At 57.8% G+C, this 229885-nt stretch carries 213 protein-coding genes, 1 tRNA gene and 2 pseudogenes (2 of these 216 cut by a window edge); 141 read left to right on the top strand and 75 right to left on the bottom strand.

Annotated elements, in window-relative coordinates; genetic code table 11:
* The 19 genes from ACR2R1_RS20300 to ACR2R1_RS20210 form a co-directional block, all read left to right on the top strand.
* Positions 1-1489: the 3' portion of a porin gene (locus ACR2R1_RS20300; RefSeq protein ID WP_434111688.1), read on the top strand. The gene continues 59 nt to the left of window position 1, outside the view; 1489 of the gene's 1548 nt are visible here — the last part of the coding sequence; its start codon lies beyond the left edge, outside the window; its stop codon occupies positions 1487-1489.
* Between the two features lie 37 nt (positions 1490-1526).
* Positions 1527-2570 carry a sulfate ABC transporter substrate-binding protein gene (locus ACR2R1_RS20295; RefSeq protein WP_434111685.1) on the top strand — a complete coding sequence of 348 codons (1044 nt, stop codon included), beginning with the start codon at positions 1527-1529 and terminating at the stop codon, positions 2568-2570.
* 185 nt (positions 2571-2755) lie between these two features.
* Positions 2756-3613 carry an EAL domain-containing protein gene (locus ACR2R1_RS20290; protein ID WP_434111682.1) on the top strand — a complete coding sequence of 286 codons (858 nt, stop codon included), beginning with the start codon at positions 2756-2758 and terminating at the stop codon, positions 3611-3613.
* Between the two features lie 135 nt (positions 3614-3748).
* The gene (cysT, locus tag ACR2R1_RS20285) at positions 3749-4567 is read left to right on the top strand and encodes a sulfate ABC transporter permease subunit CysT (RefSeq protein WP_434114284.1); all 819 of its coding nucleotides are present in this window, start codon (positions 3749-3751) and stop codon (positions 4565-4567) included.
* Between the two features lie 19 nt (positions 4568-4586).
* A complete protein-coding gene (gene cysW / locus ACR2R1_RS20280) occupies positions 4587-5465 on the top strand; it encodes a sulfate ABC transporter permease subunit CysW (RefSeq protein WP_434111680.1) in 879 nt (292 codons plus the stop codon).
* A 90-nt stretch (positions 5466-5555) separates the two neighbouring features.
* Positions 5556-6650, top strand: a complete 1095-nt coding sequence (locus ACR2R1_RS20275) for a sulfate/molybdate ABC transporter ATP-binding protein (protein WP_434111679.1) — start codon at positions 5556-5558, stop codon at positions 6648-6650.
* Positions 6651-6665: 15 nt separating this feature from the next.
* Positions 6666-7256 carry an RBBP9/YdeN family alpha/beta hydrolase gene (locus ACR2R1_RS20270; RefSeq protein ID WP_434111677.1) on the top strand — a complete coding sequence of 197 codons (591 nt, stop codon included), beginning with the start codon at positions 6666-6668 and terminating at the stop codon, positions 7254-7256.
* Positions 7257-7546: 290 nt separating this feature from the next.
* Positions 7547-8908, top strand: coding sequence for a chromate efflux transporter (chrA, locus tag ACR2R1_RS20265; RefSeq protein ID WP_434111675.1), 1362 nt, complete (start codon positions 7547-7549; stop codon positions 8906-8908).
* A gap of 405 nt (positions 8909-9313) precedes the next feature.
* On the top strand, positions 9314-10099 hold the full coding sequence (locus tag ACR2R1_RS20260; protein ID WP_077727856.1) for a ParA family protein: 786 nt from the start codon (positions 9314-9316) through the stop codon (positions 10097-10099).
* A gap of 17 nt (positions 10100-10116) precedes the next feature.
* The gene (locus ACR2R1_RS20255) at positions 10117-10521 is read left to right on the top strand and encodes a DUF1992 domain-containing protein (protein WP_077727855.1); all 405 of its coding nucleotides are present in this window, start codon (positions 10117-10119) and stop codon (positions 10519-10521) included.
* 19 nt (positions 10522-10540) lie between these two features.
* Positions 10541-11350 (top strand): RMD1 family protein, encoded by an 810-nt coding sequence (locus tag ACR2R1_RS20250; protein ID WP_240502348.1) that lies wholly within the window; start codon positions 10541-10543, stop codon positions 11348-11350.
* A gap of 167 nt (positions 11351-11517) precedes the next feature.
* Complete coding sequence (locus ACR2R1_RS20245) at positions 11518-12210, top strand: sigma-70 family RNA polymerase sigma factor (RefSeq protein WP_434111673.1); 693 nt, start codon at positions 11518-11520, stop codon at positions 12208-12210.
* A 10-nt stretch (positions 12211-12220) separates the two neighbouring features.
* Positions 12221-12652, top strand: coding sequence for a hypothetical protein (locus tag ACR2R1_RS20240; RefSeq protein ID WP_434111671.1), 432 nt, complete (start codon positions 12221-12223; stop codon positions 12650-12652).
* A complete protein-coding gene (locus ACR2R1_RS20235) occupies positions 12649-13089 on the top strand; it encodes a periplasmic heavy metal sensor (protein ID WP_077727853.1) in 441 nt (146 codons plus the stop codon). Before ACR2R1_RS20240 ends, ACR2R1_RS20235 begins: the two co-directional genes overlap by 4 nt.
* A gap of 6 nt (positions 13090-13095) precedes the next feature.
* Positions 13096-14616: a TolC family protein gene (locus tag ACR2R1_RS20230; protein WP_086134955.1), complete on the top strand. Its 1521-nt coding sequence runs from the start codon at positions 13096-13098 to the stop codon at positions 14614-14616.
* Positions 14617-14652: 36 nt separating this feature from the next.
* On the top strand, positions 14653-15786 hold the full coding sequence (locus ACR2R1_RS20225; RefSeq protein WP_434111669.1) for an efflux RND transporter periplasmic adaptor subunit: 1134 nt from the start codon (positions 14653-14655) through the stop codon (positions 15784-15786).
* Positions 15787-15790: 4 nt separating this feature from the next.
* Positions 15791-16510, top strand: coding sequence for an ABC transporter ATP-binding protein (locus ACR2R1_RS20220; protein ID WP_156879626.1), 720 nt, complete (start codon positions 15791-15793; stop codon positions 16508-16510).
* Entirely contained in the window at positions 16507-17730 is a 1224-nt protein-coding gene (locus tag ACR2R1_RS20215) for an ABC transporter permease (RefSeq protein ID WP_205781123.1), read from the top strand. The genes ACR2R1_RS20220 and ACR2R1_RS20215 overlap by 4 nt, the downstream gene beginning before the upstream one ends.
* A 78-nt stretch (positions 17731-17808) precedes the next feature.
* Positions 17809-18018, top strand: coding sequence for a type II toxin-antitoxin system HicB family antitoxin (locus ACR2R1_RS20210; protein WP_133716742.1), 210 nt, complete (start codon positions 17809-17811; stop codon positions 18016-18018).
* 92 nt (positions 18019-18110) lie between these two features.
* Here ACR2R1_RS20210 and ACR2R1_RS20205 read toward each other — a convergent pair whose 3' ends face one another.
* Together ACR2R1_RS20205 and ACR2R1_RS20200 are read right to left on the bottom strand one after the other, a co-directional pair.
* Positions 18111-18500: a type II toxin-antitoxin system VapC family toxin gene (locus ACR2R1_RS20205; RefSeq protein WP_434111666.1), complete on the bottom strand. Its 390-nt coding sequence runs from the start codon at positions 18498-18500 to the stop codon at positions 18111-18113.
* Entirely contained in the window at positions 18487-18750 is a 264-nt protein-coding gene (locus ACR2R1_RS20200; protein WP_086134957.1) for an AbrB/MazE/SpoVT family DNA-binding domain-containing protein, read from the bottom strand. Before ACR2R1_RS20200 ends, ACR2R1_RS20205 begins: the two co-directional genes overlap by 14 nt.
* A gap of 430 nt (positions 18751-19180) precedes the next feature.
* Between ACR2R1_RS20200 and ACR2R1_RS20195 the strand changes: the two genes are divergently transcribed.
* From ACR2R1_RS20195 to ACR2R1_RS20180, 4 genes are all read left to right on the top strand, one after another.
* Positions 19181-20800, top strand: a complete 1620-nt coding sequence (locus tag ACR2R1_RS20195) for a B12-binding domain-containing radical SAM protein (protein ID WP_156879627.1) — start codon at positions 19181-19183, stop codon at positions 20798-20800.
* 134 nt (positions 20801-20934) lie between these two features.
* Positions 20935-21294: an exosortase system-associated protein, TIGR04073 family gene (locus ACR2R1_RS20190; RefSeq protein WP_434111664.1), complete on the top strand. Its 360-nt coding sequence runs from the start codon at positions 20935-20937 to the stop codon at positions 21292-21294.
* A 243-nt stretch (positions 21295-21537) separates the two neighbouring features.
* Positions 21538-22707 carry an acyl-CoA dehydrogenase family protein gene (locus tag ACR2R1_RS20185; protein ID WP_347258690.1) on the top strand — a complete coding sequence of 390 codons (1170 nt, stop codon included), beginning with the start codon at positions 21538-21540 and terminating at the stop codon, positions 22705-22707.
* A gap of 97 nt (positions 22708-22804) precedes the next feature.
* Positions 22805-23653: a class I SAM-dependent methyltransferase gene (locus tag ACR2R1_RS20180; RefSeq protein ID WP_434111662.1), complete on the top strand. Its 849-nt coding sequence runs from the start codon at positions 22805-22807 to the stop codon at positions 23651-23653.
* Between the two features lie 191 nt (positions 23654-23844).
* On the opposite strand, the gene ACR2R1_RS20175 is transcribed toward ACR2R1_RS20180, so the two are convergent.
* Positions 23845-24117, bottom strand: coding sequence for a hypothetical protein (locus ACR2R1_RS20175; RefSeq protein WP_434111660.1), 273 nt, complete (start codon positions 24115-24117; stop codon positions 23845-23847).
* Between the two features lie 806 nt (positions 24118-24923).
* Here ACR2R1_RS20175 and ACR2R1_RS20170 point away from each other — a divergent pair.
* The 7 genes from ACR2R1_RS20170 (at position 24924) to ACR2R1_RS20140 (ending at position 33847) form a co-directional block, all read left to right on the top strand.
* Positions 24924-27137, top strand: coding sequence for a GMC family oxidoreductase (locus ACR2R1_RS20170; protein WP_208110058.1), 2214 nt, complete (start codon positions 24924-24926; stop codon positions 27135-27137).
* Between the two features lie 27 nt (positions 27138-27164).
* Complete coding sequence (locus ACR2R1_RS20165; RefSeq protein WP_077732755.1) at positions 27165-28193, top strand: esterase/lipase family protein; 1029 nt, start codon at positions 27165-27167, stop codon at positions 28191-28193.
* 23 nt (positions 28194-28216) lie between these two features.
* Positions 28217-29110, top strand: coding sequence for an acetoacetate decarboxylase family protein (locus ACR2R1_RS20160; protein ID WP_156879630.1), 894 nt, complete (start codon positions 28217-28219; stop codon positions 29108-29110).
* Positions 29111-29121: 11 nt separating this feature from the next.
* Entirely contained in the window at positions 29122-30615 is a 1494-nt protein-coding gene (locus ACR2R1_RS20155) for a patatin-like phospholipase family protein (RefSeq protein ID WP_156879631.1), read from the top strand.
* Positions 30616-30703: 88 nt separating this feature from the next.
* Positions 30704-32275 carry a hypothetical protein gene (locus ACR2R1_RS20150; protein ID WP_434111658.1) on the top strand — a complete coding sequence of 524 codons (1572 nt, stop codon included), beginning with the start codon at positions 30704-30706 and terminating at the stop codon, positions 32273-32275.
* 393 nt (positions 32276-32668) lie between these two features.
* A complete protein-coding gene (locus ACR2R1_RS20145; RefSeq protein ID WP_434111656.1) occupies positions 32669-33145 on the top strand; it encodes a hypothetical protein in 477 nt (158 codons plus the stop codon).
* 72 nt (positions 33146-33217) lie between these two features.
* Complete coding sequence (locus ACR2R1_RS20140; RefSeq protein WP_434111654.1) at positions 33218-33847, top strand: hypothetical protein; 630 nt, start codon at positions 33218-33220, stop codon at positions 33845-33847.
* A 111-nt stretch (positions 33848-33958) separates the two neighbouring features.
* Here the strand turns inward: ACR2R1_RS20140 and ACR2R1_RS20135 are convergent, their stop codons facing one another.
* The gene (locus ACR2R1_RS20135) at positions 33959-34495 is read right to left on the bottom strand and encodes an REP-associated tyrosine transposase (protein WP_434111652.1); all 537 of its coding nucleotides are present in this window, start codon (positions 34493-34495) and stop codon (positions 33959-33961) included.
* A gap of 341 nt (positions 34496-34836) precedes the next feature.
* Between ACR2R1_RS20135 and ACR2R1_RS20130 the strand changes: the two genes are divergently transcribed.
* The 8 genes from ACR2R1_RS20130 (at position 34837) to ACR2R1_RS20095 (ending at position 48460) form a co-directional block, all read left to right on the top strand.
* Positions 34837-37194, top strand: a complete 2358-nt coding sequence (locus ACR2R1_RS20130; RefSeq protein ID WP_434111650.1) for a protein kinase domain-containing protein — start codon at positions 34837-34839, stop codon at positions 37192-37194.
* Between the two features lie 295 nt (positions 37195-37489).
* On the top strand, positions 37490-40339 hold the full coding sequence (gene rapA / locus ACR2R1_RS20125; protein ID WP_434111648.1) for an RNA polymerase-associated protein RapA: 2850 nt from the start codon (positions 37490-37492) through the stop codon (positions 40337-40339).
* A 195-nt stretch (positions 40340-40534) separates the two neighbouring features.
* Complete coding sequence (locus ACR2R1_RS20120; protein WP_077730405.1) at positions 40535-41212, top strand: TIGR00730 family Rossman fold protein; 678 nt, start codon at positions 40535-40537, stop codon at positions 41210-41212.
* Between the two features lie 361 nt (positions 41213-41573).
* Entirely contained in the window at positions 41574-42491 is a 918-nt protein-coding gene (locus ACR2R1_RS20115) for an NAD(P)-dependent methylenetetrahydromethanopterin dehydrogenase (RefSeq protein WP_434111646.1), read from the top strand.
* Between the two features lie 193 nt (positions 42492-42684).
* Positions 42685-43140 carry a globin gene (locus ACR2R1_RS20110; protein ID WP_077730403.1) on the top strand — a complete coding sequence of 152 codons (456 nt, stop codon included), beginning with the start codon at positions 42685-42687 and terminating at the stop codon, positions 43138-43140.
* Between the two features lie 48 nt (positions 43141-43188).
* Positions 43189-44094: an NAD(P)-dependent methylenetetrahydromethanopterin dehydrogenase gene (locus ACR2R1_RS20105; RefSeq protein WP_077730402.1), complete on the top strand. Its 906-nt coding sequence runs from the start codon at positions 43189-43191 to the stop codon at positions 44092-44094.
* A 641-nt stretch (positions 44095-44735) separates the two neighbouring features.
* The gene (locus tag ACR2R1_RS20100) at positions 44736-45998 is read left to right on the top strand and encodes an alpha-amylase family glycosyl hydrolase (RefSeq protein ID WP_156879636.1); all 1263 of its coding nucleotides are present in this window, start codon (positions 44736-44738) and stop codon (positions 45996-45998) included.
* 989 nt (positions 45999-46987) lie between these two features.
* Positions 46988-48460, top strand: coding sequence for a glycogen synthase (locus tag ACR2R1_RS20095; RefSeq protein ID WP_240502513.1), 1473 nt, complete (start codon positions 46988-46990; stop codon positions 48458-48460).
* Between the two features lie 176 nt (positions 48461-48636).
* Here ACR2R1_RS20095 and argA read toward each other — a convergent pair whose 3' ends face one another.
* The 8 genes from argA to ACR2R1_RS20055 form a co-directional block, all read right to left on the bottom strand.
* On the bottom strand, positions 48637-49977 hold the full coding sequence (gene argA, locus ACR2R1_RS20090) for an amino-acid N-acetyltransferase (RefSeq protein WP_434111643.1): 1341 nt from the start codon (positions 49975-49977) through the stop codon (positions 48637-48639).
* Between the two features lie 7 nt (positions 49978-49984).
* Entirely contained in the window at positions 49985-51151 is a 1167-nt protein-coding gene (gene argE, locus ACR2R1_RS20085) for an acetylornithine deacetylase (protein ID WP_086134977.1), read from the bottom strand.
* A 4-nt stretch (positions 51152-51155) separates the two neighbouring features.
* A complete protein-coding gene (gene ilvD, locus ACR2R1_RS20080) occupies positions 51156-52853 on the bottom strand; it encodes a dihydroxy-acid dehydratase (protein WP_086134978.1) in 1698 nt (565 codons plus the stop codon).
* A 193-nt stretch (positions 52854-53046) separates the two neighbouring features.
* Positions 53047-53739, bottom strand: a complete 693-nt coding sequence (locus ACR2R1_RS20075) for a TIGR04211 family SH3 domain-containing protein (RefSeq protein ID WP_133716720.1) — start codon at positions 53737-53739, stop codon at positions 53047-53049.
* Positions 53740-53929: 190 nt separating this feature from the next.
* A complete protein-coding gene (gene prsT, locus ACR2R1_RS20070; protein WP_077730395.1) occupies positions 53930-56686 on the bottom strand; it encodes an XrtA/PEP-CTERM system TPR-repeat protein PrsT in 2757 nt (918 codons plus the stop codon).
* A gap of 9 nt (positions 56687-56695) precedes the next feature.
* Positions 56696-58048 (bottom strand): PEP-CTERM-box response regulator transcription factor, encoded by a 1353-nt coding sequence (prsR, locus tag ACR2R1_RS20065; protein WP_205780766.1) that lies wholly within the window; start codon positions 58046-58048, stop codon positions 56696-56698.
* Positions 58045-60150, bottom strand: a complete 2106-nt coding sequence (gene prsK, locus ACR2R1_RS20060) for an XrtA/PEP-CTERM system histidine kinase PrsK (protein WP_077730394.1) — start codon at positions 60148-60150, stop codon at positions 58045-58047. The genes prsR and prsK overlap by 4 nt, the downstream gene beginning before the upstream one ends.
* 79 nt (positions 60151-60229) lie before the next feature.
* Positions 60230-61624 carry a TIGR03013 family XrtA/PEP-CTERM system glycosyltransferase gene (locus ACR2R1_RS20055; protein WP_077730393.1) on the bottom strand — a complete coding sequence of 465 codons (1395 nt, stop codon included), beginning with the start codon at positions 61622-61624 and terminating at the stop codon, positions 60230-60232.
* A gap of 821 nt (positions 61625-62445) precedes the next feature.
* Between ACR2R1_RS20055 and tviB the strand changes: the two genes are divergently transcribed.
* From tviB to ACR2R1_RS19990, 13 genes are all read left to right on the top strand, one after another.
* A complete protein-coding gene (gene tviB / locus ACR2R1_RS20050) occupies positions 62446-63726 on the top strand; it encodes a Vi polysaccharide biosynthesis UDP-N-acetylglucosamine C-6 dehydrogenase TviB (protein WP_276205393.1) in 1281 nt (426 codons plus the stop codon).
* Positions 63727-63744: 18 nt separating this feature from the next.
* The gene (locus tag ACR2R1_RS20045) at positions 63745-64755 is read left to right on the top strand and encodes an NAD-dependent epimerase (RefSeq protein WP_077730391.1); all 1011 of its coding nucleotides are present in this window, start codon (positions 63745-63747) and stop codon (positions 64753-64755) included.
* A gap of 141 nt (positions 64756-64896) precedes the next feature.
* Positions 64897-65436 (top strand): molybdopterin-guanine dinucleotide biosynthesis protein B, encoded by a 540-nt coding sequence (gene mobB / locus ACR2R1_RS20040; RefSeq protein WP_086134981.1) that lies wholly within the window; start codon positions 64897-64899, stop codon positions 65434-65436.
* A complete protein-coding gene (gene moeA, locus ACR2R1_RS20035; protein ID WP_434111640.1) occupies positions 65423-66682 on the top strand; it encodes a molybdopterin molybdotransferase MoeA in 1260 nt (419 codons plus the stop codon). The genes mobB and moeA overlap by 14 nt, the downstream gene beginning before the upstream one ends.
* Before the next feature lie 58 nt (positions 66683-66740).
* Complete coding sequence (gene galE / locus ACR2R1_RS20030; protein ID WP_347257269.1) at positions 66741-67739, top strand: UDP-glucose 4-epimerase GalE; 999 nt, start codon at positions 66741-66743, stop codon at positions 67737-67739.
* Positions 67740-67752: 13 nt separating this feature from the next.
* Entirely contained in the window at positions 67753-68832 is a 1080-nt protein-coding gene (rlmM, locus tag ACR2R1_RS20025) for a 23S rRNA (cytidine(2498)-2'-O)-methyltransferase RlmM (protein WP_240507086.1), read from the top strand.
* Between the two features lie 130 nt (positions 68833-68962).
* A complete protein-coding gene (gene phoU, locus ACR2R1_RS20020) occupies positions 68963-69691 on the top strand; it encodes a phosphate signaling complex protein PhoU (RefSeq protein ID WP_077730387.1) in 729 nt (242 codons plus the stop codon).
* A gap of 166 nt (positions 69692-69857) precedes the next feature.
* Positions 69858-72158 carry an outer membrane protein assembly factor BamA gene (gene bamA, locus ACR2R1_RS20015; RefSeq protein ID WP_077730386.1) on the top strand — a complete coding sequence of 767 codons (2301 nt, stop codon included), beginning with the start codon at positions 69858-69860 and terminating at the stop codon, positions 72156-72158.
* Between the two features lie 170 nt (positions 72159-72328).
* Positions 72329-72838: an OmpH family outer membrane protein gene (locus tag ACR2R1_RS20010; protein WP_077730385.1), complete on the top strand. Its 510-nt coding sequence runs from the start codon at positions 72329-72331 to the stop codon at positions 72836-72838.
* Between the two features lie 48 nt (positions 72839-72886).
* Positions 72887-73327: a 3-hydroxyacyl-ACP dehydratase FabZ gene (gene fabZ / locus ACR2R1_RS20005; RefSeq protein ID WP_077730384.1), complete on the top strand. Its 441-nt coding sequence runs from the start codon at positions 72887-72889 to the stop codon at positions 73325-73327.
* Positions 73324-74094, top strand: coding sequence for an acyl-ACP--UDP-N-acetylglucosamine O-acyltransferase (lpxA, locus tag ACR2R1_RS20000; RefSeq protein ID WP_086134984.1), 771 nt, complete (start codon positions 73324-73326; stop codon positions 74092-74094). Before fabZ ends, lpxA begins: the two co-directional genes overlap by 4 nt.
* 35 nt (positions 74095-74129) lie before the next feature.
* Positions 74130-74705 carry a ribonuclease HII gene (rnhB, locus tag ACR2R1_RS19995; protein WP_086134985.1) on the top strand — a complete coding sequence of 192 codons (576 nt, stop codon included), beginning with the start codon at positions 74130-74132 and terminating at the stop codon, positions 74703-74705.
* A 28-nt stretch (positions 74706-74733) separates the two neighbouring features.
* Entirely contained in the window at positions 74734-75375 is a 642-nt protein-coding gene (locus ACR2R1_RS19990; protein WP_086134986.1) for an MOSC domain-containing protein, read from the top strand.
* Positions 75376-75391: 16 nt separating this feature from the next.
* Here ACR2R1_RS19990 and ACR2R1_RS19985 read toward each other — a convergent pair whose 3' ends face one another.
* From ACR2R1_RS19985 to ACR2R1_RS19970, 4 genes are all read right to left on the bottom strand, one after another.
* Positions 75392-76687 carry a cation:proton antiporter gene (locus ACR2R1_RS19985; protein WP_434111637.1) on the bottom strand — a complete coding sequence of 432 codons (1296 nt, stop codon included), beginning with the start codon at positions 76685-76687 and terminating at the stop codon, positions 75392-75394.
* 29 nt (positions 76688-76716) lie between these two features.
* Positions 76717-77499: a glycosyltransferase family 2 protein gene (locus tag ACR2R1_RS19980; protein WP_347257267.1), complete on the bottom strand. Its 783-nt coding sequence runs from the start codon at positions 77497-77499 to the stop codon at positions 76717-76719.
* The gene (gene fabG, locus ACR2R1_RS19975; protein ID WP_077730379.1) at positions 77496-78215 is read right to left on the bottom strand and encodes a 3-oxoacyl-ACP reductase FabG; all 720 of its coding nucleotides are present in this window, start codon (positions 78213-78215) and stop codon (positions 77496-77498) included. Before fabG ends, ACR2R1_RS19980 begins: the two co-directional genes overlap by 4 nt.
* Positions 78216-78375: 160 nt before the next feature.
* Complete coding sequence (locus ACR2R1_RS19970; protein ID WP_434114309.1) at positions 78376-78687, bottom strand: hypothetical protein; 312 nt, start codon at positions 78685-78687, stop codon at positions 78376-78378.
* On the opposite strand from ACR2R1_RS19970, the gene ACR2R1_RS19965 reads away from it, so the two are divergent.
* Together ACR2R1_RS19965 and ACR2R1_RS19960 are read left to right on the top strand one after the other, a co-directional pair.
* Positions 78604-79263, top strand: a complete 660-nt coding sequence (locus ACR2R1_RS19965; RefSeq protein WP_434114282.1) for a 4'-phosphopantetheinyl transferase family protein — start codon at positions 78604-78606, stop codon at positions 79261-79263. The two genes, ACR2R1_RS19970 and ACR2R1_RS19965, sit on opposite strands and share 84 nt — an antisense overlap.
* Before the next feature lie 117 nt (positions 79264-79380).
* Positions 79381-79827: a methyltransferase family protein gene (locus ACR2R1_RS19960; protein ID WP_077730377.1), complete on the top strand. Its 447-nt coding sequence runs from the start codon at positions 79381-79383 to the stop codon at positions 79825-79827.
* 148 nt (positions 79828-79975) lie between these two features.
* Here ACR2R1_RS19960 and hpnH read toward each other — a convergent pair whose 3' ends face one another.
* Positions 79976-81082, bottom strand: a complete 1107-nt coding sequence (gene hpnH, locus ACR2R1_RS19955) for an adenosyl-hopene transferase HpnH (protein WP_077730376.1) — start codon at positions 81080-81082, stop codon at positions 79976-79978.
* 427 nt (positions 81083-81509) lie between these two features.
* Here hpnH and ACR2R1_RS19950 point away from each other — a divergent pair, with 427 nt between their 5' ends.
* From ACR2R1_RS19950 to ACR2R1_RS19920, 7 genes are read left to right on the top strand one after another with little or no spacing between them, the layout of a single operon-like run.
* The gene (locus ACR2R1_RS19950) at positions 81510-82559 is read left to right on the top strand and encodes a phytoene/squalene synthase family protein (protein WP_077730413.1); all 1050 of its coding nucleotides are present in this window, start codon (positions 81510-81512) and stop codon (positions 82557-82559) included.
* A 32-nt stretch (positions 82560-82591) separates the two neighbouring features.
* Positions 82592-84559: a squalene--hopene cyclase gene (gene shc / locus ACR2R1_RS19945; RefSeq protein ID WP_434111634.1), complete on the top strand. Its 1968-nt coding sequence runs from the start codon at positions 82592-82594 to the stop codon at positions 84557-84559.
* Positions 84556-85281 carry a hypothetical protein gene (locus ACR2R1_RS19940; protein WP_086134989.1) on the top strand — a complete coding sequence of 242 codons (726 nt, stop codon included), beginning with the start codon at positions 84556-84558 and terminating at the stop codon, positions 85279-85281. The genes shc and ACR2R1_RS19940 overlap by 4 nt, the downstream gene beginning before the upstream one ends.
* A 20-nt stretch (positions 85282-85301) precedes the next feature.
* On the top strand, positions 85302-87929 hold the full coding sequence (locus tag ACR2R1_RS19935) for an MMPL family transporter (protein ID WP_077730373.1): 2628 nt from the start codon (positions 85302-85304) through the stop codon (positions 87927-87929).
* 52 nt (positions 87930-87981) lie between these two features.
* Positions 87982-89370: an aspartate aminotransferase family protein gene (locus ACR2R1_RS19930; protein ID WP_077730372.1), complete on the top strand. Its 1389-nt coding sequence runs from the start codon at positions 87982-87984 to the stop codon at positions 89368-89370.
* A gap of 33 nt (positions 89371-89403) precedes the next feature.
* Positions 89404-89793 carry a copper resistance CopC family protein gene (locus tag ACR2R1_RS19925; RefSeq protein ID WP_240502511.1) on the top strand — a complete coding sequence of 130 codons (390 nt, stop codon included), beginning with the start codon at positions 89404-89406 and terminating at the stop codon, positions 89791-89793.
* 5 nt (positions 89794-89798) lie between these two features.
* Positions 89799-91454 carry a copper resistance D family protein gene (locus ACR2R1_RS19920; RefSeq protein WP_434111631.1) on the top strand — a complete coding sequence of 552 codons (1656 nt, stop codon included), beginning with the start codon at positions 89799-89801 and terminating at the stop codon, positions 91452-91454.
* Between the two features lie 166 nt (positions 91455-91620).
* On the opposite strand, the gene ACR2R1_RS19915 is transcribed toward ACR2R1_RS19920, so the two are convergent.
* From ACR2R1_RS19915 to ACR2R1_RS19795, 25 genes are all read right to left on the bottom strand, one after another.
* Positions 91621-92238 carry an HpnM family protein gene (locus tag ACR2R1_RS19915; protein ID WP_077730369.1) on the bottom strand — a complete coding sequence of 206 codons (618 nt, stop codon included), beginning with the start codon at positions 92236-92238 and terminating at the stop codon, positions 91621-91623.
* Between the two features lie 180 nt (positions 92239-92418).
* Positions 92419-92811, bottom strand: coding sequence for a DUF2802 domain-containing protein (locus tag ACR2R1_RS19910; protein WP_434111629.1), 393 nt, complete (start codon positions 92809-92811; stop codon positions 92419-92421).
* Positions 92811-92972, bottom strand: coding sequence for a hypothetical protein (locus ACR2R1_RS19905; protein ID WP_156879648.1), 162 nt, complete (start codon positions 92970-92972; stop codon positions 92811-92813). The genes ACR2R1_RS19910 and ACR2R1_RS19905 overlap by 1 nt, the downstream gene beginning before the upstream one ends.
* Before the next feature lie 52 nt (positions 92973-93024).
* The gene (locus ACR2R1_RS19900) at positions 93025-93501 is read right to left on the bottom strand and encodes a chemotaxis protein CheW (protein WP_347257264.1); all 477 of its coding nucleotides are present in this window, start codon (positions 93499-93501) and stop codon (positions 93025-93027) included.
* A gap of 21 nt (positions 93502-93522) precedes the next feature.
* Positions 93523-94158: a chemotaxis protein CheW gene (locus ACR2R1_RS19895; RefSeq protein WP_434111627.1), complete on the bottom strand. Its 636-nt coding sequence runs from the start codon at positions 94156-94158 to the stop codon at positions 93523-93525.
* Positions 94155-94958: a ParA family protein gene (locus ACR2R1_RS19890; protein WP_077730365.1), complete on the bottom strand. Its 804-nt coding sequence runs from the start codon at positions 94956-94958 to the stop codon at positions 94155-94157. The genes ACR2R1_RS19895 and ACR2R1_RS19890 overlap by 4 nt, the downstream gene beginning before the upstream one ends.
* Positions 94955-95848: a flagellar motor protein MotD gene (motD, locus tag ACR2R1_RS19885; RefSeq protein WP_077730364.1), complete on the bottom strand. Its 894-nt coding sequence runs from the start codon at positions 95846-95848 to the stop codon at positions 94955-94957. Before motD ends, ACR2R1_RS19890 begins: the two co-directional genes overlap by 4 nt.
* A 7-nt stretch (positions 95849-95855) precedes the next feature.
* A complete protein-coding gene (locus ACR2R1_RS19880) occupies positions 95856-96599 on the bottom strand; it encodes a flagellar motor protein (protein ID WP_077730363.1) in 744 nt (247 codons plus the stop codon).
* Between the two features lie 2 nt (positions 96600-96601).
* Positions 96602-97651, bottom strand: coding sequence for a protein-glutamate methylesterase/protein-glutamine glutaminase (locus tag ACR2R1_RS19875; RefSeq protein WP_086134996.1), 1050 nt, complete (start codon positions 97649-97651; stop codon positions 96602-96604).
* A 24-nt stretch (positions 97652-97675) separates the two neighbouring features.
* The gene (locus tag ACR2R1_RS19870) at positions 97676-99892 is read right to left on the bottom strand and encodes a chemotaxis protein CheA (protein ID WP_434111625.1); all 2217 of its coding nucleotides are present in this window, start codon (positions 99890-99892) and stop codon (positions 97676-97678) included.
* Positions 99893-99904: 12 nt separating this feature from the next.
* Positions 99905-100642: a protein phosphatase CheZ gene (locus ACR2R1_RS19865; protein WP_434111623.1), complete on the bottom strand. Its 738-nt coding sequence runs from the start codon at positions 100640-100642 to the stop codon at positions 99905-99907.
* A gap of 21 nt (positions 100643-100663) precedes the next feature.
* Complete coding sequence (gene cheY / locus ACR2R1_RS19860; RefSeq protein WP_077730359.1) at positions 100664-101050, bottom strand: chemotaxis response regulator CheY; 387 nt, start codon at positions 101048-101050, stop codon at positions 100664-100666.
* A gap of 53 nt (positions 101051-101103) precedes the next feature.
* Positions 101104-101883 carry an RNA polymerase sigma factor FliA gene (locus tag ACR2R1_RS19855; RefSeq protein ID WP_077730358.1) on the bottom strand — a complete coding sequence of 260 codons (780 nt, stop codon included), beginning with the start codon at positions 101881-101883 and terminating at the stop codon, positions 101104-101106.
* A complete protein-coding gene (locus tag ACR2R1_RS19850; RefSeq protein WP_077730357.1) occupies positions 101880-102710 on the bottom strand; it encodes a MinD/ParA family protein in 831 nt (276 codons plus the stop codon). Before ACR2R1_RS19850 ends, ACR2R1_RS19855 begins: the two co-directional genes overlap by 4 nt.
* Before the next feature lie 28 nt (positions 102711-102738).
* A complete protein-coding gene (gene flhF, locus ACR2R1_RS19845) occupies positions 102739-104238 on the bottom strand; it encodes a flagellar biosynthesis protein FlhF (protein ID WP_434111621.1) in 1500 nt (499 codons plus the stop codon).
* An 82-nt stretch (positions 104239-104320) separates the two neighbouring features.
* Positions 104321-106414 carry a flagellar biosynthesis protein FlhA gene (gene flhA / locus ACR2R1_RS19840; protein WP_434111619.1) on the bottom strand — a complete coding sequence of 698 codons (2094 nt, stop codon included), beginning with the start codon at positions 106412-106414 and terminating at the stop codon, positions 104321-104323.
* Positions 106415-106519: 105 nt separating this feature from the next.
* Positions 106520-107662, bottom strand: a complete 1143-nt coding sequence (flhB, locus tag ACR2R1_RS19835; protein WP_434111617.1) for a flagellar biosynthesis protein FlhB — start codon at positions 107660-107662, stop codon at positions 106520-106522.
* 235 nt (positions 107663-107897) lie between these two features.
* Complete coding sequence (gene fliR, locus ACR2R1_RS19830; protein WP_434111615.1) at positions 107898-108668, bottom strand: flagellar biosynthetic protein FliR; 771 nt, start codon at positions 108666-108668, stop codon at positions 107898-107900.
* A gap of 5 nt (positions 108669-108673) precedes the next feature.
* Positions 108674-108943 (bottom strand): flagellar biosynthesis protein FliQ, encoded by a 270-nt coding sequence (gene fliQ / locus ACR2R1_RS19825; protein WP_077730352.1) that lies wholly within the window; start codon positions 108941-108943, stop codon positions 108674-108676.
* Between the two features lie 653 nt (positions 108944-109596).
* Positions 109597-110325, bottom strand: coding sequence for a flagellar type III secretion system pore protein FliP (fliP, locus tag ACR2R1_RS19820; protein ID WP_434114279.1), 729 nt, complete (start codon positions 110323-110325; stop codon positions 109597-109599).
* 35 nt (positions 110326-110360) lie between these two features.
* Complete coding sequence (fliO, locus tag ACR2R1_RS19815; protein WP_077730351.1) at positions 110361-110780, bottom strand: flagellar biosynthetic protein FliO; 420 nt, start codon at positions 110778-110780, stop codon at positions 110361-110363.
* A complete protein-coding gene (gene fliN, locus ACR2R1_RS19810; RefSeq protein WP_086135748.1) occupies positions 110777-111253 on the bottom strand; it encodes a flagellar motor switch protein FliN in 477 nt (158 codons plus the stop codon). The genes fliO and fliN overlap by 4 nt, the downstream gene beginning before the upstream one ends.
* Positions 111250-112284 carry a flagellar motor switch protein FliM gene (gene fliM, locus ACR2R1_RS19805; protein WP_077730349.1) on the bottom strand — a complete coding sequence of 345 codons (1035 nt, stop codon included), beginning with the start codon at positions 112282-112284 and terminating at the stop codon, positions 111250-111252. Before fliM ends, fliN begins: the two co-directional genes overlap by 4 nt.
* Before the next feature lie 2 nt (positions 112285-112286).
* On the bottom strand, positions 112287-112805 hold the full coding sequence (locus ACR2R1_RS19800; protein ID WP_077730348.1) for a flagellar basal body-associated FliL family protein: 519 nt from the start codon (positions 112803-112805) through the stop codon (positions 112287-112289).
* Between the two features lie 351 nt (positions 112806-113156).
* On the bottom strand, positions 113157-113795 hold the full coding sequence (locus ACR2R1_RS19795) for a hypothetical protein (RefSeq protein ID WP_139841202.1): 639 nt from the start codon (positions 113793-113795) through the stop codon (positions 113157-113159).
* 299 nt (positions 113796-114094) lie between these two features.
* Here ACR2R1_RS19795 and ACR2R1_RS19790 point away from each other — a divergent pair, with 299 nt between their 5' ends.
* Positions 114095-115309, top strand: coding sequence for an NAD(P)/FAD-dependent oxidoreductase (locus ACR2R1_RS19790; protein ID WP_156879655.1), 1215 nt, complete (start codon positions 114095-114097; stop codon positions 115307-115309).
* 271 nt (positions 115310-115580) lie between these two features.
* Positions 115581-118838: an exodeoxyribonuclease V subunit gamma gene (recC, locus tag ACR2R1_RS19785; protein ID WP_434111612.1), complete on the top strand. Its 3258-nt coding sequence runs from the start codon at positions 115581-115583 to the stop codon at positions 118836-118838.
* Positions 118839-118954: 116 nt separating this feature from the next.
* Here the strand turns inward: recC and ACR2R1_RS19780 are convergent, their stop codons facing one another.
* On the bottom strand, positions 118955-119905 hold the full coding sequence (locus ACR2R1_RS19780) for an IS1595 family transposase (protein ID WP_156882071.1): 951 nt from the start codon (positions 119903-119905) through the stop codon (positions 118955-118957).
* 114 nt (positions 119906-120019) lie between these two features.
* Between ACR2R1_RS19780 and ACR2R1_RS19775 the strand changes: the two genes are divergently transcribed.
* Positions 120020-120550, top strand: a complete 531-nt coding sequence (locus ACR2R1_RS19775) for a hypothetical protein (RefSeq protein ID WP_434111610.1) — start codon at positions 120020-120022, stop codon at positions 120548-120550.
* 161 nt (positions 120551-120711) lie between these two features.
* Here the strand turns inward: ACR2R1_RS19775 and ACR2R1_RS19770 are convergent.
* Positions 120712-121550, bottom strand: a protein-coding gene (locus ACR2R1_RS19770; protein WP_139841180.1) for an IS5 family transposase whose coding sequence is annotated in 2 segments (ribosomal slippage) — positions 120712-121184 and positions 121184-121550 — 840 coding nt in all. Because the reading frame shifts where the segments join, the coding sequence is not laid out codon by codon here.
* A 338-nt stretch (positions 121551-121888) separates the two neighbouring features.
* Here ACR2R1_RS19770 and ACR2R1_RS19765 point away from each other — a divergent pair.
* The 8 genes from ACR2R1_RS19765 to ACR2R1_RS19730 all read left to right on the top strand — a co-directional run bounded on the left by ACR2R1_RS19765 (position 121889) and on the right by ACR2R1_RS19730 (position 133370).
* Entirely contained in the window at positions 121889-122884 is a 996-nt protein-coding gene (locus tag ACR2R1_RS19765) for an OmpA family protein (protein WP_347258892.1), read from the top strand.
* A gap of 377 nt (positions 122885-123261) precedes the next feature.
* Complete coding sequence (locus tag ACR2R1_RS19760; RefSeq protein WP_086135644.1) at positions 123262-124575, top strand: IS1380 family transposase; 1314 nt, start codon at positions 123262-123264, stop codon at positions 124573-124575.
* 268 nt (positions 124576-124843) lie between these two features.
* Positions 124844-128509 (top strand): exodeoxyribonuclease V subunit beta, encoded by a 3666-nt coding sequence (gene recB, locus ACR2R1_RS19755; RefSeq protein ID WP_434111607.1) that lies wholly within the window; start codon positions 124844-124846, stop codon positions 128507-128509.
* A gap of 114 nt (positions 128510-128623) precedes the next feature.
* Positions 128624-130495 carry an exodeoxyribonuclease V subunit alpha gene (recD, locus tag ACR2R1_RS19750; RefSeq protein WP_156879658.1) on the top strand — a complete coding sequence of 624 codons (1872 nt, stop codon included), beginning with the start codon at positions 128624-128626 and terminating at the stop codon, positions 130493-130495.
* A 140-nt stretch (positions 130496-130635) separates the two neighbouring features.
* Positions 130636-131250 carry a methylthioribulose 1-phosphate dehydratase gene (locus ACR2R1_RS19745; protein ID WP_434111605.1) on the top strand — a complete coding sequence of 205 codons (615 nt, stop codon included), beginning with the start codon at positions 130636-130638 and terminating at the stop codon, positions 131248-131250.
* Positions 131247-131807, top strand: a complete 561-nt coding sequence (locus ACR2R1_RS19740) for a 1,2-dihydroxy-3-keto-5-methylthiopentene dioxygenase (protein WP_434111603.1) — start codon at positions 131247-131249, stop codon at positions 131805-131807. Before ACR2R1_RS19745 ends, ACR2R1_RS19740 begins: the two co-directional genes overlap by 4 nt.
* A complete protein-coding gene (gene mtnC, locus ACR2R1_RS19735) occupies positions 131804-132484 on the top strand; it encodes an acireductone synthase (protein ID WP_434111601.1) in 681 nt (226 codons plus the stop codon). Before ACR2R1_RS19740 ends, mtnC begins: the two co-directional genes overlap by 4 nt.
* Before the next feature lie 382 nt (positions 132485-132866).
* On the top strand, positions 132867-133370 hold the full coding sequence (locus ACR2R1_RS19730; protein WP_240502509.1) for a YcbK family protein: 504 nt from the start codon (positions 132867-132869) through the stop codon (positions 133368-133370).
* Between the two features lie 70 nt (positions 133371-133440).
* On the opposite strand, the gene ACR2R1_RS19725 is transcribed toward ACR2R1_RS19730, so the two are convergent.
* Complete coding sequence (locus ACR2R1_RS19725; RefSeq protein ID WP_086134256.1) at positions 133441-135144, bottom strand: L,D-transpeptidase family protein; 1704 nt, start codon at positions 135142-135144, stop codon at positions 133441-133443.
* A gap of 222 nt (positions 135145-135366) precedes the next feature.
* On the opposite strand from ACR2R1_RS19725, the gene ACR2R1_RS19720 reads away from it, so the two are divergent.
* The 9 genes from ACR2R1_RS19720 (at position 135367) to lysS (ending at position 144305) form a co-directional block, all read left to right on the top strand.
* The gene (locus ACR2R1_RS19720) at positions 135367-135828 is read left to right on the top strand and encodes an SUF system Fe-S cluster assembly regulator (RefSeq protein ID WP_077730336.1); all 462 of its coding nucleotides are present in this window, start codon (positions 135367-135369) and stop codon (positions 135826-135828) included.
* A gap of 18 nt (positions 135829-135846) precedes the next feature.
* On the top strand, positions 135847-137292 hold the full coding sequence (gene sufB, locus ACR2R1_RS19715; protein ID WP_086134254.1) for a Fe-S cluster assembly protein SufB: 1446 nt from the start codon (positions 135847-135849) through the stop codon (positions 137290-137292).
* 47 nt (positions 137293-137339) lie between these two features.
* Positions 137340-138098, top strand: a complete 759-nt coding sequence (gene sufC / locus ACR2R1_RS19710; RefSeq protein WP_434111598.1) for a Fe-S cluster assembly ATPase SufC — start codon at positions 137340-137342, stop codon at positions 138096-138098.
* 1 nt (position 138099) lies between these two features.
* Positions 138100-139419: a Fe-S cluster assembly protein SufD gene (gene sufD / locus ACR2R1_RS19705; protein WP_077730333.1), complete on the top strand. Its 1320-nt coding sequence runs from the start codon at positions 138100-138102 to the stop codon at positions 139417-139419.
* Entirely contained in the window at positions 139416-140729 is a 1314-nt protein-coding gene (locus ACR2R1_RS19700; RefSeq protein ID WP_434111596.1) for an aminotransferase class V-fold PLP-dependent enzyme, read from the top strand. Before sufD ends, ACR2R1_RS19700 begins: the two co-directional genes overlap by 4 nt.
* Positions 140729-141184, top strand: coding sequence for a Fe-S cluster assembly sulfur transfer protein SufU (gene sufU, locus ACR2R1_RS19695; RefSeq protein WP_434111594.1), 456 nt, complete (start codon positions 140729-140731; stop codon positions 141182-141184). Before ACR2R1_RS19700 ends, sufU begins: the two co-directional genes overlap by 1 nt.
* A 15-nt stretch (positions 141185-141199) precedes the next feature.
* Positions 141200-141520: a non-heme iron oxygenase ferredoxin subunit gene (locus tag ACR2R1_RS19690; RefSeq protein WP_077730331.1), complete on the top strand. Its 321-nt coding sequence runs from the start codon at positions 141200-141202 to the stop codon at positions 141518-141520.
* Between the two features lie 94 nt (positions 141521-141614).
* A protein-coding gene (gene prfB / locus ACR2R1_RS19685; RefSeq protein ID WP_133719003.1) for a peptide chain release factor 2 occupies positions 141615-142713 on the top strand; the annotation gives its coding sequence in 2 pieces (ribosomal slippage) (positions 141615-141689 and positions 141691-142713; 1098 coding nt in all).
* A 101-nt stretch (positions 142714-142814) separates the two neighbouring features.
* Complete coding sequence (lysS, locus tag ACR2R1_RS19680) at positions 142815-144305, top strand: lysine--tRNA ligase (RefSeq protein WP_077730329.1); 1491 nt, start codon at positions 142815-142817, stop codon at positions 144303-144305.
* A 74-nt stretch (positions 144306-144379) separates the two neighbouring features.
* Here the strand turns inward: lysS and ACR2R1_RS19675 are convergent, their stop codons facing one another.
* From ACR2R1_RS19675 to ACR2R1_RS19660, 4 genes are all read right to left on the bottom strand, one after another.
* Entirely contained in the window at positions 144380-145252 is an 873-nt protein-coding gene (locus ACR2R1_RS19675; protein WP_077730328.1) for a substrate-binding domain-containing protein, read from the bottom strand.
* Between the two features lie 138 nt (positions 145253-145390).
* Entirely contained in the window at positions 145391-147256 is a 1866-nt protein-coding gene (locus ACR2R1_RS19670; protein WP_077730327.1) for a methanol/ethanol family PQQ-dependent dehydrogenase, read from the bottom strand.
* Between the two features lie 295 nt (positions 147257-147551).
* Positions 147552-150329, bottom strand: a complete 2778-nt coding sequence (fdhF, locus tag ACR2R1_RS19665) for a formate dehydrogenase subunit alpha (protein WP_086134250.1) — start codon at positions 150327-150329, stop codon at positions 147552-147554.
* A 27-nt stretch (positions 150330-150356) separates the two neighbouring features.
* Positions 150357-152054, bottom strand: a complete 1698-nt coding sequence (locus ACR2R1_RS19660) for an NAD(P)H-dependent oxidoreductase subunit E (protein ID WP_077730409.1) — start codon at positions 152052-152054, stop codon at positions 150357-150359.
* A gap of 202 nt (positions 152055-152256) precedes the next feature.
* On the opposite strand from ACR2R1_RS19660, the gene ACR2R1_RS19655 reads away from it, so the two are divergent.
* The 3 genes from ACR2R1_RS19655 to ACR2R1_RS19645 are packed head-to-tail and all read left to right on the top strand — an operon-like array spanning position 152257 to position 154941.
* Entirely contained in the window at positions 152257-153162 is a 906-nt protein-coding gene (locus ACR2R1_RS19655) for a LysR family transcriptional regulator (RefSeq protein WP_077730325.1), read from the top strand.
* Positions 153162-154091 (top strand): quinoprotein relay system zinc metallohydrolase 2, encoded by a 930-nt coding sequence (locus tag ACR2R1_RS19650; protein ID WP_434111590.1) that lies wholly within the window; start codon positions 153162-153164, stop codon positions 154089-154091. Before ACR2R1_RS19655 ends, ACR2R1_RS19650 begins: the two co-directional genes overlap by 1 nt.
* Before the next feature lie 31 nt (positions 154092-154122).
* Positions 154123-154941, top strand: a complete 819-nt coding sequence (locus ACR2R1_RS19645; protein WP_077730323.1) for a quinoprotein dehydrogenase-associated SoxYZ-like carrier — start codon at positions 154123-154125, stop codon at positions 154939-154941.
* Between the two features lie 63 nt (positions 154942-155004).
* Here the strand turns inward: ACR2R1_RS19645 and glgX are convergent, their stop codons facing one another.
* A complete protein-coding gene (gene glgX, locus ACR2R1_RS19640) occupies positions 155005-157140 on the bottom strand; it encodes a glycogen debranching protein GlgX (protein WP_077730408.1) in 2136 nt (711 codons plus the stop codon).
* A 317-nt stretch (positions 157141-157457) separates the two neighbouring features.
* On the opposite strand from glgX, the gene ACR2R1_RS19635 reads away from it, so the two are divergent.
* The 7 genes from ACR2R1_RS19635 to tadA all read left to right on the top strand — a co-directional run bounded on the left by ACR2R1_RS19635 (position 157458) and on the right by tadA (position 166284).
* Positions 157458-157688, top strand: coding sequence for a hypothetical protein (locus tag ACR2R1_RS19635; protein ID WP_139841078.1), 231 nt, complete (start codon positions 157458-157460; stop codon positions 157686-157688).
* A 294-nt stretch (positions 157689-157982) separates the two neighbouring features.
* A complete protein-coding gene (gene amoC / locus ACR2R1_RS19630) occupies positions 157983-158762 on the top strand; it encodes a bacterial ammonia monooxygenase, subunit AmoC (RefSeq protein WP_077730321.1) in 780 nt (259 codons plus the stop codon).
* Between the two features lie 709 nt (positions 158763-159471).
* A complete protein-coding gene (locus ACR2R1_RS19625; RefSeq protein ID WP_434111588.1) occupies positions 159472-161619 on the top strand; it encodes a YgiQ family radical SAM protein in 2148 nt (715 codons plus the stop codon).
* A gap of 31 nt (positions 161620-161650) precedes the next feature.
* Positions 161651-162652, top strand: a complete 1002-nt coding sequence (locus tag ACR2R1_RS19620) for a hypothetical protein (RefSeq protein ID WP_434111586.1) — start codon at positions 161651-161653, stop codon at positions 162650-162652.
* 107 nt (positions 162653-162759) lie between these two features.
* The gene (guaB, locus tag ACR2R1_RS19615; protein WP_086134245.1) at positions 162760-164223 is read left to right on the top strand and encodes an IMP dehydrogenase; all 1464 of its coding nucleotides are present in this window, start codon (positions 162760-162762) and stop codon (positions 164221-164223) included.
* 20 nt (positions 164224-164243) lie between these two features.
* A complete protein-coding gene (gene guaA, locus ACR2R1_RS19610; RefSeq protein ID WP_434114276.1) occupies positions 164244-165821 on the top strand; it encodes a glutamine-hydrolyzing GMP synthase in 1578 nt (525 codons plus the stop codon).
* Positions 165822-165831: 10 nt separating this feature from the next.
* A complete protein-coding gene (tadA, locus tag ACR2R1_RS19605; RefSeq protein ID WP_077730316.1) occupies positions 165832-166284 on the top strand; it encodes a tRNA adenosine(34) deaminase TadA in 453 nt (150 codons plus the stop codon).
* Here tadA and mltF read toward each other — a convergent pair.
* Complete coding sequence (mltF, locus tag ACR2R1_RS19600; protein WP_434114273.1) at positions 166281-167729, bottom strand: membrane-bound lytic murein transglycosylase MltF; 1449 nt, start codon at positions 167727-167729, stop codon at positions 166281-166283. The genes tadA and mltF overlap by 4 nt on opposite strands.
* A 154-nt stretch (positions 167730-167883) precedes the next feature.
* Between mltF and ACR2R1_RS19595 the strand changes: the two genes are divergently transcribed.
* Positions 167884-167976, top strand: a tRNA-Ser gene (locus ACR2R1_RS19595).
* A 67-nt stretch (positions 167977-168043) separates the two neighbouring features.
* Here ACR2R1_RS19595 and ACR2R1_RS19590 read toward each other — a convergent pair.
* Entirely contained in the window at positions 168044-168310 is a 267-nt protein-coding gene (locus ACR2R1_RS19590; protein ID WP_139841076.1) for a helix-turn-helix transcriptional regulator, read from the bottom strand.
* Positions 168311-168720: 410 nt separating this feature from the next.
* Entirely contained in the window at positions 168721-168849 is a 129-nt protein-coding gene (locus ACR2R1_RS19585) for a hypothetical protein (protein WP_276205391.1), read from the bottom strand.
* 153 nt (positions 168850-169002) lie between these two features.
* Here ACR2R1_RS19585 and ACR2R1_RS19580 point away from each other — a divergent pair, with 153 nt between their 5' ends.
* From ACR2R1_RS19580 to ACR2R1_RS19560, 5 genes are all read left to right on the top strand, one after another.
* On the top strand, positions 169003-169293 hold the full coding sequence (locus ACR2R1_RS19580; protein WP_077730313.1) for a nucleotidyltransferase family protein: 291 nt from the start codon (positions 169003-169005) through the stop codon (positions 169291-169293).
* On the top strand, positions 169290-169670 hold the full coding sequence (locus tag ACR2R1_RS19575; RefSeq protein WP_086134241.1) for a HepT-like ribonuclease domain-containing protein: 381 nt from the start codon (positions 169290-169292) through the stop codon (positions 169668-169670). The genes ACR2R1_RS19580 and ACR2R1_RS19575 overlap by 4 nt, the downstream gene beginning before the upstream one ends.
* Positions 169671-169856: 186 nt before the next feature.
* The gene (locus ACR2R1_RS19570) at positions 169857-170048 is read left to right on the top strand and encodes a hypothetical protein (protein WP_434111582.1); all 192 of its coding nucleotides are present in this window, start codon (positions 169857-169859) and stop codon (positions 170046-170048) included.
* Positions 170042-170599, top strand: coding sequence for a recombinase family protein (locus tag ACR2R1_RS19565; protein WP_434111580.1), 558 nt, complete (start codon positions 170042-170044; stop codon positions 170597-170599). Before ACR2R1_RS19570 ends, ACR2R1_RS19565 begins: the two co-directional genes overlap by 7 nt.
* Positions 170547-170948: an SOS response-associated peptidase gene (locus tag ACR2R1_RS19560; protein WP_434111578.1), complete on the top strand. Its 402-nt coding sequence runs from the start codon at positions 170547-170549 to the stop codon at positions 170946-170948. Before ACR2R1_RS19565 ends, ACR2R1_RS19560 begins: the two co-directional genes overlap by 53 nt.
* Positions 170949-171527: 579 nt before the next feature.
* On the opposite strand, the gene ACR2R1_RS19555 is transcribed toward ACR2R1_RS19560, so the two are convergent.
* Both ACR2R1_RS19555 and ACR2R1_RS19550 read right to left on the bottom strand, forming a co-directional pair.
* Positions 171528-171722, bottom strand: coding sequence for an IS3 family transposase (locus ACR2R1_RS19555; protein WP_434111576.1), 195 nt, complete (start codon positions 171720-171722; stop codon positions 171528-171530).
* 4 nt (positions 171723-171726) lie between these two features.
* Entirely contained in the window at positions 171727-172143 is a 417-nt protein-coding gene (locus ACR2R1_RS19550) for a DDE-type integrase/transposase/recombinase (protein ID WP_434111574.1), read from the bottom strand.
* A gap of 458 nt (positions 172144-172601) precedes the next feature.
* On the opposite strand from ACR2R1_RS19550, the gene ACR2R1_RS19545 reads away from it, so the two are divergent.
* The 4 genes from ACR2R1_RS19545 to ssb all read left to right on the top strand — a co-directional run bounded on the left by ACR2R1_RS19545 (position 172602) and on the right by ssb (position 177720).
* Positions 172602-173375 carry a hypothetical protein gene (locus ACR2R1_RS19545; RefSeq protein WP_434111572.1) on the top strand — a complete coding sequence of 258 codons (774 nt, stop codon included), beginning with the start codon at positions 172602-172604 and terminating at the stop codon, positions 173373-173375.
* A 2-nt stretch (positions 173376-173377) separates the two neighbouring features.
* Complete coding sequence (locus ACR2R1_RS19540) at positions 173378-176731, top strand: DEAD/DEAH box helicase (RefSeq protein WP_434111570.1); 3354 nt, start codon at positions 173378-173380, stop codon at positions 176729-176731.
* A gap of 125 nt (positions 176732-176856) precedes the next feature.
* Positions 176857-177231 carry a hypothetical protein gene (locus tag ACR2R1_RS19535; RefSeq protein WP_434111568.1) on the top strand — a complete coding sequence of 125 codons (375 nt, stop codon included), beginning with the start codon at positions 176857-176859 and terminating at the stop codon, positions 177229-177231.
* 81 nt (positions 177232-177312) lie between these two features.
* A complete protein-coding gene (gene ssb / locus ACR2R1_RS19530; protein ID WP_434111566.1) occupies positions 177313-177720 on the top strand; it encodes a single-stranded DNA-binding protein in 408 nt (135 codons plus the stop codon).
* A gap of 172 nt (positions 177721-177892) precedes the next feature.
* Here ssb and ACR2R1_RS19525 read toward each other — a convergent pair whose 3' ends face one another.
* Positions 177893-178198, bottom strand: coding sequence for a hypothetical protein (locus ACR2R1_RS19525; protein ID WP_434111564.1), 306 nt, complete (start codon positions 178196-178198; stop codon positions 177893-177895).
* 62 nt (positions 178199-178260) lie between these two features.
* Here ACR2R1_RS19525 and ACR2R1_RS19520 point away from each other — a divergent pair, with 62 nt between their 5' ends.
* From ACR2R1_RS19520 to ACR2R1_RS19510, 3 genes are read left to right on the top strand one after another with little or no spacing between them, the layout of a single operon-like run.
* Positions 178261-178503: a PH domain-containing protein gene (locus tag ACR2R1_RS19520; RefSeq protein WP_434111562.1), complete on the top strand. Its 243-nt coding sequence runs from the start codon at positions 178261-178263 to the stop codon at positions 178501-178503.
* Complete coding sequence (locus ACR2R1_RS19515) at positions 178503-179018, top strand: hypothetical protein (RefSeq protein ID WP_434111560.1); 516 nt, start codon at positions 178503-178505, stop codon at positions 179016-179018. The genes ACR2R1_RS19520 and ACR2R1_RS19515 overlap by 1 nt, the downstream gene beginning before the upstream one ends.
* Positions 178996-179436 carry a hypothetical protein gene (locus ACR2R1_RS19510; RefSeq protein ID WP_434111558.1) on the top strand — a complete coding sequence of 147 codons (441 nt, stop codon included), beginning with the start codon at positions 178996-178998 and terminating at the stop codon, positions 179434-179436. Before ACR2R1_RS19515 ends, ACR2R1_RS19510 begins: the two co-directional genes overlap by 23 nt.
* Before the next feature lie 28 nt (positions 179437-179464).
* On the opposite strand, the gene ACR2R1_RS19505 is transcribed toward ACR2R1_RS19510, so the two are convergent.
* Positions 179465-179719: a hypothetical protein gene (locus tag ACR2R1_RS19505; RefSeq protein ID WP_434111556.1), complete on the bottom strand. Its 255-nt coding sequence runs from the start codon at positions 179717-179719 to the stop codon at positions 179465-179467.
* A 25-nt stretch (positions 179720-179744) separates the two neighbouring features.
* Between ACR2R1_RS19505 and ACR2R1_RS19500 the strand changes: the two genes are divergently transcribed.
* From ACR2R1_RS19500 to ACR2R1_RS19490, 3 genes and pseudogenes are all read left to right on the top strand, one after another.
* Positions 179745-179909, top strand: a complete 165-nt coding sequence (locus ACR2R1_RS19500) for a DUF3262 family protein (RefSeq protein ID WP_434114270.1) — start codon at positions 179745-179747, stop codon at positions 179907-179909.
* Positions 179910-180190: 281 nt separating this feature from the next.
* Positions 180191-180684 (top strand): annotated as a pseudogene (locus ACR2R1_RS19495) (DUF3577 domain-containing protein).
* A 76-nt stretch (positions 180685-180760) separates the two neighbouring features.
* On the top strand, positions 180761-181474 hold the full coding sequence (locus ACR2R1_RS19490) for a DUF3275 family protein (protein WP_168183820.1): 714 nt from the start codon (positions 180761-180763) through the stop codon (positions 181472-181474).
* Positions 181475-181482: 8 nt separating this feature from the next.
* Here the strand turns inward: ACR2R1_RS19490 and ACR2R1_RS19485 are convergent, their stop codons facing one another.
* From ACR2R1_RS19485 to ACR2R1_RS19445, 9 genes and pseudogenes are all read right to left on the bottom strand, one after another.
* Positions 181483-183063: a hypothetical protein gene (locus ACR2R1_RS19485; protein WP_434111554.1), complete on the bottom strand. Its 1581-nt coding sequence runs from the start codon at positions 183061-183063 to the stop codon at positions 181483-181485.
* Between the two features lie 344 nt (positions 183064-183407).
* A pseudogene (locus ACR2R1_RS19480) lies at positions 183408-183673 on the bottom strand (integrase core domain-containing protein); the annotation flags it as partial.
* Between the two features lie 82 nt (positions 183674-183755).
* On the bottom strand, positions 183756-184457 hold the full coding sequence (locus ACR2R1_RS19475) for a transposase (RefSeq protein WP_434111552.1): 702 nt from the start codon (positions 184455-184457) through the stop codon (positions 183756-183758).
* Positions 184458-184519: 62 nt separating this feature from the next.
* The gene (locus tag ACR2R1_RS19470) at positions 184520-185113 is read right to left on the bottom strand and encodes a GNAT family N-acetyltransferase (RefSeq protein WP_434111550.1); all 594 of its coding nucleotides are present in this window, start codon (positions 185111-185113) and stop codon (positions 184520-184522) included.
* Positions 185114-185150: 37 nt separating this feature from the next.
* The gene (locus ACR2R1_RS19465) at positions 185151-185813 is read right to left on the bottom strand and encodes a DJ-1/PfpI family protein (protein ID WP_434111548.1); all 663 of its coding nucleotides are present in this window, start codon (positions 185811-185813) and stop codon (positions 185151-185153) included.
* Positions 185814-186008: 195 nt separating this feature from the next.
* Positions 186009-186896: a DMT family transporter gene (locus ACR2R1_RS19460; protein WP_434111546.1), complete on the bottom strand. Its 888-nt coding sequence runs from the start codon at positions 186894-186896 to the stop codon at positions 186009-186011.
* An 84-nt stretch (positions 186897-186980) separates the two neighbouring features.
* Positions 186981-187628: an HAD-IA family hydrolase gene (locus ACR2R1_RS19455; RefSeq protein ID WP_434111544.1), complete on the bottom strand. Its 648-nt coding sequence runs from the start codon at positions 187626-187628 to the stop codon at positions 186981-186983.
* An 11-nt stretch (positions 187629-187639) separates the two neighbouring features.
* Positions 187640-188152: a GNAT family N-acetyltransferase gene (locus ACR2R1_RS19450; RefSeq protein WP_156879679.1), complete on the bottom strand. Its 513-nt coding sequence runs from the start codon at positions 188150-188152 to the stop codon at positions 187640-187642.
* A gap of 175 nt (positions 188153-188327) precedes the next feature.
* Positions 188328-188789, bottom strand: coding sequence for a hypothetical protein (locus ACR2R1_RS19445; protein ID WP_434111542.1), 462 nt, complete (start codon positions 188787-188789; stop codon positions 188328-188330).
* A 451-nt stretch (positions 188790-189240) separates the two neighbouring features.
* Here ACR2R1_RS19445 and ACR2R1_RS19440 point away from each other — a divergent pair, with 451 nt between their 5' ends.
* Together ACR2R1_RS19440 and ACR2R1_RS19435 are read left to right on the top strand one after the other, a co-directional pair.
* Positions 189241-189492 (top strand): DUF1778 domain-containing protein, encoded by a 252-nt coding sequence (locus ACR2R1_RS19440; RefSeq protein WP_434111540.1) that lies wholly within the window; start codon positions 189241-189243, stop codon positions 189490-189492.
* Positions 189493-189496: 4 nt separating this feature from the next.
* Positions 189497-189805, top strand: coding sequence for a type II toxin-antitoxin system RelE/ParE family toxin (locus ACR2R1_RS19435; protein WP_156879681.1), 309 nt, complete (start codon positions 189497-189499; stop codon positions 189803-189805).
* Between the two features lie 757 nt (positions 189806-190562).
* Here ACR2R1_RS19435 and ACR2R1_RS19430 read toward each other — a convergent pair.
* From ACR2R1_RS19430 to ACR2R1_RS19405, 6 genes are all read right to left on the bottom strand, one after another.
* The gene (locus ACR2R1_RS19430; RefSeq protein ID WP_434111537.1) at positions 190563-191903 is read right to left on the bottom strand and encodes a TolC family protein; all 1341 of its coding nucleotides are present in this window, start codon (positions 191901-191903) and stop codon (positions 190563-190565) included.
* Positions 191904-192008: 105 nt separating this feature from the next.
* Positions 192009-193130 (bottom strand): ABC transporter permease, encoded by a 1122-nt coding sequence (locus ACR2R1_RS19425; protein ID WP_434111535.1) that lies wholly within the window; start codon positions 193128-193130, stop codon positions 192009-192011.
* 7 nt (positions 193131-193137) lie between these two features.
* On the bottom strand, positions 193138-193752 hold the full coding sequence (locus tag ACR2R1_RS19420) for an ABC transporter permease (protein WP_434111533.1): 615 nt from the start codon (positions 193750-193752) through the stop codon (positions 193138-193140).
* Positions 193710-194273, bottom strand: coding sequence for an ABC transporter permease (locus ACR2R1_RS19415; RefSeq protein WP_347258790.1), 564 nt, complete (start codon positions 194271-194273; stop codon positions 193710-193712). The genes ACR2R1_RS19420 and ACR2R1_RS19415 overlap by 43 nt, the downstream gene beginning before the upstream one ends.
* A complete protein-coding gene (locus ACR2R1_RS19410; protein ID WP_086134227.1) occupies positions 194270-195895 on the bottom strand; it encodes an ATP-binding cassette domain-containing protein in 1626 nt (541 codons plus the stop codon). Before ACR2R1_RS19410 ends, ACR2R1_RS19415 begins: the two co-directional genes overlap by 4 nt.
* A complete protein-coding gene (locus ACR2R1_RS19405; RefSeq protein WP_086134265.1) occupies positions 195892-196911 on the bottom strand; it encodes an efflux RND transporter periplasmic adaptor subunit in 1020 nt (339 codons plus the stop codon). The genes ACR2R1_RS19410 and ACR2R1_RS19405 overlap by 4 nt, the downstream gene beginning before the upstream one ends.
* A gap of 96 nt (positions 196912-197007) precedes the next feature.
* On the opposite strand from ACR2R1_RS19405, the gene ACR2R1_RS19400 reads away from it, so the two are divergent.
* Positions 197008-197748, top strand: coding sequence for a TetR/AcrR family transcriptional regulator (locus ACR2R1_RS19400; protein ID WP_077732637.1), 741 nt, complete (start codon positions 197008-197010; stop codon positions 197746-197748).
* Positions 197749-197798: 50 nt separating this feature from the next.
* On the opposite strand, the gene ACR2R1_RS19395 is transcribed toward ACR2R1_RS19400, so the two are convergent.
* The gene (locus ACR2R1_RS19395) at positions 197799-198266 is read right to left on the bottom strand and encodes a hypothetical protein (protein ID WP_434111529.1); all 468 of its coding nucleotides are present in this window, start codon (positions 198264-198266) and stop codon (positions 197799-197801) included.
* Positions 198267-198910: 644 nt separating this feature from the next.
* Between ACR2R1_RS19395 and ACR2R1_RS19390 the strand changes: the two genes are divergently transcribed.
* The 17 genes from ACR2R1_RS19390 to ACR2R1_RS19310 all read left to right on the top strand — a co-directional run bounded on the left by ACR2R1_RS19390 (position 198911) and on the right by ACR2R1_RS19310 (position 212848).
* Entirely contained in the window at positions 198911-199366 is a 456-nt protein-coding gene (locus ACR2R1_RS19390) for an RHS repeat protein (protein ID WP_168175545.1), read from the top strand.
* A gap of 1 nt (position 199367) precedes the next feature.
* Positions 199368-204965, top strand: a complete 5598-nt coding sequence (locus ACR2R1_RS19385; RefSeq protein ID WP_434111527.1) for an RHS repeat domain-containing protein — start codon at positions 199368-199370, stop codon at positions 204963-204965.
* The gene (locus tag ACR2R1_RS19380) at positions 204965-205558 is read left to right on the top strand and encodes a hypothetical protein (RefSeq protein WP_077732634.1); all 594 of its coding nucleotides are present in this window, start codon (positions 204965-204967) and stop codon (positions 205556-205558) included. The genes ACR2R1_RS19385 and ACR2R1_RS19380 overlap by 1 nt, the downstream gene beginning before the upstream one ends.
* A gap of 223 nt (positions 205559-205781) precedes the next feature.
* A complete protein-coding gene (locus tag ACR2R1_RS19375) occupies positions 205782-206405 on the top strand; it encodes an RHS repeat-associated core domain-containing protein (RefSeq protein WP_077732633.1) in 624 nt (207 codons plus the stop codon).
* Complete coding sequence (locus ACR2R1_RS19370; RefSeq protein WP_077732632.1) at positions 206402-206803, top strand: hypothetical protein; 402 nt, start codon at positions 206402-206404, stop codon at positions 206801-206803. The genes ACR2R1_RS19375 and ACR2R1_RS19370 overlap by 4 nt, the downstream gene beginning before the upstream one ends.
* A 73-nt stretch (positions 206804-206876) precedes the next feature.
* Positions 206877-207212: a DUF6984 family protein gene (locus ACR2R1_RS19365; RefSeq protein WP_077732631.1), complete on the top strand. Its 336-nt coding sequence runs from the start codon at positions 206877-206879 to the stop codon at positions 207210-207212.
* Positions 207213-207238: 26 nt separating this feature from the next.
* Positions 207239-207352 (top strand): RHS repeat-associated core domain-containing protein, encoded by a 114-nt coding sequence (locus tag ACR2R1_RS19360; protein ID WP_434111524.1) that lies wholly within the window; start codon positions 207239-207241, stop codon positions 207350-207352.
* Positions 207349-207792, top strand: a complete 444-nt coding sequence (locus ACR2R1_RS19355) for a hypothetical protein (RefSeq protein ID WP_434111522.1) — start codon at positions 207349-207351, stop codon at positions 207790-207792. Before ACR2R1_RS19360 ends, ACR2R1_RS19355 begins: the two co-directional genes overlap by 4 nt.
* A gap of 11 nt (positions 207793-207803) precedes the next feature.
* Entirely contained in the window at positions 207804-208079 is a 276-nt protein-coding gene (locus ACR2R1_RS19350) for a hypothetical protein (protein ID WP_434111520.1), read from the top strand.
* 211 nt (positions 208080-208290) lie between these two features.
* Positions 208291-208971: an RHS repeat-associated core domain-containing protein gene (locus ACR2R1_RS19345; protein WP_434111518.1), complete on the top strand. Its 681-nt coding sequence runs from the start codon at positions 208291-208293 to the stop codon at positions 208969-208971.
* A gap of 5 nt (positions 208972-208976) precedes the next feature.
* Entirely contained in the window at positions 208977-209660 is a 684-nt protein-coding gene (locus ACR2R1_RS19340) for a hypothetical protein (protein WP_139841073.1), read from the top strand.
* A gap of 181 nt (positions 209661-209841) precedes the next feature.
* On the top strand, positions 209842-210273 hold the full coding sequence (locus ACR2R1_RS19335) for an RHS repeat-associated core domain-containing protein (RefSeq protein ID WP_086134223.1): 432 nt from the start codon (positions 209842-209844) through the stop codon (positions 210271-210273).
* Positions 210274-210322: 49 nt separating this feature from the next.
* Positions 210323-210691 (top strand): hypothetical protein, encoded by a 369-nt coding sequence (locus ACR2R1_RS19330; protein ID WP_139841072.1) that lies wholly within the window; start codon positions 210323-210325, stop codon positions 210689-210691.
* The gene (locus tag ACR2R1_RS19325; RefSeq protein ID WP_139841071.1) at positions 210688-210930 is read left to right on the top strand and encodes a hypothetical protein; all 243 of its coding nucleotides are present in this window, start codon (positions 210688-210690) and stop codon (positions 210928-210930) included. Before ACR2R1_RS19330 ends, ACR2R1_RS19325 begins: the two co-directional genes overlap by 4 nt.
* Before the next feature lie 33 nt (positions 210931-210963).
* Positions 210964-211479, top strand: coding sequence for a hypothetical protein (locus ACR2R1_RS19320; RefSeq protein ID WP_086134221.1), 516 nt, complete (start codon positions 210964-210966; stop codon positions 211477-211479).
* A 258-nt stretch (positions 211480-211737) separates the two neighbouring features.
* Positions 211738-212241, top strand: coding sequence for an exosortase family protein XrtM (gene xrtM, locus ACR2R1_RS19315; RefSeq protein WP_086134220.1), 504 nt, complete (start codon positions 211738-211740; stop codon positions 212239-212241).
* A complete protein-coding gene (locus tag ACR2R1_RS19310; RefSeq protein WP_077732627.1) occupies positions 212228-212848 on the top strand; it encodes a hypothetical protein in 621 nt (206 codons plus the stop codon). The genes xrtM and ACR2R1_RS19310 overlap by 14 nt, the downstream gene beginning before the upstream one ends.
* A gap of 129 nt (positions 212849-212977) precedes the next feature.
* Here the strand turns inward: ACR2R1_RS19310 and ACR2R1_RS19305 are convergent, their stop codons facing one another.
* A complete protein-coding gene (locus ACR2R1_RS19305) occupies positions 212978-213280 on the bottom strand; it encodes a TOTE conflict system archaeo-eukaryotic primase domain-containing protein (protein WP_434111514.1) in 303 nt (100 codons plus the stop codon).
* A gap of 49 nt (positions 213281-213329) precedes the next feature.
* On the opposite strand from ACR2R1_RS19305, the gene ACR2R1_RS19300 reads away from it, so the two are divergent.
* The 3 genes from ACR2R1_RS19300 (at position 213330) to ACR2R1_RS19290 (ending at position 219077) form a co-directional block, all read left to right on the top strand.
* A complete protein-coding gene (locus tag ACR2R1_RS19300) occupies positions 213330-214502 on the top strand; it encodes an ATP-binding protein (RefSeq protein ID WP_077732626.1) in 1173 nt (390 codons plus the stop codon).
* A 580-nt stretch (positions 214503-215082) separates the two neighbouring features.
* Positions 215083-216528 (top strand): 3' terminal RNA ribose 2'-O-methyltransferase Hen1, encoded by a 1446-nt coding sequence (locus ACR2R1_RS19295; RefSeq protein WP_077732625.1) that lies wholly within the window; start codon positions 215083-215085, stop codon positions 216526-216528.
* Complete coding sequence (locus ACR2R1_RS19290; RefSeq protein WP_434111511.1) at positions 216525-219077, top strand: polynucleotide kinase-phosphatase; 2553 nt, start codon at positions 216525-216527, stop codon at positions 219075-219077. Before ACR2R1_RS19295 ends, ACR2R1_RS19290 begins: the two co-directional genes overlap by 4 nt.
* Before the next feature lie 198 nt (positions 219078-219275).
* On the opposite strand, the gene ACR2R1_RS19285 is transcribed toward ACR2R1_RS19290, so the two are convergent.
* Positions 219276-219482 (bottom strand): ribbon-helix-helix protein, CopG family, encoded by a 207-nt coding sequence (locus tag ACR2R1_RS19285; RefSeq protein WP_077732441.1) that lies wholly within the window; start codon positions 219480-219482, stop codon positions 219276-219278.
* 431 nt (positions 219483-219913) lie between these two features.
* On the opposite strand from ACR2R1_RS19285, the gene ACR2R1_RS19280 reads away from it, so the two are divergent.
* The 12 genes from ACR2R1_RS19280 to ACR2R1_RS19225 all read left to right on the top strand — a co-directional run.
* Complete coding sequence (locus ACR2R1_RS19280) at positions 219914-220291, top strand: hypothetical protein (protein WP_434111509.1); 378 nt, start codon at positions 219914-219916, stop codon at positions 220289-220291.
* A gap of 60 nt (positions 220292-220351) precedes the next feature.
* Positions 220352-220690: a hypothetical protein gene (locus tag ACR2R1_RS19275; RefSeq protein WP_156879691.1), complete on the top strand. Its 339-nt coding sequence runs from the start codon at positions 220352-220354 to the stop codon at positions 220688-220690.
* A gap of 338 nt (positions 220691-221028) precedes the next feature.
* Complete coding sequence (locus ACR2R1_RS19270; protein WP_347258049.1) at positions 221029-221484, top strand: GTP-binding protein; 456 nt, start codon at positions 221029-221031, stop codon at positions 221482-221484.
* Positions 221481-222263, top strand: a complete 783-nt coding sequence (locus ACR2R1_RS19265) for a ZIP family metal transporter (protein WP_434111506.1) — start codon at positions 221481-221483, stop codon at positions 222261-222263. Before ACR2R1_RS19270 ends, ACR2R1_RS19265 begins: the two co-directional genes overlap by 4 nt.
* A 9-nt stretch (positions 222264-222272) precedes the next feature.
* Positions 222273-222944, top strand: coding sequence for a DUF1826 domain-containing protein (locus ACR2R1_RS19260; RefSeq protein ID WP_156879694.1), 672 nt, complete (start codon positions 222273-222275; stop codon positions 222942-222944).
* A gap of 10 nt (positions 222945-222954) precedes the next feature.
* A complete protein-coding gene (locus ACR2R1_RS19255) occupies positions 222955-224631 on the top strand; it encodes a formylmethanofuran dehydrogenase subunit A (protein WP_156879695.1) in 1677 nt (558 codons plus the stop codon).
* Positions 224622-225608 (top strand): CobW family GTP-binding protein, encoded by a 987-nt coding sequence (locus ACR2R1_RS19250; protein ID WP_156879696.1) that lies wholly within the window; start codon positions 224622-224624, stop codon positions 225606-225608. The genes ACR2R1_RS19255 and ACR2R1_RS19250 overlap by 10 nt, the downstream gene beginning before the upstream one ends.
* 21 nt (positions 225609-225629) lie before the next feature.
* The gene (gene queD / locus ACR2R1_RS19245; protein WP_156879697.1) at positions 225630-226064 is read left to right on the top strand and encodes a 6-carboxytetrahydropterin synthase QueD; all 435 of its coding nucleotides are present in this window, start codon (positions 225630-225632) and stop codon (positions 226062-226064) included.
* Positions 226061-226885, top strand: a complete 825-nt coding sequence (gene folE2, locus ACR2R1_RS19240; RefSeq protein ID WP_156879698.1) for a GTP cyclohydrolase FolE2 — start codon at positions 226061-226063, stop codon at positions 226883-226885. The genes queD and folE2 overlap by 4 nt, the downstream gene beginning before the upstream one ends.
* Positions 226882-228231: a CobW family GTP-binding protein gene (locus ACR2R1_RS19235; protein ID WP_077732430.1), complete on the top strand. Its 1350-nt coding sequence runs from the start codon at positions 226882-226884 to the stop codon at positions 228229-228231. The genes folE2 and ACR2R1_RS19235 overlap by 4 nt, the downstream gene beginning before the upstream one ends.
* A complete protein-coding gene (locus tag ACR2R1_RS19230) occupies positions 228219-229250 on the top strand; it encodes a WD40 repeat domain-containing protein (protein WP_156879699.1) in 1032 nt (343 codons plus the stop codon). Before ACR2R1_RS19235 ends, ACR2R1_RS19230 begins: the two co-directional genes overlap by 13 nt.
* A 304-nt stretch (positions 229251-229554) precedes the next feature.
* Positions 229555-229885, top strand: the 5' portion of a protein-coding gene (locus ACR2R1_RS19225; protein ID WP_240502649.1) for a DUF3147 family protein. 62 nt of this gene lie beyond the right edge of the window; only the first 331 of its 393 coding nucleotides appear in the window; its start codon is at positions 229555-229557; its stop codon lies off the right edge, out of view.

Below are 229885 nucleotides of genomic sequence, written 5' to 3'. Positions count from 1 at the left end.
CGCACCCGAAGCTTCGGCCATTACTGCCGAACAGCGTTTCGAAAAGCTGGAACGCCACATCCTGGAACTCGAAAGACGACTCGAAGCCTCGGAGACGGAAAACCAGAAGCTGCGTTCGAAGCAGCCTACGGCCGCATCGACGGCGCCCGAACCGGATATCAAGGCGCTGAACCAAAAGGTGAAAGTGTTGGAACGCAAGCTCGAGGTGGCCGACGAGGTCGCCATCGAAAACGCAAAAAAGACGCCGAAGCTCGAGGCCGGATCCAATGGCATCCGATTCGTTTCGCCCGATAACGAACATATCGTGCGCCTGAGGGGTTCGGTGCAGGCCGACTACAAATTCTTTATGGATGACAACCGGACGCCTGCGGGTGCCAGCACCGGATTTCTTGCGGACAGGTTCGAGCTCAAGCAGGCCCGTATCTGGCTGGAGGGTACGTTGTGGAAGTACTTGGACTTCAAGATCATGCCCGATTTTGGCAACGGCCGAACCATTCTGGCGGACGCCTTCATCGATGCTCACTATTTCCATTTCGCCAGCCTCAACTTCGGCAAACAGAAAACGCCCATCAGCTTGGAACGGCTGCAAGGCGACTCCGACGGTACGTTTTTGGAGCGCGCCTACCCGACTTATCTCGCCAGTAACCGCGACATAGGCGTGATGCTCCACGGCGAATTCGCCAAGCCCGGCTACCAGGTCGAGTATGGGGGACCAGTGGATTTCAAGAATTTCTTCAGCTACCAGCTCGGTGTTTTCGACGGCGCGGGCGATAACGGCTCCATCGACACGGATATCGACGACGACAAGGAGTTTGCCGGACGGCTCTGGTCACACCCCTTCCAGCACAGCGGGATCGCCCCACTCGAGGGTCTGGGAATCGGCATAGCGGGCAGTTGGGAACTGCCCAAACGGGCAGCGCTGGTCAACATAAACAGCGCGATCGGACAGAACAGGATCCTGGATTATGGCCAGCTGACAACCGGCACAAGCTCGCTCGTCGCCGACGGCGACCATTACCGTATTTACCCGCAGGCGTATTGGTTCTACGGGCCCTATGGGTTGATGGGCGAGTATGTCCTGTCGTCGCATCAATTGCTGGGGAGCCGAAACGGCCAAACCGGACGGATTCAACAGGACAACACCGCCTGGCAGGTTCAGGCGTCTTACGTGATCACCGGCGAGGACAACACGTTTCAGAGCGTGAAACCGCGGCAAGCCTTCAATCCGTTTAACGGCCAGTGGGGCGCGTGGCAAGTGGCGGCGCGCTGGAGCGAACTGGATATCGATGACGATACGTTTGTGTACGTCAATCCATCCAGATCCGTCAGCAAGGCGACCGCCTGGGCGGTGGGCGTGAACTGGTTCCTCACCCGGAATGCGCGGCTCATGGCCGACTACGAGCAGACTTATTTCGACGGCGGCGCAGCCGGCGGGAGGGACCGCCCCACGGAAAAAGTCTTCGCAACCCGGTTCCAGCTGGTGTTCTGATCATTTTCCCCTGCCTCTTGACCCAAGGAGTTAATTCATGAAATTGAAAAATATTACGAACACGCTGCGCGCATTGCTGTTCGGCACGGCGCTGGCCGCTTCCGCCGTAACCGAAGCCACTAATGTCAGCCTGCTTAACGTCTCCTACGACCCAACCCGCGAGTTTTACGAAGAATACAACGCGGCCTTCGCCAAGTACTGGCGCGAGAAGACCGGGGACACGGTTACCGTCAAACAATCCCACGGCGGCGGCGGCAAGCAGGCGCGCGCGGTAATCGACGGGCTGGACGCGGACGTGGTGACGCTGGCCCTGGCCTACGATGTCGACCAGTTGTATCAGAAAGCCAAGCTGATTCCGGAAAACTGGCAGTCGCGTCTGCCCAATAACAGCGCCCCGTACACCTCCACCATGGTGTTCCTGGTGCGCGAGGGAAATCCCAAGGGCATCAAGGACTGGGACGACCTCGCCAAGCCCGGCGTTTCGGTGGTCACGCCCAATCCGAAAACATCGGGCGGCGCCCGCTGGATCTATCTCGCCGCCTGGGGCTACGGACTTAAAAAGCACGGAAACGAGGCAGCCGCCAAGGACCTGGTACAGAAGATCTACAAGAATGCGGCGGTATTGGACACGGGAGCGCGCGGCTCGACTGTTACGTTCGCGGAGCGGGAAATCGGCGACGTACTGGTCACCTGGGAAAACGAAGCCCATTTGATACTCAAGGAATACAGCCGATCCAGCAGCACGGAACACGGCAGACAGAAGTTCGAGATCGTCACGCCGTCCCTCAGCATTCTGGCCGAACCGCCGGTTACGGTGGTGGATAAGGTGGCCAAGCGCCACGGCACGGAAGAGCTCGCAACAGCCTATCTGGAATATCTCTACAGCAAGGAGGGCCAGGATCTCGCCGCAAAGCATTTCTATCGGCCCGGCGATCCGGAGATCCTGGCCAAATACGGCAATCAATTCAAAAAGATCGAACTGTTCAGGATCTCCGACGTTTTCGGCGACTGGAACAAAGCCCAAAAGACACATTTCTCGGACGGTGGCGTGTTCGATCAGATTTACGGCTCAGGACGCTAAGCATTCCAGGAAAGGACAGTTAGGTTCCAGAGCCTTAAACCCGCTGGCAGACCGGGACCGTCTGCCGCCTCTGTGGTTACTTTATGGAATCTCTGATTAAGTCCTTCGACAGGCCTGTCCTGAGCTTGTCGAACCATGAACGGAATCCACTTGTTCAGAGCTTCCTTATGCAAAGGAGCTTTCCCATGCCTCTGCGACAACTCGTGGAATATTTCAATCAGCGCTTCGCCGAAGAGCAAGGACTTAACAGTCCGCCGCTCCGGCTTAAAGGCACGCGGGTCGAAGGATATCTCGGGGATCTGCATGTCGGCAGTATTCTCCAACCGGTGCGGCTTGCCGAATCGCCAGTGCTCGTTATCGGCCACGATGCATCCTCGTTCGTGCCGGACGAGACGAATGGTTCGAATCGGCCGCTTCACGGCCCGGCCGCGGATAAAGCTCTCAACATCGTGAACCTCGACCGTCTGACCCGCACGGTTCACATGCTCAACTACCTGCCGGTCGCCCACCAGGACGGACACCTGTTCCTGCACGTGCACCCGCGCCATGTCCTCGCCGTGAAACGGGACCATGGCGCTTATTTCGAAGAGATCATCCGACGCTGCGGCCTCTCGACCCGCCGCGTGGTCATCACGCTGCAGATCAGCCCCATTTACGACCGCCATCTGATTCTGTTGCTCGAAAGGCTGAGAAACTACCGCGACCGCGGCTACTCGACCGCGATCAAATTCGACGACCGCGCCGGCGAAAGCTTCCTTGAGCGGTATTGCATCGAATTCCTCTACCGCTTCACGCCAGATTTCGTGCGGTTCGACACCCGATTTTTCCCGAAATTGGCCCGCGATGCCGAGAATTACCGACGGCGCTCTTCCCTGCTGTCGGCTGTTCGCCGCCTTGATACGCAGTTATTGATCGAGGGCGTCAACAGCGAGGCCGATGCCGATGTGGCGAAGCTGCTACAGGCCGATTTGGTCAAAGGAAGCTACTACGAACGGAATGCCGTTCGGGGGGTGGAGCGGAGCCTCGCCGATTGCATCGGATGAATGTTGATCGACCGCACAGGCGTTTAATAATATTTAGTTACAAGCAAACTTCTTTTTATTCGTTTTAAGAATAAACGTTTACTGTTATCGTACAAGAAAACAACCTGAGAGCTAGTGGGAGTGTGCTCGGCGATGCTGAAAAGACATGGCGTATTGCCCGGTTTTTCGATAACTCTGGGATTCACGTTAACGTACCTGAGTCTCATCGTGCTGGTGCCGCTGTCGGCAACCATTCTCAAAAGCGTCACCTTGGGCTGGGACGGATTCTGGGCCGTCATCGCCGCGCCACGGGTTTTGGCTTCCTACAAGCTGACTTTCGGGGCCGCGCTGGCCGGTGCCTGCATTAACGCCGTATTCGGGCTGCTGGTGGCCTGGGTTCTGGTCCGCTACGACTTCTTCGGCAAAAAGCTCGTGGACGCCTTCGTCGACTTGCCGTTTGCCTTGCCGACCGCCGTGGCCGGCATCGCGCTGGCGACACTTTATTCGAGCAAGGGCTGGATCGGCCAGATCTTTACTCCCTTGGGGATCAAGATCGCGTACACGCCGCTAGGCGTGATTCTCGCGTTGACCTTCATCGGCCTGCCCTTTGTCGTCCGCACGGTTCAGCCGATCCTGGAGGATTTCGAGACCGAATTGGAGGAAGCCGCGGCCAGCCTCGGCGCCAATCGCTGGCAGACCTTTCAAAAGGTTATCCTGCCGACGCTGCTGCCGGCGCTCCTCACCGGATTTGCCCTGGCCTTCGCCCGCGCCGTCGGCGAGTACGGTTCGGTCATTTTCGTCGCCGGCAATATTCCTATGGTTTCGGAAATCACGCCGCTCCTCATCATCACCAAGCTGGAACAGTACGACTACGCCGGCGCCACGGCCTTGGCCGTGTCCATGCTGATCGTGTCGTTCGGCCTGCTGCTGGCCATCAACGGGCTCCAGCGCTGGAGCCAACTGCGCCGCGCTTAACATTTGCAAGGAATACCAAATGTCTTCGATTGCCCTCCCTTCATCGATCAGCCGAACCCGTACCGCCAGCCGTACGAATCGCGAGCCGGCGCTCGTCCGCTGGCTGCTGATCGCTTTGGCCCTGGCTTTTCTGTTCGGCTTTCTGTTTTTGCCGCTGACCGTCGTATTCACCCAAGCCCTCGGCAAAGGCTGGGCTGCGTATGGAGCCGCGCTGATCGAGCCCAATGCGCTTTCCGCCATGTGGCTAACGGTCTTGGCGGCGGCCATCGCCGTGCCGCTGAACCTGGTGTTCGGCATCGCTGCCGCCTGGGCTATCGCCAAATTCGAATTTCCGGGAAAAAGCCTGTTGATGACCCTGATCGACCTACCGTTCTCGGTATCGCCGGTGGTCTCGGGACTGATCTACGTGCTGCTGTTCGGACTCCAGGGCTGGCTCGGCCCGTGGCTGCAAGAGCACGACATCAAGCTGATCTTCGCCGTCCCCGGCATTGTCCTGGCCACGATTTTCGTCACCTTTCCGTTCGTAGCCCGCGAACTCGTTCCGCTCATGCAGGCGCAGGGCACCGAGGAAGAGGAAGCCGCGATCGTCTTGGGCGCCTCCGGCTGGCAGGCCTTCTGGCGCGTCACCCTGCCCAACGTCAAATGGGGCCTGCTCTACGGCGTGATTCTCTGCAACGCGCGCGCCATGGGCGAATTCGGCGCGGTATCGGTGGTGTCCGGCCATATCCGGGGAATGACCAACACCATCCCGCTGCACGTGGAGATTCTGTACAACGAATACAACAGCGCCGCGGCGTTCGCGGTGGCTTCCGTGCTGGCGCTGCTGGCTTTGGTGACGCTGGCGGCCAAGAGCATTCTCGAATGGCGCATCAAACAGCAGACCGTCGATCGATGGTAGGTCGTAGGGCGGGTTAGCGCAGCGTAACCCGCCGAATCAGAAGGTCCATCCCTGCTAAGCCGCTCTACAAAAATCCAGGAGCACTCCGATATGAGCATAGAAATCAACGACGTGGAAAAATCCTTCGGCCGATTCAAGGCTCTTAAGAACATTACCTTGAACATCGGCAGCGGCGAACTGGTGGCGCTCTTGGGGCCTTCCGGCTGCGGCAAGACGACCTTGCTGCGCATCATCGCGGGGCTGGAGGCACCCGATTCGGGCTCTATCCTGTTTTACGGCGAGGATGCGACCAACCGCCACGTACGGGAACGGCAAGTCGGATTCGTGTTTCAGCATTACGCCCTGTTCCGGCACATGACGGTATTCGAGAACATCGCCTTCGGTCTTCGGGTCCGGCCGCGAGGTCAGCGACCTTCGGAAAGCGAAATCCGGCGCAAGGTACACGACTTGCTGAACCTGGTGCAGCTGGACTGGCTGGCCGACCGTTATCCCGGCCAGTTGTCGGGCGGCCAGCGCCAGCGCATCGCCTTGGCCCGAGCCTTGGCGGTCGAACCCAAGGTGCTGCTCCTCGACGAACCGTTCGGCGCACTCGACGCCAAGGTCCGCAAGGATTTGCGCCGCTGGCTGCGACGCTTGCACGACGAATTGCACGTCACCAGCGTGTTCGTCACCCACGATCAGGAAGAGGCTCTGGAAGTGGCCGACCGCGTGGTGGTGCTGAACGAGGGCCGGGTCGAGCAGATCGGGACGCCCGACGAAGTTTATGACCACCCGGAAACGCCCTTCGTCTACCACTTTCTGGGCGACGTCAACCTGTTCCACGGCCGCATCCACGACGGCCATGCCCGTATTGGCGAAACGGAGGTGGACCTCACCGGCGGCTCCGATCATCCGGAATCGGCGATCTTCTACGTACGGCCCCATGAAATCGAGATCCTGCGAGACGGCGGCGGCACCGGCACCATCGCCGCCAAGATACGCGATATCCGTCCGCTGGGAGCCACCGTGCGCATCGAACTGGAACGCATCGACGATCGCGGGTCCGTGGAAGTCGAACTGACCCGCGACCAGTTCGGCCGCAAAGGCTTGAGCGAAGGCGATAAAGTTTACTTACAGCCGAAGCGCCTTAGGACATTCGACGGCAACACGAAGCGGGAAACGACGCTGGAAGCCGTCAATCGGTAGCCGGGGATCATCGACATGGCTTATCGACCTGCGCCCGTCCGACGAGACGTTGTACCGATAGTTGAGGTTCGCATTCAAAACCCGGTACTCATAGTTCCCGGTATCGGCAACTCCGGGTCCGAACACTGGCAAACCCGATGGGAAATCAAGCATCCCGAGTTCCGCCGGGTTCAACAAAAAGAATGGAATAATCCGGTTTGCGGCGACTGGATCGAGCAACTCGAAATCGCCGTATCGGAATCCGGACCGCACACCGTACTCGTTGCACACAGCTTGGGGTGTCTCCTCGTTGCCCACTGGGCCCAGCAGATGGGGCGTTCGATTCATGGCGCATTGCTGGTCGCACCTCCCGATCCCTCTTTGGCGACTTTTCCAAGTGGAGCCGTAGGCTTTTCGCCGGTGCCCCGCATGAGCCTCCCATTCCCGAGTACGGTCGTCGCCAGTCCCGACGATCCCTACGGCAGCCCGGATTACGCTCGGCGTTGTGCGGCGGCTTGGGGCAGCCAACTTGTCGAGATCGCGCCGTGCGGACATATCAATGCATCGAGCGGCTTGGACGATTGGGAAGAAGGATTCGAACTGCTGCGCCGGTTGATAGACGGTTAAAATATGTCGCGGCCGTTATTGGGTCGCCCAAGGTTTCGGCACCAATAATCCTAGAAACGGCAGTTGACCGCTTCGATGCACCAGAAAAGCCCGATGAATCCTGAACGTCCCGCCCTGCATCAATCTCACCTTTTGGGTGAAGCCGCTACGCACCCGATTGCACGGCGGGCGGGCCACCTGGCGGCGTTGCTCCTTCTTGCGGGAGACTACCCCGCGGCGGCGTCGCGCCTTGCCAGGCGACCCGCCCGCCGCACACTCCGTCACGTCCAACTGCCGTTTCTCGGATAATAATGGATCAGCAAAACGGCCCGATCGAATACCTCGCTACAAACGAAAATCCCACCGTCAACTTCGGCGAAGCCTTGCGGTTCTGGCTGAAACTGGGCTTCATCAGCTTCGGGGGGCCAGCCGGGCAAATCGCCATCATGCACCAGGAACTGGTGGAACGGCGGCGCTGGATTTCGGAGCGGCGCTATCTTCATGCCCTCAACTACTGCATGCTCCTGCCGGGGCCGGAAGCCTTGCAACTGGCCACCTATATCGGCTGGCTGCTCCATGGCCTCAGAGGCGGAATCGCCGCCGGCGTCCTGTTCATCCTGCCCTCTCTGGCCATTCTGATCCTGCTGTCCTGGATTTACATGACTTTCGGCAGTCTGCCGGCGGTTGCCGGCGTGCTCTACGGCATCAAGCCGGCGGTGGTGGCGATCGTGGTTTTCGCCGCCTATCGCATCGGTTCACGGGCACTGAAAAACGGCGTCCTTTGGAGCATCGCCGTGCTGGCCTTTCTTGCCATTTCGGTGCTCTCCGTTCCTTTCCCCGCCATCATTCTGGCTGCGGCCCTGCTGGGTGCCCTGGGCGGACGTCTCGCACCGCGATTTTTCCGGGCCGCGGATGATCACGGCAACCCCGACAAGAACTTCGGTCCATCGATCATAGACGACCGCACGCCGACGCCGGATCACGCCAGGCTGTCCCGGCCGAGGCTGATGGCCCTGGCGATCGTCGGACTGATTTCGTGGGGAGGAATCCTGGCGCTCCTGGATCAGGATCGGGGCTGGCAGGGAGATGCCGTTCAGATGGGCTGGTTCTTCACCAAAACCGCCCTGCTGACTTTCGGCGGCGCCTACTCGGTGCTGCCTTACGTTTATCAAGGGGCGGTCGAGCATTACCACTGGCTGACCGCTCCCCAAATGATGGATGGGCTGGCATTGGGAGAAACCACGCCGGGTCCTTTGATTATGGTGGTTACCTTCGTGGGCTTCCTGGCCGGCTGGAGTAAGGATTTGATCGACGGCGCGCCCTTGCTCGGAGGTGCCGCCGGGGCGGTGATCGCGACCTATTTCACGTTTCTGCCGTCGTTTCTGCTCGTTCTGCTGGGCGGGCCGCTGGCGGAAGCGACCCACGGCGACATCAAGTTCACCGCGCCCCTGACCGGCATAACCGCCGCCGTGGTGGGCGTGATATTGAATCTTGCCGTGTTCTTCGCCTATCACCTGTTCTGGCCGAACGGCCTGAACGGCCCTGTCGATTGGCTGTCCGTGGGAATCGCTCTAGCCTCGGCGATCGCATTGCTCCGCTTCAAGCTGGGCGTTATTCCTCTGATCGGTATTTGTGCCATGGCGGGTCTCGTTTATCGGCTCGCGGTTCTTTGATCGGGTTTCGGCGTTTCCGAGCGACCGTTTGCGATTGAAAAGGTGGCTCCGGCGCTCCTGGAAGGGTCGTTCTAGCGCTCCCAGAGAGCGTTTTCCGAATCGGTGTAAGGGATTCGGATATGTAGGTCGGCAATCCCTTGCCGACGTATCGGCTCGGCGAAGGGCTTTGTCGGAAGGGCAGCTCTGGCGCGCCCAGAGACACCGTTTGCGATTGGAAGGGACCGACTAAAGGTCCGTTTGCGATTGGAAGGGACCGACTAAAGGTCCGTTTGCGATTGGAAGGGTGCGAGACGCGGGCCGGACACAAACGGCTTCCTCATTTGTTCGGGGTTTCCCTAGCTATCGGATGCTATTGTTCTCTATACTTTTCTGGACAGTTTTTACCCATTCATCAAGAGAATTCCTATGCGCCGCGTTATTTTCAATCAAAAGGGGGGCGTCGGTAAGTCCACGATTGCCTGCAATCTCGCCGCCATCAGCGCCGCCGAAGGCAAGAAAACCTTGGTTGTCGATCTCGATATCCAGGGCAACTCCACCCATTATTTGCTGGGCCAGAAGGTGGCCGATCCGGACGCCAGCATCGCCCACTTCTTCAAGGACACCTTAAGCCTGAACCTGTTCGGCAAGAGCCCGAACACCGGGCTGGATAGCGCCATACACGAAACGCCGTTCCCTAACCTCTATGTGGTGCCCTCGCATCCCGAATTGGAACCGCTGCAGAGCCGGCTCGAATCCCGTTATAAGATTTACAAGCTGCGCGAGGCGCTGGATGCTCTCGGCGAATTCGAGCGCATCTATATCGACACGCCGCCGGTACTCAACTTCTACAGCCGATCGGCCTTGATCGCCGCCCGGCGCTGCCTGATTCCCTTCGATTGCGACGCCTTTTCGCGGGAAGCGCTGTACAACCTGCTGGCCGTGATCGGCGAGATCAAGGCGGACCACAACGACGCGCTGGAAATCGAAGGCATCATCGTCAACCAGTTCCAGGGCCGCGCCAATTTGCCTCAGCAACTGGTCAACCAGCTGATCTCGGAAGGCCATCCGGTATTGCAGACCAAGCTTTCGCCCTCGGTGAAGGTGCGCGAATCCCATAGCGAATCCAAGCCGCTGATCCATTACGCGCCGGAGCACAAACTCTCCGAGGAATACAAGGCACTGCACCGGGAAATTCACGAGAGGCATCACTAAGGTTTTTCCATAGCCCCATGAGTACGCTCGCATTTCTCGATCGAATCGCGGAAGAAAAAATCCGGGAGGCCATCGCGCGCGGCGATTTGAACGATTTGCCCGGCGCCGGCAAACCCGTACCCGACGAAGAGGAACTGGCCCTGGTGCCTGCTGATCTGCGCATGGCGTACCGGGTTCTCAAGAACGCCGGCTATGTTCCCGAGGAAGTGCGTTTGCGGCGGGAGATCGAAGACGTCGGCCGACTGATCGAGCTGTGCGACGATTCATCGGCGCAATACCGGGAGGGTTTAAATCGGCTGCATCTGCTCGTGCAGCGGCTGGGAGAAATGCGCGGCGGCAACCTGGCGCTGCACGACCGTTATTACAAGCAGGTCGCCGAAAAATTCGGCGAGCGGCATACCGCTTCGAAACGCGATGAATAGCCTATAAGGACCAGAGCCGGTGCAAACGGAGGACATTCAAAAGGCGACCGAAGCCGCCCAACTTTTACGCGCACGGGCCTGGTTTCTCGGGACCCGCATCGATATTCGGGATCTGGAGCGCGGCAGTCGGCTCGCCGTGGGACCGCTGACCATGCTGGTGGGTCCAAGGGGTTACAGCCTCATTTTTCGCTTCGGCGTCGTCGTGCTCGTCGGTCTCACCCGATCCGAAGAAACGGAAATCCTCGAGCGCCTGGCACCGTCGGTCCAAAATCCGTTTGCGCACCCCGAATCGGACGAGGTAGACATCATCATCGATCCCGACCGGCCCGAGCGCTTCGATACAAATGGGCGATTGAGTCTTACCGAAGCGACTACGGGCCGACTGCAAGTCGTCGCCCACGTGCTGGCGAAAAGCTGCGTGCTGGGTTATTACGAACGCAGCGTCGGAGAGGTCTTCGACCGCGTCGAGCGGCTGGCGGAACGCCTGAGCCAGGGCCTAGGCCCCGCCCGGGACAAGAAAGAGATACTCAACGAAATCGGCAACGTCTTGTTGATTTTGACCCGGACCGTGGGCCGCGTCGAAGTCACCGAAAAGCCGGAAATCACCTGGGAAGACATCGAACTCGACCGCCTTTATGAGAGGCTGGCCTACGAATACGAACTGCGTGATCGGGATCTGGCGCTATCGCGCAAGCTGGAACTGATCTCCCGCACCGCCGAAACCTATCTGGACCTGGTCAACAGCCGCCAGACGCTCCGCGTGGAGTGGTACATCGTCATTCTCATCGTGATGGAAGTCATCCTGTCTCTGCACGAGAAGTTCTTCTGACCGTCCTGCCCCCGTTTTCCGATATTTCAGCGCGCGCAGGTTTTTTCCCGTACCTGCGTATATAGAGATATGAAAGCGTTTTCGCGAATTTCCCCGGTACCAATCTCTTTTGGTAGGTCGGCAATCCTTTGCCGATACATGCGTCGGCAAAGGATTGCCGACCTACGATGCTCGCCTATCGGGGACGCCGATCCACTCACCGCCGTTCCGATCGAATCGGCGTACCTAAACAGCAACTGGTCGTGAACGATTTGTCCTGCTCGATCATGACATCCGGAACCGGATTTCAGTCCCGCCGACAGGAGCAGAACGGCGATACCGCATCGATCCGCGACGAAATCCTCATGAGTCGGGTCGCTCAAGGCGATCACGACGCCTTTTCCTTACTGGTGCACCGCCACACGCCCCGAATGTATGCGCTGGCGCGGCGGATCAGCGGAGTATCGGCCGAGGCCGAGGAAGTTGTGCAGGAAGCCTTTCTGCGGGTTTGGGTAAACGCCGCGGCGTGGTCCCCGCAAAAGGGCACTTTCGCCGTCTGGTTGGGACGGATTGTCGTCAATCTGTGCATCGATCGCCGCCGCAGGGACCGATACGAGCCCTGGGGCGACGACGAACCGCTTATCCAAGCCGCAGATTTGGAATCCGTGCTGACTCAGCAACAGCAGGCCGAACAGATCGCCTCGGCGGTCGAGGAACTGCCGATGCGCCAGAGGAGCGCCCTGGTTCTGTGTTATTACGAGGGGTTCAGCAATGCCGAAGCCGCCGAAATTCTCGAGATCTCGGTGGGCGCTTTGCAAGCTTTGCTGGTCCGGGCGCGCCGCACACTACGCGAACGTCTGGCCCCATTGATCCGAACTTAGGAGGAGTCCGATGCTATTGACCCGCCTCAAACATCATTTCGCCGCCTTCGGCGCCGATACCCGGCGTTGGCCGACAAAGCCGCATGGGATCTGGCGCCGGCTGGCGGGCTCTTCGCACTTTCGAGCAGAACGCACCGAGGCCGAGCGCATCGACCGTCTGCTCGATCTCTGGCGCATCGAAACGCCATCCGAGCAGCTTGCGCAACATATCTGCCAACGAGCCCTCGCATTGCCGCAGCAGCCCGTTTCCGCTATCGCGCCGCCGACCGACATCGTCGTTTGGCCGTTTGCGTCGTATTGGCCGGGCGTGGCCACCTTCGGTCTCGCGCTCATCATGGGTTGTCTTTTGGGTTGGTACGGCGGAATCAACGGCACGACCTCCGAGGACTGGCTCAACACGGCTGCCCTTACCCCCATGCAAGAGGATTTCAGCGATCGATGAAGCCTTTCAGCTTGTCGTCCCGAACCACCGCCTGGATTCTTCTGGGCTCGCTCCTACTCAACGTGTTTCTGTCAGCCTGGCTCGGCGTCGGCACCTATAAACACACGCACCGGCGTCCGTGGTTGTCGATCGAATCTTTCGAAGAACGGTTCACGTCACGATTGCCGGAGCACGATGCCTCGACGTTCCGCAGCATCCTGGATGCGCAGCGGCCGGAACTCGTATCTCGCATCGAGGCGGTGCGCGCCTCCCGCGACGAGGTCAGACGGACGCTCCAAGCCGAGCCGTTCGACCGGCACCTTCTCGAAGCGGCATTGGAGCGGAGCGACCATGCTATGACCGCCCTGCAAACCACGCTGCACACGGTGATCTTGACGGCCGCGCCCGAATTATCGGGTGAGGGACGCCGGCGCTTGCTCGAAAAACCCGAACGCTAAGAACGCATGAATGCCAGACCACGCCCCGCGTCCGGGCTGAGATTCTTATTGTTGGCCGGCATGCTCTTGGCCGACGATTTGCCGGCGGCGGAACGTCCGCCGTTCCTCGAAGATCCCCTGGACACTCGCAAAGCCGTGGCTCCGACTCCGGCGCGATCGGTCCGGAAACCCGGACTGGGCGATCCCTGCCCGGCGGATGCACGCGCCGGCCAAGCCTGGTCCTTGCTCGAAATCATCGACCAGGCGCTTTGCCACAATCCGCAAACCCGCCAAGCCTGGGCGAACGCACGGGTTCAGGCGGCCCAGTTCGGCGTGGCGGAAGCCGCCTACCTCCCTACCGTCAACCTGAACACCACGGCCTCATACGGCCAGACCGGCTCCGGAAGCGTATCCCAAAGCCAATTGCAAGGCTTCCCCCTGGGAACGGGGGTTAGTGGCGGAACCTTCGGGGGCAGGGAACAATTCCGGATCACGCCCTCGGTAAGCCTCAACTATCTGCTGTTCGATTTCGGCGGCCGATCCGCGCGACTGGAAAATGCGCGGGCGGCGCTCGATGCCGCCAACTGGAGCCACGCATCGACGCTGCAGAACGTGCTATTCACCGCAGTGCAAGCGTATTACCAGTTGTTCGCGGCCCGCTCGGCGCTCGAAGCCACCGAAGCTTCCGAACGGTCCAGCGAGGAAGCATTCGAAGCGGCGGCATTTCGTTACGAGGTCGGCGCGGCAGCTCTCGCCGACAAGCTGCAAGCTCAAACCGCCTACGCGCAAGCCAAACTCAACCGCCAGAGAGCCACCGGCGACGCGCAGAATGCCTTGGGAGTTCTGGCCAACGCCATGGGCCTCAAGCCCCATGCGTCGTTGGACATCGAGCCGCCCGCCTTCATCGAGCCGGATGCGGAACGGGAACGCGACGTGCAAGCCTTGATCGAAGAAGCGAAAGCGTTGCGTCCGGATTTGGCTGCGGCCGAGGCCCAGGTCCGAGCGGCCGAGGCGAATGTAAGATCGGCGCGCTCGGGGAGCCTGCCGACTGTTTCGCTGGTGAGCAATTACGCCTACAGCGATTCCAGCATCTCGCAAAGCTTCCAAAGCTGGTCGGTCGGTCTGCAACTCAGCGTGCCGCTATTCACCGGATTCGCCAATACCTACCAGATTCGGAGCGCCGAGGAACAGGTATCGGTCCAGGAAGCCACCCGCGATCAATTGGATCAAACGATCGCTCTCGACGTGTGGCGCGCCTATTTCGATTTGAATACCACGCGGGAAACGCTGTCCAGCACGAACGATCTCTTGGCAAGCGCGACCCAGGCGGAAAAGGTAGCCTTGGGCCGTTATAAAGCCGGAGCGGGCAGCATTCTGGAACTTCTGAACGCCGAAGCCGATCTTGCCAATGCCCGCTTGCAGCACGTCCAGGCCCGCTATAACTGGCACATCGGCAAAGCCCGCCTCGCGCAGGCGATAGGCGCTCTGGATCCGACCGAGATCGGCGCCAGTTCGCGGGCGGTGGAAAAAAAGACCAATTTCCCTTAATCAAGGTTCATGATGTCGCGTTCGAAACTCTTCATCTTGTTGCTCATCTTGGCCCTGGTCGCCGGCGGATTCGTACTGTGGAACAAGAACCGGTATGCCGCCGATGCCTCCGCCTACCGCACGGCTCCGGTCGCCCGGGGCGATATCCAGCAAACCGTTTCCGCCAATGGAACCTTGAATCCCGTGGTGCTGGTCAACGTCGGCACCCAGGTGTCCGGTACGGTCCAGACGCTCCACGCCGACTTTAACGATCGAGTCCGCGAAGGCCAGGTGCTTGCCGAATTGGACCCGGCCCTGTTCCGCGCCCAGCTCGATCAGAGCCGCGCCAACGTGGCCAATGCCCGCGCATCTTTGCAGCTGGCGGAGGCCAACGAGCGGCGTGCTCGCGCCCTGTTCGGGCAGGACTATATCTCCCGCGCCGAATTGGATGCGGCGATACAGGCGTTGGGTGCGGCCAGGGCGCAAGTGGCCGCCGCCACCGCTCAGGTGCATCGCGACGAGACCAATCTGCGCTACAGCGTGATCGTCTCGCCGGTATCGGGCGTTGTGGTGTCGCGGAACGTGGATGTGGGCCAGACCGTAGCCGCGAGCTTCCAGACCCCTACCCTTTTCACCATCGCCCAGGACCTGAAGAAGATGCAGATCGACACCACGGTCGCCGAAGCGGACGTGGGCAAGGTGAGAGTCGGCCAAACCGTACATTTCGCGGTCGACGCGTTTCCGGGACGGGATTTCGTCGGAACCGTGCGCCAGATCCGTCTGAACTCGCAGGTTCTCCAAAACGTCGTGACCTATAACGTCGTAATCGATGTCGACAATCCTGACGAGATCCTGATGCCCGGCATGACGGCTTTCGTCACCATCGTCGTCGACGAGCGCAAGAATGTACTTAGGCTGCCGGTGGCCGCGCTACGCTACGAGCCGACGGAAGGCGCGGAAGACACGAAAACCCCCAAGCCCAAGGGGAAGGCGGTTTATCGCTTGGAAGAAGGAAATCCGGTGGCCGTCCCGGTGCGCACGGGAATCACCGACGGCAAGTTCGTGGAACTGGTCGAAGGCGATCTCAAGGAAGACGATCCGCTGGTCACCGAAGACCAGCGAAAAGACGCTGCCGATTCGGGCCGAGGCAGCGGCGGTACCGGCGGCTCCTTTAGGGTCAGGATGCATTAAGGGTATGCCTCCGTCACTCATCGAAGTCGTCGATCTGGTCAAGACATATCCTGTCGGCGATTCCGGAACCGTACCCGTGCTGCATCGTCTGAACTTCACGATCGATGCCGGCGAGTTCGTCGCCATCATGGGGCCTTCGGGCTCCGGCAAATCGACCTTGATGAACATCCTGGGCTGCCTCGACATTCCGAGCGACGGCCGTTACGTGTTGAACGGCACCGATACCGCCCGACTCGGGCCGGATGAACTGGCCGCATTGCGCAACCGCACCATCGGCTTCGTCTTCCAGGGCTTCAACCTGCTGCCCCGGAAGACGGTCGAGGACAATGTCGCGTTGCCGCTTCTCTATGCCGGCGTGGGACGCGAAGAGCGCGAGGCGCGCGCGCGGAAGCTGCTCGAAGCAGTGGGCCTCGGCCACCGTGTCGGCCATCGGCCGCCGCAACTCTCGGGCGGACAGCAACAGCGGGTAGCCATCGCCCGCGCTTTGGCCAATTCGCCGAAGCTGATTCTGGCGGACGAGCCCACCGGCAATCTGGACACCCATACCAGCGAAGAAATCATGGCTTTATTCGAACGACTCAATCGAAACGAGGGCCTGACCATCGTCCTGGTGACGCACGAGCCCGACGTGGCGCGCCATGCCCAGCGCCTGATTCATGTCGTGGACGGGCATATCGCCGAGGACGGTCCGGTGGAAGAGATTCTGGGAGGAGTACATTCATGATGTTCGGCACCCTACTGGAAGAAGCGCTGCAGGCGATGGGCGCCAACCGGCTGCGGAGCGCGCTCACCATGCTCGGCATGATCATCGGCGTCGGCGCCGTGGTGCTGATGATGGCGATCGGACAGGGCGCCCAGGCCATGGTGAGCGAAGCGATCGCCTCGATGGGCAGCAATCTTTTCATCATATTGACGGGCTCGTCGACCTCGGGCGGCGTGCGCATGGGCGGCGGAACCGTGCCCACCCTCACCGTCACCGATGCCCAGGCCATCGGCGAACTGCCCGAGATCGCCTCGGTCGCACCCGCCTATTCCAACATCGCGCAAGTGATCTACGGCCCCAACAACTGGGCGACTTCCATCATGGGCACCACCCCGGCCTATTTCGAAGTGCGCGACTGGCATCCGGTTTCCGGCACCGTCTTCACCGACAGCGACGTACGCTCGGCGACGCGGGTGATCGTGCTCGGGCAGACCGTCGTTCAAAACCTGTTCGGCAATGAGGACCCGGTCGGCAAGACGGTCCGCGTCAAGAACAGCCCGTTCCTCGTTGTCGGCGTCCTGGAACCCAAAGGGCAGAGTCTCGACGGACGCGATCAGGACGACACTTCGATGGTGCCCTTGACGACGGCGCAGCGCCAATTGTTCGGCAATCCGTTCCCGGGGATGGTCCGGTTCATCATGGCGAAAGCCCGCTCCAGCGAAGCGATGCCGCGCGCGGAGAAAAGCCTGATCGAACTCTTGCGCACCCGGCACCGCATCCGGCCGGGCCAGGAAGACGATTTCACGGTCCGCAACCTGACCGCCCTCGCCCAAACCGCCGCCGGAACCACCCGCACCATGTCGGTCATGCTGGGCGCCATTGCCTCGGTATCGCTCCTGGTGGGCGGCATCGGCATCATGAACATCATGCTGGTCTCGGTGACCGAACGGACCCGCGAAATCGGCATCCGCCTCGCCATCGGCGCGCGGCGGCAGGACATTCTGCTGCAATTCCTCCTGGAAGCCCTGATCATCTCCCTGGCCGGCAGCCTGATCGGCGCCGCCATCGGGTTCGCCGGGGCCTGGCTCGCCGCCAGCCTGGGCGGCATGACCGTGGTCGTCACCCTCTGGTCCATCCTGCTCGCCTTCACCGTCGCCGCGGCAGTGGGCATCTTCTTCGGGTTTTATCCCGCCCGCAAGGCGGCCGAACTTCGGCCGATCGAGGCGTTGCGGTATCAGTGATGAACGTGGGTAAACCGCCTTAATTTTCGCGATCTATAGTAGGACTAAGTTCAGTTACGTTTACCAACCGGAAAATCCATGAATTTCAGTATCGAACACGAGCAAGAAGAGGATGGCCGTTGGCTTGCCGAAGTTCCTGAATTGCCGGGCGTGCTCGCCTATGGCGCAAATGCCGAGGAGGCCATGGTCAAGGTTGAAGCTCTTGCCCTGCGCGTCATTGCCGAGCGCCTGGAACAAGGAGAAAGTCGCCCAATTCCGATTCATTTCTCGCTTGCTGCCAACGCATGAGTCAATGGCCGTTTTGCGGAACCCCAGCTTCACTCTGCGTTCGCGGCCTATAAAAACTGGGGCTTGTTTCTCTGACCCAGCCTACAGGCGAATCAGGGCTTTCCCACCAAGCAATCCGACAAGCCGCCAGCCTTCTTGATAAACCGCTCGTCGAATGTTTTCAGGGACGAATACCGCTCGCTATTCGTCAAGTGGAAAGCATCGGCGAAATCCAGACCGGCTTCGTGCCAGTTGATCACCCGCGCGACAAGCTGGGCATTGTTTACATGAACGTTTTTGAGCCCGAATAGCTTTTTGAATGCGGAGCAGATTTCCGCGGGTTTAAAGTCGTACGCATAACGCAGCACCCATTCGGTTTCCAGGATCACCGTATCGGGTATGAAGATCTCGGCCGTCCGGAAGAGCTGGTAGCTGGCCTGGTATTGAGCCTGATCGTCCCGGGTGAGAAGTCGTACGACAATATTGGTATCAATCGCTATCACGCCATTCCTTCCTTACGTGCTGGCGTATCGCTTGATCGATTTCTTCATCGCTCTTGGCTTTCCCTTCGAACCGCAAGCAGCCCGCAACCTCGTCGAGAACGGTTTCCTCGAAAGGCACTTTAGGTTTGAGCAGAATGCCGTCGCCAACCTCGATGGCAACCAGCTCCAGCCCTGCTTCCCAACCGTGGGCCGCTCGAAACCCTTTGGGAATGATCACTTGGCCTTTGCTCGAAAGTTTGGTGGTCTCCATGGTACATACCCAATGTAAGACAAACGTAAGATTTTGTGCTTAAGAACATCATCCGTCAATAAGCCAACGAAAAGAGATTCTTGCTTTTTGCTCCGATTGGACGAGTCAGTCCGTCATCCAGAATGCAACCGTGCAGAATCCGAGCTCAAACCGGCATCTGCAGACCTTGCGAATGTCGGTCTCGTTCGCCGCCGCACTCTACCGAAACGTTTTCCGGAGCTGAATCCTCCCACTCTACCCAGCTTGAACGCTTGTCAAGACAATGAGGCGCGGGCGTTCTGTCTTACTTTCAGCTGTAACACACGCCGGACAGGAAGCCACTTACGTCATGCGAACAGACCGAATCTGGACCTTGACAGGCATCTTTCAGAAGCGCACTGTTGGGTCAAATCCCACGCCCCCTGCTAATTTCCATGGATCGGAGAACATCATGAAGGAAGTGGCCTCCTGCAATGTTTTGATGATCTATCCGCGCTTCAAAGCGGAATCGTTCTGGAATTACCCCGAAGCCTGCGAATTGGTGGGCGCACGTTATCCGGCCGCTCCGCTTGGCTTGGTTACCGTAGCTTCATTGCTGCCTCGAGAATGGAATATCCGTCTCGTCAACCGGAACACCGAGGAGCTTAGCGACGAGGATATCGCCTGGTCCGATATGGTGATGACGGGGGGCATGATTACCCAGCAGCCCGATACGCTCGACTTGATCGAACGAGCCCACATCATGGGCACGCCCGTGGTCGTGGGCGGGCCGGATGCGACCTCGAGTCCGCACGTTTACCGTTCGGCGGACTTCCTGGTTCTCGGAGAAGCCGAGGGCATTATGCAGACGTTCGTGGATGCCTGGGAGAGTGGACAACGATCGGGGATGTTCACCGCCCCCAAGTTCCAGATCGATGTCACGAAGAGCCCGATCCCGCGTTTCGATTTGCTCAAATTCGAGCATTATCTTTACGTTGGTTTGCAGTTCTCACGGGGCTGTCCGTTCACCTGCGAGTTCTGCGACATCATCGAGCTTTACGGACGGGTGCCGCGCACCAAAACCGCGGCGCAGGTGTTCGCCGAACTCGATGCACTCTATTCAATGGGTTACCGGGGGCACGTCGATTTCGTGGACGACAACCTGATCGGCAACAAGAAGGTGGTAAAGGCGTTCCTGGCCGAACTCATAACCTGGCAGGAAGCCCATGACTTTCCTTTCGAATTCTCGACCGAAGCCTCGATCAATCTCGCCGAAGACACCGAGCTTCTCGAACTCATGAAACGGGCGAACTTCTTCCTCGTCTTCATCGGCATCGAGAGTCCGGACCCGGAGACTCTGATCGCGACCAAGAAAAGGCAGAACACCCGCCGCGACTTGGTCGAGAGCATCCACAAGATTTACTCCTACGGCATGATGGTTACTGCCGGGTTCATCGTCGGATTCGACAGCGAAAAGCACTCGATTGCCGATGCCATGGCGGATTTCATCGAGGCGGCGGCGATTCCGGTGTGCATGGTGGGGCTTCTTTATGCATTGCCGAATACACAGCTGACCCGGCGGCTACAGCGGGAGGGTCGCCTCCATCCGGGCCATGACATCATGCCGGACGTGGACGCCGGCGACCAATGCACCAGTGGTTTGAATTTCGACACCTTGCGCCCGCTCCGGGATGTGCTTGACGACTACCGGCGCATTCTCCAGCGCGTGTATGACCCGGTCGCCTACGTCGGACGGATCAATCGGCTGGTCAGCCTGCTGGACCGATCCGATCGTCCTCGCGACTTACCCAAAGGGGACGCCCGGCGAAAAGTCGGCGCCGTCGAAACGGTCAACAAGGTTTTCAACAAATTGCCGGAATTGCGCGACGCATTCTGGCAGACCTTCATGAACTGCGCCAAAACCAACCCGCAGGCCTTGCGTCTCGCTGTCAGTCTCATGGCGATGTACCTGCATCTCGGCCCGTATTCGCGTTACGTCATCGGCGCCATCGATCGTCGGATTGACGAACTCGACCGGGACACGAACCAAAACTGGCTTCGGTATCAATCCAGCATATCGGCCGAAGGCTGAGCCCGGCCTTGCAAGCCTTTCGCACGGGGCGACCAGGCCGGTTGTCATGGCTGTTGACTTAAGCAATTCCGCCCCCCTACACTTTAGTTTCGTCACGAAACTACATAACAACAAGACTTGCTGAGGAAACAACCATGCGCAACGTAAAATCCCTTACCTTGACCGTAGCTCTTGCGATCGCCGCCCATGCACCGGCCAGTCACGCGGACGGCTACTTTTCCGAGGTAGGCAATAAGTTCACGAGGGGATTTGCAAATCTGTTTACCGGGATTGGGGAAGTTCCGAAAAATATCGTAGGCGCAAGCAAGAAGACCAATCCCGTCGTCGGGAGCGCCGGCGGCTTGATCATGGGTACGCTGGACACGCTCGGCAGGACCGCATCCGGCGTTTTCGACGTCATCACCAGTCCGATTCCGACCAAGAGCCTGGTCGAACCGGCCTATGTGTGGGAGAACTTCGAAAAATCCACCTCCTATGGTGACGCTTATTTGTAATTCGTAAGCGTTTCGAACGATCCGTCGTCCGACTTCCAGCCAAGAGTCGCGGGATGTGGGTGAAAAACGAGCCACATCCCGCGAGCTTCACCGCCTCGCTCCGTCGCTCCTGATCGGCCACCGTTCCGCTCACCGAGGTACCGCCTTGCCGTCCGCCCTTTTACCCTTTGATATACTCCGGCGGCTCGGAGAAGCGGTCGATCCGCGCCCGCATTCGATAAGACGCAAACAGAGGAGGCGTTCATGCCCACAGTCGATTCCCTGCTGAAAACGGTTCGAGAGATCGAACCGATCATCCGCCAATATGCACCGGCGGCCGAACGCGAGCGCAAACTGGCAATACCGGTGGCGAAGGCGATGCAGGAGGCGGGCCTCTATCGATTGTGGCGGCCGAAGGCATTCGGCGGACTTGAGGTCGAGCCGATCTCTGCTTTTCGCGTAATAGAGGAAGTCTCCCGTATCGACAGTGCGGCGGGTTGGAATCTGCAAATCGCCGTTGCCCACGATATGTTCGCCCCATGGTTCGGCGACCAGGCCGCGCAGGAGATTTTTGGGTTCGAGGCAATTCCGGTCGGCTCCTTCAACCCTGCGCGCAAGGCCGTTCCGGTCGCGGGCGGCTATCGCATCTCGGGACGCACGACCTTCGTGAGCGGCGCGCACCATGCAACGGCCTTTCTCGGCTTTGCGAATATCTACGATGATGGCGAACTGCGCGTGGCCGCCGATGGCAATCCGGAAATGCTGTTGATCGCGGTTCCCGCGTCCGAAGCCGAAATCGTCGACAACTGGAACACGATGGGCATGCGCGGCAGCGGCAGCCATGATGTCGAGATGCGGGACGTATTCATCCCCGAGCACTGGGCCGCGCCATGGCGACCGTTAGAGAAACCGGGCAGCGCCTATCAGGGATCTCTTTACCGGCTGACGGTCTGGCCGGCGATCGCCGCCCTCGTCCCGCCGGCGCTCGGTATCGCACGCGCGGCCATCGATGAAGCGGTCGAGCTCATCACCCGAAAGACGCCCGCGTATGGAACGAAGACGCTCAAGAATCAGGCCGTCGTTCAATCACAGCTCGCACGAGCCGAAGCCAAACTCGGTGCCGGCCGACTCTATTTCTACCAGGCGTTCGAGGAAGCTTGGAAAGAAGCCGTCGCTGCGAGATCCGTCACGATAGAGCTCAAAGCCAAAATGCAACTCGCGATGACCCACGCCGTTCTCGAATCCGCGGCAGCGGTGGACCTCATCCACGAGATCGTGGGAGCCTCGGGAGTCCGAGAAGAATATGAGTTCTCGAAGCACTTCCGCGACATCCACGTCATCACCCAGCATGGCTTCATCAACGCGGGCAAGCTGGAGGCAGTCGGACAAATCATGCTCGGACTCGAACCCGAGTGGCCGTTTTTCCAGTTCTAGCGCCATTGCCGACATCAAGGGGCAACGCTCTCGGGACAAATCCCGAGCACGCCTGATATATTAGAATTTACTAATTAAATAACACCGGAGCATACGTATGGATCAGAGCATGGGCGAACTGATGAACCACACGGCCGACATGGGTCAGGCCCAGATGTTTTCGAAAGCCTGGTACAACGAATATTTTCGGCGTGCAGCCGAAAGCCCGACCCATTCGCGCTTCTGCGAGGCGGTTTACGGCCGGGACTTGTGCCAGCACGGCATGATGGACACGGACGAGATGGATTTCCTGGCTTCGCTGCTCAAGCCGGGTGAGAAGGTTCTGGAAGTCGGCTGCTCCAACGGATACATCACGGAGTATCTCCATCAGCGCACCGCCTGCACCATACGTGGAGTCGATTATTCGGATGTCGCCATCGCTCAGGCGCAACGCAGAACGCAGGGAAAAGCGCCCGCGCTGGATTTCCGATGCGTCGACCTGATCCACGACGAGCTCCCCGGCGGGGATTACGACGTCATCCTGGCGATCGATTCCATTTATTTCATGGGCGATTACGGTGCCACGCTGGCGAAGCTCAACGCCAAACTGGCCCCCGGCGGCCGGATGATCGTCGCCGCCTTTCAGGCAAAGGAAGAAAACGATCCCGACACGATCTTGCTCCCCGGTCACACGCGCATGGCCGAAACCTTACAAGGCTTGTCGTTCCGCTATACCCAGCATGACTTCACCGCAAACATCCGAAATCATTGGATAAAGAACTACGAGTTCTCCCGGACACTGCAACCCGAGTTCGCTGCCGAAGGAAACGAATTCCTTTGCGAAGCCCGTATGGCCGAAAACGGTTGGTTCAAGGACCATGCCGAACGGGGAACCTTGGTCCGGTTCCTGTACGTTATCGACCATAACCCGAATCTGGCACCACCCGGACTGCAAAGCACCCGATAATATGGTGCGGAATCGGTAAAGGGAGAAGCGAAAAAGTATAGTTGATGAAATTCCAATAGTATTTAAATATTCGTTTAAATACTAAATCACTAAGGTAAACACGGGCATAACAAACAGAAACTCGATCGAATTCGACGAGGTTAATTCCGTGTGAGCCATTACGGATTTAGGAGGCAATAGATCCCCTACCATTAGAACGAGACGAGTATTCGCCTCGCTTCCGGGACTTTTAAAGCACGATTGTTCAGGAAACTCGTTTCTTCAAAAAGGTGAACTGAGGATGCAGCGGCAATAAAGCCGCATTCCACGAATCTTGCCCCGCCGCGGGCAGTCCAAAACCAATTCCCGACGGTTTTGTGCTCACCCCGTCCCTGAGGCTCGTTCTTCGGACCGAACTCCGCACTTCCCAATTGACCAAAGCCGTCCCCGGCTTTGGCCCGCTGGGCAAACTTCGTTTGCCCCATTCGGCTCCCGACCGAATGGTTGCTCCTGGCAAATTTGTGGCGGACCAATCCGCCGGGAACGGATTTGCGCATTTTCCCAATGGGCGTAGGATAGTCCGGCGTGATTCCCTGCCGGCATGATGGCTTAACCTATTAATCAGGCCCGTAAATACCCTCCTGGTATTTCGGGCCGCCGCCCAGGCCGGTACACGCCCGGCCTGGGCTCACGCGGCTTGTCGCCGCGCCGGGGCGTCCCTGCCCCGGATTAACCCGGCCTATATTTATAGGCCGGGTTAATAAAGGCATTGCCTCGGATCTAGGGAAGGAAATGCACGCCGGCGACCCCGTCTTATCTTGAACAGCGCATCGCTAACGGTTAGCTCTTGCGGGCCAGCCCGTGATCCGGTGCGCCTGCCAATCGCGGGCTGAAGCCTACTCACAAGCGTATAGCCCATTTAGCATGGAAGCGGCCGCAAGCCGACAGAATTCATGCGGCTCATAGATATGCCGCACTTTTCAGTGTTCCGCTCGCGCCAAACCGCTTCCGGCTGATATTTAATGTCTGGTGGGATAAGGGATAAAAAGCACTGGCACAAACCAAGGGTTCGTTGTTTACAAAGGCCTTTTGCCTTGTCAGGCCAATTATCTTCAATATTTAGATGTCGTTTTTCGTAAGCCGGACTATTATTCATTTTTTTCAGGAGAGTTTCGAATCGTAGATCGTGTGACGGACTCGGGGGTTAAATCGGATTACCCTTAATGCCGAAAAAGCATTTCCGGGCCGACCTATAACAATACATTCATCATCCATAACGAGAAGGAGAATAATGATGACGATCTTATCCTTGACCTTTAAGGAAACCATGTCGGGGTATTTTGCTTTGGGGGCGAGCGATACCGCGGAAGGCGCGCAGCGGGGAAAACAGGACGGGACCACTCTGGCCATGCACGCGGAGGTCGGTATCGACGATTTGGACCGTTTCGTCAGCGATCCCGATCATTTAGGCTCTCTGAAAGGCACCATCGATTTCCCGCCGCTCGGCATGGGCATCGAGGCACCCACCGGGGTCTTCAACCTGTTCAAGCCCACCGACAACCCCGACATGACCTATATGGTCTACGAACTGGCCTTCCATAATCAGGGCGAAGACTACTACCTCGCCGGCCATAAAGACGTCAGGGACGATTCCGGTTTCGATCTGTGGTCCGACACCACGACCCTCTATACCACGCTGCATCGGGGCAAGGACAAGACCGGCCCGGTCATAGGCGCGGGCATTCTGACCTTGGGCATCAAACAGTTGGCCGACCTGTTGTCGACCATCGAAGTGCCGAACGCCGAAAACCTGGCTGAAAAGGCCGCCGCGGTCGAAAAGTTCGGCCGATTCTTCGCCGGCAAGCTGTGGGATGCCTACGTCATCCCGAAATTCGGTAGGCAGGTCTTCGACAAGAATGTCGACGACACTTTGCATTACGATGTGATCGTGATCGGCAGCGGCTTCGGCGGCGCGGTCACCGCCTGCCGTCTGGCGGAAAAAGGCATGAAGGTCTGCATTCTGGAACGCGGCCGCCGCTGGGATGTGAAGGATTATCCGCGCGGGCCGAAAGATGCTTGGTGGTGGTCCCACGAAGAACCCGAAAAGGACAACGGCTGGATCGACATCCGATTCTACAAGCACATGGCCGTAGCCCAGGGCTGCGGCGTCGGCGGCGGCTCGCTGATTTACGCGAATATCTTCGTCGAGGCCGAACCGTTCGCGTTCGAATCAGGCTGGCCGGCGGAAATCACTTACGACGCACTGAAGCCCTATTACGAAAAAACCGGCAAGATGCTCAACGTCCAGGAAGTGCCGGACAATCAATGGCCGCCGAAAATGAAGCTCATGAAAGAAGCGGCGGAAAATTGCGGCTATAGGGCGCGTTTTCGCAAAATGCCGCTGGCCGTCAATTTCGATCCCGAGTTCAGCTACGACAAGCCCGACGCCTTCGACGACAAGCACTCGAAATCGCACGTCAACGCATTCGGCCTGGAACAGGGGACCTGCGTTCACTGCGGCAATTGCGACATCGGCTGTCAGGTCAAGGCCCGCAACACACTGGACCTGAACTACATCCCTCTCGCCGAAAAGCACGGCGCGGAGGTCAAGCCCCTGCACCTGGTTCAGCGCATCACCCCCCTGCACGGCAACACAGGCTACCGGGTCGACTTCGACGTGATCGACACGAAGAAGAAAAAACTGGTTCCCGGCCATTTGAACGCAAAGAAAGTGATCGTCGCGGCCGGTACCATGGGCAGCAACGAGCTTTTGCTGCGCTGCCGCGATCAGTACGGCACCCTGCCCGAGCTGAGCCCGATGCTCGGCGTCGGCTGGAGTTCCAACGGCGATTTTCTGACTCCGGCAATTTATGAGAACCGCCAAATTTCGCCGACCCGCGGCCCCACCATCACCAGCGCCATCGATTTCCTGGACGGCTTTTTCCGTAAACAACGCTTCTGGGTGCAGGATGGCGGTTTCCCCAACCTGCTCAAGGATTCCCTTCAGGATTTGAGCAAGGATCACCACTTTGGCCATTTCTTCTCGGTTCTGAAATCCCTCAACAAAGGCAGCGATCCGCTGTCTGCGGTCATGCCCTGGTTCGGCCAGGCGGTCGACGCCTCGGACGGTGTGCTGAAACTTTCCCGCAGCTGGATTCCGCCGTTCCGCCACAAGATGGACCTGGAATGGAACATCAAGAAATCGGAGGGCGCGGTTCAGGCGCTGATCGACATGCACAAGACGCTGTCGGAAGCCACCGGGGGCACGGCCATCGTCCCGGCGACCTGGGAAATCCTAAAAGATCTCATTACGCCGCATCCTTTGGGGGGTTGCCGCATGGGCACCAGCATCGCCGACGGCGTGGTCGACCACAAGGGCGAGGTATTCGGCTATCCGGGGCTGTACGTAGCCGACGGTGCCATCATTCCGAGGGCGGTGGGCCTCAACCCGTCCCGCACGATTGCCGCGCTGGCCGAACGCATCGCGGATTTCATCCAACCCTGAACCCCGCCTTCGGGGAAGGAGCGTCCCATGTCTTTGACGGAACGCATCGTACCGTTCACGGCCGGCGACGGGCTGGCCCTCAACCTCATCAACGTCCGCTCGGCGGACCGGGCTCCCACGCGGGAGCCCGTCATCGTGGTGCATGGCGCCGGGGTGCGAGCGAACATTTTCCGCGCGCCCGGACAGCCCACCGTCGTCGATGCGCTGGTGGAAGCCGGATATGACGTCTGGCTGGAAAATTGGCGCGCCAGCATCGACTTCCCTCCCAACGAATGGACTCTGGATCACGCCGCCCTCTACGACCACCCTCACGCGGTGCGCAAGATCCTGGAAGAGACCGGGCAGCGGAAAGTCAAGGCCATCATCCACTGCCAAGGCTCGACCACTTTTACCATGTCCGCTATCGCCGGACTGGTGCCGGAAGTCACCACCATCGTCAGCAACGCCGTGTCGCTGCATCCGGTGGTCCCGGACTGGTCGGAATTCAAGCTGAATTTCGCCGTGCCCGTGGTCAACGCACTAACCCCTTACGTCAATCCGCATTGGGGCGTCGAGGCGCCGACCCTGATCGCCAAAACCATTACCGGCCTGGTGAAGCTGGTCCACCACGAGTGCGACAGCACCGTGTGCAAGATGGTCAGCTTCACCTACGGCAGCGGATTTCCCGCACTGTGGCGGCACGAAAACCTGACCGACCTGGTCCACGAGGATTGGATCAATCAGGAGTTCGGCAACGTGCCGCTACGCTTTTTCAAGCAAATGGCCCGTTGCGTCAAAAAAGGCAACCTGGTCTCGGTCGACGGCCTGCCGGATTTGCCGTCGGATTTCGCCGCTTCACCGCCGAAAACCGACGCGCGCTTCGTATTCTTCGCCGGCGAGAAGAACCGCTGTTTCCTGCCGGAAAGCCAGAGAAAATCCTGGCAATACTTCGACGCGCTGCGGCCGGGTTTTCACGCGCTGCACGTGCTGCCCGAATACAGCCATTTGGATGTTTTCATGGGCAAGAACGCCGCCACCGACGTATTTCCTCTAATGATTCAAGAACTAGCCAAATAACGAACAACAACAAGGTAATCACAATGGGTATTCCAAAACGCATCAAAGCCATCTCGGGGCAACACTCCCTGGTCGACAACATCCCTTTCCAACTGCCCGTTCAATGTGCGCCCTCGCCCGTCCTCATGGCGGTCTTTCCGATCAACCCGGACAAGGCGAAGGCTCTGCTGCCGGCGGAAGTCCATCCGCTGCGGGTGGGCAGCAAGGGCTTTTTGGTCGTCACCGTCATCAATTATCTCGGCACCAATATCGGCACCTACGTCGAATACAGCATAGGCATCGCCTGCACCCATGGCCTGAAACCCGCGCCGTCGCTGTTGCCGCTGCTGTTCATGAACTGGTTCGGCAGCGGGCAGTACGTGGTCGACTTGCCGGTATCCACCAAGATTTCGGTAAAGGGCGGCAAGGGAATCTGGGGCATGCCGAAACATCAGGCCAACCTCGATTTCAAGATCGGCGACGACACCGTCAGCAGCCAGTACGATCTCGACGGCAAACTGGTGACCTATATCGAAATCGGCCGGCCCTCGTCTACGCCCCTCCCGCTGAACATGAACACGGTCAATTACTGCGCGTTCCGCGGCATGCTGATGAAGTCCTACATCTATTTCCAGGGTAAAGCGGGCCTATGCCTGTTCAACTGGGCCAAAGCCCGACTGGTGCTGGGCGACCATCCGCGTGCGGAACCCTTGAAAACCCTGGAAATCGCAGACAAGCCGCTGATGACGGCGTTCATCCCCAATGCCGTTGGCACTCTGGACGATCATATGGATTGCTGGTTCTTGCACCAAGACCAGCCGCCGACGACCGCACCCGAGGGTATGGAAAGCGTCATCAACCTGCCCCTGGACGAAACCTGGCCGCCCGCCCCCACCGCTCCCATCGTCGGACAGACCTTCGGCAACCTGAACTGCTGAGGAGGCCGGCCATGAACTCAGCCAACACGGTTCCGCTAACCGCCCCCTTGAAGTCCGGACAGCCGAAACGGGCACTGGTCCTTCCGGGCGGCGGTCTTCGATTGTCTTATCAGGCGGGCATCCTGCTCGCTCTGGAAGAGGCGGGCCTGGAGTTTCAATACTTCGACGGCACGTCCGGCGGCAGCCTGAACATGTCCATGCTGCTGTCCGGACTGAAGCCGGCCGAAATCTGCCAGCGCTGGCGCACGCTCAATCTCAAGGACACCATCGCCTTCCTGCCGCTCAAGGATTATCTGAATGTGGAAAACCTGGAAGGACTGGGGGATTCGAAAGGGTTTCGCACCAAAGTGCTGCCACATTTCGGCATCGATACCGCCCGTATCCGCGCCGTCGACTCGCTCTCCGCCAGCTATAACGTCCTGGATTACGCGAACAAGGCGGTCAAGGTGATATCCCACCGGGACATCGACGAAGACATGATCATTGCCGGCATGTCCCTGCCCGGCGTTTTTCCCCCGGTGCGGAAGGACGGCGGCATCTACCTGGATACCGGCTTCGTGCAGGACGCGAACCTGACGGAAACGGTGAAAAACGGCGCGGAGGAAATCTGGGTCTTGTGGGGTTTGGGCAATACCGGCACCTATCGGGGCGGCCCCTTGCATCTGTACGTCCAGATGCTGGAAATGAGCGCCAACGCCGCCCTGAACAGCCAGTTGGAGGCCGTCCGAGAGATCAACCGGCGGATCGAACACGGCGACAGCCCCTACGGCCAAACCCGTGCGATCCGGGTTCATGTCGTCAAGCCGGAATATCCCTTGCCGCTCGACCCGGACCTATATCTCGGCAAGATCGACCACGCCACTTTGATCGAAATGGGCTATGCCGACGGAAAATCCTATCTGCGCGCGATACCCGGAACGACCGCCGAAGCGCAGAGCAATCCCTCGCGCATGAAAGATCCCGTGCCCGGAATCCGCTTCCGGAAGTGTTTTCAGGGAAAAATCTCCTTGGCGCAGCAACCGGAATCGAAACAGGATTTGAAGATCGAGCTGTGCATCCACATCGCCGATCTCGAGGCTTTTCTCGCCGATCCCGAGCACGCCGCGCGGATCACCGGCCATCTGAGCAGCCCCGCTTTCGGGCCGATGGTGTTGCTCGCCGATAGCCGCTTTTCCCTGACCAGCCTGCCGAATCGAACCCGGCGCATCGGTTACGAACTCCGCTTCGAGAGCGAAAACCGGCGTTACGGGCTAGTTGCGGAGCAGATTCTGCACGACGATCCGGGTCCCGACATGTGGCGGGATTTGTCCACCGTTTCCGCGCACCTGTTTGCGGCGGACGGGAGTCCGCTCGGCACCGGAACGCTGTGCTTGTCGATGGGCGGCGTCAAGGATTGGCTCGGCGGCATCCGGGCGACGGAAACCCAAACCGTGACCGACGAACTCAAGGTCGTCGCCCGCTTCGCCCGGTTCGTTCTCGGCGAATTGTACGACGTGTACGGATAGCCCCGAACCGCTCCGCCCGCGCCAGGGAAAGCCAGGGCCATCCCTCAGGGACTGAAAACGAATAACAACAAACCCCGGAGGACCGATCATGAGCCAATCCGAAGCGCTCGAATTCTTTCACGAAATCGATATCAGCGACCCGAACAGGCCGAACCGCCTGTGCGTCTGCATCAGCGACGTGCATTTCACCGACGGCACGGTGGGCGTGCAAAGCCGCGACGACTGGGACGATTTCTTCGGTGAGATCACTCTCCTGTGCGAAGACCGAGGAATCGAGGAACTGGTGTTCGTCCTGGATGGCGACGTGGTGGACATGATCCGCACCAAGCACTGGGCGGAGCGAGGAGTCTACCCCTGGGAACGCGATCATCCGGAATTTCCCGCCATTGTCAAAACGATCATGCAAGGGATCGTCGACCAGCACGACGGGCATGCCGGCGGGCATTGCAAGTTTTTCCGAATGCTCCAGGAATTGCCGGCCACGCTCACGGCCAAAGGCGTCAAAAAGGTCGACGTCCTGGTGCTGCTCGGCAATCACGACAAGGAAATCCTGTCCGCGCCCGATGCGCTCAAGCTCTTTTACGAAGAATGCCTGGGCTGGACGCTGAAAGACATTCCGGCAGACTATCGACTGAAGGTCGGACGGATGTACGGCGACGAAAACCTGTTCAAGAGTCCCGACAGCGCCCCCTGGTTTCCGTTCTACTATGCGGACCTCGGCTTCCGCCTGTTCGTCACCCACGGCCAGTGGCGCGATGGGGACAATTGCCGCGCCCTTCCGGAATGGTCCATCGAGAACGGCTGGCAGATCGAGACCTGGCGGCAACTCCGCTATCGGCCGTTCACCGATCCCTGCTTCGGCGATACGGTCGCGGCGGGCGTTCTGTCCGGGTTCATCTGGAAAGCGAAGCAAGCCTTGGCCGAGGAGGACAGGAAACGCATAGCACGGGCGGAAGCGAAAAGCCTCGGGGTGACCCGTTTGGAACAAGTCCTCGACGAACTCGATCTTTACCGGCCGAGCTATGCGGCGGTTTCACGCATCATCGAAGAAACCCGGAAGCTCAAGGAGCGGCCCGACCTCGCCGGCACCATAGAAAAGCTCCTGCAAGACTCGGTATCCGAGTGGCTGAGCTGGGACTTCACCTATGAAAGCTCCCCCCGGAAACGGCGCATCGGCCTGAAATTTCTGCGCTGGTGGCTAGGTGTCGCGAGCAAGCTGCACCGCACGCTCGAACTCAAGGCGATCGAATGGTTCATGAAAATACTCGCCTGGTTCCGCAGCCACCACCGGGAAGAGGCGGTCACTTTCGAAGAGATGAAGAAATTCCCGGCTTTCCTGCCCGAAAATCGAATCTACGGATTCCACATCCACGGCGAAGGCCACACCCATAATCCCCTGGAAGAAGAACCGGATGTCGACAAGGGCCGAAACTATACCTACATCAATTTCGGCACCTGGCGCGACCAGGTCGTGGAAAAGAACGCCGGACATTGGCTCCTCAAGCTCCTGAGAAGAACCAAACCCAGCTACCGCCGCCGCAGCGTCGGCCGCGCCCTGTTCGTCCTCGACCTCAAACCCGCCCCCGGCGACGACAAAAGGATTTTCGGCTATTGGGTCGACGACAACCTGACCTGGAGCGACAAGCTGGATTGGAAGTGAATCATTCGGCGGAAGGGGCATCCAGGCGCTCCCTGGATGCCCGTTTGCGATTGGAAGGGGCGCTTCGGCGCTCCCGAAGCGACCGTTTGCGATTGGAATACGCGGGTAGGCTATTCCGCCTTACTAAACATAGTTTCGCGACGTTTTATGCTTACAGTGATGATTTGACTTTACCTGAGTAATCGTGGCTCCCGTATTACATAATCAGGGATCAGTCTTCTGTATATCACCTTGGAACCGCGTGATATACAGGTCCAATTATTCACTTGTTAGCGGTCAAATATGTTCAGTCACGACGACATAATCAATCGCATCATTCCATATCGGCTACAGGCCGTAGATGCAGCAAATATCGCTGTCCGCCTTCGAAGCTCCTGGGATGCACCAAAGTCCATGAAGATCTACTTCGATGAAAAGCTCAGGATAACGGGTAACTCGAATGCATTCACAAATCCTGTGCTTGAAGCGGGTCTCATTCATTGTCGTGCACTTTTGGACTTTCTTGGCCTGAAAGCAGATCCTAGAGACTCGACAAAGCTCATCTGCCGAGATCCTAAAAAGACCAAGAAAGACGATGTGGTAATTGAGCACTTCTCCAATTCAAACGGACCATTGCCAATGGTTACGCCGCAAGAGGCAATATCTCGGTATCAAGGAGGGCAATCTGAAGCAGAAGCAGCACTTGCAGGGATTCTACACACGGCAAACAAGGGCCTCGCGCATATCACCTCAGGGTTGGTCTTGTCCGCGACAGATATGTCCCACCTTGAGATCGCGAGTGGGGGCGTTTGGGCGCTCGTTGTAAGCCACTTTTACACGCCACTCGGTCTATTGCCGCCAGAATCTATCGTCACGGAGGTCAAGCCGTGACCGCTAATAAATCGTTCCAGGCGACGCCGAAAAGCGGCGCGCCTGAACTCCGTCGTTGGGTGTAAGCAATCTATGACCGAAATCTTGCCCATAGATTACGCAGTAGTTGCAGTTGGTCGTACCGAACAAGAGCAATTCCCTTTGATTTTGGTTTTTGGGAGGGAAAACAATGGATCAGCAGAAATTATTCCAGGAATCAGCCTCTATGATGAAACTGTGTCATCGGGGTCCGCGTTTTGGAATCGAGCATATGGCTTCATTCAAAGATTAACTGATTGGAAGGGGCATTTTCGGCAGAGTTGCGTTGAGGCCGAAATGTCTCCGATTCTTTTTACAAACGCACTACCCAAACCGATCCCTAATGCTCTACAAAATAAAGATTCGTTAAGGGCGGCTGTACAAGAAAATGAAATCCTGTCTCATGTATCCGGAATATTTGGATTGAATGTGGCAAGTAGAGTCGGCGCTGTGATTTTTTCTACAGGTAAGAGTGCTGTATACGAATTTTCGAGAACCGAGGTAAAAAAGGCTTGCTCGGCAAAAAACATCCCATTCATTGAGGCGCCATATTTTGCTACTCAGGGCCTTCCAAACGCAGTCCTTGATCAGTCTATTGAGTATAAGGATTCGGCAATAATCAGAAGCATCGTCAATGAATTCAGAGCATACACCCAACAAGTCGCTCCAGCCGACGTCGGCTGAGCTTTAACGTTAGGCACGTCTCCAACCATGAACGCTGTTTACCCACAAAGGCCAGACGCACACCAGCCCGCGTAGGGCGCATTAGCTTTAGCGTAATGCGCCGAATGGGTTTCAAACCCGCTCGCCCACATCCATATCGGATTCCGGCCCACCCGCCCAATTTAACGGATACACACCTCGTTCGACGTACCGGTGAAACGTCGAATACGGCCGCTCCGACACGCATTGGACATAACCGTGTTTCACCGGATTGATGTGGCAATAATCCACATGAGCCGAATAATCCTCCTCGTCGCGGATGGCGTGTTCCCAAAACCGGCGTTGCCATATCCCACGTTCGCCACGGGCAACGCGAACCTTTGAGCGCCGTTCGGTCGATGGCAAGGCTTTGGAGAAGCCTTGTTTGATCAATCGCCATCGATTGGTGAAATCGTCATCGCCGGGTGGCAGCGTCCACACGCCGTGCAGGTGATCCGGCAAGACTACCCAGGCGTCGATATGGAATGGCCATTTGATTCGAACCGCCCGTATCACAGATCGAAGCAGGTCGATGTGCCGGACGAGCCAATCATTCGGGTAACGTTCGAGCAGATTGACGGTGAGGAAATAGGTTCCACCGGGTACACGATAACGTCGATAATCAGGCATCGGGATTCATCATCCGAAAAGCCAATAACCCAGGGAACAATAGCAGACCGTGGGAACATCGGATTTACGATGGCTTTTCCAATCATCGCTTCTGCGGCGCAATAGGCGGGACCGCTATTGCGCCCTACTCGCCGGCGTTTGAGACACAACGGAGAACGGGCTGTACGCCACGCCACACTTGACTTTTCGCCATTCCGGGTTGCCTTATCTTTTTCCAATCGGCACAATGTAAAACCCGACGATTCCGGGGGCTACTCGATTTACTCGCCCGCCATCCTCGTCTCACGCCTCGCAAGAAGCCGCTTAGCCCCGCTTTCGTCTGCACTGCTATGCCACAGAATATGCGCCAGAATGCACTCAATCCAGGCTATCGCCTGCAGTGGTTTTCCATAGAACAAGTTCTGGGTCAGGGCAACTTCGGAATCACCTATCTCGCCCACGACTCCATTCTTGAGCGTCACGTTGCCATCAAAGAATATCTCCCGGTAAAGCTTGCCGTTCGAGACGGCGCCGCTTTGATCCGGCCGGCCACGGAGGATTGCGGCGAGCAGTATCTCGCGGGACTGGAGCTTTTCATCAACGAGGCGCGCATGCTGGCGAAGGTGGAGCATCCCAACATCGTCCGGGTGCTCAACGTTTTCGTCGCCAATAATTCCGCCTACATGGTGATGAGCTACGAGGAGGGCGAAAGCCTGCACGCCGTCCTCGAGCGCCGCAGGACCCTGGAGCAAGGCGAACTCCTCAGGTTCTTGATCCCTATCCTGAATGGCCTGGAGAAAATACATAACGCCGGCTTTATCCATTGCGACATCACGCCGGCCAATATCTTGCTCCGGAAGGACGGGAGTCCCGTGCTGCTGGACTTCGGGTCTGCGCGTCAGTCGCTGGGAGAAAAAACACAGGCCCTCCCCAGCATGCTTTCCCCCGGCTACGCCGCCATTGAACAGTACTATGGGAAAGGCGATCAGCTGGGGCCATGGACCGATATCTACGGCCTTGGTGCGACGCTCTATCGGAGCATCGCGGGCATTGCCCCGCCCGATGCGCTCGAACGCAGCCAAAGCATCATCTTGGCCTCGAAAGAAATTTTCGTTTCCGCCAAACAGGTCGGCGGACCTCGCTACAGCGAAGGCTTGCTTCGCGCGGTCGACCACGCCCTGAGCTTGAATCCGCCTAAGCGCCCGCAGAGTATCGCCGCATGGCGGCGGGAATTTTCCCTGGCGCCGGAGCTTCCCGTCGAAGATGCGCCTGCGCCTAAGCAGCCGGAGGTGAAAGCCGAAACCGTGGCCGCCAACCCGGCCGATGCGCCGGCGCGCCGGCCGACATCCGATGCCGCTCGCTCGCGCATTCCGGCCATCTCGGCAATCGTGCTGATCGTCGCCGCCGGACTCGTTTGGCTGAGTCGCGGCCTATTCTCGGAGCACGAGCAAGCAACCGCATCGTCGGACGCCGAGCAAACCGTTCGCGAAAACGATCCGGCCGGTATTGATCAATCCGCGGAAACCGCGCCGCAAGAAATCGCTCCGGCCACTCCGCCTTCGCCGCCCGAAGGATCGGCCGTCGAAAAAAATGCCGGTGCCCAAGCGGGCTCCGAGCAGCACGCGGCTGAGATCGACGCGCTGTTCGAGCTATTGGCTCGGGCCGGCGAGGACATCAGGGCGGGCCGCCTCATCAGCCCCAAAGACAACAATGCCCTCGCCAAATATCGCTCGGTGCTCGCGTTAGATCCCAACCAGCCGCAGGCAAAGCAAGGCATCCAAGAAATCGTCGATCGGTTCGCCCAGCCGGCCCGCGAAGCCATGGACCGCCGGGACTGGAAGCTTGCGCAGACGCGTATCGACGAAGTCGCCATTGTTCTGCCGGAAGCCGAAAGCTTGCGCCAAGAGCTCGACACCCGCAGAGCCGAAGCCGAAAAGGGGCGTTCCAAAGCCAGTGCCGAACAAAAGTCCGCCGAGCAGACTGCGGCGATTTCTCCCGATCACAAGCAAGCCGCTCAATCGCCGAGTGCTCCAAAAACCCCTGAAGCACAGGGTGATGCCGAGATATCCGACGCGGAGGAAAGCGACCGGCGCAAGCAAGCCGCCGGCAGAACCGTCGGACGCGCATGGCGAGCCCTCAATCGAGAAGAATGGGATAAGGCGCAAGTCTATATCGATCAAGCCGCGGCGACGCTGGGCGATACCGAAGAGGTGCAAACCCTCAGGCGACAACTGATTTCGCGCAAAGCCCAGGCCGCCCAAGCAAAAGAGGCCACGGCGGAGGGTGCTCAGGCGACGAATGCAGGAGCAGCCGAACAACCGGCTCCGGTAGCGGATAAAACAGCGGTCAAGATCGAAAGCGCCAGGTCGACTCCACGCCAGGTCAACCCCGGCGAACGGGTGGAATTCATCACGACGTATGAGTTGACGCTTCCCGCCGGCACCCGTGATGCGGAAGTCGAACTCAGCTGGGCGCTGAAGGCGGGCGGCAGGCGAATCGGCCAGGAAGGCTCCGATTTCAAGCTGGCAAGAACCGGTACCAACACGGCCACGAATGAACTGACCGTCCCTTCGTATATGAAGTCCGGCACCTACACGGTCGAACATAGAGTGCGCGCCGGCGATAGCAGGGCCATCGCCAGGTCGCACTTTTCCGTCGTTCGCAAGCCTCGACAACGGTCGGACGAAGCCGCGCCAAGCGATGCCCAGCAAGGCGAGTAGGAGGGGCCGGCCGCCTGCCCTCTCGGTAAGAACATCCGAATCGAACAACAAAAGCCCCGCCCTTCACGCTATTTCCGTTCACGATCTCCGAAAAAGCGTCCGCCGCGGCCAGAACGACCTTCGGTCACTCGCTCACGGCCGCTTCGGGTCGCCGTCGTCAAACTCCGAAACTTGTCGGAAACTTGGGCACCCGTTCCCGCTCATATTGGAGGCAGGAGCCGTAACCGGCAATTCGGACCGCCCTGTTACAATCCTATAATTGTGATTCCGTGTTACGCCTTGAGGAGAAATAACGTTGCCGACTTTCGTCCCTGGACAGCGCTGGATTAGCGAGACCGAGCCCGAGCTGGGCTTGGGCATTGTGTTGAACGTCGAAAACAACCGTGTGACTCTGCTCTTTATCGCCAGCAGCGAACGCCGCACTTATGCGGTCGACAACTCGCCGTTGACGCGGGTGAGATTTTCCAAGGGCGATTCCATCGAAAGCGCGGACGGCTGGAAACTCAAGGTTACGGAAGTACGGGAAAAAAATGGCCTGATCACGTACGAAGGCGTGGCCGAGGACGGCACTTCGCGAACCCTGGACGAAGTCGATCTCAACCATTTTATGCAGTTCAACAAGCCTCAGGATCGGCTTTTCACCGGCCAACTCGACCCTTCCGGGCTGTTTCGATTGCGCTATGAAACGCTGCGAAGAATCGGCCAACTCGAGCAGTCTCCGGTGCGAGGCTTGTTCGGCGGGCGCACCAGCATCATTCCGCACCAGATATACATCGCCCACGAAGTCGCTCATCGCCAAGCTCCGCGCGTATTGCTGGCCGACGAGGTCGGGCTCGGCAAAACCATCGAAGCGGGATTGATCATCCACCATCAGCTATTGACCGGACGCGCCGAGCGCATCCTTATCATCGTGCCGGAGCCCTTGCTGCATCAATGGCTGGTGGAGATGCTGAGGCGCTTCAATTTGCGCTTCGCCCTGTTCGACGAGGAACGTTTCTGGCAAGTCGAAGACGGCAATCCCTTTCTGAGCGAACAACTGGTACTGTGCAGCCTCGATTTCTTCATGGACGACGAAGAACGCCAGGAAGCCGCGCTCGCCGCCGGGTGGGACATGTGCGTGGTCGACGAGGCGCACCACCTGCAATGGTCGGAACAGAAAGCCAGTCCGGAATACCAGTTTGTCGAGCAATTGGGCCGATCGGTGCCGAGCCTCCTGCTTTTGACGGCGACACCGGAGCAGCTCGGCAAGCGCAGCCATTTCGCCCGCTTGCGCCTGCTCGACCCCGACCGCTTCTACAGCTACGACCGGTTCCAGTTCGAGGAAATGCAGTACGAATCGCTGGCCGACGTGATCAACCATCTGCTGGACGATCCGGAGCTCGACCGGGAGACCCTGAGCCAACTGAAATCCCTCATCTCGCAGGATTTGGCGGACGATTTACTGGACCGGCTGGACGATCCGGAACGCACGGAGAATGCGCGCAGCGAGCTGATTCAGCTCCTTCTGGACCGCCACGGCACGGGCCGGGTCCTGTTCCGCAATACCCGGGCCACGGTCAAGGGTTTTCCCGGGCGGGAGCTGATCGCTCATCCCCTGCCGCTGCCCGAGGCCTACAGCCGGCTGCTGACCGAGACTCAACCCCAGATCGAGGACCTTCTGCACCCGGAAACCCTGTACGCCCGGTGTCGCAAGGATGACGCCGAGTGGTGGCGTCTGGACAGCCGGGTGGAGTGGCTGGTCGAAACCATAAAGAATCTCAAGTCGGCCAAGGTGCTGGTAATTTGCGCAAAAGCCAAAACCGCGACCGATTTGGAGGACGCGCTTCGAGTCCGGGGCGTGCGCGCGGCGGTTTTCCACGAACAGATGAGCATCGTCGCCCGCGACCGGGCAGCGGCGTGGTTCGCCGATACCGAGAACGGCGCTCAGGCGCTGGTATGCTCGGAAATCGGCAGCGAAGGACGAAATTTTCAATTCGCCCATCATCTGGTGATGTTCGATTTGCCGCTCAACCCCGATCTGCTGGAGCAGCGAATCGGCCGCCTCGACCGCATTGGGCAGTCCGAAACCATTCGCATACACGTCGCGTATTTCGAGCGCAGTGCTCAAAGCGTCTTGTTCCGCTGGTATAACGAGGGACTGAATGCGTTCAGCCAGCCCAGCCCGGCGGGACTTCCCGTGTTCGGCCGACTCGGAGGACAGCTTGTCGCCTTGTTGCAGGCGCCCGATCCCGAAGGCGAAATGAAACTGGTCGAGCGGGCTCGGAAGCTGGCCGATGCGATCCAGGAGGAATTGCATCAGGGCCGTGATCGGCTTCTGGAACTGAACTCGTGCCGCAGGGACGCCGCGGAGCGGCTGGTCCGGCTCATCGAAGAAACGGATCGCGAAAACGATCTCTGGCCTTATTTGGAAGATGTGTTCGACGCTTACGGGGTTGCCGTCGAGGAACATTCGGATCATTGCCACATCCTCAGGCCCGGCGAGCACATGCGCACCCAGTTCCCGGAATTGCCCGAAGACGGCGTGACGGTCACGCTGGACCGGAGTATCGGTCTGGCGCGAGAGGACATGCTGTTCCTGACTTGGGAGCACCCGATGGTTCGGGGCGCCATGGACCTCATCCTCAACAGCGAGCACGGCAACGCCGCGCTGAGTCTGGTCCGGAACCCCGAACTGGAGGCCGGACAACTGCTGCTCGAAACCGTCTATCTGGTCGAATGCACCGCACCGAAGCGCTTGCAGATCGGCCGATTCTTTCCGCCCACGGTGCTGCGCTTCCTGTTCGACCAGGACGGCAACGATCTCAGTGTCCTACCCTTCGAAAGTCTTGCCGAACAGCCCCAGCAGTTCGATCGCGAACACGCGCTGGGACTGGTTAAAAGCCGACAAAAGCTCATCAATCGGTTAATCCAGAATGCCGAAAAGAAGGCGCGAGCGCAGATGCCCGGCGTCATCGGCGAAAGTGCAAAAAGAATGCTCGATACGATGACGACCGAGCTCAAGCGCCTTGCAGCCCTGCGGCGGGTCAATCCGAACGTGCGCCAGGAAGAGCTGGATCAGCTCAAAGAATACGCCATCGAGATGAACAATTGCATCCAAGGAGCGCATTTGCGCTTGGATTCCGTACGCCTTCTGATCACGGTCTGAGGGCTTCGGCCGGATGCGCCGCTAATCAACGGAAAAAGCCTCCGCATTCGGCCTTCGCTCGGACCGAAACGTTCCATCGCGACAAGCACTTGCACGAAAATCCCGGCTGATGCCTGCTATGGGATATCGGTGAAATTTCGCCATTCGCTGCCATACTTCTAAAGCCCCATCCCTTTTCAATTCCAGGACAGGTTTATGATCGAAGATCTCAAAGGCAGCGAATCGTGGCGCATGTTCAGAATCATCAGCGAGTTCACCGAAGGCTTCGACAAGCTTTCCGACATTCGCTTTGCCGTATCGATTTTCGGCTCCACCCGGATCAAGCCGAGCAGCCCGTACTATCAGGCCGCACAAACCGTGGCCGAGGTTCTCGCGAGCCACGGCTACGCGATCATCAGCGGCGGCGGACTGGGCATCATGGAGGCTGCCAATAAAGGCGCCCGTCTCAAGAAAGCGCGCTCGATCGGACTCAACATCGCCGGCGAAGAGAAATCGAATTCTTATCAAAACCTCAGGCTGGAATTTCGCTACTTTTTCGTGCGTAAACTCATGTTCGTGAAACATTCCATGGGCTATGTCTGCTTTCCCGGCGGATTCAATACCCTGGACGAACTGTTCGAAGCGCTCACTCTGATGCAAACGCACAAAATCCATCCCGTGCCTTTGATTTTGTTCGGTTCGGATTATTGGAAAGGACTGATCGATTGGATCAATAACACGGTCCTCGCCAATCAACTGGTCGACAAAGCCGATTTGACCCAAATCTCGATTACTGACGATCCCCTGGAAGTCGTCGACATCATGAACAAGCACCGCGAATGGAAGCTCAAAAAGATTGTCGAGGCGACATCCGCCGCGTCTCCGGAAAGCTGACGCCAGCGTCGTTATCGCTCTTGCCGGTCATTTGTTTGCGCCCGAAAGAAATAGACCGAAACACCTGTTTTGCCGCTAACGACCTAAGCGTGGAACTGTCAACGGCGTTATCGCCGGAAATACGCCAAGGGGCAATTTTACGCGTCCTGCCCGCCCAGCCGCATAACCGTCGCCCGGACCGCAGCAGTACATGCGCAGTTGCTGAAATACCGCTAGCCCGCACCTCTTAGGCCCCATCGCCCGACGACGGTTTCCCGACGCCTGAACTGTGTTATGCTGGCGCGGCCAGTCCGCGCCCGTCTCGGCGAGACATTTAAGACCGAACCTTTGTCTCACTAAAAAAATTACAGAGGACCCACGCATGGAAAAACCGTTCATCTTGCATATGTTCACCCCCGAAAAGAATCTCAGCCCGTTCGACGTCAATATGGCTTTGGACGCCGGCTGGATTTCCGCCATTCCGTACCTCCATATCGAACTGGGCGAAGTCACCGCCCTCGTGCAAGATGCGATTTTCTCCAGAAGTCCGAGCGGCGTGAAACGAACCGGCATTTTCATCGGCGGAAGAGATGTAAAAATGGCCATGGACATGCTCCGCACCGCTCAGAAGTCCATGGTTCCGCCCTTCGTGATCTCCGTGTTTGCAGACCCTAGCGGCGCCTTCACCACGGCCGCAGCCATGGTCGCCATGGCGGAGCGGGAACTGGAAAAGCGCCATCAAACCAACTTGCAGGGCAAGAATGTACTCGCTTTGGGAGGCACGGGTCCGGTCGGACAGATTGCCGCGGTGTTGGCCGCCAAGGCCGGAGCCAACGTAAAAATCATCGGCCGCCAGCTGGAAAGAGCCCAGAAGATCGCGGAACTATGCAATGCCGAATTCGGTAACGGTCAAACCGATATTCAAGGCGATGCAGACGCCAACAAACCGGAGCTGATCAAAACCGCCGATGTGGTATTTGCTACCGCCGCAGCCGGAATTGAAGTGCTGAGCGCGGAATTGGTCGCCTCTGCTCCGCAACTCAAAGTCGCCGCCGATGTCAATGCGGTTCCGCCGTCCGGAATCGCCGGTCTCGGCCCTCACCACAAGGGCACGGAAATTGAGGGTTCCCGTAGCGGCGCCGTCGGCGTTGGAGCCTTGGCTATCGGTAACGTGAAATACCAAACCCAGCACAAACTGCTGAATATAATGCGCTTTCAGTTGCGACAATCGGATAAGCCGGTTTTCCTAGATTATAACGATGCTTTCGAAGTGGCTCGGGAATACGCAAAGAAGCTTTAAAGCGTCAAAGCAGAAATTCATTAATATGCTATTTCTTACTATGGATTCAATGGCCACATACTGAGTGGCCATTATCCGGTTGGTAATTAATTATTCGACCATCCGATGGCTAGGGACAATTATCGGGTTCGAGGGTATTTAATTATCCATATAAAAACAATAGTTAACTGGATCAGCCAAGAGGAGCATAATAATGAATAATACCGCCGAAGCCATTAAAATCACGGATGCCGATAATGATCGATTGCTCAAGGAAATGGTGGACAAAAGCTATACACGATGCCGACTAACCGGGACCTTTATAGATGACTTTTATAATGCCTTTATCGCAACATCGCCCAGAATTGCGGAAAAATTTCGGAAAGCCGACTGGGAAGCTCAGAGGCGTTTGCTGGATCACGGCATCAGGCATTTGATTCTGTTTTTTCACGAGCCTAGCCCCGTCACGGCGGAAAAGATGATTCAGCTCGGTGAATCCCATTCCAGAAGCAGACTTAATATAGAACCTGATCTTTATGATTTTTGGGTTTCTGCCCTGATATCGACCGTCGCCGAAAGCGATCCAAAATTCAATCCCGAACTCGAAGCAGCCTGGAAAACGGTTGTCGAGCGCGGCATTGCCGTCATGAAATCCATGCATGACGACTAAGCTACCTAAGACCAAGTATCTTTATTACTGACGTAGAGAAGCCAACACATGTCCAAACGCAGTGTTTTATACATGCTCGATCCGATGCCCCATAACAGCCCGTTCGATATCAATATGGCGGTCGATGCGGATTTCGACATGATTATTCCGCTCAACAACGTAAAGCTCGAGGAAATCAACGGCCTTACGCAAGACGCCATCTTTTCGCGCGGACCGGAAGGCGTAAAAAGAACGGGCATGTTTATCGGCGGACGCGATATCGGTTTGGCCGTGAGTATGTTGGAAGCTACCCAAAAGGCCATGGTGCCGCCCTTCCAGTTTTCCGTCCTGGCCGACCCCAGCGGAGGTTTTACCACGGCGGCGGCTTTAGTCGCAGTGGCTGAAAAACAACTCAAGGAGAAACACGGCATGGAGCTGAAAGGGTGCAATGCCGTGGTGTTCGGCGGCACCGGCCCGGTAGGCATAGCTACCGGGGTTATTGCCGCTTTGTGCGGAGCGGAAACGACGATCATCGATCACGCGTCGCTCGACAATGCACTGGAAAAGGCCGATACCTACGGGCGCCTGTTCCAAACTCGCCTGGAAGGCACATGTGCGGCATCCGAGGCCGACAAGGCCCACTTGCTTCACAAGGCGGATGTCGTGTTCTGCACGGCCAAGGCCGGAGTGCAGGTTCTAAAAGCCAGCGCCCTGGCGGAAGCGAACCAACTCAAGGTTGCGGCGGATGTGAACGCGGTTCCGCCATTGGGTATCGAGGGCGTCAAGCGGACCGATTTGGGCACTCCGCTCAAGCATGCAGTCAACTCTCCGGGTGCCGTCGGCATCGGTGCATTGGCGGTCGGCGATTACAAGTACAAGCTGCAACAGCATTTGCTCCGCTCGCTCCTGACCCAGGAAGAGCCCGTTTTTTACGATTTCCGCGAGGCATTCAAAATCGCCCGGACCATGGTCTGACGCGTCGGCTCCGCCGCTTTCCCGAAGTCGAGCAAACCGCCACAAGGGATGCCAATCGGCATCCCTTTTCTAAGCCGACATTCGAAAGTTATCGAAGCTTGTCCGACGTTCCTTTAGAGCGCGTTCATCTCGCTCATACGGCATAACGGGCTTGGCGGAAGTCGTTGGCGCTTTCGGCTAGGGTAAATCGACTCAAGTATTTGTAGGTCGGCAATCCTTTGCCGACGAACCCGTTGCCCTAACGGCGGCGTCGGGAAGGGCGGCTTCGGCGCTCCAATCGCAAACGGTCATCCCAGGAGCGCTGGGATGACCCTTCCAATCGCAAACGGCCTAGCCGGGAGCGCCGGCCAGCCCCTTCCCGAAGACGCCGTTTGCGATTGGAAGAGTCGCGACTATAGCGACGTTTGCGATTGGGAAGGGATTCCCGACCTACTCGCGAGTTCCCGTACGGTAGAGTAGATATGAAAATGCTTTAGTTTTTCCAAACCCGGCGACCGAAACCGCAGCAAAAGGGCTTCCGGGAAGTCCCGAGCCTGGGAGGGTGGATGAACCCCGCTGCGTTTACCGCGGTCTATTCGATATAGGGCCATCCGCCCCCGACCTAGATTATTTACCTCGCGCCGAGCAATTCTCCAAAACGCATGAAAATCTATAACCTCTTCCCGCGGCTCGCGGGTCCTTTGAATCGTTGGAAGCCGCATCTGGAAAGAGCGGCGGATATGGGATTCAACTGGATCTTCGTCAATCCCGTCCAGAAGCTCGGACGATCCCGCAGCCTTTATTCCATCAAGGACTATTTTCAAATCGATCCGTGGTTGCTGAATGCCCGCTCTTCCAAATCGCCGGAAGAACAACTGCGCGAGATCGCAAGTCAAGCCGAAAGCCTGGGGCTCGGCATGATCGTCGATTTGGTCATCAATCATTGTGCCTATGATTCGGCTTTGCTCAAGCAGCATCCGGAGTGGTTCGTCAAACAAGGCAGGCGCATCGCCCACCCGTTCTGTATGCATGAAGGAGAAAAGGTCGTCTGGCGCGATCTCGCGCAATTCGATCATCAGCATACGTCCGATCCGGAAGGTCTGTACCGTTACTGCCGCGAAATCGTCGAATACCTGGTCGGCCTGGGCTTTAAGGGACTGCGCTGCGATGCGGCTTACCAGTTACCCAGCCGTTTCTGGGCACGGCTCATCGAAGAAACCAAACGGGCGCACCCCGAAACCGTATTCCTGGCCGAGACCTTGGGCTGTAGTGCCGATCAAACCCGGGAAACCGCGCAAGCCGGTTTCGACTTTATCTTCAACAGCTCGAAATGGTGGGATTTTTCCGGCTCCTGGCTGATGGATCAATACCGGCTCACACGTGAAATCGTACCGTCCGTCAGTTTCCCCGAAAGCCACGATACGGCGCGCGCATTCGCGGAGTTCCAGCAGAATGTCGATGCGGTCAAACAGCGCTATTTCTTCTCGGCGCTGTTTTCCGCCGGTGTGATGATACCCATGGGATTCGAATTCGGCTTCCGAAAGCCGCTCCACGTCGTCGATACCACGCCTGATGACTGGGAAAAAACGGATATCGATTTGACCGGCTACATCAAACAGATCAATGGAATCAAGAGTCGGCATCAGATATTCGATGAGGAGAGCGCCACGCAAGTGCTCGACCATTCCAATCCGGAAATCTTGCTGATGCGAAAAACCGCCAGCCGGAAGCGTAGCGAGGCATTGATCATTATGAACAAGGACGCTTGGAATCGGCAGAATTTCTTCTCCGACAATCTGTACCATCTTGTTCAAAGCGAACCGCCGCTGTTCGATGTCTCGCCGGAATGGCCCCTGGATTACTTGCCGACGCCTTTCCAGTTCGAGCTGACACCGGGAATGGGACGGGTCCTGGTAACGCAGTGACGCTCTCTGCCCGCATCGAAAGTGCAACCAAAGTAACGCAAAATGCGGGCTGACCGGTGGAGAGGCCGATCTTCGGCAATCATTCCATCCAATAATCCGTGGCCGTCATCACCCCGATTTCGCGACGCACAGGCCACCCGAGTAAATAGGCTAACTCCTAACTTGAGCCGACATGGCGTTTTTTTCGAAACCCTGGATCGCTTAAACTAGCCTTGTCGAGTTCATGTTAGGCAACCGGACGCAACCTCATGACCCAAAAGACCCCGCCTCAAGATAAGAAAGTAAACGCTTCCGAGTCCCAAAAAGGAAAACCCGGAAAAGCCATGGAGAAGCCCGCGACAAAGGAAAAATCCCAAGCCAAGGCCACTCGATCCAAAGCTGCAAACGCGCGTTCGCCGTCGGAGACCTCCGTTGTTCGCGCGAAGCCTTCTACGAGGTCCAAGACTCCGGCATCCGAGAAAGCAGTTCGCCACGAGCCGGAGAAAGAAACCGTTTCCCTCGCGGCAGCCATGGCGCCGGCCGAAAAAATCGCGCCCAAAGCTTCAGGGAAAAAGCCGGAAAAAGCCGAACCGGAAGTGAAGCTGGTTAGCGCGAAGCTCGGTCGGGCGGATCAAAAGAAGCCGGTCGGACTCGCTTCAGCCGAATCTCCCGCGAAAGTTACGGAAGCTGAGGCATGGTCACGACATTCAAAGAAATCAGAGGACTCTGACGAAATACCGCCCGCTCCGATTTCTGCCGCCGATTCGCTGTCAGCACCTGAGCCGATAGCCCCCGAACGCCTAGAGACTGCGGAGCTATTGCCCTCAGAGACAGCTAGTGCAATTCCGGCTCCGACGCCGACGCCAGAAGAGTTCCGTCCCTTGGAGAAAATGCCCCCGCCCGAACCGGAATCCGTGCCGGTGGAACCGGAACCGCGATCAGCGTCGCAGGCTCAGCTCGCGCCTGAACCCGAACCGATGCCACACCAGCCTGTTTCAGCGATTCCGTCGATGTTTATCGTTCAGATCACGCCCGAGCTCGCGCCCGTCGCCAAAGTCGGCGGCCTCGCCGATGTCGTGTTCGGACTCGGCAACGAACTGGAAATCCGCGGCAATCACGTCGAAATCATACTGCCCAAATACGATTGCCTACGTTACGACCATATCTGGGGCCTGTGCGAAACCTACAAAGACTTGTGGGTGCCCTGGTACGGCGGCGCCATTCATTGCACCGTCTATTTCGGATTCGTGCATGGCCGCAAGTGCTTCTTCATCGAGCCGCATTCCAGCGACAATTTCTTCAACCGCGGCTGCATTTACGGCTTCAACGACGACGTTCTGCGCTTCGCGTTCTTCACGCGGGCGGCCATGGAGTTTCTCTGGAAATCCGGCAAGAATCCCGACATCATTCATTGCCATGACTGGCAGACGGCGCTGGCGCCGGTGTTTCTGTTCGAGATCTATAAATTCCTCGGCATGACCCACCCGCGGGTGTGCTTCACCATCCACAATTTCAAGCACCAGGGAGTCACCGGCGCGCAAGTGCTCCACGCGACCGGCCTCAACCGGCCCGAATACTATTTCCATTACGACCGGCTGCGGGACAATTTCAATCCCCATGCGATCAATCTGATGAAAGCCGGCGTGGTCTATTCCAACTTCGTGACGACCGTTTCCCCGCGCCATGCCAACGAAGCCAAGGACCAGGGCCAGGGTTTCGGCCTTGAACCCACGCTGCATATCCACCACGTAAAATACGGCGGCGTCGTCAACGGCATCGATTACAACGTGTGGAATCCGGAAATCGACCATCATATCGCGCAGCGCTACGGCGTCGACAACATCGAGGAAAAATACAAGAACAAGAAGGCGCTGCGAGACCGCCTGATGATCGCCGACAACGAAAAACCGATCGTCGCCTTCGTCGGCCGGCTGGACCCCCAGAAAGGGCTGGAACTCATCCGCCACGCCATTTTTTATACGTTGCACCGGCGCGGCCAGTTCGTGCTGCTGGGCTCCAGTCCGGACGGACAGATCAACAGCTATTTCTGGAGCCTGAAACACCAACTGAACGATAACCCGGATTGTCACATCGAAATCGGCTTCAACGAGGAACTGTCGCATCTCATCTACGCCGGCGCGGATATCATGCTGGTGCCGAGCCAGTTCGAACCCTGCGGTCTCACCCAGCTGATCGCCATGCGCTACGGCACCGTGCCCGTGGTGCGGGAAGTCGGCGGCCTGGCGGACACGGTATTCGACAAGGATTATTCGTACAAACCGCTGAACGAGCGCAACGGCTATGTGTTCAGGGATTACGATTACAGCGGGCTGGAATCGGCGCTCGGACGGGCGTTGAGCTGTTACTACGACTATCCCGATCACTTCCGGGAACTGATGAAGAACGCCATGCGCTACGATTTCTCGTGGAAGAATCCGGGACAGGATTACCTCAATATCTACGACCTCATCCGCGAGAAATAAGACTCGCTCGGCAAGACCCGGACGATTATTAACCCGGCCTATAAATATAGGCCGGGTTAATCCGGGGCAGGGTTTTCTTAGCGCGGCGACAAGCCGCGTGAGCCCAGGCCGGGCGTGTACCGGCCTGGGCGGCGGCCCGAAATACCAGGAGGGTATTTACGGGCCTGATTAATAACTCAAGATCGCGAAAGCTCGAGCGGCTTGATCAATACCTTGGAGGCGCGTTGGAGGCTATAAGATGCCCGACGCGCCTCGGGCAAATCGGCAGTGTTCGCCGGTTCGAAACCGCGTTCCCGGAACCAGTGCGCCGTTTGAGTGGTTAGCGCGAATAGCCGATTCAGATGCAGGGTGCGGGCCTTCGCCTCCAGATATTCGAGCAAACGCTCGCCCCGCTTTTCGCCGCGGTAGTCGTCATGGAGCGCGAGGCAGGCCAATTCTCCCATCCGTTCTTCCCGGAACACATGCAACGCGGCGCAGCCGATAATCAGTCCGTCCCGCTCGATCACCACGAAATCGTGGATATCGGTTTCCAGCCGTTCGCGGGAGCGCGGCACCAGTACGCCGGCTTGCTCGAGCGGCGCGATAAGATCGAGTACCCCCGCAACGTCCTGAACCTTCGCCGGGCGCATGGTTTCGAACGGCGTTCGGCTAATCAGCGTTCCGATACCGTCTCGGGTGAACAATTCGAGCAGTACTCCGCCATCGATGTGGCGATCGAGCAAGTGAGCGCGCTGTACACCTTCGCGACACGCCCTGACCGCAGCTTTGAGGTGCGGAATAACCTCCTTGTTCGCTAAGGCGCTTTCGTCTTTCAGCAATTCCTCGGCCTCGCCGGTGGTAAGCTGCCGAATCAGCTTCCCGTCGGAACTGGAGATGCAGTCTTGTTCCGTCAACAGCAGCAGCTTGTCGGCCCTGAGGGCGATGGCGGCCGATGTTGCGACCTGTTCGGCATTGAGGTTGAACACCTCGCCGGTGGGCGAGTAACCGATCGCGGAGAGCAACACGATATCGCCCCGGTCCAGTGCTCCGCGAATCCCGTCGACATCGATGCGCCTCACTTCTCCGGTGTTCTGGAAATCCACGCCATCCCGAACGCCCACCGGCTTTGCCGCGACGAAATTGCCCGAGGCTACCCGGATACGCACACCGGCCATCGGCGAATTGGCTAGGCCTTGCGACAACAATGCCTCGATTTCCACCCGAACCGTTCCCGCAGCCTCCTTGACGCATTCGAGCGCCGTTTTATCGGTGATGCGAAGCTCTTGATGATAATTCGCCTCGACGCCACGGAATCTCAGACGGGCGTCGATTTGGGGGCGAATCCCGTGCACCAGAACCAGGCGCACACCCAGTCCGTTGAGCATGGCGAAATCGTGGATCGCGTTCGGGAATCCGCTATCGGCAACGGCTTCCCCGCCGAACGACACGACGAAGGTTTTTCCCCTATGAGCATGGATGTAGGGCGAAGAATCGCGAAACCAGCGAACGAAAACGTCGGGAGAAGTCGATGAAGGCATTTTCCGCTCAAGCCTCGGGCCGGATGCAAAACCGTTCGATCAAACGGCTCAGGATATCGGTTCCTGCACGGATATGAGTCATCGGAAGATACTCGTCGGGTTGATGGGCCTGTTCGATATGGCCCGGCCCCATGACGACGGTTTGCAGCCCGAGCCGTTTCAGAAACGGGGCCTCGGTGCCAAACGCGACGGCACCGGAATCGTAGCCGCTCAATTCCTCGCAACACCGGACGATTTCCCCGTTGGCATCGCTCTCGAACGGCGGCAATCCCTCGAACATGCGGCGGATTTCGAGGGAAAGCCCATTGGCTTGGGCCAATACCGGCTCCAGCCGTTTTACCAGCTTCTCGTGCAAATCCTCGAGCTCCATTCCCGGCAACGGGCGAATGTCGATCTGGGTTTCGCAGTGCGCGCAAATGCGGTTGGGATTGTCTCCGCCGTGGATAGAACCGAGATTCAGCGTCGGATAATCCACTTTGAACGCCGGATTGCGGTGCCGAGCCCTGAGCTCGGCACGGAAAGCCAGCAATTCCGACAGTACGGCGTGCATGCCATCGATCGCGTTCGCGCCCAAGGAGGGATCGCTCGAATGCCCGGCCTTTCCCCTCACCACGATGGATTCGAGCATGACGCCCTTGTGCATGCGGATCGGCTTGAGACCGGTAGGCTCCCCAATGACGGCGTAACGCCCGAGTTTCACATTGTCCGCTACCAGGGATTTCACTCCCGACATCGAACTTTCTTCGTCGGCGGTCGCGAGAATGACCAAAGGATGTCGAAAGTCCTTGGCTTCGAAGCGGTTTGCCGCCTCCAAGGCCAGCGCAAAGAAGGATTTCATGTCGGCGCTGCCGAGGCCATAAATACGACCATCCTTTTCCACGGCCTTGAAAGGGTCCGAAGACCATAATTCGGGATCGCAAGGAACTGTATCGGTATGGCCTGACAGGACTAGTCCGGTGGGATCCTCGCGACTGCCCAGGGTTGCGATCAGATTGGCTTTGCGATCGCCGATAGCACGGATTTCGACAGAAAAGCCCAGTCCGCCCAGCCACTCCGCCAAAAGATGGATGACCGCAAGATTGCTTTGGTCATAATGGGGATCGGTGCAACTGACCGAGGGGCGCTCGATGAGCGCCCCGATCATTTCGAGCGTTTCCGGAATGGCCCGGTTCACGGCCTTAGATGTCCTCCAGATTCATATCGGTTACCGCGCCTTGGGAGGCGGACGATACCAGCTTGGCGTACTTGGCGAGCACCCCTTTGGTATAACGCGGCTTGGGCTGGCGCCACTCCGCGAGCCGCGAGCGTATTTCGTCCTCGCCGAGGTGCAATGTGATTTCGCGCCTTTCGGCGTCGATGGTAATGGTGTCGCCGTTACGAACGATCGCCAGAGGGCCGCCCGCATAGGCCTCGGGCGTAATGTGACCGACGACGAAACCGTGGGTGCCGCCGGAAAACCGTCCGTCGGTGATGAGCGCCACATCCTTGGCCAAGCCTTTGCCCATGACGGCGGAAGTAGGCGAAAGCATTTCGCGCATGCCGGGACCGCCCTTGGGTCCTTCGTAGCGTATGACGATGGCATCGCCTTTCTGGACCGTCCCATCGAGAATCGCCTTCAGGGCCAATTCTTCGCAATCGAATACCCGCGCCCGTCCGGTGAAGGACAACCCTTCCTTTCCGGTAATCTTGGCGACGGCGCCCTCGGGTGCGAGATTGCCTTTCAGAACCACCAAATGGCTGTCTTTTTTGATCGGGCTGCCAAGAGAACGTATGATCTCCTGCCCATCGGGGTAAGGCCGCACATCGGCCAAGTTTTCGGCGAGCGTCCTGCCGGTGACGGTGAGACAGTCGCCATGCAGAAGCCCCGCGTCCAGCAACATCTTCATCAAAGGTAAGATGCCGCCGATTTCGATCAGTTCCGCCATGGCGTAGCGTCCGCTCGGCTTGAGATCGGCCAGCATGGGTACTTTCTCGCCGATGCGGGTGAAATCGTCCAGCGTCAGATCGACGCCGCAGGCGTTGGCCATGGCCAAGAGGTGCAACACCGCGTTGGTGGACCCGCCCAACGCGATGACGACCGTAATGGCGTTCTCGAAAGCCGGTTTGCTCATGATGTCGCGGGGGCGGATGCCGAGTTCCAGGAGCTTGAGCACCTGCTGGCCGGCCCTTGCGCAATCCGATTGTTTATCCGGCGAAACAGCCGCCTGGGCGGAGCTGCCGGGAAGACTCATGCCCAGCGCCTCGATGGCCGAAGCCATGGTGTTGGCGGTGTACATGCCGCCGCACGAGCCCGCGCCGGGAATCGCCTTGGCTTCGATCTCCTTCAATTGCGCGTCGTCGATCTTGTCATTGGCGCGGGCACCGACCGCCTCGAATACGGACACAACGTCGAGCTTCTTATCGCCAAGACAGCCGGGCAGAATGGTGCCGCCGTAGACGAATACCGCGGGACGGTTGAGGCGCGCCAGCGCGATCAGGCAACCCGGCATATTCTTGTCGCAGCCGCCTATGGCCACGACACCGTCGAAGCCCTGACAGCCTACGACCGTCTCGATGGAATCGGCGATGACTTCTCGGGACACCAGCGAGTACTTCATGCCCTCCGTGCCCATCGAGATGCCGTCCGAAATGGTGATGGTATTGAAGATCACGGCCTTGCCGCCGCTTTGATCCACACCGCGGGCTGCGTCGTCCGCCAGACGGTTGATGTGCATATTGCACGGCGTCACCATGCTCCAGGTGGACGCGATGCCGATCTGGGGCTTTTTGAAATCGTCATCCGAAAAACCGACCGCGTGCAGCATGGCCCGGCTCGGCGCCCGTTCCATGCCGTCGACGACCTGGGATGAAAAGGAACGGGTTTCTTTATCGCTCATCAGTAATCTCCAACAACAGGACTTAGCCGATTTACGGCTTGTAACACAGTAACAAATCGACTGGCGGCTTAGAGGCCATTATGAACTTTCAAGGATGATCCGAAGAATCGAGCATTCGGCGCAAACGTGGGTAGTCTCGACAGGTTTGCCTGCTTCTGTAATTCAATCCGTTAAGCCGAAATCATTACAGGCGCTAGAACGAACCCCAAGCACTTTTCTTGCGCCAGCTCATGCGCGGCAGGACCACTCCGAGCACGATGCCCCCGAAAAGCACTCCGGCGCCGATCATAAACCAATCTTGACGATGATCCTCATCCAAAGCCTGCTTCTCCCGGCGAATCGTATCCAATTCCCGTTCAAGCTTGATAACGCTTTCCCGCAGCATATCGCGCTCGGCCTGGATTTGGAGAACATTGGCAGAGGCCTGACGTATCGCCATCAGTTCGGTGTTCAGGCGGGTAGTCTCTGCTTGAAGTTGTTGGGCTGTCTTATCGGTACTTTGTTTCCCTGATGTTACGGTAGACAGTTCACTTTTCAGCCGTTTGTTTTCTTCCAATGCTGTCTCGAGTTTTTTGGTCATTTCGTCCAGCTGGTTGATAGCGATTGGCTGATCAGAAAGATACCGACTGAGTATCCATCCCTCCTCACCGCTGTCCAACCGCACGAAGGAATAACCCGTCTGGGGATTTTTCTCGAGCACGTTAACCGCCGTGCCCGAAGGCACCATTCTTACAATCTTGTGTTGTAAGCTCTGACCCCGGCGCAACTGAACTTCCAATCTGTCGGTGACATAGGCCTTCTCGGCGGCGTAAATCGTGACAGGGGCAGAAAGAATAAGTACGAAGAGAATCGTTGTTAACGTATTTTTTTGCATCAGCAGAGCCACTTAACGTTCTAGCAATAGTTAAAGGGTGAGATTTGATTTCTCGCCACGACCGACCCTAGCATGAAAAGCCACAGCGCAGAAGAATTCTCTCGGGCAACATTCGGGCCGGCCCGTATCGCTCTCGCCCGGGCAACGCACATTCCGGCACCGAGAAAGTGTCGCGCTTTTTTTTACCCGCTCGGTTGCGACACTACATTCCCTTGAGCAGGATCTCGGCTTTTTCCCGTTCAGCAAAATTTTTCTTCTCCTTCAACAGGCGCTCCAGTTCCTTGCGTGCCTCGTCTTTCCGCCCAGACTTAGCCAAAGCCTCAGCCAAATGAATACGAATCTGCGCCACATGGGGTGCATGCACGGCAGCGTCCTGCAGTAAATTCAGGCCTTCTTTCTGTTTTCCGTTCTGGACGAAAATCCACCCGACCGTATCCATGACTTCCGGACGATTCTCGGATGCCGGGAGCAATTTTTCGGCTAAAGGCAAAGCCTTGTCGCTGCCCAATTCTTGATACAACCAGGCCAGGTTATTTTGGACGAGCGAGTTTTCCGGCTTCAGGCTTTGAGCTTTTTCGTAAGCCTCCACGGCTTCTTTCCGTCTCCCGGCCTCCTGATAAGCCATAGCTAGCATCATCCAGGACTCGACGTCGTCTTGGGACGATTGCAGCCAATGAGTCAGCCCGTCAAACGCCTCGGTATCCTGCCCCAAAGCATGGCGCGTCTGAAACAACCGCCGCGCCAAGGCCGAGTTCGGAGCCAATTGGAAAGCCTTTTCATAAGACGCGAGCGCTTCCTTGAACAGCTTCTGAGCGAACCGAATGTCGCCATCCATTTGGAAGCCCACAGCTAACTTCGGGTGCTTGGCCTTGATATCTTCCGCTATTTTTAATGCTTCTCGGTAATTCTTGTCCTGAAGGTTGAACTCCGCTTTAGCTAAGAGGGCCGGCATATAATCGGGAGCTTGCTTCAAAACACTTTCCCATTCGACCCTAGCCGCTTGCTTTTCGCCCTTTTTATACAGGACTTGGGCCAATTGATGGCGATATTCCGGATTCCCCGGAACCTTGCTCACCAATTTCTTAAACGTGGCGATGGCACTTGCTCCCTGGTCGTTGGCCGATTGAGCCAAGCCCAGACTTTGAAGCGCCAATGGGTGATCGGGATTATTGGCTTCGGCATCGCGAGCAACCTCCAACGCCTGCAAAGGCTTACCCTGTGCCAGGAAGTATCGGGACAGCAACACCGACGGCTGCAACACCTTTGGATTTCTTTCGCGGGCCTCCTTGAGATGTTTCTCCATATTTTGATAGTCCTTACGCATTTCGGCGATCTGAGCCAGACCGATGAGCGCCGCCAAGTTTTTCGGGTCGCGTTGGAGAATCTGTTGATAACGTTGGGACGCGGCATCATGGTTGTTGCCCCTGAGTTCAAGCTTCGCCAAATTAAGCGCGGCGGTAGCATAATCGGGATTGAGCTTCAATGCCGCCGTCCAGTGCTCGCGCGCCTTATCCGTATCGCCCTTGGACATATAGGCGGTGCCAAGCAAATTATCCGGCATTGGGTCGCCCGGCATCTTGCTCATCAGTTTTCGTGCCGCCTCGATCGCTTCATCCGGCTTCTTCTGCTGGATCAAGGCTAGGACCAACATGACGTCCGCTTGCAACAGGTTTTGATCCAGGTCGACGGCGGATTTGAGATCGACCACGGCCTGTTCCATTTGCCCGGACGCGATACGCCCTAGGGCCAACTGCGCTTTGACCGCCGCTACGTCGGGAGCGAGTTCGGAGGCTCGATCCAGATACTCCGTAGCTGAGTCGTATTGTTTGCCCTGGAGGTAAGCGCTGCCGAGAAGAGCGAGAAACTGTGGATCGTTGGATGCCTGATCCTCGACTCCCTTCAATAGTTCGATGGCGTCATGGGCGCGTCCCAATTTCATCCGTGTCGCGGCCAGCAGCTTTGCCGCAGGCAGATGCTTTGGAACGGCTCCGAGAAATTGAGAAAGATTGTTCTCCGCGGACTCGTATTTCCCCTGTTGGTAAGCGATCGTGCCCAAAAGCAGCCTGCTGGGCGGATGATTCGGAAGCGCGTTGGTTACTTTGACGAGGGCGTCTTCGGCCTCTTGAAATTCCTTCTTCTGAAAGGCTATGACCGCATGAAGATACAGCGCCAACGGCACATCTCCCGCCGCTTTTCGAACCGCATCGACATCTTTTTGCGCATCGTCCGCCTTACCCGAGGCGAGATAAACCGTAGCCCGCCCGAGCCGTGCCCGTATGTCGAAAGGCTGGACCTCAAGCGCCCTGGTGAAGGCATCGGCCGCCCCGGTCAGGTCGCCATCCAGCCGCTTGGTTTCTCCCAAAATAATCCATCCGCTTACATTCTTGGGATCCTTGACAATGGACTGATTGGCGTATTCGATCGCCTTCTTGTACTGTTTTTGCTGCACCTCAAGCATGGCAAGTCCCAACAAGGCGTCGCTCGCCGTCGAGTCGAACTTCAGGGCTGCATCGAAGCTTTCCTTTGCCTGCTCCGGCTCGCGCAGGGCGATTTGAGCCAAACCACGAATGCCGTACACTTGAGCGCGAATCGTACCGGTCAAATCGTCTTCCGGCTTGATTTGGTCCAGAACGGCTTTCGGCTTGTCCTGCAACAGATAGGCCCGCGCCAGGGGAATGATCCACTTTTCTTTTGACGCCCCCAAGTCTCGGGCTTTTTCCAACTCTTTAACCGCCGACGGGCCATCAGCCAACTTGAGATACGACTCCCCGATCAATATGCGCGCGTCGGCATTTTCCGGGTCGCTCTGCAGCAAGTTTTTCAGCTGAATGACCGCCGCCTTAATCTCACCCTTTTGGATGTAATCCTGAGCCTGCTTGAGCAGGTCCACTTCGGCTCTCGCCCAGTCGTGACCGATGACCGACGTTAGCAGGATAAGCGCCTGAAGCGTGCGGGCCATATCAACCTCCTAAATCTTAAGATTGAATTTGCTCAAGAGTGCATAAAGCGTTGGGCGTGTAATCTCGAGGATTTCAGCCGCTTTGGTGACGTTTTCGCCGGCTTCGCTCAGGGCAGCGCAAATCGCTTGCCGTTCGGCCATGTCGCGAGCCTCCCGCAAACTCCATAAGCGCCGTTTGAATTCGCCCGGTGCAAGCTCCATATCCTTGGCATCAATGAGAGGACCCGAGGCCATCACCACCGCTCTCTTGACCTTATGCTCCAACTCCCGAACATTTCCGGGCCAATGATAGGTTTCCATGGCGGCCAGCGCTCCATCGCTGAAACCGAGGATGTTTGCACGACGCATTTGCTGCGCAAACTTGTCCAGGAAAGCGCGCGCCAAAACCGCCACATCTCCGGTTCTTTCCCTGAGCGGCGGAATGTTGATGATCATTTCGTTGATGCGGAAATAAAGGTCTTCTCGAAACTTCCCTTCACTGATCAGCTTCGAGAGATTTTGGTGGGTGGCGCAAATCAAGCGCACATCGACTTTGATCGGCTGCCGCCCTCCGACCCGCTCGACGACCCGTTCCTGCAGCACGCGCAAGAGCTTCGGTTGTAGCGATAGAGGGATATCGCCGATTTCATCGAGAAAAAAGGTTCCGCCGTCGGCCAATTCGAACTTGCCCTTGGTTTGTTGAGTCGCGCCGGTATACGCCCCCTTCTCGAAACCGAACAGTTCGCTTTCCAATAAGCTATCCGGGATCGCAGCCGCATTGACGGCAACAAAAGGCTTTTTCGAACGCGGGCTCAACGCATGAAGCGCGCGTGCGAGTACCTCCTTGCCGGTACCGCTCTCACCCAACAGCAGCACAGTAATATCGGTCGGCGCCAGACGCTCGATCATGCGACAAACTTCGTGCATCTCGGGACTGGCCGCGATGACGCCTTCCAACGGGTTAGTGATGTGCATCCGCCGAAACTGCCGGTTTTCTTCCTCGAGGCTGTAAAGGCGAAATGCCCGCTCCACCACGAAAGACAAGGTTTCCGGATCGATCGGCTTTTGATAGAAGTCGTAAGCGCCGAGCCCGATGGACTTGACCGGATTGACTTGGTCATCGTTACCGGTAATGACGATGACCTTGGTTGTCGGCGCGATGGACAGAATCTCGCTGAGCACCGCGAAACCCTCGCTCACGCCGCCCGGATCCGGGGGTAATCCGAGATCCAGCGTAACAACCGCCGGTTGATTACGCTTGACCGCCGCGATTGCGGATTCTCGGTCGTCCGCCATCAGAACTTTGTATTGCTCGAAGTTCCAGCGAAGTTGACTTTGTAGCCCAGGATCGTCTTCGACGATCAACAGAGTTTGCTCGCTCAAGCGGAATTCACCTCGTTTAAGGCAAGCTCGTCGGAATTGGAAACGACGGGAATCGAGAAGCTGAACAGCGTGCGCTTGCCCGGTTCGCTTGTCACGCTGAGTTCCCCACCCAAAGAACGTATATATTCGCGGCTCTCGTACGCACCGATGCCCATTCCGGTCACTCCCTTCGTGGTTTCGAAAGGCTTGAACAGGCGAGTACGGATAAACTCTTCGTCCATGCCTCGTCCATTGTCCTCGATTTCAACGGCAGCATGGCCGCTCTTACTCATCTTCATTCGAATATGCACCCGACCGTTCTTGCCGGCGGCATCCTGAGCGTTCTGGATAATATGCTCGAAAGAAGACGCCAGGCGGTCGCGATTGGCTCTAACCAGGATCGACTGCCTAAACATATCACACGTGGGAATTGGCGCCTGAGCCTTCCGCGACTCCAGCACCTCACGAACAAGCGCCCCGAGGTCAATCACCTTTTCCGACTGCGCTGAGCCGGAGTTTTTCAATTGGGACATCAGCCGGCTCATTTTCCCGACCGCATGATCCACCGTTTTGATGGCATCTCGCATAAATTCGGGATTGTTGTGATGTCGCTCCGCATTGCGCACCACCAAGCTTAGTTGCGCGATAAGGTTTTTCAAATCATGGATGATAAAAGCGGAAAGCCGGTTGAAACCTTCGAACTGTCGAGCTTCGGCCAGAGCCCGGCCGGCATCCTCGAGCGCCAGATAGCTTGCAGCCAACCGACTGGAGGTCTTCAATAGGTCTATGACTTCCCAATTCCAGTGTATCGGAGTACGAGGACGAGTCAGCAGCAACAGTCCCGACATACACCGTTTCTGCTGAAATAACGGCACCAGCAACCATGCGTCGGAAGCGGGTTCGAGCCATATAGGCCGGTTGAGTCCGTCATAAGCCTCCGGCATCGTCACCATCTCGGGCAAATTGACGATCCACTCCTTATCTTCCATGTAGCGAATTACCGCATCGCCCCCATCGACCAGAGGGACATCGAGCTCCGGTTCTCCGAAGCTCGCCCGCCAGACTAAATGCCCGTTCGATTCCCGGACCCAAAGCACACCGCTAGGACTCTCCACGGCTTGCCCCAAAGCCACGATTATGCGTTCTTCGAGCGCTAACCCGGAGCCGGTATCCGAGAGCATCGTAATGATTCGAAGCCACTCCTCCCGGTAATCGTAGGCATAGTTAAAGAAATTCTTGCTTAGAAAAACTCTCGTGCGGGCCCGCATCTGCCCCGAAAAAAGCAGCAATGCGAGCAACAAGAACGCCCCGACCAGGAAAACGATTTGCGCGACGGTTCCCCATTCCCCGCCGTAAATCTTGATGTAATATCCGGCAGTCGCCATGAGCAACAAATAAATGCCGGCCCCGAGCAGAGTCGCGGAATGAAAGACGACCTGACGGGAAACGAACACATCCACCGACCACTGCGGGTTACGGGCGGCAGAAACGATGAAGAGGGGAGGCAACAGGGCTGAGACAGCGCCGCGCGCCAGCCATAGATCTGGATTGATGCGCTGGAACAACAAGGCGTCCGAGTAAAGATAAAAGTCGTAGGCGAACATTCCTCCCAACGCGAAACAGAGGAATTTGATCCGCCACCGAAGATCGGTCCGGATATTGCGAAAATATTGTTCGACCAATACCAGACCGATCAAGGCCAAGCCGACGTGGCCGCAGAGCTGAAACGCAGGCTGAAAAACGTCCGGATAATATCGTTCCAACCCCGGAGAAATCCAGACATAAACCACCTGGAACCCTACCGCCAGATGAACGCCCCGATTGATGATTCTCGACGTTGTCGAATTCGAGTCGGCGCCGGCATCTTTAAGCGGGTTGAACAGCTTGCTGAGGAAGAGCAGCCAGACATAGGTGCGGACGATTTCGACCGACCAAACGACTGCCGCGGGGAAAAAGTGAAAGATTTCCTGTATCGCCAGAACGCCGGACCAGGCCGTGGTCACGAATGATGCCAGGACCAGCCAACGTCCGGTAACATTGCCGCGCCAGCTGACGAGCAATAACGCGCTTAAAAAAAGATAAGCGAAGAAACCTGCCAGATAGCTGGCGGCGCCGACAGTCATGCGTCCTCTGCGTTAAATAAGAATGTTCCGCGAATAAGCGTAGTCAGAATATCCGGAACCAACTTTTCTAAGCGGGCATTCAGCGAGCGCCCTTACCCCAAACAACCACTTCGATCGTCTGCAACATAATAAGAAAGTCGAGAAAGAGACTGTAATTCTTGACGTAATACAAGTCGTACTGCAGCTTCTCGATGGCATCCTGATAATTCGACCCATACGGATAACACAGTTGCGCCCAGCCGGTAATGCCCGGCTTCACCCGATGGCGTTCCGAATAATAAGGAATGGTTTCTGCGAACTTTTCTACGAATTCAGGCCGCTCCGGACGAGGTCCGACGAAACTCATTTCACCTTTCAGGACGTTGAACAGCTGCGGCAATTCATCAATGCGAGTCTTTCGGATAAATCGCCCCACCCGGGTGACACGATCGTCGTTCCGTGTTGCCCAGCGCGCTTTGCCGTCTTTTTCGGCATCGGTGCGCATGCTCCTGAACTTTATCACCTTGAACAACCGCCAATTTTTCCCAACGCGCACCTGGTGGTAAAACACCGGCGCACGCCAACCGCTCTCGAGCACAATCGCCAAAGCGGTCAGCAACATGATGGGCCAGCTTACCGCGAGTAAAGCAAGGCTTGCCAATACATCGAATGCGCGCTTGGAAAGCTGCTGAAAGCCGCTGTACCGGAACCCGTCGGAAAAAACCAGCCAACTGGGATGCAGACAGTCGACTCGAATCAGCCCCGCCTCGCGCTCGAAGAAGTGCAAAAGATCCACCACTTCCAGACCATTCATCTTGCAGTCCAAAATCTCGTCTACGGCAAGCCCTCCCCGGCGATCATCCGGCGCGACAACGATCTCATCGATATCGTGCGCGATGGCGAATTCGTTGAGAGGCATTTCCAACGCACATAGGCGGTGAGGTTCTATCCGACTGACATCTCCACCCATTTGCACAAAGCCGATAACACGAAAGCTCGGATTGGACGCTTTGTTTTCGAACTCTTGAATCATGTTCGCGTTGTAACCGGCCCCTAAAACCAACACCCGGCGCCTAAGCTCCTGCCGGTCCACGAACTTTAGAAACAGGAAACGCGAGAACAGCGTTAAAACCAGGGCCGATAGCAATGCATAGCCGAATACGCCTCGCCCCACGAAAATCGTCGGAATGGCATAAAAGACCAAACCCATCAGAACCGTACCGAGCACAAAACTGGCCAATACGCGAAGCAGCAAACCCGCATCGCCTCCGTGCTGTGCTCGTTGATAAAGCCCCATGCCGGTAGTGCTTGCCAGCATGAACGTGCAGAACAGCGCGGACGGATTGGTCAGTTCGATCGCCGAAAGGCTGCTTTGGAAATCCGGAAAAAATCGTAGAACCGACCCCATATAAAAGGCCGAAAAGAAAATACCGCAGTCCAGCAGGAAAATAACGACATAAATGCTTGAAATATAATGGCGAAAAACGCGGATCATAAATCTTGCCGATTCCTAATCAGATAGTTGCTGCCAGAGCGTACGAAGCTGCCTTATTCCGACAGAGCTACGGGATGAGAATCGGCCGATCAATTTCGAAGAAAAATTGTATCGAGGTCATACTCAAGCAATGTTCAAGACTGCGATTGCGCGGCAAATCAGTGCTGGCTTACTCGATGAATATCGAGTGAACTGTTCTTATTTATGCTCGCCCCCTAGCGCACGGATTTCTCTTATGCCTCAACACTCACCCCAAAGACGAATGCACTCGAGACTAGTCCGGGCTACGCTCGGCGGAGACCTTAAAGTGCATTTGTCTCCGCGATCTTCCAAACCCCAAGTCGACAAGCCGATAGATATTCGGCTTGCGGTCGTAATCGGGCCACAACTTTAACACATTCGCTTCGTACTAAAAGCGCACCTGATTTTGGATTTTTCATTCAGGAATTCGAGCTTACGATGCATGCCGGCCTTTTAAGGCTACCGCTCGGAAACGATGCTTACCGCAAACGGCCGAACAAGAACAATACGTCAACGTCGCCAGTCATTTCCCAATTTCATCTGCATCCCCACAATGCAGGGCGCTTATCGAACGACTCGAAAAACTTCCCGCTTCGATGACCGTCCTTTAGAATTGAAGGCGACATTGCGTTATCGGCGTCGCAAACAGTTCCGTCTTTCATGAAATCGTCTCGCTTTAAATCCGATACCGGCCGACCATGGGACTGAATGCGCGTTGTCAAGGCTTAGTCGTCACAAGACTCCCAAAATATAATCTAAGCTTTCGCTGAATTTCCATGATTTCTCACTCATTTGGAGGCATGATGCGCTCGCTCGCTGAAACGAAGATCGGCATAATCGGACTGGGCTATGTAGGACTTCCGCTCGCTGTGGAATTCGGCAAGCACTTCGATACCGTAGGCCTGGATATCAACGCCCAGCGCATTGCGGAATTGAAAGACGGACTCGACCGATCGCTCGAAGTCGACGCCGAAGAACTCGCCAGCGTAAAACGACTGAGCTATACGGCCAATCCCGCCGATCTCTTGAGCTGCAACGTCTATATCGTTACCGTCCCGACCCCCATTGACGAACACAAACGTCCGGATCTGACTCCCCTGGAAAAAGCCAGCGACACGGTCGGCAAGCTTCTCTCGAAAGGCGATATTGTCATTTACGAATCCACGGTTTATCCGGGAGCAACCGAAGAAGTCTGCGTACCGATCCTGGAGGCTCGATCGGGATTGAGCTTCAACCGGGATTTCTACTGCGGTTACAGCCCCGAACGCATCAATCCCGGCGATAAGGAACACCGCGTGACCACCATCAAGAAAGTCACGTCGGGCTCGACCTCGGAAGTCGCCGACTTCGTCGACGAGCTTTACCGAAAAATCATCACGGCCGGCACTCACAAAGCCAGCAGCATCAAAGTCGCCGAGGCGGCGAAAGTCATCGAGAACACGCAGAGAGACGTGAACATCGCGCTCATCAACGAGTTGGCGATCTTGTTCAACAAGTTGGGCTTGAACACGTTAGAGGTTCTCGAGGCCGCCGGAAGCAAGTGGAACTTTCTTCCCTTCCGTCCAGGTCTGGTCGGCGGGCACTGTATCGGTGTCGACCCGTATTACCTGACCCATAAAGCCCAAGAAATCGGGCATCACCCCGAAATCATCCTGGCCGGTCGCCGCATCAACGACGGCATGGGCGAGTATGTCGCCAGTCGATTGGTCAAACTAATGACTCGGAGGCGCCTTCAAGTCTGTCAATCAAACATTCTCATCATGGGATTGACCTTCAAGGAAAATTGCCCCGACATTCGGAACACACGGGTAACGGACATCATCAAAGAACTTGAGAGCTACAATGCTCGGGTCGATGTTTACGATACGTGGGCGAATCCCGAGGAAGTCAAGGAAGAATACGGCATCGATCTCGTCAGGGAGCTTCCGGCCGGAAAGTACGATGCCGTCGTGATTGCCGTCGCCCACCGGGAATTCAAAGCCATGGGCGTCCAAGCCATTCGGGCGTTGGCAAAACCCGACGGCGTCTTGTTCGATGTCAAGTACGCACTGCCCCACGACATCGTAGATGATTACTTATAATTCACAGGGACATCGCCAATGAAAGTATTGGTCACAGGAACGGCGGGATTTATCGGCGCGGCGCTGGCGCAGGTGCTATTGGCACGCGGGGACGAGGTTATCGGCATTGATAACGTCAACGATTACTACGATGTCGGTCTCAAGGAAGCGCGGCTCGCCCGGCTCAAAAGTCACCCCGGCTTCACGGAAATCCGCATCGCCCTGGAAGACCGCGAGCGTCTGAATCAGGCGTTTGCGGATCACCGGCCGCAGCGCGTGGTGAATCTTGCCGCTCAAGCCGGGGTGAGATATTCGCTGACGCATCCTCATGCATACATCGATGCGAATCTGGTGGGTTTCTGCAATATGTTGGAGGCGTGCCGGCATCACGAGATCGAGCACCTAGTCTATGCCTCGTCCAGCTCCGTTTACGGTGCCAATACCGCCATGCCGTTTTCGGTCCACCACAACGTCGACCACCCGGTGAGCCTGTACGCGGCCACGAAGAAAGCCAACGAACTGATGGCGCACACTTACAGCCACCTCTATGGCTTGCCTACCACCGGCCTGCGCTTTTTCACCGTGTACGGCCCTTGGGGCCGCCCGGACATGGCTTTGTTCATGTTCACCCGGAACATCCTGGCCGGTAAGCCGATAGACGTCTTCAATTTCGGACATCACCGCCGCGACTTCACCTATATCGACGATATTGTGGAAGGCGTAGTCAGAGTTCTTGACAACATCGCGGCGCCCAACCCGAATTGGAACGGCGACCACCCCGATCCCGGCACCAGCAAGGCGCCGTACCGCCTTTATAATATCGGCAATCACCAGCCGGTCGAACTCATGCGTTTTATCGAAGTTCTGGAGGATTGCCTCGGCAAGAAAGCCGAAAAAAACCTTCTTCCCATGCAAAGCGGCGATGTACCCGACACCTACGCGGATGTGGACGATCTTATCCGTGATGTAGACTATCGGCCGGCAACGCCCATAGAAACCGGGATTTCCAATTTTGTCGGGTGGTACAAAGATTACTATCGTGTGTCCTAGCCGGGCGATGAGGAAAACAGACCCTGAATCGCATTTCCGAAGCGGACACCCATTGGAATGTGAGAGTCTGTGCACTGGCGCCCGGCAAAATCGTCGACTTGCCTCTCATCTCATTTGCGATCCGTCTATCGCTCCATCTGAATGCTGAATTTCCGCAATGCGCAGGTGCCGATACTAGGCTTTGCAGCTTTCAGCGGCACCGGCAAGACCACGCTTTTAAAGAAGATCATCCCGCTGCTCCGATTGAACGAGCTTAGCGTCGGACTTATCAAGCACAGTCATCACAGCTTCGAAATAGATTATCCCGGCAAAGACAGCTACGAGTTGCGGAGGGCCGGAGCAAACCCGGTCATGCTGAGTTCGTCGCACCGCCGCGCCATCATCACGGAACACCGGGTAATCCGAGAACCGACGCTAGCCGAGGAACTGGCCTATTTCGACCAGACCGGCCTGGACCTGATCTTGGTGGAAGGATTCAAGCGAGAACGCTTCCCGAAAATCGAGTTGCACCGTCCTGCTCTCGGCAAACCTCTTTTGTTTCCCGCCGACGACACCATCATCGCGATCGCAACGGACGCCGAACCGGCGGTTGAGCCCAACATACCGAGACTCGATATCAACGATCCGGAACAAATTACCCGTTTCATTTACCAGGAATTTCTTGCCCATGCGCGAGTGTGATTGCTGCTCCGAGAAACAGTCGCAACCCTTGGCATTGGACGAAGCGCTGAATCGGATGCTCAATGCCATATCGCCCGCGGCGGGAATCGAACAGATCCCTTTGAAACAGGCGCTCGGCCGTATCTTGGCGGAAACGGTCTACGCATCGACCGACCTTCCTCCTTTTTCCAGCTCGGCTATGGATGGCTACGCGTTAAGAGCCGATGAAATCCAGGAAACACCCGTGCTTCGCGTCGTCGGTACCGCTTGGGCAGGCCAGCCTCATTCGGCTCCGATCTCGGCCGGGGAGTGCGTGCGGATTTTCACCGGCGCCGCGCTCCCGGAAGGCGCCGATGCCGTGATCATGCAGGAGCACGCGCACCGCGACGGGGATCGAATTCGAGTCACCGAAAAAACCAAGCCGGGCGAATGCATTCGGTCTCGCGGGGAAGAAATAAAATCCGGCGACCGGCTTCTTGACGAGGGACAACGTCTCGGCCCCGCCGAATTGGGACTATTGGCGTCGATCGGCAGTCCCTCGGTTTCCGTCCGCCGCAAACCGCGCGTCGCTTTTTTTTCCACCGGCGACGAGCTCCGCCCTATCACCGAACCGCTGGCATTCGGCGAAATTCATGACAGCAACCGTTATGTGCTGGATGCATTGTTAGCCGGGTTGGGGGTCGAAACGATCGATATGGGCGTGACGGGAGATAACAAGGAAGAAATCCAACGCGTTCTGCTGGAAGCATCGAACCAAGCCGATGCCGTCATCACCTCCGGTGGCGCCTCGGTGGGCGATGCCGATTTCATCACTGAAGTCGTAAAAGAAATCGGCCACATCGATTTCTGGAAAGTCGCCATCAAACCCGGAAAGCCCTTCGTTTTCGGCCGGATCAATTCGAGCTTTTTTTTCGGTTTGCCGGGAAATCCGGTATCCATGATGGTGACGTTTCAACAACTGGCTCGCCCCGCACTGCTGCGCCTGATGGGCGCATCGATCGTCGAACCCTTGCGGCTCCGGGCCGTTTGCACCAATCGTCTTCATAAACAGCCCGGGCGACTGGAATTCCAGCGCGGCATTTATCGCCGCGACCCGAACGGCATCTTCACCGTGACCGGCCTGGGCGGTCAAAGCGCTTCACAGATGACCTCCATGAGTTCGGCCAACTGCTTCATCGTTCTTCCCGTCGAAAACGCGGGAATCGAAGCCGGCCAAACCGTGGACGTAGAACCTTTTCACGGCTTCCATCAAGCGATCGGATCCTGAGAAGCGCGCCGTTCACCATGATCACAAACCCCACCAATCCACCAACGAGGAGCACGATATGGAAAGAAAAGGCGTTTTAGTCACGGGCGGTGCCGGTTATATCGGCAGCCATTTGGTCAAGCAATTGGGTGAAATGGGGGAACGCCTGGTGGTGCTCGACAATCTCTCCACCGGCTTCAAGGAAGCCGTGCTGTATGGAGATTTCGTCGAGGGCGATACGGGCGACACGAACTTGGTATCGCGAATTTTGCGCGACTACGAGGTCGATTCGGTACTTCACTTCGCCGCCCACACCATCGTTCCGGAGTCCGTATCCGATCCGCTGAAATATTACGGCAACAATACCTGCAAGACGCGCAATCTACTGGAATGTGCCCGCGATGCCGGCGTTAAACATTTCATTTTCTCTTCGACCGCCGCCGTATACGGCATTCCTAACGAACCCTACGCATCCGAGTCGTCGCCGACCGCACCGATCAATCCCTACGGCGCATCGAAGCTGATGAGCGAGTGGATGCTTCGGGACCTCTCGGCGGCAACGGACCTGAAACATGTCATCCTGCGGTATTTCAACGTGGCCGGTTCCGATCCGGAAGGCAGGATCGGCCAATCGACCCGCAAAGCGACCTTGCTGATCAAGGTCGCGGCGGAAGTAGCCGTCGGCAAGCGGGAAAAATTATGCGTTTTCGGTACCGACTACCCGACCGAGGACGGCACCGGTGTGCGGGATTACATTCACGTCAGCGATCTCGCCGACGCTCATATTCAAGCCTTGACCTATTTGCGCAACGGCGGCGACTCGGCCACGCTGAATTGCGGCTACGGACACGGCTATAGTGTCCGAGAGGTCATCAACGCGGTGAATCGAGTAAACGGAAAGCCGATCACGGTGGAGGAAATGCCAAGGCGTCCCGGGGATCCGCCTCAGTTGGTGGCGGCGGTCGGAAAGATCCGGGAATTGCTCGACTGGACACCGCGCTACGACGACCTGCCGTTCATCGTAAAGACGTCCCTGGACTGGGAAAAGAAACTTATCGAACATCCTTGGGGCAATTAGAAGCAACTTGGGCTTGAATACCCTAAACACCGATATTCCCCGCTCCGTTCTACTCTATTGCCGCGGCGGATTTGAAAAGGAATGCGCCGCCGAAATTTTGGAGCGAACCGGCGAACTCGGGGTATCCGGCTATGTAAAGGCGAAGCCCGACAGCGGCTTCGTGGCATTCATACCGCATGCCACCGAAGCCGTTTCGCTACACGACAGAGGTCTTCGGCTCAAAGATCTAATCTTTGCACGGCAACTGGTTTTTGCGTTGGGTCCCTTTACCGAGCTTCCCGTCGCCGATCGCACGCAGCCCTTGCTGCAAGCGGCCCGGCACTTGGGAGACCGGTTTTCAGAGGCATTCCTCGAAACCGCGGACACCAACGAAGCAAAATCGCTCGCGGTCTTCTTGCGCAAATTCGCAGCACCCTTCGATCGCGCATTTAAAGACAGCGGATTGCTCGGCAGCCCATCAGATCCCCGCCTGCACCTCTTTTTTCTTAGCTCTATCGCCGCCTATGTCGGTATTTCGATACCCGGCAACTCTTGTCCCTGGTTAATGGGCATTCCCCGCCTGAAATTTCCCCGCGGTGCACCAAGCCGATCCACGCTCAAGCTGGAAGAAGCCTTTCTGACTTTTCTCGACGATCCGAAAGAGAGCCTTAGCCCCGGCATGACGGCGGTCGATCTCGGTGCAGCACCGGGCGGCTGGACTTTTCAGTTGGTCAAGCACCATATCAAAGTCACCGCGGTCGATAACGGAAAACTCGAACCCGCCTTGCTGGACACCGGTCTGGTGGAACACCTGCGGATGGACGCATTTCGTTATCGTCCTCCCAAGCCGGTAGACTGGCTGGTTTGCGACGTGGTGGAACAGCCTGCCAGAATCGCTGCCCTGATCGGCGAGTGGACTGCTCTGGGCTTATGCCGAAGAGCCATATTCAACCTGAAGCTGCCGATGAATAAGCGTTACGAAGAGGTCAAGCGCTGTCGCGAAATCATCGAAGCACGATTAGGAAGAACACTTAACGATTATTCTCTCGCGTTCAAGCAGCTCTACCATGATCGGGCCGAAATTACTGGCTACATTTCGCGGCATATCCGATGAAAACTGGATTTTCCCATTTGGCGCTTAGGGATGGCAGACCGTGGCGCACGAGCTTTCATGCGCCGGAATGAGTTGATAGAATGCGGGACGGAGACATCTCCGCCGTCGATAACCCCGATCACCCAGCACGATGACCAATTTCTTCGATACCGACAACTTGCATCAGCATATTTCCAAGCAGTATGACCACGAGCTGCTGGACATCCGCAATCGGGTGCTCACCCTGGGCGGGCTGGTCGAGGAACAAGTCGAGTCGGCCGTAACCGCACTCGTGAATAACGATGTAGAGCTGGCCGAACGTGTCATCACCGACGACTACAAGGTTAATTCCCTGGAAGTTTCGATTGATGAGGAATGCACTCAAATCATCGCCCTACGCCAACCCACCGCCCGCGACTTGCGGTTAGTGGTAGCGGTCATCAAAACCATTACCGACCTCGAGCGGATCGGGGACGAAGCCAAGCGCATCGCCCGGCTGTCTATCGATCTTGCCAGCCATTATCCGAAGAAGAACCAGTTGACCGAGGTCGAGCAACTGGCGAAACATGTGCGCGGATTGCTTCGAGAGGCGTTGGACTCTTTCGCGCGCATGGACGTCGATGAGGCCTTGCGCGTCGTTCAGGAAGACAGGATGGTGGATCGGGAATACGAAAGCATCATGCGCCAGCAGATCACGTATATGATGGAAGATCCCCGAGCCATTCCGGTGTCGCTCGATATCATGTGGTCGGCCCGGTCGCTGGAGCGCATTGGTGACCGCTCCTGTAACATTTGCGAATACGTTATTTACTATGCCAAAGGCAAGAATATCCGGCACATCAGTATCGAGCAGGTGGAGAAAGACTTGCGGGAAGCCTGATGTCATCGCCTTGGACTTCAAGGATTTTGGATTCCCTTCCATCAGCGAAGATTGAACTCGCCAGGATCGTCATGGATTTGATCGCAAGCGTGTAATGGGCCATATCCATTAGATTTTCCGAGCTACTTATACCAACCATCCCCTGCGATCCCAACTCCCCTAATCCATGAACCGCTACAAACTAGCGAAATTGCTGTTGTTAGGGATTTTCTGTTCCTTCTCTGCCTGGGGGCTCGAACCGTTCGTGATCGAAGACATACGTGTCGAGGGGTTGCAGAGAGTTTCAGCCGGTACTGTGTTCAATTACCTCCCGGTCAAAGTCGGCGACCTTTTCGACCAGCGGCAGTCGGCGGAATCCATCAAAGCCTTGTTCAAGACGGGCTTCTTCAGGGATGTTCGACTGGAACAGGACGGAAACGTCTTGGTCGTCGTCGTCGACGAGCGTCCTTCCATCGCGAATGTGAAGATCGAAGGCAACAAGGACATCAGCACGGAAGACCTCACAAAAGCCTTAAAAGGCGTAGGACTTTCCGAAGGAAAAGTATTCGATCGCCAAATCCTCGATAAAGTCGAACAGGAACTCCGCCGACAGTATTACAGCCGCGGAAAATACGGGCTGAAAATCGATTCGGTTGTGACCGACCTTCCGCGCAACCGAGTCTCGGTCAACATCAAGATTTCCGAAGGTAAGGTCGCCAAGATCAAACAGATCAATATCGTCGGCAACAATACCTTTGACGATGAAGAGCTCCTGGAACAATTCGAGCTCAGCACGCCGAACCTGCTTTCGTTCTACACCAAGAACGACCAATACTCGAAGCAAAAACTCTCCGCCGACCTGGAGCGTTTGCGATCGTATTATTTGGACAGGGGCTACATCAACTTCGAAATCGAGTCCACCCAAGTTTCCATTACGCCCGACAAGAAAGAAATCTATATTACGATCAATGTCAAAGAGGGCGAGGTCTACTCGGTCAACGAAGTCAAACTGACAGGCAAACTGATCGTTCCGCCCGAAGAGTTGACACCACTGGTCAAGATCGGCCCGAGCGATACCTTCTCGCGCAAGCTGGCTACGGAAACCTCCAAGGCAATATCCGATCGCTTGGGCGATGAAGGGTATATATTTGCGAACGTCAACATGGTGCCCGACATCAATGAGGCGCAAAAAACCGTTTCGATTACCTTCTTCGTCGATCCCGGCAAACAGGTTTATGTTCGCCGCGTCAATTTTCACGGCAACACCAAGACACGGGACGAAGTACTGCGGCGCGAAATGCGCCAAATGGAGGCGGCTTGGGCTTCCACCAGCAAGATCGAGCGATCCAAAACCCGACTGGAGCGGCTGGGCTATTTCCAGGAGGTCAACGTCGAAACGCCGGCCGTCGCCGGAACCACCGACCAGATAGACGTCAATTACAATGTCGTGGAAAAACCGTCCGGTAACCTGATGGCGGGCGTCGGCTTTTCCCAGGCGCAAGGCATCATTTTTAATGCCAACATTACTCAGGACAATGTCTTCGGCACCGGCAAAAGGATCAATTTCACATTCAACAACAGCAGCGTCAATACGATTTATCGACTCGGTTATTTCAATCCGTACATGACCCTGGACGGCATCAGCAGCGGTTTCGATCTCAGCTACAGAAACACCGATGCGTCGCGAATGTACCTTGCTCGTTACAACACCGACGTCGCCTCCGCGGGGGCCAACCTCGGTATTCCGCTGAACGAATTCGACAGTCTGCGCTTCAACCTGGATCTTGAACACACGAAGCTCGATGCCGCATCCAGATCGTCGCAGGAGATTCTCGACTTTATCGAAGAAAACGGCGACAAGTACAACACCTTGACGATGGCGGCCGGCTGGGTTCACGACACCCTGAACCGAGCCATCTTTCCGACGAAGGGTGGATCCCAGCGCCTTTCAATACTGGCATCGGTGCCTATCAGCGACCTGAATTACTATAAAGCCAGCTATAAGCTTCAGCACTATTTCCCGATCGCGAAGGATCTGACCTTCATGCTGGAGGGTGAAATCGCTTATGGCGATGGTTACGGCGATACCGGAAGCCTGCCGTTTTTCGAACATTATTTCGCGGGAGGTCCTCAGTCTGTCCGGGGCTTTCGACCCAATACACTGGGTCCGCTCACCAAGCCCAACAACCAGGGGCTCGGCGGCAACCTCCCTTTCGGGGGATCGAGCAAATTGGTCGGCACCGCCGAACTCTTCTTCCCGGTGCCCTTCATGCAAGACAGCAAGAACCTCCGTCTGGGGACATTCATCGATGCCGGCAATGTTTTTGACGGTACCTATGATTTAGGTGAAATCCGCTACTCCGCGGGACTTTCGGCCAAGTGGCTGTCACCTTTCGGCGCTTTGGGTTTCAGTATCGCGCAACCTATAAACGCTAGTGGCAGAGACGATGTTCAAAACTTTCAGTTCTCGTTCGGCTCCGGATTCTGACGATCCCGCCACGGCACAAGACGATGTCGAGAGTCGCTGGGCGCTGAACAGTTCTTGTATAATCCGTGAGAGACAACTCGGCGAATTTCAATTCCAAGACTATTAAGCTTCAATATTTCTTCCATCAATAACCTTTCCATTAACCGAATTTTCGAAGTGAGACTTAGAACATGTTAAAGAAAAGCATTGGTTTTGCACTGCTTGGCTTATTGGCGAGCATGAGCCTTGAGGCCGCCGAACTCAAAATTGGATTTGTCAATGTCGCTCGGTTATTGGAAAAGGCACCGCAGGCGGAAAAAGCCAAGAAAGAGCTGGAACGGGAATTTGCACCGCGCGACAAGAAACTGGTTACCGAGCAGAAAGCGATCAAATCGATGGAAGAAAAACTCGCCAAGGATGCCGCGATAATGAGCGATTCCGAACGGCAAAAAATGGATAAAGAAATCATCAGCCGTAAGCGCGAAGCCAAGCGCTTGCAAGACGAGTTTCGAGAAGATTTTAATCTCCGCCGTAACGAAGAATTGACCCAATTGCAGAAAGAGATCTTCGAAGCCATTCAATCCCTGGCCAAGGACGAGAGCTTTGACCTCCTTTTGACGGATGGGGTGGTATTTGCCAGCGAAACGGTTGACGTGACCAGCAAGGTCGAGAAAAAACTCAGAGATAGCTATAAAAATTAATTCGGCTGAGCTGTAATCTCATCCATACCCGAAAAAGGAAAAGCGCCTTTGGATATTCAAAAAATAAAAGAGTATCTACCTCATCGATATCCTTTTCTTCTTGTGGACAGGGTTCTTGAGGTAGATCCCGGCAAGCGGCTCTTGGCTTTCAAGAATGTGACCTATAACGAACCTTTTTTTACTGGACATTTCCCGGAACTGCCCATCATGCCCGGGGTTTTGATTATCGAGGCGCTAGCTCAGACGACCGGCCTGCTTGCATCGGAAACCGCACCGGATGTCTTGGGAAAAGGGATGGTTTACTACCTTGTCGGCCTGGACAAGGTTCGTTTTAAGCGCCCGGTCGTTCCAGGCGACCGTCTGATGCTGGAAGCGACTTATCTGCGTCACAAGCGGAATATCTGGGCGTTTTCCTGCCGTGCCGAGGTCGACGGGGAATTCGTAGCCAGTGCGGAAATCATGTGTGCGGCGGCGGAGCAGGAGTCTTGATTCATCCCACAGCTATTATCGATCCTTCCTGTGAGCTAGCGAACGACGTCCGTGTAGGAGCCTACGCGATCATCGGACCCGATGTCCGAATCGACTCCGGCACCGAAATTGGTCCTCATGCGGTTATCAAAGGGCCGACCCGTATCGGAAAACATAACCGGATCTTTCAGTTCGCTTCCGTGGGGGAAGACCCACAAGACAAAAAGTATCATGGTGAAGTCACCTATCTCGATATCGGCGATCGCAACGTCATTCGCGAGTACGTCACGATTCATCGCGGCACTGTTCAAGATCAAGGAACTACCCGTATCGGTGATGACAATTTGCTGATGGCATACACCCATGTCGCTCATGACTGCGTCATAGGCAGCCATGTCATCATGGCCAATGCCGCTTCGCTCGCGGGCCATGTCCGCGTGGACGACTACGCCATATTGGGTGGCTTTTCGCTGGTACACCAATTTTGCAAGATCGGGCAACACAGCTTTTCCGCCATGGGCAGCGTCATTACGCGCGACATTCTGCCTTATGTCATGGTTGGTGGCTGCCCCACGAAACCCCACGGGATCAATACGGTGGGACTGGAGAGACAAGGTTTTAATCCCGAATCGATTCGGCAGATTCGCAAAGCCTACAAGACTGTGTACAAGTCCCGGCTAAAACTCGACGAGGCAATCCAGCAACTCGACGAGATGACTTCCGAAACGCCCGAGATTCAAAAAATGGTGGACTTCCTCAAGCAAACCGGCCGGAGCATCATCCGCTGATAGACGGCGGATAGGCTCGTTCCGAATCGAATGCCATGGCACTGATTGCCGGTTGCGACGAAGTGGGCCGCGGATGTATCGCCGGACCGGTAGTGGCGGCGGTGGTGATCATCGAAGATCGTTTTCACATCTCGGGGCTGGCCGATTCCAAAAAGCTGACGCCGCAGCGCCGCCAAGATCTGGCCGCAGCCATCAGGACCAAAGCTTTCGCTTGGGCAGTAGGCCGAGCCGAAGCAAGCGAAATCGATCGAATCAACATCCTCCAGGCGTCGCTCTTGGCGATGCGCCGGGCCTTTGACGCTCTACCGATAAAACCGGATTGGGCTATGGTGGACGGCAACCAATATCCGGCATTCCCTTGTCCGGGCGAAGCCATTATCGGTGGAGACGCCACCGTGCCGGCGATTTCTGCCGCATCGATACTGGCCAAAGTGTTTCGGGACCGGGAAATGCAAATTCTCGACAGCCTGCATCCCGGCTACGACTTCGCCGTCCACAAAGGCTATCCCACGGCGGTCCATATCTCTCGCTTACGCGAATTGGGACCGACTCCGAGCCACAGGCGATCTTTCGGACCGGTAAGGCGAGCGAGCGTCCCGGGATCGGATTAGCATCAGTCCAACTTTCAACGAGGTGCCGATGGAACTCTTGGCAATCAGCCTAGCCGAGCCGAAACAGGTCGAACATGACGGCCGCCGGATTTTCACTGGCATTTACAAAGAGCCCACGAAGGGTCCGGTCAAAGCCGGCGCCTTCGGGCTAGAGGGCGATGCACAAGTCGATCTCAAGAACCATGGCGGCAAGGACAAAGCGATATATGTTTACACCGTAGAAAACTACCGCTTTTGGGAACGAGAATTGGAGAAGCCGTCCCTGCCTTTCGGGCAGTTCGGCGAAAACTTCACTGTCAGCGGAATGCCCGATGAATCCGTTCACATCGGCGATGTCTTTCGAATCGGCAAGATTGTGGTTCAAGTCACCCAACCGCGCGTCCCTTGTTTCAAACTGGGGATCAAAATGGGCGATCCCTCGTTTGTAAATGTTTTTCTCAGCTCGGGCCGAACCGGATTTTATTTTCGAGTACTTGAGGAGGGCGAGGTGCGTTCCGGCGACACGATTGTTCGCCTTCGGGAGGACGAGGAGCAATTGAATATCAAGGATGCGATGCTCGCTATCGTAAAAGGACCGCGCCAACAAGAGATTATCGAGAAAGCCCTCCGGGTCGAGGCGCTGTCGCAGTCCTGGCGGGAAAGTTTGGAGAAGCGCCGCTCGCGGCCATAAAAAACCGGCTCACGGCTCACGCATCCCGCCCCGCCGGGATCGCGTGCCCGATGGACGGCAGCCATGCACGGAGCCCCGGCGCCGTCATGATCGTACTGGCGATCGCCATGAGCACCAGCATGGTGAAGACCTGAGGAGGAATCACGCCGAGCTCGAATCCTAAATTTATGACGACAAGCTCCATCAGCGCCCTCGTATTCATCATGATGGCGATGTTCCGCGCCTCCGGTCTCTTCAGGCCGGAAATCCGAGCCGCGACGTAACAGCCGCCGAATTTACCCAAAACCGCTAGAAAAACCAGCGCTGCGCACCAAAACCAGAGCTCAGCGGTTTCCAATCCTCCCACATCGGTACGCAGGCCGGTATACGTAAAGAAGATCGGCAGGAAAAACACCGTCACCAAATCCGCGACCTTATGCTTCCATGCCTCCACGAGTTCATGCTGATCATGCAACAGCACGCCCATCATGAATCCGCCGAAGATGGCAAAAATTCCGAGCTTGCTGGTCAACATGGCCGAAGTGAACACAATAACCAGGAGAATCGCCATCAGGTCTTGCGGCAACGCCTGATGATTGAATTCGAAACGACGTACGATGAACCGCAGAGCTTGCCGCACCACAGACCAGCACACAATGACGTAAAGCAGAAGCGAGCCGACCTGCGCCAACATGCCGATAATGGAAAAATGCGCGGTCACCGTAGCGGATATGAACGCCAGCAAAGTCCACCCGACCGCGTCATTGACGGCAGCCGACGAGATGGTGATTACCCCGATCCGCGTGCGCGTCAGATCGAACTCCATCATGATGCGCCCCAAAATAGGTACCGCCGTAATCGAAAACGCAGTGGCCATGAATAAGGCGTACGCCGACGCCGAAATTCCGGAGGCGAGATGGGGAGCGGACCCATAGCCGAATACCAGTCCGAGCGTGAATGGCGCCGCAATTCCCATCACGCTGATTAGGCCGACCGCCCGCTGGTTTTGTCGCGATTTGAGCTGTGAGAAATCGAATTCCAGACCGACTTGAAACATCAACATAATCAGTCCGATCTGACTCATAATGCTGATAGGCGTCGTGTCGGCAGTCCGAAATATCAGCTGGAACGTTTCCGGCGCGAGCACGCCGAATAGCGAAGGACCGAGCAAGAGCCCGGCGACGATCTCGCCCACGGCCCGAGGCTGGCCGACCCGCCTGGCCAAATAGCCCGCCACGCGCGCCGCAATAATGATGATTGCGACCTGTACCAGGGTAAAAAAGAGCACCTGCTCGGTCGTCTGAACACCACCCTGAACCGAATCGATCGCCATTATCCGATATTCCGCTTCCGTAAAATCCGCTACGAGCCACACTGCTCGCAGCTTATCGGGCGCATGGTCAAGCTGCGCCAAAGTCCCTTTAAATAAAGTCCTTTCGTGATCAGCTTCCACGCCACCATGCGCGTAATTCTGAGGATATCCGTCACCGGGCGGAAATGGCTGGGACGCGCATTAGCGCGATAAACGGTACTGACCCGCACCGGCATGGCATAAAACCCCATGCGAGCCCCCTCGATCAGAATTTCGCTCTCAAATACAAAACTCCTTTCTCGAGTACAGGACAATTTCACCGAGCGGATCAAATCGGCGGGATAAATCCGAAACCCCGATTGGCTATCCTCTATCGGTTGCCCGGAAGCCCAAGCGATCCAAAAATTGGCGAAACGGTTGGCGCGGTAGCGTGCCGACGGTATGGCTGCCCTATTCCACAGCCTGGATCCGATCACGATATGGTGCGGGAACCGATACGCCGCCGAAAGCAGCCTGGGAATTTCAGCCGGATCATGTTGACCGTCGCCGTCCATCGTCATTACGGCAAGGATGCTTTCATCTCGCAATGCGTGCTGTAAGCCACGCCAAAGACTAGCCGCTTTGCCCTGATTCGTTTCGTTCCGGAGCAATTCGATATCGAGCCCGTCCAGTGTCGAGGAAGTCCCGTCGGTCGAGCCGTCGTCCACGACGATGATGCGCGGCACGTACCGAAGCGCTGCGCCCACGACCTCCCGGATGGTCGCCGCCTCATTGAACGCCGGAATCACCAGGGCATATGCCGCGTTTCTGCCGCCGGTCCGATCCGGATTCATGCCATGCCGCCATTGACGGAGAACACCTGCCCCGTAATATAGGACGCCTTGTCCGAGGCCAAAAAGCCGACCAGATGCGCCACCTCCTCTGGCGTTCCGGCGCGCTTCATGGGCACCAGTTGCTGGATCAATTCGGGATTGAAGGCTTCTGAAATCATCGGACTTTCGATAATTCCCGGCGCAACCACGTTCACCGAGATTCCGCGAGATGCAACTTCCAGAGCCAACGACTTGCAGGCACCTATCAATCCCGCTTTCGCAGCTGCGTAATTGGCCTGCCCCCGGTTCCCCATGAGTGCAGCTACCGACGAGACGCTTATAATGCGCCCCCACCGAGTTCGGATCATAGGCAGCAGCAAGGGCTGGGTGACATTGTAGAAACCGGTCAATGAAACCTCGAGAACGTTCCTCCACTGCTCCCTGCGCATACCCGCCAGCGGCGCGTCGTCATGGATGCCGGCATTATTCACCAAGACCTGGATAGGGCCGGCCTCCAAGAGCGTCTCCAAAGCCCGTTTAGCCGATTCGTCATCGGCAACGTCAAAGAAAACGGCTTCTGCCGATCCGCCTTGCGCCATGATGTCTTCGACCACGCGGCACGCTCCGTCGCGATTTCCAAAACCGTGCACCACCACATGCAGACCGTCAGCGGCCAATTGTCGAGCAACCGCCGCGCCGATGGCGCCGCTACCGCCGGTAATGAGTGCTCTTCTCATCGATCAAGCCGCCTCAGTCCAAAAGCACGGCCCAACCGAAATTCAGTCCGGTATAGGCTCATTTTTTCTTAATCTATGCTTTACGTTAAGATTTCGGAATTCCAATCGTACGGCTGACATCTAAAAAACGAGCCGACGAGTTCGCAATGAGGAGCGAATTTTAAGTTTTGCCGGCCGTGAAAGCCATCCCGAATCCCGGACCGTTCGAAGAAAGCGAACTCCAATACGCGAAAATCAAGTTCGAAACGGTTATAGATGGACTCCAGCCGCTGGTTACTCCGTAACGCGGCTTTACCCGACCAACTTGCACATAATGAATTCCCGAATCGATGCCATCGCGCATCCTAAAGGCAAAGAAATCCACGTTTGGCACCTGAATCTCGGCGTTATGCCCGTTAATCGTGATGCGTTTTGGAAGGCGCTCGCTCCAGCCGAACGTGATCGCTGTTCGCAGTTCCGCTCCGATATTCATAAGCAGCGCTTCATTGCCACGCAAGGGGCATTGCGATGCTTGCTGTCTTGCTATTTAGGCATTGCACCGCATACCGTCCAGTTCGAACGCAACCAACACGGCAAACCCCGTCTCGCAGGGACAGAACCCGACCGAGGGCTAGTATTCAATCTTTCCCACTCGGGAGACCAGGCCCTCGTTGCCGTGGGCGTGGACATGCCACTTGGGGTGGATCTTGAAATCAGGCGTCCGCTTACCCACATAGAAGGTCTGGTTGAGCGCTGTTTTGCTCCTTCCGAACGCAACCGCTGGTGTTCGCTGCCCCCCTCTCACCGGTTGGCCGCATTTTTCAATGTTTGGACGTGTAAGGAAGCGTTTATCAAAGCGGTAGGCCGGGGCTTGGGACTCGGACTTACCCGATGCGTCCTCGCTTCCGGCGAAGTTCCACGCTGGGAAACGATTCCGGAATCGTGCGGTAATCCCGATGAGTGGTCCCTTCGAAGTTTAGATCTCGGCGAAAATATCAGCGCCGCGCTCTGCGCGCGGGCAACGGACATCCATTGGCGATTAAACGAGCTCGACCCATTCCCGCGCTGAGGCGCGCGGCCCCGGCTCTTTGATGACAGAAAACCTTGAATCACGGATAGGCTTTTCAGTAAGTCGAGGCCTAACGTATCATCCGCCTACCCGTCAATCTTGTGAGGCATTTCGATTATGCAGCAGATCCTTCGTTTTCCGCCTCCCGTCATCGCCTTGGCTCTTGTCGGTCTAGGTTTCGGCTTAGTCCCGATAACCTCCGGATTCCCGTCCTTCAGCATACCCAGCCTGGGAATCATACTTATCGCCGTAGGCATCGTCACTAGCGCTTCGGCGCTGTTTCAATTCCGCCTTATCCGAACCACATTCATCCCCACCGACGATCCTACGGCGCTCGCCAAAGATGGCCCTTATTGCTGGACCCGTAACCCCATGTATCTAGGGATACTAACGGCCTTAACCGGACTCGCCTTTTTTGTCGGCTCGCTATCGATGTTTATCGCTCCGATAGGCTTCTATTTCGTGATCGACCGGCACTTTATTCCTTACGAAGAAACCAAGTTAGCCGGCCTCTTCGCGGAGAACTATCTGGAATACCAACGCCGAGTACCGCGCTGGCTGTAAGCAAAGGGAAGGCGGCGTTCTGCGCCCGCGGCAAAAACTGCCTCGCAGGAATGAGTCAGGATAGATAAACAAATCTAAAGAAGAAGAAATAGAAAAAGGCCGGCGGCACTTTGGCTCAAACCTGTGCCGCCGGCCTATGTAAGAGAAATCAGTCGATGGCTTGGATGCGGATGGCCGGCCGCGCTTTGGCGCCAACCGTTTCCACATCGTACTCCGGCACCGGCTCGGGCGCCATCGGTCCATCGCTACGCGGCCCGAATAGAGCAACCCACGCCGCTTTCAAGGGATTTCTGACGGCATCTTCCACGGCGCTCGCCTCGTATCCGCAATGGGCCATGCAATTGGCGCATTTCGGATTCTTGGAGTTGCCGTATTTATGCCAGGGCGTCTCTTCCATCAATGCCTTGAAAGATGGAGCGTAACCCTCGTCGACCAACAAATAACAAGGCTTCTGCCAGCCGAATACATTGCGGGTGGGGTTACCCCAAGGAGTACAGTTGTAGGCTTGGTTGCCCGCCAAAAAATCCAGATACAGGCTCGAATGGTTCAGCTTCCACTTGCGGCCGCGGCCTAGTTTGAAAACCTTGCGGAACAATTCCTTACTGTCGCGCATCTTGATGAAGATATCCTGCAACGGCGCATGCTCGTAGCTGAAGCCCGGCGCGATGGTCGTGCCTTCGACTCCGAGTTTCTTGCAGTAGTCGAGGAATCCGGCAATTTCTTCGGCGTTCTCGCCTTGAAACAAAGTACAGTTGATGGTGACGCGGAACCCGCGCGCAATGGCCATTTCCACGGCTTCGGTAGCCCGATCGAACACGCCGTTCTGGCAGACTGAAGCATCGTGGCGTTCGCGATTGCCGTCCAAGTGTATCGAGAAAGTAAGGTAGGGGGAGGGTTTGTAATCGTCGATTCGTTTCTTGAGAAGCAGCGCGTTCGTACAGAGATAGACGTATTTCTTACGCTGAATGATGCCTTCGATGATCTGCGGCAACTCCTTATGCAACAGAGGCTCGCCGCCGGCGATGGAAACGATGGGCGCGCCGCATTCGTCAACAGCTGCCAAACACTCATCGATGCTCAGCCGACGATTCAGGATATCATCGGGATAATCGATCTTACCGCAACCGGCGCACGCCAAATTGCAGCGGAACAGAGGTTCGAGCATCAACACTAACGGATAACGTTTGTTTCCATTTAATTTTTGTTGTAGAAGATACTTAGCTACGCTGAGTTGTTGCCTTATTGGAACGCTCATTCACCTTCCCCCGATTTAACAAGTTCGATTCACTTAAAATTAGCCTGTATTCGTGTTTCCACCACAACGAGCACAGCGCCGCAGACTATAAACCATAACTAAATTCCTGACCAATGCACTTTGGAATTCATCAGACCACCTGTCATGTTGATAAGCAGGTTAATTCGGGTTGGTCCAGGCATTAATTCCAATGCAACATCCTAGCTTGTAGTTGTATTTTCCTCAACTAAATTTCGTTAAAATACAACACATCTTGACGATCGGGGCAATCCGGCTAGAATTTGCTGCTTTCCCAGCGAACCGTTGCTGCCTTATCTCAAGACGAACTGGCCGGAACATCGCATCTAGAAACTGGTTGGAATTTCAGAACTTGAACGGAGCAACACTCGTCCGCACGAGCGGAAGCTTTTCCTCGGATCCAAGCGTGATGAGCGACGACGACGCGTTGCAGTCTCACCTACTGGAAGGTGTCTCCCGCACCTTTGCGCTTACTATCCCGCAATTGCCGCCGGTCTTAGCCAAGCCGGTCTCGAATGCTTACTTGTTATGTCGCATTGTCGACACCATCGAAGATGAGACGGCACTTTCATCCACGGAAAAGCGCAAGTTCTGTCAGCAATTCGTGCGCGTGGTCCAAGGCAACGAGGCCGCCGAACTGCTTCGAGACGAACTCGGCCCTCGCCTTTCGACAGTCACCAGTCCGGCCGAGCACGAACTTATCCACTTGATTCCCCGGGTCATCGCCATTACTCACAGCTTCGATCCGCCGCAACGGGAAGCACTGGCCTCCTGCGTCGAAATCATGGCGAATGGCATGGCAGAATTCCAGGACCGAGACCTGCGATACGGTCTCGCAAACATGGAGGAAATGAGCAACTACTGTTATTACGTGGCCGGCGTGGTCGGGGAAATGCTGACCAAGCTTTTCTGTCACTACTCCCCCGAGATCGCCGCCCATCGCGACGAGATGATGAAGCTCGCGGTATCGTTCGGGCAAGGTCTGCAAATGACCAACATCCTCAAGGACCTTTGGGATGACCATGCCCGCGGCGTTTGTTGGCTGCCACGCGATATTTTTGGCCAGTGCGGATTCGATTTACGCAAGCTTAAACCGGGCCATAACGACCCCAAGTTCTGCGAGGGATTCAAGCATCTGATTGGAATTGCACACGGACATCTGAAGAATGCGCTTGCCTATACCTTGTATATACCCTCGCGCGAGACCGGTCTTCGCGAGTTCTGTCTGTGGGCGCTGGGGATGGCAGTGCTGACCCTGCGCAAAATCAACAAAAACCTTTATTTCAGCGACTCATCGCAAGTCAAGATTACACGCCGGGCAGTGAAAGCGACCGTTCTGACAAGTCGTCTGCTGCGTTCGAGCGATATCCTGCTCAATACCGCATTTTTCCTTGCAGGATCCGGCTTGCAACGTAGCAGCCGTCAGCTCCCGGCCCTCGGTCACCATACCGACACGTGAGAAGCCAACCACAAACAGGGGATTCCTTGCTCATGTTGAAAGAAGCGACTGCACTTTCCGCTCTCGATACGGCTTTCCTCCAGCCTTATAACGAATCGCCCTTGGATAACGCTATCCGTCGCGCCAAAAAGGAGTTGCTCGGATTGCAGCACCAGTCCGGCTACTGGGTGTTCGAGCTCGAAGCGGACTGCACGATTCCATCCGAGTACATCTTGATGATGCACTACATGGACGAAATCGACGCAGCATTACAGGCCAAGATCGCCAACTACCTGCGCGCCAACCAGCAGGCAGACGGCAGCTATCCGTTGTTCTTCGGAGGTCCTGGCGATATCAGCTGTACTGTCAAAGCCTATTACGCACTGAAACTGGCCGGCGACGACATCGACGCTCCGCATATGAAGAAAGCCAGAGCATGGATTCTGGCCCAAGGCGGCGCGGCACGCTCCAACGTCTTCACCCGCATCATGCTGGCCATGTTCGAGCAAGTGCCGTGGCGCGCCGTGCCGTTCATTCCGGTGGAAATCATGCTGCTGCCGCGCTGGTTTCCGTTCCACTTGGACAAGGTCTCCTATTGGTCGCGCACAGTGATGGTTCCCTTGTTCATCCTGTGCAGCTACAAGGTTAAAGCGCGCAACCCAAGAAAGATCGGCATTCGCGAACTCTTTACTGTCGATCCGGAAAAGGAAAAAGGATATTTCAGCCACGTCAAGACGCCGCTCGGCAAGAGCATTCTGGCGCTGGAACGCATCGGCCGCCTGATGGAACCGCTCATCCCAAAAGCGATGCGGCGAAAAGCCACCGAGAAAGCACGCGATTGGTTCATGGCACGATTGAACGGGGTAGACGGTTTGGGCGCCATCTTCCCCGCCATGGTCAACGCTTATGAAGCCATGGACTACTTGGGTTTTCCACCGGAAAACGAGCATCGCCGCATAGCCAAGGAGGCCATCGAACGCCTGCTTGTCGTCGGCGAAAACAGCGCTTATTGCCAGCCGTGCGTATCGCCGATTTGGGACACCGGGCTATCCAGCCTGGCACTGCAGGAAGTCAACAGGTTCGAGAAGGATCCCGAGATCGACGACGCACTAACTCGCGGGCTACGCTGGCTGGCGAGCAAGCAGTTGACCGACGAGCCGGGTGACTGGCGTATCAACCGGCCGAATTTGGAAGGCGGCGGATGGGCTTTCCAGTTCGAAAACACTTATTACCCCGACGTGGATGACAGCGCCGTAGTCGCCCAAGCCTTGGCTCAGGCCGAAAACCACGAGTTCGACGAGAACATTCGCCGCGCCACCAACTGGATTGCCGGCATGCAATCCGACAACGGCGGATTTGGTGCGTTCGATGCGAACAACACGCATTATTACCTGAATCACATTCCGTTCGCGGATCACGGCGCCCTGCTCGATCCGCCCACCGCCGACGTCAGCGGACGCTGCGCGATGTTCTTGGGCAAGATGCTGGAACAACGCCCGGATCTTAAACCGGCGCTGGATCGTACGATCGAATATCTGAGAAAAGAACAGGAAGTCGATGGCTCGTGGTTCGGTCGCTGGGGCACCAATTACATCTACGGCACCTGGTCGGTACTCGTAGGCTTCGAGGCGGCAGGCATCCCCAAGACCGACCCGAGCATACAGAAAGCCATCGCTTGGCTGAAGAGCGTACAACGCCCGGACGGCGGCTGGGGCGAGGACAACTTGACCTATCACGACGCCAGCCCGGAACGGCGGGGCCGTTTTCACACCAGCACGGCCTTTCAGACCGGATTGGCCTTGCTCGCGCTGATGGCGGCAGGCGATACCGATTCGCCCGAAGTCGAGGCCGGCATAGATTACCTCGTCAGAACGCAAAACGCCGATGGTTTCTGGAAGGACGAATGCTTCACCGCGCCGGGCTTCCCGCGGGTCTTTTATCTCAAATACCACGGCTACGACAAATTTTTCCCGCTGTGGGCGTTGGCGCGTTATCGTAACGAGCGCTACGGCACGGCGTGAAGTCCCTTGGGTTTGTGATCGCGCTGCCGGCCGAGGCTCGTACCCTCGTCCGGCAGCGCGTCTGCTTTGACGACCTGCTGGAACTGCCGGACGGTCATCGGTTGGCCGTCTCCGGCTCCGGTCCGAATCATGCGCGCAGTGCCGCATTCCGACTTCTCGAACACAAGGTCGATGCCTTAATCAGCTGGGGCTGTGCGGCGGCCCTCGACGGTTCCATGAATGCAGGCGATCTGGTATTGCCCGATCGAATCTTAAGCCCGGACGGCATCGAGCATGCGGTCTGCCCCGAATGGCACGACCGGGTTCGGCAAGCCTTAGCCCCGATGCTGCCGGTCACGACGGGCCTTCTGCTGGGAAGCCCCAAGGTCGTCGCGAACGCGGCGGAAAAACGAGAACTTCATGCCAGCAAAGGCGCAGTTGCACTCGATATGGAAAGCGCCTCCGTAGCCTCGGTCGCAAACGCCCGGGGCGTACCTTTTCTAGCAGTTAGAGCCATCGCCGATCCGGCATGCATGAACCTTCCCAACTCCGTGGCCGTCGCCGTAGATGAACGCGGCGACGTCAACATTCCGAAGCTCCTGAGATATGCCTTGGCTCATCCTGCCGAATTCGTTGCCTTGGCCCGACTGGGGAAGGCTTTTTACGCAGCCGCAAATACACTTCGCCGAACGGCGCATCTTTTGAGAACCGACATCTCTCTTACGCCGTCCGCCGACCGTTAATTCTCGCAACTAAAACGTCGATGAGCAGAACCGCCGAGAACCTTTTTATTCGTGTCGTCCACTGGTGGGAAGAAAACTTCCTCAACCGGCCGTGGTTAGTCACTTTGCTGTTCCTGATCGCCTCCGGCTTTACGCTCCAGTACACCATGGAGAACCTGAAGTTCGACACGAACACGGCGGACATGATTTCGACGGAGCTGCCATTCCAGAAAAACCGCATCAAGCTGGAAAAAGCATTCCCTCAGGATGTCAGTACCATCATTCTCCTGGTCGAGGGAAAAACGCCGGAGGAAACCGCCGACGCCGTCAAACTGATCGGCGAGAAACTCAGACAAAATAGGACCGAAATCAAGTCGGTCCATATTCCGGACGAGGGAGAATTTTTCGCTAGGAACGGCTTGTTATATTTGGATTTAGAAGAATTGGAGGATTTGTCCGCCCAACTCGCAAATGCCCAACCTTTTATCGGCCGGATTTCCGAAAACAACAGTCTCGGCGGTCTCCTCGATATCTTGGGCGAGGCCTTGAAGGCTTCGGAAGAAGGCTTCGAAATCGAACTGAATCCTTTGCTAGAGAAAATTCGCGAGGCGGTCGTTGCAACGAGCGAAGGCAAGCCTTACCGGCTGTCGTGGCAGCAATTGATGCTCACCCGAGATGAGGGGCTCGGGGTCACCAAGCGGTTTATTAATATCACGCCGGTCCTCAATTTCGAGGAATTGCTGCCCGCCGAAAAAGCAATCGGGGCTATCGATAAAGTTTTGGCAGAAGTACTGCAGGGCGATCTTGCCGATGTCAGCGTCCGCAAAACCGGCGAGGTGGTGCTGGAGCACGAGGAAATGCAGACCGTCGGAACCGGGGTTTCGATTGCCAGCGTCGCATCCCTTATTCTCGTGTCCGCCACCTTGTGGGTCGCTTACCGATCCTTCAAGCTGATGTTCGCCACTTTCGTCGCGTTGACCATGGGGCTGATTTTTTCGCTCGGTTTCGCTACCGTCGCCATCGGCCAGCTCAATCTGATCTCCATCGGCTTCGCAGTCTTGTTCATCGGCATGGGCGATGCGTATTCCTCCCATTTCTGTCTGCGTTACCGGGAATTGGTCCTGCGCGGCGTCTCCCAACGGGAAGCGTTGCGGGAAACCTTGACATCCACCGGCTCCTCGCTCGTTCTCTGCTCCATCACCGCGGCAACCGGCCTCTATGCCTTCATCCCCACCAACTACTCCGGAGTCGCGGAACTCGGTATTATCGCCGGCACCAGCATGTTCATCGCTCTGGCGACGACCTTCACCATACTGCCGGCGCTGTTGAAGATCATGCCCTTGAGGCCGCCACGTCGGCGCAAGGAAAAGAAAGGCGCATCGTTCCTGTCCTCGAACTGGCCGATCCGCTATGCCCCATCGATTCGCACGGCCACGGTTGTTCTTGGCTTGATCTCCGTGGGTCTCCTCTGTGACGTCACCGTGGACTTCAATCCGATCAACCTGCGCGATCCCAATACGGAATCGGTCAAGACCTTTAAATATCTGCTGCAATTCGAAGACACCTCCCCCATGACATTGGCTTCCCTGGCACGGAGCGAAGCCGAGGTCAAAGCCAAGAAAGCCGCATTCGAGTCCTTGCCAACAGTCGACAAGGTTGTCAGCATTTTCGACTTCATTCCGGAGAATCAGGACGATAAGCTCGCGATTATCAGCGATTTGTCGCTCATCATGGGTCCTCAACTCGAGAGCTTCCCCCCGTCCACGCGAGAGAAAGTCGATCCCCAGGTCATCGAGAATTTTCATCAGGTGTTGCGGGACCGTGCTGCGGCAGGTGAAAACGGCGTAATCAAAGCCTTGGACGAAGCTCTGACGCAGTTGCACGCCCGCCTGGAAACCGCCGACGAAAGCACGCGTCAAGCGATGCTCGGCCGGCTTCAGGACAGCATTTTAGGCCCGCTTCCGGCTACCATCGCCAATCTTCGCGAAAGCCTTCAGGCCCATCCGATTTCCATGGGGACCTTACCTCCCGACCTGAAAAATCGCTGGGTCAGCGCCGACGGACTGTACCGTCTACAAATCTTCCCGAATAAAGACTTGAACGATCTCGAGAACTTGCGCGAATTCATCCTTGAGGCGCAAAAAGTCGACAAGAATGTAACCGACGTGCCGGTCGCTTATCTCGAATCCATGAACGAGGCCATCAACGCCTTTCAGCAAGCGTTCGGCATTGCCTTCGTCGCCACCACGATCCTGTTGCTGCTGATCGTACGAAATCTGAAGGACACGCTGTTGGTCCTGCTGCCGCTGCTGCTGGCGTCCCTATTTACCGCCGCCTCGACGGTGCTGTTCGATATCCCGTTCAACTTCGCCAATATCATCGCCCTGCCCTTGCTTTTCGGTCTGGGAGTCGACAACGGCATTCACATGGCACACCGTCTACACTATCTGCATTCGAACGATGAAAACCTGCTCAGTACCAGCGAAGCACAAGGAATATTCTACGGCTCGCTGACGACCGTATTCAGCTTCGGCAGCCTAGCCTTTACCGCTCATCAAGGCACCGCCAGCATGGGAATGATCCTGACCATCGGCCTCATGCTCACCCTGATCTGCGCGTTGGTCGTGCTGCCCGCCTTCAGTACGCTGAGAGTCTCCCACCGGCGTTGATCCGTGTAAAATTCGAGCGTCTTTTTAGCCCTAGATAATTCCCGAGGTCTTGATGTCCACCTACATTGCGGATTTGCTGGCCACCCATCGCGGCAAGAACTTCGAACTCCACGAAAATTACTTGAATACCCAAATGGTGCGGGTGCTCAAGGCCATCGGCTATGACCGCATCTACACCAGAGCCCGTGGCCCGTATCTTTATGACGATCAGAATAACGAATATTTGGATCTCTTGAGCGGCTTCGGCGTGTTTGCCCTAGGCCGCAATCATCCCGAGATCATTCAGGCGCTTCAGGACGTACTGCAAAGCGAATTGCCAGACATGGTACAGATGGACGTATCCGTGCTGAGCGGTCTCCTCGCGGAGCAAATTCTGAAGCGCTGCCCGGACAATCTCAGCAAGATGTTCTTTTGCAATTCCGGTGCGGAAGCCGTCGAAGCGGCGATCAAATTCAGCCGCTATACGACCAGGCGGGAAAAAATCGTCTACTGTGATCACGGGTTCCACGGCCTCACCATGGGCGCGCTTTCACTGAACGGCGAAAAGATTTTCCGCGAAGGTTTCGGTCCTTTGTTGCCGGAATGCGTCACGGTTCCGTTCAATGACATCAAGGCTTTGGACGAGGCCTTGCGCAACAAAGATGTCGCGGCCTTTATCGTCGAGCCGATCCAGGGAAAAGGCGTCAACCTGCCGAGCGACGACTACCTGCCGGAAGCGGCTCGCTTGTGCGCCAAATACGGAACGCTTTTTGTCGCCGACGAGATCCAAACCGGCATCGGCCGCACCGGCAAGTTTTGGGCTATCGAGCACTGGGGCGTGAAACCCGACATGATTCTGATGGCGAAGGCACTGTCCGGTGGTTTCATCCCGGTGGGCGCCGTGGCGATGACCAAGAGCATCATGGATGCCGTCTTCAGCCGTATGGATCGCGCCGTAGTTCATGGTTCAACCTTCTCCAAGAACAATATGGCCATGGCGGCGGGGCTCGCTGCACTCAAGGTCATCGATGATGAAAAGCTGCTGGAGAATGCCGAACATCTCGGGGAAAAACTTCTGGCCGGAATGCAGAACCTGGTCGACAAGTACGAGTTATTCCAGGAAGTCCGCGGAAAGGGACTGATGATCGCTCTGGAGTTCGGCTCTCCCAAGAGCTTCTCCTTAAAGGCCGCATGGAACCTCCTGGAAACCGCCAATAAAGGGCTGTTTAGCCAAATGATCACGATTCCGCTGTTCAAGAACCATCGTATCTTGAGCCAAGTCGCCGGGCATGGCATGAACGTGGTGAAGTTTCTCCCTCCGTTGGTGATTAACGAAAACGATACGCAGTGGGTCCTCACTGCTCTCGACGATGTCATCGCCGATTGCCACAAGGTTCCCGGAGCCATCTGGGACCTTGGGAAAAACCTTACCAGCCATGCACTTAAGTCCAAAGCGGGCTGATTTCCATCATCCACGACCAACACCGGCACCACCATGCACCAACCACTCTCTTCTCGCAGCCGTAAATTTGCCGTTTTGCTGTTTTCCATGTCTTTGCTGCTGGCCTATGGCCAACGGCCTTGGGCGCACGCCGTCGTCACCGAATCCTCTCTGACCCAAAACCCGATTCAGCCGAATCACGCGACGACGGTAGTACTCTTTTTCAATTCCAATGTGGAATTGCCTTTGTCCCGAGTTTTTCTGGTCAGCAAAGGCGATGTCTTCCATCCGGTACAAATCGAAAAAGGCAAGAAACCGGGCGAGATGCGCATCCAGGTGCCCGCACTGACGCCAGGCGAATATGCCTTGAAATACAAGGTATTCGCTGCGGATGGACACTTCACGGAAAATGTCATTCGTTTCCACGTCTCTGAACCGCGGTAACCCCTATGTACATGCAAGGTTTGGCCAATTTCATCGATGATTTCCTCGGCGGGCTGATTTTGATCAGCTACGCGTTAGTAGTGGGGAGCCTGCTCTGGAGTGCGTTTATCCTCAGAGTATGGTCGCCCGGATTCGCCGCGCATGAATCCGTGGTCCGCCGAGCCGTTGGCTTGCTGCGCGCCGGCGCCATCGCCCTAGCTATCACCCAAGGGCTCAAATTGATCATCAAAGCCGTGGTTCTGGCATCGGTCTTGGGCGATTTTCCGGCCGACGCTTATATGGGCACCGTTCAGTTCCAGGCCGGTTTGATACGTTTCCTGCTTGCCTTGGGTCTGATCTACATCGCCGGCCAGTTGCGCCAAATACCGGATAAGCGGTTTTTGTGGAATCTCGCTGCGATTTCGATGATTCCCATGGTGATTGCCGGCGCCTGGCTGGTGCATGGCGTGGGCCGCTTCGAATATCGGGAGCAGCTCATGACCATGACCGTTCTCCACCAGTTTGCGGCGGCCGTGTGGTTCGGCGGCGTTGCGCAACTTTTGTCGCTCTGGCACATGAGCCGGGAATCTCAAGAGGCAAAAGCACTATGGCCCATCGCGATCACCCGTTTCGCGATGCTCGGCGTCAGTTCCGTCGTCGTTCTTCTGTTGACCGGGCTTCCCCTGGCCTGGACTTACGTCGGCAGCTGGGATGGCCTTTTCGGCACCGGTTACGGCAGCCTGGTCGTCACCAAAGTCGTTCTTCTCATGGTCGCGCTCGGCTTCGCCTATCTGAATCACCGGGCCGGTCGGCAGTGGTTGAGACAGCGCCAAACCGAAGGATTGAATAACAAGGTTCCGCATTACATCGAGGCCGAGACCTTCATACTGGTAGGGATACTTTTCATCGCCGCCACCCTGTCCTCGCAGCCGCCGTCGGAAGATATCAAGGAACTCTCCGCGACCGTCTCCGAAGTCGCCGAGATGTTCACCCCGCGCATGCCGCGCCTGACCTCGCCCACGCACGAGCAACTCCTGGCCGGTGAGCCGGGGCGTGTGGCGGTGGTCGACAAAGTTCCCTCACCCGCGGCCACGGAATGGTCGGATTACAATCACAACGTGTCCGGAGTCTTCCTGACCTTGATGGGATTGGTCGCTATGCTTTCCTACTACAGGCGGTTCGAATGGGCGAGGTATTGGCCGCTGGGCTTCGTAGGATTGAGCATTTTTCTCTTCTTCCGTAGCGACGCCGAGACTTGGCCCTTAGGCCCGATCGGCTTTTGGGAAAGCACCTTCGGCAACGGCGAGGTGTTCCAGCATCGTATCGCCACCCTTCTGGCTTTCGCATTGGGGGTTATGGAGATGCGCGCGCGCACCAATCGGAACGCCGACCGATTGCGCTATACGTTCCCGGTCTTGTGCGCGTTCGGCGGCATTTTGCTGCTCACCCATGCCCATGCGGAGTTCGAGCTGAAGAGCGAATACCTCATCCAGTCCACGCACACCGCGATGGGGCTCCTGGCCGTCATCATGGCGAGCGGGCGCTGGCTGGAACTGCGCTTGGCGGAACCCAACGTGAGTTACGGCGGGTATGTGGACGGAAAGATTGCGGGATTTATATCCATCGTGGCGATGTTCCTGATCGGCGCGATATTGCTGGTCTACCGAGAACCGTTGTTCTGAAGCCGAAACAGGAAAAGCACTCTATTCTAGTTGCGTGGCTGAAACGCCTTAGGGACAAACGAAAATGCCCGTCACTCACGTGACGGGCATTTTTTGTTACGAACTGTAATCCAAGATAAGAAAGAACCGCCTCGGACGCATTTGCACGGCCTGCGGCCGCGCCTCATTATCCGGACGTGGCATTGTTACTCGAGTAATCGGCGATCTTCTGGGACAGTTTGTTCAGAAGACTGTCGAATCCCTCGCGGTCGATGACGCTGGTATATTGAGCCTTCTTGAGCGCCAAATCGCTGATACCGTCCACGATGATATTGATGATGTGCCACTGCCCGCCGAACTGGTTCACGATGTATTCGAACTTGATGGGCTTTTCATCCGGCGAAGTAAGAAAGTAGCGTAGCAGCACGCGATCGCTCTTCATGTCTTGGGCGGAATCGTATTTGAATTCTTCCCCCGAGTAGCCGTTAAACTGCGCGGCATAAGTGGCAATACTTAGATCGGTCAACTTCTCGATAAAAGCCTTTTTCTGTTCTTTATCCAGTTTCTTCCAGTGATTTCCAAGCGCGATCTGGGAAACAGCCTCGAACTCGAACACCTGCTTGACCACCGGCTCTAGCTTTTTGTACCGTCCTTGATATCCCAATTGTTTCGCATCCTTCATAACGTCAATTAACGTGTTGTTGAGCAAGTCTACGGTTTTCTTGGCTTCCGTAGGAGCCTCCGCTGCAACAGACAGCGGAGCCAAAGCAATTAGAAACAATCCCAGGAAAAATTGAAGAAACATTGTCTTTCCCATAAGTCCGAAATCGAAATCGTCGCGACTATATCATAAAACGCCAATCAGAACGCTACGCTTAGTTGCGATCGCGCTACGGTTTTGCGTCTGAGCAACACATAATCTTCGAATCGAGCTCCTGGTATTCGATTCAGAAGCGTGAGAATCGTTCTCGACAGTCGGCTCGACTTATTGACCCTGTCGCTGCGCATAAAGATGTGCCAGCAAGTTTGCCTCGGATAGGGAAAGACCCAACTGGGACACCAACTCCTGGGGAGCGACGCCGTCCTTAAGTCTTTCGATTGCAGATCGATAGGATTGGTAGCCGGTATCCTGCGACGAGAGCGACGCCAGTCTCTCGTCGCACTCTCGAAGCCGCCGTTCTTGATCCAGCATACGCCGATCCACTTGCACGGCGGCCGCCGACAGCCCGATCAAGTCGTTTTGCTGCTGTACGAGCCGCGCGGCCAGCGTTGCATAATCGCGCCTGAGGGCCAGGCAAGCACGGGTCAGCATGAGCATTCCCGCCACCAACGCGACGATCAGCCCGACCAGAATAAAATAGGGGAGATGCCAATCCATCAGGCGTATTCATCGATATGGGGCAGCGAATCATCACTCGCCGGTCCCGGTTTTTTCTTTTCTTGTGAATCGGGCTTTTGCTGTTTGCGATTCTCGTCGCCTTTGACCTTGTTCGCCGCCGGCAAAGGTCCGACGTGTTCGACGGGATGAATCTCGACCATAACCCTATCTCGCCATTCTTCGAAAAAGCTCTCCCTCCCAGGGTGGGCGGGATCAAAGCAGATCGAGCTGCGCCTTGTCTTCGTCGTTCAAGAACTGATTCAGGTCGACCAGAATCAGCAAGTCGCCATTATGACTCGTCACGCCCTGAATGTATCGGGCGCTTTCTTCATTGCCGACGCTGGGAGCCGATTCGATTTCGGAGGCTCTGAGTTCGACCACCTCCGCGACACTATCGACCAAAATACCGATGACTTGATCGTCCGCCTCGATAATGACGATCCTCGACGCATCGTCCGGCTGCTTGGGAGGCAGCGCGAAGCGCCGCCGGGTATCGATTACCGTCACCACGTTTCCGCGCAAATTGATGATACCCACCACATAATCCGGCGCTCCCGGAACCGGCGCAATTTCGGTGACACGCAGCACCTCCTGTACCTGCATTACGTTGATGCCGTAAGTTTCTTCGCCCAAACGGAATGTGACCCACTGATTCACCGGGTCGCTGCGTCTTGCCAACGCTTCGCTCATATTACCCTCTCGCCTCTAGCATTATCGTAAAACTCTCAGATTTTTGGATCGGCCGGCCGGAATCAGGCTGTGCGGATCCACCAGCACGCATAAGCGATCGATAATCGTGCCGGCCGCCCATGCTCGCCGGGATCGGTTTACGCGCCAGCGGACATCGCTTTCGCGCAGCCGGACCATATCGACGATCTCGCCGCACACCAACCCCCACCGCCCTTCATTGAGCAATAAGGCATGACGATGGGAGTCTTCTAAGGAGATGGAACGCTTGCCGCCTATGAGAAGCTCCGTGTCCGCCAGTTGAATGATCTCGCCCTGAAATCGGGTCAGCCCTTGAAACCAATCTGGCTTTCCCGGCAAGACCGTCACTCGCGTCGAATCGTCAAGGCGTTCGATTCTCCTCACCTCGGTCAACGGCGCGGCAAGAACCGCATGACCGATTCGAAAATAAACCACTTGAAATTCCGATTGCGCCCAGTCGGGCAAAGCCGCGGGAGCAGACAGGACGGGCTGGGATGCCGTTACCGAATCGGAATCCGTGCGCTCGGCCGGCAATGCTTCCGACTGGCCGTAGGTTTGATTCAGCAGGCTCCGCAGATAGAAAAGGAGTACTTGATCCTGCCATCCCGTTGTGCTTCGGGCTAGGCGATCGGCTTTCATGCGGTTGCCAAAGCCGGCTCGACCGAGCGTGATCGATTTTGCGACAACATATGCTCGAGCAGTTCGGTGTAGGCGATGACAGCCTTGGCCTTGGGCATGTAATAAGACAGCGGAATTCCGGCGTCGCTCGCTTCCCGCACCTGGGTATCGACCGGAATCACGGAATCCCAGACCTGATCCCCATAACGCTCGCGCATCACCCTGAGGGTTTGTATCGACGCGCGGGTACGCCGATCGAACAAAGTGGGAACGACCGTGTAATCCAATCGCGTTTTCCGAGACTTACCGATCATTTCCAGGGTGTGCAGCATGCGCTCCAGCCCTTTGAGCGCGAGAAACTCGGACAGCACCGGAATGAACAAATGTTCGCAGGCGGCTAGTGCGTTCACCATCAGCACACCCAGCATGGGTGGGCTGTCGATCAGCACGAAATCGTACTGCTTCCGAACGGCTGCCAGACTATTGGCAATTACCAGCCCCATGCCGCCGGCGCCCCCCTGCCGCTCTACGGTCGCGATAGCGGTCGAGGCCGGCAGTACCGACAGCCCTTCGAAATCCGTAGAGGCGATATAAGGACCCGGAAGCAAGCTTTTCTTGGCAATTGCGTCTTGAAACAGGTTGTAGACGCTGACATCGATTTGATCCGGGTTCATTCGGAAATAGCTGGTCAGCGAACCGTGCGGATCGAGATCGATCAATAAAGTTCGGTACCCCCGCGACGCGAGAATCCCCCCCAAGGTAACGACTGTCGTGGTCTTGCCGACGCCGCCTTTCTGGTTGGATACGGCCCAGATTCTCATGGCTTCGAAACCTCCGTCGGAGTGATGGGCGCTTCCGTAGACACCGGCTTTTGCGAAGCGCCGAAATCCTCAATTCGGTCCCCGGAAGAAAGCTTGTAACGAGCCGCTCCGTGGGACATCAGAACGATGACCACTCTCCGATTTTGGTAGCGTCCTTCCTCCGTCCTGTTGTCGGCAATCGGATGATGCTCGCCGTAGCCTATCGCCGCCATGCGGCGCGGATCGATGCCGTTGCTCATCAATTGGTTGACCACCACGGCGGCGCGGGCGGACGACAAGGCCCAGTTGGAAGGAAATTCGGGAGTGTTGATCGGCAGATTATCGGTATGACCCTCGACGTGAATGGTGTTGTCGATTTCGCGGAAAATTTCGGACATTCGGTAAAGTATGGGCAGCGATTCCTTAGAAAGTTCGGCTTTGCCGCTGGAGAAAAACATCCCGCTCTTCATTTCGACCTCCACCCACAGCTCATGGCGTTTGACGGCAACTAAATCGTCCTGAATATACGGCGATAAAGCCGCTTCGATCTGATCCGCCAGGCTCTCGAGCTGGGCGTATTCCGCATCGAGATTCTCCGGCATCGGCCGAGTCTTGTCCTGGGACGATGCCGAACCGTCCGACGCCGCGGGTTCGCCCAAAAGGTCTTGTCCTTTCTTCAACTGGCCGAATTGAATCGGCTCCAGCGTATGCCCGAGGTTGTGCTCCTTCCCCGGCTCCTTGAACACCGCGGAAAGCGACTCCGACAACACCCGATACTTGCCTTCGTTGACCGAAGAAATTGCATACATGACGACAAAAAACGCAAACAAAAGTGTAATGAAATCGGCATAGGAAACCAGCCAGCGCTCCAGGTTCACATGCTCTTCTTCCGAATGCTTCCGCCGCGACATACGTTAGTCATCCGTCTAGGAAACCGGTCAGCTTCATTTCGATATTCCGCGGGTTCTCGCCTTCCGCGATCGAAATGATTCCTTCCAGAATCAGTTCCCGCGCCTGGTTATTGGCCTGTGCTCGGGATTTCAGTTTGTTGGCGATGGGAAGAACGATCAAATTGGCGAGACCGACGCCGTAAATCGTCGCCACGAATGCCGTCGCGATGCCGCTCCCCAGCTTGCTGGGGTCGGACAAATTCTGCATCACGTGAATCAACCCCATGACCGCGCCGATGATTCCCACGGTCGGCGCGTAGCCGCCCATCGCCTCGTATACCTTGGCCGCGCCCAAATCCCGCTGCTGGCGAGCGTATATTTCCACCTCCAAGCTGTCCCTTATGGCCTCGGGCTCGTTGCCGTCGACCAGCAACTGAAGCCCTTTCTTCGCCAGCGGTTCTTTCTCGGCGCTGATGAAGGTCTCTAAGCCGAGCAGACCTTCCCGCCGCGCCAAGGCACTCCAGCTGACGATTTTCTTGATTTGTTCCTTATGATCTATCGGCGGCGTCATGAAGACCCATTTGAGCATTTTGACGGCATAGAAAAACGCTGCCGGCGGCGTTTGCAGCATGGTCGCACCCAGCGTACCGCCGAACACGATCACTATCGCCGGGCCGTTCAGCAGTGACTGGATATGCCCACCCTCGAGCCAATTGCCGCCTAGAACGGCGGCGAGCCCGAGAGTGACTCCGATAATGCTTAAAGGGTCCATGCCTAAAGATTCTTCAATTCGCCGGCCATTTCATCGAGATCGTAGATGCAATCGGCCAGGTTAGCTTCGACGATCGCTTTCGGCATGCCGTAAACGACGCAACTCTGCTCGTTCTGGGCCCAGATGGCCGCGCCCTTGGCTTTCAATTTTTCCGCTCCGAGCTTTCCGTCCGATCCCATGCCGGTCAGCACGATGGCGAGAACCTTGCCGGGCATGTTCTTGGCTATGGAGCTAAACGTGACATCGGCACTGGGACGAAAATGTTCCCCGCTTCCGCTCTCCCGAACGACGACGGTTTTCCGCGCCCCGTGCTCGCTCAGCTCCAACTGAAAGCCGCCGGGCGCCAGAAGAGCGACACCGGGTCGCAGTTCGTCGCCGTTCTGGGCCTCCTTGACCCGAATTCGGCAAAGCTGATCCAGGCGTTCGGCAAAGCTGCCGGTGAAATTTCCCGGCATGTGCTGGACCAAAAGAATGGGGACCGACGCGGTCTCCGGAATTTGCGTCAGAACTTTCTGGATAGCCACCGGGCCGCCGGTAGAAGCGGCGATGACCAGCAAACGGAAATCCCGAAGTTGCGCTTTGGCGGCCGGAGGCCGGGCAACGACCGGAGCGGCGACAGGCCTCGATGGCCGACGGAGCCGCCTCAGCCTCCCCGCATGCTCGGCCAAATCGCGAACGCGCCGCCGCAAAATGCGCTTGGCCAAGTCCTGGTCTCCGCTGATTTCCTGCAATTGTTTGGGCATGAAGTCCATTGCGCCGGCCTCGAGAGCATCCAAGGTAGCCTTGGCGCCCGCTTTGGTGGACGCGGAAAACATCAGAATCGGCGTGGGCCGATCTTTCATGATCTCGCGCACCGCGGTAATACCATCCATTACGGGCATATCCACGTCCATGGTGATGACGTCCGGATTCAAGGATGCCGCCTTTTGCACGGCCTCGGCGCCGTCGGCGGCGCTTCCTACGACCTCCATGTCGCCATCGGCGTTGAGGATTTCGGTCAGTCTGCGGCGTATGAAGCCCGAGTCATCCACCACCAAAACCCTGATCGTCATGAAAACCTCTTAGTTGTCCTAGGCTTAATGCAAGGAGGCGTACCGTTTCATCAAACCGGGTACATCCAGAATGAGGGCGATTTTTCCGTCGCCGGTAATCGTCGCACCGGCCATTCCGCATACCCCTTGGAGTTTCGCCCCCAAAGGCTTAATGACGACTTCTTCCTGTCCGACCAAATGATCGACCACGAAGCCGACATGTCGTCCCCCGACATTCACCACCACTACATGGCCGCATTTCCCGTCCTGATTTCTATCATGCCGGTAGCCCGGAACCAGCCATTCCTTGAGATAAAACAATGGCAACGCGCGCTGCCGGACCAGCACCACCAACTGCCCATCGACCGTATTGGACTTCGTGAGGTCGAGGTCTAGGATTTCGACGACGTTCGCCAACGGAAGAGCGAATGGTTGATTGTTCAGCTTGACCATCAAAGTCGGCATGATGGCCAAAGTCAGCGGCAATTTGATGGTGATGCGGCTGCCCTTTCCCTTGCTCGAATCGATGGCTACCGAGCCGTTCATCTGGGCTATTCGGGTCTTTACCACATCCATGCCGACACCTCGTCCGGAGATATCGGAAATCTCGGACTTGGTGGAAAAGCCGGGCATGAAAATCAAGTTGTAACAATCCTTGTCGTCCAGGCGGGCGGCGCTCTCCTGGTCCATCAGTCCCTTTTCCACGGCCTTGCGCCGGAGCACGTCCGGATCCATGCCTTTGCCGTCGTCCTCGATGGTCAATTCGATATGATTGCCCTCCTGAGACGCGGTCAGAACGACCGAGCCCTCGCGCGGCTTACCCGCTGCGATCCGCTCCCCGGGGGTCTCGATGCCGTGATCGACCGCGTTGCGAACCAAATGCACCAATGGATCTGCCAAGGCCTCGACAAGATTTTTGTCGAGATCGGTTTCTTCGCCGCGCAACTCGAGCTGCACCTCCTTGTTGAGGCTTCTGGCCAAATCCCGCACCACGCGGGGAAAGCGGCCGAATACCTTTTTGATGGGCTGCATGCGCGTCTTCATGACGGACAGCTGGAGATCCGAGGTCACCACGTCCAGGTTGGCGACCGCCTTGGCAATCTCTTCGTCATTGAGCGCGATCTTGAGGGTTTGAAAGCGGTTGCGAACCAAGACCAGCTCGCCGACCATGTTCATGATCTCGTCGAGACGCTGGGTATCGACGCGGACCGTGGTTTCAACTGCCGCGGCCGCCTGTGGTTTGACGGTCTTGGCCGGTTCCCTTGTCGCGCTGCGCGCTTCCGTAGGTGCCGAAGACAGAGCCGCTGGACGCGCGCTCTCCTGATTCGGTACACCGCCATGCTTGCCCTTGCCATGAAGCTCGTCCAGCAGGCGATCGAATTCTTCCTCAGTGATGCGATCGCTCTCGGCTACAGGTCTCGGCGCCTCGGGAACCACGGCGCTCGGCATGCCGGTGTGCTTGCCCTTGCCATGGAGTTCATCCAGCAAGCGCTCGAATTCTTCCTCGGTGATGTCATCATGCGATTTGGCATTCGGAGCGTTTAGCGGCGCCGCATCGGGCACACCGCCATGCTTGCCCCTTCCGTGAAGTTCGTCCAGCAGACGCTCGAATTCTTCTTCGGTGATTTCATCCGAAGTCGAGCCGTTCGAGTCAACCGCCGAGACGGGCGAGGGCCGGCTCGGCTCCTCCGCCGCATCCGGCAACGGTTCGAATTCCGCCCCGGCCGGATCGTCGTCTTGGCCGGGTTCCAGCATCGCCGCGAGCGCCTGTTCCACAACATTCATCGCGGACGGAAGCCTCTCGGGTTCGGCCGCCGAAACGGATTCGGGCTCCACCGACGCCGGAGCCGGCGGGACAAGAGTAGAATCGCTTCCCGGCTGGGCGAGAACTTTCAGCCGATCGATCAGCGACGGGTCGGCCGGTTCGGGATCGTGTCCGGAGCGGATGTCCCGAAACATGGCGTTGACGACGTCCAATACTTCCAGAATGACGTCCATCAAGGCCGGGTCGGCGCGCCGCTCGCCTTGTCGAAGCACGTTGAATACGTCTTCGGCGTTGTGGCAAACGTCGACCAAGGCGACAAGATTGAGAAACCCCGCTCCACCCTTCACGGTGTGAAAACCGCGAAAAATGGCGTTCAATAAATCGTAATCGTCCGGTGACTGCTCAAGCTCGACCAGTTGAGCATTGAGCTTTTCCAGTATTTCCCCGGCTTCTACCAAGAAATCCTGAACGATTTCGTCATCGAGATCGATCGCCATTGCGCCTTACCTTCAGAAACCCAAACTCGACAGCAAACTGTCCACGTCGTCTTGATTCTGCACGGTATTCTTGTCCACCCCCGGAACAGCCGGGCCGAGTGGTTCCGATTTGGTTTCCGGCACGCTATCGCCGGAGGGCTTGAAGCGCCGTCCCGAAATCCGGATCAATTCGACCAGACTGTGCTCGAGATCCTGAACGAGCTTGATCACGCGCCGAATGATCTGGCCGGTGAGATCCTGAAACCCCTGCGCCATGAGCACCTCGGTGAGACTATGCTGAATGGTCTGCAAATGCCCCGCGGAAATGTCGAAATACTGCGCCAGGTCTTGAGTCAGGGACTTGAATTCCTCATAAGGCATTTCCCGCTGGCGAAAGCGTTGCCACTGGGCGCTGAGTTCGTTCGACTGCTCGCGAAGACTTTCGGCGAACGGCAAGATGGATTCGACTGCATTCAAGGTGGTGTTCGCCGCCTGCTCGGTCATGGTGATGACGTAATTGAGGCGCTCTTTGGCGTCGGGAATTTCGTTCTCCGTGAGATCCGCGATTCTTTCGTCCAGGGAAAAATTCGCCAGCGTGTCGTGGAGCTGGCGGGTCAACTTGCCGACTTCCTGAAACATCAGGGTTTCCCGGACCCGGCCGATATCATCGAGAATACGGTCGGCCGACTCGTCGTCGCCGCGCTCCAATGCCGCCAGAAGTGCGCGAGCCTGTTCGATCCGCGCATCGGCGGACGGTTGCTTGTCAGTCATTAGCCGCCCCCAAAGATTCGATCAGGCTTCCAGGCGTTCGAAGATCTTTTCGATCTTCTCTTGCAGAGTGGCCGCGGTAAACGGCTTGATCACATAGCCGTTTACGCCGGCCTGCGCCGCTTCCACGATCTGGTCACGCTTCGCCTCGGCGGTCACCATCAACACCGGCAACTGAGCCAGGTTCGGATCGGCGCGTACGGCGCGCAGCAGATCGATACCCGTCATTCCGGGCATATTCCAATCGGTGATCAGAAAATCGATTCCCCCCGACTGCAATTTGGGCAGAGCACTCTGCCCGTCGTCGGCTTCGAAAATATTGTTGAACCCGAGCTCCCGCAGCAGGTTTCTGATGATCCTTCGCATGGTGGAAAAGTCATCCACAACCAGGATTTTCATGTTCTTGTTCAAGGACGCTCACCTCGTTCCGGTTAACCATTTTTTATTATCGATTCATCGGGGCCTCAGACTTGCGCGGCTTTTCGCCTTCCCTTCGAACGGGCTCCGGCGGATTGCTCCGCATCCAGCCAGCCTTGCATTCTCGCCCTAAGGCGCAACATGGCCTGGCTTTGCAACTGACACACTCGGGACTCGCTGACCCCCAGCACTTCGCCGATTTCGCGCAGGTTGAGTTCCTCTTCGTAATAGAGCGAAATCACCAGACGCTCGCGCTCCGGCAATCCCGCGATCGCGTTCGCCAAAGCCTCGGCAAATCCGGACTGGGTCAATACCTCGACCGGAGGCGCGGCCGAATCCGCACAGTCGTCCAAAGCCGAATCGCCGGCCTCCAACAACTCTTCGAAACTGAACATGCGGCAGCTCAAACTATCGTGAAGAACCTGATGGTATTCGGAGAGCGACAGTCCCAAATGCTCGGCGACTTCCGCATCTCGGGCGTCGCGCCCGGTCCTGGCCTCGATGCTCCGCATTGCTTCAGCCACATCACGCGCCTTGCGATGAACCGAGCGCGGCGTCCAATCGTAGCGCCTCAGCTCATCCAGCATCGCGCCGCGGATCCGGATCCCGGCATAGGTTTCGAAACTCGCGCCCTGAGCGTGATCGTACTGGCGGGCTGCTTCCAGCAAGCCCACCATGCCGGCCTGGATCAAGTCCTCCACTTGCACGCTGGACGGCAGCCGGCTCATGAGATGGTAGGCAATCCGTTTGACCAGTGACGCGTGTTGCCCCACGATGGCGTCCAATCCGGGCGCCTGTACCGATGCGTACAAGGCGATGCCGCTCATAAGGCTGCTGCGCTGTGGTACTGAATCATCCGCTCTACGAAAAACTCCAGCCGCCCACTGGCTTGGCCGGAAATCGGCAAGGCATCCATTTTCAGCGCCAAGGCGCGAAACGCCCGCGCCGCTTTGCTGTGCGGATAGGCGACGACCACCGGAGTTTGCTTTTGAACCGCCTTTCTCAATTGCTCGTCGCGAGGAACCACGCCCAATAGATCGAGCGTCACGTCGAGATAGCGGTCCGTCACCCGGCACAGCTTGCCGAACAACGCCTGACCCTGTTGATAGTCCTGGACCATATTGGGCAGGATTTGGAACCGATGAACGCCGTAGTCCCGGTTCAGCAATTTGATGAAGGCATAAGCGTCGGTAAGCGACGTAGGCTCGTCGCACACCACCAGAATGATGTCCTGGCAGGCGCGCGCGAAGTTGACCACCCCCCCCGAAATACCCGCTGCCGTGTCGACCAGCAGCACGTCGATGTCCTGGTTCATCTCCCCGAAGGCGCGAATCACGGCGGCCTGTTCCGCAGTGGTAAGCTCCGACATGCGCTGAATACCGGACGAGGCCGGCACGATCTTCAGCCCCGACGGCCCTTCTACGAGGATTTCGTCCAAACTGCGCTCGCCGCTCAACACATGGGACAGATTGAATTTGGGCTGCAAACCTAGGAGCACGTCGACGTTTGCGAGTCCCAAATCGGCATCCAGCAGAACCGCGTGCCGACCGAGCTCGGATAGGCTGACCCCGAGATTGACGGCGACATTGGTTTTGCCGACCCCGCCCTTGCCGCTGCTCACCGCCAAGACACGCACCGGCCTGGGCTGTGCCATACGTCGAATTCCGTCGGCCTGATCAGTATCAAACATTCGCATGGACTATCCAGTCTTCGTAGGTAGGCATCGGAGCGCCGACAGTCTCCGCTTCGGACCTTTCGGCAAAACACCGGTTTAATAATAGATGAGTTCTCGCCACGTGCAGGTCTTCCGGGACCTGCTGTCCGTCGCACACGAAGGACACCGGCAAGCGGTTCTCCACCACCGTGGACACCGCGGCGCCGAGTTGGCCGGTTTCGTCCAGTTTGGTCAGAATGCAGGCTTCCGGGGAAAAGACCTTGAAGGCCTCCACCGCCTCTTGCATCACGCGTAGCTGGCTGGCCGCGGACATGACCAGATAGGATTTGACGGGCATGTCGGCGCGGCTGAACAGTGCGGCTTGCTCGGCCAGGCGCCGGTCGCGCTGCCCTATGCCGGCGGTGTCGATGAGTACCAGGCGCTTATCGTAGAAACTCGACAGCAGCTGACGCAGATCCTCGATACTGGAAGCCGCCCGGACCGGTACGTCGAGGATGCGGCCGTAAGTCCCGAGCTGCTCATGAGCCCCGATGCGGTAGTTGTCGGTGGTGATCAGCGCGATTTGGCGCGGTCCGTGCTTGAGTCTGAACCGGGCCGCCAGCTTGGCAATCGTCGTCGTCTTACCGACGCCCGTAGGCCCGACCAGGGCGACGACGCCGCCGTAACCGAGCAGGTTGTCTTCGGCCAGCGGGATCTGCCGTGCCAAGACATGTTGACTCGCTTGCCACGCGACGTCGGCGTCGGCGACGCCGCCCAAGCGCTCGGCCAGTTCCAGACTGAGTTTCTTGGAGAACCCGAGCGCGCCGAAACGACGCAAGAGATCCAGTCGGGTCGGATTTCGGCCCGCCGCGGCCTGCCATCCGGTTTCACTCAAATGGGCGTCGATCACGCGCCGCATCTGTTTGAGTTCCCGTTGCATTTCCTTCAGCGCGTCGGCATCGACGCTCGGTTTGGCAGGAGCCGGCTGGGAAACGACGGCTTCGACAGAAGATTCTCGCTCGGGCCGGGAAGCCGGCTTTCCGGCAGCGGGTTCGACCGCAGGACCGCCCTGTTCGCTCCGCCCTGATATGGCATGGGTATCTACACAAGCTCCAAGATTGTCATTCCGGCAGAGAGTACTCGCCCCTTCCCTGCCGGGGTGACGATTTGTGCGAATATCTTTGCCCGATACGGAAGGAGCCGGCTTGCGAAGGCTCGTCGCTGCCGAACCGGCTCCCAGTGCGGCCGAGCTCTTTCCAAGAGCCTCGCGAAAGGCGTCCTCGGCGCGCCGCCGGGTATCCGTTTCGGCTTTCGCGACCGGTTCGGCGTCGCCCGTCTCCGATTCGCCGCGCGACTCCAATTTCGCACGATCCAATAACAGCTGCTCGTCGAAGTCCCGAGCCGCGACGATCTCCACCCCGCCATCCACTTTGCGGTTGGACAAAATCACGGCGTCCGGCCCCTGCTCTTCGCGGACCATGCGGATCGCTTGACGAATATCGGGTGCGAAATATCGTTTGATCTTCATGCCTATGTCCTAGTCTTTCGGAAGCTGTCCCCAAAACTTTGCTAACGACTCCGGCAAGTGCAGCGGGACTGTGCGCGGCGGCTCAGCCGCGCTGGCCGATGCTGGCCACCACCCTGACTTGCCGGTCTTCCGGGATCTCGTTGTAAGCCAAAACATTGAGCCCGGGGATGGAATGGCGCACGAAGCGCGCCAACCAGGGCCGCACCGGCGAGGACACCAGCAGAATGGCGGGATGTCCTTCCATTTCCAGCTTCTGCGTCTTCTCGTCCAAGGATTTGTGAAGCTGCTCCGCCAAGCCCGGCTCGATGCCGGCGCCCTCGTGTCCGGCCGTTTGCAGTATTTTTTGCAACAACTGTTCCAGGTCCGGATCCAGGGTCAGAACCGGGATTTCCTTCTCCATGCCACTGATTTTCTGGACGATTAGCCGTCCGAGTGCGGCACGCACCACCGCCGTCAAAACGCCGGGATCTTGGCTTCTGCCGCCGAACTCCGCCAAAGTTTCGGCGATGGTCCGCATATCGCGAATCGGCACGTTCTCCTGAAGAAGGTTTTGCAGCACCTTGACGATGACGCTGAGAGGCAGGGTTTTCGGCGTGAGATCCTCGACCAGCCGCGGCATCGATTTGGCGAGCAGGTCGAGTAACTGCTGCGTCTCCTGATGTCCGAGCAGCTGGTGGGCGTGGGACTGCAACAAATGGCTGAGATGGGTGACCACCACGGTACCGGGATCGACCACGGTATAACCGAGCGTCTGGGCGTGGTCGCGCTGATCCGGTTCTATCCAGACGGCCTCCAGTCCGAAAGCCGGGTCCTTGCTCTCGACGCCCTTCAGCGTTCCGTAAACCCGCCCCGGATTGATGGCCATCAGGCGATCCGGAAACACTTCTGCCTCCCCGACGGTGACGCCGAGCAGGCTGATGCGGTAGGCGTTGGGAGTCAGGTCCAGGTTGTCCCGGATGTGCACCGAGGGGATCAGGAATCCGAGATCCTGGGACAGCTTCTTGCGCACGCCCTTAATCTTCGACATGAGCTGCCCGCCCTGATTCTTGTCGACCAGAGGGATGAGCCGATAGCCCACTTCCAGCCCGATGAGATCGACCGGCACGACATCGTCCCAGCCGAGCTCTTTCACTTCGGGCGCGGCGGCCGAGGGCCTGGCCGCGACGCGCGCTTCCGCCAATTCGCGCTCGCGCCGCTGACGCTTGGAAATGGAATAGGACGACGCGCCCATGGCGCCGGCCAGGAGCAAAAAGGCAAGATTCGGCATGCCGGGAATCAGGCCCAAGAGTCCGACCACGCCGGCGGAAAGCGCAAGAGGCCTCGGATCGGCAAAAAATTGAGCGCTGAACTGGGCGCCGATGTTCTCGTTGCTGCTGGACACACGGGTCACGATCATGGCCGACCCGACCGACAGCAACAGCGAGGGGATCTGAGCCACCAATCCGTCGCCGATGGTCAGCAGCGTGTAATTGTGCAGGGCTTCGGAAAACGCCAGATCGTGCTGCAGCATGCCGACGATCAGCCCGCCGACCACGTTGATGAGCAAGATGAGGATGCCGGCTATGGCATCGCCCCGGACGAACTTGCTGGCACCGTCCATCGATCCGTAGAAGTCCGCCTCGCGCGAGACCTCCTGGCGTCTCGTCCGGGCTTCATCCTGATTGATAAGACCGGCATTGAGATCGGCATCGATCGCCATCTGCTTGCCGGGCATCGCATCCAGGGTGAACCGCGCGCTGACTTCCGACACGCGCCCGGCGCCCTTGGTAACGACCACGAAATTGATGATGACCAGAATGATGAACACCACCAGACCCACGGCGTAGTTGCCGCCGATCACGAATTCGCCGAATGCCTCGATCACCTTGCCGGCCGCGTCGGGACCCTTATGCCCTTCCAGCAGGACCACGCGGGTCGAGGCCACGTTGAGGCTCAGTCGGAGGAGCGTGGCGACCAGCAGGACCGACGGAAACACGGCGAAATCCAGCGGGCGCAGCGTATAAATCGTCACCAGCAGGATCAGCAGCGAAAATGCGATGTTGAAGGTGAACAGCAGATCGAGAATGAACGGCGGCAGCGGCAGCACCATCATCATCATCATGAGAAGAATGACGAGAGGAGCCCCCAAGCCGAGTTTGCCGGCGACTTTGATTCGTTCCAAAACTGTTGCGGCCATGACGAAACCCGTGCGTAACCTTCAGTGACAGCGACAGCAATCACGTTTCGTGCCGACCGGCCGCAGAGCCGGACCCTCCGAAAAAAAATACAGGCAGTATGCGGCTTACGCGTCGGCAGCCTTGCGCAAGAATTCTTCCGGGATCTTGAATTCGGTCGGCGGCGTCGGAATGTCGCCGCCGAAAACCCGGGCCGCCTTGAGTTGATAGACGTAAGCCAAAACCTGGGCAACCGCGAAATAGAGACCGGCGGGAATTTCGCGGTCGAGATCGGTGGACGCATAGAGCGCGCGGGCGAGCGGCGGCGCGGACAGGAGCGGCACACCGGCACCCACGGCCAAATTCCGGATTTGGGCCGCCACCAGGTCCGCGCCCTTGGCGACGACTTTGGGCGCTTTCATGCCGGACTGGTCGTATCTCAGGGCCACTGCGTAATGGGTCGGGTTGGTCACGATGACATCGGCCTTCGGCACCTCGTCCATCATTCGGCGCCGCGCCAGCTCCATCTGTAAGCTGCGAATCCGGCTTTTGACTTCCGGTTTGCCTTCGACTTCGCGCATTTCGTCCTTGACTTCCTGGCGCGTCATTTTCAGCTGGCGCTTGTGGTTCCAGAGCTGAAAGGGCACGTCCACGATCGCGATCAGCCCCAGCGAAGCGCATAGCCACAAAATAAACGTCATGACGAGGCGCGCGGTTTGATTCGCCGCCGGAAGCAAAGCCTCGCGACCGAGACCGACGAGATCGTCGAAATAAGCCGTCAGCAGTCCGGCGGTCACAAAACCGATCAAGAGAAATTTCAGAACCGACTTCACGACTTCCGCGAGGGCCTGAACCGAGACCATGCGAGCCAGGCCCTTCATGGGATTGAGCTTTTCCGGCTTGGGCATCAGGTTCTCGCCGCTGAAATTCCAGCCGCCCAGCGCCATGGGAGCGGCCAGGGCAGCCAGAACGGCAAGACCGAGGATCGGGAGCAGAACCTGGCCCGCGGCCAGCAAGTCTCGGCCGAGATGGGCAAGCGGCGCCGCAGGATCGAAAAGGTCGCGGCGACTCAGACGAAAGTCTCCCTCCATGATTTGCCACAGGCTTTGCGCCATGCCGCCGCCAAAGACGAATATCGCTACCGAACCGGTCAGCAGAAGAACAAGAGTGTTCAATTCGCGGGAACGCGGAATCTGACCTTTTTTCCGAGCATCGCTCAGGCGTTTACTGGTAGGGTCCTCTGTTCGTTCCTGATCGGATTCCTCGGCCATGACACCTTATTTCAAATCGCTTTCAATTACGGAATTAACTTTTGTAAGGGTGGGTTATTCCAAATCGCTTTCAACAGGAATTCATTTTTGTAGGATGGGTAGAGCGAAGCGAAACCCATCGATGGTGGGTTAGTCCGCGAGGCCGTAACCCACCGAGCGACCTCGGATCGGTGGGTTACGCTGCGCTAACCCACCCTACGATTAATGCCCATTCGAATACCGAATCGAATTAGTCCTACTGCAGAATCGCAGTCATCACTTGATACCCGTCATCGAGAAAGCCGGAAAAGAGGCTTAAAACGTCCGGCAGGCTGATGCCGATCAGAAACAGTCCCAACCCCAAGCTGACCGGGAATCCGACCGAGAAAATATTGAGCTGGGGCGCCGCACGGCTGGCTACGCCGAACCCCAGATTAACCAACAGCAAGGCCGTTACCAGCGGCAAGGAAAACAGAACTCCCGCAGCAAACAAGCGGCTCGCCCAGAGCGCCAGCCGCCGCATTCCGTCGGCACTCAAACCTTCGAACCCGACCGGCAGCATTTGAAAGCTGTCGACCAGCAGCCGGATCAGTATCAGATGTCCGTCCATGGCCAGGAACAGCAGCGTCGCCAAGATTTGGTAAAACTGGGCGATGACCGGAACCTGCACGCCGGTCTGCGGATCGACCATGGACGCAAAACCCAGTCCCATGCTGTAGGCGACGCTCTGCCCGCCGAAAACGACGGCTTCGAAAACCAGGTGCAGAACGAGACCGATTGCGAGACCAATCAGGAATTGCTGAACGGCGATCCAGAAACCGGACAAGCTGAATAGTTCCGCATCGGGCATGACCGGCAACATCGGCGAGATCAGCCAGGTGACGGACGCCGCCAGCATGACGCGGACACGGACCGGCACCATATGGCCGGTAAAGACCGGTATCGCAAGAAACAGCGCGCTAACGCGCAAGAAAGGCCATGCGATGGCGGCGACCAGAGTCAGGAGCTGGCTTTCGCTGAACTGCACAGACTTCAACCGATCAGGCTGGGTATGCTGCGAATCAACGACCGGGTGTAATCGATCAGCAGTTGCAGCATCCAGGGTCCGGCCAGCATCAGCACGATGGCCATGGCGATGAGCTTGGGCACGAACGTAAGGGTCATCTCGTTGATCTGGGTGGCGGCCTGGAACAGGGCGATCACGAGTCCGACGGCAAGGGCCACCAGCAGCATGGGCGCGCTGATCTGCATGGTGACGGTCATGGCTTGCTGGCCCAGGGCGGCAATGGTTTCGGGTGTCATTTACTGTTCGTAATGAAAGTCAAACCATATCGTCACCCCGGCAAGGAATGCCGGGGTCCAGGTTACAGGGACGTAGACGCCTCGCCATCCTTGGCCTCTGGATTCATGCCGCACAGTCCCTGTGCGGCACCCTACGGGCGCTTCGCGTGCAAATCGGCAATCCTGCCGATTTGTCATGCCGGGCCATCCTGCCCGGCACCCTCCGAGCGGCTCTCGCCGTGCAAACCGGCTGTCCTGCCGGTTTGTCATGCCGGGCCATCCTGCCCGGCACCCTCCGAGCGGCTCTCGCCGTGCAAATCGGCAATCCTGCCGGTTTGCACGGCACAAATTTGCCTGGAGCAAATTTGGACGTGCGGAGCACGGTCCGAAGGACGAGCCCCAGGGAAGGGGCGAGCAATCCGTGCCGGAATGACGGGTAATCCCGGCATCTCTTCCCTATAGCATTTTCTGATTCGGTGTAAGGGAGCGCCATAGGTAGGTCGGCAATCCCTTGCCGACCTACTGGCTCGGCAAAGGGCTTTGTCGGAAGGGCAGCTCTGGCGCTCCCAGAGATGCCGTTTGCGATTGGCAAGGGATTGCCGACCTACGTTCTTCCCACCCCACACGAATCCGTACACCGGGATGAAAAACGCTCTAATACCTGCTGTAAAGACCTACTCGACGAAAAAACTCGCCGCGAGCGTCTCGACCACCAGCGCCCAACCGTCCACCAGGACGAACAGCAAAAGCTTGAAGGGAAGCGAAACGATCATGGGCGACAGCATCATCATGCCCATCGACATCAGTATGGTGGCCACCACCAGATCGATGATCAGAAACGGCAGGAACAAAAGAAATCCCATTTGAAAAGCCGTCTTCAGCTCGCTGGTCATGAAGGCCGGCACCAGCAAGGAAAATGGCGTCGCCTCGGGACTGGCGATGTCCTGCTTGCCGGATATGCGCGCGAAAAGCTCCAAATCGGTTTCCCGCGTCTGCTTGAGCATGAACTGGCGGAACGGAACCGCGGCTCGTTCGAGGGCCGCGCCCGGCGCCAGCTGTTCTTTCATATAAGGCTGCAGGGCCTGTTCGTTCACCTGCTCGAACACCGGCAGCATGGTAAACAGGGTCAGAAACAGCGAAATGCCGAGCAGTACCTGATTGTTGGGCGTCTGACCGGCGCCTAGTGCCTGCCGCAAGATCGCCAGGACGATCATGATGCGGGTAAACGAGGTCATGCTGAGCAACAGCGAGGGCAGCACGGTCAGCGCCGTCATCAGCGCCAGAACCTGTATCGTGACCGTGTAGGTCTGGCTGCCCTGGCCGTTGGCGGCCACGGTGAAAGCCTCGATGCCGGGAGCGCCTTGCGCCGAGGGAATCGACAACGCAAATAGAGCCGCGAACATCCCGAGAAACGTCAGAGCGAAGTACGGCCGACGGTTCATGATCGCCGCCCCGTCAACTCGTGCAAGCGTTCGGCGAACGAGGCCCCGGCCGACGGCATTCCGCTCTCGACCGGGATGATTTCCGAATTTTCCAGGATGCACAGGGTCTCGACCCGTCCTGGCGCTACCCCCAGCACCAGTTGTTTCCCACCTGCCTGCAACAACACGACCCGCTCCCGAGATCCCAGCGAAACCGCGGCCAACACGCGAAAGCTTCCCGGCGCGAGCCGGGAAAAGCTGCCGAATCGCCGCAGCAGCCAGGCCAGAGTGAAAATGACCGCCAATACCGCCAGCAATCCGGTCAGACTCTTCGCCATATCCACCGAAGGCAAGGCCTTGGGTACGGCGGAAGCGGTGTCGGCCAGCAGAACCGGCGACATCAGCGACGAAACCACCGCAAAGACATGGGCCTTCATTTCAGCTTTCTCACCCGCTCCGCGGGACTGATGACATCGGTGAGACGAATACCGAACTTGTCGTTCACCACCACCACTTCGCCGTGAGCGATCAGCGTGCCGTTCACCAGCACATCCATGGGTTCGCCCGCCAGCCGGTCCAACTCGACGACCGAGCCCTGGGTCAGCTGCAACAAATTGCGGATGTTGATCTTAGTGCGCCCTATCTCCATCGCGATGGTCACCGGAACGTCCAGCAGCACGTCCAGGTTGATGTCCTCGATTTTTGCCACGTCCGCCGCCGGCGGAGATCTCCCGAGATCTTCGAAGGTCGCGGGTTCGGGTTTCGGAGCCGCCGGCTGGCGGGGAGGCTCCGCCATTTTTTTGGCAGCCTCTTGCTGCTCCAGCAGGGCGGCGGCCCAATCGTCGGCTAGATCCTCGGATTCGTCGCCCCCGTCAGCGCCTTCGATCGATTCTTCCAATTCGTCGCTCATGCTCGTTCAACTCCGCTTCCCAATACCCCGATTAAGCGTTCTTTATCCCCGCTTGCGCGGCTGATCTTCTCCAGAATCTGCACCGCGTAATTGCCCCGCGAGATCCCGACCTTGCCGCGAAACACGGGGATGTCGTCGACGACGACCGTAATGGTCTCCGGCATTTCGATCGGAATCACGTCGCCGGCTCTCAACCGCAACATGTCCTCCAACGACAAGGTCTTTTCGACCAAGGTGCTGTGCATCTCGATTTCGGCATCCAGGATTTCCGCTTGCAGAGCCGTGCGCCAACGGTCGTCCGAATCATCGCTTCTATCCCCCTGAATACCGGCATCCAGAAGTTCCCTGATCGGCTCGATCATGGAATACGGCAGGGTAATGTGCAGATCGCCTCCCCCGCCTTCCACTTCGATATGTATGGTGGAGACCACGACGACCTCGGCGGGACTCACGATGTTGGCGAACTGCGGGTTCACTTCCGAACCCAGATACTCGAACTCGATCGGCATGACCGGCGCCCAGGCTTCTTTCATGTCCTTGAAAATCAGCTCGAGCAGCATCTGAATGACCCGCATCTCGGTCGGCGTGAACTCGCGTCCCTCGATCTTGTTGTAGAACTGACCGCTGCCGCCGAAAAAATTGTCCACGACGGTGAACACCAGGGTCGGCTCCATGACCATCAAACCACGCCCACGCAAGGGGTTGAGCCGGATGACGTTCAGATTGGTCGGAACGAACAGGCTGTGCACGTATTCCGAGAACTTCAGGACCTGAACGCCCAATACCGAAATCTCCGCGGAGCGCCGCAGCAAATTGAACAGACTGATGCGGAAATGACGGACGAAGCGGTCGTTGATCATCTCCAGAGTGGGCATCCGCCCGCGCACGATGCGGTCCTGACTGGTGAAGTCGTAGGTCCGTACCTCGCCGCTTCGAAAATCGATCTCCGATTCGGTTCCGATATCTCCGTCGTCGACGCCGTGCAGAAGCGCGTCGATTTCTTCCTGAGTCAAAAGATCATGAACGGCCATGGCTATTGCATGATGAATCCGGTGAAAAAAACCTCTTCGGCGCCTTCCTTGTGGCCCGTTTGCTTAGAAACTACCGCGTTGATTTCCTCGAGCAGCTTGCCCCTGAGCGCCTCTTTGCCTTCGGCCGTCTTGAGCCCCGCCGGCTCCTGGCCGCTCAGCAGCAAAAGCACGTTGTTGCGGATCATCGGCGAATGCTTTTTCACCGCGTCGATCACGGCTTGATTTTTCGAAGCGACGCTAAGGCCAACCTGGAGCAGGCGGGCATCCGGATTGCTCTTGAAATTGACCACGAAAGCCGGGTCGATAGCGAAATAGATCATCGGCAGCGCGAGCGCCCCGCCGTCACGGGATTCCGCAGCCGCCTCATTCTCGTTCTGCTTCGGTGGGAAGATCCCCCAAAAATAAAGCGCTGCGAACACGGCAAGGAGCGTTCCCAGCATCGCTCCGAGAACGATAAAAATAACGCTCTTGGATGACTTCTTCTTTTCTTCGCCTAAATCCAGTTTGTCTTGTTGCGCCATCGCGGTTTTCCAAAGTTTTCTGCTGCCTTCAGCAACAATGATGCCCACAAAAAAAGCTTAGCACCGACAAGGCATTAGCAAGCCCTGAACGCTTTTCGTCGCACTACGGCAAGACAAAAGCCAGCAAGGCGCCAAAATTCGGACGCTTGGAAACGAAAGGAGACTGATGGCTGAATGCTCCAAGAGCGAGATCAACGCCGGCAGCACTACGGCCGATACGCGGAGAGAGCAACTGCGGCAAGGGAACGGGTATTCAGATACAGAGCCAGAAAAGGGGGGATCGGCATAATCTGTATCAGCCGGCTAAGCCGATCCCTTAGGCATTATGAAATCGAGATTAGTAATCCATGCTTAATTGGCAAGCGTTCCGGTAATACTCGTGAATACATTTTGGCCGGTACAGGCATTGATCGTACCCTTTACAGTAAGGGTGCCGCCTGTAACGCCACTGAACATTCCAGTATTTCCGGGAGCGGTAATTGGCCCCACCGTGAGCACGGGCGCCTTGACATACATGATTTCCGTGACCGCCCATTTACAAGGATATGCTACCGGAGAAAAGCTGACAGGCGTATCGCCATCGGTGCTCAACCGCGACAGTTCCGAACCCGACGAATCGGTACACGTGATGACATGGCGAAGATGGCCGGGCACCACGAGAGGCTGTCCTGTCGGAAGCATGACGGGCGCTCCGGAGCCGTCCGTAAAAACCTGTAGATCGTATCCTTTCCCCAAGACGGCGCATACCAACGTAGTCTTGTTATCTACTTTTACGGCCATTTCTCCGAGCTGGGTATCTCCCTCGTAATTCGGCGCTATCGCCGGCCAATCGATATCGTCATTTCCCAAATCGTCGTAATGAATCGAGGCTTCCATAACCGTTTGAGTGCGCCCTACTCCCGATTTGATCACGATATCCGCAGAAGCAGAGGCCGAAAAGATCATCCCGGTAGCGACGCAAACGGTAATTACAGACGGTTTCTTAAACATTATTGTTTCCTTGTAATTGATGAACAAACTAAAGCGCGACTGAACTCCCAAAGCGTGTTGTTCCTCCGCCACATGAAGATAGCAGGTTAAATTGGCCTCAGCCATTACAAAGACTTACCTAATCCGGGCGGGGCGACGTTCGCGCAGGCCGACAGCCGGTCCAAAACCGGAATACATTGTCAAAGGACCTCCATGCAAGGCAGAATTGGGCGGACAAGCCAAATCATTGAGAATGAATCTGAAAATAAGAAATCTCGATTAATAAATTCTAAAACTCATCCACCCAAGAGGAAGACCCCATGGATAGCAAGATTCATCATCGTGTCGTAGTGATCGGCGGCGGCGCCGCCGGGCTCGGCATCGCCGCCCGTCTGCTGCATGCCGGGATAACGGATGTCGCCATCATCGAGCCGTCCGAGAAGCATTATTACCAGCCCTTCTGGACGTTCGTCGGAGGCGGCGTCGTCACTCGCGAGCAGTCGGTCAAACCGATGGCCGAGTTGATCCCCAAAGGCGCCACCTGGATACGCGATGCCGCCGCGGAGTTCGATCCCGCCAACAATTCGCTGAAAACCGAGGGCGGCAAGGAAATCGGCTACGACTACCTGGTCGTCTGTCCGGGGCTACAGATCGACTGGGACAAGATCCCGGGCGTAAAGGAAGCGGTAGGCAAGGACGGGGTGTGCAGCAATTACAGCTACGACACCGTGAACACCACCTGGGAAAACATCCGGAACTTCAAGGGCGGCAACGCCGTGTTCACTTTTCCGCCGCCGCCCATCAAATGCGCCGGCGCACCGCAGAAAATCATGTATTTGGCGGAGGATTATTTCCGCAAGCACGGCCTGCGTGACAAATCCCGCGTCGTCTACTACTGCGCCACGCCCACCATCTTCAGCGCGCCCAAATACGCCGCCAGCCTGATGGAACAGGTGGTGAAACCGCGCAATATCGAAGTTCATTTCAAGCACAATCTGGTGGAACTGCGCCCGGCGTCGAAAGAGGCCGTGTTCAAGAATCTCGATACCGGAGAGAGCGTCGTTCAGCCCTACGACATGATCCACGTGGTTCCGCCCATGAGCGCTCCCGACTTCCTCAAGAAAAGTCCGCTCGGGAACGAAGGCGGGTGGGTGGACGTAAATAAGGACACCTTGCAGCACGTCCGCTACCCCAACGTGTTCAGCCTGGGCGATGCCAGCAGCCTGCCCACGTCCAAGACGGCGGCGGCAGTCCGGGCGCAAAGCCCGATCCTGACCGCGAATCTCCTGTCGGTCATGAACGGCGGACAGCCGGTAGCCAAATACGACGGCTATACTTCGTGCCCGCTGATCACCGGTTACGGCAAGCTGATCCTGGCCGAATTCGACTACGACCTGAAGCCCAAGGAAACCTTTCCCTTCGACCAGGGCAAGGAGCGCTACAGCATGTATCTGTTGAAGCGTTACATCATTCCGGTGATTTACTGGCAGGGCCTGCTCAAGGGCTATCAGTGGCCTCATCTGGGCAAGGCGTAAACCGGCATCCCCGCGCCGCAGGAATGGCAAAGTCCGTAGGCTGGAATGGAGCTTTGCGTAATCCCAGTTCGATCTCGCATCTGATCTCCTGAAAATGCTGGGTCTCGTTCCTGGACCCAGCCTACGGCGCTGCACCTCGTAAGCCGGAGCCTTTCCCACGAGGCGGGCCCAAGCGCAATCCGCTATTTGCATGGCAATACCGATCTTTCCCTCTCCCGCTGAGAGAGGGCTAGGGTGAGGGTATTAAGAACGAAACCTAACTGACCGCCCCGTGCTTCGCCTCTACCAATCCGACAAGCTGGAATTTCTCGCCGAACTCTTGACGGCGGACAGCACACCGCCGGCCTCCCCCTTCGAACCGGAAATCGTCATCGTTCAAAGCCTTGGCATGGGACGCTGGCTGTCCCTGCGCCTTGCGGACAATCTCGGCATCTGCGCCAACGTCCGTTTTCTGCTGCCGGCCTCGTTCATCTGGGACCTGCTTCGGCAATTCCTCGGCGAACTCCCGAGGCGTTCGGCATTCTCTTCCGAGGTACTCACCTTCCGCATCTTCGACTGGCTGGGACAAACCGCGAATCTGGAGCGAACTCCGCGCCTGTCCGGGTATCTCCAAAACGGAGACGAACTCCGCCGGTTCCAACTCGCTAAGCGGATCGCCGATCTGTTCGATCAATATCTGATGTACCGGGCCGACTGGATAGCCGCCTGGGAACGCGGCGAAACGCTCGCCTTGGACGGCGACGAGGACTGGCAAGCCCTACTGTGGCGCGACCTGAGCATGGGGGAAGCTGCGCCCCATCGCGCCCGTTTCATGAACGAACTGCTGACGGCGCTCGAATCCGACTCGGCGGCCGATCGGCTTCCGCGGCGCATCGCCATCTTCGGCGTTTCCTCGCTGCCGCCGGCCTTTCTGGACGTGCTGAATGCGCTCGCCAGGCATACCGAGATCAATCTATACGCGCTCAATCCCTGCCGCGAATACTGGGGCGAAATCCGGGATGAACGGGAAATCGGCCGCGTGGCCGGAGAACGCTCGCCGGAAGATCTGTACCTGGAAGTGGGGCATCCCTTGCTGGCATCGCTAGGGAAACAAGGCCGCGAATTTTTCGATTCCGTGGCCGACCATTCCGAGCTGCACAGCTTGTTTCGGGCGGAACCGCCGCGCGATTCGCTGCTGCACATACTCCAGGCCGACATCCTCGAACTGATCGATCGCCGAAGTGCCGGGCGCTTGGCCGTACGGCCGGACGACCGCTCGCTGCAAGTCCATGCCTGCCACAGCCCGATGCGCGAAGTCGAAGTCCTGCGCGATCAGCTTCTGGCGCTGTTCGACGCCGATCCGGAATTGAAGCCGAGCGACGTGGCCGTGCTGACGCCGGAGATCGAGCAATACACGCCGTACATCGAAGCGGTATTCGCCGAAAGCCGCGACGCCCCGATGATCCCCTTCAGCATCGCCGACCGCGGTTTGACCCACGAACAGCCGCTCCTGGAGAATTTTCTCGCGCTGCTCGATCTGCCGGAGAGCCGATTCGCGGCGGACACGACGCTCGGCTTTTTGGAGCAACCCGCCATACAGCGCCGTTTCCGGCTATGCGAAGACGATCTCCCCATGATCCATCATTGGGCGCGGTCGGTCGGCACCCGCTGGGGACGGGACGGGACCCACAAGACCGAATACCGGTTGCCGGACATTCCCCGCCACACCTGGCGCGACGGCCTGAAGCGCCTGATGCTGGGCTATGCCCTGCCGCAGGAACTGGCGGGCGACGGCTTTCCGCTGTTCGTCGAAACCCTGCCTTACGACGACATCGAAGGCAGCCGGGTCTTGATCCTGGAGCGGTTCGCGGAATTTCTGGAAACCCTGTTCGAATGGGCGGACCGGTTCAAGGCGAAGCAGCCGGTGACGGAGTGGATCGAACGATTGAACGCGTTCATCGATCGGCTGTTCGATCCGCGGGACGAGGACGAAACGCTGCTGCTCCAGCTGCGCGGCACCCTCGATCTGCTGCGGGAACTCTCGGAACAAGCCGGCTTCCGCGAGCCGGTCGGGATACGGGTGATCAAGCGCTGGCTCGCGGATCGCCTGTGTCAGCCATCGAGCACCGGCGGCTTTTTGACCGGCGCGGTCACCTTCTGTGCGATGGTGCCGATGCGCAGCCTGCCGTTCAAGGTCATCGCCGTGCTCGGCCTGAACCACGACAGCTTTCCGCGTCAGCGCCATCCCCCCGACTTCGACCTGATGGCGAAGCATCCCCGCCGGGGAGACCGCTCGCGCCGGCTGGACGACCGCTATCTCTTTCTGGAAACGCTGCTGTCGGCGCGCGAGGTGTTTTATCTGAGCTATGTGGGCCGCAGCGTTCGCGATAATACCGAGTTGCCGCCCTCCCCGCTGGTGTCCGAGCTCATCGACGTCGCGAAACAAAGCTGCGAGCTGGCCGAAGGCGACATCGAGTCCCATCTCGTTACCCAGCACCCGCTGCAACCGTTCGATCCCGGCTATTTCAAGGACGATCCCCGGTTGCCGGGCTTTTCGTCGACCTGGCTTGCCGCGGCCCGACTGATCGGCCGGGGCGACAAGGGGCCCGCGCCCTTATTTTCCGGCCCGCTGTCTGAGCCCGAAGAGGAATGGCGCATCGTCGATCCGGAAAGCCTCGCTTATTTCTTCAGCAACCCCGTCCGCTATCTCCTGCGGCGGCGGCTGAACCTGGTTCTGGAAGACACTGCGGCGGAATTCGAAGTGCGCGAACCTTTTGCGCTCGATTACCGAACGAGAAACCAGGTCCGCCAGAACCTGCTGAACGCCTTGGCGCAGGACCGAAAACCGCAGAGCGCGCTGCTGCTCGCCGACGCCCAGGGTCTTTTGCCCCACGGCCGCTTCGGCGAAGCGCTGCACGGCCAGGAGCAACGGCTGGTCGAAAGTTTCGCCGTCAAACTGCTCCCGGACCTCGTCAAACCGCGCTTCGAATCTCTGCCGGTGGATTTCGAAGCGAACGGCCTGCGCCTGCTCGGCTCCCTCGCCGAAGTCGGCGCTAGCGGCCTGACTGACTACAGCTTCGAAGAGCCGAGCCCCCGCCAGCTCTTCGACCTCTGGCTCCGGCACCTGATGCTTTGCCTGATCGCCCCCGAAGGCGTGACACTCCAATCCCTGCTGCATACCCCTAAGCAAACCCTCACGTTCCAGGCCGTAGCCGAGCCCGAAAACGAGCTTGCGAAACTCCTGAACGCCTACTGGCAAGGACTGTCCGCCCCGCTGCCCTTCTTCCCCAAATCGAGTTATGCCTACACCCGCTGCATACACGATCCGCCCGCCAGACTTGGCGGCGATCCGGAGGCTATCCGGTTCAATGCTCGAAGACAGGCCCGGGGCATCTGGGAAGGGTCGGAGTTTCAGGCCGGAGAAAGCATGAATGCCTATTACCAAACGGTTTACCGGGGCGGTGACACGTTGGATGAGAGCTTCGAGGCATTGGCTGTCGAGCTTATAAGCCCGATGTTGGCGGCGATGACGAAAGAGGCATCTCGGTGATTTTTAGACCCCGGTCGTAGGCTGGGTTGAGGAGCGAAACCCAGCATCTTGAGGTATGGGAATGCTGGGTTTCCGCAAAGCTACAACCCAGCCTACGGGCTCAAACATTTGCCTGATTAGCGATGAACTTCAGCCAAGCGAATTTGCCACTCGGGTCGAGGCTTAGCGAACGCCGCGGCGCGCGCCAGCCGTTGAAGCAGGGTTTTGAGATTGAAACGCCGATTGAAGCGGTATTGGAACTCGGCCAGGTACCGCTGGGCGTATTTCTCGAATTTGAACGCGTGATAGGTGCCGGAAATGGCTGTCTTCAGGTTGCTCAACATCGTATTTACCCAATGGAACTCCGGATGTTGCGCCGACTGCCGCCCAGAGCCCAGGATCAGGCGATGATGGCAAGCGACGACCTGGTGCAGCCTCCGAAACCCGCTCAGGCCATCGGTGAGTGCGTAGGTCGACGGGGCCAAGGCGCGTTTGGCCCAGTCCGCGATAGCCTGCTGCGTGAACGGCAGGGGATCGACGCGCAGGAACAACGGACGCCCGTCGTCCGTGGTTTGTACCGCCATCACAAAGGCCAACTTGTTTTCGGAGCCACGCCCCGGTTTCCCCGGCCGCTCACCGCCCAGGTAGGCATCGTCGATCTCGACCCGCCCGGCCAGCTGCCGATCCGTTTCCCGTTCCGCCATCACCTGGATCAACTTGTGCTTCACCAGCCATGCCGTGCGATAACACACCCCGAGATGGCGCATCAGTTCCAGTGCCGAGACATTGTTCTTGGCCTGGGTCAGGAGATACATGGCCAGAAACCAGGTGGTCAGCGGCAGCTTGGTCGCTTGGAAGATCGTCCCGGCGATCAGCGTCGTTTGGCTCCGGCAGTGTCCGCATTGCCAGTATTTCCGCCCGGTCCGTTCGAACACCGTGTGGCGCGCGCCGCCGCAGACCGGACAGCGGAAACCGTCCGGCCAGCGCAGGGCCTCCAGTGCCGCTTCGCACTGCGCTTCACTGCCGTATTGCGTCAGAAACTCGGCCAACGACAAACCCTTTTGAAATTGCACCCGGTTCATAGGCATGGGACACCCCGCTTGTGATAGATGCCCATAGTCTAAGGACCCTAGCGGCTCACTATGTGAGCCTGTACTGAACTTCGTCGCTAATCAGGAACATTTGTGTATTGAAGAAAAGTCGTGACTGATAGCCAACGAGACAACTGGAAATCCATCACTGGTTTAGTGACGGAGCTAAAGCGCTGTGATCAATGCGGTATTACAACCGCGTCTGTCGCAATGGCCTATATTTGCATTGATGCCCTCGCCAATCTTGCAAGACCGATCGACAAGCAAAAGGTCACTCGCACTGATTTCAAAGAATGGGTAGATACATACCTTAAAGCACATCCAGAGCAGCCATATCAGTATCGTGGCAAAGATGTCTATGCAGCTCGTTGTGCCTTCCTCCACACATACGGAGCAGAAGCAGAGTTACATGACGAAGATCCTGACACAATAAAGTTTGCATACCACGATGGGGGTAAGCATCAATATGATCCCAATGTGGAACCGAGACTTGTTCTAATCGGGACAAAGTCTTTCATTAACGACGTCGTCATTGCTGTTGAGACGTTTCTTAGGAAGTGTCAGAGCGATGAAGTGCTAAGACAGCGTGTGGAGTCACGGCTTGTTAAAGTTTTGCAAGTAGTCCCGTACCCATCACCATGAGTAATACACATAATGGTAAAAAGGTCAGGCTTTTGTTATTTGCTTCAGATTTCTTTAGGCGAAGTGGACAGGCTTAATATCCCTAAAGAAGCCGAAGTCAAACAATTAACGCTTACCCCAACCACGCAAGGCGTTAGCCCTTAGAAACCTGTAATAAGAGCCTATCCCAATAGGCCGGTGGCTCGCCAGGTGATGATGCCCAGTGTCAGATGCAACAGAGCGAGATAGGTATCCGCCCGCTTTTCCCAGCGGATGAGAATGCGCCGAAAGCGGTTCATCCAACTGTGCGTGCGCTCTACGACCCAGCGCCGCGCTGCGAATCCCGCGTCCCGCTTGATCGCTTGGGCCTCCTCGCCGCGGGTTCGAAGGTGGGCCGTGAACCCGAACGCGTGGACAATATCCCGCACCTCGTCATAGTCATACCCTTTATCCAAACATAATCCTTGGGGCTGTTCCGGGGTCGGTTCGGGCCGCTGGGCTTGAACCGCCGCCAGCGTCGAACGGACCAGTTTCATGTCGTGGCGGTTGGCACCCTCGACCACTACGGCCAGTGGGATTCCATCCGCCTCGGTCAACAGGCTGCGCTTGACCCCCTGTTTGCCCCTGTCCGTCGGATTTGGCCCCGTTTTTTTGTGCCGGCCAGGGGCGCCTTGGTCGTGGCGCCATCCAGGGATAGCCAACTCCAGTCGATGCCCTTGAGCCGCTCGTATTCGAGCAACCCCTCCTGCCAGAAACGCTCGAAAATACCCGCCTCAACCCATTCCAGGAACCGGCGGTGGGCACTACTGCTGGAGCAGATCCCCGTCGCATTCAGGGCATTCCATTGACACCCGGTACGCAGGACGAACACAATCGCATTCATCGCCACACGGTCGTCGACCCGGCGACGATGACATCCCAGGGGATGCGGCTTGGGCACGTGCACCGGAAGCAGGGGTGACATCTTTTCCCATAAGGCGTCGGGAATCCGCCAGCCATCGTCTTCGGTAATGAGTCCCATGGGTCTTCTCCTCGGTTACCGGTTAAAGACGCTTATTATCGCCTATTGGGATAGGCTCTAAGTACCGTAGGATGCGGTGAGGCACGAACCGCCCTTCGACTAGGCTCAGGACAGGCATCGACCGCGAACGATGCGCCTCCTATCGTCGGCACATCCTACGAACTGCCGCTGAACAATCAGTCACCGCACAAATGATCTAATCTTGTTTTCAACCGGACGAGGACGGCGCCGACCAAGGCTTGGATTTCATGCTGGTGGCGGCCATTTTTGCCGGCGGATGCGCTGGAAACTCGGATAATTACAAATGCCCGATCGGGCGGAAAAATCGAGGTGAACTCATGAGATTGCCATTGGGGATTTCGTTTTTGTTTTTGGCGGTTCCGGCCCTCTTTGCCGGGACGGTGCAAGCCGAGAAAACCGATTTGGCCGGTTCCGCCGACCATGCCCTGGTCGGACGTTACGAGGGGTCGGTTGTCACGTTTTACGAAACGAAAGCCTACGAAGAATTGAAGCTGCCGTTCAAACCGCTGGAGCGTGGCCAAAAAGACAAGCCCGAGGCATGGCAGATCGGCGTGTCCGGGAAGCTCACCTCGATTCGATATGAAGGCCCCGCGGATCGCTCGATCCTGGAGGTCATGCGCAATTACGAGGCGGCATTGAGCTCGAAGGGATTCACGATTCGTCTCTTCTGCAAGGGCGCGAAGGAATGTTCGCCCGGCGGGTCGGTCCCCACCTTCTGGGAAGCCGGAAACGGCCAGATCGGCATGCCGACGACCTGGGATACCACCGTCTATTTGCTGGCGGAGCGGGATGCGCCGGAAGGCCGGGTTACCGTCGGGATGCTTGGGGTCGAGACGAAGGCGACCAAATCCCGGCCTCTGACGCCGCATGTTGCAGTGACGGTCGTCGAATCGAAGCCGATGGAGGCCGACAAGATCGCGCTGGTCAAGGCCAGCGAAATGCAGCAGGCGCTGGAGCGCGACGGTCGCATCGCGATCTACGGCATCTACTTCGATTTCGACAAGGCGGAGATCAAGCCGGAATCGGAACCGCAGATCGCGCAATTGGCGGCGCTTCTGAAAGAAAACCCTAAGTTAAAGGTCCTCATCGTCGGACACACCGACGGCAAGGGCGCATTCGACTACAACCTGTCGCTTTCCCAGAAACGAGCCCAGGCCGTGGCGGACACGCTGGTGTCGGCCCATGGCATCGCTCGCGACCGCCTGACGCCCGCGGGCGCCGGCATGATAGCGCCTGTCGCTTCGAATAAGACGGAAGAAGGACGTGCGAAAAACCGGCGCGTCGAGATCGTCGAACACTACTCCGGCGGTTAAAGGCAAATACTACCCTCCTTCCACACGGCGTCAGCTTTCCCGGTCGTCTTGGGGACACCAAGACGACCCTTCTAATCGCAAACGGTTGCTTCAGAGCGTTTTCATCTCGCTCGTCCGGCAAAACAGGCTTGGCGGAAGTCGTTGGCGCCTTCGGCTCGGGTGAATGGATTCAAGCACTCGTAGGTCGGCAATCCTTTGCCGACGAAGACGCTCGGCCGAGACGTGGTGTCGGGAAAGGATTCCCGACCTACTCGCGAATGCCCGTACAGTAGGTATGAAAATGCTCTAGCCTGGATATTTCATGAAAGGAGGGGTGGCGGAATCGAAAAGCCCTTAAAATTCAACTGCTGACATCGAATTTGTGAGGAGATTCCGCCGTGACACATTGTACCGGACAAATCGAGCTGTTTGCGCCCGTGGCACGCCGCCGCATCGATGTGGCCTTCGACGGGGGCGCTGTGACCAGCGATGCCGGAGTGCTGCTGTTGCGGCAGGTCGATCGCAAGCTGGGTTTGCTGGACAGCGTGGCCCAACGCTTGAAGGACCCGCGTGATCCCAGCCGGTGTGCCCACGCCGTGCTCCACCTGCTGCGACAGCGGGTTTATGGCCTGTGCCAAGGCTATGAAGACCTCAACGATCACGACACCTGGCGCCATGACCTGGCGTTGCAGACGGCCTGTGAACGGCTGTCGCCCGGTGCCTCCAGCCCCACCTTGTGCCGCTTGGAAAACCGGATGGATCGGGCGGCGGCCCTGGCGATCCATGAGGTGTTTGTCGAGCAGTTCATCGCTTCATTTCCGACGCCGCCGGATCAGCTCATCCTGGATTTCGACGCGACCGATGATCCGGTCCATGGGCATCAGGAAGGCCGGTTCTTCCATGGCTACTATGACCACTATTGCTTCCTGCCGCTTTACGTCTTTTGCGGCGATCAGTTGTTGGTCAGCTATCTCAGGCCCTCGAAGATCGACGCGGCCAAGCACGCCGGGGCGATCCTGAAAGCTCTGGTGCAACGGCTGCGTGCCGTCTGGCCCGAGGTGAAAATCATCTTCCGGGCCGATTCGGGCTTCTGCCGACGGCGGATTCTGGCCTGGTGCGAACGCCACGGCGTCGGTTATCTCGTGGGCCTGGCCAAGAACAACCGCCTTTTGAAGCTTGCGGCGCCTTGGCGCCAGGCAGCGCAAACCCAATTTGCCGCCACCTCGGAAAAACAGCGGGTCTTCGGTGAGTTTGCCTATACCGCCGGCACCTGGAAACACCCCCGCCAGGTGATCCTCAAAGCCGAGCATGGACCCCAAGGCGAAAATCCAAGGTTCCGGGTCACCAACCTGGCGGGCGACTCCCAAGCGCTGTACGAAGACGTCTATTGTGCGCGGGGCGACATGGAAAACCGGATCAAGGAACAGCAACTCGGCTTGTTCGCGGACCGCACCAGTTGTCACGTCTGGTGGGCCAACCAATTCCGGCTGCTGCTCGCCTCGCTCGGCTACCTCTTGTTGGAAGCCCTTCGTCGCCTCGGCCTCGCCGGTACCGAACTCGCTCGGGCGCAGTGTTCCACTCTCAGGGGCAAGCTCCTCAAAATCGGTGGCGTGATCCTTCGAAATACCCGTCGCATTCGCTTCCTGTTGCCGAATGCTTACCCCTGGCAGGCGCTGTTCTGGCACATCGCCGAGCGCTTTGCCCCCGGCTGAGCCGGGCCGAGTGGGTTCCCCGGCACGTTGATTCTCTGGGGGTAAGGGGGACGTTTGCCTGAAATTCAGACTTTCACCCCAAACGAGCACTCAACACGCCTTTTTCTGGTCCCGAACCCAGAACGCGACCGGCCTCCTACCTTCACTGAGGTCCTGATGAAATATTCAGGCTAGCCGCAATCTTTCTCGTCATTGCCGGAGAAGTGCTTCGTGGCGTAGGATGCGGCTCGTTCCTCACCGCGCTCTACGGCATTAAACGAAATCGCCCATGCTCCCTTCCAGCCAGCTATCCACCGACCATACCCCAGAGTTCGACATCTACGACGCCGAGCTCGCCGGGCTGAATCTGGTCGAAGCCAGCGCCGGGACGGGCAAGACCTGGACGATTTCGGGGCTTTACGTTCGGCTGATTCTGGAGCTTGGCCTCAGCGTCGATCAGATTCTGGTGGTGACGTACACCAAGGCGGCGACTGCCGAGCTTCAGGATCGTATCCGCAGGCGGTTGAGGGAGGTCCTTTCCGCCTTCGAAACCGGCGAAAGCGACGACGATTTCTGCCGCCGCATCCTCGAACTGTACGGCGACCGGACCGAGATCGCCAGGCGCCTTCTCGGCTATGCGATCAGCGGGTTCGACGAGGCCGCGGTCTACACCATCCACGGATTCTGCCAGCGCCTCTTGAACGAAAGCGCCTTCGAATCGGGAGCGGATTTCGATTGCGAGCTGATGCCGGACGAAACCGATTTGCTGCGGGAAATCGTCGACGATTTCTGGCGGCGGGAGGTCTATCTCGCCTCCGCAGCTTGGGCCGATTATCTGGCCCAAACAAATCAATCGCCCGATGTCTGGCTGAGCGAAATTCAGCCCCATGTAGGCAAGCCGTTCCTGAAAATCGCCGGGCCCGTCGAACCGGCTGACGAGGAGGACGACATCGCGCGGTTCGGGCAGGCGGTACTCGGAGCGGCGGAAGTCTGGCATGCCGAAAGGACTGCCATCGAGGCGCTGCTGCTGGATTATCCGAATTTCAACCGAACCCGCGTCAAACCCGAAAGCTTGCGGAACTGGCTAGCCGAAACGGCCGAATTTTTCGGCCGATGGCCGGCATCGGAACAGACTCCGCAGCCGGTCGTTTTACCCGAAGTCCCGCCCTTGCTCGATCTGCCGGAAGGTCTTCAACGTCTGACGCCCGAAGCCCTTGCCTCTGCCGTCAAGAAAGCTTGCGAGCCACCGCGGCATCCTTTTTTTCAACGTTGCCGGTCCGTGGTCGAGGCGGACGAGGCCCTGCGCCGAAATTTCGAAATCCGGCTTCAGTGCCTCAAGCGGCGCCTGATCGAGTTCTGCGACGCCGAACTGGACCAGCGCAAGAGCGCGCTGCAAGTCGTCTGCTACAACGACCTGCTGAACCGACTGGCCAGCGCGCTGGATTCGGAACACGGCAAACGCCTGGCGGAAACCGTCCGCCGCCGCTACCGGGCCGCCCTGATCGACGAATTCCAGGACACCGATCCGATCCAATACCGCATCTTCCGCCGCATCTACGGAGACGGAGGCTCGCCGGTGTTCTTCGTCGGCGATCCCAAGCAGGCGATCTACGGGTTTCGCGGCGCGGACATCTTCAGCTACCTCGAAGCGCGGAGCAACGAACGCATCACCCGCCGCACGCTGAAGACCAATCAGCGCTCCGAGCGCGATCTCATCGCCGCGGTCAATGCCTTGTTCGTCGGCCATCCGAAGCCGTTCCTGCTCGACGAGATCCCCTACCCTGAGGTAAGGCCCGCCGCGCGGCTGCGTGCCGTTCTGGATATCGAAGGCGACGGCGATGAGCCGTTCCGCTTTCTTTTGCTGCCGCCGGAGCAAGACGACAAAGGAAAGGAAAAGCCCTATTCGAAAGGCGCGGCAAGCCGATTGACCGCCTTGGCGACCGCCTTCGAAATCGCCCGGCTGCTCAACGCCGCAAGCGAGGGCAAGGCACGCCTGGGCGAGCGAAGCCTCGACGGGGGCGACATCGCCGTACTGGTCTCCACCCACGTCCAGGCGCGCTTGATCGAGGACGCGCTGTCGGCCTGCGGCGTACCCAGCGTGCGCCAGGGGCAGGAGAACGTGTTCTCGACTCCCGAAGCGGCGGAACTCGAGCGGATCTTGCAGGCCGTTGCCCAACCCGGGCGGGAGCCGCTGATCAAGGCCGCGCTGGCGACGGAACTCATGAATCATACTGCCAACGCGATATTCGAACTGCAAAAGGACGAGAATGCTTGGGAAGCGATCTTCGACCGCTTTCAGACCTACCATCACGTGTGGCTGAGCGAAGGCTTCATGCCGATGTTCCGCCGCTGGTTCGAAGACGCCCGCATCACCGATCATTTGCCGCAATTCCGAGACGGCGAGCGGCGGCTGACCAATCTCCTGCACTTGGCCGAACTGCTGCAGGTAGAGAGCCGCAAAAAATCGAGTATCGATACGCTGCTGGGCTGGTTCGGCCGCGCTATCCGGAGTCCCTCTAAGAACGACGAAACTGCGCTGTTGCGACTGGAAAGCGACGCCAAGCGCGTGAAGATCGTGACCATACACACCAGCAAGGGGCTCGAATACCCGATCGTATTCTGTCCGTTTCTCTGGGACGGACGGCTGCGGCAGCGAAAGGCTCAGTCGGTGCTTCTGCACGCCGACGGCGAATCGGTACTGGACCTCGGCTCGGCGAAGCTGGAGGAAAACCGCCGTCAGGCCGTTCAGGAAGAAATGTCGGAAAATCTGCGTCTTCTTTACGTGGCGCTCACGCGCGCCGTTTACCGCTGCTATGTCGTCTGGGGCAATGTCCGGAACGGGCGGGACAAAAGCGAAGGCTTTCACTCGACCGCCATGGCCTGGCTGCTGCACGGCGGCTCGACGGCGCCGGAGGACGATCCGCTGGCGGCATTGGAGACAAGACTGCTGGAAGCCGATACCGGGTTTATCGCCGCCGACATCCGCGGCCTCGCGAAACGGGCGCCCGGCTGCGTTAGCCTAGGCTCCGTCGAAACCCGTCCGGTCCGCTACCGCGGCTCGGAACGGGAGGACGATTCAACCCTGGCCGTTCGCCCCTTCCGGCGTCCGCCGCTTTACCCGAACTGGCGCATGAGCAGCTTTTCGGCCCTGACCACCGGGCGGCACAGCGAAGCGCCGGATTACGACGTTCTGCCGGAATCCGAGTTACCGGAAGCGCCGGGCGATTCGATATTCGCCTTTCCGCGTGGCGCTCGGGCCGGATCTTGCCTGCACGCGATTCTGGAGGAGTGGGATTTTGCCTGCCGGGATTCCGAACGGCTAGCCGAACTCGTCCGCCGCAAATTGAAAGCTCACGGCATCGGAGATGGCTGGACGCCGACCGTACGGCAGACCATCGAAACCGCCCTCGAAACACCGCTCGACGACAGCGGGCTCAAGCTGTCCGATGTGCCGGAAGAAAAGCGCCTGGTCGAAATGGAATTCACTTATGCGTTGCGGGGGGGCGATTCCGAAGCTTTGCGGAAACTTCTCGCCGATCCGCGATTTCAACGCGACCGCCGCTATGCCGAAGCCGCCCGGCTGCTCGACTTCAAGCATATCGAAGGCTATATGAAAGGCTTTATCGATCTGGTGTTCGAAGCGGCCGGCCGCTATTACCTGCTCGACTGGAAATCCAACTGGCTCGGCAACACCCATGCCGATTACGCTCCGGACCGCCTCGCCGCCGCCATGGCGCGCGAGCATTATTATCTCCAGTTCCTCATCTACACCGTCGCCCTGCACCGATATCTCAAGCAAAGGCTGCCGAGCTACGACTATGAAACCCATTTTGGCGGAGCGTATTACCTATTTCTGAGGGGTATCGCGCCGCAGAGAAAAACCGGAATCTTTTGGGACAAGCCGACTGAGGCATTGATCGAGGCTTTGGACAGCCTCTTGATGGGGACGTCGTAGCGCAAAACTGCGGCTCGACAACACCCCCGTCTAGTCGCTTGGCCAACGCCGATACTGTTCATAAAGAAAAATACGGCGAAAATAGGCCATCTCCCCATTTCGAATAATAAGGTCATGAACTCCGAAGCCCGCGCTGCCTCGTTGCGTTCTTCCGCACGTTCCTTACCGGCCGCACCGGCCTCGGCCGCCCAGAAACTCTTGAAGCTTTCGACGCTCGGAAAGCAGTTCGCCACTTACTTGGGCCGGCTCGACGGCAATCCCGACGAAGCGGTCATCTGGGCGGCACAGCTGGCTTACCAGGCCGTCGCGGAAGGTCATATCTGTATTCGTCTGTGCGACTATGCCGGCTCCGAGGTAGCCCCCGACGACGGCGAGGGCATCGTTACGCTGCCCGGTCTCGCCGATTGGCTGGCGCTGCTCCGAAAGTCCAAGCTGGTCGGGGCTCCCGGCAGCTTCGCGCCGCTCATCCTCGACGCGGACAACCGCCTCTATCTGACGCGTTACTGGCATTACGAGAAGACATTGGCGGACAACTTGATATCTCTCGCAGAGAGCCCATGCCCGGAAATCGATTTGGCCGAGCTTCGCGCCGAACTGGACCGGCTTTTCGCGCACAACACCGAGGTGCCCGATCGGCAGAAGCTGGCTGCGGCCGTGGCGACGTTGCGGCGGTTCTGCGTCATCTCCGGAGGCCCCGGAACGGGAAAGACCTCTACCGTGGTTCGCATACTCGCCGCACTCCAATCCCAGGCCGGAGAAAAGCCGCTGCGCATCGCGCTGAGCGCGCCCACCGGCAAAGCGGCGGCGCGGCTTCAGGAATCCATACGCGAACAGAAAGCGAAACTGCCGGTGCCGCAAGCCGTACTCGACGCTCTCCCCGAAACCGCCTCCACGTTGCATCGGCTGCTGGGCACCAAGCCCGACTCCGTTTACTTTCGCCATAACCGGAAAAATCCGCTGCCGCTGGACGTATTGGTGGTGGATGAGGCATCGATGATCGACCTGGCGCTGATGGCCAAGCTGATCGACGCCTTGCCGAAAGGCGCGCGGCTGATTTTGCTGGGGGACAAGGATCAATTGGCGTCGGTGGAACCCGGCGCGGTGTTCGGCGATCTGTGCGAATCGTCCGGCTACAGCCCGGCATTTTGCGATCAACTTTACGCAGCCTCGGGTGTCAAGATTCCGTCGGGCGATCTGTTCACACCGGCCCTGTCCGATTGTATCGCGCTCCTCACCCACAGCCATCGCTTCGGGTCGGAGAGCGGCATCGGCCAATTGGCGCGAATGATCAATGCCGGGCGCGCGAAAGAAGCGGTCGCGTTGCTCGCCGGCGGCCGCCACCCCGAGATTCATTGGGAGCGGACACGGGTCGGCGGAGTGGATTTGGTCCGAAGGATGGAAGGCGGCTATCGAGCTTTCTTCGAAGCCGTCGACTCGGGCGACGAAGCAAAGGACGTTCTGCGCCTTTTCGGCCGTTTTCGGGTACTGACCGCTCATCGGGAAGGCGATAGCGGAGCGGCGGGCATAAACCGCAGGTTCGAGGAACAACTTTACGTGCAACGGCGATTGCGCCGGGGAAGCCGATGGTATCCCGGTCGTCCGGTGATCGTGACCCGCAACGATTACGACCTCCGGCTGTTCAACGGCGATATCGGCATCGCGCTGGAAACCGGCGCAGGACTTCGGGTCTTTTTCGAGGATGCGGACGGCCACATCCGGGGATTTTCGCCGACACGCCTTCCCGAACACGAAACCGTGTACGCCATGACCGTTCACAAAAGCCAGGGTTCCGAATTCGACGAGATCGTGCTGGCGCTACCGGACCTTGAAAGCCCGGTACTGGACCGCCCGTTGATTTACACGGCCGTTACCCGAGCGCGGCATCGAGCGGAAATACACGGCTCGCAGAAAATTCTGGAAGACGCCATCAAGCGCGTTCCCGGACGATTCTCCGGACTTCGCGAGCGGCTTTGGACCTGTATTTAGCCCACATTTCTCATACCCCTTCGTCGCGAACTCGGGCTGCGAAGCAGATTTTCTCAACAATCTCTGAGAAATCTTCCGGATTGAGCCGGCCCATCGGGACGACTACAATGGCGAGCTTTGCTGCACGGCAGACATCATCCATGCACGACGAATTCCAGCAGCGCGCCCGTGAACTGATCGAAGCCGGGCGCTATATTCACGGCCGGGGCTGGGCACCCGCAACCAGCGGAAACTTTTCCGCCCGCCTCGGCGACGGACGCGTCGCCATCACCGTATCCGGACGCCACAAAGGCGAACTGACCCCCGACGACATCATGCTGATCGATGCCGAAGGCCGATCGCTGGACGGAAAAAAACCCTCCGCCGAAACCTTGCTGCATACCTCGATCTATCGCCGCTATCCGGATGTCGGTGCCGTGCTGCACCCGCACACCCCGAGCGCCACCTTGCTTTCGCGATTCTTCCGCGACGAACTGGTGCTGGAGAACTACGAACTGCTGAAAGCCCTGCCGGGAATCGACACGCATGAAACTCGAATCGTTATCCCGATATTCCCCAATGATCAGAACATTCCGCGGCTGGCGCTGAAAGTGGACGAATACATCGAACTCCATGGCAACATCTACGGTTATGTAATCGCAGGTCACGGATTTTATACCTGGGGAGCCTCGGTGAAGGACGCTCTGCGTCATGTCGACGCGCTGGAATTTTTATTTGATATCGAGAGTCGCTTACACGGAGTAAGAACGCCATGAGCTTACTGACCATTCATCCCGAAAATCGGCCGGAAAATGCCGAGGTGATCCGAGAACCGGAAACCATCGCCACGAAGCTTTGGGAAATCGGTGTGCTGTTCGAGCGCTGGACCGCCGACCAGGAACTGTCTCCCGACGCCGATCAGGAGTCCATTATCGCGGCCTATCGTCCATCCATCGATCGGCTGATCGACCGCTACGAATTTCGCTCGGTCGACGTCATCAGCGTACGCCCGGACCATCCGCAGAAGGCGGAACTGCGCACCAAGTTTCTCAGCGAACATACTCACGACGATTTCGAGGTGCGTTTCTTCGTCGATGGAAAAGGCCTCTTTTATCTGCATCCCAACGACAAGGTATACGTGCTGCTGTGCGAGCAAGGCGACCTCATCAGCGTCCCGGCGCATGTCAAGCACTGGTTCGACATGGGCGAGAATCCGAATCTGAAGGCAATCCGCTTATTCACTTCTCCAGAAGGCTGGGTCGCTCGATTCACCGGCGCCAATATTGCCGACACCTTTCCCAAACTCGAACAATTTTTGACCCGGTACGTATGATTAGCGCGATTTTGACTGACATCGAGGGAACTACATCATCGATATCCTTTGTCAAAGATGTATTGTTCCCCTACTCCCGCGAGCGTATGATGAGTTTCGTCGCTCATCATGCCGATAATCCGGATGTAGCGAAGCTGTTGGACGAGGTGCGTTCACTCTGCGGAATGGAGTTGAGCACGGTACAAGTCGCAGAACAGCTGATTCGCTGGATCGATGAGGATCGAAAGTCACCGCCCCTCAAAGCATTGCAGGGGATGATATGGGAAGAGGGATACCGCAAACGGGATTATTGCGGTCACATCTATGAGGACGCCGTGCGCAAGCTAAGGGAATGGAAAGCTCAGGGCATCGATCTCTATGTATTTTCCTCGGGATCCGTCCACGCCCAAAAACTCCTGTTCGGACACACCGAATACGGCGATTTGACGCCGCTGTTTTCCGGTTATTTCGACACTCGGATCGGCCCCAAGCAAGATGCCGATTCCTACCGGGAGATTGCTCGGCAGATTGGCTTGCCGCCCGCCTCCATCCTGTTCCTCTCGGACGTTGAAGGGGAATTGGACGCTGCAAAATCCGCCGGTTTTTTGACGTGCCAGTTGGTTCGTGAAAGCACTGATTCGGGTCGGACTGCCCATGATCGGGCAGCGGATTTTGATGCCATCAATATTTCTTTATGAGAAAAGAAGCATTTAACGACCAGACCGGGACAGTATCGACAGAGCCGCCGAGCTTTGAATCACAGGCACTTAGCGGCTACTCACGAATGGCGCGATTTATGCTTTAAATGAGGAGGTAGTTTTAAAGCTTGATTCCGTAAGGCACGAAAAGTAAAGTTCGCGTTTTTCGGTGGGCGGGTTGCCGTTCACCCGGGCATCGACGAGTTCCCCGCCTCCGCGCATTGGTGGCGGAGAAGGGACTACGGAGAATTCTTCGATGCCTATGCGAAGACCTTATTTAAAAAAGGGAACTTAGCATATGAGCACTAACACAAATTCTCATAATAGGCATCGAATATCCGACGCCAGCATATCCCGGCGAGCATTTTTGACGCGTGCCGGAATGGCTGCTGTCGGAGCTTTGCTTTTACCCTCGACCGATGCGCTTGCGAAAATCTTCAGTAAAGATCGCAAGCTCTCATTTCATAATTTAAATACCGGCGAAGAACTGACGCTCCTTTGTAGCCCGCAACAGTATTACGACCGCCGAACTTTGAGGCAGTTCAACTATTTTCTGCGGGACCATCGTACAGATAGCGTCCATCCGATGGATTCCGGCCTGATCGATTTGCTCTATGCGGTTTCGGTATTCACCGGGAGCCGCGGCACGTTTCAGGTGGTCTCGGGATACCGTTCTCCGGAAACGAACCGGATGCTGCGCAAGACCAGCCATGGCGTGGCCGAACACAGCCTGCACATGGAAGGCAAGGCGATCGATATTCGCATGAGCGATATCAGTACGCGCACGATCCAGAAGGCAGCGCTCGCCCTACAACAGGGCGGCGTCGGCTATTACCGCCGCTCCGATTTCGTTCATTTGGATACCGGCAGAGTTCGTTCCTGGTAGCCTTGCCCGATAATAGATTCAGCGCTCCAAATCCGATTTAGAGCGCTCTCTCCGCTCGCTCCCCTCCTCGTCATGAGGGGTAAGGGAAGCCCTTCGCTAGCAGGTCGCTGAGAATCAGGTCGTGGCCGTAGATGTCATCGTAAAAGCTCACGGTGCCTGACTCGTCCGCCAACACCGTCGAATAGAAGATGTAAACCGGTACGGCCTGCTTCAAGGTGACGGTTTTCGGCTTGTCTCTAGTCATGGCCGATTCGATCCGTTCGCGGGTCCATTCACCCTGGTCTGCCAGAATGAATTCCGCCAGAGCAACCGGATCTTCCACTCGGATACAGCCGTGGCTGAAATCGCGCCTGGCTTTCTTGAACAATCCCTTGGACGGTGTACTGTGCAGATAGATGTTATTGTGGTTAGGGAACGCGAACTTGACCAAACCCAAGGCGTTTTTGGGGCCCGGCTTCTGCCGCAACTTGAGAGTACCAGTCGTCAGCATCTCGATATTTCTGAAGCTTGGCTCATAAACGGGCGCATTCGGCGAGAAATTCGGGACCAGCTCCAGGCTGTTCTTCGCCAAGTATCCGGGGTTACTGAGAATTTGCGGCAGCATTTCCTTGACCGTGATCTTGTACGGCAGATTCCAGTACGGCCGAAAGACGATATACGTCATATCCGAGTGAAAGACGGGCGTATGACGTCCGTCGACGGACTCCCCGACGATGACGTTCATCTGAAGATCGGACGTTCCGAAAGCGGAGCCGTTTCGAAAACCGAACAGCTGGAATGACGGAATGTTGACGACAAGATAGTTGCCGCGGATTTGTTCGGGCAACCAGCGAAGACGCTCCAGCCCGAGCTGAATTTGCCGCAATCGGTCGGCCAGCGGGAAATTAAGCTGATTCAGCGTACCTTTTCCGATAATGCCGTCCGCCGTCAACCCGTGGCGCTGCTGAAAACGCTTGACCGCTTGCGCAAGCTCGGGTCCGTAAACCAGGGAGCCGGCGGAACCCTGTTTGATTTCGTTCAAATCCCCAAGAGCGAGCAACAAATGTCTCAGCGCCGGCACATCCTTATGGCGATCTCCCGGACTGAATTTCGCCGGAAAAGAAAACTGGACCGGGGTCATTTCCTTTGCTAACCGCTGATACTGAGGCAGCGCCGCCTTGAGCCGCTCATAGATAGGAAACTTGGGCTCCAAAGCATCGATCATCGCCGCCGGTTGCTGGCTCTGAGCGATTTTCTGAATCAGATTCGGCAGATCCACCCTCTTGGGCTCGACGTTGAGTCCGTAATCGATGTTATTCGGATTGATGCGCCCGACATACAGATTCGATACGTAACGCATGGCCACGAGGCTCAGAGCCACATCAAAGGAAGCGACTTCCCGCGGATTTGCGGCCGTCGTATCGAACTCGCTCAACCACTTGCCCAACAGCTCGGCGTCATAATCCGCAGCGTTCAACCCTTTGCTGTCCGCCTCCGCCAAGCTCGCCACCAGCGTCTCTGCCTGCGGCGTCGGCCTTCCTTCGTTCAGCCATAAAGGCGTAAGGCCGTTCTGGTAATACAACTGCTCCAGTTGCGCCTTGTAGTCGGGAAACTTGCCCCAGCGCAGCTTGGGATGCGTACCCTCCTTGAGAAGACTTTGTATGTGGACGGCGGGCGTATCCGGGATGAGCTCAGGAGCTTCGGCCTGAACGGCGGACGCAGCAACGGTGCCGAGAGCTAAAACGGTTACAGCAAACTGAAAAAAAATCCCCAAGGTTGGGCAAACTTTGTTCATCTCATTTTTTCCTTGCTGGCAATAAAAGTGCCTTAATGGCGCAATTACGTGCGGGTTCGCAACAGTATAACGCCGAATGATGGCGCCTTGAGCTCCAACATTGTGCAACCGCAATCTGTATATCCTTCGAGGTCCAGAAAACAGCCGGGTTCAACAAAAGCCTACTACTTTACTTGGGATTTATATAGGACTAAAATGGTCCTTAATTAGAAAGGTAGCGCCATGCTTCGCATCAGCAAACTAACCGATTACGCCATCATCGTTTTGGGACATATGGCCGGAGAACCCGAACGCACTTATGCCGCGACCGATTTGGCCGATTCGACCGGAGTCGCGATCCCGACGGTGAGCAAGATTCTGAAGAGTTTGACCAAGGCCGACATCCTCAAATCCACGCGCGGCGCCAAAGGCGGATATCAGTTGACCCGATCGCCGGACAAGACCAGCGTGGCGACTATCATTTACGCCCTCGAAGGACCGATCGCCTTGACAGAATGCGGCCTCGACCACGATCAGTGCCAGCAGTCGTCGTCATGCCAGATTCGTGGCCATTGGGGCGTCATCAACCGGGCGATCCGAACCGCCCTGGAGTCGGTCAGCCTGGCCGATATGGTCATGCCCTTGACTAAAGCGTCCGAGGAAATCCATATCCCGGTCAGCACCCTTCACTATCAGCCGAGATAAAGGCGCGGAGTAAACATCATGTCTGCGACAGCGAAAACCCTGGATAAACTCATCAAAAAGGACTATGCGCCGGGCTTCGTCACCGACCTGGAGGCGGATACCCTTCCACCCGGCCTCAACGAGGACGTGATACGCGCCATCTCGGCCAAAAAGAACGAGCCCGAGTTCATGCTCGAATGGCGGCTGGAAGCCTACCGTCACTGGCTGAACATGGAAGAGCCGACGTGGGCTTTCGTCCACTATGGACCGGTCGATTATCAGGCCATCAGCTACTACTCGGCGCCGAAGTCCCAGGAACAGCCGAAGAGCCTGGACGAGGTGGACCCGAAGCTGCTGGAAACCTACAACAAGCTCGGCATCCCGCTTTACGAGCAGGAAAGGCTGGCCGGCGTAGCCATCGACGCCGTGTTCGACAGCGTATCGGTGGCGACGACTTTCAAGGAAAAGCTGGCGGCAGCGGGCGTGATTTTCTGCTCCATGTCGGAAGCGATCCAGAACCATCCCGACCTGGTGCGCCAATACCTCGGCAGCGTAGTGCCGCCCGGCGACAACTTCTTCGCGGCGCTCAATTCGGCGGTGTTCTCCGACGGCTCCTTCGTCTACATCCCGAAAGGCGTGCGCTGCCCGATGGAACTGTCCACCTATTTCCGCATCAACGCCGCGAAAACGGGCCAGTTCGAACGCACTCTCATCATTGCCGAAGATAGCAGCTACGTCAGCTATCTCGAAGGCTGCACCGCTCCGATGCGGGATGAAAACCAACTGCATGCCGCGGTGGTGGAATTGGTGGCCCTGGACAACGCGGAGATCAAATATTCGACGGTGCAGAACTGGTATCCGGGCGACGAAGAAGGCCGCGGCGGCATCTACAACTTCGTCACCAAGCGGGGCGATTGCCGGGGCCGCAAATCCAAGATTTCCTGGACCCAGGTGGAAACCGGGTCTGCCATCACCTGGAAATACCCGAGCTGCATCCTGCGCGGCGACGAATCGGTGGGCGAGTTCTATTCGGTTGCGGTAACCAATCATTGCCAGCAGGCCGACACCGGCACCAAGATGATCCATCTCGGCAAGAACACCAAGAGCACCATCATTTCCAAGGGGATTTCCGCCGGCCGCGCCCAGAACAGCTATCGCGGACTGGTGAAGATTCTGAAAAGCGCCGAGAATGCGCGCAATTACACCCAGTGCGACTCGCTGCTGATCGGCGATCGTTGCGGCGCGCATACCTTCCCCTACATCGAGGTCAAGCAACCCACGGCTCAGGTGGAACACGAAGCCAGCACCTCCAAGATCAGCGAGGATCAGCTGTTCTTCTGCATGCAGCGCGGCTTGTCCGCCGAAGACGCCGTATCGATGATCGTGAACGGCTTCTGCAAGCAAGTGTTCAAGGAGCTGCCCATGGAATTCGCCGTGGAAGCCCAGGCGCTCTTGGGAATCAGTTTGGAAGGCAGCGTAGGCTAGTATCCCGGTCGATCCATCCAACAGAATAAACCTCAGGTAAGTCAGTTATGCTCAAAATCGAGAATCTCCACGTCCGGGTCGACGACAAACCCATCCTCAAAGGCATCAGCCTGGACATCAAACCAGGCGAGGTCCATGCCATCATGGGACCGAACGGCTCCGGCAAGAGCACGCTGTCCCACGTGCTGGCCGGTCGCGCGGGTTATGAAGTCACCGATGGAACCGTGAGCTATCTCGGTCGGAATCTTCTGGAGATGAAACCCGAGGAGCGCGCCCGTGAAGGCGTTTTTCTCGCCTTTCAATACCCGGTGGAAATCGCCGGCGTCAGCAATATTTATCTCTTGAAGGCCGCCCTGAACGCCATCCGCAAACATCGGGGCCTGAGCGAAGTCGACGCCATGGACTTCCTGAAACTGGTCAAGGAGAAGATCAAGGCGGTAAATCTGGACGAGCAGTTCCTGTACCGCGGCGTCAACGAAGGCTTCTCCGGCGGCGAAAAGAAGCGCAACGAAATCCTCCAGATGGCGGTGCTCGAACCGAGCCTGTGCATTCTCGACGAAACCGACTCCGGGCTCGACATCGACGCGCTCAAGCTGGTGGCGGACGGCGTGAATGCCCTGCGTTCGGCGGATCGCTCCTTCATCCTGGTCACCCATTACCAGCGCCTGCTGAACTACATCAAGCCGGATCAGGTTCACGTGCTCGCCCACGGCCGGATCATGAAATCGGGCGATGCCAGCCTGGCGCTGGAACTGGAAAAGAAAGGCTACGGCTGGGTCGATCAACTGACGTCTGCGGGTGCCTGATATGAGCGCGGCTCAGCACTACGTCGAACACTATCGCGAATTGGCATCGAAGCTGCCGGGCGAGCATCTGCCGTGGCTGCGCCGGCTGCGGGAAGAGGCCCAAAGCCGCTTCTCCGCCAGCGGCTTTCCCTCGCCGCGCGAGGAAGAGTGGAAATACACCAATGTCGCCACCCTGGAGAAGAAGCTGTTCGTGCCGACTGTGGGCGCGCCCGCAGGCGCGACGGATACGAACGCTCTGGCGCGGCTCCGTCTGGAAGGTGCGTGGTTGCTGGTCTTCGTCGACGGCGTTTATTCCGCCGAACATTCCGTGACTGCCAACCTTCCCGAGGGCGTAATCGCGACATCTCTGGCCAACGCGCTGGAACAGTATCCCGATCTGATCGAGGGCTTACTCAACCAAGTGGTTCCGGAAGTAGCTCACGGCTTTATCGCCTTCACCACCGCGTATTTCAGAGACGGCGCATTCGTGCACATCCCGGCCGGCAAGGTTCTGGACAGACCCTTGCAGGTGATCCATTTCTCGACACGCCCGGACGGACTGTCTGTGACCCGCAATCTCGTCGCGCTGGAGCAGAATGCCGAAGCCAGCCTCGTCGAAACGTACGCGGGTATCGGAGACTCAAGCTATCTCACGGCCTCGGTCACCGAAATCTCGGTGGGCGAGAATGCGGGATTCGACCATTACAAGCTTCAGAGCGAGACCGCCAAGAGCTATCACTTCGGCGGCATCTACGCGCGAGAGGCGCGCTCGGCCCGACTCCGCCAGCATCATCTTGCTTTCGGCGGCCTTTTGGCTCGTACCGAGATTCACGCTCAATTGGGCCATGCGGCGGAGTGCGAACTGGACGGACTGTTCCTCGCGACCGGACGGCGGCATCTGGACACCCAGACCCTGATCCATCACCGGGCACCCTGCGGCACCAGCCGCGAAACCTACCGCGGCATCGCCGGGGATCGCGCGCGGGGCGTCTTTGCAGGGCGCATCGTCGTTCACCCGGAAGCCCAGAAAACCGACGCCGAAATGAGCAACCGCAACCTGCTCTTGTCGGAAGACGCCGAGATCGACAGCAAGCCGCAGCTGGAAATTCACGCGGACGACGTGAAATGCGCTCACGGCGTGACGGTAGGGCAACTCGATCCGGAGGCCATTTTTTACCTCGAATCGCGCGGCGTGGATGAACCGACGGCGCGCAATATGCTCACCTTCGCCTTTGCCAATGAAATGGTCGAAAAGATACGGTTAAGCAGTCTCAAACGACTGGTTCAAAGCGAACTGTTGTCTTTTCTGCCGCAATCCGACATCCGAAAGGATTGGCTATGAACAAGGTTTCCGCTTCCCAAGCCGTTATGACACAGAATCCAGCACATTCCGCTCCAAGCGCGGCCAGCCTGAAAACTCGGCCGAACTCGGTCGGTTATAACGTCGCGAAACTTCGCGAGGACTTTCCGATTCTCCGCCAAACGGTGAACGGTAAACCGCTGGTCTATCTAGATAACGCCGCCACCACGCAAAAGCCCACAGCAGTTATCGATTGCATCCGCCGGGTTTACGAGAACGACTACTCCAATGTTCACCGCGGCGTGCATACCCTGAGCCAGCGCTCGACCGATCTCTTCGAAGGTGCGCGCGAGAAGCTACAGCAGTTTCTCAATGCCAAGCACAGCCACGAAATCGTGTTCGTGCGGGGCACCACCGAAGCCATCAATCTGGTTGCCCAAAGTTTCGGCCGCAGCACCTTGAAAGAAGGCGACGAAATCCTCATCACCGCCATGGAGCATCACTCCAACATCGTCCCCTGGCAGATGCTGTGCGAACAAACCGGCGCAAAGCTGAAGGTCGCTCCGATCGGCCGAACCGGCGAACTTCTGCTGGACGAATTCGAGCAACTCCTGTCGCCGCGCACCCGGCTGGTCTCGGTCTGCCACATGTCCAATGCGCTGGGAACGATCAACCCGGTCAAAGCCATCATCGAATTGGCCCATAGCCGGGACATTCCGGTGCTTCTCGACGGCGCGCAGGCGGCGCCTCACATGGCGGTGGACGTCCAGGACCTGGACTGCGACTTCTACGCCCTGTCCGGGCACAAGCTGTACGGTCCGACCGGCATCGGCATTCTCTACGGCAAGGAAAAATGGCTCGAGGCGATGCCGCCTTATCAGGGCGGCGGCGACATGATCCGCCGCGTCACTTTCGATAAAACCGAGTACAACACCCTGCCTTTCAAGTTCGAAGCGGGCACGCCGAACATCGTGGACGCGATCGCCCTGGGCACGGCGGTGGAATATCTCGAGACCATAGGCATGGATGCCATCGCCGAGTACGAGAACCGGCTGTTGCAATACGCCGCGGAACGGGCCCTCGAAATTCCGCAATTGACTATCGTCGGCACCGCAGAACGGAAAGGCGCCATCCTGTCGTTTACGCTGGAGCGCATACACCCCCACGACATCGGCACGATTCTGGATCACCTCGGCATCGCCATCCGGGCAGGACACCATTGCGCCATGCCGGTGATGGACTTCTTCGGCGTGCCCGCGACCGCCCGCGCCTCCTTCGGGCTCTACAATACCTTCGAGGAAATCGATATCCTGGTGGACGGTATTCGAAAAGTCATCGAGGTGTTCGGCTAATGCTGGATCAGATCAGGGATCTCTATCAGGAAGTCGTATTCGACCATAACCGCAACCCGCGCAATTTCCGGGTGATGGAAGACGCCAACCGCAAGATCGAGGGGTTCAACCCATTATGCGGCGACAAGATCACGCTTTACGTCAAAGTCAACGCCGGCGTAATCGAGGACGTCAGCTTCCAAGGCTCGGGCTGCGCCATTTCGACGGCCTCGGCCTCGCTCATGACCGAAATCGTCAAAGGCCACACCGAGGACGAGGCCCAGCACTTGTTCGATCTGTTCCATCGCATCACCACCGGCAAGAACGACGACGTCGTGAACCTGGAAGAAATCGGCAAACTGGCGGTCCTGTCGGGCGTACGCGCCTACCCGGCCCGGGTGAAATGCGCCACCCTGGCCTGGCATTCGTTGCAAGCGGCTCTCAAGAACGAAGCCGACACCGTCAGTACCGAATAAAGAGAGAGTCGTTTCATGTCCGACTGGATCGATGTCGCCCGTGAAGGCAGTCTTCAAAACGGCGAGCATGTCGTCGTGGATGTCGACGGAACCGACGTCGCCGTGTTCATGATCGACGGCGAGTATTATGCCGTCGAGGATGTCTGTACCCACGATGGCGCCGAGATCGCGAGCGGCCGGCTGGAAGGCTGCGAAATCGTCTGCCCTCGCCATGGCGCCCGCTTCTGCCTAAAGACCGGCAAAGTCCTCAAGCCCCCGGCCTATGAGGACCTCCCGTGCTTTCCGGTCCGCATCGCAAACGGCATGATTCAGGTGCGCGACGAGCGCTGGGACTGATGCCGAGTTGAGCCGCACGCTTCCGCTCGTTTTTCTTCTCGCTCATCTGTAGTACTATCGCGGTTTTTTCGCCGGATACTGAAAACCATTCACCATGCGCGAACTCAATCCCCTCTACAACCAAATCAAAGACTTGAAGAGCCGCCAGGCAGCTCTTAGGGGGTACCTTTGACTTCGATACCAAACGGGAGCGGCTGGACGAAGTTTTAAAGGAACTGGAAGACCCAAAGATCTGGGACGACCCCGAAAGGGCCCAAAATCTGGGACGCGAGCGCACGCAGCTCGAGTCGGTCGTCAACAACCTGGTCAGCATCGAGCAGGGCGTGAACGACGCCGAGGAACTCCTCGAACTGGCGGTGGAAGAAGACGACGAAGCAACCGTGGACACCGTGGCTGCCGATCTCGAACGCTTCGAAAAGCTGGTAGCCGATCTCGAGTTCCGGCGCATGTTCGCCGGCGAAATGGACCCGAACAATGCCTTCCTCGACATTCAGGCGGGGTCCGGCGGCACCGAGGCCCAGGACTGGGCGGAAATGCTGGAACGCATGTATCTTCGCTGGGGCGAACGCCGCGGCTTCAAGACCGAACTGATCGAAGAGTCGCCCGGTGACGTTGCCGGCATCAAGAGCGCTACCATCCGCTTCGAGGGCGAATATGCCTACGGCTGGCTGCGAACCGAAACCGGCGTGCACCGTCTGGTCCGAAAATCACCGTTCGACTCCGGCAATCGTCGGCATACCTCGTTCTCCTCGGTATTCGTTTCGCCCGAAGTGGACGACACGATCGATATCGAAATCAATCCGGCCGATCTCCGCACCGACGTATACCGGGCCAGCGGCGCCGGCGGACAGCACGTCAACCGAACCGAATCCGCCGTGCGCATCACGCACGTTCCCAGCGGCATCGTGGTACAGTGCCAGACCGAACGGTCCCAGCACGCCAACCGCGACCGGTGCATGAAACAGCTTCGGGCGAAGCTCTACGAGATGGAGATGCTGAAGCGCAACGCGGAAAAGCAAAAACTGGAAGATTCCAAGTCCGACATCGGCTGGGGCAGCCAGATTCGCTCGTACGTACTGGACCAATCAAGGATCAAGGATTTGCGCACCGGGGTCGAAACCGGCAACCCGCAAGCCGTGCTGGACGGCGATCTGGACATGTTCATCGAAGCCAGCTTGAAAAGCGGCCTGTGAGGCTTAAAGGCGGTCGGAGTATGCCCGGCCCGCCGCAAACAGCCTGGTTTACTCCGCTCAAGCGGAGCTTTCCCTGAAACATTTTCGTAACAAGAAACGGTATGACCGAACAACTCGACGAAAACAAACTCATCGCTCAGAGGCGGGAAAAACTGACTGAATTGCGTCGGAGCGGCATTGCCTTCCCCAACGATTTCCGGCGCAACACACTGGTACAGGCACTTCATGACCAATACGGGGACGAGGATGGCGCCACCCTCGAAACGCGCAACATCCGGGTGAAAGCCGCCGGGCGACTCATGGGTAAGCGACTGATGGGCAAGGCGAGCTTTGCCCATATTCAGGACATGTCCGGCCGCATTCAGATTTTCCTGCAGAAGGATGCCCTGCCGGAAGGCGAATATGAAGCCTTCAAGCACTGGGACATCGGCGATATCATCGGCGTCGAGGGAACGGCGTTTCGAACCAAGACCGGCGAGCTGTCCATACGAGCCACGGGCATTCGCCTTCTTACCAAATCACTGCGCCCCTTGCCGGAGAAATTTCACGGCCTAACGGACGAAGAAACCCGCCACCGGCAGCGCTATGTCGACCTCGTCATGAATGAGGATTCGCGGCGAGTGTTCAAGATGCGCAGCACCATCGTTCAGTTTATTCGGCAGTTTCTGCTCGAGCGGGACTTCCTCGAAGTGGAAACCCCGATGATGCAAGTGATTCCGGGAGGAGCTCGGGCCAAGCCGTTCATCACCCATCACAACGCGCTCGATATGGATTTGTATCTTCGTATCGCGCCGGAGCTTTACCTGAAGCGCCTCGTCGTCGGCGGGTTCGAAAAGGTTTTCGAGATCAACCGCAGCTTCCGCAACGAAGGATTGTCCACCAAGCACAATCCGGAGTTCACGATGCTGGAGTTCTATCAGGCCTATGCAGACTACCGGGACTTGATGGACTTGTCCGAGGAAATGCTGCGCGGCCTAGCCGTTAAGCTCTTCGGAAGCGCCACCGTCGTACACGAGAGTCAAAGTTACGATTTGGCGCAGCCGTTCGAACGGCTGACCGTACTCGAATCGATTCTTCGCTACAATCCGGACCTGACGGCTGAGGATCTCGCCGATCGCGATCGGGCGGCCCAAGTTGCGGAGCGCCTGGGTTATCTCGTCACCCCGGGCGATGGTCTAGGCAAACTCCAGACCGAGATTTTCGAGAAAACCGTAGAGCATCGACTGATGGGTCCGGTATTCATCACGGAATATCCCACCGAAACATCGCCCCTGGCCCGCCGCAACGATCAGAATGCATTCGTGACCGATCGATTCGAGCTGTTCATCGGAGGACGGGAAATCGCCAATGGCTTCTCGGAGCTGAACGACCCGGAAGATCAAGCGGAGCGGTTCAAAAAACAGGTTGCAGACAAGGATGCCGGGGACGAAGAAGCGATGCACTACGATGCGGACTATATCCGCGCTTTGGAATACGGGCTGCCGCCGACCGCGGGCGAGGGCATCGGCATAGACCGGTTAGTAATGTTCTTCACCGATTCGCCCTCGATCCGCGACGTCATTCTCTTCCCGCACATGCGGCGAGAAAGCTGAAAAACCCCGGTTTACCGGAACCGTCATAACGAGGCAGGGGCAAGGCTTCACCGCCCTGCCCCTCCCGCCATATCTTATTTTTTTCTTTTATTTGCCGCTTCGATCAGGTTTCCATTCTGATCGACCAAGGGCACGCGATACTCGTGTAGTAACGCTTCGATCTTCTTCGCGTTTCGTTCGATCAAAGAGTTCAACTCCTCTTTCCGCTCCTTGTCGGGAAAGCGGACGGCCATCGAGATAGGGAAGTCGAATTTGACCGACTCTTCCGACTTCATGGGTATCATCCCGAAAGCCCCGGGTTTCCCTTGAGTGACGAGGTAACCGGCGATCGGCCCCCAAACGATGACCATATCGATTTTCCCTTCAGAGAAATCCTTCGCAAGAATCTGAGCGGTATTGACCGACGCATCTCCCGACATGCTTTGATAAGGTATCCCTTGATCGGCGAGTTGATGATTGAATAGCCAGGTTGTGCCTGGCGCTCCATCGAACATGGCGATGCGCAGCTTGCTCTTCCGTTCGTCCGGAAGACGTTCAAGATCTTCGGGCGATTTGATGTCGTCCCAGCCGCGATTTTTCCGGTAAACCAAGGCATACGTCGAACGGTAATAAGGCTTGGTGGTCGCGGCGAGCTCATATCCGGTAGGCACGCCCATCACCACGTCGCACTTGTATTCGTCGGAGTCCGGCAATTGCGCTTTTAAAGTATTCCGAATGAAGCCGATCCGCTGCGGGAACCAGGTGTATTCGACTTTTTTTCCCAACTCCTTAGCGAACAGCTCGGCAATTTTGTTCTCGAAACCATGACCGTTCTTATCTGAGAAAGGTGGATTGTTCGGGTCTGCGCAAACCTTGAAAGCATCTTTATCCGCTTGAGCCACGGAAAAAGGCATCAACAATGACGCCAAAAGCACCACTGCCCGACGGGTATCGCACCTAACGGTCATGAAGGACTCCTTTATAGCTTGAACAAACGTCTTTAAGACCAAGAGTAAACGTAAAAATTCGGCATTCAAAACCACTACAAAAAGAACGCCCCGGCTGACGAATCAGCCAGGGCGTACTATACAACTAACGCTTTAGATTTATTTGTTAGGCAGAGCGAATACGGTGAATACACCGCCCAGTTTGGTGTAGTTACTGAGGCTACGGTATGCGCCTACAGCACCCAACCCTTCGCTTTCGCCTTCGAGGCCAGCGGCCATACCGATACCGGCCCAGCCACCGAGACCCGACATAACGCCAACATACTGCTTGCCTTTGTAGCTCCAGGTGTTGACGTTGCCGATGATGCCCGACGGGGTCTTGAACTTGTAAAGTTCTTGGCCGGTCTTGGCGTCAACCGCTTTCAAGTAGCCTTCCAAGGTGCCGTAGAACACGACATCGCCAGCGGTTGCAACCGCGCCACTCCATACGGAGAACGGTTCGTCCTTAGCCCAAACGATCTTGCCGGTCGTCGGATCCCAGGCGGTGAATACGCCGAGGTTATGCGAACCGTTCTTCTCGCCGGTCTTGGCGTCAACACCGGCCGGGAACATGGTGAGAGTCGCGCCGACGTACGGCTGACCTGCCGTGTACTCGACTTCGAAAGGCTCGTAGTTCATGCACACGTGGTTGCCCGGAATATAGACCAAATTGGTCCGGGGCGAGAACGCGATCGGCTGCTGGTCCTTGCTACCCAGAGCGGCCGGGCAGATCCCTGTGGTGTTGTGGTCGGGACCGCCCTTGTGCGTGCTGTATTGGTCGACCACCTGCGGACGGCCGGTCTTCATGTCGACGTGGCTGGCCCAGTTGACGGCCTTGTCGAATTTCTCGGCAACCAGAAGCTCGCCGGTTTCACGGTCGAGCGTATAGCCGAAACCGTTACGATCGAAGTGGACGATCAACTTGTCGTGCTCCTTGCCGTTCTTGTCGGTCATTTTCAGATCGATCAAGGGCGTCTCATTGATGCCGTCATAGTCCCATTCGTCGTGCGGGGTCATCTGATAAACCCACTTGGCCACGCCGGTATCCGCATCGCGAGCCCAGAGGGTCATCGACCATTTGTTGTCGCCGGGACGCTGACTCGGATTCCAGGTACCGGGGTTGCCGGAGCCGTAGTAGACCAGATTGAGTTTCGGATCGTAGCTGTACCAGCCCCAGGTGGTGCCACCGCCGAGCTTCCACTGATCGCCTTCCCAGGTTTTCACGCTGGAGTCCTTGCCGACCGGCGCCATTTTGCCGTCGGTCCAGGTCATGGTCTTTTCCGGATCGACCTTGATGTCGGAATCCGGACCCATGCTGTAGGCTTTCCAAGCCAAGGTACCGTCTTTGATGTTGTAAGCCGCGAGGAAACCGCGCACACCAAACTCGCCGCCGGCGATACCGGTGATGACCTTATCCTTTACCACCAGCGGAGCGTTGGTGCTGGTCATGCCGAGCTTGGGTTCGCCGTTCTTGGTCTTCCACACCACTTTGCCGGTCTTGGCGTCCAAGGCAACCAGCGTAGCGTCACCCTGAGCCAGGAAGATCTTGCCGTCGCCGTACGCGAGACCACGGTTTACCACGTCGCAGCACATGACCGAGATAACCTGGTTGGGATCGACATCCTTATCGGGTGAGTAAGAGTACTCCCAGATTACGGACTGAGTGCCTTGATCCAGCGCATAAACCTTGTGCGGGTAAGGCGTCTGAATATAGATCACATCATTGATGACGAGAGGGCCACCTTCGTGACCACGCAGCATGCCGGTCGAGAAAGTCCAGACAGGCTGAAGATCCTTTACGTTCTTATTATTGATCTGGTCCAGCGCGCTGTAGCGCATGCCATAGTAATCCCCGCCCCAACTCGCGAAGTTCTTGGGGTCCTTCGTGAGGGCTTCGACTTCGGTATTGGCTTGGGAAATCCCCGGGGCTGCCAGCAACGATGCGACCGACGTTGCGACCAGCCAACTTTTCACGGGTTTTTTCATCTCTTTTCCTCCTCGTATTCTGTATACACAGAGTACGTTTTGTTAACGATAAGTTACCCTAAAAACAATAGGACGGATTTTATGTTGCGTAAGGAAACATTCCCTAAGGTACTCGTGGAAATTCCCCGACAAGCCCGTCTGCGTGCGTAAGTTGAAGTATTTCGGATTAAAAGTCAATAATGCAAGAACTGCTGCGAAGCCCGGCACAGCACGGTTAGACGGGTTTTTTGGGCAACACGCAAGAAAGCCCTGACGACAAATCCGCCGTCAGGGCTGCCCTAGATCAATCTATCGATTAACTGATCCGTTCGGACAACTTGCCGCCGGGTGTAACTTTGACGGCGCAGAACTTGAATTCAGGTATTTTACCGTAGGGATCCAACGCCTCGTTGGTGATCAGATTGGCCGAGGCTTCGTTGTAACAGAAGGCCATGAATAAGCTTCCCGGCTGCAACCCAGTATCGACCCTCGCATAGGCGGAGATCTTGCCGCGCCTCGATTCGATGGTAATCAATTCGCCTGGCTTGCCGCCCAAGGCTTCCAAGTCGAGCGGATGAATCGAGACAACCGGATCGGGCTCGATCGCATCCAGAACGCTCGCATGCCGGGTCATACTGCCGGTATGCCAGTGCTCGAGCTGCCGGCCGGTAATGAAGACAAACGGATAGTCATTGTCGGGAAGTTCGTTCGCGCGGCTGAATACCGCAGGAACGAACAATCCCTTGCCGCCCTTGCGCGGAAACTCATCCACAAAAATGACCGGTTCACCGGGATCACCCTCTTGCTCGCACGGGTAGATGACGGAGTCGTCCCGCTCCAGCCGGTCCCAGGTAATACCGGCGATGCTGCCCATCGCCTGGCGCATTTCGTTGAACACATCCTTAGGGCCGGAGTAATTCCAGTCCAACCCCATACGCCGCGCGATTTCCTGAATGATCCACCAGTCCTGTCGAGCGTCGCCCGGCGGGTCGATGGCTTGCCGTCCCAACTGAACACGGCGATCCGTATTGGTAAAGGTCCCGGTCTTTTCTGGGAAAGCCGAGGCCGGCAGAATCACGTCGGCGAAGCCGGCCGTTTCGGTCAGGAAGATGTCCTGCACCACGCAGTGCTCCAGCATCGCCAAGGCTTCGCGGGCGTGGTTCTGATTGGGATCGGACATGGCCGGGTTTTCACCCTCGATATAGAGACCGTTCAGCTTGCCATCATGGATGGCATGGATGATTTCGACCACGGTAAGGCCTGGCTTGGGGTCGAGTTGAGTACTCCACAGCTTTTCGAACTTTGCGCGGACTTCGGCATCGCCGACCGGCTGATAATCCGGATAGACCATGGGGATAAGCCCCACATCGGACGCACCCTGCACGTTGTTTTGTCCGCGCAGCGGATGCAAACCGGTGCCCGGACGGCCGATCTGGCCGGTCATCAGAGCGAGAGAGATCAAGCAACGGGCATTGTCGGTACCGTGGACGTGCTGGGACACCCCCATTCCCCAGAGGATCATCGCCGCCTTGGACTTGGCATAAAGACGAGCCACCTCCTTGATGGTTTCCGCTGGGATGCCGCACACGGGAGCCATCAGGTCAGGATTGTAGTCCTTCAGGTGCTCTCTCAGCTGTTCGAAGCCTTCGGTGTGCTTTCGGATGTATTCCTCGTTGTATAGGCCTTCCGCAACGATGGTATGCATGATCGCGTTGAGCAAGGCCACGTCGGTATCCGGACGGAACTGCAGCGAATAGGTCGCGAAGCGACAAATTTCCGTGCGGATCGGATCCATCACGATGAGCTTGGTGCCGTTCCGCACCGCATTCTTGAACCACGTGGCCGCAACCGGGTGATTGACCGTGGGATTGGACCCGATGAGGACGATGACCTCGGCCTTCGCGACATCTTCCACCGGATTCGATACCGCGCCGGAACCGATGCACTCCAGCAAAGCCGCAACCGACGAGGCATGACACAAGCGGGTGCAATGATCGACGTTATTGGTGCCGAAGCCGGTACGCACCAGTTTCTGGAACAAATAAGCCTCTTCGTTGCTGCCTTTGGCCGAGCCAAAGCCGGCCAAAGCTTGGGGGCCCTTCTCGTCACGAATCTTGCGGAGTCCGGAAGCGGCGAAATCCAGTGCTTCCTCCCAGGTCGCCTCACGGAAGACCTGCTCGATGTCCTTAGGATCGAGCAGTTCCGTGGTCTTCGCCACGCCTTCCTTGCGGATCAGAGGCTTGGTCAGGCGCAAGGGATTGTGGACGTAATCGAAACCGAACCGACCCTTGACGCAGAGACGGCTGTGATTGGTATCGCCGTCGCGTCCATCGACGTAAAGGATCTTGTTGTCCTTGACGTTGAAGGTCAGAAGACACCCGACGCCGCAGTAAGGGCAGGTGGAATCGATCTTCTTGTCGGGTTCGACCAGGCCGACATTCTTGGACGGCATCAAGGCACCGGTCGGGCACGCCTGCACGCATTCACCGCAGGCCACGCAGGTACTCTCGCCCATCGGGTCGTCCTGATCGAAAACGATCTTGGAGTGATGCCCGCGGAACGCGTAGCCGATCACGTCATTCATCTGCTCTTCGCGGCAGGCCCGCACGCAACGCGTGCACTGGATGCAGGCGTCCAGATTCACGGCGATGGCGGGGTGCGAAAAATCGGGAGCCGGCTGCCCTCGACCGGGGAATCGAGGGTTCCCGACCTCCAGCTTGTCTGCCCAGAAATCCAGCTCGGAATGAGGGTTATAAGGCGATTTGCCTTGCTCCGGCATATCGGAGAGCAGAAGCTCCAGCACCAGCTTTTGAGAAGTGCGAGCCCTCTCGCTCGTGCTCGATACATCCATCCCTTCCTGCGGATAACGGCAACAGGACGGCGCCAGGACACGTTCGCCCTTGATCTCCACCACGCAGGCGCGACAATTGCCGTCCGGCCGGTAGCCGTCTTTGTAACACAGATGCGGGATCTCCTTACCCTGCCGCTTGGCCGCCTGAAGGATAGTTTCGCCTTCGAAAGCCTGAATGTCTTCGCCGTCGAGCTTGAATCCGACGGTCTTCGCTGTCTTTAAATCTTTGGGATTGGCAACCATATCTCGTTCCTACGGATTTCAGCTCGCTTACTTTTCAAGCTCTTGGGGGAAATACTTGAACACGCACTGCAAGGGATTTGCCGCCGCCTGACCAAGGCCGCAGATGGATGCATCGGTCATCACCTTGGAGATGTCGTCCAGCAAGGGCTTGTCCCATTGGTCCTTTTGCATGAGCCTGACCGCCTTGCCGGTACCGACCCGGCAAGGCGTGCATTGACCGCACGATTCTTCCTCGAAAAACTTCATGGCGTTGATCGCCATCGCCTTGGCGCTGTCCTGGTTGGACAGGATGACGACGGCAGCGGAGCCGATAAAACAGCCGTACTGATTCAAGGTGTCGAAATCCAGCGGAATATCGCCCATGGATGCCGGCAGAATTCCGCCGGAAGCGCCGCCGGGGAAGTAGCCGTAGAACTCGTGTCCCGGCAGCATGCCGCCGCAGTATTCGTCGATCAGCTCGCGCACGGTGATACCGGCGGGGGCCAGATGAACCCCCGGTTTCTGCACGCGCCCGCTGACCGAGAACGAACGCAATCCTTTACGGCCGTGCCGCCCGAACGAAGAGAACCACTCGGGTCCCTTCTCCAGAATGTCGCGCACCCAGAACACCGTCTCCATGTTGTGCTCCAGCGTGGGACGGCCGAACAAACCGACTTCGGCAACGAAGGGAGGACGGAGCCGCGGCATGCCGCGCTTGCCCTCGATGGATTCGATCATTGCCGACTCCTCGCCACAGATGTAGGCGCCGGCCCCCCGCCGTAGATGAATCGGCGGAATCAGGTGTGTTGCGGAAGGCGGATTGCTCTGCAGCTTGGCCAGTTCTTCGGTAAGAATCTTGCGGCAGGCGGCATACTCGTCGCGAAGATAGATATAGATCTCGCTGATGTCGACCGCCCACGCGGCGATCAGCATACCTTCGAGAAAACGGTGAGGATCGCTTTCCAGGTAATGGCGATCCTTGAAAGTGCCCGGCTCGCCCTCGTCGATGTTCACTGCCATGAGCCTCGGCCCCGGATAGCTACTGACGATCCGCCACTTGCGTCCCGCCGGAAAACCGGCGCCGCCCAGACCGCGCAAACCGGAATGCTCCATGGCATTAATCGCCCACTCGCGGTTGCGCTTGCCTTCGATGCATGCCTTCAGGGTTTGGTATCCGCCCTGAGCGATATACTGGGAATAATCGATGTAAGCCGGGACCTCGGCTTCGACCGCCCTGCTGACAACCGCCTGCTGTACTGTTTCTTCGTTGGCATTATCGATCGGATTTTGCCCCACCACGGCAACCGGCGCATGCTGGCAACGTCCGACGCATGGTGCCGGAATCACGCGGACCCCTTCTCCCAGCCCTTTTTGAAGTGCTTCCAGCAACGGCTTGGCGCCGGCCATTTCACAGGAAACCGACTCGCAAACGCGCACCGTCAAGGGCGGCGGAGGCGTCTCGTTCTCTTTGACCACATCGAAATGATGGTAGAAGGTAGCGACCTCATACACCTCGGCTGGAGAAAGCTTCATCTCATGGGCCAAGGCAACGACATGTTTTGCGGAAATATACTTGTAGGCATCCTGAATCTTATGCAGATGCTCGATCAGCAAATCCCGGCGACGCGGCGCTTCGCCGAGCAAGGCACGAATCTCCTCCAAGGCCTTGAGGTCGATCGGGCGCCCCTTGGGCGCCATCCTCTTATTTTTCTTGACTTTCTTAAAAGCAACCGGAGCTGTGGTCATACGGTGCATACCTTTAATATAGTGCTTCGGAAACAGCCGTTCTCGGGCCCAGCGCCCTCAACATCGGCAGAAACAACGCGTTCTAGCGGGTAGTCGAATCGGTGTACGCGACTGTAGCGGATGGGTCCATCAAATTCAAATCGATATTCATGAATTTTCCATTACTTTTCATGATGTTACGCATATTTATGCAGAATCATGTATGAACTTGCAGTCTCTCCTGACCTTTGCGATCGTGGCAAAGCTGAAAAGCATCACTCGAGCCGCTGAACAGCTGAATCTAGGCCAACCGGCCGTCTCCGGGCAGCTGAAGTTACTTCAGGATGCCGTCGGAGAACCGCTGTACGAGCGAGTCGGCCATCAAATCGTTTTGACACCGGCAGGCCAAGGTCTACTCGAATACGCCGAACGCATGGAACGCGACTATCGCGAGGCGAAGGACTACATCCGCCGCTTACAGCAGGTCAACGTCGGAACCTTGCGCATCGGCTCGACGATGACCATCGCCAGCTATTACCTACCCGAATACGTCGTGAGACTCCAAACCGACTACCCCGGCGTGCATGTGTATATCAATACCGGCAATACCCAAGAAATCGTGCAAAATCTTCCGGAGTTGGATTTGGCTTTCATCGAAGGCCCGGTCGCGACCGAGCAGTTATCCGCGCCATTCCGCATGCTGCCGTGGAAAGAGGACGAAATCGTGCTGATCGTCCCCCAGAATCATGAAATCGCGGAAATTTATCCGGAGGCCGTTCCTCTCGATGTTTTTACCCGCTACCAAATCATCTGGCGCGAACCGGGATCGGGTGCGAGGCAAGTCGTCGAAACCGCGTTGGCCGAAGCGCATATTACGGCGCCGGTCAATATCGAGGTGATGGGCGTCGCGGGCGTGAAAGAGTCTGTCCGGGCCGGACTCGGTATCGGTTTTGCCTCCATTCAGGCCATGCGCCATGAAAATAACAGCTTGGTATCACGGCGGATCAACCCGCCCGATGGCCTCCGCTGGCAGTTGAACATCATCGCGCCCGAAGCGAAAATGCGGTCGCGGGCCAGCCGCGCTTTGCTCGATCTATTGATCGCCAACGAAAAAGACACAAGACCTTAATGAAAGTTCCAGTCATTGCGCTCATCCTGTCGCTCACCGCGCTAAACGCCCCCGCCCAGACCGACATCCCCAAACTCTCGCTTCAGCAGGTCGCGCCGGGCATTTACGTTCACCAGGGCGTCCACGAACTGCCGGATAGCCACAACCGCGGCGAGATCGCCAATATCGGCTTCATAGTCGGCCAGCGTTGCGTGGCGGTGATTGATACCGGGGGCAGCCCGGAGCAAGGCCATGCCTTGAGAAGCGCCATCGAATCCATCACCACGATTCCGATCTGCTACGTCATCAACACCCACGTCCATCCGGATCACATCTACGGCAATATCGCATTCAAACAGCCCGGCGTCAGTTTCATCGGCCATCACAAGCTTGCCGAAGCCATGGCCATGCGCGCGCCCTTTTATCAAGAAAAGGCCGAGCGCGATCTCGGCTTCAGTTTAAAGATCGAGAACTTCGTGCCGCCCGATCATTCGGTTCGGGACACGCTCGTGCTAGAGCTCGGCGCCAGAACGCTGCTTTTGAGGGCACACAAGACATCCCACACCGACAACGATCTCAGCATTTACGATGCTCAAACCAAGACCCTTTGGCTTGCCGATCTCCTGTTCATGGGGCATTTACCCGTGGTTGACGGAAGCCTCAATGGCTGGCTCGCGACGATCGAGCAACTCAAAACGATCGATGCCAAGCTGGCAATACCGGGACACGGCCCGGTTTCGGCCGATTGGCCTGGAGCATTGGAGCCCGAGGAGCGCTATCTCAAGACTTTGCAGTCCGAGATCAGAGCGTTCATCAAAGATGACAAAACCATGGAGGATGCCATGGAGAACGTCGGTTTATCGGCCCGCGATGACTGGCAACTGTTCGACGAGTTCCATAAGAGGAATATTTCCACTGCATTCGCCGAACTGGAGTGGGAAGACGACTAAATCCCCGAACACTTACCCGGAGAGTAACTCAATGAAACAATTGATAGCGTTAAACAAAGGTCTATGGTTGGCCTTGGCCTACTTACTAGCAGTAACCGGCTCCGCGTTCGCCGCCGGCGAGGAAGAAGCGGCCTGGAACGGCGGACTCAGACAAAAATTTTTCGGCGACCGCGCAATCGAAGAGGGCAACCAAATCATCGAATTGACCGCCCCTTATCGCGCAGAAGATCCGGCCTTGGTACCGATCCAGATCAACAGCAAGATTCCGCAGACCAAGGATCGATACATCAAGACCGTGACCTTGATCATCGACAACAACCCGGTTCCATTCTCCGCCAACTTCCACTTCACACCGGAAAGCGGAAAAGCCGACCTGGCCATGCGGGTACGCGTCAACGCCTACACCCATATTCGCGCCATCGCCGAGACCAATGACGGCAAGCTCCATATGAACAAAGTGTTCGTCAAAGCGAGCGGCGGCTGTTCGGCCCCCATAGGCACCGATCTTGAGGCAGCCATGGCACGCATGGGCAAGATGAAGTTCAAGCTGGACAATGAAAAAGCAGCCTTGCAACAGCCGAATTTGGCTCAACTGCTCATCAGTCATCCGAACATCACCGGCCTGCAGATGGATCAATTGACCCGGATGATCAAGCCGGCTCACTTCGTGGAAGAACTAAAAGTCAGCTTCAACGACAAACCGGTTCTCACGGCACAGACCGATATCGCCATCAGCGCCGACCCGAATTTCCGCTTCTATTTCGTGCCGGAAACGGCCGGAGAGTTGAAAGCCGAAATTCGAGACAATAAAGGAAATCAGTTTTCGGCCACTCAAACGGTAACGCCGTGAATGTTTCGTACATGCCTTAGAAACGTAAAACGGCCGGGACAACCGGCCGTTTTCATTTTCAGACTAGCGATTACGCTCCGCGAGCAACACGACCATACTGCGCTCCTCGATCGGAATGGATGAGTTTCCGCCGAACGGGATGCCGTCGCCCGGCCGGCAGATATCGAAAGGCGGCGCGGCACTGGTATCGATCACCCTAAGCCAAGCCGAATCGTGCGGCAGATCCGGCAGTACGAAGTTTGTCGCATAGGTCAGCGGATTGAAGAGCAGACAAAGGTCTTGCCCTCCTTCTTTTTCCGCATAAATCCGACATCCCACCGCGCTCTCCGAATGCCAGTCGGGAACCTGCCCGGACGGATTGAACCAGCTCACGTCTTCTGGCCTATAGAACCTTTCCGACGACAGAACCGGGTGGCGCGCGCGAAAGGCGATCATATTCCGCACGAATTCGAAGAATTCTTGATTCCGCGCCAGCAACCTCCAGTCGTACCAGGAAATCTCGTTGTCCTGGCAATAAGCGTTGTTGTTGCCTAGTTGAGTGCGACAGAACTCATCTCCGCCCAAAATCATCGGCACCCCGCGGGAAACGAAAAGCGTGGCGATGAAGTTCTTCATCTGCCTGAGCCGAATTCGATTGATGATCGGATCGTCGGTCGGACCTTCCACGCCGTAGTTGGCGCTGTGATTATCGTTCGAACCGTCCCGATTCTCTTCGCCATTGGCCAGATTGTGTTTGTACTCGTAGCTCACCAGATCGTTCAGCGTAAACCCGTCGTGACAGGTCACGAAGTTGATGCTGTTAACCGTCGCCTTCCCGCTATGCTCGTAAAGATCGGCGCTGCCGCATAATCGGCTGGCAAAAGCTCCGGCCGTGCCGAGATCGCCGCGCCAGTAGCGCCGCACGTCGTCACGATATTGGCCGTTCCACTCCGACCAGCGCTCTCCGGGAAAACGTCCGACCAAGTAGGCGCCGCCCGCATCCCAAGCCTCGGCGATCAGCTTTACGTCGCGCAGAATCGGGTCCTCGGCAATCTGCTCCAAGAGCGGCGCGTTGGCCACCAGATGGCCGTTGCGGTCTCGCCCCAAAATAGAGGCCAGATCGAAGCGGAAACCGTCCACGTGCATCTCCACGACCCAATACCGCAGACAGTCGAGAATGTAGTTGCGAACCACGGGATGGTTGCAGTTCATGGTATTGCCGCAACCGGAGAAATTCTTGTAGCGACTTTTATCGTCTTCCAGCAAGTAATAAATGCTGTTGTCCAGACCGCGGAAGTTGAGCGTCGGTCCGGTTTCATCGCCTTCCGCCGTGTGGTTGAACACAACATCGAGCAGCACCTCGATTCCGGCTTTGTGCAGGGCTTTGACCATCGTCTTGAATTCGTCGACCTGACAGCCGGGATACAGACGACTGCCATACCCCTCGAAAGGCGCGAAAAAAGCGATAGTGTTGTAGCCCCAGTAATTGCGGAGCCTCTCTCGGGTCAGAGGATTAACCGCGGTAACCTCATTAGGATTGAACTCCTGCAAAGGCATTAGCTCAACGGCCGTGATCCCGATCCGTTTGAAGTACGAAATTTTTTCGATAAGACCAAGATAACTGCCCGGCGACCTGACGCCGGACGATGGGTGCACCGTCAAACCGCGTACATGCGTTTCGTAAATCACCAGGCTAGACCATGGATGATAAAGTGGTCGATCGTCCTCCCAGTCAAAGCCGTTGCCGGTAACAAGATTTTTGGCGGCCACCGGGTTTTCTCGCTCGGAATCAGCGAGCGCAGTTGGTTTGGCATGAGGAGAAAAACCGGCAAAATTCCACTGTAGCGGCGTGGCAAGCGCCGTCGCGTATGGATCCAGCAGCATTTTCGTCGAATCGAAACGATGTCCTTGTTCAGGTGCAAAAGGCCCATCGACGCGAAAGGCGTAAACTAGATTCCTTCCTGCCCCCAGGACACAGATATGCCACATGTCGCCGGTCTTATGATGTTGCGAATCGAGCTCGATGACTTGAAACGGCTTGCTGGCATGCACATCTTCGAACAAAAGCAACCAAACGCGGGTCGCATGCCGACTAAACAGGGAGAAATTCACCCCGCCTTTGTGCAAATGAACTCCATGCGGAATAGGAGATCCCGCCGAATAGGAATAACGGGGCTTCATAGAGGGAATAACTGTGGTCGCATGATTGACGGATTTCATAAAACACGGATCGACGGTCTTGCGGTGGACTTGCATCAGTACCAATAGCTGCGCCGGTACTACCGCCTCGCCGATCAAGCGCCTCCCTTCTCATGGCTGGCTTATGAATGAGCCACAAACAATCCGCTTTACATTAGGCCGATCTTATCATCCTGATCACGGAACGAAAAACCCGCCCACTTCCGCATAATGGACAAACCGAATACGCAAAGTACACGAGTCGAGCCCGTCGCCACGCTGGCAGATCACCTCTTTTAGCTTGTTTTTCAAACGGTACTTGGATTTACGAACTTGCGGAAGATGGCGACGGCACCGTATTGACCATCACTGAACGAGAAAACATCCATAGCCCGCTGGCTCGATTCTTCGAACGCTTCGTGATCAGCTACTACGGTGTCATGGACGTCTATCTGATTGCCGCTGGTGATAAAGCTGGGCGACCCAGCCAGACCCCGCAACATCTCAGCGTAAAAATCGACGATCCGAGCCTGTCAGCCCGATCCGATCGGCACCAAATCCTGCCATCAACTTCGTCGAAAAATAATTGACACATCCTAGTTGACATCACTTATGAGCCGAGCATACAGTATTGACTCGATACCATTGGCTGCGGTTGGGCGTTCCGACAAACCTGCCGTACGCCGAAAAGTATCGGGATAGGCCCTGTATTTAGGGTTTCGAAGGGCTTCTCCGTATTTTCAACGCAGAAGCCGCACAGTTAAAAATTTCTTCCTACGGATCGGAATTTTTTTGTGCAGCTTTACTCTAAATCGGGGTCAGAGATGTCACGTACGTACTCTGGCATTCATTGGTAATTAACAACAAGCAATGGAGGTAAAACTATGGCTGCTACAACAGCAGGTGGCGTGGAAGCAAAAGAGCAACCCTTACTTAACGTAAAGTGGCTGACTTTTGCGTTCATGCTGTACACGGTCTTTTATTTTTGGGTTCGGTGGTATGAAGGGGTCTACGGCTGGTCTGCCGGTCTGGATTCGTTCGCACCGGAATTCGAGACGTACTGGATGAACTTCCTGTACACCGAAATCGTACTGGAAGTGGTCACCGCCTCGATTCTGTGGGGCTACCTGTGGAAGACCCGTGACCGCAACCTGGCGGCACTGGCGCCGCGGGAAGAACTGCGCCGGAACATGACGCACCTGATTTGGCTGTTTGCGTATGCATGGGCCATTTACTGGGGTGCGAGCTACTTCACCGAGCAGGACGGCACCTGGCACCAGACGATTGTTCGCGACACCGACTTCACGCCGTCGCACATCATCGAGTTCTACCTGAGCTATCCGATCTACATCATCACGGGTGGTGGCGCGTTCCTGTATGCGCATACCCGCCTGCCGTACTTCTCGACGTCGAAAGGCTTGTCGCTGGCGTACCTGATTCTGTGGACCGGTCCGTTCATGATTCTGCCGAACGTTGGCTTGAACGAATGGGGTCACACCTTCTGGTTTATGGAAGAGTTGTTCGTAGCGCCCTTGCACTACGGCTTCGTGATCTTCGGCTGGCTGGCATTGGCCATCATGGGCGTGTTGCTGCAGGTGTTTGCGAGCATCTCGAACCTGATCGGCAAAGACCTCTGCCCGGATATACCACCGGCACAACGCTAACGGCGTCTTAGCTTAGTTTTCTAAGCACTGTTTGCGTCTACAGCCACTGCCTGGAGCCACGCTCTCAGGCAGTGGCTTTTTAATGCGTGAAGGAAATAAGCATTGATTACGTATTCTTAACAATTTATTTGCTTATATTAAATTCGCTTGCTAGGATTTTCTTGAGCACGCATTCAGTAGGCGTTTTGCGGATCTCTACTTTACCGCCACTCTACCGATCGATGCCGCATGGTACACTGCCCCCGCTTGCTGGATGCCATCTATCTATGAGCAAATTGCAAAATACATCTAAGCGTCTTCTTCGAGTCGTCGTCGGTGGACGTTGGGGTGTGTTTGCTTGGAGCCTATCCGGAGCAAGCGCGCTAGCCGTTGTTCTTTGGGGGCTCAAAGCCGTCGCTATTCCTTTATTGATGCTTAAAACGGCATCATGGGGCATCTGGGGACTGGGCGTTATCCGCGAATCCAAGGCACGCGCGCCATTAAGACCTTAGCCTCTTCCTTAGAAACCATTCGATTTTCGTTACAGGCTTCGCCCATCTTTCGTTCTTGGATTTTTGTGAACGAAAAGCCGGCCGATCGGCTTTTTAGCGCCTAAGGCGGGATTTTCGCGTTAGAATCCCCAGTTAAATTCTCAGGTACTGTACGGGGAGTCGTGCTCTCGATTCTCTCCTGTTCGATTCCTTTCATTTGTCTTCTTCGCTAGTTCGCGATGAACATTACTCCCGATCTTTTTTCTTACCGAAAATACTGGGCCAAGCGCTTCGGAACAGCGCCGCAACTCCCCATGAGCCGCGGCGACATGGACGCCTTGGGCTGGGACTCGTGCGACATCATTATTGTAACGGGCGATGCTTACGTGGATCACCCAAGCTTCGGCATGGCGATCATCGGCCGGCTGCTGGAGGCTCAGGGCTTTCGAGTCGGCATTATCGCGCAGCCGGATTGGACATCCGCCGACGATTTTCGAGAACTCGGCAAGCCCAACCTGTTTTTCGGCGTCACCGGCGGCAACATGGATTCCATGGTCAATCGCTACACGTCGGACCGCCGCGTCCGTTCGAACGACGCTTACACGCCCGACGGAGCCCCCGACAGACGCCCGGACCGTTGTGTCACTGTCTATTCGCAGCGGTGCCGAGAAGCCTTCAAGGATGTGCCGATCGTTCTGGGCGGGATCGAGGCGAGCCTCCGCCGGATCGCCCATTACGATTATTGGTCTGATATCGTGCGCCGCTCGGTTTTGCTCGATGCCAAGGGGGACCTTCTCGTTTACGGCAATGGCGAACGCCAGGTGGTGGAGATCGCCCACAGGCTTGCAGCGGGAGAATCCATCGACCAATTGACCGATATTCGCGGAACCGTGTTCATCCGCAAACAGACACCCGCAGGATGGACCGAACTCGACTCCACATCCGTGGATGCGCCTGGAAATCAGGCTCCCAAACTGAATCCTTATCACGGGGAATCACCCGGATGTACGAAGGAAACTTCCGGCAGTAAGTCCGAAGCGCTGATCCGCCTGACCAAACGCCGAACTTCCGGCGATCGATTGGTCATCCGCCTGCCGGCATATGAAGCGGTCAAAGCCGATCCCGTCCTCTATGCTCACGCCTCGCGCGTTTTGCACCAGGAGACCAATCCCGGTAACGCTCGGGCGCTCGTGCAGCGACACGGGGACCGCGACGTCTGGATCAACCCGCCGCCCATTCCGCTCGGCACCAAGGAGATGGACGGCGTCTACGGCCTGCCCTATTCGCGCCTTCCCCACAAGTCTTACGGAACCGGCAAGATTCCCGCGTTCGAGATGATCCAGCATTCGGTGACCATCATGCGCGGCTGTTTCGGCGGCTGCACCTTCTGCTCGATCACGGAACACGAAGGGCGCATTATTCAAAGCCGTTCGGAAGACTCGATCATCCGGGAAATAGAGACCATTCGCGATACCTCGCCGGCCTTTACCGGAGTCATCTCCGATATTGGCGGACCGACCGCGAACATGTACCGGCTCGCCTGCAAGGACAAAGCGATCGAAGCTGCCTGCCGCCGGCCGTCCTGCGTATACCCCGGCATCTGTAAAAACCTGAATACCGACCACACGGCGCTAATCCGGCTTTACCGCCGCGCCCGCGCACTGCCGGGCATCAAGAAGATCTTGATTGCCTCGGGATTGCGATATGACCTCGCCGTGACTTCGCCTGAATATGTCAAAGAACTCGCAGCCCATCATGTCGGCGGTTATTTGAAGATCGCGCCGGAGCACACCGAACCGGGCCCCTTGTCCAAGATGCTGAAACCGGGCATCGGCACTTACGACCGGTTCAAGGCTTTGTTCGACAAATACTCGAAGGAGGCCGGAAAGGAGCAATACTTGATCCCCTACTTCATCGCCGCCCATCCGGGTACCACCGACGAAGACATGCTGAATCTCGCACTTTGGCTCAAGCGCAATGGATTTCGGGCCGATCAGGTTCAGGCCTTCCTCCCCTCCCCCATGGCCACCGCAACCGCCATGTATCATTCCGGAAAGAACCCGCTGCACCGCGTCACACGCACCAGCGAAACGGTGTTTGTTCCCAAGAATCTTAAGCAAAGGCGCCTGCACAAGGCTTTCCTCCGATACCACGACCCCAACAACTGGCCGATGCTCCGGGAAGCCCTGAAACGCATGGGACGCGCAGACCTGATCGGAAACGGCAAGCATCATCTGGTACCGACATGGCAGCCCGAAGGCATCGGAAATCAACATGAAGGCACTCGAATCGCCCGCAAGGCGCTGCCGTTCCGAACCCAGCACACCGGCCTGCCGACGACCAAGACAAAGACACCGCGCAAATCGAGACGGATGAGCAAATCTTAACGAATCACCGATACAACTGGATTTTTACTTTATGGAAAAACAACCCCGTTTTTCCTTAAGATTCGAACTACTTGACCTGCCCGAGAAAACTCAAAAATCAAAAACCACCTTGGAGGAAGAGATGCCGGACCTCAATTTGCTGGCCGCGACGCGGACCATTGAAAAATCAATGCCGTTCGTCCTTTATCGACTGCTGGCATGCTTAGCGATAGCGTTTGCCTATGTCTTTATGACGGCGGCCGGTGCCGGTACCGCTATCGGTCTGGGTTCCCTGAGCCAGAATCCAACCGCATTCGCTTCGGCCGGGGCCGTCGCCGGATTCATCGGATGTGCGTTTTTAATGTATAAGCTTCGCGCAACCTTTCTTTATCACATCAAGGCGGGAAATCTGGCTTTGTTGGCCGAGCAGTCCAAGGGACAATCCATTCCGGAAGGCAAAGCCCAGATCGATTATGCGAAACAGCTCGTAGCACGGCGCTTTCCCAGCGCTTCCGGATTGATGGAACTGGATCTCTCCGTTAAGGAAACCCTGCAAAAACTTCCGGAAACCTATTTAGGTCCCGCTCTAGACAAGATGAACAATCCGAGACTCTCCCAAGCGTTAACCTGGATCGCGGGTCGGATTTTTTCCGCCAACGATCTAGCGATTTTGGCTTGGCTTTTCTTCACGAATACGGCCGATCCTCGGCGCTCGGCTCGAAATGCGCTGGCGGCTCACATTCAGCACTTTTCGGCACTGTTCAAGAACCGTCTTTACTTGAGCCTTTTTGAGCTCTTGGGCTTTGCAGTCGCTTTTGCGGTACTTTTGATCCCGATCAAGAACATCGCCGGCGCGCTGCCCGTATCCATCGGCCTGTGGCAATACGTGTTTACCGCCGCGTTCGCCTGGACTCTGAAAGCCGCATTTTTTGAGCCCATAGCACAGGCTGCCATGGCACAGACCGTTTTCGCGTTGATTGGACAGGGAATCGATCCCGATTCGGAAATGGAGCTCAACCGAAGAGCCCCTGTGTTTTCGCAACACTCACATTAGAACCACGCCGCGAGGTATTCGAGCTCCATCTTCAAACCTAGACCTGATATTGCAACATATAGATATCTACAATAGAATCTGTAAATTTTAGTTGGCGGGAGCAAACCATGCATGTCGTTCAAGAAGCGCTCACATTCGACGATGTCCTCCTTATTCCTGCTCACTCGGCCGTACTGCCGCGCGACGTCAGCTTAAAAACCCAACTTACCCGCAATATCAGCCTCAATATTCCTCTGCTATCCGCGGCCATGGACACGGTAACCGAATCCCGCCTGGCCATTACCATGGCCCAAGAGGGCGGAATCGGCATCATCCATAAGAACATGACGGTCGACCGTCAAGCCTATGAGGTTCAAAGCGTCAAGAAGTACGAAAGCGGGGTAATCAAAGAGCCGATCACGGTTTCTCCGAATACCACTATTCGCGAAGTCATGGAATTGACCCGCTCGAGAAGAATTTCCGGCGTGCCCGTTGTGGACGGTGAAAATCTCGTGGGCATCGTCACCAGCCGCGACCTGCGGTTCGAAACCCGCTACGACGAGCCGGTCACCAAGGCCATGACGCCAAAGGAAAAGCTGGTCACGGTGCAGGAAGGCGCCAGCAAGGAGGAAGCCATCCACCTCCTCCATAAACACCGGATCGAAAAAGTGCTGGTCGTTAACAACGACTTTCAGCTTCGGGGACTGATTACTGTCAAAGATATCCAAAAGGCCAAAGACTATCCGCAGGCGTGTAAAGACGAGCAGGAGCGCCTTCGTGTTGGCGCCGCCGTCGGCACCGGTCCCGGCACCGAAGAGCGAGTAGCCGCGCTGGTCGAAGCCGGCGTCGACGTCATAGTAGTCGACACGGCTCACGGACACTCCCAAGGCGTTTTGGACCGCGTGCGCTGGGTCAAGCAGAACTTCAAGCAAGTGCAGGTGATCGGCGGAAACATCGCCACCGGCGAAGCGGCAAGAGATTTGGTCAAGGCGGGAGCGGATGCGGTGAAAGTAGGCATCGGCCCCGGCTCCATCTGCACCACCCGCATCGTGGCCGGCGTAGGCATCCCACAGGTAACGGCCGTGGCCAATGTCGCGGAAGCGCTGAAGGGATCCGGGATTCCTCTCATTGCTGACGGCGGTATCCGTTATTCCGGCGATGTAGCCAAGGCATTGGCCGCGGGCGCCTACTCGATCATGATCGGTGGACTGTTCGCCGGCACCGAAGAAGCCCCCGGCGAAGTGGAGTTGTACCAGGGGCGGTCATATAAATCCTATCGAGGAATGGGCTCGTTAGGCGCCATGGCCCAGCAGCAGGGTTCGAGCGATCGCTACTTCCAGGAAAGCACCGATGCCGAAAAGCTCGTCCCCGAGGGCATCGAAGGCCGTGTCCCCTATAAAGGCAGCCTGATCGCCATCATTCACCAACTGATCGGGGGCGTACGTTCGGCCATGGGCTACACAGGTTGCGACACCATCGAAGCCATGCGCAACAATGCCCGCTTCGTTCGAGTCACTACCGCCGGGGTTCGGGAAAGCCACGTACACGACGTGACGATTACCAAGGAAGCACCCAATTACTGGCTCGATTAGAAAGGCAAACGTACATGTCCATGGCTTTGAATATCCACTCCCAAAAAGTTTTAATTCTCGATTTCGGATCGCAATACACACAATTGATCGCACGCCGCATCCGGGAGATCGGCGTGTATTGCGAGATTCATCCGTACGATTGCAGCGAGCAATTCATTCGTGAGTATCAGCCTCGGGGCATCGTTCTCTCCGGAGGACCGGAAACCGTCACACTGGCGGACACTCCCCGCGCCCCCGCCATCGTGTTCGATCTGGGCGTGCCGGTACTGGGCATCTGCTACGGCATGCAAACCATGGCCGAGCAGCTGGGCGGCCGGGTGGAAGCCTGCACCCACCGCGAGTTCGGTTATGCGCAGATTCGCGCCCACGGTCACTCCCGCCTGTTATACGACATCGAAGACCACACGACGCCGGAAGGTTACGGTCTGCTCGATGTTTGGATGAGCCATGGCGATCAGGTAACGGCATTACCGTCCGGCTTCAAACTTATCGCCTCTACCGAAAGCGCCCCCATTGCGGGCATGGCCGACGACGCGCGCGGCTACTACGGCCTCCAGTTTCATCCGGAAGTGACCCATACCCGACAGGGGAAGCGCATCCTTGAACGTTTTCTGCTGGATATTTGCGGCTGCGAAGCCCTATGGACGCCGCGCAATATCATCGAGGACAGTTTGCAGACCATTCGCGCCAAAGTAGGGAGCGACCGGGTGGTTCTCGGGCTTTCCGGCGGCGTGGACTCCTCGGTTGTCGCGGCGCTCCTGCACAAGGCAATCGGCGATCACCTCACCTGCGTATTCGTCGATACCGGGCTCCTGCGCCTCGACGAAGGCGATCAAGTCATGACGACCTTCGCGCAGCATATGGGCGTCCAAGTCATTCGGGTTGATGCCGAGGACAGATTCCTGCAAGGGCTCGAAGGCGTCGACGATCCGGAACAAAAGCGAAAAATTATTGGAAGACTGTTTGTCGAAATCTTCGACGAAGAGGCAGGCAAAATCACCGATGCCCGCTGGCTGGCACAGGGCACGATTTACCCGGACGTCATCGAATCCGCCGGCTCCAAGACCGGAAAAGCCCACGTCATCAAATCCCATCACAACGTAGGCGGCCTGCCGGAAAACATGAATCTCAAGCTGGTCGAACCGTTGCGGGAATTGTTCAAGGACGAGGTCCGACAGATCGGATTGGAACTCGGCCTGCCCTATGAAATGGTCTATCGCCACCCGTTTCCCGGCCCCGGCCTGGGTGTGCGCATTCTGGGTGAAGTCAAGAAGGACTATGCCGATTTGCTGCGCCGCGCCGATGCCATCTTTATCGAAGAGCTTCGCCGGCACGAACTGTATGACAAGGTCAGCCAGGCCTTCGCAGTATTTCTGCCGGTCAAATCGGTCGGCGTCATGGGCGACGGACGCCGCTACGATTTCGTCGTCGCGCTGCGCGCCGTTGAAACGATAGACTTTATGACCGCCCGCTGGGCGCATCTGCCTTACGACTTTCTCGATCTCGTCTCTCGCCGGATCATCAACGAAGTACCCGGTATATCAAGGGTAACCTACGACATCTCGGGCAAACCGCCGGCCACCATTGAGTGGGAATGATCCCCTGTCCATGGCTCCCAGCGACGAAGACTGGATGCGCCATGCCCTGGCGCTTGCCGAACAGGCCGGCGACATGGGCGAAGTGCCGGTGGGCGCAGTGCTGGTCAAGGACAATGCATTGATCGCCGAAGGCCGGAACTGCCCGATCGGCACGAACGATCCTACCGCTCACGCCGAGATCATGGCGCTTCGGGCGGCCGGCGCGAATCTTGGTAACTATCGGCTGGTCGATACCGTTCTTTATGTGACGCTGGAGCCTTGCGTGATGTGCATGGGCGCCATCATTCACGCCCGGGTGAAACGGATTGTGTTCGGCGCCCCGGATCCCACGCGAGGCGCCGTTTGCAGCGCGTTGCAGCTAGCCGATACCGAGTTCCTCAATCATAAGGTCGCATATCAGGGCGGCGTCTTGAAGGAGGAGTGCGGCACCCTCCTCAAGCGCTTTTTTCAGGAACGACGCTAAACGCCCTCGGCCCGGGACTTTTCCGGTCCCATCGCCATCTTGCCGGTTGCATTTTCCTCGGTGAGCCAAACCAGCAGATCGTAGTACCGGCGTATGCTGTTCACATAATGAACGGCCACGGCGCCACGCGCTTTACCGTACTTGGTTTTGCGATACCAATTCGGTTTCCCGAGCAGAGGCAACACTTTCTTGATTTCGATCCATTTGTCGGGATCGCCACCGCGCCGCGCAACCAGATTCCGGGCATCCTCGATGTGGCCATAACCCAGGTTATAGGCCGCCAAGGCAAACCAGGTACGATCCGGGTCTTCGATCTGCGACGGAATGTTAGCCAAAGTCTGCCGAAGATAAGACGCGCCGCCCAAAATGCTTTGGACCGGATTAAATCGATCAGTTACTTTCAGCTCCTTGGCGGTGACGCCGGTCAACATCATCATGCCGCGCACACCTTCGGCGGAGACGGCCGTGCTGCGCCATTTCGATTCCTGATAAGCAATGGCCGCCAAAAGGCGCCAATCGATGTCATAACGTCTGCCCGCCTGCACGAACCATCGCTTGAATTTGGGCAGACGGGTCAAATAATCGCGACGTAGAGAACTGTCCAAAGCCACGTCGAATGCTTCCGCATGGCCGTAATAACGGTCGATCAACTGATCCAGCGTCTTGTCTTCCTTGATCTCCCGAAAAAACCGAACGGTTTCGTCGTACAGACTGGCATCCTCTGACATGGGCAAAGCCCAGGCTAGCTCCCGGGTTTTGCCGATATCGAAGGCGACTTGCAGCTTCGGATAATAGCGGCGCATGATCAACGCCTGATCCGAATTAGCGACGGTGTAGTCGACCAATCCTTCACTGACGAGAAATAGAAGCTCGTGAACGTCCTGATCGAAATTGATTTGCCAATTAAGGTCTCGATAGTTGCGCTTCAGCGCTTTGAGAGTGTTGACATGGCTGGTACCCGCCGAAACCTCCAACACGCCTCCGGCCAAATCGGCGATGCTGTTCGGGCGCGGACGACCGTCACTGTACAAGACTTGTTCGGTAAGAACGCGGTAAGGCGGTGCAAAGCGTAGTTTCTTTTTCCTTACCACATCGATAAGCAGCCCTGCTGCCGCTATATCCGCGCCTCCGTCATCAAGAGTCTGGATTGCCTGCTTAGCCGAATCCGACACTATAAATTTCACTTTGACATCGAGGCGCCTGGCGAATAGCTCGGCCAAGTCATGCTCCAGACCAACCGCTCCATTGACACTTTCATAGTAAGTGGAAGGCCCGTACCGGGTTACGACCCGCAGTTCACCGGATTGCTTGATCCGTTCCAACTGGGTTAAAGGCCGGGATGTTTCTTGAGTACACCCCGAGAAAGAAGCCGTGAAGAAGAGATAAGCGAGGAAACGGAAAACGTTGGATTGCTTTAATGCTGATTTTTTTTGTCGCCCCCTTATGAATTTGTTTTTATCGTCTACATTTTTCGCATGATCTAAACTTCGGCCCAAGGTGTCTTTCAGGTTTAGGCCGAAGGGCATGACTTCAGACAAATTCATGTCCCCCACCATTTAGTTCTCAACAAGAGTGTCGTATCATATCAGCCTTTTCCGGGGAGAGGTACCGAAGCGGTCATAACGGCGCCGACTCGAAATCGGATGGTCGGGGAAACCCGGCACGAGGGTTCGAATCCCTCCCTCTCCGCCAAATCAATAAGTTACGACTAGTTTCGTAGCCCACCGCAGTTCTCATCCCATCGCCGTAGTGCATGACGTTACACGCCTTGGGAGGCTCTCGAAGCTATCCATGCCTCCACTTCCGCCCGGTTCAGGCGCACGCAACGAGGCCCCAAACGGATCATTCTGGGGAATCGACACCCTAAATAGCCTCGAATCGCTTGCGGTACGTCTTCCTTGGACTTCTTTCCTTGTGCAATTTGCTGATCATAATCGCCGGCCTGAATCATTCTGTAGACCGTTGCGCGACTCACGGAGATGATCTTTGCGGCATCTGTAATGGTTACCAATGCTTTTTCGCTCATTACGGTCCTCTCAAATTCGTCCAAACGATAATGGAAGCCAGACTTGATTGAACGCAGTTTCCTGATTTATGAAATTCAGCCTGCCTACATTGCACAGCGCTTCAAAAACAGTGGTGACGGGAAAGGTTGTCAAATTTGCGATCAACTTGCGCTTTCTTTAATGCAGCGTACCGGGACTCCTAAGGGGATGGCCATACATTCGAATCGTATCCGGGGCGCCAATTGAATTATTAATCAGCCCCGTAAATACCCTCCTGGTATTTCGGGCCGCCGCCCAGGCCGGTACACGCCCGGCCTGGGCTCACGCGGCTTGTCGCCGCGCCGGGGCATCCCTGCCCCGGATTAACCCGGCCTATAAATATAGGCCGGGTTAATAACCCCTCGCGTCCACACTTATTCGATGTGCCGGTTCACAGTTTTGCGATGGCTGCCGTGGGTAACCACAAGGTGAGCGGGGCATCGGGGAATCGTTCGAATTCGAAACGCTCATAATAGCGCCTGGCGTGCTCGTGCTTGGCATCAACCACAACGCCGACCATGCCGATTTCCTCCGAGAGACGGAGACACCGGGACAGCGCGTCGGCCAATAGCAGTTCGCCCGAGTCCCGCTTTGCTGTTCTCGAAAATCGTTCTTGAAATGCTATTATCGGTTTCTTACCGTCTCAACGAGTTGAGATAAGGAAAGGTGTCACATGCGACCATCCGTTGCGCTCAACCTCAAACGAAGCGCCATCCGCGAAGCGGCGAGCCGCTTCCGCGCGGCGAACCCGCGCGTCTTCGGCTCGGTACTGCACGGCACCGACCGGGACGGCAGCGACCTCGATCTGTTGGTGGACGCGTTACCCGGCGCGACGTTGTTCGATCTGGGCGGTTTGCAGGACGAGCTGGAAGCGCTGCTCGGCGTCCATGTTGATCTCTTGACCCCGGCCGACCTGCCGCCGAAGGTCCGGGCCAAGGTGCTCGCGGAAGCCCAGCCGGTATGAGCGAGAGCCGCCTGCCCGACTACCTCGACCACATGCGGCAGGCCGCGACGGATGCGTGCAGCTTCGTCGAAGGCTTGAGTAAAGATGACTTTCTGGCGGACAAGCGCACCCAGCAGGCCGTCATCATGAGCCTCATCATCATCGGTGAAGCCGCTACGAAGGTAATGGACGGCTACGCCGAGTTTGCGAACACGCACGCCGAGGTGCCTTGGCGCAGCATGCGCGGCATGCGTAACCGCATCGCCCACGGCTACTTCGACATCAACCTCGACATGGTGTGGGACACGGTGCAAACGGCGCTGCCGGGGCTGCTGAAGCAACTATCCGCCGTGCGCCAGGATGCCGACGACGAAAACCGCTATGGGATCGAACCATGACGGACACCATGAACACATCCAGTATCGAGGCGTTGGCCAGCGCCTGGGCGCGGATCGCCAAAGAAGCTGGGTTCCCGCCCGACTACGAGGGTACGCGTCACCGGAGGCGCACCGGGCTGTTGAGGCCATCCAGGAGCGGATTCGCGAGCACATCGGCGCTACCCAGGACAGGCGGCTGCTTGGCCTGTGCACCTGCTCGGCCAGGCATCGCTCCGCATGGAGCAGGCGCTGTGGTCTGAGGATTACGAGCGCATGTCCCGCGAGGTCGAGGAAGCTCTACGCGAGGCTGATGATCCGAACGCCAGGCTCTACACGCACGAAGAAGTCCTGCAGGCGATGCAGGAACGCATTGACCGGACGGGAGACCAGCCATGCTGATCGGTTACGCACGCGTCTCGACGCAGGATCAGAACCTGGAGCCACAACGGGAAGCTTTGACCAATGCCGGCTGCCAGAAGCTCTTTGAGGACAAGGTGAGCGGCACGCGGGCCGACCGCCCCGGCTTGGCCAAGGCACTAGAAATGCTGCGCGAGGGTGACACGCTGGTCGTCTGGAAGCTCGACCGGCTGGGCCGCAGCGTCAAGCAGCTGGTCGATCTGGTCGGCGAGCTGCACCAGCAGGGCGTCCAGTTCAAGAGTCTCACCGACGCCATCGACACCGGCACACCGTCAGGCCGGTTCTTCTTCCACGTCATGGCCAGCCTCGCCGAGATGGAGCGCGAGCTGACCGTCGAACGGACCCGCGCCGGGCTGGAAGTGGCCCGCCAGCTCGGGCGCAAGGGCGGCCGCAAGCCCAAGATGACCGACAGCAAGATTGCGTCGGCCAAGAAGCTGCTGGCCAGCGGCGTTCCGCCCAAGGACGTAGCCAAGAACCTTGGTGTATCCATTCCCACACTCTACCGCTGGATCCCAGCCTCCACGCACGCTTAGCGTACTTTGCGATCCGTTTTCTGAGACGCCCCCTATTACATCGGCGCTTTTCGCGTTCGCGGGGCTGTGGGAGCGCTGGGAGCGGGGCGAGACGGCAGTCGAACCGTGCACCATCATCGTCACCGAGGCGAACGACCTGACCCGGCCGATCCACGACCGGATGCCGGTTATCTTGCCGGAAGAGGAATACGAGCTGTGGCTATCCGCCGCTCCTCGACAAGCCGAGCACTTGCAGAGCCTGCTGAAGCCTTTCCCATCGGAACTGATGCGGGCGTATCCCGTGAGAACGGAAGTGAATAATCCACGGAACGATACCGAAAAGTGTATCGAGGAGGTGGCGGAGGGGTGAGCGAAAGGGGTATTTGCTATTATTAGGGGGCTTTTAAAGGGCTTAATTGCTTCAATTGCAAGCTTTCCGTCACCCGCATTCAGATTCGTACCTCTCTGAGGTGTAAAGTTTTACGACATTTAGAGGATCTATATCTAGTTGGGCGTCACCACAGAGAGGCCGTAAATGCACGTAAGCATCGTCACATTCCCAGAAACAAAGGTGGCCTCAACCAGCCATTTAGGCGCTCCTTCGAGGGAGTACGATACCGTTCGAAAGCTTATCGGTTGAAAGATTCGAAATGGCCTTCTCGACCAATCGAAATGTCGCAGCTATGGACTTCACTACTCCGACCCTTGGAGCGTCGTCCCGTCTGAGTATCGGGTAGATTTCTGTCTCTCAATCGATGGAAAGGTCGAGCAAAATAGCTCTGGGATTGTTGAGCGCGTTATCCCCAGCTAAGGTGCGCTCTCGCTAGGGATATTGGTTCGCGAGCGAATAATCAAGCAGTCAGGGATCTCGTCGAGGAGTGGCTGCTAACGAGTGGTGAAATATTGGAAAGCTTCCCGATGACCTGGTCAAGTGATAGCGGACACCCAGTTAAGCGGCATTGGCCAAATGGCCGTTCTTCTCAAAGTCATCCGGGCTGCGATAACCCAGGGACGAATGCGGTCGACGGCCGTTGTAGAACATCGTGATGTACTCGACGATATCCCGGCGCGCTTCTTCCCGGGCCTGATAGCGGCGCCAATGGACCCGTTCGGATTTGAGCGTACCAAAGAAGCTCTCGACCACGGCATTATCTCAACAATGGCCTTTGCGACTCATGCTGCCGGTCATGCCATACGCCTGTAGCAGGCCACGGAACGGTCGGCTGGCATACTGCACGCCTTTCGGAATGATGCAGTAGTTGACCCCGGGGCGGTTGCCGGCGCCATAAGGCCATCCGAAGCACGTCACACGCCAAGGCGCTGGTGAGACGCTTTCCCAGAGACCAACCCACGACCTTGTGGACGTACAGATCGATCACGACGGCCAGATATAACCAGCCTTCGGCAGTCCAAACATAGCTGATGTCCGAGGCCCATACCCGGTCCGGCGCGGCCACCTGGAAATCCCTCTGCAGCCGATTCGAAAACACGGGCTGGCTGTGCGCGCTGTTCGTCGTCACCCGATACGGGCGCCGATAGCGCACCCACACCGCAGCCTCGTGCATCGGTCAACGTGCCTGGTAGCGCCCCAGTTCCCGTGCCATGCGCCGCGAGTCATAAACGTGGTCCGAGTCGTTGAGTGCTACCGCGATATCGATGAACTCCTGGTGATCGGCACGGCGGCCGAGCGATCACCTAGATCGTGCCGAACACCAAAGACGTAGTCGAAGCTAAGCTTGATAATTACCTCGTGACGGCGGACACCTTCGAGAAGAATCATGCGCAGTCGTAGGCTGAAGCCGACCAAGGCGCCGGATTCGGGAGCAAACGGACGAATAGCTCGCGGATAACATCAGAACCAGCAATTCCAAGGACATCCTAGGGAGTACAAAACTTCATCTTTCAGATAATCGAGACTCGCGATCTTGGTACTCAGAAAAAGCACGTAAACAAGACTGATTTGCCGGAAAATTTGCAACCGCCGCAAAGGACTTCGAGGGGAAGAACAAAAAGGGGGGATTCTATGCTGCGACTTGTCCCGTTCGATGACCCCTATTGTCAGGGGTTAATATTCGAGGTCACAGACATTAATGCTTTAGCAAAGGCAATCGCCATCATTCTGGTTCAAGAATACGAAATCGCTCGCCGATTGGTAATCGGTGATTCTTTCTCAGTCGATGTAATCAAATTTGAAAACGATGATATCGAAGACATCATCCAGCGCCGCCTTCATCCAGCCGACATTTACCACCGCGATGGATTCCTATTTCAACTCATGATGTGGCTCGCGGCACATCTCGATTTACAGAATGGTGATCTTGTATCACTTCCCCACTCGCAGGCCTCTGCAAAAGGCCAAGACAGTATCATCGTCCATCGTTCAACAAGCGCAGTAGCCGCGCTTACCATTTGTGAGGACAAAGCTACCGAGAATCCGCGTAAAACCATCCGGGAGGACGTTTGGCCGGAGATTGCGGATTACGAAAAAGGGGGACGATGGGACGAGCTCCGATCGACCATAATCGCGACGCTGGGCATAGGTGGAATCCCAATGGCTGAAGCAGTGAAATTGATCCGAAATATCTCTTGGGCAGGGAAGCGCCGTTACCGTGTGCGCGTTACGGTCAACCCCAATAATCAAACGTCAGTCCTTTTCAAGGGCTTCGATGAGATTGTCAGCGGCGCCAAAGAAATACGCCGGGGCGAAACCGTACCGTTACCTGCTATGCGAGATTGGATGACGATGCTTGCCGAAAAAGTGGAGAGCGAACTTCGTTCTTTCGCCTCTGGAGCATAACCATGTTCGATGCGGAAACTACCAGCTTCATCCAATCGGCCGCTCCACTCGATGGCTTGGATTTAGAAAGACTCCCCCAAGATCTTACCGATGCCTATGCACTTGTGGTTTCTGCCCGTCTTGGTGCGATAGACGTAAGCACTGGGCAAGCGCCCACCGACTGGCAGGACATGATTCAGGAACTCCGACGACTCGCTGAGACCTACGAGGGCCTCACGATATTTCTTCCTCGCGACGACAATCACCGGCCGGCCTGTGCTTTCGTCGCAGGTTCTGCTCATTTCACGCTAAATCAAGCGGAACGCTTGCAAATGCGGTTGTCGGCTAACAATGCCGCACCACCCTCATTATCTCATCATGCAGTAGCGCCGGAGGTTGCGGCGACTCTGCTCTTCTTGATCGGTGGGCACCAAGCTGATGCGGCAGAGACCACAAAGGCGTTCATTTCTACCGATACCAGTTTGATAGCCAATCAGTTATTGGACTTCATTGCCGCGCTTGCATCCGGTGACGGGCAGCAGCTGCTCTGGGTCGCAGACATGCCTCTTCGGAGCTTGCCTCAAACCTCTATTGACTACTTAGACATGGCCGCAGATGTTATGTGGCTTGACCTTGCCCGCGCGGTTCAACTCATTGCACGCTCCGCACTTGGACTTACGGCAGACGATCCTCTCGCCATGATCAATGGCGTGATCGAAAGGTTGTCACGTGCCAACCAAGCTATACAGTTCGGCAATTCGATCCTTCGTTTACAACTGCCGCTAGCCGGTCCATATCATCTCGCAAGATTGCTACAAGCCGCCGCCGAAGTCTTGCTCACCTCGACTGTGACAGCAATTTCACCTCCTGGAGGCATAGATGACTGGGCATGGTCTAGTTTCGCAAACCACTTTGGAGCGCAACGCCCATTTCTTTGGCGCAACCACGTCAAAGCAATCGATGAGGGATTTCTTGAGGCCGGGTCATCGTTCGTCCTGACGTTCCCGACAGGCGCTGGCAAAACAACCCTTACCGAGCTCCGCATCGCAACTGAGTTAATGAGGGGGCGAACAGTTGTCTATTTAGCGCCCACGAGGGCCCTCGTAGACCAGGTAGCTACGGAAATTTCCCGTACCGTCCGTTCGATTGCGCAAAAGGTCGTGCGCGGACGGTTCATGGAAGACTTCGGCGAGAAAGCGGAAGCCAGGGTATTCGTACAGACACCGGAGCAGTGTCTGGCATATCTCGCGTACGAACCGGCGGAACACCGCGATATCGGCCTAATTGTTGTCGATGAGTGTCATCAATTGTGCGAACGCCCTAACCCTGATGGCTCGCTCCGTCAACCGGGCCGCCGAGCGATCGACGCAATGTGGACACTTCTGTCGCTGGTTCAGCGCTCGCCTGAAGCCGATATTATTTTGATTTCCGCGATGGTTCGTAATGGTGCAGAACTGGTGCGTTGGCTGGAAACGGTGACGGGGAGAACGGCCAAGGTCCTCGATCTTGCGTGGAAGCCCACACGCCAGGTGCGCGGCGTGGTGGCGTACGAAGCTTCGGAGATCAATTCGCTCAATGTTGAACTCCATAGAAGGAAGGCAGCCCGGGGAGGTCGTAATCCACGTAAAGCAGATAGAAAAGACATTTCGGCGACGCCAGTCGGTCTCTTTTGTCATACCCAGGTTTGGAATAGAACAAGCACCTTTGCCAAATTCCCTCTACTTTCGGAAAGCGTTCCGCTTGGTGTGAGCGACTACTGGGGTCTCTCGGCAAACCGTAACGAAGTAGGAGGCAAGCTCCTTGGCGCAATGACATGCGCAGGCATGAGACCCATAGTATTCAGTCAGAGAATTGACGGGACCCGTCACATTGCCAAAGCAGGGGCAAACAGTCTGGAGCAAGCGGGTCTACCCACAATAACTTTGCTGCAGCAAGAAGAAGATTTGTTTGCAGCGGCCGCCCTAGAACTGGGTAACGCTAACCTGGTAGAGCTTCCCGCGGGAAAGCGCATAGGCATACATCATGGCCTACTTCTATTGTCTGAACGACTCGCCATGGAGTCGGCATTTCGTCGACCCGATGGGCTGCTGGCACTGGTCGCTACGCCAACAGTAGCGCAAGGCATCAACCTTCCTGCGGAGGCAGTCATTATCGCAGGAGATGATAGGTGGGAAGAGGACGGCCCAGAAATGCTTGCCGTTCACGAGCTTCTAAACGCGGCCGGCCGAGCAGGTCGAGCTGGATACTATGCTCATGGAATTGTGATTGATCTTCCCGGCAAAGTGTTCTCGGTCAGCCAGGACAATAGCGGCATTAGTTTCAATGGCCTAGAACAGGTGATGGGCCTATTTGGATTGCCGGATCAGTGCTTGGATGTGGTTGATCCGTTGACGCAAGTAATTGATCGAATTGTGCAGGTAGGGGCCGATTCGGATATTAGCCAATACCTTGTCCGCCGAATTGGCGGTCTCAATGATAGCGTTCTCCGTGCGGTCCTCGGATCGGCGTTGGGCAATGCGTTAAGATCCGAGCGCAACCAACGGGCGGAGGAGCAAGCCACCCTCCTGATGTCCATAGGTATCGCCCTTGACAAGGCTGCCGACGCGGATGAACCGAATATAGAGGAATGGCGAGAACTAGCGGGCCAAGCCGGAATATCTCCTCTAACCCTCGCCGCCATCGCCGCCTCTCTACCCGATGCTGAGATTCTGCTCTCGTGGTCGTTCGCGGAATTGCTTGAATTTCATAAACGGTTGCTTTTCGAACCTCCTGGGATGCTCTTCGGTCTCGTGGATCCTAGTTCGTCCAACTTCATTCGTATCATCCCAAGACGCAGCCAGAGGCGAGATGGGCGAACCGAATACACAGAAGATATGCCGGACTGGGAACGACGCTGGCAAGATGCGCTACGGGAAGTGCTACCTGAATGGTTGTCAGGCAAGCCGCTCATAGATATTGGTCAGGCCCTCCATCGCCACCGAAAAGCAGACAGTCGCGTCAAAGCCATACAGCTTGGACGACGATTTGCACTGCAAGCCGCTGGTGGTCTCGGCCACGGCGTATCACTCGTTGCGCGAGTAATAGAACACCGCTATCACGATAGGACGTCCGAACCGCTGTTGTCGTGGCTCCGGCTTATCCCAGGTTGCGTAAGGGAGGGCTTCGACGATCCAGATAAGCTGCTGTTCTTTTGGCAGTTACGCCGTTACGACGCCGGTTTATTCCCTCGGGTGCGCGTGCACCAAATCTATGACCGCATAGTTCATGGGCATCTTGCCGCCTGGGAGGACTTGCCTGATATCGATGCACGCAGAAAGGTAATTCGGGTTTTGATCGATGATGTCGCACAAGAAGGATTCGGGCCAATTCGACAATAGGCGTCCTTTTCTAAAGGCCATCGGGCGGATCAACCAGATTTGGAATCGGGTCGGGCTTTGGTTGTTTTCCTTCGACCTGGTCGACTTCAGCATGCGTTGTCACCTCCCTTGTGGGGGGATCTGGCTTGCTTAAAAAAGCTAATTACAAGAGCGTGACCCGCTCACGATCCTCGCTACCCAGCGCTACGGCGCCTTCTGCCACATCCTCGCGGCCGATACATCTGAGCATTCAAAAACTCAAGACCGGTGCGGTCTATTTACGCTGGCGCAAATCCGGCGTCAAAGGACAACAACCTTATCTGCAGCTGGACAGTGCGACCGGACTGCAATTGTTGCGAGCCCAATCTCCGGCGGTACGACGTCAGTATTTCCGGTTTCATCAAATACTGATCGAGTTGAATCTGTCGCACTCGGTTTGCCTCGCCGAGCTGCGGCGGTTGGAACGCTATGCCGATCAGTTGAAAGCCTTCCAGGGACTGAAACCGGTCACCGGCGAATGATCGGTTTTGGGTGGTCATCGGGCGAAAATTCGGGCATCTATGGCTCATTGCAAGCAGCGGCATTCCTCAGGAGTCCAGGGCATGAGCAATCAATTTTCGGGCGTCGGCAACCTCGGTCAGGCGCCCGTGCTTCGCACCGTCCAAGTCGATGGCGAGGATCGGTCGGTGGCGGATCTGCGCGTCTACTTCGATCGCAGCGTGCCGCAAGACGATGGTTCCTTCGAGGATGAGGGCGGATTCTGGCTCAGCGTCAGCGTGTGGGGAGCCCGTGTGGAATCGGCGGTCAAAGTGCTCCGCAAAGGCGCCCGGATTCAGGTCGACGGCCAGCTGCGGGAGGAATCCTGGGAGGACGCGGAGGGCACCGAGCATCGCGCATTACGGCTGACGGCCAGTCGCATCGCCATCGATCCGGTGTGCATCGAATCCGTCACGTATCGGCCGCGTGCCGGTGCGCCCGTAGAGACGCCCGGCGATTTCGGCGAAGAGTAACGGGAACCCCGATGCGGATCGGCGACGTCATCTACAACCTCGACGGCCTGCCGTTCCGTTCGTTCGGCCTCGCGACCCGCATGCGCGAATGGCTGTCGGACGAATCGGGGAGGCGCTATGCGGTGGAAAGTTGTCCCGACGGCGGTTTCATCCTTCGGTGCGAACCGGAGTTTCAGCGTGCCGAAGCCGTTTCGGCACGCCGATCAAACGAACCGACGGCGCAAGCCGCGCGTCCTGGCGGGTTGTTGCAGCGAACCGAGAGGCACTCGATGAAGATGGATTCGGAAAAAAGAGCCGCACGAGTATTCCGACCCGCCGTGTTGCGAGCGAATGCCGCTTGGCTGCCGGTATTGGGCATCGGCGTGCTGCTGGCATTTATTCCGCACCGCCTGCTGAGTTCCCTCCTGGGCTTATTGCCGGTCGATCCTTCGGCGCTGAACACCGGGCTGACCTGGACGCTCAACGGCTTGACACTCATGGGTGGTTTGCTGTCCGGTGCCCTGCTCTTCTGGCTGTGGACCGAATGGCTGTCGGCCGCCTATGTGGTTTCCGAGACCGGGGTCGAAGCCGGTTGCCCGCGATACCGTGGGCTTGCGGTTTCAGGACATCCGCTCGATCACCCTCAGCCAATCTTGGTTCGAGCGTCTGGTGAACATCGGCACCTTGGAATTGGCTTCGGCGGGCACCGACGGCAGACCCGTGCGGTTCGTCGATATCGCGTGGCCGGGACGCGTGAAGGCCTTGATCCAAAATCGCATGAACCGCGTTGAAGGAGATGATTGATGAGGCTCTGGCGCATCGAATGGCCGTTTGCATTGATTTCTCTGTCCAACGCGGCGGCGGCCAATGAGTCTGGGGATGAACGCGTGAACCTGCTGCCGACCGAACAGGAATTGGCCCGGCGCGACGCCTGTCCAGGGGGCGGCGTCTTGCGCTACGCCGGGGATCCGCCGTATGCCGGTTTGCCCTGGCACCTGATCGAGTCGGTCCCCGCGATCGGCCGACAACACGCCGCGCTCAGCCGGAACGAGGCCCCGTGGATCCGAAAGCTCAGCGGTCCCGCGCGTCCGGTACGCATTTTCGAACACGACGGGGTAAACGTTGTCCTGTTCGATCTGTGCAGGCCGCACCGCTGCGACGCCGAATCCCTGTACGGCGTCATCGTCTTGCCGTCCCTGGATTACGGGCTGGTTTTGAATGAACAGGGCCGCTCGCGTCGGTTGGGATCGCATACGCCGGTCACCGATGCGGCTCTGGCCTGCGCGAAATCGATCGATGAGCGTCGCCGGGAGCCGTGACGTGGGCGTAAAACGCCATCCTTATCCGAAAGCCTGGCGCACGGCGTTGGTCACATTAGCGGTTATGTCAGGCATCGTTTTGGCGGCAGGGAACTATGCCGATTATCTGGGCCACCTGGCGAGGGTGGAGTCCGGAAACAACCCCGGTGCCCGCAATGATGACGGGTACTTGGGTCTCTACCAGATGGGCGAGCAGGCCTTGGCCGAAGCCGGCTATTACCGGCCCGACGGCACCGCGAAGAATGACTGGCGGGGAAGCTGGACCGGGAAGGACGGCGTCCGGAATACGGCCGATTTCCTGAGCCGCCCTTCGGTGCAGACTCAGGCGGTGACCGCCTACAGAGTGCCGCCCAGTGGTCGCAGATCAAGAACCTGGATCTCGACGGCTATCTGGGACAAACGGTCGGCGGCGTCCTGATCACACCGTCCGGCCTCCTTGCCGGCGCTCACCTGGTCGGCGTCGGCGGGCTGCGCCGCTTCCTGAGTTCGGGCGGAACCGGCTCGGTCCGGGATGGCAACGGAACATCGATCGCCACGTATCTTTCGGCTTTGGGCGGATTCGATGTCTCGGCGGTCACGGGCGTGTCCGGCGGACCCTCCACCGGCTCGGCCACGCCGGCACCGGAGACCACGATCGGGATAACCCCGTCGCCCCACGCACCGCTTTCGCCCTCGGCGGCATTCGCCAGCGGTGCCGGCATAGGCCTCGGAGCAGTAAGGGCCTTGGTGCTACAGACGCTGGCCGTGGCGCTGTTGCTGTGGACCGCCTGGGTGAGTCTGATGCATTACATCGGCTGGCGCCGCGAGCGGCTGTCGCTGATGCAGGTCCAGACCCATATCGTCAAAGCGACGGTATTAATGATGCTCGTATTGTTCGTGGCCTTGGCCTAGAAGCTGGTAAAAACCGTCACGAGCGCCGGCAGGACAAGGCGCGAAGGGCGAAAAACCGGAGTGTACATAGAGTACATGACTACTTCTCCGGGAGAGAAGTAGGACGCGCGAAAGCGCGCCTGTTCGGGTGAAAAACAAGGAAGTTTTTCATCAGCATTTTGAGCCCTGGAGCAACGCAGTCATGGCGGCGCGCAGTAGGTTTTCGGCAGCTTCTGGAGGAGTTTCAACCGTGGCGACTGCGGCTCAGTCGCACCCTTCACCATCGCGGGCCTGCTCGAACGATGGTCGCTCCTTCGGGAGCGCCGCAGGCATCTTCTACCTTCTCCGGGGGAACCCATACCCCGGTCGGGTCGGGATTTCTCCGGTTCATTCATGCCTATAGGAGAAACCCCATGAACCCACCCGACGAAAAATACTTCGACCTTCATATCACCGGCGTCGGCTATCTGAACCGCGTGCGTGAGGCCCCGATCAGACGCGGCCAGCCGTTTCTGGCGGTCGAGGTATCCGCTCTGCACGGCGCGGCGGATGCCGTCGAATATACCCGCTTCGATTGCCGGGTGAACGGCCAGGATGCACAAGCGGTTGTCCGCCAATTGATGCCGGCCATCCAGGCGCGCCAGGCTGTGCTGGTCGGTTTCAGGCTGGGCAGACCGGCGTCAGCCTGAAGGCCCGGCTGCTCTATATCGCCTGGGCCAAGGTCGACGGTCAGCCGGTCTATCAGGCGCCCGCCAGGAGCCAAGCGTCCGCTCACTCCGAGCCGACGGCAGCGTAAGCCGTTTTCATCCACCCGACGGGGGCAACCCGTCGCGGGGCTGCCTCCGTTTTTCATTCAACCGGAGGCTATCCCCGTGATCAAACTCAGCGGAACCCTGTACATTCGCGCCATCCATGGCCGTAACGGCACCTTTTCCGTCGGACGGCTGGTGACCGAGATCGGCGAATTCGCCGTCAAGGATACCTTGCTGGACCAGTACGACGAGGGCCGCTACGAAGGTGAGTTCGGCGTCTCCCGGATCTATCCGACCAATTATCTGGCCGGCGGACGGCTGGTCGTCGAGGTCCGCGCCACGCTGGCAACCATGGCCCTGGCGGCCATCGACGAATTGCCGGCCGAGCAGCAATCGCCCCTGCCGGAGCCCGATCCCATCGATCTGGAACCGCGGGCCGAAGCCACCGCGACGAGCTTTCGCGTGCCGGTGGAAGAAACATGTGCATCGGGCGCGAGCGGTGATGAAACCTTGGACAGCCCGGATTCGCCGCCTGATCAGGAGGCGGACGAACGGCTGTTCGGCGTTCTTTGGCCGCTGGGCGCGACGGTGAAACTCGATACCACGGTCGACGTGCCCGGTTTCGGCAACAGAAGGACGGGGCAGGACCACAGACTACTTCCCAAAAAGCCAGCGTCGGGGCGTCGGGTTGATGCCGTTGTTAGGCGCAGTCGTGGCTGTGGCTATGTACTCCGCCCAAGAACTCTGGAAAAGTCGCCCCTGGAGCCGCATGGACACTTGCGTTGCAGGAACAAGCTGTTGAGTGAGGGCAAATCCCTAGCTCGCTCTGGGTAGCATGGCTTTCATGGCCCTGTCGCTTTCTGGCTGGCCGCCCCTGTTCCGGCCGTGGGCGGCTTAGCGCCGGGGCACAAAATCGTCTGTGGTCCGCGCAGCGTGGTGGGATCGAGCAGCAGGTCGACGGAGGCGTCGAGCCCCGCGACGACCTCCGGCGTGGGTTGAATCCGCTTCAGCTCCGCATCGACCGCCTTCGTGCTCGACGGCACCTTGAGTCCCGCGACGGCCTTCGGGTCCCCGACCGCGGCGAGCAGGGCCGACAGCTTCTTCGCCAGTGGCGGGATCTTCGGATCCGCCTTGCCGTAGTGCCGCACAATCTGGTCGAACAGCGATTTCTGTTGATACATGCCGAACGCGCTGGCGAAGAACTCGTCCGCGTTGTCCCAAGGATGTCCGCCGCCGCCAGCCCACAGGGTGTCGGCGACCATCACCAGCCCCGCCGGATGGGTCGTGGTCTTGCCGTCGTCCTTCAGCGGAGGCAGGTGCTTCGCATCGAACGGTGCGCTGGGGAGCGAAACCGGCGCGGTGTTCTGCAGCTCGAGGAAGAGCTCGGCCACTCCCTTGGCCAGCAGGTCGGGCGCGCCCTTGGGGACGCGGTCGCCAAGGTGGAAGGCGAAGATCCCGTGCGAGCCCTCGTGGGCAATGGTTCCCTCCCAGGAATCCTCCTGCTTGATCACCAGCACGCCCTGGCCTCCGAACACGCGGAATGCGCTGTTCGCGCCCTTCGAGATGGCGATCACGCTGGTCCTCAGCGAGTAGGTGCTGTCCGTGATCTTGCCGTTGAGCACGGCGGCCTGCTTTGCGGCGGCTCGCATCCGCTTGACCAGCGTCGGGATCGGCGCCGGATCGTGCTTGCCGCAGTGGTAGGTCTGCGATTCCGGCGCCTTCGTGATCCCGAGGTCCTTGTAGCTCAGGAAGATGCGCGCGGCGACCCCTCCCTCCGTCACTTCGCCGATGATGGCGTCGTTGCCGATCCAGACCCTGTCCCACGGCGTATACTTCTGCGGCGGGAAGGCCAGCAGCGCGGGCGCGGGTGGCAACGCAACGGGAAGCAGCGCCGCGCCCGTCTCCGCTTGGGTCGCGAGCCGCTCGGCCCGCAGGCGCGCCTCCGGTGCATCGCTGACGGGCGCGATGCGCTGATGCAGCCGGTGGAAGGCTTCGTGACGCAGCATCCGGAGTTGCTCCCGCGGCGGCATGAACAGACCGGCGGGACCGAGGTTTATTTCGCCGTTCCTTGTCCATGCGGGTGTCGCGGCGGGCAAGGTGGTGGGTATGCGCGCGCTGATGCGGAGGGGTGGGTGGTCCAGTTCCCCGGGAGCAGTGCCGATGCCGGAATGCACCCGCAGCCTTGAAAAGCCGTAGCCGAAGCGCTGGATACCTGGTGGCGCGCCGATAACGACGGAGTGCGCTGCCGTTGCCATCACCCGATCGGCAATCCGGTCCGCTTCCTGCTCGTATACGTCTTCTGGAGTCTTAAACGTCAGTTTTGTCTGTGTCTTCATGGGCACTTTAGCGTATACGGGTATCCGGCTGAAATCGTGACCGAAGCGGGCAATTTTGGTAGTAGTCGAGTCTCCTTCGACATTCACCGTATTTGCTTCTAACCGCCGCTGTACGGCTTGATTCCCGATCGCGCGCTGCAGAAAGAGGATATGATGCTCATGATGATGCGGCCCAAGTATCGTCTTCCGAGGCCGGGCAAGGCTTGAGGATGCCGGCTTTTGAGCTTGATTCTGTTTTTGTGCAAAGGCTCGCATACTTCACCTTCTCTTCAGTTGCAGCCTGCAGCCTAACGAAGCTGTGGAAAAACCTGCTTTTTGTTGCCCTATGAGCCCGGCTTCGATTTTTTGAAATGATGGGCTCGAACTGGAAATCAGCGGTGGCCCCGGTTTTCTGGACAGAATTTTCCCGATCCTAAGTGGGCTTCTGCGGTTTAGGCTGCCTGTTGAATGGGCAGCGGATCGAAGTACACGCTATCGGGGGTCTTGCCGTCAAGCGATGAATGGGTCGACGTTCGTTGTAGAACTTGAAATACCGCTGCAAGCCTTCTCGTGCCTGGGAAACCGTGTCGTAAGCATGCAAGCGGACCTCCTCATATTTCACGCTTTTCCACAGCCGTTCGACGAACACGTTGTCGACCCAGCGGCCTTTGCCACCCATGCTGATCCGAATGCCGTGGTCTTGGATGAGATCGACGAACTCCGCATTCCCGAGCGATGGCTTTCATCGCATAATCGCCGGTGAGATAGGCCAGCGCCATGCCGGTGCGCGGATCGCCGGCCTATTCCGTTCGATAATGCGCCAAGGGCCGCCGTTGCATGCGGGGGATTTCATCCAGCGGCTGATCCGGCGCAAGGCCGGATTGCATGCGCTCGATGGATTCAGGGCTACCCAGATAAATCTGGCCTTGCAGATGATCCCAAATGCTCGGCAAGCCAACGCCAGCCCGCACAAAATCAATATGCCCCGCGATTGCACGCTTGCGTTGCCGGCCAAACTGGCCCAGTAGCCAATGGGTTTGCAACCAGGCGGGCGAGGGCGCCAAGCCGACCATAGCCGCATAACTGCTCCACGGCCAATCCCCGACATCGCCGACTATCCCGGCACGCACGGGATTCAGCACGACATAACGCGCCAACGCCAGCAGATAACTGTCCTTCTCCACCAGAATCGCCTGGTATCGCCCCTGAAAAACATGCCCGACGCGCCCGTGCGTTCGGTTTACCATTTGCGTATAAACCCCGTTGAGCTGGCGCATGCCTCGGGCGAGACTGCCCTCCGGCGTTTCTATCACCAGATGATCGTGATTGGACATCAGGCAATAAGCATGACAAACCCCATTGAACCGCGCGCAAACCTGCCCCAGCAACGCCAGCCAAGCCTCGCGGTCGATATCGGAAAAATAAATGTCCTCGCGCCTATCGCCACGGGACGTGATGTGATGGAGGCCGCCGGATAACTCGATGCGGAGAGGTCTTGCCAAGGGGGGAGATGACAGGGTGTGGGCGTGGAAGACCTGACCCCGGTGGTGCCCGAAAGCGGTAGTTAGGCTCTTTTGCCTTTCTCTTCAATTTCTTGCCTGCTGGCGGCCTTCCTGAAGCACGCAGCGTGAAGCCTGTACAGTACATGGGGCCTGAGCATGCTGTCATCATGCATGTCCGGATGCTCGAATTCGCGGCTATACTGCATGCCAAGACGCTCCATGACCCGGCGAGACCGCTGATTGCCCACGGTGGTGAAGGCAACAACCTCGGGCAGGCCGAGCCTCAGGAATGCTATCTGCAGCGCACCATGGGCGGCCTCGGATGCGTACCCTCGGCCCCAGTGGGTTACTGAAAGCCGCCAACCAACTTCTACACACGGCGAGAATGGCAATGCCGGGGCTGGCACATGCAGTCCGACGAAGCCGATAAAAGGTTCACCGCCTTTAACCTCGACAGCCCAAAATCCCCAGCCACGCAGTTCAATGAGCGAGCGGATCTTATCCGCCATCTCGTCACTCTCCCGACGCTCCAAAGGTTTGGGAAAGAACTTCATCACTTGCGGATCGGCATTGATGGCGGCAAAAGGTTCAAGATCACTTTTCCGCCACTGCCGCAAACGAAGCCGCTTAGTCTCGAATTCGATCAGTTCCGCCATGACAGGGGCCAAACCTTCTTGGTGCCTAACGCCAAGCTCAGCCGAGAAAGGCTGCGTCGCGCCCTGACGCCGGCTGGAGCATTGTGTTATGCGATTCGCTTACCTTCGCAGCCTCAATGGATGACTTAATGAGCTCCTCAAAAATGCGGGCCTGCCCTGCCGGAACGAGCTGCCTATGTATCTCGCGCCGCTTGGATTCATCACACAAACGTTCAGCCAACCACCCTGTCAGATATAGCGCAGATAAGCACCCGCCTGCCGTAGCAATATTGCCTTCTACTACCAGCGCTTTGTCTTGAACATCGACACCCATAGCCACAAGACCCGGCTTAGCATCTGGATGCGTTGTCGCTTTGATACCCTCCAATAAACCAAGTCGGGATAAAATGAAAGAGCCTGCGCAGACGGAGCCGATGAGTTGTTTTTGTGGATTCAATTTGAAGGAAGACATGAATTCTTCATCTTCCAATGCGGCTGGCACACCCTTATAACCACTAACAAACAAAACCACGTCAGAGGCATTTGCCTCTGATACATGGCCATCGGTTTTTACCGTCATACCCAGCGTAGACGTGTGGGTGCTTTTTGTTCCAAGAACTCTTACCTTCCAGTCTGTTCTTGTCCGTCCCAGGATGTCTCTCATTAAGAAAAAATCGATATCCGTAAACTCATCAAAGATGACAATCGAAATTTGATACACAATTCATCCCTCCTCATGATGATGAATTCCCAATTAATTCCAGTAGCACTGTAGATCAGTCACTTGCGCTGATCTGTGCTTGCTGAAAATCGCCTTTTAATTACCGAAGCAATAAAGCCAACGTAAGCCGCAAGGCCCGAACGGCGTAGCCATGGAGGGCTTGTTTGTCGGCTTGACGCACTCGTTAGAGCAAAATCAGGCTCGTGGTTGCGGAATGGGCTCTAGCGGCTTAATTTTCTTCCGCTCCCGATCCAGGTTGATAAAGTTACCTGTCAGTATCAAGCCCGCGCCCAAAACCAAATACTCATCTACACGCTCACCGTAAAGCGCGTAGCCAACCAGCGCTATGAGTGGTAAGCGCAGGAAATCTAAGGGCACCACTACCGAGGCATCCGCCAGGGAAAGTGCCCGCACCATGCAGTAGTGCGCACTGAGCCCGGTAATGCCGACCACGATGAGCCAAGGCCAATGTGCTGCTGCTGGGGTAACCCAAGTAAACACCGCTGGCACCAAACCTAGAGGCAACTGAATCAACATCATGTAAAAGAGAATGCACAGCGGTGTATCTCGCCCCGCCAGCTTCTTGGTCAGCGTATGAGACAGTCCATACGCAAAGGCGCCGGCCAGCATTACAAGCGCCGCCGGATGAACGATCGACCAGCCGGGACGAAGGATAACCAAAACACCGGCGATGCCTAGAACAACCGCCAGCCCCCGACTCGGGGAGATACGCTCACCCAGCAGTAGTGCCGCGAATACCACCGTCCAGAGCGGCACGGTGAACTCAATGGCAAACACCGCCGCCAGCGGAATAAACGCAATGGCATAGAACCAACCGAACTGCCCACAAAAGTGAACGAAGTTCCGCCCGAGATGTATTCTAACGTTCCGAAACGAGACCTGCGTCCAACCGAGTCTAGTGAGTATGGCCGAGATAACAGCCAAGCCGATGAGGCTGCGGATGGCAAGAAGTTGGAACGTGCCAAAGTTAGCGGAAAGTTCGCGTACCGCAACGGCCATCGCGGAAAATGAGAGTAAAGCGCCAACCATCCAGGTGGCAGCAACAACTACTGGGTGGCGCATAGGCGTAACTCCTCCTTTCCGGCTCTAAACCGAAGTTTAGCGGGCACGCCGGCGCCAGCCGCTGTGTTCCGCTCGAACCCCAGGTTAGACGCCCTGGGATGCAGCATCGATGAGCCTAGGAAGGTCAGCCATACGGCCAACGACTGCATGAGACTGTCCGAACATTTCGCTGTATTGTGACCCAGGCAAGTAGTGGATCGCCGTCATTCCAGCGGCTGCCGCAGCTTGTAGGCCGACGGGGCTGTCTTCGACGACGATGCACTGATTGGGAGAGTATCCCATTGACCGTGCTGCGTGGAGAAACAGTCCCGGATCCGGTTTCCACGAACCCACCTCATAGGAACTGAACACATGGTCACCGAAGTATCTCGAAAGGCCGCTTGAAAGCAGGGCTTCGGCGATTTTGGTCGGAGGGCCGCTGGACGCAACGCACTTGGGATAGCTGAGCGTCTCAAGCATCTCGATAGTGCCGGGTGTAGGGCGCAGGTCGGTCCGGAAAAGCTCGCTGACTCGAGCGCGATAGGTCGCCTCGAAATTCGGAGGTAGCGGTCGACCGATGCGAGCCCCAAGATCAGCGAGTATCAGCGCCAGTTTCGTCCCCCGGTATCGTTCGACCATTGACTCGAGGGTTTCACCGATCTCAGGCAGCAGATCCAAGAACGCTTGATTACACAGGCCCTCGCTATCCACCAGCGTGCCGTCAAGGTCAAAAATGATGCAAAGGCGAGACATCTTTCTGGCGCCTATCGCCCCGCTTCAGCCGCCGACGTCGGCTGCAAGCGGTTGTTGGGCGAGATATCCTTGATCATAGGGATGCAGTCTAGTGATATACCTCGTGGTGAGACATAGGTAGCAATCTCATCTCCTTTAAAACCGCATGCTCGATAAAACGCCGCGGCGTTTAACGTCGACTCCAAATTTAGCGTCTCCAACCCATGGCTTAAGGCGATCTCCTCAAGGAATGTGACAATCCCCCTTCCTATGCCCTTTCTCATGTGGTTTGGATGGACAAATACGGCGTCAATTTTTCCGGTATCGATATTGATCATGCCCGTGCCAACCACTTGGTGGTGATACTTCGCCACGTAGAAATGTTTCTCGACGTGATCTATGAAATCCTCCGTTAACATACCACCAGTCCACACTTTTAGGGCATCGCCGGAATAGTGGCCAGCACATTGATTGAGGATGGCAGTATTCCTTATCTCCCAGGCCGCCCGAGCATCCTCCCGTTTTGCCTTCTCGATGCTTAACATCGGTCTCTCCTTTATGCCCACCAAACAATTAAACGGTTTTTGTTTATCATCCGTTACGGTGTACCACACGTCCCCTGCCTGACAAAGTATCCTTTATTTTCTTGATCTATCCTTCTGTCTATCTTCCTATTCGGCAATATAGGCTGACCTGGTCAAGTAGCAGCGGACACCCCACTCAACAACCACCTTTCCGAATCATGCTGCCGGTCATGCCATACGCCTGTAGCAGGCCCCGAAACACCCGGCTGGCATATTGCACGCCCGGTTGGGAATGATGCAGCAGTTGGCCGCGCGGCGGTTGCCGGCGCCACAGCGCCATCCGAAGCGCGTCAGCGGGCATGGCGATGCAACGCAGTGCCCGCGAGCAATTGGCCATCCTCGTCGGGGTCAGCCTCTTAGCCGGCGACGTGGGAGGGGCTGCGGCCACAGTGATGACGACCTGCCTCAAAGGTCCGGTCACCCACGCGCAAGCGCCGATCATAGAACAGGGGTAAACCATGGCGAAAAAGCCAGGCCTGAACAGGGCGAACGTTGTCCCGTTTCCGTCGGGAACGGCGCGCCGCGCACAGTCGCCGCTGAAGGGTCCACGCCTGGTCTGGCCCACGCGCACCGATGCGATCGCGGCGGTCGCGCCCATCGCTCGGGCGGGGCGGATGACGTGAACCGGCGCTCGCGCGGTCGCTAGAGTCCTCTCTCTGCCGTATCACGCCGTCATGCTCGTGTAGGTCGGCATCCTCCGGGTGATCGAGTTCTTCGGCGCGATGATCTTTGTCACGGTGATCTTGATGCTCGGCTGGCTGTTGATTCAAATGGTCCGCGATTACCTGGCCGGCACTTAAGGCCTGCGGTCTCTCATCGCTCGCGATCGGGAAACTTGTCGCATGCTAAATTCAGTGCTGGCGTAGAGGCGTATTGGGTCTCGATGTGTGCCGGCAAGCGGCTTAAGAGGCCCTCGATAGGCACCTGGCGCGGATCCGCCGGAAAACGGGCGGCGGATTGCTCAGGAATAATCTAAACAACAAATGTTCATTTGTGCTAATGTTGTTTATCACGCTAAGCTAGACAGTGCCTTAATCCAGCAGGAGGACATGATGCGTTTATCGATTGAAGTGACCCCGGAACAACATCAACGGCTCAAGGCTGTGGCGGCTTTGCGCGGTCAGAGCATCAAGGATTATGTTCTGGAGCGCGTGTTACCGGATATCGCGGCAGCGGATGAAGACGAAGCGCTTCGCCAGTTGGAAGCCTTCCTGGAACCACGGATCAAGGCTGCGGAAGACGCCGCCGTCCACAAATCGGTCGAACAGATCTTCGAGGAAATCCATCGGGAAGCGCGGTAAGGGAATGCTCCCTTATGAATTAACCGCCCCCGCTGAGGAAGACCTCAGGGAGATTGCCCGTTACACGCTAGAGCAATGGCGTCAAAGACAAGCCCTACGCTATGCCGGGCTGCTGGACAAGCATCTTCGGGAGATCGCCGCCCGGACCGTGCCTTCGCGCAGCTTTTCCGAGCGGTATCCCCAGGTCAGGGTGAGCCGCTGTGAACACCACTATATTTTTTATATCCATCCGGAAGAAAAACCACCGCGCATTATTGCCGTCCTGCATGAGCGGATGGAGATGCTGACCCGGCTTAAAAGCCGGCTGGGATGATCGTCCCTTAACTGAAATCGCGCGGATTGCAGTCCCAGCGCTTTATGGGGCCGGTGCAGAAAACGGAAAAACCTGTACGCCAAGGGTCAATGCCGTTAAGTTAAGCCGTCATTCCGGCAGGGATTGCTCACCCCATCCCTGGGGTTCGTCCTACGGACCGTGCTCCGCACGTCCAAATTTGCTCCTGGCAAATTTGTGCCGGACAAATCGGCAGGGCGAGGCGCAATGCGGCGAGCGGGCAGGCCAGGGAAGGACTGCCCAGGACTCGCGAGCGAAGCGGGACGGCGTAGCGTGGCGAGGCCGATTTGCACGCGAAGCGCCCGTAGGGTGCCGCACAGGGACTGTGCGGCATGAATCCAGTGCACAAGGACGTGAGAGGCCTTTGCCATCCATAGCGTCTGGGCCCCGGCAATCCAATCGCAAACGGTGTCTTCGGGAAGGGCGTGGCCGGCGCTCCCGGCCAGGCCGTTTGCGATTGGAGCACCGAAGCCACCCTTCCCTGCCGGGGTGACGTCATTCGTCTTAACTTAACGGCATTGACGCCAAGGGTACGGGGTGTCAGGTTGAAGCTTAGAGCACACGTCGGGCATATCAGAAAAGGCTTAAATCGACTCTACTCTGACGCATCTAAGCCGGCTGGTCTGACGCCAGGTTGAGGTTAAGCTCAGCCGGACATGCCGAGCTGATAAAGAACCACCGGCCAGCAAAATGCGTTACCCTACCCCTCTCGAGCCAGCCGCGCCGATGACTCACAAACTCATGATTTCTTGCCGTCGGCAGCAACCAGCGGCGGCGTGGCGTTAGCCCCGCCTCCCAGAGATTTGTACAGAGAAATCAGATTAACGGCAGTGAGGGCTCGTGAATTAGCGAGTTCACTTTCCACCGCATACAGGGCGCGTTGTGCAACCAGCACGTCCAGCAGGGAAATGACGCCGGCTTCGAAGCGCAGTTGGGATAAACGCACCGCCTCTTGCTGGTCCTCCACCGCGCGTGCCAGCGTTTGACGTCGGATCTCTTCCTTGAGGTAGCGGGTCAGCGCGGTTTCGGTTTCCTTGAGCGCCTCCAGCACACCCTTTTCGTAAGCAAAATAGGCTTCCCGTTGTTTGGCCTCGGCCAGCTTGATTCCTGCCTTGATGCGGCCAAAGTTGAGCAAGGGCTGCACCAGGTTGGCGGCGTTGCCATAGGAAAACGCCGCGGACTTGAACAAACTTTCGATATCGGTATTTCGCAATCCGAGAAACGCCGACAGCGAGATTTTCGGAAACAGCTCCGCGATAGCCGCCCCCTGCATCGCGGTAGCGGCCGCCAACTGGCGCTCGGCGGCGCGCAGGTCAGGCCGATGGCGGATGGTATCGGCGGCCAGCGCACCGGGCTGCTGGCCCGTCAGCGCTTCCAATTGACGCAGGGCAGCGGTCTTGCCGGCTTCCAGGGTGGGAATCTGCGCCTCGGTGGTCTCCGCTTGGGCTTTGGCGCGCACCACATCATGGCGGGTTCCGATGCCCTCTTGCAGCAGCCTTTCGGTCTGCGCCAGGGTCTGCCGCATACTGTCCAGGTTCGATCGGGTGATGGCCAGCAGGGCCTGAGCGTTGCGGTAGTCGATGTAACTACGCGCCAGCTCGGAGCTTAACGTCACCAGGGATTGAGCGTATTGGTCACCGGCCGCTTCCAGCTCCGCCGAGGCCGCCTCGAGGCGCCTTTGCTGGCGTCCGAACAGATCGATTTCCCACAAGGCATCGAAGCCGATCTCGAACAGGTTGTAGCGTATGCCCGGCCTCAGGCCGGGCATCGGGTTATCTTGGCGCTGCACGCCCCCCGTCACATCGACCGACGGAAACAGTTCTGCGCGGGTGCTGCTCCGTTCGGCTCGGGCCTGTTCGATTCGGGCCAGTGCGATTTTCACGTCGAGATTGCGCGCCAAAGCTCGATCCATGAGGCGATCCAGTTCGTAATCGCCGAAGGCTCGCCACCATGCCTTCAAATTTTCCGGTTTGGCCCATAGCAGATCGGCGCCGATCTTCTCATCTGCGTGCCATCGATCCGGAACGGCCGGAACAGGCGCCCGATAATCTGGACCTACCGTGCATGCCGCCAGGCTCATTGCGAATAGTGACAGTGAAAATTGGAGCTTGGTGTTCAATGTCGTTGTGTATCTGTTGTGCGTTTTTTCATCCAGACCATCGCCTGCCGTTTTACTGTGTCCGCACTAAGCCAGCTTGTTGCGGAACATCCAGGCGGCGATGGGCAGCGTCACGGCCGCAATCATCAGAAGTGCCAGCATTTCGGGCAGCAGCTGGACGATGCCGGCACCCTCCAGATAGATCTGGCGCGTCATGCTGATGGCATAACGGAGCGGGTTCACGGCGGTAAGGTATTGGAATGCGTCCGGCATGGTCATCACCGGCGTGGTCAAGCCGGACAGCAGCATGAACGGCATCATTACCACGAGCGTACCGATCATGGCCTGCTGCATGTTTCGGGCGATGGAGGAGAGGAACAAGCCGATCCCGACCGATGCCGCCAGGAACTCGGCAAGGCTCAGGTAAAGCACGAAGTAGGAGCCCGCAAAGGGAATTTGGAACCATAGCTGGGCGACCAGCAGGATCGAGGTGGCCTGAATCAGCCCGACGATCATCGAGGGCAATGCCTTGCCGACCATGATCTCGTAGGGACGGAAAGGCGTCACCAGCAATTGCTCGAAAGTGCCTGCCTCCCGTTCGCGAGCCACCGACATGGCGGTCAGGCTCATCGTCATCATCATGGTGATCGTCCCGATCAACGAGGGAATCATGATCCACTGTGTCTCAAGGTTGGGGTTATACCACGCCCGGGGCGTCACCTTGATGCCGGGCGGCGGCGTAACGCCGTTCTCCTGGCGCCACCTCTGCACGAAGTTCGCGGCCAGGGTGCTCACATACCCTTGCGCGGTTCCGGCGGTGTTGGTGTTGCGCCCGTCGGCGATCGCCTGGACCTTGGCGGTACCATCCGCCATCAATTGGCGCTCGAAGTCCCGGTCGATGATCACCGCGAGGACAGCGCGGCGATCCGTGATCGGGTCGGCAATGTCGGAAGCGTTTTGCAGCGTGGCGATACGATCGAAAGTGCCCGAACCATCGAGGGTGGCGATGAAGGCCCGCGACGCCGCACTGTGATCGCGATCGAGCAGCACATAGGGGACATGGTTCAGATCGTAACTGGCGGCGTAGCCAAAAATCAGGCACTGCAAAATGGGCGGCACGAACACCGTGACCCGGCTCTTGCGATCTTTCAGGATCGCCAGAAGCTCCTTGCGGATGAGGGCGAGGATGCGAAATAAGGAGTCGGTCATGGCAACCTCAGTCGATGCGCTTGCGGGTCGCCTTGGCGGCCATGGCCATGAGCAGTGCGGCCATGCCGGCGAGGACGAGCGCGTTGGGCAGGATGATGGGCCACACGTCCCCGGCCAGAAACAGGGTCTGCAGCGAGCTGACGAAATAGCGGGCAGGAAAGATGCTGGTCACGATCTGGGCGCCCCAGGGCATGCTGCGGATGTCGAAGATGAAGCCCGACAGCAGGGTCGCTGGCAGGAAGGTCACCAGAAAGGTGATCTGGCTGGCGAGAAATTGGCTCTTGGTCGCCGACGAAATCACCAGTCCCATACCGAGCGCCACCAGCAGGTAGAGCGAGGAGACCAGCACCAGCAGCCAAAGCGACCCACGCAAGGGGACGGCGAACAAAAACTGGCTGCCGGCAACCGCAAGGACGAGCCCGAACATGCCTATGACGAAATAGGGCACGGTTTTGCTCAGCAGGATTTCGACGGGACGAACGGGGGTCGCGAACAGCGCCTCGAAGGTGCCGCGCTCCCATTCCCGGGCGATGACCAGGGAGGTCAGCAAGGCTCCGATCAAGGTCATGATCAGGACGATCAGGCCCGGAACCAGGAACTCTCGTTGGCCTCGTTGAACCACAGCCGGCCCTCGATGGCGATAGCAGAGCCGCCTGCAGCGGCGCGGCCTTCGGCGATCTCGCGAGCCAGCCAGGTCGCTACCGCGCCCCTTGCGTAACTGATCGCGATGCGGGCGGTGTTGGCGTCCGTCGCGTTGACCGCCACCAACAGATCGGCTTCGCCGCGCGCCACATCCCGTGCGAAATGGGGCGGAAAGCGAACGACGGCGCTGACTTGATGCTCGGTCATCAGCCTCGCCGCCTCGGCCATGGTATTGACCGGGTGTACCCGGAAATAGCTCGAAAGGCTCAGCGCCGCGCTGACGGCGGAGGTCTCTTCGGAAGCGTGCTCGACGACGACTGCGACGGGGAGATGCTTGAGATCGAAGGAAAGCCCGTAGCCGAACAGGATCAACATCACGATCGGCAGGACGACGCCGATGGCGATGGCGCTGGGGTCCCGGAGGATCTGCCAGGTTTCCTTGCGGATCAATGCCCATACCCGCCGGGCACGGCTTCGCGCCATCAGCTCCTGGCCGGTCATTGCGCCGCCTTCCCTACGCTGTGCCGGGATTGCTCGACGATGGCAATAAAGGCATCCTCCATAGTGGGAAGCTGCCCACTTCGGGGCTCCCCCTGGGCGCGGATCGCCGCCGGCGAGCCTTCCGCCAGGGCGATGCCGCCATCCATGATGATCACACGGTCGCAATATTCGGCCTCTTCCATGAAGTGGGTCGTGACGACGACGGTCACCCCCTGTTCCGACAGGGCCGTGATCCGGCCCCAAAACTCGCGGCGAGCCAGAGGATCGGCACCGCTGGTCGCCTCATCCAGAAACAGGATTTCCGGTTCATGCAGCAGCGCCGTGGCCATCGCCAGCCGCTGTTTGTACCCCCCCGGCAGCTTTCCGCCCGGCAAGGCCGACATCGGGCCGAGATCGAACTGGTCTTTCGCCCAGGCGATGCGGTCGCGTTTTCTGGAACCGCGCAGACCATAGGCGCTCGCGAAGAAATCCAGGTTCTCATCCACGGAAAGGTCGCCGTAGAGCGAGAATTTCTGAGCGACGTAGCCCAGTTTCGCCCGTGCCTCGGCACGGGCGGTCCTCAAATCGGCCCCCGCTACCCGGAGGCGCCCGCCAGTGGCCGGGATCAGCCCGCATAGCATGCGGAAGGTGGTGCTCTTGCCCGCCCCGTTCGGCCCCAACAGTCCGTAGATTTCCCCGCGCCGTACCTGAAAGGACACATGGTTCACGGCGACGAAGTCGCCGAAGGTCCGAACCAGATCGAGAACTTCCACGGAAGGAACGCCGACCGCCTCGCTGGGAGGGCGGCCCAGCGTGATGGATGGGGAATGGATCTCGCCGACCGCGGCTCGGAACAGCGCCATGAAGCCGTCTTCGAAGCGCGGGGCTGCGGGTTCAAACTCGAGGCCGCCCTCTCCGCCATCATCTTGAGGGACGCGCGACGAGCGGGTAACGACCCGAACCTTCCCTGCCTCGGGTACGGCGTCCGCCACACCTGGATGCTTGAACAGGCGTGCCTGCAGAGAGCGGGCCGTGGAGCCCTCGGAGGAGGTGGCGAAAAACACGCGCCCTTCCGCCCGAGAGGTGATCTCCTCCGGTGTCCCTTCCGCGAGCACTTTGCCTTGATGCAGGACCACGGCATGGTCGCAGAACGCGGCCTCGTCGAGATAGGAAGTGCTGACGATGACCGTCAACGCCTCCTCACGCACCAGACGCCGCACGATTTCCCACAACTCTCGGCGGGACAACGGGTCGACGCCCACGGTCGGTTCGTCCAGCAACAACAGGTCGGGCGGACGGACCAAAGTGCAGGCGAGGCCCAGTTTCTGTTTCATGCCGCCGGAGAGCGCTCCCGCCAAGCGACCGGTGAACGGGCCGAGGGCGGTCATCTGCAGCAGGCGGGGATAGACCGCCATGCGCGCCGCTGGGCTGATGCCGTGCAGTTCGGCATACAGATCCAGATTTTGCTGGACGGTCAGATCTTCGTAGAGGCCGAACCGCTGGGGCATATAACCGATGCGGTCCTGTATGGCCTGCGGGTCGGACGAGGCGTCGATGGCCTTGACGGTCTCGCCCGTTTCACGCTGGAATGTCTTGTGAACCCCGCGAATTTCCACCGGATGCGTCAGGCCTTGCAGGCTCATTGCCGTGCCCGGTCGCGGGCAGGTCCGTCTGCATCCGGCGGAATCTTCACTGTTGCCGGCATGCCCAGGCGCAACACGTTCTGGGGATCTTCGACGAACACCCGGATTTCGTAAACCAGGCTGGCGCGCAGGTCTTCGGTCTGCACCGTTTTCGGCGTGAACTCCGCGACCGGCGAGATGAAGCCGACCCAACCCTCGAGCGGATGATCGGGAAGACTGTCGACCAGGATTTTCGCGCGGGATCCGGAATGCACACGCCCGAGCTCCGGCTCGGGAACGTACGCCCGCACCCATTTTGTCCCGATGGTGGCCAACGAGAACACCGGTTTCGTCGGGGACGCCATCTCTCCCGGCTCCATCAGCCGCGACTGGATCACGGCGTCGAAGGGCGCCCGCAACTCGGCGTCGGCCAATTGCCGGCGAATCAGTGCCAGCTGCGCCTCGTAGCCCTTGAGCTGGGCTTCGGCCTGGGCGATGTCTTCCAGGCGTGGTCCGATGACCGCGAGCCTGAGTGCCTTCTCAGTAACCTCCACCTTCGCGGCCGCCACATCGGCGGCCGACTTTGCCGCATCGAAATCCTGCTTGCTGATGGCCGCACTCGACACCAGATTTTTCCGCCGCCGGTAGAGAGCCTTGGCGTTGTCGGCGTCTGCCTTGGCGGATACCAGGTTCGCCCGAGCCTGTTCGATCTCCTCCGGCCTGCTGCCGTTTCGGAGGCGCTCCACGACCGCTTTCTGAGCATCTACCGCGGACTCGATCTGGATCGATTGGGGCACCAGCCGGCTGGTATCCATGCGGGCCAGCACCTGCCCTTTGCGGACCACATCGCCTTCTTCCGCTAGGATCTCGGTGATTCGCTCGGTTCCATTAAACGGTACGGAGGCTTGGCGAAAGTCGATGTTGCCGTACACGGTCAGCAAGCCCTCTGCGGAAGGGCGATGGATATGCCACCATCCGCCGCCTAGAGTTACCAGGATGAGAGCTGTCGGAATGATGATGCGAGCTTTCGTGTTCATGGCATAAGAATGGGTGCAGCCACCACTTTTGTAAAATTCGAATTTGAAATTTAAATTTACGTTCATAAGACATGCTTTTCCCGGTATGCTCTTTCCATGAAACAAGAGAAGCGAAATCGAAAATTGCCCGGTCACCGGGACGATGGCGTAGCCACAAGGTGGCAGATCCTCGAGGCTGCAGGCGAGGTATTTGCCGAAAAAGGGGTTGCCTACGCCACCGGCAAGGAAATCGCCGAACGAGCAGGAGTCAATTCGGCAGCGGTGAATTACTACTTCCGCGGCATAGATGGCCTTTACGCCGAAGTCCTAGTGGAGGCCCATCACCGGTTGATGGATTTGGAGTTCCTGAAGAAGATCTCCGAAGCCCCGGGGCGTCCGGAAGACAAGCTGAGCGTCTTCATCGACGGCATGCTACGGGCGGTTCTTGGTCCGATGTCTTCCAACTGGGCCCTGCGCGTGCTGGGTCGGGAAATACTCCACCCCTCCACCGCGTTTCCAATCCTCCTGGAGAGGGAACTCCTCCCCAAAATGCAAATCGCCACCGCGTTCATCAGCGAGATTCTAGGGGTACCTCCCGACCACCCTGCGGTCGCGCGCAGCAGACTCGCCATCATCGCGCCGTTCGCCCTGCTTCTGCTCGGGAGCTCCAAAATGCTGGAACACGCGGCACCACAAGAGGCTATCGCCAATCAACCGGACGCTGCCATTGAGCACTTCAAACGATTCTTCATGGGCGGGCTGGCCCAAATAGCCTCCGACCTTGCGCGTGAGAAGGCAGGAAACGGTGATGATGTAGCCAAGTCACCTCAGGGGGCGCCGGGACGTTCGGCGCACTGATCCAGGTCAACTACCAACATCCCCCGCTGAGTAAGCGTTGTTCGTCTCCCTCAGCCTTGTAGGGCCGGCATCACCACCTGCTGCACGATCGCGCTCCCTTCGGGGGTGCTCCAGTTGCCCGCAAGTTCCGCGATCACCTGGTTCGTGCTGGACAGCGTGACGCCGTTCTTCTCCATGCGGCGCAGAGCCATGTCGTCGCCGATCTGGCTCGGCGAACCGCCGGCATCGGCGATGACCTGAACCTCATAGCCCTCGCGTACCAGGCTCAATGCCGGGAAGACCGTGCACACATCGTTGTGACGCCGGCGATGATGAATTTCTTGCGTCCGGTCGCCTTGACGGCCGCCGCGAAGTTTTCGTCGTCCATCGCGTTGACGATGCCGACGCGCTTGATGCGGGTGGCGAATTCGGCCGGCAGAATCGACTCTAACTGTAGTGACCTGCAATGGAAAATCCGAGAACCTGCAATCCATCCGGCTGGCCTGCAATCCTTCGCCGCGGACCGGGATTATTTGCAAATATGATTGCCTCGACTGGCGGACACAATCATCAAAAGATGGGAGTGGTAACGGCCACGACCAGCCCGTGGGCCATCAGATACACAGGCTACTTCTAGGAAAGAGCGACGTATTCCCATGTGCGGAAGCCAAAACGCCTGGGAAAAATCAGTGAACTATGTCACAGCAATGGATGTGAATATTCACCATCCACTGACACAACCCTGTAACGCGGCGACTTTTAAGATCGCCTTTAGCGGTGAATTTGGCGCAATTGCGGGTGACGGACGCAACCGAACGGTGGGAACCGTACGAGCGCCGTCCGCCGCGGTTCAACGGACAAGGGGTATCGGCCGGAGGGGTCAACCCCGGTAACGATATCGCCGCCTTCGTCGACCGGCGATTCACACAAAACTTAAACGATGCGTTTTATGGGGGGTTGGGCCTAGTCGCCCTTGTTTTGCCATGGCGCCTCGAAATACCGGTTCAAAAACTTAAGGTAAGGCGTTATGGAACGAGACACGCGCGCAACGCGTCACTCCTCTTCAGGGCCTGAACGGCGATCTCACCGAATCGTCCTGGCCTTCAATCCCCAGTGCCGGTCCACGGATCGCCACCGGAACCTTCGGTTAGCGCTGTGCGCGGGTCTCCTGTCAGGGCTGGCCTTGCCGAGCGTTCGTGCCGTCGAAATCAACTATGCCTATGACGACCTCAACCGGCTCGTGAGCGCAACCCGGTCCGACGGCCCGGCGCTGGCCTTCCAGTACGACGAGGCCGGCAACTTTACCAGCCAGGGGGTCAGCAACAGCCCGGACACCGACGGCGATCTGATCGCCAACTTCGCCGACCCGGACGACGACGGCGACGGCATGCCCGACGCCTGGGAAGCGCAGTACGGTTTCAACCCGCTCGATCCCGCCGATGCGGCGCAGGATACCGACGGCGACGGGATCACCAACCTGGCTGAATATCAGGGCAATACCGATCCCTTGCAAAACCAGCAAAACTCGGGCACCGCCCATGCGAGCGTGCCCGCGGTGCCGGCCGAGGGTTTGCTCCTGATGGCCGTGGCGCTGTGGCGCATCGCCGCTCGACTGAACCAGAAAAACCGGGGCCTTTGACATGAAGCCGGAAACCAGAAGAAGCGGGGTGGCCCCGATGGCCCTCTGGGTGCCGTTCGTGGCGTTCGTCACATTGGCTGGGCTGGTCTCGGCAGAGTCTTTCGCCGCGCCCGAGGGCTGGATCGACCAGCGCGCCAAGCTCGTCTCGCCGGAATCGGCCGAACGCGTGGTCGCAAAACGCGAACAGACCCTGGCGCAGGAGCGCGACCGGCAGGCTGAGCGGCAACACCTATTGGGCGCGACCGCCGCGCCCCGCGCGGCCGCGGAGATCACCGCGGCGGCGGAGGGCCTGGTGTCGGCCGCCACCGAGTTCAGCCAGCTGGCGGCGGCCCTGGACAACGATTCGCGCCGCATTTACCAGTTCGTCCGCAATCATTTCGCCTACGTGCCGTATTACGGCGCGCTGAAAGGCCCCTACCTCACGCTGAAGGAACGCAGCGGCAACGATTTCGACCAGGCCGCCCTGCTGGTGGCGCTGCTCCGGGCCGCCGGGTTCACCGCCCAGTTCCAGTACGGCAGCATGACCATCCCGGTGTCGGCCGCCGATGGCCTGGACCTGGCCCATTGGCTGGGCACCGAGGCCAATGCCGGTGTGATCGGCACGATGATCGCCACCGGCGGCATTCCGGCCGTCAACCACGGGACCAGCTTCACGCTGGATCGGGTCTGGGTGGTGGCGACGATCAACGGCAACACGGTCGCCCTGGACCCGGCGTTCAAACCGAGCGACAAGCTGGCGGGCATCGATCTGGCGGCCGCCATGGGCTACGACCCGGCGGCGTTACTGAGCGCGGCCGGCGGCATCACCGGCAGCCATTCCATCCAGAGCCTCGATGCCGGCGCCCTCGGCAACGCGCTGAATACGCTGACCACGCAACTGGCCGCGCATCTCCAGCAAAACTACCCTAATGCGCGGGTCCGCGACATCGTCGGCGGTTTGAGCATCCTCCCAGACGACAGCGCGAGCCTGCCGGCTGCGCTGCCGTTTCCCGGCACCCCGACTCAAAGCCCCTGGACCGACATTCCCTCCGGCTACATCCACACCGTCCGCCTGCAACACGGCGGCCTCGATACGACGCTGAACATCCCCGAGATCGCCGGGAAAAAACTGAGTCTCAGCTATGCCGGCGACAGTGCCACGATCGATCCGCCGCCGGCCGGCGCGACCGATTTCGGCACGGTGGCGCCGGGCCAGGACGGGCCGACGTTTACCTGGACGCCCGGCAATCCCAATTCGGTGGTCATCCAGGTCACCAGCACGATCACCGGCACCGGCGCCGGCGCCTTCCAATTCGTTTCGGGCGGCGGCACGCAGAACATTCCGGCCAACGGCAGCGTCCAGGTCAAGGTCAAGTTCACCGGCGTCGGCCAGAGCGCGGGCCGCAAGAATGCCAGCCTGACCTTCAACTATACCTACCAGGGGAATTCCATCGGCTCGCAGACCGTGGCCTTGACCGGCGCCGTGGTCAGTACCCCCGTGGCCGAGCTGTATCTCGACGACACCCTGCTGCTGTCCGAGGGCACGCCCTCCGGCGACCTGACCCATCTGACCCTGACCGTCGACCACCCCTACAGCGCCAGCGTCAGCAACCCGTGCTTCACGGGTGCCCGTTTCGCGGACCAATGCGCGACCTTCACGTTGAAACGGACCGGCGCCTACGTGCTGGCCTCGGCCTTCGGCGGCGACCGCGACAGCAGCCTTTTGGCCGAGCGGCAACGCTACCTCGACCAGCTCACCCTGCACGGGGCGGCGAACGGCTCGCGCGAGGTGCTCTCGGAAACCCTCAACGTCATCGGCCTCGGCTGGATGCAGCAGACCCAGTTGGCGTCCGATCTGCTCGGCGCCGTGAGCGACCACCGGATCCTTCAGCATCACCGCTTCGGCATCGTCGGCCAGGAGGACGGCTACTTCATCGACGTCAAGGCCCAGTTCTCCCCGGTCCTGCCGCAAAGCAGCACCGCCGTATCGGGCGCCTTCCAGGCATCCGGCCTGATCGCCAGCGCGCTGGAACACGGCGTGCTGGAGCAATCGCAGGGCGCCGCGCAGGCGGCCCTGTCCACCGTCAAGATCTTCGCCCTCAACAACCAGAGCGGGCAGAAGTTCTTTCTGGCCAACAGCGGCAATTTCGGCAGTATTCAAGGCCAACTGAGCGGCTACAGCGCCAACGATCTCGCCGACCTGCAAACGGCCGTCAACGCCGGCGCCACGCTGATTCTGCCGCAAAACGGCCAGGTGGCGCTCAACGCCTGGCACGGCAAGGGCTACATCGATTACCGCGTGAGTGGCAGCCAGCGGAGCCTCGGGATGATCATCGGCGGCGGCCTGCAGGGCGGCTACGGCTCCTTTCTGGGGCCCGTGAGCACGCCGGCGGCGCAGGCGAGTTACGCCCCGGTGCAGGTGCCGCCGGGGAACGTCCCGACCCCCAAGGGCGCCGATCCGGTCGATCTGGGCTCGGGCGCCTACCTCAACCAGGCCGCGGATCTCCGCCTGGGCGGTGCAGGCGCGCGCGGCCTGAGCCTGGCCCGCTACTACAACAGCCAGCAGGTCAATCAGGCGAGCGCCGGCCTCGGCCGTGGCTGGACCCACGGCTATCATCTCCGCCTCAGCCGGCACAGCGACGTCAAGACTGCCCTGGGCCTCAGGAGCCCCCGGGATGCCGCCGCCCTCATCGTCGCCGCGGTTGTGACCCGCGACCTGATGGCGCCCACCCAGCCGAGTCTTCAAGCCTGGACCGTTGGCGCCCTGGTCGCGCAGTGGGCCACCGATCAACTCTTGGACACCAGCGTCAGCGTGCGTCTCGGCGACCGATCCTTGAGCTACCGGCAGCTGCCGGACGGCAGCTACGTGGCGCCGCCGGGCGTCACCACCCAGCTGGTCCAGCTGGCCGACGGCACCTTTGAACTCAGGGAGCGCTTCGGCACCGTGCTGGCCTTCGACGCTCAAAACCGAATCCAGCGGCTGACCGACGTCGACGGCAATACCTTAAGCTTCACCTATGACGGCAACGATCGGCTGACCCAGGTCAAGGACGCTTACAACCGCACCTTGACCCTGACCTACACGAACGGCCGGCTCACCCAGGTGGCCGACAACCAGGGCCGGAGCGTCAGCTACAGCTACACCGGCGACGACCTGACCCAATTCCGCGATGCCGAGAACCAGCTGTGGCAATACGGCTATGACGCCAATCACCAGATTGTGACGGTGACCGATCCGGTCAACAGCGTCATCGTCAGCAACGTCTACGACGACCACCACCGGGTCATCCAGCAGACCTCTCCGCGGCAGACCGGCTCCGCGCTGTACCGATTCCACTACACCGGCCGGTCGTCGGCCGAGGAAGACCCCGAGGGCCATCGCACCACCTACACCTATGACGACACCGGCCGCACGATCGCCGTCGAAAACGCCCTGGGCCAGATCGTTCGGACCCGCTACGACGGCCAGGGTCATGTCGTCCAACAGACCGATCCCCTGGGCCAGGTCACCCAGCACGGCTACGACGGCCAGCACAACCGGGTCCAGACGGTCAACGCCCTGAACCAGGCCACCGGCTCCACCTACGATGCCCAGCAGCGACTGATCCGGGTCACCGACGCCCTCGGCCACGCGGCCGAGATCGACTACGATGCCGAGCACCACCCGATCGCCGCGCGCAATGCGCTCAATCAACAGAGCGCCACCGCCTATACCGCGGCCGGCTTGGTACAAAGCCGCACCGACGCCAAGAACGCCGTCACCCACTACACCTACGACGGCAACGGCCATCCGGCCACCGCGAAGACCGGCACGCATCCTGCTGTCGCCACCCAGTACGACGCCATCGGCCGGCTCTTAAGCCTCACCGACCCGGCCGGGGCCGTCACCCAATTCCAGTACGACAAACGGAGTCTGCTCATCCAGCGCACCGATCCCTTAGGGAAGCTCAACACCTCGGGGTACGACAACGCCGGGCGTCTCAATAGCCACACCGACCGCAACGGCGATACCGTCACGACGAGCTACACCCCAAGCGGCCAGCTCGCCCAGATCGTCTACCCCGGCAACCAGACGGTCAGCTTCACCTATGACGCGCTGGACCGCCTGACCGGCATGACCGATCCGAGCGGGACGACCAGCAACACCTATGATGCCGCCGGCCGCCTCACCGCCCACACCGACCCCAACGGCTTTACGGTCCAGTACCAATACGACGCCGCCGGCAACCTCACCACGCTCACCTATCCCGGCAACCAGACCGTGAGCTATACCTACGATGCCTTGAACCGGCTGCAGACCGTCACCCTCGACGGGCTCAACCAGACCGAAAGCTATGCCTACGACGCCGCCGGCCGGCTGACCCAAGTCAGCCGTTTCAACGGCAGCCAGACGACCTACGGCTACGACGATGCCGACCGCCTGACCCAACTGACCCACACCGCCAACGCCCAGACCCTGGCCGGCTATCAATACACCCTCGACGCCAACGGCAACCGCACGAAGGCCCTGGTGACCGAACCCAGGCTCCCGGAACAGCTCATCAATCTCACCCGGACCTACAGCTACAACACGCCCAAGACCCGGCTGACCGGCACCCAGCTCGACGGCGCCGCCACCCCCTACAGCTACGACTTTGAGGGCCAGCTGCAAAGCAACGGCGCCGCCACCTTCAGCTTCGACCCCGCCCACCGCCTGACCGGCCGCGGCACCACGAGCTACACCTACGACGGGGTCGGCAACCGGATCAAGGCCACCCGCAACGGCACCGTCACGAAATACGTCTACGACGCCGCGGGCAATCTCCTGGCCGAGGCCGACCAAAACAACACCATCAAACGGTACTACATCCACGGCCTCGGGCTCACCGCCCTGGTCGAGGCCCAAACCAACGCCCTCTACGTCTACCACTTCGACGGCACCGGCCACACGGTGGCGCTCAGCAACGCCGGGCAACAGACGGTCAACACCTATGCCTACGATCCTTACGGCCGCTTGATGGCGACGACCGAGACCGTTCCTCAGCCGTTCCAGTACGCGGGGCAGGTCGGGGTGATGGCCGAGGGCGACAACCTGTACTACATGCGGGCGCGGTATTACGATGCCCACATCGGCCGGTTCATCTCCGAAGACCCCATCGGCTTTGAAGGGGGCTTGAACCTGTATGCCTATGTCGGGGGGAATCCGGTTACCCTGGTCGATCCGAGCGGGCTAAGTCCCTCCGAAGGAGCGCGCCTATCGCAAGCTCAAATCGTTCAATTTCAAAAAGATGCTTTTGATATTGCTATAGGCTTTGCCTTACCGACTAGTAAAGTTAGCAATCTGCTTAATGGATTGGCTAAGGGAGCATCGTCACTTTATTATGACGTGACTCGTGCGGGTAGTCGTTACGCGAATCGAGCAACCGACGTAACGAAGTCGGAGTTTGAGAAAAATCTCATCGATTCGGGTTTCACGCGATCTGTGAGCAAGGATGGCAAAGCCATCATCCTTGAGAAGGATGGTGCGAAATACATTTTGCGCGACGGAGCTAAGTCAACCGGCAGCCCAACTGCGGATTATTACAAGCCCGGCAGCAGTTCTATTGATCTAAAAATTCGACTTGAACAGGGAGCGCCGTGATGCTGACCAGTACGTTTATCGCGGATGATCAAACCTTTGCAGCGTACAAGGCGGAGGTCGAAAAGTGTTGTCGGATAGAAGCGAGACTTCCCGAGCAAGTTTTTCGTGAGGGGTTCAGTCGTTTCGCTTTTGAAGAGTTTGATTGGGCAATGTCTGCGACGTTTTGGCCTGCAATTCAGGCCCTCTGCCGTTCTTGTGGTGATGTTTCGTTGCTCGTAGCAGTTCTCGACCCCGATCCAACAGATTACTACAAGAATGAGTTTGGCTTCTTCAATTGGGCAGTGCTTCCGGTGTCTGCGTCAGCTGACGAATATTGGAATTTGCTTAACCAGTACCCTGACGAGAGCCCAGCCGACTCCTTGTTAGCAAACTCCGAGAAGGTTGTGTGGCTGGCACAGTCAGGGAAATGGGCAGTCTGGGGTGAGCGTAGCTTGGAAGTTTGCATCTTAGGTTGCCGAGAGTCTGTGCAACATGGCTTAGGGCATGATGTCGAATGGGCTCTGAAAACTGCCATGCCAAACTGTTTTCGTGAACGGGTTGTTCCACCAGAATATGCAGAACGCCTTCGGCAAAATTACGGCGCATTAGCGTGAACTAACATGTGAGATGCGCCAATGCAAATGTGTGTAATGCTGCCGACATAAAGAGGTGCATCATTCCAGAATACACCGGTTGGTCATGACGACACCGAAAACAAAACCCGGCAATATGGCTACGACGTGAAGCCCGCGTAGGCTGGGTTGAGGCACGAAACCCAGCGTTTCACGGCTCGGCTGTGCCGGGTTTTCGCAAAGCTCCAACCCAGCCTACGGACTGATGGCGGCGACCGAAACGGTTCCCCAGCCGTTCCAGTACGCGGGGCAGGTCGCGGTGATGGCCGAGGGCCAGAACCTGTACTACATGCGGGCGCGGTATTACGATGCGGCGGTCGGGCGGTTTATCAGCGAAGACCCCATCGGCTTCGACGGCGGACTGAACCTGTATGCCTATGTCGGGGGGAATCCCATCAATCTGGTGGACCCAAGCGGGTTGGCGGCCACGGAATGCAATGGCTGCGCGATTTCGACGGTTGGCCCCTTTGATCTGATTGGCGGCGGTGCCGCAGCGGCCAAGCTCCTGTATAGCGGCGGCAGGAGTTTGTTGGGAATTCTGGGCGGAGCTGCGGCGAAGCACTTAGACGATGTTGCGAGGGGTGTAGATCCTAACAAGTTGAAGCATATTTTTGGGCAAGAACGACACAATTTGAGCGGTGTGGTAAACCAGTTTGGCTCACAACAGAAGGCTTTCAATGCTATCCAGCAGGCGACCGAATCCGCCGTTCGTTCTCAGGGGCTAACGGGAGTTTTTGAAACGACCGTAAAAGTTGGCACTGAAACCATTACCGTTCGAGGAAATATTGTTGATGGAGCTGTAAAGATTGGGACCGCGTTCGTGCCATGAAAAATGAACTATCTAGATTCGAGAAAGCAATACTCGAGAAGCTGCTTGATGGTGATTTTCCGTTATTCAATCAGCTACGACAGCAACTTGCACGGTGCACAGTAGTAAAGCGCGAGTTTACGGGATTTGGCTTCTATACGACCTTGGCCGTGCCTGAAGATGTGCGTCGCACAGTAGGGCTTGACGTTAAATTTGGTGATGTAATTGGAGAAATTCCAGATCTGCCGAGCGGGGCAGGTTTTCTGCTTTATGTTAAGGATGGAGTTCTTGATATGCTTGAAGGTTATAGTTATGACGAACCTTGGCCATCATCCATTGATAGCTTCAATCTGAAGTATGTGAAAGGAGAGCAGCGTGACTTGGTGACCATAGAGGAGAGTTTGTGGCAGAAGTTATAAGCCCCGTAGGCTGGATTGAGGCACGAAACCCAGCGTTTCAAGGCTCGGCTGGACCTTAACGTAGAATGGATTCATGGTGCTCCGTAGTCCATCAAAAGATGAAGTTAGGCTTCTTGAATTTCTGCTCTCGAAAGCTCAGATCGGTGTGCTGAGTGAAGATTGGCGGGCGAAACTAAGAGTTTCCGAGATGGAAGACGGCGGCATGGGGAGTTTACGACTGTTTCCTGACGGATCGCAGGTGGAAGATCGGAAATTTGGGAGACGGGCAAGTGAATGTCAATTTACGGACGAGGACGGCGTCGAGGTTCTTGCCTCACTGAATCTCGATCAGGACGGAAACCTCTATGAACTTGATATCTGGAAAACTGACTTTGGGAAACTGATTCGAATTCCAGCACAACTTGCATAAGCCACAAAGAAACATAACAAGGCAAGGTGCTCTTGTCGGTGGCCGAGGGCCAGAACCTGTACTACATGCGGGCGCGGTATTACGATGCGACGGTCGGGCGGTTCATCTCGGAGGACCCCATCGGTTTTGTGGGGGCTTGAACCTGTATGCCTATGTCGGGGGGAATCCGGTTACCCTGGTCGATCCGAGCGGACTCAGTCCCACTGAAGGAGCGCGCCTATCGCAAGCTCAAATCGTTCAATTTCAAAAAGATGCTTTTGATATTGCTATAGGCTTTGCAGCACCGATTAGCAAGGTTGGTAGCTTAGTTGGAAGGGTTGTCGCAAAAGATGGCGCTGAGATATTCGGCTTTACTAGACATGGGATAGACAGGGTGATAGGTGACGGCGGCAAGCGTGCTGGTACCAAGCCGGAGGCGATTCTAGACGCACTGAAAAATCCAACAAAGGTCAAGGAGGGGATAGATAGTCAAGGGCGACCATTCAAATTTTATCAAGGCGAGAACGCACGAGTTGTCGTCAATCCAGAAACAGGAAAGGTCGTCTCGACCAATCCGCTATCAGGAGCTGGTGCTAACTGAAGGCTGAAACTATGACTTTAGAAACCGTGACAATTGAGTTGTCTCGTACCGAGATGGATTATCTTTGCAGCGCCGGCTTCCTGGAGTCGCAGCAGATCGATACTTTGCGAGCGGTAGCGCAATCCAGTGACGTTGGCGTGGTTCTGAGGCTCCCACGTGATTCGGTGGAAGAGTTTCGAGATGCGTTTACCGAGCAGCTTGCTAAGGTTGGTTTCGATGAGAATTACGACCTGACACCGGAGGGAAAAATGCTTGAAGATCTGATTGATCGCTTTTTTTTGGCTTGATCTCTTGTTCCAAAGGAAGCAGCGGAAGGAATTGGATTTACTCGCCGCCAGTTTTAACATGGACTTAAACATGCGGATGGCTTTGGAGCTCGCGTAGGCTGGGTTAAGGCACGAACCCAGCGTTTCAAGGCTCGGCTGTGCCGGGTTTTCGCAAAGCGCCAACCCAGCCTGCGGGCTCTACGTCTACCACTTCGATGGCACCGGCCACACCGTGGCGCTGACCAACGCCAGCAAACAAGTCGTCAACACCTATGCCTACGACCCCTACGGCCGGTTGATGGCGCAGACCGAAACGGTTCCTCAGCCGTTCCAGTACGCGGGGCAGGTCGGGGTGATGGCCGAGGGCCAGAACCTGTACTACATGCGCGCCCGGTATTACGATGCCAGTGTCGGGCGGTTTATCTCGGAAGACCCCATCGGCTTCGACGGCGGACTCAACCTGTATGCCTATGTCGGGGGGAATCCGATCAGCCTGGTGGATCCGACTGGGCTTGTCACAGTTGACAATACTTTCGAGGCTCTTAGTTACTACCTAACTGGAAACGGAGCCCCGGCCGATTTAGGGCAGAATACCCAAACGCTAATAAAAAATAGCCCTGAGCAACTTTACCGTTTGAACAGGATACAAACAGGAGCAACTTCTAGTTTATCTGGGAACTATCAGGTTGATATGACATGGTCGGTATATCACGTAGGAAAAACGCCCGTAGATTATAATACCGTATGTAGCGGCAATTCCTGCACCACAACTTTTACAGCGGGCGTTAGAGATGGTTTTTGGGATCCTACGCAATTCTCATCCGATGGAGCTGGTCCTCGTGGGGAGTTTGGAACCCCATACGCCTATGTCCCGTTTTCCTGGCAGGATACCTACAAAAATCCATATAAGTAGAGACGATGATAATTTTCTATCTAGTAATCGCAATCATAATCAGCGTTGCACTGTTCGGTTGCGTTTTTTTTTCAGGAAAGATTGCAAGATTTTATTTTATAGGCATTATTGCGCTACTTGGCTATATCGTCTCGCTAGAAAATCGGGCGGCATATTGTGGTTTAACGTGGTCATATTCGCCCGTGCCGGCGCTACCATATGGCGTTAAACCTGATTGGGAAAACGGGGTTATTTGGCTTGTAGATTCTGACGGCTTTGGATTGCTTACTCCATATTTAGGATTGTCTCCGCGGGATCCACGACTGCCCTCTCCATCTGAGTATAAGTTGAAAACTCTAAACGGGGAGGAAGTAAGAGTGAACAGAATTCTGGCATATAGCTATGATCCCGCCAGGGTTTATGTCAAAGTCGCGACAAGTCATCCTTCAGTTGAATACGCCATAATAGATCAGCCGAATCCAACTAGAAATAAGATTAGGTTATTTAGTGAAAGCGAACTTACCGAGTACTTGGACGGCTTCTTCCCTAATGATATATCTTGGATTTTTGTTGGCACTAAGGATTGTGGGTCTGTCAATTTTCAGAGATTTATTGCCTATTTTGCCGTAGTAGCTTTTGGTTTATATGGCTTGCAAACAATTAGGCCAAAGACCAAAAATACAGCCCCTAAAAACGACCGCATGCCGTAGCCAACGCGTTATACAGAACTAACCACAACCCCGAGATGATCATCGGCGGCGGCTTACAGGACAGCTACGGCTTTTACCACCTGATCGGCCCGAGGTACCACAAGCTTACACCTACGACGGGATCGGCAATCGGATCAAGGCAACAAGGAATGGCACCGTCACGAAATACGTCTACGACGCGGTGGGCAATCTTTTGGCCGAAGCCAACGCCAGCAACCAGATCACCCGGTATTACATCTATGGGCTGGGTCTGACGGCGCTGATCGAGGCCCAAACCAACGCCCTTTACGTCTACCACTTCGACGGCACCGGGCACACCGTGGCGCTCACCGACGCCAGCCAAGAGACGGTCAACACCTACGCCTACGACCCCTACGGCCGGCTGATGGCGCAGACCGAAACGGTTCCACAGCCGTTCCAATACGCCGGCCAGGTCGGGGTGATGGCCGAGGGCCAGAACCTGTACTACATGCGGGCGCGGTATTACGATGCCAGTGTCGGGCGGTTCATCTCGGAAGACCCCATCGGCTTCGAGGGCGGACTGAACCTGTATGCCTATGTCGGGGGGGAATCCGATTACCTTGGTGGATCCGAGCGGACTCAGTCCCACTGAAGGAGCGCGCATATCGCAAGCCCAAATCGTTCAGTTTCAACAGGAGGCGTTGGACATTGCGATTGGCTTTGCCTTACCGACAAGTAAGGTTGGCAATTTACTTAACGGGCTGGCAAAGGGGATAGTAGCTAAGACTGGATTGAAGGTAGAGGGCTTTACAGGACATGGGGTTGATCGTGCAATAGGAAATGGTAGTGACCGAGCAGGGGTTTCGCCACAGGGAATCTTGGATGCATTGAAAAACCCATTGAAGATCGGTGATGTGAAAATCGATCAACTAGGTCGGCAAAGTCAACGGTTTATAGGTGAGATGGGTGAAGTTGTTGTCAACCCACAGACAGGAAAAATAATATCTGTTAATCCAACATCTACGAGCAAAGCTGCTCGACTAAGAAGTCAGTTAGAGAGTTCCCCATGATTTCGCTAAGCTGCGAAGATGTTCGATATATGCTTGCAACGCTCGAACTAACACCTGAATTGCGTCAAGTATTAGAGCAACTGTCGGTGGAAGGAGGGGCAGTAAGTGAGGAGCAAGCAGACGAATTAAGGGATAGATGTAACGATAAGCTTGATGTCTGCGGTTACGATGAGAACTACGATCTGAATCAAGACGGTAAAAAGCTTGAGGCTTTGGTAGATAAGCTCTACGTTGGTTAAGAACGCGGGCATAAACCCTGCTGGAGCACTCCGATGACTTTGTCTAAAGCACTAGAGGCGGATCGGAACGGGCAGATTGAACGAGCTGCGGATGAATACGAAAGCGCGTTAGCTCACGATGCCAATGATTTAGTCGCAATAGTAAATCTTTTAGTGCTTTATTGGCAGTCAACCGACTATGGGTTTTCTTTGGCTCATCGGCTGTCTCAGCCCTTCATTGCAAATGCGGGCACCCGGCTGGCTCAGCTTCTAAACACAGCAAGGGAGCGATTCCCCGAGTGCCCCGAGGTGTTATTTTGGACGAGGTATATTGCCTGGGCTGATCGGGGTGATGCATTTGACCCAGACGAATGTCGAGTATTGCTCAAGCGATATCCAGATTACCTTGAACCGGCAATGGCGCTTTTTTCGTTAAGCCAAGGCAAAGAAGCAGCTGATATGGCAATCGAACTGTTAAACCGGTGCCGTGCCGATAATACAACCCGATCTCGCTACGTTGCGTCGGTTATCGAGGGTGTATTAAAGCGGAGGAAATTCACGCAGGTGTGAGTTCGATAGCGTCCATTGCCGTATTAAAGCAACTAACCGGACGGCGTTATCCTTGAGCTATCGGACGAACCTCTACAACCCCCTGTCCTTGGACAGCCCCAATGCGAGTCACCAGTCGCAGGCTTTACGCAACCGCATCGATGATTCCACCCCTGCGGAGTGCCAGTTCGCCGGTGACATCTGCGACGCCATTCAGGCTCCCGATCCATTTCTTCTTAGAGTCTTGCCATGACAACGCTTCGGTCTCACGAACGTTCAATGTATTCGCCTGGGTGGTTTCAACTGCTGCTCTTCCTCGGATGGTATGGGGCGTTCCACTACGCCTATTTCCAAATACCCGATGACGTGTTCAGAGAGCTGTATCACCGGGGATTGGGTACGCTTTGCGCGGACCTGATCAATCTGCTCGCGCCCACGGAACGGGTGTCGGCTGTTCAGAATCGGCTGGTGTCGCCACAGGCCGACCTGGAAATCGTCCGAGGCTGCGACGGCGCGGGCGCGTTGTTTCTGGTGATCTCGGCCATCTTGGCTTTCCCTTCTACGATCACGCGCAAATGGATCGGGATCGGCTTGGGCGTTTCGTTGATGTATGGCCTCAACCTGATCCGGATCAGCGGGCTGTATTTCGTCATCGCCCATTATCGCGACTGGTTCCAGTTGATCCACACCTATCTCGCGCCGACCTTGATCATCGTGATCGGTTGCCTGTTCTTCGCCGGGTGGGCGGCGGGCGCCTTGCGATCCGCCGATGCAGCGCGCTGATTGGCTCAAGCTCTCCGCGAAAGCCGTGGCGGCCTGGCTCGGATTGTCGGCCTTGGGAATCTATCTCAGCGCACCCTTGGCGGAACTGATGTTGCCGCTGTTCCGGTTCGTCATCCTGTCGGTTGCCCCCGAATACGCACCGTCGCTCAAACTGGTCGCGGACAATCACGATGTCCTCATCCAGCTCGAAGCCTGGCTGTTGCAGCCGTTGCCCTTGGGCGGCGGCCAACAGATTCCGGCGGGCCTGGCAGTAACGACCGGAACCCATCTGATGCATACCCTGGTTCCGGTGGTCATCGAAGGGTCCCTCCTGATGGCCTGGCCCACGCGGCGCTGGGTCGAACGCGCGGTGTTGCTGGTATTGGGTGTGCCGACGTCGATATTCATCGTCGGCCTCACCGGCCCTTTTGTATTGCTGGGAACGCTGGAAATCCAGCTTCAGGACATGGCGCAACAGGCCCATGTGGTGCGCAATGAACCCCTGACGTTGACGTGGATGATCTTTAACGAGATGGGTGGACGTTGGATGCTAGCCATAACCGCGGCCATCTTGTGCCTACAAGTACAAAGGGGACTATTCGGCAAAGTTGGGCACTCCACAGCGTGAGCGGCGGGTTTCCCTTTAATTTCCGGTCCATACACGGTCTCTCAAGAAATTTACTCGACTGTATCCTAAGGGCGCGTACTGCTCGCTCGAGTTTGAAGGAAGGGGACATTCGTGAACGACCGGTATCGGTCAAGACGAATGGTCGTTGAGGCCAAATTTCAGACGGTGAGAGCAACCTCTGTTTCTGGCCGTATAGGGCACTTCGGTGGCTATCGGAAATCCATCTGAACTCATGCTTGGCTCTATCGAGGCGGGCGCCAACGCGATTTTCAGTTCATTGCGATGCACCAGGATCGAGGTATTGTTGCCGAAGCCGCCTTTCGGCATGGTGTCCCGGTTGGGAAAGAACCGGTCGTAGGAGGCGAGTTTGAGTTGTTGGGGACTAGAAAGCGGCTTCGATCCAACTGATCTCGTCAGATCATGGCTCGCCAATAGTTTATCAAACCTTGTATATCATCCACATGATGGATAATATGCAAGGATGATTGCTCGCCGTATTCTGCCCATCGTAAGAGAAGCCCTGAGCGACCAGGCCGCCGTCGCCTTGATAGGCCCCCGCCAGGTCGGCAAGACCACCTTGGCCTTGACCCTGGCGCAGGAGCGTCCTTCCGTCTACCTGGATCTGGAGTCACGGGAAGACCGCGCCAAATTGACCGATCCGGAATTATTCCTGCGAAACGTCCGGGACCGCATGGTTGTTCTGGACGAGATCCATCGAATGCCGGATTTGTTCCAGAGCCTGCGCGGACTGATCGATGAGGGACGCCGCAGCGGCTATCGAACCGGGCGCTTCCTGATTCTGGGGTCTGCCTCCCTGAGCTTGCTCCGCCAATCCGGCGAGAGCTTGGCGGGCCGGATCGCTTACGTCAATATGGGGCCATTCGATATTCTGGAAACCTCGGCCGGCAATGGCGAAGACGTCGCTCGGTTATGGGTGCGGGGTGGATTTCCCAACAGCTTTCTCGCGGCGGACGATCGGAAAAGCTTGCGTTGGCGCAGGGATTTCATCCGTTCCTATCTGGAGCGGGAAATTCCGCTATTCGGTCCACGGGTACCGGCGGAGACCCTCGAGCGCCTGTGGACGATGTTGGCCTATGAGCAGGGCGACCTGTTGAATGCCTCGCGCCTTGCCACCTCCCTGATGATCAGCGCGCAAACCGTAACACGCTACATCGATTTACTGGTCGATCTGTTACTGATCCGCCGCCTGCGGCCGTTCCACGCCAATCTTGGCAAACGCCTGGTCAAGTCCCCAAAGGTGTATCTTCGAGACAGCGGCATAGCCCATGCCCTGCTGGGGTTGACGGACTATAACGCGCTCAGTGGCCATCCCGCTGTTGGCGCGAGTTGGGAAGGTTTTGTCATCGAAAATCTGCTCGCGGCTGCACCGGAGCAAACACTGCCAAGCTTTTACCGCACCGCCGTCGGCGCCGAGATCGATCTGCTACTGGAGATGCCGGGCCAAGGCCTGTGGGCTATCGAAATCAAGCGAGGTCTGTCTCCAAAGTTGGAAAAAGGCTTCCAGATCGCCTGCGATGATCTGCGGCCGGATCGACGTATTGTCGTGTATGGAGGTAGCGACCGCTATCCCATCAAGGCGGATGTTGAAGTGATCGGGCTCAGAGCTTTGGTGGAAATGCTCGCGGCACTTTGAGGCTCACGGCCCACGTCCCTGCCAATTTGCGCCGAACGCTCGCTTTCGGCCGAGACTTGCCCAATGGTGCGCGGGTACGTAAGACCGCTCGGAAGCCGCCATCGGGTCCACGTATGGTCGAACCGCAGGGGTTGGCACGAAGCACTCGCTCGGCCTCAAAGGAAGCGGACGCTCATGAATAAGCGGTATTGAGCGAGCCGAATGGCTGCTTCGGCCGAACTGCCGCCGGACAGATATATAGCGCGCCCAATGATTGCTTAACGGCCATTTCTACCGTTCGCGTTTGAGCATCAGCCAGCTAGAATGTCGACTTCACGAAGCCCTGTTCGAATTGTAAATTTGGTCAAGGGCGGACCTCAACGATCCAAATCTGAGTGACAGTTGTAAAAGGCATACCTGCCTTTCAAGTTGCCCTTAATCTGTCGCCCCCCCGTGAAACCTCGTTCTGCACTTTCGCGTGCTAAACTCAAATCGCTGACTCCATCGTTACACGGATGATACGGTCGATTTTGGCGTCGACGTTTTCCGCTTCCGCCCTGATGGATGGATGTGATCATGCCCCTCACCATGGAAGCTCTTCATGCTCCTGACCCTCACCAACACCCAGTCGCCCGCAACGGATCTGGGATTTCTGCTGCATAAGCATCCGGACAGGGTGCAGACGTTTTCCCTCAGCTTCGGCGAGGCCCACGTGTTTTATCCAGAGGCATCACCCGACCGCTGCACCGCGTGCTTGTTGGTGGCGGTCGATCCGGTGGGGCTGGTGCGGGGCAAGACGCAGGCAAGCCGCGGGCTGCTGGACCAATACGTCAACGATCGCCCCTATACCGCTTCTTCATTCCTGTCGGTGGCCATCGGCGAGGTGTATTCCTCGGCCTTGCAGGGCCGCTGCAATGCCCGGCCGGACCTGGTGGAGCAACGGTTATCGCTGAATGTAAAGCTGCCTGCCGTATCGGTCCGGGGAGAAACCGGATTGATTCACGCTCTATTCGAGCCGCTCGGCTATGAGGTGGAAGCGACCCGATTGCCCCTCGACGAACATTTCCCGGAGTGGGGGGACAGTCCTTATGTGGCGCTGACCCTTGCCGCCTGCACGACCGTCAAGAACGTCCTGTCGCATTTGTATGTGCTGCTGCCGGTCCTGGACGACACGAAGCATTACTGGGTCGGTCAGGATGAGCTGGAAAAACTGCTGCGCCATGGTGCAAGCTGGCTGGCCACGCACCCGGAGAAGGAACTGATCGCCCGCCGCTATCTGCGTCACCAGCGCAGCCTGGCTCTGGAAGCCCTTTCCCGACTCGATGTGCCCGAAGAGGACGACGGCATCGAACCGAATGGTCCGGTCACGGAGGTTGGAAATATGGCGGTGAACGATATGGCCTTCATCACTTCGGAAGAGGCGGCGGTCGAGTCCCCCCTGTCCCTCAATGAGGCTCGTATTCGCGCCGTGTTGGAGGTTCTGCATGCTGCCGAAGCAGAGTCCGTGGTCGATTTGGGATGTGGCGAGGCGAAGTTGCTATCCCGGTTGTTGAAGGACAGTCGCATCGGCCGACTGGTCGGCCTCGACGTGTCGATCCGCGCGTTGGAAATCGCCGCGAAGCGTCTGAACCTGGACCGGTTGCCGCCGCGGGTACGGGATCGGATTACGCTGCTTCACGGCGGGCTGACTTACCGAGATGCGCGCATCGAAGGGTTCGATGCCGCCTTGGCCATCGAAGTGATCGAGCACTTGGACTTGGGGCGTCTGGCAGCTTTCGAGAAAGTGCTGTTCGGCTGTGCCCGGCCGCGCATCGCCATCGTGACCACGCCTAACGTGGAATACAACATCCGCTACGAAACCCTCCCGGCGGGACGATTGCGCCATCACGACCATCGGTTCGAGTGGACGCGGACGGAGTTCCAGTCCTGGGGCCGGCGCGTGGCCGACCATCATGGCTATCAAGTGCGTTTCCAACCTATCGGCGAGATCGACCCCGAGTTGGGTGCACCGACGCAAATGGCTGTGTTCGAGCGGGAGGCGGCATGAAGATCACGCTTCCCGAATTGTCCCTGGTGGTGTTGATCGGTCCAAGCGGATCCGGTAAATCCACCTTCGCCCGGAAGCATTTTCTGTCCACCGAGGTGATTTCATCGGATTACTGCCGGGGTTTGGTGGCCGACGATGAAAACGACCAGTCGGCGACCGGCGATGCCTTCGACATCCTTCATTACGTGGTCGGCAAACGCCTGAAAAGGGGACGTCTCGCGGTCGTGGACGCCACCAACGTCCGGGCCGAGGATCGCAAGCCTCTGGTGGTGCTCGCTAGGGAATACCACTGCTTGCCCGTGGCCATCGTCATGGCCATGCAGGAGCATGTCTGCCATGAGCGCAACGCCGAACGGCCGGACCGGTCGTTCGGTCCCCACGTCGTCCGCAATCAGGCCGCCGCCCTGAACCGCTCGCTGCGCGGATTGGAACGGGAAGGCTTCCGCTACGTGTACCGGCTGCGCACTCCAGAAGAGGCCGACAGCGTGGAGATTCACCGTCAACCCCTGTGGAACAACCGCAAGACCGAGACGGGACCGTTCGACATCATCGGCGACGTGCATGGCTGTTACGACGAACTGGTGCAGCTGCTCACCCGCTTGGGTTACGAAGTGCGCCGCGACGGCGACAATATCGCCGTATTTCATCCGCAAGGACGCAAGCTGGTTTTTGTCGGAGATCTGGTGGATCGCGGCCCCAACATCCCCGACGTATTGCGGTTGGCGATGGGGGCGGTGGAAAACGGCAACGGCTACTGCGTAGTCGGCAATCACGACTTGAAGCTGGCCAGGGCGTTGCGCGGCCGTCAGGTCCAGAAGACCCATGGCCTGGCTGAATCGCTGGCACAACTGGAAAGCGAAACTCCGGAATTCCGGGACACGGTCGCAAAATTCCTGGACGGCCTGGTCAGCCATTACGTATTTGACGGGGGCAAGCTGGCGGTTGCCCACGCCGGTCTTCCCGAAACCATGCACGGCCGTGGGTCCGGCAAGGTTCGCGAGTTCGCCCTGTACGGCGAGACCACCGGCGAAACCGACGAATATGGACTACCCGTCCGTTACAACTGGGCAGCCGATTACCGCGGACGTGCCGCCGTGGTGTACGGGCATACACCGGTACCGCGCGCCGAATGGTTCAACAACACCTTGTGCCTGGACACCGGGTGCGTGTTCGGCGGCGAACTGACGGCCCTGCGCTGGCCGGAAAAGGAACTGGTCGCCGCGCCGGCGATGGCCACCTACTACGAACCGGTTCGCCCGCTGCTTTCGGCTCAGACCGAAACACTTTCACTGCAACAGGCGGCTGACGATTTGCTCGATTACGCCGACGTGTCCGGCAAACGCATTCTCCATCCGCGGTTAGGACATACCGTTACGACTCGCCCCGAAAACGCCGCGGCGGCGTTGGAAGTCATGACCCGCTTCGCGGCGGACCCACGTTGGCTGGTCTATCTGCCGCCCACCATGTCTCCCTCGGAGACCAGCGAACTCGACGGCTTCCTGGAACATCCGCGCGAGGCATTGGACTATTATCGTAAGGCCGGTGTCGGTTCCGTCGTGTGCGAGGAGAAGCACATGGGTTCCCGTGCTGTCGTCGCGATTGCCCGGGATGAAGCGGCGGTCTTGCGCCGTTTCGGAGTGGCCGGCGAAGGCCGGGGTATCGTTTACACCCGCACCGGGCGGCGCTTCTTCAACGAGCCCGACTTGGAAAAGGGGGTACTCGATCGTCTGGGCGAAGCCTTGAGCGCTGCAGGATTCTGGGAAGAGTTCCAGACCGACTGGTTCATTCTCGATTGCGAACTGATGCCGTGGTCGCTCAAAGCCAAGGAATTGCTGACCCGGCAATACGGTGCCGTAGGGGCCGCCAGTAAGGCGATGTTGCGTCCGGCCCTGGAATGGATCGCCGCCGCCGAAACGCGGGGCCTCGACGTTTCGGCGTTACGAGACCGCTATACCGAACGAGCCCGCGATGCCCAGCGTTTCGTCGATGCCTACCGGCGCTGCTGCTGGCATGTCCATTCGCTGGACGACATTCGCCTCGCGCCCTTCCATCTGCTCGCCTCCGAAGGCAAAGTACACGCCGACCGCACCCATGTCTGGCACATGGAAACTTTACATCGCCTCTCCCGGCATGGCGACGGCTTCCTGCTCGCCACGCCGTTCCGGATCATCGATCTGAGCGACGACGCTGCCCGTGCAGGTCTGGAGGACTGGTGGCTCGGACTCACCGATGAAGGGGGCGAAGGCATCGTCGTCAAACCGGTGGACTTCATACCGAAGCTTTCCGGCAAACCGGTTCAGCCGGCACTGAAATGCCGCGGCCGGGATTACCTGCGCATTATCTATGGTCCGGAATATACCCAACCGGCCAATCTCCAGCGGCTACGCAGACGCGCCCTGTCCGGCAAACGGGCGCTGGCCGTCCGGGAGTTTGCATTGGGGCTGGAGGCTTTAGAACGCTTCGTCGCAGGAGAGCCGCTAAGGCGGGTACACGAATGCGTGTTCGGCGTGCTGGCGCTGGAGTCGGAACCGGTCGATCCGAGGCTTTAACTGGATCCCGTTGACTCTCGCGAAGGCTTTTTAGCGATTCTTCAAATGTGGCACCGAAAAGAATTTCAATGTGGGGACAGATGTTGTGCGACCACAAGTTGCCGATAACCAGTCATTCCTGAAAACGCGCTTCGCTCACCGCAAAAGGTACACTGGCGGACCGGCATCAATCAGAACGCTTCGCGCGCAACTTGGCCTTCACTTTGGCTGAGACGTCTTCCGACACGCTGGAACGCCCGTCGGAGTGCCGCTCCTGACCTGTTGCAACAGGCTTGCCGGGCTCTTGAGCCCTAAAACCCGCTCAAGCGCATCCTTGACGAATTCCGACTTGGTGACGCCGAGGCGCCGGACTTCCTGATCCAGCCGCGCCTCCAACGCCGGATCGAGTCTGACCGAAATAGGCATAGGCTTCACCCATCTTGAAAATACAATCACACCTTACCGACCAATAGGATGTTCGACAAAACAAACGGTAAAGAGCCAAAAGGTCCGGAAAAGAAGGGAAAAAGGACCGGACAGGGCTTGAATGGAAAGGGTACCCGTCCTCCAACAAATGGAATTGGAATATGGAAACGCCTGTAGCCAAACCGCCCACAAATCGATGAACGGTTTCCGTTTGAGTCCACCGGATAATGCTTGCACCATCGGCGCCACATCATCGATACGGACCGCCGATGCGACAGCTCCCCTACCCCATACTGCTTCCGATCCTGGCGCTCATCCTGATGTTATCCGGCTGTGCCGGACACACGAAGCGTCCGTCCGGACCACCTGCAAAACCGGTAGCGAATCGTTCTGACACCCAAGTGAATCCGGCAGTCTCCGGGAACCGTCCGGTGAAGACCCTCGAACCGATCCGGGTCCAAACCGGGCGCTACTCGGTGGTGACGGCGAGGCCCAGCGCCGAACAGGTCAATCCGCTTCTCATGGTCATCGATGTCCGCCTCCCGCGGGACATTTTTACGGTCAGGGACGCGGCGGAGTATCTGTTGCGGCATTCCGGGTATCGGCTTGCCGATCCCGATGAACACGGCCCAAAGGCGCAGGTTCTGCTGAATCTGACGGTTCCCGATGTCCAGCGCCATCTCGGACCGCTCACCGTGCAGGACGCCTTGCGGGTCCTCGGTGGGCCGGCCTTTCGCCTCCAGGTGGATCCGGTCCACCGGGTCGTCAGCTACGAACTCCTCCCGAACGATGAGACGGGAGGTCTCTGATGAACGCATCAGAAGGGCCGGGTCCCCATCTCAGCGTGGATCGTATGGGTCGGAACGGCGATGCTAGCGGTCGCCCGCGGCCAAAAACCCGAGGAGCCCACCCGTCCGGTGCTCGATGGCGAAATGGACGCCCCGGTGACGGCGGAAATCCGCGCGATCATAGAAGCAAGCCCGATCCAGGCCGAAATTTGCGATCTTCACATTTGGCGCGTCGGCAAAGGCAAGTTCGCTTGCATCGGCAACCTGGCCATGGAAGAGGATATTCACCCGGAGTACTTCAGAGGGCTATTACGCGTTCACCAGGAGCTGGTTCATGTCACGGTCGAGGCCAGCAGTGACTCCTGGCCCAGGCTACTCAAGAATGCAGAGGCCCTCCTCGGCGGAGTCATCCGAGGATGACATCCGCCTTGACGCCGGCCAGTAGCCGCAACATAGATCCATGAGCTTGCGGCCCAGATCAGTTATGTTATATAGTCACATAATTGATCTGGGCAGGACGTGATCGATCCATGATGTCAACCCCTGTTTCGCCGCCCATGGAACTGTTTCATCCTCCCATACCTACCACGCTGGCTGTCGCAACCGGGTCATCCCCGCCGAACAGCTGCGTGGAAAGCGGCGATCGTTTCAGCTGTTGACGCAAACAAGCCCTTAAGTCCCGGAACCAACGGAGTAACGTGCGCCTCATTTCCAAATAATGTAACGCTATAACATTTTATATGACTCTTCAGTCGTCGATGCGTACAGCCAACTCGGATCACTTGCCGCGCAAACCGCTCGTTACCGTATCGTCGGGTTTCGCTCGACCTGGCAAGACAACCCTGCTCAATCACCTTCTGTCCAATCGGGAAAAGCGCCTGGTGGCGGTGATCGTCAACGACCGACGCGAGGTCGGACGACTGCCGCACGAGAGGCGCTTCGGCTACCCGGCGATCGACAAATTCGCCCGGAGCGAATTCGGGGGCATGGAGGCCCGCAGAATGAAACACAAGAATGCGTGTGATCGGTCCGCAGGTATCGCAGGACCGTTGCCCACCGACGCGGCATTCACCTTTCGCGGCGAGGACGGCGCAAGCCTCTCCGCCATGGCGCGATCCGCTACGCTGGTCACGGTGGCTGACGTCGGCTCCGAGGTCTGGCGAGCCTGCGAAGACCGTTTCCCGGCGTGGCCTCAGGACGAGGCGGACGCGTGAACGACTGGGTCACCGCGATCTATGCCTTCGCTGCGGGACTGACGGTCAGCCTGGTCTCGTTCAGCGGGTTGTTCGTCCTGTGGATAAAGCCGGAACGGCTGGCGGCCATAGTGCCTAATCTGGTCTCCCTGGCGGTGGGCGTATTGCTGGGCGATGCCTTCATCCATCTGATTCCCGATGCGGCCGCGCGCCACGGCTCGGTGTCGACGGTCTGCATGACCGCCCTCGTCGGCGTATTCGTCTTTTTCCTGCTGGAGAAAGCGGTGCGCTGGCGCCATGACCATCGTTTCGCGCTCGATACCGGCTCCGAAGATATTCGGCCCCTGGCCAGAATGAACCTGATCGGCGATGCCATCCACAACTTCGTCGACGGCATCCTGATTGCCGGCAGCTTCCTGGCCGATCCGATCCTCGGCTTCACCACCACCTTCGCCATCGTGGCCCATGAAGTCCCCCAGGAATTGGGCGACGTGGGCGCCTTGGTCTACGGCGGCTACACCCCGCGGCAGGCCGTGCTCTACAACTTTTATTGCTCGCTGACGGTAATGGCTGGCGTCGTTTTCACCCTGGCCCTGGGTCAGGCGGCCGAATCGTCCCTGATCCTGCTGCTGCCCCTCGCCGCCGGCGGTTTCATCTATATCGCCGGCTCCGACCTGATCCCCGCCCTGCACGAAATTCCCACCCTGCCCGGCCTGGTCGGACAAGCGACCACCTTCGGCCTGGGCATCGGCTTCATGCAAGGCATCGTCGTTTTCGAAAATCTTTTGTTACCCGGATAAGGAGGTTCCATGACCGCATCCGCCCACCGGATCGAACCCGCTCAAAGGGTTTCTTTCGCCGTCCAGTCGAACGATCTGGCCGACCTCGCCCGCATCTACGAGCACGGGGTGAGCCTGTGCCTGATTCACAGGCAACCCGAGGAGCCGCTTCGGAGGTTTGTGATCGAACTCCTGCGAAGCCCGATTGAAATCGAACTGGCCGAAGAAATTCGTTTCGAGCATTTCGATTTCGGCTCGCTGTTGCCGGAGTGCAAGCACATTTCGGGGCATGACGACTGGTGGCGCGATGTCGCCCGCTTGACCGGCGCCTATTGCGACTTGTTCGAATCCGGGCGGGCGGGACTCCGCCTTCGTACCCTGGCCAGGCCCATGTGTCCGCGCTTCCACGTCGATCATGTGCCCGCTCGTCTGGTCTGCACCTACGGCGGCGTCGGCACCCAGTGGCTGCCGGATGACTGCGTGGACCGGACCAAGCTGGGACCCGGTGCGCAAGGGTTGCCCGACGAGGAGTCCGGGCTGATTCTGGATGAAACCGCGATCCACGCCATGCCGCCCTATGCGGTCGGGCTGATGAAAGGCGGCAAGTGGGAGGGCAACAAGGGCCACGGGCTGGTGCACCGCTCGCCCAAGCCGACGCCGGCGGAACCGCGCCGTCTCCTATTGACCCTGGATCTGCTGTGAGCGCCGAACCATGCTGATCAAATTGGCGGGCGGCGAGATCTACGACCCAACCCAAGGGCTCGCGGGAGAAATCCGCGACTTGTTCGTGCGGGACGGCCTTATCGTCTCCGACCCCGGTCCCGGCGCGCGAGTCGACACGGTTCACGACATCTCCGGACATATCGTCATGGCCGGGGCCATCGACATCCACAGCCACATTGCGGGCGGCAACGTCAACACGGCCCGCGTGCTGCTGCCGGAACAGCACCGCAATGTCATGGCCCGACGGTTCGGCCACCCGTTCAGCACGGCTAAATGGTCGAGCACGGACACCGGCTACCGCTACGCCCGAATGGGCTACACCACCGTGGTCGAACCGGCGGTGTTGCCGGCCAACGCCCTGGATGCCCACTTACAAATGGCGGATATTCCGATCATCGACACGGCCGGCCTGGCCATCCTCGGCAGCGACGATTTCCTGTTGCGGCTGCTGCGCGACAAGGCCAGCCAGGCGCAAGTCGACGATTACGTGGCCTGGACCTTGAACGCCACCCGCTGCCTGGGCCTGAAGGTCATCAACGCCGGCGGGGCCAATGCCTTCAAATGGAATGTGCGGTGTTTTGATCTGGATGATGTGGTGCCGTTCTACGGCGTGAGTTCCCGGCATATCCTGCAAGCCCTGCAGCGTGCGGTGTGCGATCTGGGCATTCCGCATCCCGTCCATGTCCACTGCAACAACCTGGGGATGCCGGGCAACGTGGACACCGCCGTCGCCACCATGGAAGCCGCGCAAGGCTTGCCCATGCACTTGGCGCACATCCAGTTCTACGGCTACGGACAGGAGGGCGCCAAAGGCTTTTCCTCGGGCGCGGCGCGCCTGATGGAAGCCTTCCGCCGCCATCCGAATATCACGATGGACGTCGGCCAGGTACTGTTCGGCCGGACCGTGACGATTTCCGGTGATGTCACCGCTCAATACAGCCGCCGGGACGATGCCAGCCCCGGCAAATGGGTGATGTGGGACGCCGAATGTGACGGTGCGGGCGGCATCGTGCCCTACCGCTACCGGGAAAAAAGCTTCGTCAACACCTTACAGTGGGCCATCGGCCTGGAAATCTTCCTGCTGGCGGAAGATCCCTGGCGGGTGTTCTTCACCACCGATCATCCCAACGGCGCGCCCTTCACCGCCTATCCGGAACTGATCCGCCTGCTCATGGACGCCGACTATCGCCAGTCCTGCATGGCACGGCTTAATCAGGAAGCCTTGGCGCTGACCCTCTTGCCGGAGCTGAAGCGGGAGTTTTCGCTCCCTGAAATCGCGATCATGACCCGCGCCGCCCCGGCCCGTTTGCTGGGACTTGGCGACCGGGGCCATCTCGCCCCCGGCGCCGTCGCCGATATCGCCGTTTATCGGCCGCGGTCCGACCCGCGCGCCATGTTCGACGACGCCGCGCTGGTATTGAAAAACGGGCGCGTGGTGGTGCGGGACGGCGAAGTGGTCGAGCGGGTCCATGGGATGGCTCAGATGGTTCAGCCCGGATACGACCACCGCATCGAGCGCTCCGTCAAAGCTCATTTCGACCGCTTCTACAGCTTGTCCCTCGATCACTTCAAAGTAAACGACGTGGACTTCGCCCTCAAGGATGCGGAACGTTTTCGGGCGGTTCCCGTTTCGAACCGGCCAGCAGCGGTGCAAACATGCCGCTAAACCCCAACACCCCGCTACCCGTCATTGTTCTGACCGGCTTTCTCGGCAGCGGCAAGACCACGCTGCTCAACCGCCTGCTCAGTCAGGCGCCACGCACGGCGGTGCTGATCAACGAGTTCGGCGCCACCCCGGTGGACCAGGTCTTAATCGGGCGCCAGGACATCCCGCTCATGACCCTGTCCGGCGGTTGCTTGTGCTGCCAGGTGCGGGGCGCCTTGGCGCCGGTACTCAGAAACCTCCGGCTGGCTTGGGAAAACCCCAATTCGCCTCGGTTCGACCGGATCGTCATCGAAGCCAGCGGCGTCGCCAGCCCCGAACCCATTTTGGACACGCTGCTGCGGGACCGCTGGCTGGCCTCCCGCTACCATCTGCAAGCGGTGATCGCGACGGTGTCGGTACCGGCAGCCGAGGAACAGTTGGACCGTTTTCCCGAGGCCCGTGCCCAGGTGGCTTGGGCGGATGTCCTGGTGCTCACCCACACCGATCGGGCAAGCAAGAATCACATGACGCACCTGGCGGCCCGGCTGGACGAGCTTGCTCCGGCCACGCCCCGGTTCGTCGCGGTGCGCGGCGCCGTCGATCCGGAAACCGTCCTGGCGGCGGTTGCGCCAGATAATCGCCGACTGCCTCCGGGTCAGGATTTGCCCGATCACGGGTTCCGCAGCGTGTCCCTCTACCTGAGTGCCCCGCTTCCCTGGCCGCGGCTGCAAACCGTGCTGGAAGACCTGTTGACCCGGCATCGTTCCCGTCTGGTGCGGGTCAAGGGCGTGGTTCGCCTGTCCGACCGGACCGAGCCCGTCATCGTGCAAGCCGCGATGGGCCGGTTGTATCCGCCGGTTGCCTTGCCGGAGCGTGCCTCCGACGATCGCCTGGGACGTCTGGTTTTCATCGCCGTCGGCGCCGTTCACGAACTCGCCGAGGAACTGATGGCGGCCGTGGGTGGCATCGCGGTTCCGGATGCGATCCGCCTGCATTGACTAACGATCCTATCGCAACCCATGGACATCCATAGCAACGACTCGTCCCTCGCCGCGGCCGCCTCAGGCAAACGCAGCCTTTATAGGCTTCGCGTGCAGGTCCAGTTCTCGTCCGCGCACTCGCTCCGCGATTATCCCGGCGATTGCCGCCGCCTGCACGGGCATAACTGGAAGCTGGAGGTGGAGGTCTCCGCGCGCATCCTGGACGAGCTGGGCATCGCCCTGGATTTCAAGACCATCAAGGCGGAAGCCCGAACGCTTGCCGACAGCCTGGACCACCGCTATCTCAACGAGATCGAGCCGTTCGACCGGATCAATCCGACGGCGGAGAACCTGGCCGGCTGGTTTTACCGCCGGCTCGCCGAACGGATCGACGGGGAATTCGCCCGGGTCAGCGCCGTGACCTTGTGGGAAACCGACACGTTGTGCGTCCGCTATACGGAGGAGGATCGATGAGCGCTCCGATCGGCATCGAAGACGTGCAGGGCCGGGCCGACTCCCGCCGCATCGCCATCGACAGGGTCGGGATCAAGGACATCCTGCATCCGGTGCGGGTCCGGGACCTCAGCCAGGGCGAGCAGCACACCATCGCCCGCTTCGACATGTACGTGAACCTGCCCCACGGCTTCAAGGGCACCCACATGTCCCGCTTCGTGGAGATACTCAACGGTTACGAACGCGAAATCGGCGTGGAGTCCTTCGGCGACATGCTGGCCGAGATGATTCGGCGACTGGAAGCCCAGTCCGGCTACATCGAAATGCGGTTTCCGTATTTCGTCGAAAAGGCGGCGCCGGTCACCGGCGTGCGCAGCTTGATGGACTACGAAGTGGCCCTGGTCGGCGAAATCGCCGAAGGCGAAGTCACGACGCATATCCGGGTGACGGTGCCAGTCACCAGCCTCTGTCCCTGTTCCAAGACGATTGCCGAACGGGGCGCCCACAATCAGCGCTCTCACGTCACCGTGACCGTGACGACCGCTGATTTCGTGTGGATCGAGGAACTGATCGAGTGGGTGGAGGCCGAAGCCTCCTCCCCGATCTTCGGACTGCTCAAGCGTCCCGACGAGAAGTATGTCACCGAATACGCCTACGACCATCCCAAGTTCGTCGAGGACATGGTGCGCGACGTGGCCGCCCGGATGGACGCGGAGCCCCGCATCCTGGCCTACACGGTCGAAGCGGAGAACTTCGAATCCATCCACAACCATTCTGCCTATGCGCGGATCGATCGCGATCTACACCACTCATCTCCCCAACAAAACGGAGCCATGACATGACCGCCATCACTTCGAACCGCATCCCCGTCACCGTGCTGACAGGTTTCCTGGGTGCAGGCAAAACGACCCTCTTGAACCGAATCCTGAGCGAAAACCACGGCAAACGCATCGCCGTGATCGAAAACGAGTTCGGCGAAATCGGCATCGACAATGCCCTGGTCATCGATGCCGATGAAGAAATTTTCGAGATGAATAATGGTTGTATCTGTTGTACGGTCCGGGGCGACCTGATCCGCATCCTCGGCAATCTGATGCGGAGGCGCGACAAGTTCGACGCCATCCTGATCGAGACCACGGGGATCGCCGACCCCGCTCCGGTGGCCCAGACCTTCTTCGTCGACGAGGAAATCGCCTCGCAGCTCCGGCTGGACGGCGTGATCACCGTGGTGGACGCCAAACATGTGCACTTGCATATCGAAGACAGCGAGGAGATCAAGGAACAAATCGCCTTCGCCGACGTGATTCTCCTCAACAAGGCCGACCTGGTCTCGGAACCGGAGCTGGCCGCCCTGGAAAAGCGGGTGCGGGGCATGAATGCCATGGCCCGAATCCATCGTACGGTGAACGGCCAGGTGGATCTGGCCGAGGTACTGGACGTCGGCGGGTTCGACCTCGATCGGGCGCTGACGGTCAAGCCCGGTTTCCTGGATCCGGAATATCCCTTCGAATGGGCCGGGCTGTTCCATCTCGCCGCCGGGGATTACCGCTGGATTATCCAAGACGGCCCCGATCCCGCCATCCGCTTGATTTGGCTGCCGGTGGCCGATGCCAGCGACAGTTGCCTCATGGGTCTGCAAGAGCGCATGGTCCGGTTGTTCTCGGACCCTCCCAAGCGGCTCGCGCCCGATGCCGGCCTAACGGAGGAATGCCTGCACGAGCTGGATCTGAGCGCCGGCGGCATAAAGCAAATTCGGGTTTCGGTCGAGCGGGACGGGCATTACGCCTGCTTCACCCAGCATCATCCCGATGAGTTCGGCATGACCTTCCTGCGCGGGGATCGAGGGGTCGAACCGGTGATGACCCGTGAATGGGAGGCCGGGCACACACATGACGATGACGTGACGTCGGTGGGCATCAGCGAGCCCGGCGATCTGGACTACAGCCGCTTCAACAACTGGATCGGCGAGCTGCTCCGGGAAAAAGGGGCGGATATCTTCCGCACCAAAGGCATCGTCAGCCTGAAAGGCATGGAAAAGAAGCTGGTGTTCCATGCCGTGCATATGCTGTTCAACATGCAGGCCGATAAACCCTGGGGCGACGAGCCGCGCCGCAACCAGCTGGTGTTCATCGGCCGCAATCTGGACCGGCACGCTTTGAACGAGGGATTTCGGCAATGTCTGGCTTGAATGAGAAAGCACCGTTCGAGCTGATCGAGCCGCAATGGCGGGTCGTGGGCGACGATTACATCACCGCTCTGGCCTGGTCGCCTGATGGATCTACGCTGGCAGCGGCATCGGCCGGCGGTCCGATCCTGCTGCTCGTGGGAGAAACCGGAGGGGTCGTTCATGAACTGCCCGGTCACGGCCTGGGAACGCTGGCGCTGGACTGGTCCTGCGACGGACGTTGGCTCGCCAGCGGCGGACAGGACGGCAAGGCGCGGGTGTGGGATGCCGGTACCGGTGCAGAGGCCATGGTACTGGATGGCGGCAGCGGCTGGGTGGAACACGTGGCCTGGTCGCCGCGCGGCGATCTCCTCGCCTCGGCGGCCGGCAAGTTCGTGAAGCTGTGGAAGAATGACGGCGAATTGTGTCGAGTCTACGGCGATCATGCCAGCACGGTGACGGGCTTGGCCTGGCTGCGCGACGGACGCCGATTGGCCACCGCGTGTTACGGCGGGGTCAAGCTGTGGCGGATAGACGCCGTGCAAGCGAAAAAGCATTTCCAGTGGAAAGGCTCGTTTCTCTCCCTGAGCCTTTCGCCGAACGACGAACACCTCGCTGCCGGCTGCCAGGATGCCAGCCTGTTGGTTTGGAATGTAAAGACCGCCAAGAACGTCGGCATGTCGGGCTATCCCGGCAAGATCAGCCTATTGGACTGGGATGCCTCATCCCGATATCTGGCCAGCGGCGCGGACCGTGAGGCGGTGCTGTGGAATTTCTCGGGACCGGGTCCGGCCAATCGGGAGCCCTTTGTGCTCAGCCGCCACATCGACCGCATCGCCGACCTCGGGTTTCATCCGAAGCGGGATGTTCTCGCCACGGTCGGGCAGGATGGAATGTTGATCCTGTGGAATATCCCCGAAGGCATAATGAAGGATCTTTGTATCCTGAAAAATCCGCTGACCCGGCTGGCCTGGAGTCCTCAGGGCAACATGCTGGCCGTCGGTTCGGCAGAGGGCGAGGTCTGCCTGTTAAGCGTACGGTAGATGGACTGAACTCCGAGCGGTCGATTACCACGGATAGCATGAGCAGACTCGCCCTGAAAGTCCGCTCAGTGTAAGCCCTCGTATGTTCGGAGAGAGCAGAGCCTATTCTCATGACATGCGTCCCCTTTCATATTCCCATGGTGATTGGGCCAACGACTTCGAATGCGCTACGGTCTATTGATAGGCATGAATAAAGCACGCCCGCTCCGAGACGTCTGATTTATTCTGAAAGATTCAGAAGGACTTGAATGCAGACGAGTCGGTATGAACACCTACGAGCGTAAGCGCAAACCATAACGAGAAAATGGGTACGATCTTGGCGTACCAACCTCCGCTGCAAGCCGGCAAGCAAATAACACAAACGGCCATGTACCTCAAAGTGTTGATATCCGCGCTGTTGATCGCAGTAATTTCCGAAACGGCGAAACGTAGCAGCCTGGTTGCCGCCCTCATCGCATCACTGCCGATCACATCGATTCTGGCCTTCATCTGGCTCTATGTCGACACCGGGGACACCGAACTGATAACTGAGCTTTCGCGGCAAATCGTCTGGCTGGTGATACCTTCACTGGCCTTCTTTTGGATCTTGCCCCTGCTGCTGGAACGGTCGCTGAATTTCTGGCTGGCACTCGGCC

It is taken from the genome of Methylocaldum sp. GT1TLB, assembly GCF_051027445.1.
Classification (GTDB): Bacteria; Pseudomonadota; Gammaproteobacteria; order Methylococcales; family Methylococcaceae; genus Methylocaldum.
The sequence above is the reverse complement of the archived record's forward strand: the minus strand, read 5'-3'. Positions and strand labels throughout refer to the sequence as shown.

What these genes read in the sequence shown, in the direction of transcription:
- ACR2R1_RS20295 (WP_434111685.1), top strand. Translation starts at nt 1,527, where the DNA reads ATGAAATTGAAAAATATTACGAACACGCTGCGCGCATTGCTGTTCGGC.
- ACR2R1_RS20290 (WP_434111682.1), top strand. Translation starts at nt 2,756, where the DNA reads ATGCCTCTGCGACAACTCGTGGAATATTTCAATCAGCGCTTCGCCGAA.
- cysW (WP_434111680.1), top strand. Translation starts at nt 4,587, where the DNA reads ATGTCTTCGATTGCCCTCCCTTCATCGATCAGCCGAACCCGTACCGCC.
- ACR2R1_RS20275 (WP_434111679.1), top strand. Translation starts at nt 5,556, where the DNA reads ATGAGCATAGAAATCAACGACGTGGAAAAATCCTTCGGCCGATTCAAG.
- ACR2R1_RS20270 (WP_434111677.1), top strand. Translation starts at nt 6,666, where the DNA reads ATGGCTTATCGACCTGCGCCCGTCCGACGAGACGTTGTACCGATAGTT.
- chrA (WP_434111675.1), top strand. Translation starts at nt 7,547, where the DNA reads ATGGATCAGCAAAACGGCCCGATCGAATACCTCGCTACAAACGAAAAT.
- ACR2R1_RS20260 (WP_077727856.1), top strand. Translation starts at nt 9,314, where the DNA reads ATGCGCCGCGTTATTTTCAATCAAAAGGGGGGCGTCGGTAAGTCCACG.
- ACR2R1_RS20255 (WP_077727855.1), top strand. Translation starts at nt 10,117, where the DNA reads ATGAGTACGCTCGCATTTCTCGATCGAATCGCGGAAGAAAAAATCCGG.
- ACR2R1_RS20245 (WP_434111673.1), top strand. Translation starts at nt 11,518, where the DNA reads ATGCTCGCCTATCGGGGACGCCGATCCACTCACCGCCGTTCCGATCGA.
- ACR2R1_RS20240 (WP_434111671.1), top strand. Translation starts at nt 12,221, where the DNA reads ATGCTATTGACCCGCCTCAAACATCATTTCGCCGCCTTCGGCGCCGAT.
- ACR2R1_RS20235 (WP_077727853.1), top strand. Translation starts at nt 12,649, where the DNA reads ATGAAGCCTTTCAGCTTGTCGTCCCGAACCACCGCCTGGATTCTTCTG.
- ACR2R1_RS20230 (WP_086134955.1), top strand. Translation starts at nt 13,096, where the DNA reads ATGAATGCCAGACCACGCCCCGCGTCCGGGCTGAGATTCTTATTGTTG.
- ACR2R1_RS20220 (WP_156879626.1), top strand. Translation starts at nt 15,791, where the DNA reads ATGCCTCCGTCACTCATCGAAGTCGTCGATCTGGTCAAGACATATCCT.
- ACR2R1_RS20215 (WP_205781123.1), top strand. Translation starts at nt 16,507, where the DNA reads ATGATGTTCGGCACCCTACTGGAAGAAGCGCTGCAGGCGATGGGCGCC.
- ACR2R1_RS20210 (WP_133716742.1), top strand. Translation starts at nt 17,809, where the DNA reads ATGAATTTCAGTATCGAACACGAGCAAGAAGAGGATGGCCGTTGGCTT.
- ACR2R1_RS20200 (WP_086134957.1), bottom strand. Translation starts at nt 18,750, where the DNA reads ATGGAGACCACCAAACTTTCGAGCAAAGGCCAAGTGATCATTCCCAAA.
- ACR2R1_RS20195 (WP_156879627.1), top strand. Translation starts at nt 19,181, where the DNA reads ATGAAGGAAGTGGCCTCCTGCAATGTTTTGATGATCTATCCGCGCTTC.
- ACR2R1_RS20190 (WP_434111664.1), top strand. Translation starts at nt 20,935, where the DNA reads ATGCGCAACGTAAAATCCCTTACCTTGACCGTAGCTCTTGCGATCGCC.
- ACR2R1_RS20185 (WP_347258690.1), top strand. Translation starts at nt 21,538, where the DNA reads ATGCCCACAGTCGATTCCCTGCTGAAAACGGTTCGAGAGATCGAACCG.
- ACR2R1_RS20180 (WP_434111662.1), top strand. Translation starts at nt 22,805, where the DNA reads ATGGATCAGAGCATGGGCGAACTGATGAACCACACGGCCGACATGGGT.
- ACR2R1_RS20175 (WP_434111660.1), bottom strand. Translation starts at nt 24,117, where the DNA reads ATGGGGCAAACGAAGTTTGCCCAGCGGGCCAAAGCCGGGGACGGCTTT.
- ACR2R1_RS20170 (WP_208110058.1), top strand. Translation starts at nt 24,924, where the DNA reads ATGATGACGATCTTATCCTTGACCTTTAAGGAAACCATGTCGGGGTAT.
- ACR2R1_RS20165 (WP_077732755.1), top strand. Translation starts at nt 27,165, where the DNA reads ATGTCTTTGACGGAACGCATCGTACCGTTCACGGCCGGCGACGGGCTG.
- ACR2R1_RS20160 (WP_156879630.1), top strand. Translation starts at nt 28,217, where the DNA reads ATGGGTATTCCAAAACGCATCAAAGCCATCTCGGGGCAACACTCCCTG.
- ACR2R1_RS20155 (WP_156879631.1), top strand. Translation starts at nt 29,122, where the DNA reads ATGAACTCAGCCAACACGGTTCCGCTAACCGCCCCCTTGAAGTCCGGA.
- ACR2R1_RS20150 (WP_434111658.1), top strand. Translation starts at nt 30,704, where the DNA reads ATGAGCCAATCCGAAGCGCTCGAATTCTTTCACGAAATCGATATCAGC.
- ACR2R1_RS20145 (WP_434111656.1), top strand. Translation starts at nt 32,669, where the DNA reads ATGAAGATCTACTTCGATGAAAAGCTCAGGATAACGGGTAACTCGAAT.
- ACR2R1_RS20140 (WP_434111654.1), top strand. Translation starts at nt 33,218, where the DNA reads ATGACCGAAATCTTGCCCATAGATTACGCAGTAGTTGCAGTTGGTCGT.
- ACR2R1_RS20135 (WP_434111652.1), bottom strand. Translation starts at nt 34,495, where the DNA reads ATGCCTGATTATCGACGTTATCGTGTACCCGGTGGAACCTATTTCCTC.
- ACR2R1_RS20130 (WP_434111650.1), top strand. Translation starts at nt 34,837, where the DNA reads ATGCGCCAGAATGCACTCAATCCAGGCTATCGCCTGCAGTGGTTTTCC.
- ACR2R1_RS20120 (WP_077730405.1), top strand. Translation starts at nt 40,535, where the DNA reads ATGATCGAAGATCTCAAAGGCAGCGAATCGTGGCGCATGTTCAGAATC.
- ACR2R1_RS20115 (WP_434111646.1), top strand. Translation starts at nt 41,574, where the DNA reads ATGGAAAAACCGTTCATCTTGCATATGTTCACCCCCGAAAAGAATCTC.
- ACR2R1_RS20110 (WP_077730403.1), top strand. Translation starts at nt 42,685, where the DNA reads ATGAATAATACCGCCGAAGCCATTAAAATCACGGATGCCGATAATGAT.
- ACR2R1_RS20105 (WP_077730402.1), top strand. Translation starts at nt 43,189, where the DNA reads ATGTCCAAACGCAGTGTTTTATACATGCTCGATCCGATGCCCCATAAC.
- ACR2R1_RS20100 (WP_156879636.1), top strand. Translation starts at nt 44,736, where the DNA reads ATGAAAATCTATAACCTCTTCCCGCGGCTCGCGGGTCCTTTGAATCGT.
- ACR2R1_RS20095 (WP_240502513.1), top strand. Translation starts at nt 46,988, where the DNA reads ATGTTTATCGTTCAGATCACGCCCGAGCTCGCGCCCGTCGCCAAAGTC.
- argA (WP_434111643.1), bottom strand. Translation starts at nt 49,977, where the DNA reads ATGCCTTCATCGACTTCTCCCGACGTTTTCGTTCGCTGGTTTCGCGAT.
- ilvD (WP_086134978.1), bottom strand. Translation starts at nt 52,853, where the DNA reads ATGAGCGATAAAGAAACCCGTTCCTTTTCATCCCAGGTCGTCGACGGC.
- prsT (WP_077730395.1), bottom strand. Translation starts at nt 56,686, where the DNA reads ATGGCCCGCACGCTTCAGGCGCTTATCCTGCTAACGTCGGTCATCGGT.
- prsK (WP_077730394.1), bottom strand. Translation starts at nt 60,150, where the DNA reads ATGACTGTCGGCGCCGCCAGCTATCTGGCAGGTTTCTTCGCTTATCTT.
- ACR2R1_RS20055 (WP_077730393.1), bottom strand. Translation starts at nt 61,624, where the DNA reads ATGATCCGCGTTTTTCGCCATTATATTTCAAGCATTTATGTCGTTATT.
- tviB (WP_276205393.1), top strand. Translation starts at nt 62,446, where the DNA reads ATGATGCGCTCGCTCGCTGAAACGAAGATCGGCATAATCGGACTGGGC.
- ACR2R1_RS20045 (WP_077730391.1), top strand. Translation starts at nt 63,745, where the DNA reads ATGAAAGTATTGGTCACAGGAACGGCGGGATTTATCGGCGCGGCGCTG.
- mobB (WP_086134981.1), top strand. Translation starts at nt 64,897, where the DNA reads ATGCTGAATTTCCGCAATGCGCAGGTGCCGATACTAGGCTTTGCAGCT.
- moeA (WP_434111640.1), top strand. Translation starts at nt 65,423, where the DNA reads ATGCGCGAGTGTGATTGCTGCTCCGAGAAACAGTCGCAACCCTTGGCA.
- galE (WP_347257269.1), top strand. Translation starts at nt 66,741, where the DNA reads ATGGAAAGAAAAGGCGTTTTAGTCACGGGCGGTGCCGGTTATATCGGC.
- phoU (WP_077730387.1), top strand. Translation starts at nt 68,963, where the DNA reads ATGACCAATTTCTTCGATACCGACAACTTGCATCAGCATATTTCCAAG.
- bamA (WP_077730386.1), top strand. Translation starts at nt 69,858, where the DNA reads ATGAACCGCTACAAACTAGCGAAATTGCTGTTGTTAGGGATTTTCTGT.
- ACR2R1_RS20010 (WP_077730385.1), top strand. Translation starts at nt 72,329, where the DNA reads ATGTTAAAGAAAAGCATTGGTTTTGCACTGCTTGGCTTATTGGCGAGC.
- rnhB (WP_086134985.1), top strand. Translation starts at nt 74,130, where the DNA reads ATGGCACTGATTGCCGGTTGCGACGAAGTGGGCCGCGGATGTATCGCC.
- ACR2R1_RS19990 (WP_086134986.1), top strand. Translation starts at nt 74,734, where the DNA reads ATGGAACTCTTGGCAATCAGCCTAGCCGAGCCGAAACAGGTCGAACAT.
- ACR2R1_RS19985 (WP_434111637.1), bottom strand. Translation starts at nt 76,687, where the DNA reads ATGGCGATCGATTCGGTTCAGGGTGGTGTTCAGACGACCGAGCAGGTG.
- ACR2R1_RS19980 (WP_347257267.1), bottom strand. Translation starts at nt 77,499, where the DNA reads ATGAATCCGGATCGGACCGGCGGCAGAAACGCGGCATATGCCCTGGTG.
- fabG (WP_077730379.1), bottom strand. Translation starts at nt 78,215, where the DNA reads ATGAGAAGAGCACTCATTACCGGCGGTAGCGGCGCCATCGGCGCGGCG.
- ACR2R1_RS19965 (WP_434114282.1), top strand. Translation starts at nt 78,604, where the DNA reads ATGCCCGTTAATCGTGATGCGTTTTGGAAGGCGCTCGCTCCAGCCGAA.
- ACR2R1_RS19970 (WP_434114309.1), bottom strand. Translation starts at nt 78,687, where the DNA reads ATGAATATCGGAGCGGAACTGCGAACAGCGATCACGTTCGGCTGGAGC.
- ACR2R1_RS19960 (WP_077730377.1), top strand. Translation starts at nt 79,381, where the DNA reads ATGCAGCAGATCCTTCGTTTTCCGCCTCCCGTCATCGCCTTGGCTCTT.
- hpnH (WP_077730376.1), bottom strand. Translation starts at nt 81,082, where the DNA reads ATGAGCGTTCCAATAAGGCAACAACTCAGCGTAGCTAAGTATCTTCTA.
- ACR2R1_RS19950 (WP_077730413.1), top strand. Translation starts at nt 81,510, where the DNA reads ATGAGCGACGACGACGCGTTGCAGTCTCACCTACTGGAAGGTGTCTCC.
- shc (WP_434111634.1), top strand. Translation starts at nt 82,592, where the DNA reads ATGTTGAAAGAAGCGACTGCACTTTCCGCTCTCGATACGGCTTTCCTC.
- ACR2R1_RS19935 (WP_077730373.1), top strand. Translation starts at nt 85,302, where the DNA reads ATGAGCAGAACCGCCGAGAACCTTTTTATTCGTGTCGTCCACTGGTGG.
- ACR2R1_RS19930 (WP_077730372.1), top strand. Translation starts at nt 87,982, where the DNA reads ATGTCCACCTACATTGCGGATTTGCTGGCCACCCATCGCGGCAAGAAC.
- ACR2R1_RS19925 (WP_240502511.1), top strand. Translation starts at nt 89,404, where the DNA reads ATGCACCAACCACTCTCTTCTCGCAGCCGTAAATTTGCCGTTTTGCTG.
- ACR2R1_RS19920 (WP_434111631.1), top strand. Translation starts at nt 89,799, where the DNA reads ATGTACATGCAAGGTTTGGCCAATTTCATCGATGATTTCCTCGGCGGG.
- ACR2R1_RS19915 (WP_077730369.1), bottom strand. Translation starts at nt 92,238, where the DNA reads ATGTTTCTTCAATTTTTCCTGGGATTGTTTCTAATTGCTTTGGCTCCG.
- ACR2R1_RS19910 (WP_434111629.1), bottom strand. Translation starts at nt 92,811, where the DNA reads ATGGATTGGCATCTCCCCTATTTTATTCTGGTCGGGCTGATCGTCGCG.
- ACR2R1_RS19905 (WP_156879648.1), bottom strand. Translation starts at nt 92,972, where the DNA reads ATGGTCGAGATTCATCCCGTCGAACACGTCGGACCTTTGCCGGCGGCG.
- ACR2R1_RS19900 (WP_347257264.1), bottom strand. Translation starts at nt 93,501, where the DNA reads ATGAGCGAAGCGTTGGCAAGACGCAGCGACCCGGTGAATCAGTGGGTC.
- ACR2R1_RS19895 (WP_434111627.1), bottom strand. Translation starts at nt 94,158, where the DNA reads ATGAAAGCCGATCGCCTAGCCCGAAGCACAACGGGATGGCAGGATCAA.
- ACR2R1_RS19890 (WP_077730365.1), bottom strand. Translation starts at nt 94,958, where the DNA reads ATGAGAATCTGGGCCGTATCCAACCAGAAAGGCGGCGTCGGCAAGACC.
- motD (WP_077730364.1), bottom strand. Translation starts at nt 95,848, where the DNA reads ATGTCGCGGCGGAAGCATTCGGAAGAAGAGCATGTGAACCTGGAGCGC.
- ACR2R1_RS19880 (WP_077730363.1), bottom strand. Translation starts at nt 96,599, where the DNA reads ATGGACCCTTTAAGCATTATCGGAGTCACTCTCGGGCTCGCCGCCGTT.
- ACR2R1_RS19875 (WP_086134996.1), bottom strand. Translation starts at nt 97,651, where the DNA reads ATGACGATCAGGGTTTTGGTGGTGGATGACTCGGGCTTCATACGCCGC.
- ACR2R1_RS19870 (WP_434111625.1), bottom strand. Translation starts at nt 99,892, where the DNA reads ATGGCGATCGATCTCGATGACGAAATCGTTCAGGATTTCTTGGTAGAA.
- ACR2R1_RS19865 (WP_434111623.1), bottom strand. Translation starts at nt 100,642, where the DNA reads ATGACTGACAAGCAACCGTCCGCCGATGCGCGGATCGAACAGGCTCGC.
- ACR2R1_RS19855 (WP_077730358.1), bottom strand. Translation starts at nt 101,883, where the DNA reads ATGAGCGGCATCGCCTTGTACGCATCGGTACAGGCGCCCGGATTGGAC.
- ACR2R1_RS19850 (WP_077730357.1), bottom strand. Translation starts at nt 102,710, where the DNA reads ATGGCACAGCCCAGGCCGGTGCGTGTCTTGGCGGTGAGCAGCGGCAAG.
- flhF (WP_434111621.1), bottom strand. Translation starts at nt 104,238, where the DNA reads ATGAAGATCAAACGATATTTCGCACCCGATATTCGTCAAGCGATCCGC.
- flhA (WP_434111619.1), bottom strand. Translation starts at nt 106,414, where the DNA reads ATGGCCGCAACAGTTTTGGAACGAATCAAAGTCGCCGGCAAACTCGGC.
- flhB (WP_434111617.1), bottom strand. Translation starts at nt 107,662, where the DNA reads ATGGCCGAGGAATCCGATCAGGAACGAACAGAGGACCCTACCAGTAAA.
- fliQ (WP_077730352.1), bottom strand. Translation starts at nt 108,943, where the DNA reads ATGACACCCGAAACCATTGCCGCCCTGGGCCAGCAAGCCATGACCGTC.
- fliP (WP_434114279.1), bottom strand. Translation starts at nt 110,325, where the DNA reads ATGTTCGCGGCTCTATTTGCGTTGTCGATTCCCTCGGCGCAAGGCGCT.
- fliO (WP_077730351.1), bottom strand. Translation starts at nt 110,780, where the DNA reads ATGAAGGCCCATGTCTTTGCGGTGGTTTCGTCGCTGATGTCGCCGGTT.
- fliN (WP_086135748.1), bottom strand. Translation starts at nt 111,253, where the DNA reads ATGAGCGACGAATTGGAAGAATCGATCGAAGGCGCTGACGGGGGCGAC.
- fliM (WP_077730349.1), bottom strand. Translation starts at nt 112,284, where the DNA reads ATGGCCGTTCATGATCTTTTGACTCAGGAAGAAATCGACGCGCTTCTG.
- ACR2R1_RS19800 (WP_077730348.1), bottom strand. Translation starts at nt 112,805, where the DNA reads ATGGCGCAACAAGACAAACTGGATTTAGGCGAAGAAAAGAAGAAGTCA.
- ACR2R1_RS19795 (WP_139841202.1), bottom strand. Translation starts at nt 113,795, where the DNA reads ATGTTTAAGAAACCGTCTGTAATTACCGTTTGCGTCGCTACCGGGATG.
- ACR2R1_RS19790 (WP_156879655.1), top strand. Translation starts at nt 114,095, where the DNA reads ATGGATAGCAAGATTCATCATCGTGTCGTAGTGATCGGCGGCGGCGCC.
- ACR2R1_RS19780 (WP_156882071.1), bottom strand. Translation starts at nt 119,905, where the DNA reads ATGCCTATGAACCGGGTGCAATTTCAAAAGGGTTTGTCGTTGGCCGAG.
- ACR2R1_RS19765 (WP_347258892.1), top strand. Translation starts at nt 121,889, where the DNA reads ATGAGATTGCCATTGGGGATTTCGTTTTTGTTTTTGGCGGTTCCGGCC.
- recB (WP_434111607.1), top strand. Translation starts at nt 124,844, where the DNA reads ATGCTCCCTTCCAGCCAGCTATCCACCGACCATACCCCAGAGTTCGAC.
- recD (WP_156879658.1), top strand. Translation starts at nt 128,624, where the DNA reads ATGAACTCCGAAGCCCGCGCTGCCTCGTTGCGTTCTTCCGCACGTTCC.
- ACR2R1_RS19745 (WP_434111605.1), top strand. Translation starts at nt 130,636, where the DNA reads ATGCACGACGAATTCCAGCAGCGCGCCCGTGAACTGATCGAAGCCGGG.
- ACR2R1_RS19740 (WP_434111603.1), top strand. Translation starts at nt 131,247, where the DNA reads ATGAGCTTACTGACCATTCATCCCGAAAATCGGCCGGAAAATGCCGAG.
- mtnC (WP_434111601.1), top strand. Translation starts at nt 131,804, where the DNA reads ATGATTAGCGCGATTTTGACTGACATCGAGGGAACTACATCATCGATA.
- ACR2R1_RS19730 (WP_240502509.1), top strand. Translation starts at nt 132,867, where the DNA reads ATGGCTGCTGTCGGAGCTTTGCTTTTACCCTCGACCGATGCGCTTGCG.
- ACR2R1_RS19725 (WP_086134256.1), bottom strand. Translation starts at nt 135,144, where the DNA reads ATGAACAAAGTTTGCCCAACCTTGGGGATTTTTTTTCAGTTTGCTGTA.
- ACR2R1_RS19720 (WP_077730336.1), top strand. Translation starts at nt 135,367, where the DNA reads ATGCTTCGCATCAGCAAACTAACCGATTACGCCATCATCGTTTTGGGA.
- sufB (WP_086134254.1), top strand. Translation starts at nt 135,847, where the DNA reads ATGTCTGCGACAGCGAAAACCCTGGATAAACTCATCAAAAAGGACTAT.
- sufC (WP_434111598.1), top strand. Translation starts at nt 137,340, where the DNA reads ATGCTCAAAATCGAGAATCTCCACGTCCGGGTCGACGACAAACCCATC.
- sufD (WP_077730333.1), top strand. Translation starts at nt 138,100, where the DNA reads ATGAGCGCGGCTCAGCACTACGTCGAACACTATCGCGAATTGGCATCG.
- ACR2R1_RS19700 (WP_434111596.1), top strand. Translation starts at nt 139,416, where the DNA reads ATGAACAAGGTTTCCGCTTCCCAAGCCGTTATGACACAGAATCCAGCA.
- sufU (WP_434111594.1), top strand. Translation starts at nt 140,729, where the DNA reads ATGCTGGATCAGATCAGGGATCTCTATCAGGAAGTCGTATTCGACCAT.
- ACR2R1_RS19690 (WP_077730331.1), top strand. Translation starts at nt 141,200, where the DNA reads ATGTCCGACTGGATCGATGTCGCCCGTGAAGGCAGTCTTCAAAACGGC.
- lysS (WP_077730329.1), top strand. Translation starts at nt 142,815, where the DNA reads ATGACCGAACAACTCGACGAAAACAAACTCATCGCTCAGAGGCGGGAA.
- ACR2R1_RS19675 (WP_077730328.1), bottom strand. Translation starts at nt 145,252, where the DNA reads ATGACCGTTAGGTGCGATACCCGTCGGGCAGTGGTGCTTTTGGCGTCA.
- ACR2R1_RS19670 (WP_077730327.1), bottom strand. Translation starts at nt 147,256, where the DNA reads ATGAAAAAACCCGTGAAAAGTTGGCTGGTCGCAACGTCGGTCGCATCG.
- fdhF (WP_086134250.1), bottom strand. Translation starts at nt 150,329, where the DNA reads ATGGTTGCCAATCCCAAAGATTTAAAGACAGCGAAGACCGTCGGATTC.
- ACR2R1_RS19660 (WP_077730409.1), bottom strand. Translation starts at nt 152,054, where the DNA reads ATGACCACAGCTCCGGTTGCTTTTAAGAAAGTCAAGAAAAATAAGAGG.
- ACR2R1_RS19655 (WP_077730325.1), top strand. Translation starts at nt 152,257, where the DNA reads ATGAACTTGCAGTCTCTCCTGACCTTTGCGATCGTGGCAAAGCTGAAA.
- ACR2R1_RS19650 (WP_434111590.1), top strand. Translation starts at nt 153,162, where the DNA reads ATGAAAGTTCCAGTCATTGCGCTCATCCTGTCGCTCACCGCGCTAAAC.
- ACR2R1_RS19645 (WP_077730323.1), top strand. Translation starts at nt 154,123, where the DNA reads ATGAAACAATTGATAGCGTTAAACAAAGGTCTATGGTTGGCCTTGGCC.
- glgX (WP_077730408.1), bottom strand. Translation starts at nt 157,140, where the DNA reads ATGAAATCCGTCAATCATGCGACCACAGTTATTCCCTCTATGAAGCCC.
- amoC (WP_077730321.1), top strand. Translation starts at nt 157,983, where the DNA reads ATGGCTGCTACAACAGCAGGTGGCGTGGAAGCAAAAGAGCAACCCTTA.
- ACR2R1_RS19625 (WP_434111588.1), top strand. Translation starts at nt 159,472, where the DNA reads ATGAACATTACTCCCGATCTTTTTTCTTACCGAAAATACTGGGCCAAG.
- ACR2R1_RS19620 (WP_434111586.1), top strand. Translation starts at nt 161,651, where the DNA reads ATGGAAAAACAACCCCGTTTTTCCTTAAGATTCGAACTACTTGACCTG.
- guaB (WP_086134245.1), top strand. Translation starts at nt 162,760, where the DNA reads ATGCATGTCGTTCAAGAAGCGCTCACATTCGACGATGTCCTCCTTATT.
- guaA (WP_434114276.1), top strand. Translation starts at nt 164,244, where the DNA reads ATGGCTTTGAATATCCACTCCCAAAAAGTTTTAATTCTCGATTTCGGA.
- tadA (WP_077730316.1), top strand. Translation starts at nt 165,832, where the DNA reads ATGGCTCCCAGCGACGAAGACTGGATGCGCCATGCCCTGGCGCTTGCC.
- ACR2R1_RS19590 (WP_139841076.1), bottom strand. Translation starts at nt 168,310, where the DNA reads ATGAGCGAAAAAGCATTGGTAACCATTACAGATGCCGCAAAGATCATC.
- ACR2R1_RS19585 (WP_276205391.1), bottom strand. Translation starts at nt 168,849, where the DNA reads ATGGTCGGCGTTGTGGTTGATGCCAAGCACGAGCACGCCAGGCGCTAT.
- ACR2R1_RS19580 (WP_077730313.1), top strand. Translation starts at nt 169,003, where the DNA reads ATGCGACCATCCGTTGCGCTCAACCTCAAACGAAGCGCCATCCGCGAA.
- ACR2R1_RS19575 (WP_086134241.1), top strand. Translation starts at nt 169,290, where the DNA reads ATGAGCGAGAGCCGCCTGCCCGACTACCTCGACCACATGCGGCAGGCC.
- ACR2R1_RS19565 (WP_434111580.1), top strand. Translation starts at nt 170,042, where the DNA reads ATGCTGATCGGTTACGCACGCGTCTCGACGCAGGATCAGAACCTGGAG.
- ACR2R1_RS19550 (WP_434111574.1), bottom strand. Translation starts at nt 172,143, where the DNA reads ATGCACGAGGCTGCGGTGTGGGTGCGCTATCGGCGCCCGTATCGGGTG.
- ACR2R1_RS19545 (WP_434111572.1), top strand. Translation starts at nt 172,602, where the DNA reads ATGCTGCGACTTGTCCCGTTCGATGACCCCTATTGTCAGGGGTTAATA.
- ACR2R1_RS19540 (WP_434111570.1), top strand. Translation starts at nt 173,378, where the DNA reads ATGTTCGATGCGGAAACTACCAGCTTCATCCAATCGGCCGCTCCACTC.
- ssb (WP_434111566.1), top strand. Translation starts at nt 177,313, where the DNA reads ATGAGCAATCAATTTTCGGGCGTCGGCAACCTCGGTCAGGCGCCCGTG.
- ACR2R1_RS19525 (WP_434111564.1), bottom strand. Translation starts at nt 178,198, where the DNA reads ATGAGTGTCAAGCCGTTGAGCGTCCAGGTCAGCCCGGTGTTCAGCGCC.
- ACR2R1_RS19520 (WP_434111562.1), top strand. Translation starts at nt 178,261, where the DNA reads ATGTGGTTTCCGAGACCGGGGTCGAAGCCGGTTGCCCGCGATACCGTG.
- ACR2R1_RS19515 (WP_434111560.1), top strand. Translation starts at nt 178,503, where the DNA reads ATGAGGCTCTGGCGCATCGAATGGCCGTTTGCATTGATTTCTCTGTCC.
- ACR2R1_RS19510 (WP_434111558.1), top strand. Translation starts at nt 178,996, where the DNA reads ATGAGCGTCGCCGGGAGCCGTGACGTGGGCGTAAAACGCCATCCTTAT.
- ACR2R1_RS19505 (WP_434111556.1), bottom strand. Translation starts at nt 179,719, where the DNA reads ATGCCGGCACCGCTGGCGAATGCCGCCGAGGGCGAAAGCGGTGCGTGG.
- ACR2R1_RS19470 (WP_434111550.1), bottom strand. Translation starts at nt 185,113, where the DNA reads ATGGCGGAACTGATCGAATTCGAGACTAAGCGGCTTCGTTTGCGGCAG.
- ACR2R1_RS19460 (WP_434111546.1), bottom strand. Translation starts at nt 186,896, where the DNA reads ATGCGCCACCCAGTAGTTGTTGCTGCCACCTGGATGGTTGGCGCTTTA.
- ACR2R1_RS19455 (WP_434111544.1), bottom strand. Translation starts at nt 187,628, where the DNA reads ATGTCTCGCCTTTGCATCATTTTTGACCTTGACGGCACGCTGGTGGAT.
- ACR2R1_RS19450 (WP_156879679.1), bottom strand. Translation starts at nt 188,152, where the DNA reads ATGTTAAGCATCGAGAAGGCAAAACGGGAGGATGCTCGGGCGGCCTGG.
- ACR2R1_RS19445 (WP_434111542.1), bottom strand. Translation starts at nt 188,789, where the DNA reads ATGGGCGCGACCGCCGCGATCGCATCGGTGCGCGTGGGCCAGACCAGG.
- ACR2R1_RS19440 (WP_434111540.1), top strand. Translation starts at nt 189,241, where the DNA reads ATGATGCGTTTATCGATTGAAGTGACCCCGGAACAACATCAACGGCTC.
- ACR2R1_RS19435 (WP_156879681.1), top strand. Translation starts at nt 189,497, where the DNA reads ATGCTCCCTTATGAATTAACCGCCCCCGCTGAGGAAGACCTCAGGGAG.
- ACR2R1_RS19430 (WP_434111537.1), bottom strand. Translation starts at nt 191,903, where the DNA reads ATGAGCCTGGCGGCATGCACGGTAGGTCCAGATTATCGGGCGCCTGTT.
- ACR2R1_RS19425 (WP_434111535.1), bottom strand. Translation starts at nt 193,130, where the DNA reads ATGACCGACTCCTTATTTCGCATCCTCGCCCTCATCCGCAAGGAGCTT.
- ACR2R1_RS19415 (WP_347258790.1), bottom strand. Translation starts at nt 194,273, where the DNA reads ATGACCGGCCAGGAGCTGATGGCGCGAAGCCGTGCCCGGCGGGTATGG.
- ACR2R1_RS19410 (WP_086134227.1), bottom strand. Translation starts at nt 195,895, where the DNA reads ATGAGCCTGCAAGGCCTGACGCATCCGGTGGAAATTCGCGGGGTTCAC.
- ACR2R1_RS19405 (WP_086134265.1), bottom strand. Translation starts at nt 196,911, where the DNA reads ATGAACACGAAAGCTCGCATCATCATTCCGACAGCTCTCATCCTGGTA.
- ACR2R1_RS19400 (WP_077732637.1), top strand. Translation starts at nt 197,008, where the DNA reads ATGAAACAAGAGAAGCGAAATCGAAAATTGCCCGGTCACCGGGACGAT.
- ACR2R1_RS19385 (WP_434111527.1), top strand. Translation starts at nt 199,368, where the DNA reads ATGAAGCCGGAAACCAGAAGAAGCGGGGTGGCCCCGATGGCCCTCTGG.
- ACR2R1_RS19380 (WP_077732634.1), top strand. Translation starts at nt 204,965, where the DNA reads ATGCTGACCAGTACGTTTATCGCGGATGATCAAACCTTTGCAGCGTAC.
- ACR2R1_RS19375 (WP_077732633.1), top strand. Translation starts at nt 205,782, where the DNA reads ATGGCGGCGACCGAAACGGTTCCCCAGCCGTTCCAGTACGCGGGGCAG.
- ACR2R1_RS19370 (WP_077732632.1), top strand. Translation starts at nt 206,402, where the DNA reads ATGAAAAATGAACTATCTAGATTCGAGAAAGCAATACTCGAGAAGCTG.
- ACR2R1_RS19365 (WP_077732631.1), top strand. Translation starts at nt 206,877, where the DNA reads ATGGTGCTCCGTAGTCCATCAAAAGATGAAGTTAGGCTTCTTGAATTT.
- ACR2R1_RS19350 (WP_434111520.1), top strand. Translation starts at nt 207,804, where the DNA reads ATGACTTTAGAAACCGTGACAATTGAGTTGTCTCGTACCGAGATGGAT.
- ACR2R1_RS19340 (WP_139841073.1), top strand. Translation starts at nt 208,977, where the DNA reads ATGATAATTTTCTATCTAGTAATCGCAATCATAATCAGCGTTGCACTG.
- ACR2R1_RS19325 (WP_139841071.1), top strand. Translation starts at nt 210,688, where the DNA reads ATGATTTCGCTAAGCTGCGAAGATGTTCGATATATGCTTGCAACGCTC.
- ACR2R1_RS19320 (WP_086134221.1), top strand. Translation starts at nt 210,964, where the DNA reads ATGACTTTGTCTAAAGCACTAGAGGCGGATCGGAACGGGCAGATTGAA.
- xrtM (WP_086134220.1), top strand. Translation starts at nt 211,738, where the DNA reads ATGTATTCGCCTGGGTGGTTTCAACTGCTGCTCTTCCTCGGATGGTAT.
- ACR2R1_RS19310 (WP_077732627.1), top strand. Translation starts at nt 212,228, where the DNA reads ATGCAGCGCGCTGATTGGCTCAAGCTCTCCGCGAAAGCCGTGGCGGCC.
- ACR2R1_RS19300 (WP_077732626.1), top strand. Translation starts at nt 213,330, where the DNA reads ATGATTGCTCGCCGTATTCTGCCCATCGTAAGAGAAGCCCTGAGCGAC.
- ACR2R1_RS19295 (WP_077732625.1), top strand. Translation starts at nt 215,083, where the DNA reads ATGCTCCTGACCCTCACCAACACCCAGTCGCCCGCAACGGATCTGGGA.
- ACR2R1_RS19290 (WP_434111511.1), top strand. Translation starts at nt 216,525, where the DNA reads ATGAAGATCACGCTTCCCGAATTGTCCCTGGTGGTGTTGATCGGTCCA.
- ACR2R1_RS19285 (WP_077732441.1), bottom strand. Translation starts at nt 219,482, where the DNA reads ATGCCTATTTCGGTCAGACTCGATCCGGCGTTGGAGGCGCGGCTGGAT.
- ACR2R1_RS19275 (WP_156879691.1), top strand. Translation starts at nt 220,352, where the DNA reads ATGCTAGCGGTCGCCCGCGGCCAAAAACCCGAGGAGCCCACCCGTCCG.
- ACR2R1_RS19270 (WP_347258049.1), top strand. Translation starts at nt 221,029, where the DNA reads ATGCGTACAGCCAACTCGGATCACTTGCCGCGCAAACCGCTCGTTACC.
- ACR2R1_RS19260 (WP_156879694.1), top strand. Translation starts at nt 222,273, where the DNA reads ATGACCGCATCCGCCCACCGGATCGAACCCGCTCAAAGGGTTTCTTTC.
- ACR2R1_RS19255 (WP_156879695.1), top strand. Translation starts at nt 222,955, where the DNA reads ATGCTGATCAAATTGGCGGGCGGCGAGATCTACGACCCAACCCAAGGG.
- ACR2R1_RS19250 (WP_156879696.1), top strand. Translation starts at nt 224,622, where the DNA reads ATGCCGCTAAACCCCAACACCCCGCTACCCGTCATTGTTCTGACCGGC.
- queD (WP_156879697.1), top strand. Translation starts at nt 225,630, where the DNA reads ATGGACATCCATAGCAACGACTCGTCCCTCGCCGCGGCCGCCTCAGGC.
- folE2 (WP_156879698.1), top strand. Translation starts at nt 226,061, where the DNA reads ATGAGCGCTCCGATCGGCATCGAAGACGTGCAGGGCCGGGCCGACTCC.
- ACR2R1_RS19235 (WP_077732430.1), top strand. Translation starts at nt 226,882, where the DNA reads ATGACCGCCATCACTTCGAACCGCATCCCCGTCACCGTGCTGACAGGT.
- ACR2R1_RS19230 (WP_156879699.1), top strand. Translation starts at nt 228,219, where the DNA reads ATGTCTGGCTTGAATGAGAAAGCACCGTTCGAGCTGATCGAGCCGCAA.